We start from the raw sequence: 224083 nt of genomic DNA on the forward strand, positions 1-224083 counted from the left end.
GCGCGCCGAATTGCGGATGTGCTGCGCCAGTTCGATCCCATCCATGCCCGGCATCTGAATATCGAGCATGAAGCAATCGATCGGCCCAAGGTTGGGATCGCCCAACATGTCAACCGCATGCAGAGCCGATGGGGCGGTCGTCAGTTCATGCGCGCCGATGATCTCTACAAATTGCCCAAGCAATTCGAGGATAATCGGATCGTCATCTACCGCCAGAATTCTCATTACATCTCTCCACAGATCAAAATCTTTGGGCCCCAAATTGGACGGACCGCTGCTTTCTTCCAATTTCTCTGGGAACTGTGGCCTAATTTTGGCGAATTCTTAGTAAATAGGCGACAAACCGGGGCACTGTTTCCTTATCGGGGCGATTTAGCCCGACAAACGGCCCTCTTTACGGTTTCTTCATTTCTGATCGGTCAGAGCGAGACCTCTCGCGGGGTGTGATTCCCTCCAATTCAAACGGCCCGACGTTTCCGCCGGGCCGGTCCAGTGTCTCCTAGCTTTAAGCCTTAGCCCAAGGTCGCCTTGATCGCGTCGGCGGTGACCCCCACGACTTTATCCGCTTCCTCGCGGGTCAGGCAGAAGGGCGGCGCGAAACCGATGATGTCGCCTTGGGGCATGGCGCGGGCGATGACACCGGCCTTGACCATATCGCCGACGATGGTCGGCACCACTTTGCGTGCGGGATCGAAGGGCGTGCGGCCATCGCGGTCTGCGACCAGTTCCACGGCGCAGAGCATCCCTTCGCCGCGGATGTCGCCCACCTTTGGGTGGTCGCCCAAGGCCGCCTTCATCTGCGCATTCAGATAGCCGCCCACGTCCGAGGCATTCTCGATCAGCTTCAGATCGTCGATCAGCTTGAGGTTCGCGATCCCCGCGGCCGCGCCGATGGGGTGGGCCGAATAGGTCCAGCCGTGGCCGATGGGGCCGTTCTCATCCGTGCCCTGCTCCAACACCTTCCACATCTTGTCGCCCACGATGGAGCCCGACAGCGGCGCATAGGCCGAGGTCAGCCCTTTGGCAATGGTGATCAGATCAGGCTTCATCCCGTAGTGGTCCGAGCCGAACATCGAGCCCAGACGGCCAAAGCCGGTGACAACCTCATCCGCGACCAGCAGGATGTCATGCTTATTCAACACCTCTTGCACGGCAGCCCAATAGCCCTCGGGCGGCGGCACGATGCCCCCGGTGCCCAGAACCGGCTCCCCGATGAAGGCGGCGATGGTGTCGGCCCCTTCGCGTTCGATCAGCGCTTCCAACTCGCCCACCAGATGGGCGGTGAACTCCGCTTCGCTCATCTTGGCATCGGGGCGGCGGTAGTAATAGGGTGCGTCGGTGTGGACCACCTGCGCCAGCGGCAGGTCGAATTTCTTGTGGAACAGCTCCAACCCGGTGAGCGAGCCGGTGACGAGGCCCGAGCCGTGATAGCCACGCCAGCGCGAAATGATCTTCTTCTTCTCGGGGCGGCCAAGGATGTTGTTGTAATACCAGATCAGCTTGACGTTGGTCTCATTCGCGTCCGAGCCGCCGAGGCCGAAATAGACCTTGCTCATGCCTTCGGGCGCGCGGTCGAGGATCATCTTGGACAGGGTGATGCTCGCCTCGGTGCCATGGCCGACGTAAGAGTGGTAATAGGCCAGTTCATGCGCCTGTTCGGCAATCGCCTCGGCGATCTCGGTGCGGCCATAGCCCACGTTCACACAGTAGAGGCCCGCGAAAGCGTCGAGCAATTCATTGCCGTCGCGGTCAGTGATATGGCTGCCCTTGGCGGTCTTGATCACACGGGTCGGGCTTTCGCCGCGCGCGTGCTGCGCCAGATGGGTGGAGGGGTGAAAAAAATTCTCACGGTCCCATTGTTCGAGCATATCGTTCTTCAGCATTGGTCTTTCCTTTCTTCCGGCGCGGCTTTGCGCCGTATCCTTTAAATCTTAGGCCCAGTCACGGCAGACGTATTTGACTTCCGTAAAGGCTTCGAGCCCCAGCCGCGATCCTTCGCGCCCAATCCCCGATTGTTTCGTGCCGCCAAAGGGGATCGGCGCGCCGGTCACCTTGGTGCGGTTCACCGCCACCATGCCGAAACAGAGCGCCCGGCTGGCGCGGTAGATGCGGCGCGGGTCTTGGCTGTGGACATAGGCCACCAACCCATACTCCGTGTCATTGGCCCGATGAATCGCCTCATCCTCGCTGTCGAAGGCCGCGATGGCGGCCACGGGGCCAAAGGTTTCCTCGCGCATGATCAGCGCATCCGCTGGCACATCCGCCAGCACCGTTGGCTCAAAGAACAACGGCCCTGCCGCGTGACGCTTGCCACCACAAAGCAGCCGCGCCCCACGGTCAAGCGCATCTTTGACGTGTTCTTCTTGTTTGGCCACGGCCTTTTCGTTCATCAACGGCCCGATGTCGGGATCATCCGCACCGATACCCACGGTCAGCGCCTGCGTTGCTGCGGTGAACCGCGCGCAGAAGGTGGCATAGCTGTCGCGGGCAATGAAAAAGCGGTTCGCGCCGAGGCAGTCCTGACCGGAGGTGGCGAACTTGGCCTTGATCGCCTCTTCGACGGCGCGGTCCATATCGGCATCGTCGAACATGATGAAGGGCGCATGGCCGCCCAGTTCGAGCACCAGACGTTTCACCGAATCCGATGCCTGACGGTAAAGCAGCTTGCCGATCTCGGTAGAGCCGGTGAAAGAGATGGCCCGCACCCGATTGTCTTCCATCCACGGCTTCACGATCTCGGGCGCCTCCCCGGTGACGACGTTGAACACCCCCTTGGGCAGCCCCGCCTGTTCGCCCAATTCGGCCAGCGCCAGCGCCGAAAACGGCGTCTCTGCCGAAGGATGCGCCACCACGGTGCAGCCCGCCGCCAGCGCCGCCCCCGCCTTGCGGGTCAGCATGGCAGAGGGGAAGTTCCACGGCGTGATGAGCGCGGCCACGCCCACCGGCTCGCGCCAGATTTCCACCTCGGCGTCGGGCAGATGCGAGGTGACGCCCTCGATGTTGGGGCGGCGGGCCTCTTCGGAATAGAACTCGAAGAAGGAGGCGGCATAGTCGATCTCACCACGCGACTCGGAGATGGGTTTGCCCTGTTCGGCGGTCATGATCCGCGCCAGATCCTCGCGGTTCTCCAGCATCAGGTCGCGCCAGCGGCGCAGGATCGCGCCACGCTCTTGCGGCAACAGGCCCGACCAATGGGGGAAGGCGGCATGTGCGGCATCCACCGCGCCGCGGCTATCTTCGGCGCTAAGCTTGGCCACCGCGCCCAGTACCGCGCCGCTGGCCGGGTCGGTCACGTTGAAATCATCGCTCCGCGCCCCCGCGACCCATGCGCCATCGACATAGGCAAAGTGGCGGGCCAGTGCGCCCCGCGACAGCGCAGGCAGACCATCGGCAGGGGTTGGGATCATCTTGGTCATCGGGCACCTCCTTGGGATGAATTGCCCCGAAGGTAAGACAGGATGCGGCGCGGGTTTGACCGAATATCAGCCGATCCGCAGGAGGTTTTGCGGCGCGGCCCCCGGCCCGCCGGAAAAACTACGGCGGCTTAGCTTTCGCCCTCGGGCAGCAGCAGCGACAGCGGCAGCGGTGCAGATTTGACCGATTTGGTGACGACATAGGTAAAGTAGCGGCTCAGCCCGGCCTGCTGGTCCAACAGCGCATCCATCAGACGTTGGTAGCTGTCGATGTCGCGGGTGACGACCTGTAGCAGATAGTCAAAGCCGCCACCCAAGGCCCAGCACTGCACGATCTCATCATGCTGCGCGATCACGGCCTCAAAACGCTGAAACGCCTCGGCCCGGTGGTTGCCCAATTCGGCCTGCACAAAAACAGTGACATGCGGGGCGATGCGGCGCAGGGCGACATGGGCCTGATAGCCGGTGATAATGCCCGCAGCCTCCAGCCGCGACAGCCGTTCGCCGCAGGCGGTGGCGCTCAGGTTGACCTTGTCGGCAAGCGCAGATTTGGCGATGCGCCCCTCGCGAGAGAGGATCGACAGCACCGCGATATCGCGCTTATCGAGTTTGACAAAGCTCATATCCGCTTCATGCGAGCGCATGCCGGACTTGTCAATTGTCATGATTGTGGTGATCATCCAGATCATGACAAAATGGCGCCCAGACCCCGGATCCCTGACCCGTCCTGCCTATCGTTCACTCGTTCAGGCGATTGAAACGGCAATACAGAACGGCGTGCTCAAACCCGGAGACCGCTTGCCGACACAGCGCCAGATGGCCTTTGACCTGTCTCTCAGCGTGCAGACCGTCAGCCGCGCCTATGACAAGCTGGTCGAGGCGGGCAAGATCGTCGGAGAGGTGGGTCGCGGCACTTTCGTGCGCGCGGCGAGCGATGAGATCTCCATGCCCTTCGTCAGCCGCAAGGCCGCCGGGCGGTTGCTGGATATGTCGATCCTGAAACCAGTGCTGGATCACGCCCATGAAGAGGCGATGCAAAAGACGCTCCGCGCCATGGCCCGTTCCCTGCCCCGCGCGATGATGGGCGGGTTTCGCCAAGACCTCCGCGCCGGGGACAGCAGCAGCGCGGCGCGGCGCTGGCTCTCGCTCTGCGGGCTGGATCTGGAGGGGATGGCGGTGGTGCCCACCAACGGCAGCACCAGCGCGATGACCGTGGCGATGATGACGGCGGCGCAACCGGGCGATCTGATCGTCAGCGAAGACATCGGCCATCATACCCTGCGCCCCCTCGCCCGTTTTCTGGGCATCCGCCTGCAAGGGGTGACCGTCGACGCGGGCGGCATCTGCCCCGACGGGCTGGAGCGGATCTGCGCGAAAGAACCGGTGAAGGCTGTCTACCTGATCCCCAATGGGGCCAATCCGCTGGCCTTTACCATGACGGAAAGCCGCCGCGCCGCGGTGATCGAGGTGGCAAGACGCCATGACCTGCTGATCATCGAAAACCAATCATGGGGGCCGCTGCAAGACGCGCCGCCGCCGCCGATGGCGGCGATGGCCCCGGAACGGGTGCTCTATTTCACCAGCCTTACCAAATGTCTGCTGCCGGGGCTGCGGGTCGGCTATCTGGTGGTGCCGGATCACTTCTGCGCCTCGGCGGCCAACCGGCATATGGTGACCAGTTGGATGGCCACAAATATGATGACCGAGATCGCCGGGCGCTGGATCGAGGAAGGCACCGCCGAAACCTTGCTCAACCGTCAGCAATTGGCCCTGCGCGACCGCGCCGATTTCGCCGCCAATGTGTTTCGCGGCCTCGACATGCGGACCAGTTCGAACGGGCTGCACCTCTGGCTGCCCTGTCATGACATTTACGAAGAGGCCGACCTGGTCAAATCCATCCGCGAAAGCGGCGTCGCCGTGGCCAACGGGGCCAGTTTCGCCATCGGCCCGCCCGACCGCCACCCGGGGCTGCGGGTCTCAATCGGGGGGCAATCCTTTCCCGAATTCGCCCGTGGGATTCGCATGATCGATGCAAGATTACGCAACAGGGGTAGGGCGGAAGGACTGTGAGAGCGGCCCAAATTGTCATGGATCAATATTCACATTGACATGATTGGGATCGGTTTAAATGATCTAGCAGTCAGGACATTAGTTTCGCTGCGGCCTTTGTGCTGCGCGGGCAATAAATGAAAGGGAGACAGATGGCTAATTTCAAGACCGTTATCACCGGGGGTATCCTCGCAGCCGTGACAAGCGTCGCAGGCGCGGCCTCCGCCGACACATGGCGCTATGCATTCGAAGAGGCACTGGACGAGGTGCAGGGCAAATACGCCCAGAAATTCAAGGAAGAGGTCGAGGCGAACTCCGACCACGAAGTGCAGCTCTTCCCCTATGGCACCTTGGGTGAATCCGTCGACACGATGGAACAGGCGCAGGCTGGAATCCTGCAGTTCGTGGACCAGTCCCCCGGCTTCACCGGCGCGCTGATCCCCGAGGCGCAGGTCTTCTTCGTGCCCTACCTGCTGCCGCAGGACGACGAGCAACTGTTCGAATTCTTCCGCAGCTCCAAGGCCATCAACGAAATGTTCCCCGAGCTTTATGCAGAGCAGGGCTTGGAACTGCTCAAGATGTTCCCCGAGGGCGACGTTTGCATGACCACGCAAGAGCCGGTCAAAACGCCCGAAGACCTTAACGAGGTCAAGTTCCGCGTCATGACCAACCCGCTCTTGGTCGAAAGCTACAAAGCCTTTGGTGCCACGCCGACACCGCTGCCATGGGGCGAAGTCTATGGCGCGATGCAGACCGGCATCATCCAGGGCCAAGAGAACCCCGGCTTCTATCTGGAATCCACCAAAATGTATGAGGTGACCGAGGTCATTACCTGCATCGGCCACAACAACTTCACCACCGCTGTGATGGCCAACAAAGATTTCTATGACGGCCTGTCGGATGCGGACAAAGAGGTGGTTCAGAACGCCTCTGATGCGGCATTCGAATACATCCTCGAATACCAGTCCGGCCTGCAGGAAAAGTCGCTGGATAACATCGCCAAGGCGAAGCCCGACATGCAGATCAACATCCTGTCCGAAGAAGAGCGTCAGCCCTTCAAAGACAAGGCTGCATCGGTCGAAGAAGCCTTCATCGAGATGACCGGTGACAGCGGCAAGGAAATCCTTGACCAATTCAAGGCAGACCTTGAAGCCGTCAAGTAAACGATTTTCTCACCCTCCGGCATCGCCGGGGGGTGACCTTATTTTGACGCGATCCATTTGAACCATTCACGGGATGACGCCGGTGACGGAAGACAACCACAGTTCGCAACTGCAATCTCAGACAGATACCACCGGCACCGATGACGCCCCCGTGGGCACCTATAAATCCACCCTCCCCGGCCCTTTGGGCACGATCGACAACGCGATCAGCTGGCTTGAGTCCGTAATGCTCGCCGCTGGTGTCTTGTTGATGGCCGCCAATACGATTGCCAATGTGGTGGGCCGCTTCGTCTTCCAACGCTCAATCTTCTTTTCCGAAGAGCTGAACAGCATCCTGATCATTCTCATCACCTTTGCGGGCATCTCCTATGCCGCGCGGCATGGGCGGCACATCCGCATGTCAGCGATTTTCGACGCCCTCCCCCCGCGCCCGCGCAAAGTGCTGATGATCTTTATCGCCTTCGTCACCGCCGTCTTCATGTTCGGCCTTGCTTGGTACGCATTGCAATACATCATGACCCAAGCCGGGCGCGGCCGCCTGCTGCCCGCGCTGCAAGTGCCGGTGTGGTGGACGCTGGTCTGGGTGCCTTTCGGCTTTTTCATGACCGGGCTGCAATACCTGCTGACCGCGATCAAAAACATCATCGAACCAGATATTTACCTGTCGACCAGCGTTCTTGAAGGCTACGACGACAACGAGCGGGAGGTCTGAGCCATGGCCGTCACCATTTTCTCTGTCATGGTCGTTCTGCTGCTGCTCGGCTTTCCCATGATGATCCCGCTGATCGTGGGGGCTTTCGTCGGTTTCTATTCGCTCTTCGGCGGTTTCGGCCAGCTTGAGACGATGGTGCAGCAGATGATGGCGGGGGTCAGACCGGCCTCGCTGATCGCCGTGCCGATGTTCATCTTTGCCGCCGACATCATGACGCGGGGCCAGTCCGCCGGGCGGCTCATCGACATGGTGATGTCTTTCGTCGGCCACCTCAAGGGCGGCCTCGCCGTCTCTACCGCCGCCGCCTGCACGATGTTCGGCGCGGTCTCGGGCTCGACGCAGGCCACCGTGGTCGCCGTCGGCTCACCGCTGCGGCCTCGGATGCTCAAAGCGGGCTACAAGGACAGTTTCGTGCTGGCGCTGATCGTAAACTCCTCCGACATCGCCTTTCTGATCCCGCCCTCCATCGGGATGATCATCTACGGCGTCGTCTCCAACACGTCGATTGCCGAACTCTTCATCGCGGGCATCGGGCCGGGGCTGCTGATCCTCGCGCTCTTCTCGGTCTATTCCGTGATCTACGCCTACCGCCACAACGTCCCCACCGAGGAAAAAGCCACATGGGGCGAACGCGCCCGCGCGGTGCGCCAAGCGCTCTGGCCGCTGGGGTTCCCGGCGATCATCATCGGCGGCATCTACGGCGGTGTCTTCTCCCCGACCGAGGCGGCGGCGGCCTGCGTGCTCTATGCCATTTTCCTTGAGATGATCGTCTTTCGGGAAATCGACTTTGCCGGCATCTATGAGACCGCGAAATCGACCGGGTTGATCACCGCCGTGGTCTTCATCCTCGTCGCCGCGGGGGCGGCCTTCTCTTGGGTGATCTCCTTCGCGCAGATCCCGCAAGCGGTACTGACCGGCATCGGGATCGACAGCATGGGCCCGATTGGCGTGCTTTTCGTCATCTCCATCGCCTTCTTCATCGGCTGTATGTTCGTGGACCCGATCGTCGTGATCCTCGTCTTCGTGCCGATCTTTGCCCCGGTGGTGGACTCGGTCGGCCTTGACCCGGTGCTGGTCGGCACCGTCATCACGTTGCAAGTCGCCATCGGCTCGGCCACGCCGCCCTTCGGCTGTGACATCTTCACCGCTATCGCGGTCTTCAAACGGCCCTATATGGAGGTCATCCGCGGCACCCCGCCCTTCATCATCATGCTGCTGAGCGTCTCGGTTGCCCTGATCTTCTTCCCGCAGATCGCCCTGTTCCTGCGCGATCTGGCCTTTGCGAAATAAGAGGAGAGCGTCATGTTCACCCATATCCTCGCCCCCTATGATGGCTCGGTGAATGCCGACCGCGCGCTGATGAAGGCGGCAGAGATGGCCAAGCTGACCGGGGCGAAAGTGACGCTGCTGACGATCTACCGGCATCATTCGATGTTGGAGGCGTCGCTGTCGATGGTGCGGGTGAACGATCCGGGCAATATCGACGACGCGATGCAGGCCCATGCGACCGAGATCATCTCTCATGGCAAGCAGTTGATGAAAGACGCGGGCGTCGAGAATGTCCGCGCCTTCGTCCGCTCTGGCCGCCCCGCGCGGGCGGTGACGGAATTTGCCAAGAAACATGAGGTCGATCTGATCGTCATCGGCTCACGCGGCCTTGGGGCCACGGGTGACAGCTATCTCTTGGGATCGGTCTCTCACAAGGTTACGGGGCTTGCGAAATGCCCCGTGCTTGTCGTCTAGGTCAAAGGAATATTCAGGTGACACCCCCTGTGCAAAGCGAGACGCTTGATTGCCGTTTGCGTGAAGATGACCCCGTGCGGCTGGGGGCGATGCTGCTGTCGACCGACATGACCTTTGAACGCGACGCCGCGCGGCTGATCGACCCGGCGCAGGCGGCGCTGCATGTGGCCCGGATTGCCTTCGAGAACCCCACCACGCCCGACCGGCTGCGCGCCATGACCCCCGATATGGCCCGCACGGCGGCGCTCTTGGTGCCGGGCATCCAGCTCTCGGCCATCGCCTTTTGCTGCACCTCGGCCTCGGTCGCCATCGGCAACCCGGCGGTGCGCGAGGCGATTGGCGAGGGGCTGCCCGGCGTGCCCGTCATCACCCCCGCCTCTGCCGCCATCGCAGGCTTTGCGGCGCTTGGCGTGACGCGGGTGGCGATGCTGACCCCCTATCTGCCGGAAACCGCCGCGCCGCTGGCCACCTATTTCAACGATCAGGGGCTAGAGGTCATGCGCAACGGGGCCTTCGCATTGGAAGACGACCGCGACATGGCGCGGATCGACGACGAGAGCATCATAAACGGCGCCGCTGCGCTGGATGGCGCGGAAGTAGAGGCATTTTTCCTCTCCTGCACCTCCCTGCGCGGCGTCGACGTGATCGACCGGATCGAAGCACGGCTGGGCAAGCCCGTCGTGACCTCAAACCAAGCGCTGTGCTGGGCGTTGCAACGGATGGGCGGGCTTTCGGGCCGCCCCGATGGCTATGGCCGTCTGTTCGACTGCGACATGCCAAGCGCCCATGCACAAGGCATCATTCCGTGATCCCGGCCCCTCTGGCCGGATCGCATTATTCGGATAACCAGACATGAAAGGGGCTGGCCTATGACCACGTATGAGGCGAATTTTACAAACAGCGAGTACCAGCGCCGGGTCGACCGAACGCGCAAGACCATGGCCGCGCGCAATCTCGATGCCATCGTCGTCAGCGATCCGTCGAACATGTCGTGGCTCTCGGGCTATGACGGTTGGTCGTTCTATGTTTACCAAGCGGTGATCCTGACACATGAGGGCGAGCCGGTCTGGTGGGGCCGTGGCATGGACGCGCTCGGTGCCCGGCGGACGGTTTTCATGGAAGACGACTGCATTCGCGGCTATGACGATACCTACGTCCAGAACCCCGAAAAACACCCGATGGAAGACCTCTCGGCCCTCTTGAGCGAAATGGGGTTGGAGCAGGCGCGCATCGGCGTCGAGATGGACAACTACTATTACTCCGCCCGTGCCCATGACACGCTGAAAGCCAAGCTGCCCAAAGCCACCTTCATGGATGCCACGGCGCTGGTGAACTGGGAACGCGCGATCAAATCCGAGCGCGAGATCGAATATATGGAACGCGCCGCCCGCATTGTGGAGGAAATGCACGTCCGTATCCTCGAAGTCGCCGTGCCCGGCATGCGCAAGAACGATCTGGTGGCCGAGATCTATGCCACCGGCATTCGCGGCGCGCAGGGGTTCTGGGGCGATTACCCGGCCATCGTGCCCATGGCCCCCTCGGGCATGGACGCCACCGCCCCGCATCTCACGTGGGACGACCGGCCCATGCAGCCCAACGAGGCGACCTTCTTCGAGATCGCAGGCGCGCATCGGCGCTACCAATGCCCCCAGTCGCGTACGCTGTTCTTTGGCGATGTCCCGCAGAAATACCGCGACGCGGAAAGCGCCGTGTTGGATGCGATTGACGCAGGTCTCGAACAGGCCAAACCCGGCAACCGGGCCGAGGATATCGCCAACGCCTTCAATGCCACGCTGAACAAGGCGGGATTCGAGAAGGACAGCCGCTGCGGCTATGCCATCGGCATCAGCTACCCGCCGGACTGGGGCGAGCGCACCATCTCTTTCCGCCGTGGCGACAAAACGATCCTAGAGCCCGGCATGACCTTCCATTTCATGCCCGCCCTTTGGCTCGACGACGGCGGGCTTGAGATCACCGAGCCGATCCGCATCACCGAAACCGGCCATGAATGTTTCTGCACCACACCGCGAAAGTTGTTTGTTTCCGCATGACCAGCAATCCCATCACCCCGACCATCCCGCTCGACCAACCCGGCGCGCATCACGGTTTCCTGCGCCTGCCCTACAGCCGCGACGACAGCGCTTGGGGGTCTGTGATGATCCCCATCACCGTGATCAATGGCGGCCACGGCCCCACGGCGCTGCTCACAGGCGGCAACCACGGCGATGAATACGAAGGCCCGATTGCCCTACAGGAACTGGCCGCCACGCTGGATCCGGCTGAGGTCACGGGCCGCGTCATCATCCTGCCGATGATGAACCAACCCGCCTTTACCGCCGGACGCCGCTGTTCGCCCATCGACGGCGGCAACATGAACCGCAGTTTCCCGGGCCGCCCCGACGGCACCGTGACCCAAAAGATCGCACATTACATCGCCAGTGAACTGGTCCCGCTGGCTGACCTGGTGCTCGACTACCACTCTGGCGGGCGCACGCTGGATTTCCTGCCCTTCGCAGCGGCGCATATCCTGCCCGACAAGAAACAGGAGGCCGCCTGTATGGCCGCGATGGCGGCGTTCAACGCGCCCTACTCCATGAAGATGCTAGAGATCGACAACCGCGGCATGTTCGACACCGAGGTCGAGGAGCAGGGAAAGGTCTTTGTCACCACCGAACTGGGCGGGGCGGGGACATCGACCGCCAAAAGCGTCGCCGTGGCCCGCAAGGGCGCGCGCAACCTGCTGATCCATGCGGGCATTCTGCAAGGGGAGCCGGAAGTGGCCGAGAGCGTGATGCTCGACATGCCCGACGGGCGCTGCTTCACCTTTAGCGAGACCAACGCCTTGCTAGAGCCTCTGGTCGATCTGGGGGATGAAGTGACCGAAGGCCAGCCGATTGCGCGGCTCTGGCCCAGCGACCGCAGCGGTCAGCCAGCGGTCCTCGCCCATGCGCAGCTTAGCGGTATCCTGACCGCCCGGCATGTGCCGGGGCTGGTCAAGATGGGCGATTGCATCGGCGTGGTGGCGCAGGTGGTCTGAACCACCCGCGTCCGCCTCATTCGTCGACGGGGAAGTAGCAGGCCGCCGGATGCGGTGCGCCCTCCAAGGGGGGGCGCTCCTTGCGGCAAACATCCTGCACTTTCCAGCAGCGCGGCGCAAAGGGGCAGCCTTCGGGGATCGCCAGCGGCGAGGGCAATTCGCCCTGCAGCTTGATCCGCTCCTTGCCGCCTTCGGGGTCGGCGCGCGGTGTGGCCGACAGAAGGGCCGCCGTATAGGGATGGCGCGGGTTGTCGAAGACCTCGTCCTTCGGCCCCTTCTCGACCGCGCGGCCGAGGTACATGACGATCACGTCATCGGCGACGTGACGTACGACCGACAGATCGTGGCTGATGAAGAGATAGGCCAGATCCATCTTCTCCTGCAGGTCCACCAGCAGGTTGAGGATCGCCGACTGGATCGACAGATCCAAGGCCGAGACCGGCTCGTCCAGCACCAAGACCTTAGGGTCGAGCATCAGCGCCCGGGCCACCGCGATCCGCTGGCGCTGACCGCCCGAGAACATATGCGGGTAGCGGTCGTAATGCTCGGGCCGCAGGCCGACGAGGCGCAGCATTTCGCGCGCCTTCTCCTCGCGCTGCTTCTTGGACATGTCCTTGCGGTTGATGACCAGCGGCTCTTGCAGGATCGTGCCGATCTGCTGGCGCGGGTTCAGCGAGCCGTAGGGGTCTTGGAACACGATCTGCACATGCTGGCGCAGGTCGGCCCAATCCTCTGGCCGAACCGCTTTGCCGTCGAGCGTGAGCGCGCCTGCGGTCGGCTCCTCGATCATCGTGACCATACGCGCCAGCGTGGACTTGCCACAGCCGCTCTCGCCCACCACGGCCAGCGTCTTGCCGGGGTGCAGTTCGAAATCGAGGCCGGCCACGGCTTTCAGCGTCTGGGTCTTGCGCAGGAAGCCGCCACCAACCTGATAGTGACGCTGCAGCGCGTCGGCGGTCATTACGGGGGCAGTCATGACGTGACCCTTTCATCGGTGTTGAGCGGATAGAAGCAACGGGCCTTGCCCAGATCCTCGCCCAAGGGCGTCGGGTTCTCGGCGCGGCATTTGTCGTTGGCGAACTTGCAGCGCGGGGAGAAGAGGCAGCCCGCTGGCCGGTCGAACTGGCCCGGCACCACGCCGGGGATCGTCGGCAGGCGCTTCTCGGTCGCGCGTTCGGGCAGCGCATCCAAGAGCGCCGCCGTATAGGGGTGATGCGGTTCGCGGAAGAGCGGCAGCACCTGCTGCTCTTCGATCTTCTGGCCCGCATATTGCACGCTCACGCGCTCGGCGGTTTCGGCCACCACGCCCATGTCATGGGTGATCAGCACCAGGCCCATGCCCGTCTCGTCGCGCAGCGAGGTCAGCAGGTCGAGGATCTGCGCCTGAATGGTCACGTCGAGCGCGGTCGTTGGCTCGTCCGCGATCAGCAGCTTCGGCTTGCAGGCAATCGCCATGGCGATCATCACGCGCTGGTTCATCCCGCCCGACATCTGGTGCGGGAAGACCGAGAGCCGCTTTTCCGGGTCCGGGATGCCGACCTGCTCAAACAGCTCGATGGCCCGCTTGTGCCGCTCGGCCCGGTTTAGGCCCAGATGCACGCGGAGCGATTCCTTGATCTGCCAGCCCACCGGGAAACAGGGGTTGAGCGAGGACATCGGCTCTTGAAAGATCATCGCCAGATCGTTGCCGACGATCTTGCGCCGGGCGCGGCGGTCCATTTTCAAAAGGTCGTGGCCGTCGAAGGTCAACTCGTCGGCGGTCACGGTGGCGGTCCAGGGCAGAAGCCCCATCAGCGCCAGCATCGAGACAGATTTGCCCGAGCCGCTTTCGCCAACGATGGCGAGAATCTCACCGGTGTCGACATCCTGATCGACGCTGTCCACGGCGCGGAACTTGCCCGACGCGGTGGCAAAATCGACCGAGAGGTTGCGGATACGCAATAGAGACATCAATCAGCTCCGCTTCAGTTTCGGGTCGAGGGCGTCGCGCAGACCGTCGCCCATGAGGTTGATCGCGAGCACGGTGACGAGGATCGCAAGACCGGGGAAGGTCACGACCCACCATGCGCGCAGGATGAACTCGCGCGCCTCGGCCAACATGGTGCCCCATTCGGGGGTCGGCGGTTGTGCGCCCATGCCGAGAAAGCCCAAGGCGGCGGCGTCGAGGATCGCGGTGGAGAAGGACAGCGCGGCCTGCACGATGATCGGCGCAAGGCAGTTGGGCAGCACGGTCACCACCATCAGCCGCAGCGTGCTGGCGCCAACGACGCGGGCCGAGGTCACATAGTCCTTCTGCCGCTCGGAGATCACGCTGGCGCGGGTCAGGCGCACGTAATGCGGCTGCAGCACGATGGCGATGGCGATCATCGCATTGGTGAGCGACGGCCCGAGGATCGCCACCAGCACCAGCGCCAGCAAGAGCGACGGGAAGGCGAGGATGATGTCCATGATCCGCATGATGATCGTGTCGACCCATTTGGGCGCGAAGCCCGAGATGAGGCCGATGATGATCCCGCCCGAGGCGGCAATGGTCACCACCACGATGCCCACGAAGAAGGAATAGCGCGCGCCGACGATCAGCCGCGAGAGCATATCCCGGCCCAGAGGATCGGTGCCCAGCACGTGTTTCCACGCCCCCCCCTCTTGCCACGCGGGCGGTTGCAGGATGGCCGAGCGGAACTGCTCGGTCGCGTCATGCGGCGCGATCCATGGGCCGAACAGCGCCAGCACGGCGAAGATGGCAAAGATCCACAGGCCGATCACGGCCCCGCGGTTTTCTCGGAAATAGAACCAGAATTCGCGCAAGCGGCCTGGGCGGTCGTGCACCATTTCGGCTTCGGCAGAGAGTGCGTCGTCCATTAGCGTTTCCTGATTTTCGGGTTGATGATGCCGTAAAGCATGTCGACGGTGAGGTTCACGACCATGACCATGACGGCGATGAGCAGGAGGCCACCCTGCACGACCGGGTAGTCGCGGCGGAAGATGCTGTCGACCATCCACTTGCCGATGCCCGGCCAGCTAAAGATGGTCTCGGTCAGGATGGCGCCCGCCAGCAGCGTGCCGACCGACAGGCCGATCACGGTGATGACGGGGATAAGCGCGTTGCGCAGGGCGTGGATGCCGTTGATCCGGCCCGTCGACATGCCCTTGGCGCGGGCGGTACGGATGTAATCCTCGCCCAGGACTTCGAGCATGGCCGACCGGGTTTGCCGCGCGATCACCGCCAGCGGGATCGTCCCCAGCACGATGGTCGGCAGCAGCAGGTGCCGCAGCGCCGAGAGGAAGGCCCCGTCCTGCCCCGAGACGATGCTGTCGATCAGCATGAAGCCAGTGGCATTGGGGAAATAGTAAAGAAGGTCGATCCGGCCCGAAACCGGGGTCCAGCCCAAGTTGCCGGAAAAGACGATGATCAGAAGCAAGGCCCACCAGAAGATCGGCATCGAATAGCCGACCAGCGCGGTGGACATCAGCGCCCGGTCAAAGAACTTGCCCCGGTTCACCGCAGCGATCACGCCTGCGGGCAGGCCCAAGGCCACGGCGAAGATCATCGCACAGAGCGACAGCTCCAGCGTCGCGGGGAAGAGTGAGAAGAACTCATCCCACACAGGGCGTTTGGTCACGAAGGACGTGCCCAAATCCCCCTGAATCACGCCGGTGAAGTAATCCCAGAACTGCACATAGATCGGCCGGTCAAAGCCGAACTGCTGCTGCAGTTCGAGATAGCGTTCTTGGGAAATGCCGCGCTCACCGGCCATGACGACAATCGGGTCGCCGGGCAGCAAACGGATGAAGGCAAATGATATCAGCGTGACGCCGATAAAGGTGGGGAGGAAGGTCGCAAGGCGCGACAAGACATATTTCAGCACGGGAGCACCATCAGTTCCTTCGGAAAGTTGGTCAGGGATTTGTAGCCATCTTCGGTGATCAGCACGTCATCTTCGATGCGCACGCCAAAGTTGCCGATCTCATAGAGGCCGGGTTCGTTGGTGTACACCGTTCCGGCGGGTAAAGTCATGTGGTTGCCGCGCATGATATAGGGCGCTTCATGCACATCGCGGCCAAGGCCGTGGCCAGTCTTGGTGCGGATGCGATCGGCAAAAGGAGAGGCTTCGAGCACGCCCGTTACCACGTCGTCGACCTCATGCGCGGTGACGCCTGCACGGGTCGCCTCCAGCCCGGCAAGGTTGGCGCGCAGCACGGTGTCATAGACCGCGCGCCCCTCGTCGCTGACATGGCCGAGGAAAACGGTGCGGGTGATGTCGGCGGCAAAGCCGTCCTTGCGCGCGCCGAAGTCGATCAGCAGCGCATCGCCCGCTTTGACGTGGTAATCCTCACGCGCCTTGGCATGGGGGCGGGCCGAACCGTCACCGGCGGCGACGATGGGAGCGAATGACAGATCATCGGCCCCTTCAGCGAAGACCATCTGCACAAGCTTCTGTTCGATCTCTTTCTCGGTCTGGCCGAGCTCGACGGAGTCCAGCGTGGCGCGCAGGGCGCGTTCGGAAATGTCGATGGCCTTTTGCAGCGCCGCGACCTCGGCCTCGGTCTTGATCATACGGGGGGCGGAGATTTCGCGCTCGGCGTCGATGATCCGCAGGTCGGGCTGCGCTTTCTTCAGCGCGTGATGCACGAAGACGCGCATCACTTGGCCTTCGACGGCGAGTGAGGTGATGTTCAAATGTTGCATCAGCGCGGCGAAGGCATCGTCGTAGCCTGTCTGGTCGCGCCAATCGAAAACGGCCCCGTCGAAACCGATCAGTTCCCAACTGCCCAACTCAAGGTTCGGCACCAAGGCGGCGGCGGGGCCGCGGGCGGGGATCACCAGAACGAAGGGGCGTTCGTGGCTCATAAAGGCATGGTCGACGGCGCGGGTGAAATTCGGGCCGGGCACCAGCGCCACGGCATCGACCGATAGGTCGGCGGCGATATCGGCATAGGCCGACAGGCGATCATTCAACGAAGGAGACATGGGCTGGCTTTCGGGCTGGCGAGGTTAATAAAATGGGGACGGCACATGATGCCGCCCCCTTTGGTCAAAGCGGCAGGGTTACTGCTTCAGGCCAACTTGGTTGAAGATGTGGCCACCCAGCGGGTGCACGACATAGTTTTCAACTTCGGGGCGCATGGTCATGTAGACGACCGAATGCGCGATGGTGGCCCAAGGCGCTTGATCCTTGAAGATTTCCTGCGCTTCTTCGTAAAGCGGCGCGCGCTCTTCTTGGGTCGGCAGAACCTTGGCTTTCTGGATCAGCGCGTCGAATTCCTCGTTGCACCACTGGGCGCGGTTGGATTTCTCGACACCGTCACAGCCCAGCAGAACAGCGAGGAAGTTGTCTGGGTCGCCGTTGTCGCCGGTCCAACCCAGCAGCACCGCGCCGTCACGATCCTTGGACTTGGAACGCTCAAGGTACTCACCCCATTCGTAGGAGACGATTTCGACATCGACGCCAACTTTGGAGAAGTCCTCTTGCATCAGCTCTGCCATACGGCGGGCGTTGGGGTTGTAGGGACGCTGCACCGGCATCGCCCAAATCTTCATCGAAAGATCGCTGACGCCTTCTTCCTCAAGCATCGCCTTGGCGGCCTCGGGGTCATAGTTGTCGTCTTCGATGGCGTCGTTGTAGGACCACATGGTCGGCGGCAGCGGGTTCTTGGCGATTTCGCCGGAGCCTTGGAACACCACGTCGATGATCGCCTGTTTGTCGATCGCCATGTTCAGGGCCTTGCGGACCTTGGCATTGTCGAAGGGCGCGACCTGCGTGTTATAGGCCAGATAGCCCACGTTCAGACCTTCCTGCTCCATCACGACGATGTCTTCGGCGTCTTTCATCGCCTGAACATCGGCCGGGTTCGGATATGCCATAACGTGGCACTCACCCGCCTGCACCTTCTGGTAGCGCACGGAGGCGTCGGGCGTGATCGCGAAGATCAGGCTTTCGACCTTGGCCGCATCGCCCCAGTAGTCTTCGTTGCGCAGATAACGGATGACCGCGTCTTTCTGGTAGGCTTGGAACTTGAACGGGCCGGTGCCGATGGGCGCTTGGTTCACCATTTCAGGCGTGCCCGCTTCCATCATCGCGTCGGCATATTCCTTGGACACGATCGAAGCAAAGTCCATCGCCATATTCGCGATGAAGGGCGCTTCGGGACGGGTCAGGTTGAAGGCCACGGTGTAGTCGTCGACCTTCTCGATGCTTTCGATCAGATCGGGCATCGACATGCCGCCGTAGTATTCCCATGTGCCGCCCGAGACGGTGTGATAGGGGTTCTCTTCGTTGCCCTGACGGTCAAAGCTGAAGATCACGTCGTCGGCGTTGAAATCGCGTGTCGGCGTGAACTGGTCGTTGGCGTGAAATTTCACGCCTTTGCGCAGCTTGAAGGTCACGGTCATGCCGTCTTCGCTGACTTCCCAGCTTTCGGCCAGCGCGGGCACGACTTCGGTCGTGCCGACTTTGAACTCCGCCAGACGGTTGTAGATCGGGTGGCTGGAGGCGTCGAATGTGGTGCCGGCTGTGTACAGCGCGGGGTCAAAACCCTCGGGCGAGCCTTCGGAGCAATAGACCAGCGATTGGGCCGATACCGCCGAGGCCCCAAGGGCCGCCAGCATGGCACCGGTGGCCAATTTCGTTGTAAAAGACATAATATTCTCTCTCCTGGTTGGTTTGTTTCTTGGCAGCGGGGTATCCGCCGCAGGTGATACGCCCTTACGGGCGAGACGACGCGAATGCGGTGGCGACTGCCCCTTCATTCGGACGTATTCTATTGGCGCCAGCGGCCTGTTCGTATTGCATCCGCCCCACCCAAAGCACGCGGGCGGGCCTGTCGGTCTTGTTGGACCACGAATGCGGGCTGCTGCCGAGGTAATGCAGGCTGTCGCCGGGCCGCATGATATGCTCCCCCCCATCGACCACCTGCGCGATCTCCCCCTCAAGGATATAGATCACCTCTTCGCCCTCATGGACGACCTCTTCCGAGGCGTAGCCCGGCGGCACGTTCATGATGTAGGAAGACAGCTCATGGCCCGGAAAATCCGCGCCGATCTTCTCATATTCGATGGATGAGCCCGAGACGGCAAAGCGCGGCCGCTCGGCGGCACGGGTCAGGCTGTCTTGGGTCTTTGGCGTATGGATGAAAAAACTGACATCGACCTGAAGCGCCACGGCGATCTGCGACAGGGTGCCCAGCGAAGGCGTGGCCCGGCCCCGCTCGACCTGGCTGAGATACCCGACCGACACGCCAGAGGCTTCGCCCAACTGCTGAAGAGTCAGGGACAAACGATGACGTTGCTTGCGCATACGCGCGCCAAGCGTCGATACACTGTCGCCATTGGCAGTCAGCAAATTCACCCTCCCTGTGAACAGCGGCCCGATCTCATGCCGGGTATAGCCTTTTCATGTCTCGCTGTGTGAAATCAAAAAGGTTGAGGGTCAACAATAATTTTTTTACTTCACCGCGGCGCAGGGCGCGCGGCTCTGGTCAGCGGCGGCGGATGTCATTCTACTCAAAGGATTTTAGTTGCGCCCGGTCGATCCGCGCCACTTCACGCGCCGTCGGGTCAAGCGGGGCAAAAGAAACGCTCAACCCGCTGGGATGCCATTCGCAAAGGCCGATTCCAGTGCCCTCCACGATACGCAGGTCGCGGGTTTCGGTCAGGTCGATGCTGGAATGCAGCCCGTTGGAGATCACCACCGGAATGCCGTGCCAATGGCTCACCCGGTTCACATGCACATGGCCCGAGAGGATGCCCGCCACGCGCTGCCCCTTCAGCGTCTCGGCCAAACGCGCACTGCTGGCCGCGTCCAGACTGCCCCATGCGAGGGCGGCGGGATCGACGCGCGGCGGGTGGTGGATCACCAAGAGTTTCGCCAGATCGCCATGACGCTCAAGCGCGGCTTCCAGAAACTCGAACTGCGCGTCGTCCAGCGCCCCGGCCACCTTGCCCGGCACGCTGCTGTCCAAGGTGATGACATGCAAATCGCCCTGCCGCGCATCGTGGAAATAGGGCGCATCGGCCAGCCCCGGCGCAAAGACCGCGTTGAACCCGTCGCGTTTGTCATGGTTGCCGAGGGCCATCACCAGCGGCGCTTTCAGCGGCTCCATGATCTCGCGCACAAGGGCATAGCTTTGCTGGTCGCCGTGGTTGGTCAAATCGCCGCTGGCCACCACAAAATCGGGCTGCGGCTCCATCGCGTTGATCATATCCACTACGCGGCGCAGGGTGGCGGGCGTGTCGCTGTGCAGATGCGGGTCGTTCAGATCGGGATGCGAGATATGCAGGTCGGTCAGGTGGACGAAACGGGTCATGGGCGTACTCCTGCGGCTGTCAGCAGGGTTTTCGTATAAGGGTGCTCGGGGCTGCGCAACACATCTGCCGTCGCACCGCTTTCCAAGGTCTTGCCATGCTGTAGCACCAGCACCCGGTCGCAGATTGATCCGACCACGGCAAGGTCATGGCTGATAAAGACCATGCCGAGGCCCAGATCATCCTGCAGGTCCATCAGAAGGTTGAGAATTTGCGCCTGCACCGAGACATCGAGAGCCGAGACCGCCTCATCCGCGACCAACAAAGCGGGCCGCGTGACGATGGCCCGCGCGATGGCGATGCGCTGGCGCTGCCCGCCCGAGAACTCATGCGGATATTTGCCCGCATCGGCGGCATGCAGCCCGACCTGCTCCAAAGCTTCGGCGATGCGGTGGGGGATATCCTCGGTCTCACCATTGGCGCGCAGCGGCTCGGCGATGGACCAGCCGACGCGGCGGCGCGGGTTGAGCGAGCCGAAGGGGTCTTGGAACACCATCTGAAAATCGCGCCGCAGGCCGCGCAGCTCCTGCCCCCCGAGCCCATGCAGGTCACGCCCCCGAAACAGCACCGCGCCCGCGTCCGGACGCTCGAACGCCATAATCAGCCGCGCCAGAGTGGATTTGCCCGAGCCGCTTTCCCCGACCACGCCCAAGGTCTCACCCACCTGCAGCGAAAAGGAGACGTTTTCCAAGGCGGTCAGCACCGGCGGCGCACGCAGCAGGCTTTGGCGCGGCAGTTTGTAGCGGCGGGTCAGGTTGCGGACCTCTAGAAGCGGCGCGTCAGTCATGGCGCTGCTCAGTCAGCAGGTGGCAGGCGGCGGCACGCCCCGTGTCGCTCTGCACGAAGGCCGGGCGCTGCGTTGCGCAATGGGGCAGTTCCACCGGGCAGCGCCCTGCGAAACGGCAGCCCTGCGGCAGCCCATGCAGCGGCGGGACCGCGCCCGGAATGGTCGGCAGCCTGCGCCGTCTCCCTTGCGCATCCCGCCCCGCCACGCCCGCATCGGGCCGCGCGGCTAAAAGCCCCTTGGTATAGGGATGCGCAGGTATGCCCAGCACCTCTGCCGTGCGGCCCTGCTCGACCATATCGCCGGCATACATCACCGCGATATCTTCGGTCGCCCGCGCCACGGCGGCAAGGTCGTGGCTGATGAATACCAGCGCCATTTGCCGCTCCCGCGCGAGCCGTTGCAGCAGGTCGGTGATCCGCAGCGCCACATTGGCGTCAAGCGCGGTTGTCGGCTCATCCGCGATCAGCAGCATCGGGTTGCAGGCCAGCGCCAGCGCGATCAGCACCCGCTGGCGCTGGCCGCCCGACATTTCATGCGGGAACTGCCGCAGGCGACGGTCGGGGTCGGGAATGCCCACCTCTTCGAACAGGCTCAACGTGCGGGCGCGGGCCGCGCGGCGCGTCAGCCCGTCGTGCAGCAGCATCGGCTCCATCACCGTGTCACCCACCCGCCGCAATGGGTTGAGCGCCGCCATCGGTTCTTGAAACACCATCGCCACGCGGCGGCTGCGCAGCCTCTGCCAATCCCGCTCAGACGCGACGGCCATGTCCTGCCCGTCAATCCGCAGCTGCCCGGTCAGTCGCGCGCTTTCGGGGGCCATGCCCATCAGGCAGAGCGCCAGCAGCGTCTTGCCCGAACCGCTTTCGCCGACGACCCCCAAACGGTCGCCGCGCTCGATCACCAGATTGGCATCGCGCAGGGCGGCGGCCGTGCCGAAATGGATCGAAAGATCGCTAAGCTCAATCATCGCGCGCGCACCAATCGCGGGTCGGTGATGTCGCGCAGCCCGTCGCCCAGAAGGCCAAAGCCAAGCACCGCCACCACGATGCAAAGCCCCGGGTAGATCGCCAGTTGCGGGGCGAGGTACATCAGCGTCTGCGCCTCCGACAGCATCCGCCCCCAGCTCGACGCGGGCGGCTGCGCCCCGAGGCCGAGATAGCTCAGCGCCGCCTCGGCGAGGATCGCCACGGCAAACTCAATGGTCGCCTGCACGATCACCGCCGCGGCGATGTTGGGCAGGATGTGATCGCGGCTGATGCCAAAGCGTCCGCGCCCGGCGGCGCGGGCAGCGGCGACATAGTCGCGGGTCCATATCTGGTTTGCCGAGGCGCGGGTAACGCGGGCGAAAATGGGGATGTTGATGAAGGAGATTGCCAGCACCGCGTTGGTCAGCGAAGGCCCGAAGACCGCCGCGAGCATGATCGCGAACAAAAGCGCCGGGAAGGCGAAGCCCAGATCCGCAAGCCGCATCACCGCATCCTCGACCCAGCCGCCAAGCGCCGAGGCCAGAAGCCCGAGCCCCACGCCGATGCTGCCGCCCAAGAGCACCGCCACCAGCGCCACGGTCATCGAGTTGCGCGCCGCCGCCATAAGCTGCGCCACCACGTCGCGGCCCAACTGATCGGTGCCGAGCCAATGAGTCTCCGAGGGCGGCGCGAACTTGGTGCCGATCGACATCGCCTGCGGGTCATGCGGGGTCCAGACCAGCGACAGCGCCGCCACCCCGACAACGAGGCTGACCAGCACCGCACCCAGCAGGAAATTCGCCGGAAGCCGCTTCATGCCCGCGCCTTCAGCCGGGGGTCGATCACGACGTAAAGCAGATCAACCACGAAATTCGCCGTCACCACGATGGCGGCAAAGAGCATCACCAGCGCCTGCACCGTGGGAAGGTCACGGTTGGCGATGGATTGGAAGATCAGCCGCCCCAGACCGGGCAGGTAAAAGACATTCTCGATCACGATGGTCCCGGTAACCAATGCGGCGAACTGCATGCCGACAATGGTCACGATCGGCACCAGCGCATTGGGCAGCACATGGGCCCAAAGCACCCGCCGCCGCGAGAGGCCGCTGGCGCGTGCGGTGCGCACGAAGTCCTGCCGCATCACCTCCAGCGCCGAGGAGCGCGTGACCCGTGCCAGCACCGCCGATTGCACCAGCGCCAGCGCCACCGTGGGCAGGATGAGCGAGCGCAGCGCGGCGCCCGGATCGTCCCAGCCGGCAAATCCCCCCGGCGGCAGCCAGCGCAGCTTCACGGCAAAGAGCATGACCAGCAGGATCGACAACCAGAAGGCAGGCACCGCGATGCCAAGCTGGCTGAGGAACATCACCCCCCAGTCGCCCGCCCGGCCATGCTGCGCTGCCGCCGTGATGCCGAGGCTCAGCGCCAGCACCAGCGTCAAGAGCATTCCCGCCACGGCGAGCGAGATCGTCATAGGCAGGCGTTCGGCGATGAGTTCAGACACCGGCACGCGGAAGGAATGGCTGGTCCCGAAATCTCCCTGCAGCGCGTTCCAGACCCAAGCGAGGTAGCGCGTCACCAGTGGCTCGTTCAGCCCCAGCTGCTCGCGCAACGCCGCCAGTGCGTCCTCGCTGGCATCCATGCCAAGGATGGTCAGCGCCGGATCGCCCGGCAGCACGTTCATCACGGCAAAGACCACGAGTGAGACCGCAAGCAGGGTCAGCACGAAACCGAGCGTGCGGCGGAAAAGGAAATAGGCCACGAAGTCAGGTCCAAAGGCCGCGGCACCGGGGGCGCCGCGGCCGTTTCAGGTCAGTTGGCGATGCGCACATTCTTCAGCGGCATGTAGAGGACGGGCGAGGAGGACCAGTAACCTTCGACCTCCTGCCGGAAGACGCCCAAGAGAGGCAGCTGGAACAGGAAGCCATGCACCGATTGGTCGGACAACATCTGCTGGCCCTGTTTCAGCAGTTCGTTGCGCGCGTCGGGATCGACCTCGGTCTGGATCTTCTCCCACAGCGCGGTCATCTCCGCATTGTCGTAGCCGTAGAAATAATCCGGACCGCGGGCGAAATTGCCCATGTCGTTGGGGCTGGTGTGGGCGATGATCGTCATGTCGTAGTTCTTCTGCTTGTAGACCTCATCGATCCAGAAGCCCCATTCGACATTCTCGACCTTTGCGTCGATCCCGGCCTCGGCGAGCTGGTTCTGGATGATCTCGGCCGAGCGGGTGGCATACGGAAACGGCGGCACGCGCAGGGTCATGGTGGTTCCGGCCACCCCGGCGGCTTCGAACATCTCCTCGGCCTTGGCGCTGTCATGCGGATAGGCGTCCGTCAGGTCGACATAGGCGGTGCCATGCGGCGGGTAGAAGCTGCCGATCGGCACGGCTTGGCCGTACATCGCGCCCTCGATGATCTCGTTGCGGTCGATGGCGGTGGCCACGGCGCGGCGCACCTCGACATTGTCGAAAGGCGGCTTGGCGTTGTTCATGGCGAGGATCACTTCGCCCTCGGTCGAGCCGACGTTGACGCGGAAACGCGGGTCGGCCTCGAACTGCGGCAGCAGTTCCGGCGCGGGGAAGCCGGGGAAGGCGTCGAGCTCTTCGGCCATCATCGCCGCGGTAGCGGCTGCGGGGTCTGAGATGAAGCGGAAGACCACCTTGTCGAGCGCCACGTCAGCCGCATCGCGGTGATCGGGGTTCTTGACCAGCGTCAGCCGGTCGCCCCGGGTCCAGCTGTCGAACTTGAAGGGGCCGGAGCCCACCGGGTTGGCGTTGTTTGTCTCGGCACTCTCGGCGGCGACGATGGCGCTGTCGCCCTGCCCCATGTTGAAGAGGAAGAAGGCGTCCTTGGCCTTGAGCGTGATCTCGACGGTCTGCGGGTCGACGGCTGTGACGCTTTCGATCGGCTCGAAGATATCCTTGGAGGGGTTCACGCTGTCTTCGCCCATGGCGCGGTCGAAGGAATAGACCACATCCTCGGCATCCAGCGTGCTGCCGTCGTGGAAGGTCACACCTTCGGCGAGCATGAAGGTATAGGTCAGACCGTCGTCGGAGACCTCCCAAGAGGTTGCGAGGTTCGGCTGCACCTCGCCGTTCTCGGCCACGGTGGTCAGCGATTCGAAGACGTTTTGCGTCATCATGCTGTCGATGGAAGCGGTGGCATCCGCCGTGGGATCAAGCGACGTGGGCTCCTGCTGCATGCCGATGACAAGCTCGGCGGCAGCAGAGGCCGAGGCCATCAGGCTAAAGGCCAGCGTCAGCGCGGGAAGGGTTCTGGAAAGGGTCAGTTCGGACATGGGGCAGCACTCCTGTGGGTCGGGGCGCGTTCGGCCTCACCGATTGCGCCCTTTGTGACAGACTGCGCCGGGCGGGGCGTTCGGTCAACGGCTTTGCCGCGTCGGACGAAAACTTCATGCAATTGCAACAATATGGCGGATTTATCCGATTGCCCGCAGGGGCAAAGACTGACTGCGCTTCGGCCCTTTTGCCCCGCTGCGGGCGGTGCTAGCCTCCCCGCAGAGAGGGCAGGTTATGGATAATTCTACGACAAGTTTCGATTGCATCGTCATCGGTGCGGGCATCGCGGGCGCTTCTGTCGCCGCCGAACTGTCCAGCGACCGCCGGGTGCTGCTGCTGGAGCGCGAAAGCCAGCCGGGCTATCACACCACGGGCCGCTCTGCCGCGCTGTTTACGGTGACCTATGGGCCGGAGGTGATCCGCGCCCTCTCCCGCGCCTCTGCCGCCTTCTTTCACGACCCCGAAAGCCCGCATCTGGCGCATCCGCTGCTGGAACCCCGCAGCGCGGTCTTCGTCGCGCGGCAGGACCAGCAGGCGTCGCTTGCCCGCAGTGCCGAGGCGTTGGGCGCCCATGTCACCCCGCTGAGCGGGGCCGAGGTCGAGACCCTCGTGCCGCTGCTGCGCAAAGGCTATGCCACCGGCGGGCTGCGCGACGCTTCGGCGGCGGATATCGACGTGAACGGGCTGCATCAGCACTACCTCAAGACTTTCCGCGCAGCGGGCGGCGTTTTGCACACCAAGGCCGAGGTGCAGGCGCTTCGCAAAGAGGGTGACTGGCAGGTCGACACGAACCAAGGCACCTTCCACGCGCCGGTGATCGTCAATGCCGCCGGGGCTTGGGCGGATGAGATCGCCACACTGGCCGGGTTAAAGCCTGCGGGCCTCACCCCGAAACGCCGCACGGCGCTGACGGTGGCCCCGCCCGAGGGCATGGTGCCGGACCGTTGGCCGATGGTGGTGGATATTGACGAGCAGTTCTACCTCAAGGCCGATGCGGGCAAGCTGCTGATTTCGCCCGCCGATGCCACGCCCTCACCGCCCTGCGACGCGCAGCCCGAGGAGTTGGACATCGCGATCTGCATCGACCGGATCGAAACCGCCTTCGACCTCGAGCGCCCGCGCATCGAAAGCCGCTGGGCCGGGCTGCGCAGCTTCCTGCCCGACGGCGATCCAGTGGCGGGGTTCGATCCCGAGGGAGAGGGTTTCTTTTGGCTCGCCGGTCAAGGCGGCTACGGCATCCAGACCGCCCCGGCGCTGGCACGCGCGGCGGCGGCATTGGTGCGGGGAGAGGAAATCCCCGGCGACATCGCCGCCGAGGGTGTCACTGCAGAAGCGCTGGCACGGGACCGCGCGGGGCTGGCTTAACCGCCCATCCCCGCCTCGGCCTCGATCTGCTTGCGCGACTTGCGCGCGCGCTCGGTTGCCGATTTCAACTGGCCACAGGCCGCCATGATGTCTTCGCCGCGCGGGGTGCGGATCGGCGAGGCATAGCCGGCCTGATAGATGATGTTGGCAAAAGCCCGGATGCGGTTGTTCGACGACCGCTCGTAGGGTGAGCCGGGCCATTCGTTGAAGGGAATGAGGTTGATCTTGGCCGGGATGCCCTCAATCAGCTTAACCAGACGATGCGCGTCTTCGTCGCTGTCGTTCACGTCCTTCAGCATCACGTATTCAAAGGTGATCCGCTCGGAGTTGCTGACCTTGGGATAGGCCTTCAGCGCCTCCAGCAGCGCCTCGATGTTCCAGCGCTTGTTGATCGGCACCAGCTTGTTGCGCACCTCGTCGGTGGTGGCGTGGAAAGACACGGCCAGCTGGCAGCCGATCTCGGCGGCGGTGCGGTGAATCTCGGGCACGACGCCGGAGGTCGACAGCGTGATGCGGCGGCGCGAAAGCTGGATGCCTTCGGGGTCCATCGCGATCTTCATCGCGTCCCGCACGTTCTCGAAGTTGTAGAGCGGCTCGCCCATGCCCATCAGCACGATATTGCTCAAAAGCCGGGTTTCATCTTTCGGCGCGCCGATTTCGGGCCATTCGCCCAGATCGTCACGCGCCACCATGACCTGACCGATGATCTCCCCCGCCGTAAGGTTGCGGACCAGCTTCTGGGTGCCGGTGTGGCAGAACGAGCAAGTCAGCGTGCAGCCCACTTGGCTGGAGACACAAAGCGTGCCGCGCCCCTCTTCGGGGATATAAACCACCTCGACCTCATGGCCGCCCGCGATGCGCACAAGGTACTTGCGGGTGCCGTCCTCGCTGACCGCGCGGGTCACCACCTCGGGGACCTCGATGACGAAATTCTCGGCAAGTTGCGCACGATACGCCTTGGCGAGATTGGTCATCGCATCGAAATCCCGCACCCCCCACTGGTAGATCCACTGCCAGATCTGCCCCACACGCATCTTCGCTTGTTTCTCGGGCGTGCCATGGGCGATCAGCGCGTCGCGCATGGCGTCGCGGGTCAGGCCGACAAGGTTGATCGGCCCTTCGGGCAGCTTACGGGGAAGGGTCATCACGTCTTGGGTGATGGGCGCGGAAGCGGACATTTCAAAGACTCACTGGCTAGGGATGGGTCTCTATATAAGAAACGGCGCGATTTGCAAAAGGGTTTGGCCGCCGAGGCTCTGGAACCGCGCTCAATAGGTCTTCTTGCTTGTCCGCAATTCGCCCGTCGCGAGAACCGGCGCGGCATCCAGACTGTCCACGTTCAGCATCGCCGCCACACGCTCCAACGACGACACCAGCTGCGCCTGCTCCCAATCGGCCAGACCCGCAAAGGCGCGGACGTAGCGCTGTTGCAGCGCATCGGGGGCTTCTTCCAAGACATCCTCGCCTTGGGTGGTCAGGGTGATGTTGGTCTGCCGACGGTCCTGCGCCGAGGGCTGGCGCGAGACCAAGCTGCGGGCCACCAGCTTGTCGACCAAGGCGGTCACGGTGGCTTGGCTCACCCCCATCTGATTGGCGAGGGTCTTGGCCGTCGGGTCTTTCTTCTCTCCCACGATCTGCAAAACGCGCAGTTGCGCAGGGGTCACCCCCGCAGCCTGCGCCAGATCGCGCGCATAGAGTTCAGTGGCCCGCAAAATGCGGCGCAAAGCGATCAGACTTTCGTCGACCCGGTCGGGATGTTTCTGCGTCATGGTGCATCTTTGCACATTGGCGACATTCTCAGCAATCGCTCAAAACCCACCTGATCGCTTAGTATAGCTAAGCGAAACCGCCTAATTTCGTTCGAAAAACGAAACAAATATGCACAGTTCTATGGCGATAAAACCACGCTATAAGCGTATTTTGAGGTAATTTGCTTTGATTGTTGAAGTATTACCGCGCATGACTTATTTAGCCTATCGAAACAATCAGGGAGCCACGAACGGATGCAGAATAAACTCGACATGAAAAAAGCCCGCACACCCAAGCTGCGCAAGCCCAATGCCGAGGACGGAGCCGCCATCTGGCGGTTGATTCGCGACTGTAAGCCGCTCGACGAAAACTCGCTCTATGCGAACCTGATCCAAGCCGACCACTTCCGCGACACCTGCGTGGTGGCCGAATTGGACGGTGATATCGTGGGCTGGATCTCCGGCCATATGATCCCTGCACAAGACGCCTTCTTTGTCTGGCAGGTCGCCGTCAGCCCCAAGGCCCGCGGCCTTGGTCTGGGCAAAACCATGCTGATGGAACTGGTGAACCGCGATGAGACCGAGGACGCCAAGACCCTCAAAACCACGATCACCCGCGATAACGACGCCTCTTGGGGGCTGTTCCGCAGCTTTGCGAACCACATCGGCGGCGATCTGTCCGATGCGCCCCACTTTACCAAAGACGCCCATTTCGAGGGCGCGCATGACACCGAACATATGGTGACGATCACGCTGCCCGAGGCCGCCGCGCTGAAACGCGCCGCGTAAACCGCAGCTGACAATTCACACGACAGACTCTCTTGAAGAGAAAGGATATTCCTATGCCTAAGGATATGGCACAGAGCACGACCATCTTTACCCGCCGCGAGAGCGAGGCCCGCTCATACTGCCGTGGCATGAACGCCGTTTTCACCCGGGCCAGCGGCTCGGAAATGTTCGATGGCGAGGGCAACCGCTACATCGACTTTCTCGCCGGCTGCTCTTCGTTGAACTACGGGCACAACGACCCGGACATGAAGCAGGCACTGGTGGAGCATATCACCGCTGATGGCATCGCCCACGGCCTCGACTTCCATAGCGAGACCAAGGCGGCCTTCCTCGAAGCCTATGAGGAGAAAATCCTCAAGCCGCGCGGCATGGACTATAAGGTCATGATGACCGGCCCGACAGGCACCAACGCCGTTGAAGCCGCGATCAAGCTGGCGCGCAAGGTGACAGGCCGGACCAATGTGATCTCCTTCACCAACGGCTTTCACGGCATGACCATGGGCGCGCTGGCGCTGACCGGCAACAAAGGCAAGCGCGGCGGCGCGGGCGGCGGCTCGCTGGCCGATGTCACCCACATGCCTTTCGAAGGCGCCTTGGGCGAGAACGTGGACACGCTTGAGATGATCGACGCAATGCTGTCGAACCCCTCCTCGGGCATCGACGCGCCCGCGGCCTTTATCTTTGAGCCGATCCAAGGCGAAGGCGGGTTGAACGCGGCCTCCGACGCATGGATGCAGGGCATCGAAAAGATCGCCCGCAAACATGGCGCGCTGCTGATCGTCGACGACATTCAGGCGGGCTGTGGCCGGTCGGGGAGCTTCTTCTCTTTCGAGGCATCCGGCATCAAGCCTGACATGATCACCCAGGCGAAATCGCTTTCCGGCTTTGGCCTGCCCTTCGCGGCCCTGCTGATCGCGCCTGAGCATGACATCTGGAAGCCCGCCGAGCATAACGGCACTTTCCGCGGCAACACCCATGCCTTCGTCACCGCCCGCGTTGCGATTGAGAAATTCTGGTCCGATGACAAGTTTGAAAAGTCGCTGGCCGAAAAAGCCGTGCTGCTGACCACCGCGCTTAAAGATGTGGCCGATCTGGTCGACGGCGCCACGCTGAAAGGCCGCGGCCTGATGCAGGGCGTCGACGTCGGCTCGGGCGAGCTGGCCGGTGCGATCTGCGCGCGTGCCTATGAATTGGGCCTCGTGATCGAAACATCGGGCGCAAACGACGAGATCGTAAAATATCTTGCCCCGCTCACCACGCCGGAGAAGGTTATGCGCGAAGGCTTTGATATCCTTCTGCAAGCGACCCGCGATGTGACGGGCAACATGAAACTGGCAGCGGAGTAATACCGATGATTGTACGCGATTTTAACAAACTTCAGGGCACAGACCGTCACGTGGCGGATGCGAAATGGACCTCTACACGGATGCTTCTGGCCGATGACGGGATGGGGTTTTCCTTCCACATCACCGTGCTTGAGGCCGGGTCGGAGCACACGTTTCACTACAAGCATCACTTCGAGAGCGTCTATTGCATGAAGGGCAAAGGCTCGATCACCGATCTCGCCACCGGCGAGACGCATGAGATCACCCCCGGCGTCATGTACGCCCTGAACCTGAACGACAAACACACCCTGCGCGCAGAGGAAGAACTGCACATGGCGTGCTGCTTCAACCCGCCGGTCACCGGCAACGAAGTGCACCGCGAAGATGGTTCCTATGCGCCTGCCGAGGAGGTCGCTTAAGTTTTATGACTCAACCGTCCCACACTGTCGAAAAAATCGGCGGGACGTCCATGTCCCGCGTGAACCAACTCAAAGATACGCTCTTTGTCGGTGACCGTAAGGGCGCGGACATCTATGGGCGCGTCTTCGTGGTCTCGGCCTTTGGCGGGATCACGAACCTGTTGCTGGAGCACAAGAAATCGGGCGAGCCGGGCGTTTACGCCCATCTGGCCAACGCCAGCAACGATCACGGCTGGCACGAGGCGCTGACCCGCGTCTCGGCCGAGATGCAGCGCGTGCACCGTGAGGTGCTGGAGCATCCCGGCGACATCGAACAGGCCAACGCCTTCGTGTCCGAACGCACCCATGGTGCCCGCAACTGTCTGATCGACCTGCAGCGCCTCTGCGCCTACGGCCACTTCCGCCTGTCGGAGCATATGTTGCAAATTCGCGAGTTGCTCTCCGGTCTGGGCGAGGCGCATTCCGCCTTCGTCACCACGATCCTGCTGCAACGCGCTGGCGTGAACGCCCGTTTCGTCGACCTCTCAGGTTGGCGCGACGAGGGCAACGTGACGCTCGACGAGCGCATCGCGCAGGCGATGGAGGGGATCGACCCGCAGACGGAAATGCCCATCGTCACCGGCTATGCGCAATGCGCCGAAGGTCTGATGCGCGAGTTCGACCGCGGCTATTCCGAGGTGACCTTCTCCAAGCTCGCCGCCCTGACGGCTGCGCGCGAGGCGATCATCCACAAGGAATTCCACCTGTCGTCCTGCGACCCGAAACTGGTCGGCGAGCATGCCGTCAAGAAAATTGGCCGCACCAATTACGACGTGGCAGACCAGCTCTCGAACATGGGGATGGAGGCGATCCACCCCAAGGCGGCCAAAACCCTGCGCCAGGCCGACGTGCCGCTGCGCGTGACCAATGCCTTCGAGCCCGAAGACCCCGGCACGCTGATCGATGACCGTCAGGCCGAAGCGCCCGCGGTTGAGATCGTGACCGGCCTCGACATCGTCACGCTGGAATTGTTCGAGCAGGACATGGTCGGCGTGAAAGGCTATGACACCGCGATCCTCGACGTGCTGACACGGCACAATGTGCGGATCGTCTCGAAGGTCTCAAACGCCAATACGATCACCCATTATCTGGACGCTTCGCTGAAAACGATGCGCCGGGTGGAGAAGGATCTGGCCGCGATTTACCCCGCCGCCGAGATCACCACCCGCACGCTGTCCATGGCATCGGTCATCGGGCGCGATCTGAATGGCTTGTCGGTGCTGCAACGTGGCCTCGTGGCCATCGCCGAAGCCGGAGAGACGGCCATCGGCGCGAGCCAAGGGCCGCGCAATGTGGACGTGCAGTTCATCGTCGAGCGGGAGAGCCTGCAACCGGTGATCAAGGCGCTGCACGGTGCGTTTATCGAGGAAGAGGTGGCGGCGCCGCTGTCGCGGGCGGCCTGACGCCGAAATATACGACGCATCCTTAGCCGCGGCTCCCGAAAGGAAGCCGCGGCTTCTTCGTGCAAGGGCCATCGCCTGCCCGCGGGTCGGCGAACCAACATATTTTCGATACCACTTTATGCCTCAACCATGATGTGCGCCCGCGAAGTCGCTCCCAGCTTCACCAAATCGCCTACCCGGTCGCACCGAAGGTGCGCCCAGCATGGTCTGACACGCCTCTGGCGTGACGGGCGGGCAGGCGATGGCCCGGCGCCTACGGCTTGTCCCGGGCCCGGGTGGCACGTTCGCCCCAAACAAAAACGGCCCCGCAATCGCGAGGCCGTCCCAAACTCTCAAATCGCAGAGGCTCACCCCCCGCAGCGCTTCTCCGCATCTTCCACCGCTGCGGTGAAGCCCAGAAGCGAGAATGTGTCCTTGGTCTGCGTCCCGCGCGAGGAGCGACCAGTCAGCGTCGCATCCGCGCCACGCTTCATCGCGGCGATGATCTTGGCGTCATCCGCCGTCGTCGCGGGCCATGCCCATTCGCCTTCGGTGAACAGCTCGTAGCTGCTGCCCGAAATATCCATTGTCACGGTCGAGCCCGAAGCGAAAGGATAGCCGCCGGTGAAAGCGACCTGACCCTTGGCCTCAGCCGAAGGGCGGTAAAATACCATCAGCAACGTCTGGCCCCGGTTCACCGCCACCACACGCCCGTCGCGCGTGTTGACCACTTCCTTCGGCGTCGAGACGCCCCAGCATTCTGTCGGGTTATCTTCTACAAAGACGCTCCAGTCGGTCTTGGCAGCCACCCGGTTGGTGCTCTGCTCCTGCGCCACAGCGCCGCTTGCCACAAGGGCGAGCGCCCCAAGTGCAAGACCACATGTCTTCATCATTCCCATCTGTCCAGCCTCCAGCCGTCCTTGACCTCAACACGTCCACAGACCCCGACCGGGCAACCTCGGGCGGGTTGCTCTCTTGCGGGCGTCTGTTATCTGTTCGACACCAACCACAATAACGGCAAACGCGCGACCGACGAAACCCTGATTGGCAGGTTTTCGCCCAGAAACAGGATGAACCTCATGACCAAAGCAGCCCCCTTTGCGGAAATCTGGCGCGGACCCTTTCTGGAAAGCGTGCATTCCGGCCATGCCGTGATCTGCGATGCCAGCGGCCAGATCGTCGAGGCTTGGGGTGACCCGGAAAAGATCATTTTGCCGCGCTCTTCCTCCAAGATGATCCAAGCGCTGCCGCTGATCAATTCCGGCGCGGCGGACAAGGCGGGGCTGAGCACCGAGCAACTGGCGCTTGCCTGCGCCTCGCACCAAGGGGCCGCCATCCACACCGATCGGGTGGGCGTCTGGCTTGATACTTTGGGTCTGGACGACGCCGCCTTTCGCTGCGGCCCGCAGGAGCCCGCCGACCGCGACGCGATGGAGGGGCTGATCCGCGCCCATGAGAAACCCTGCCAGATCCACAACAACTGCTCGGGCAAACACGCAGGTTTCCTGACGCTGAACCAACACCTTGGTGGCGGCGCGGATTACGAAAAGCCGGAACACGCGGTGCAGAAAGCCTGCCTTGAGGCTTTCGAGACGGTCACCCAAGAAACCTCCCCCGGCTATGGGATCGACGGCTGCTCGGCCCCGAATTACGCCTGCACGCTGCACGGCATGGCCCGCGCCATGGCGCATTTCGCCGCGGCCCCCGAAGGCTCTGCCGAGGCGCGCCTACACGAAGCCATGCGCCTGCACCCCGAACTCGTCGCGGGCGAAGGCCGCGCCTGCACGGAACTGATGCGGGCGATGAACGGCAAGGTCGCCTTGAAAACCGGGGCCGAAGGCTTCTTCATCGCCATCTGGCCCGAGCGCAAACTGGGCATCGCACTGAAAGCCGCCTGCGGCACCACCCGCGCCGCCGAATGCGCGATCACCGCACTGATGGTCAAACTGGGGGCGCTGGACGCCAACCACCCCGCCGCGCTTAAGCGGATGAACGCGCCGATCAAGAACTGGCGCGGGCTTGAAACCGGGATGCTGAAACCGGCGGCGGGACTGCTCTAGACCTCTCGCGCTGCCGCTTGGCTCAAAAGAAGCGGCAGCGCCACGCGAGCAGGTTCAGCCCGCAAATTCGCTCAGCGCGTAGCCCTGCACGAACAGCAGCGCGGTCAGATCGCCGAAATTGATGCGGATGTCACATTCCGCCGCGACAGAAGGCTTCGCATGTAGCGCCACCCCCATGCCCGCGCGCCCCAACATGCCCAGATCATTGGCCCCATCGCCCACGGCGATGACCTGATCCTCGGTGATGCCCAGCTTTGCCGTGATCTCTTCCAGCGCAGTCACCTTGGCCTCGCGCCCGAGGATCGGCAGCCCCACACCGCCCGTCAGCGCGGCCTGTTCGACCAGCAGCGTATTGGCGCGATTCTCATCAAAGCCCAGCATCTCGGCCACTTTGGCGGTAAAAGCGGTGAATCCGCCCGAGACCAGCGCGGCATAGCCGCCATTGGCCTTCATCGTGCCCACCAGCGCCCCGCCGCCGGGCATCAGGGTAATCCGCTCGGCCAAAACCTTGTCGACCACGCTGGCCTTTAGCCCTTTCAACAGGCCCACCCGTTCGCGCAGAGCGCCGTCGAAGTCCAACTCACCGTTCATGGCGCGGGCGGTGATCTCTTTCACGCGCTCTCCGACGCCTGCCTCATCGGCCAATTCGTCGATACATTCTTGCTGGATCATCGTGCTGTCCATATCGGCGAGCAGCATCTTCTTGCGGCGGCCCTCTGTCGGCACGATCACCAGATCGACCCCCATAGACTGGCAGCTTTCCCAGACATCCCAACGGTTTTCCGGCATCTGGGACAGTGAGAACTCCGCCGCCTCATCCGGGGCCAGCCAAAGCGCGTCACCCCCGCCCCAAGCGTTGCGCAGGCTTTCCACCAGCGCGGGGTCGAGGCTGGGCTTGGTGGGGGAGGTCAATAAGATTGCCGTGAACATAAGTTTCCGATCCGCATCATTCGCGCCGCGCAAAGCGACATGACCGGCGTCCTAGCGTCATTTTGCGACTTGCGCCAGCCCGGCCTCCCCGCGTATCCCGGCAAGTGGGACACCCTTCCCCAACGAAGGGCGAATATCTGAGAGGGTAGCATCAATGGCTATGAACCAACCGGCACCGCGCCCGGAAGCGAAACCTGTTGCCGTACCGGCAAACCCGCGTTTCTCCTCCGGCCCCTGCGCCAAAATCCCCACATTCGATTTGACCAAGCTCGCGGATGCACCGCTGGGCCGCAGCCACCGTGCCGCGCCCGGCAAGGCCAAGCTCGCCGAGGCGATCGAGACCACCCGCGAAGTGCTCGGCGTGCCCGCCGACTACCGCATCGGCATCGTGCCCGCCTCCGACACCGGCGCCTTCGAAATGGCCATGTGGTCGCTCTTGGGCGAACGCCCGGCCGAGATGGTGGCATGGGAAAGCTTCGGCGCGGGCTGGGTCACCGACGTGGTCAAGCAACTGAAGATCGACGCGCAGGTCCACACCGCCGACTATGGCGAGATCGTCGACATGGCCGCGTTGAACTATGACAACGACGTCTGCTTTACATGGAACGGCACGACCTCGGGCGTGCGCGTGCCCACCGGCGACGTGATCCCGGCGAACCGCGCGGGCCTCACGCTCTGCGACGCAACCTCCGCCGCTTTCGCGCAAGACCTGCCGTGGGACAAGCTCGATGTGACGACCTTCTCTTGGCAGAAGGTGCTGGGCGGCGAAGCGGCGCATGGCATGTTGATCCTCTCCCCCCGCGCCGTGGAACGGCTGGAAAGCTACACGCCCGCATGGCCGCTGCCAAAAATCTTCCGCCTGACCAAGGGCGGCAAGCTGAACGAAGGCATTTTCAAAGGCGAGACGATCAACACGCCCTCCATGCTCTGCGTCGAAGATTACCTGCTGGCGCTCGACTGGGCCAAGTCCGTGGGCGGCCTCAGAGGTCTGATCGCACGCGCCGATGCCAACACCAAGGCCGTGGCGGATTTCGTCGAAGCGCATGACTGGATCGACTTCCTCGCGACCGATCCGGCGACACGCTCCAACACCTCGGTCTGCCTGAAGTTCACCGACGCGCGCATCAAAGACGGCGCCGCCTTTGCCAAGGCCGTGGCCAAGCGGCTGGCAGATGAGGGCGCAGCCCTCGACATCGGCGCTTACCGCGATGCCCCTCCGGGTCTGCGCATCTGGTGCGGCGGCACGGTCGAGACGGCGGACATCGAAGCGATGCTGCCGTGGCTTGCATGGGCTTTCGAGGCCGAAATCAACGCGTGACGCGATGGTGCGCGAGGATCGCGCACCCTACTCCCCCTCTCGTCGGTTGCGCATCTCTGCGCACCGCTGACCCCGTTTATGAAGGACCAGACAGATGGCTCCCAAAGTACTCATCTCCGACAAACTCTCCGAAGCTGCCGTTCAGATCTTCCGCGACCGCGGCATCGACGTGGATTTCCAGCCCGATCTGGGCAAGGACAAAGACAAACTGGCCGAGATCATCGGCAATTATGACGGCCTCGCCATCCGCTCGGCCACCAAGGTGACGGAAAAGATCCTTGCCAACGCGCCGAACCTCCAGGTGATTGGCCGCGCGGGCATCGGCACCGACAACATCGACAAGGAAGCCGCCTCGAAACAGGGTGTGATCGTGATGAACACGCCCTACGGCAACATGATCACCACCGCCGAACATGCCATCGCGATGATGTTCGCCGTGGCACGCCAGATCCCCGAAGCAAGCGCCTCCACCCACGCTGGCAAATGGGAAAAGTCCAAGTTCATGGGGGTCGAGCTGACCGGCAAGACCCTTGGCGTGATCGGCGCGGGCAACATCGGCGGCATCGTCTGCGACCGCGCGCGCGGGCTGAAGATGAAGGTCGTGGCCTATGACCCCTTCTTGGGCGAGGAGAAGGCCGAGAAGAGGGGCGTCGAGAAGGTCGAGTTGGACGAGCTTCTCTCGCGCGCCGATTTCATCACCCTGCACGTTCCCTACACCGAGCAGACCGCGAACATCCTGAGCCGTGAGAACCTCGAGAAGACCAAGAAAGGCGTGCGCATCATCAACTGCGCCCGCGGCGGTCTGGTGGACGAGGAAGCGCTGGCCGATCTGCTGAAATCGGGCCATGTGGCGGGCGCGGGTTTTGACGTCTTTGCCGAAGAACCGGCCAAGGAGAACCCGCTCTTCAACCTGCCCAACGTGGTCTGCACCCCGCACCTCGGTGCCGCGACCACCGAGGCGCAGGAGAACGTGGCCCTGCAGGTGGCCGAACAGATGTCCGACTACCTGCTCACCGGGGCCGTGACCAACGCGCTCAACATGCCCTCGGTCACCGCCGAGGAAGCCAAGGTCATGGGGCCGTGGGTCAAGCTTGCTGGCCACCTCGGCGCTTTCATTGGCCAGATGACGGACGAGCCGATCAAGGCGATCAACATCCTCTATGACGGCTTTGTCGCCAAGATGAACCTCAAGGCGCTGAACTGCGGCGTTGTGGCGGGCATCATGAAACGCGCCAACCCGGACGTGAATATGGTCTCCGCCCCCGTGGTCGCGCGTGAAAAGGGCATCCAGATCTCGACCACCAACCAAGACAAATCCGGCGTCTTCGACGGCTATGTGAAAGTGACTGTGGTGACCGAAAAGCGCGAACGCTCCATCGCGGGCACCGTCTTCTCGGACGGCAAGCCGCGCTTTATCCAGATCAAGGGCATCACCATCGACGCCGAGATCGGGGAGCACATGCTCTATACCACCAATGAAGACGTGCCGGGCATCATCGGCACGCTGGGCCAGACCATGGGCGAAAACGGCGTGAACATCGCCAACTTCACCCTTGGCCGCCACACCGCCAAGGGCGAGGCGATTGCCCTACTCTATGTCGACGATCAGGTGCCCGAGACGGTGATCGGCAAACTGCGCGACACCGGCATGTTCCGGCAGATCAAGCCGCTGCAATTCGACGTGGCCTAAGCCCCGCACGACCTGCACAATCTGGAAGCGCCCCCTCGTGGGGCGCTTTTGCTTTCGGGGGCATCTTGCGGCTCAGCCTTCCCTTCCCCGCCGCTTTGCGGCATCACGAGGGGGTTCAGAAGGACAGGAACGATCATGCCCAGCCCCATCTACGCCATCGGAGACATCCACGGTTACGCCGCCGAGCTTGAGCGCGTCTTGACCCTGATCGAAGAAGACGGCGGGCCGGAGGCGCAGATCGTCTTTCTGGGCGACTACACCGACCGCGGCCCCGACAGCAAAGCGGTGATCGAACGGCTGGCCCAGGGCAGGGCCGAGGGCCGCAACTGGACCTTCCTGATGGGCAATCACGATCGGATGTTCAGCTGGTTCATGGAGGATTTCCCTCGCCACGATCCGCTGCTGCTGGTTGAGCTTAACTGGCTGAACCCGCGTTTGGGCGGCGACACGACGCTGAACTCCTACGGCGTGTCGGTCAGCGGGCGCGACCGGATGTCAGAGGTGCATGAGAAAGCCCGCGCAGCGGTGCCGCAGAGCCATGTGGATTTCCTCAAGACCCTCGCCCTGTCGCATCAAACGCCCGACCTTTTCTTTGCCCATGCGGGCATCCGCCCCGAGGTGCCGTTAGGCGATCAGCGCGAGAATGATCTGTTGTGGATCCGCAAGGAGTTTCACCAATATATCGCGCCGCATCCTAAGTTGGTCGTGCACGGCCACACGCCGGTCGACAGCGCCATGCACTATGGCAATCGGGTGAACCTCGACACCGGGGCGGGCTATGGCAAACCGCTCTGCGCGGCGGTGTTTGAAGGGGAGGACGTTTGGGTTCTCACGCAGCAGGGGCGCAATCGCCTGCGCCCCTGAGCGGTTCAGGTCCAGTCCAGCACCACCTTGCCCGACCGCCCCGATTTCATCGCGGCGAAACCCTGTTCGAAATCGTCGACCCCGAAGCGGTGCGTGATGATCCCCGAGACATCCAGCCCGTTCTCCAACATGGCGATCATCTTGTACCAAGTTTCAAAAATCTCGCGCCCATAGACGCCCTTGATGGTGATCGCCTTGAAGACGATGCGGCTCCAGTCCACCGGCGATTTGCCCGGCGGAATGCCCAGCATCGCGATGCGCCCGCCCATGGTCATCGCCTCGACCATCTGATCCAGCGCCTGCTGGTTGCCCGACATCTCTAGGCCGACGTCAAACCCCTGTTTCATCTTCAGCTTGCCGATCACCGCGCCCAGGTCCTCCTTGGCCACGTTCACCGGCACCACATCGGCGACCTTTTCCGCCAGCGCCAGACGGTCGGGGTTCACATCCGTGATCACCACATGCCGCGCGCCCACGTGCCGCGCCACCGCGGCGGCCATGATGCCGATCGGCCCCGCGCCGGTGATCAGCACGTCCTCGCTCACCAGATCGAAGCTGAGCGCCGTGTGCACCGCGTTGCCCAAAGGATCGAGGATTGCGCCGATGTCGTCCGAAATCTCGTCCGGCAGCGGCACCACGTTGAAGGCGGGCAGACGCAGGTATTGCGCGAACGCCCCCTGCTCGTTGACACCGATGCCCCGCGTCGCGGGATCGAGGTGGAACTTGCCCGCGCGGCTCTGGCGCGACTGCTTGCCGATCAGATGCCCCTCGCCCGAGCAGCGCTGGCCGATCTCCAGCCCCTCGACGTTGCGGCCAAGCTCGACGATCTCGCCCGCGAATTCATGGCCGGTGATCAGCCCCACCGGCACGGTCCCGGCAGCCCAGTCGTCCCAGTTCCAGATGTGGATGTCGGTGCCGCAGATGCCGGTCTTATTGATCTTGATCAGCACATCGTCGGGGCCGATCTCGGGCACGGGGGCATGGGTCATCCACAGCCCCTCGCGCGGGTGCAACTTGGCCAGTGCCTTCATCTCATTGGTCGCCATCAGATCACCCCACAGGCCTTGCCGGCCGTCTCGAAGGCTTTCAGCGCGCGGTCTAGTTGCTCGCGCGTCAGGGCCGCGTTCATCTGGGTGCGGATGCGCGCCTGACCGCGCGGCACCACCGGGAAGAAGAAGCCGGAGACATAGACACCTTCCTCAAAGAGCTTGGCCGCCATGTCCTGCGCCAGTTGCGCCTCGCCCAGCATCACCGGCACGATGGGGTGCTCGCCCGGCAGCAGGTCAAAGCCCAGCTTTTCGAGCCCTGCGCGCCAATATTCGGTGTTCTCGAAAAGCCGCGCGCGCAGGGCGTCGCCCTCTTCCACCAGTTCCAGCGCCCGGATGCCGGCGCGCACGATCGACGAGGGCAGCGAGTTCGAGAACAAATAGGGCCGCGCGCGCTGGCGCAGCAGGTCGATCACCGGCTGTGGCCCGGCGATATAGCCGCCGATGGCGCCGCCGAGCGCCTTGCCCAGCGTGCCGGTCACGATGTCGACCTTGACCCCGTGATGCGCCGGCGTGCCCGCGCCCCTCGGCCCCATGAAGCCGGTGGAGTGGCAGTCGTCGACCATCACCAGCGCCTCGTATTTTTCGGCCAGTGCGGTGATCTCGGGCAGTTTGGCGAGGTAGCCGTCCATCGAGAAGACCCCATCGGTCGCGATCATGATGAAGCGCGCGCCGTCTTCGCGCGCCTGTTTCAGCTTGGCCTCGAGATCCTCCATGTCGCTGTTGGCGTAGCGGTAGCGTTTGGCCTTGCACAGCCGGATGCCGTCGATGATCGAGGCATGGTTCAGCGCATCCGAAATGACCGCGTCCTCCGGCCCCAGAAGCGGCTCGAACAGCCCGCCGTTGGCGTCGAAACAGGCGGCGAAGAGAATCGAATCGTCATGGCCGAGGAAATTGGCCAGCTTCTGCTCCAGCTCGCGGTGGATGTCCTGCGTGCCGCAGATGAAGCGGACCGAGGCCATGCCGAAGCCCTTTTCGTCCATCGCTTCCTTGGCCGCCGCGATCAGCTCGGGGTGATCGGCAAGGCCAAGGTAGTTGTTGGCGCAAAGGTTGATGACCTCGCGGTCGCCCACGGCGATCTCGCCACCCTGCGGCGTCGTGATGAGCCGCTCGCGCTTCATCATGCCCTCGGCGTCGATCTCGGACAGGGTGTCGGTGACATGGGATAGAAATGCTTGGGTCATGAGGCTCTCCTTTTCAGAAGGCATCTACCATAACGGAGGCCGTTCCGAAATAGAGGATTTCCGGAATGGCGGATTTTTTCCGATATATCGGAGGTCAGGCGTCCTGCACGACCAGAAAGGCGCGCACCGGCCCTTCAGTGGCGCGGATCGCATGGGGCACGTCGGCGGCATAGCGCGCGGTGTCGCCAGCCTGCAGCCGCTCGGTCCCGCTGCCGCTGGTGACCTCCACCGCGCCTTCGAAGACGCTGAGATGCTCGCGCGCGCCGCGGGTGTGGGGCGCACTGTCGAGCACGCCGCCCTCGGCGATGAGCAATTCATAGACCTCGTGATGCCCGGCTTCCTCGGGCGGCGACAGGATGCGAATGCGGCAACCGTCGCCCAGATTGCTGATCGTCGGCACGGCGGCGCTGCGCAGCACCTCGATCTGCGGCTCGCCGGGGGCGGCGTCGAGAAGGCCGGCGAAATCCACCTGCAGGGCGCGGGTCAGGTTCCACAGCGTGGCGATGGTCGGGCTAGACTCGCCGCGCTCGATCTGGCTGACCATGGAGCGCGACACGCCCGAAAGCTTCGCCACGGCATCGAGCGACAGCCCCTGCCCCTGCCGCGCCTCTTTCAGGCGGGCGGGCAGCTGTGTCAGGATCTTGTCGGTGTTGTCCGTCATGGCGGATATGTCGCGCGGCACCTCGCTCCTGTCAAGCCGCCGCATGACGGGACGTTTCGCCTGACTTTGCCTTGCCCGCCCCCCATAGTGCCGCCAACGATCAGAGGAGAGTTTCATGTCAGACGATATCGTCATCCTGAGCGGCGCACGCACCGCCATCGGCACTTTCGGCGGCGCGCTTGCCGCCACCCCGCCCACCAAGCTGGGCAGCACCGTCGCGGCGGCAGCAATGGCGCGCGCGGGCGTCGATCCGGCGCAGATCGGCCATGTCGTCTTCGGCACCGTCATCAACACCGAGCCGCGCGACATGTACCTTAGCCGCGTCGCCGCGCGCGACGCGGGCGTGCCCGACGAGGTGCCAGCGATGAACGTGAACCGTCTTTGCGGCTCGGGCGTGCAGGCGCTGGTCTCGGCCACGCAAAGCCTGATGCTGGGCGATGCGGACTTCGCGCTTGCAGGTGGCGCCGAAAGCATGTCGCGCGCGCCTTACGTGCTGCCCGATGCCCGCTGGGGCCAGAAGATGGGCGATGCACGCAGCCTCGACATGCTGTTGGGCACGCTGAACTGCCCCTTCGGCACCGGCCATATGGGCGTGACGGCCGAGAACGTGGCGGATGAACACATGATTACCCGCGAAGAGATGGACGCCTTTGCCCTGCAAAGCCAGGAACGCGCGGCGGCGGCCATCGCGGCGGGACACTTCAAAGACCAGATCGTGCCCGTCGAGGTGAAGGTGAAGCGCGACATGGTGCCTTTCGACACCGACGAACACCCCAAGTCCACCACCGCGGAGGCGCTGGCCGGGCTGCGCCCCGTCTTCCAGAAGGACGGCCGCGTCACGGCGGGCAACGCCAGCGGCATCAACGACGGTGCCGCGGCGCTGGTGCTGGCGCGCGCGGAGGCTGCGAAGGCCGCCGGGCTCACACCCCGGGCCCGCCTCCTCGGCTACGCCCACGCGGGCGTGCGACCCGAGGTCATGGGCATCGGACCGGTCCCCGCCGTGCGCCGCCTGCTGGAGCGCACCGGGCTGAAGGCCGATGACTTTGACGTGATCGAAAGCAACGAGGCTTTCGCGAGCCAGGCGCTGGCGGTGAGCAAGGAACTGGGCTTCGATCCGGCAAAGGTCAACCCGAACGGCGGCGCCATCGCCCTTGGCCACCCGGTCGGCGCGACGGGGGCGATCATCACGGTGAAAGCGCTCTACGAATTGGAGCGGATCGGCGGTAAGCGCGCGTTGATCACCATGTGCATCGGCGGCGGGCAAGGCATCGCCATGGCCATCGAACGTATCGCCTGAAGGCCGGGGTTGGGGGCCGCGCGGCCCCCTGCCCTAAAGCAGCGCGTCGATCAGGGCGATTGTGGTGGCCCCGGCCACACCGGACATCACCGCAGTCGCCGCGATATAGCGCCAGAAACGCGGGCGGCGCTCGGGCTGCTCCTGAGCCTGCCGGTTCAGCGCCTGCTCGACCAGCCCCGGCAGGCGGGGGCCGAAACGGGCCATGACCATCGCCGTGTCGCGCAGATCAGAGACGATGGCCCGCGGACCGAGCGACTTGGTGATATAGTCGGTCACGATGGGGCTGGCGACTTCCCAGATGTTGATATGCGGGTTGAGCGAGCGGGCGACCCCCTCCACCACGACCATGGTGCGTTGCAGCAAGATCAACTCGGTCCGGGTTTCCATGCCGAAACGCTCGGTCACCTCGAACAGATAGGTCAGCAGCCGCGCCATGGAAATGCGGGTGGCATCCATGCCGAAAATCGGCTCGCCCACCGCGCGCAGGGCGCGGGCGAACTCGTCAACGTCCTTGTCGGCAGGCACATAACCCGCCTCGAAATGCACCTTGGCGACGCGCTGGTAATCACGGCGGATGAAGCCATAGAGAATCTCGGCATAGACCCGGCGGGTGTAGCTGTCGATATGACCCATGATGCCGAAGTCATAGGCGATGATGTCGCCATTGGCGGCGACCTTGAGGTTGCCTTGGTGCATGTCAGCGTGGAAATAACCATCGCGCAGAGCGTGCTGGAGGAAGAGTTGCAGCACCCGTTCCGACAGCGCCACCCGGTCGTGCCCCGCCGCATCCAGCGCGGCATTGTCGCCCAGCGGCAGCCCATCGGCCCAGCCCAGCGTCATCACGCGGCGGCCCGAATAATTCCATTTGATTTCGGGCAGTTGAAACCCGGCGTCATCCTTGGTGTTGGCCGCGAACTCCGACGCGGCGGAACTTTCGAGCCGCAGGTCCAACTCCCCCCGCACGACGCCGTCGAAATGCTCGATCACCTCCATCGGGCGCAGACGGCGCGACCCGGGCGAGAAAATCTCGGCCATCCGCGCGGCGAGGTAGAAGGCGTCGATGTCCTTGCGGAAGGCTTTCTCGATGCCGGGCCGCAGGACTTTGACGGCAACCTCCTCGCCGGTCTCGGCCAGCCGCGCGTGATGCACCTGCGCGATGGAGGCCGCGGCGACGGGTTCGCTGAACTCGGAAAAGATCGCGCGGACCGGCACGCCCAACTCCTGCTCGACCGCGCTGCGGGCCAGCGCCATGTCAAAGGGCGGCAGTTTGTCTTGCAGCACGCGCAATTGCACCGCCAGATCGTCGCCCACCACGTCGGGGCGGGTCGACAGCACCTGACCGAATTTGATGTAGGCCGGGCCAAGCGCCGTGAGCGCGCGGGTGGCGGGCGGCATCGTCGGGTCGCCGCTATAGCCCAGCCATTTGAACGGAAGACCAAGCGCGCGGGCCACGAAACGCAGCGGCGGGGAGGCATCGAAAGCATCCAGCACCACATTCATCGCCCCGGCGCGTTCCAACGTCGCGCCCGTGCGGATCAACCGCCAGATGTTGTGCGGACCGCGCATCAGAGCTTCCAACCCGAATGCAGCGCCGCGATCCCCATCGACAGGTTGCGATACTTGGCCTGCCCAAAGCCCGCCGCGCGCACCATCGACAGGAAGGTCTCCTGATCAGGGAAATTGCGGATCGATTCGACCAGATATTGATAGCTGTCGCGGTCCCCCGCGATGGCTTGGCCCATGCGCGGGATCACGTTGAAGCTGTAGAGGTCATAGGCTTTCTGCATCGCCGGATTGGGCAGTTGGCTGAACTCCAACACCATCAGACGGCCACCGGGGCGCAGCACGCGGTACGCTTCGTTCAGCGCCTCTTGGGGGCGGGTCACATTTCGGATGCCGAAGCTGATCGTGTAGACATCAAAGGTGTTGTCGGGGAACGGCAGCGCCATCGCGTCGCCCACGACCCAATCAAGGCTGCCGGTCAGCCTGTCCGCCTCGGCCCGCTGGCGGCCTTCGACCAGCATCGGCTCGGTCAGGTCGAGCACGGTGGCATGGCCGCGCCCGGCACGTTTGAGGAATTTGAAAGACACATCGCCAGTGCCCCCCGCCACATCGAGCAGTTTCTGACCGGGGCGCGGGGCGAGCCAGTCCATCATCGCTTCTTTCCAGACGCGGTGGATCCCCATGCTCATCACATCGTTCATGATGTCGTATTTGCTGGCGACGGAGTTGAACACACCCTGCACGCGCCCGGCCTTTTCATGTTCGGGCACGGTCTCGAAACCGAAATGGGTTGTTTTGTCAGCGTCCTGGGTCATCTGCTCTTGCGATCCTCTGGTTCTGTCCCTTGTTATAGGGTGCCGGGGGGCAGGGACAATGCGTGCCTTTTGTCACAGGCAAGCCAGAGGGGAAACCGAGATGCCGGAACTGCCAGAGGTCGAAACCGTCCGCCGGGGGCTGGTCCCTGCGATGGAGGGCCAAGTGATCGCCCGCGCCGAGGTGAACCGCCCCGACCTGCGCTGGCCCTTCCCCGAGCGGATGGCGGAACGGCTCACCGGGCAGCGCGTCGGGTTGCTGCGGCGGCGGTCAAAATACATCCTCGCCGATCTGGAAAACGGGGAATCGCTCTTGGTGCATTTGGGCATGTCCGGGCGGATGCTGGTTTCAGGCGACCCTTTGGGGCAATTTCAGCACGACCACCCGGCGCCCGAGAAACATGACCATGTCGTGTTGCATATGGGTAACGGTGCGCGGATCACCTTTAACGACCCGCGCCGTTTCGGCGCGATGGATTTGATGCCCACCGCCGGGGCCGAGACGCACAAGCTGCTCGCCTTGCTCGGGCCGGAACCCTTGGGCAACGACTTTCACGAAGCGCATCTGGTCGCCGCGCTGAAAGGCCGCAACACGCCGATCAAATCTGCGCTGTTGGATCAGCGGATCGTGGCGGGCTTGGGCAATATCTATGTCTGCGAAGCGCTTTACCGCGCGGGGATTCACCCGGCCCGCAAGGCCGGGCGCATCTCGGCTGCGCGGGTCGCCGGGCTGGTGCCGATCATCCGAAACGTGCTGACGGATGCGATCACGGCGGGGGGATCGTCGCTCAAGGATTTTCGGCAAGCGGATGGCGAATTGGGCTATTTCCAACATAGTTTCGACGTCTATGGCCGCGCGGGCCAAGCCTGCCGCAGACCCGGCTGCGATGGCACCATCGCGCGCATCGTGCAAAGCGGACGCTCTTCCTTCTATTGTCCGCGTTGCCAAAGATAACTTGAAACATGGGGGGGCCGTGGTATGCACATTCCCCTGAGCGCAACAACAAAGAGCATTCTTGATGGCTTACGAAACGATCACCGTGGACGTGGACAACCATGTGGCCCTGATCACCCTGAACCGCCCGGATGCGCTGAACGCGCTCAACGAGGCGCTGCTGGGTGAACTCGCCAAGGCGCTGAAAAGCGCGCAGGAAAACGACAAGGTCCGCTGCATCGTCATCACCGGCTCGGAAAAGGCCTTCGCCGCCGGGGCCGACATCGCAATGATGCGCGAGAAAAGCTTTGTCGACGTCTTCATGGGGGATCTTTTCACGCCCGAAACCGATCAGATTCTGCGCGTGCGCAAGCCGATCATCGCCGCCGTGTCGGGCTATGCCCTCGGCGGGGGCTGCGAATTGGCGATGATGTGTGACTTTATCATCTGTTCGGAAAGCGCCAAGTTCGGCCAGCCCGAGATCAACCTCGGCGTCGTGGCGGGCATCGGCGGCACCCAGCGTCTGACACGGCTGGTGGGCAAGTCCAAAGCGATGGACATGAACCTCACGGGCCGCTTCATGGATGCCGAAGAAGCCGAACGCTCGGGGCTCGTGTCCCGCGTGGTGCCAGTGAAGAAACTGATGGAAGAGGCGCTCGGCGCCGCGGCCAAGATCGCCGAGAAGTCGATGATCTCGGCCACCGTGGTCAAGGAATGCGTGAACCGCGCCTATGAGGTGCCGCTGAGCGAGGGGCTGCTGTTCGAGCGTCGCATGTTCCATTCGCTGTTCAACACCGAAGACCAGAACGAAGGCATGTCCGCCTTCCTCGAAAAGCGCGAAGCGCAATTCCGCGACAAATAAGCGTCGCCCCCGGCGCGGCTTGCATTGCCGCGCCCGCTGCCTTATAGGCGGCACCAATACATGCGCGTGCAGCCCGCTCTGGCTAGAATCACCTACCCCAAAGGGGGTCCGGATCTCCGGTCGGGTTGGCGTCACGCATTGCTACGCAACATATGAACCCGAAGGCTGATACTCATGGCAAACACCCGTCAATCCGCAAAACGCGCCCGTCAAAACGAAAAGCGTTTTGCGATCAACAAAGCACGCCGTTCGCGCATCCGCACCTACCTGCGCAAAGTCGAAGAGGCGATCACCTCCGGTGACAAAGAAGCTGCAACCGCCGCTCTGAAAGCCGCCCAGCCCGAGCTGATGCGCGGCGTCACCAAAGGCGTTTTCCACAAAAACACCGCGTCGCGCAAAATGTCGCGCCTGTCCGCGCGGGTCAAAGCACTGGGCTAATTCGGCTTCTCAGCCAAGCCCTTAGAAACACAAGAGGCGCCGCATTGCGGCGCCTTTTTTCGTGCGGGTGCAGCGAAAAAAACACGCCAGAGATTCTTTTCCGGCAATCTCTGAGTCAAGATGGAAGATATGTTGAAGCGAACCGGAAACACTTGCTACCAAAGGTCCAGCGATTCATTTCGCTTGGGGGGACAGGCCCTGAACACGGCGTCAGCCAACTGGCAGAATGCCAAATTCAGGGGGGTGCAAGTGACCGTTCACAAACGGTTCCGCGTACCATCGTGAATGCTGCTGCCAGCACGTTTACCCTGTCGATGAGAACACGAACGGTTCGTTCAGCGCCTCTTGCGCCGGTTTACGGCACATCAGGCGCATGGGCAGGCCATTCTTTAAAAGTCCGAAGGACACAGGTCGGTCATCCGCGTGGGACCGGGTGGATGACCTGTTGCCGGGTGAAACAATTTATGGGCCGAGAACCACTCGGTCTCTGTGCGAAGAGCAAAGCGGGACGTAAGGCACGATGACACTAGATCACTGGGGCGAGATCAAAGAGCGGCTTCTAAAGACCGTGGGGCAGAACAACTACACCACTTGGATTGAACCGCTTGTGCCCGGCGCCGTCGAAGACGGAATTGTGACGCTCAAAGTGCCGACAAATTTCTTCGGCAACTACGTCAGCCAGAACTTCTCGGACCTGATTCTGCATGAGATCAACGTGACGGGCACCGATGCCACGCGTCTGAACTTTGCCCTGAATCAGCAGCCCCCCGCCGCCGAAAAGCCCGCCCCGGCTGCGCGTCAGACCTCGGCTGCCGTGAAACCCGCCGCCAATTCGCAGCTCAGCACCGCCCCGCTCGACCCGCGCTTCAGCTTTGACAATTTCGTCGTCGGCAAGCCCAACGAACTGGCCCATGCCGCCGCCCGCCGCGTCGCCGAAGGCGGCCCCGTCACCTTCAACCCGCTGTTCCTTTACGGGGGCGTCGGCCTTGGTAAGACCCACCTGATGCACGCGATCGCCCGCGAGCTGCATGAGCGCAAGCCCGAGATGAACGTGCTCTACCTCTCGGCCGAGCAGTTCATGTATCGTTTCGTGCAGGCCCTGCGCGACCGCAAGATGATGGACTTCAAGGAAATCTTCCGCTCTGTCGACGTGCTGATGGTCGATGACGTGCAGTTCATCGCGGGCAAGGATTCCACGCAGGAAGAGTTCTTCCACACGTTCAACGCGCTGGTGGACCAGCACAAGCAGATCATCATCTCCGCCGACCGCGCCCCGGGTGAGATCAAAGACCTCGAAGACCGCGTGAAATCGCGCCTGCAATGCGGCTTGATCGTGGACCTGCACCCCACGGACTACGAGTTGCGCCTCGGCATTCTGCAAAGCAAGGTGGACGTGCAGCGCAAGACCTACCCCGACCTTGAAGTGGCCGACGGCGTGTTGGAATTCCTCGCGCATCGCATCACCTCGAACGTCCGCGTCCTCGAAGGTGCGCTGACCCGCCTCTTCGCCTTCGCATCGCTGGTGGGCCGCGAGATCGACATGGGGCTGACGCAGGATTGTCTCGCCGACGTGCTGCGCGCTTCCGAGCGCAAGATCTCGGTCGAGGAAATCCAGCGCAAGGTTTCCGACCATTACAACATCCGCCTCAGCGACATGATCGGCCCCAAGCGCCTGCGCAGCTACGCGCGCCCGCGTCAGGTCGCCATGTATCTGTGCAAACAGATGACCAGCCGCTCCCTGCCCGAGATCGGCCGCCGCTTCGGCGGGCGCGACCACACCACCGTCATGCACGGGGTGCGCCGGATCGAAGAACTCAAGGTCTCGGACGGGCAGATCGCCGAGGATCTGGAGCTGCTGCGCCGGGCGCTCGAATCCTAGTCATAGCGGCCTGAGGGTTGTCCTCAGGACACGATCAAACAGCGATCGGGGGCGCAGCTTGCGCCCCTCTTGCATTCACTTCAACAAAGCCACAAAAGTTCTTGTGTAAGCGTGGGAACCGGGTAGTTTGCCTCTCCCGGCAGTCGGTATGGGAGAAGGCACATGAAATTCAGCATCGAACGCGCGGCACTGCTCAAGGCCGTTTCGCAAGCCCAATCCGTGGTCGAGCGCCGCAACACCATTCCGATCCTCGCCAACGTGCTGATCGAGGCCGAGGGCAGCGATGTCTCCTTCCGCGCCACCGATCTGGACATCGAAGTGGTCGACAAGGTCGCAGCGCAAGTCGAGCGCGCCGGTGCCACCACCGTTTCGGCCACCCTGCTGCATGAGATCGTGCGCAAGCTGCCCGATGGCGCGCTGATCAGCCTTACATCTGACACCGCCGCTGGCCGCCTGACGGTCGAAGCAGGCCGATCGAACTTCTCGCTGGCGACACTGCCGCGCGAGGATTTCCCGGTCATGGCCTCGTCGGAATATGCTTCGAACTTCTCGGCCCCGGCCCCGGTGCTGCGCCGCCTGTTCGACAAGTCGAAATTCGCCATCTCCACCGAGGAGACGCGGTATTACCTTAACGGGGTCTACCTGCATGTCGCTGACGCCGAGGGCGGCAAGGCGCTGCGCTGCGTGGCGACCGATGGTCACCGTCTGGCCCGGATCGACGCTGAAATGCCCGAAGGTGCGGCGGAGATGCCCGGCGTGATCGTGCCGCGCAAGACCGTGGGCGAGCTGCGCAAATTGCTCGACGATGACGAGATGGAAATCGCGGTGTCCGTCTCCGAGACCAAGATCCGTTTCGCCACCCCGGCCATCACCCTGACCTCCAAGGTCATCGACGGCACCTTCCCCGACTACACCCGCGTGATCCCGCAGGGGAACACCCGCAAAATGGAAGTCGACGCCGCCGATTTCGCCCGCGCGGTGGACCGCGTGGCGACCGTTTCCTCGGAGCGTTCGCGCGCCGTGAAACTGCAACTCGACGAAGACCGCCTCGTGCTCTCGGTCAACGCCCCCGACAGCGGCGCAGCGGAGGAAGAACTGGCCGTGGCTTACGGCGACGAGCGGCTCGAGATTGGCTTCAACGCGAAATACCTGCTGGAGATCGCCAGCCAAGTGGACCGTGAGAACGCCGTTTTCCTGTTCAACTCCTCGGGCGACCCGACCCTGATGCGCGAGGGCACCGATACATCGGCGGTCTATGTCGTCATGCCGATGCGCGTGTGACGCTGGCGGAAATTTTCACAATTTCCGCGCCGTTTTCTTTCAAAGAAAACGGGTGCTGAATGGCGCAGCTGTCTCTCTCCAACCTTGGCCTTTCGCATTTCCGTTCGCATAAACGCGCGGTGATCGAAGTCGACGCGCGGCCCGTGGCGCTTTACGGGCCGAATGGCGCGGGCAAGACCAATGTGATCGAGGCGATCTCGCTCCTGTCGCCCGGGCGCGGGCTGCGGCGCAGCAGCGCGCAGGACATGGCGCGCCGCCCCGAGGCTCTGGGCTGGAAGATCACCGGGGTCTTGCACGGCCCAAGCGTTCTCCACGAGGTCGAAATCTGGTCCGAGGGCGGTGCCGCCCGGCAGACCAAGATCGACGGCAAAGCCACCGCGCAGACAGCGCTTGGGCGGATCGCCCGGGTGCTCTGGCTCATTCCCGCGATGGACCGGCTCTGGATCGAGGGGGCCGAGGGGCGGCGGCGGTTTCTCGACCGGGTGACGCTTTCGATGCTGCCCGATCATGCCGAGCTTTCGCTCAGCTACGAAAAGGCCATGCGCGAGCGCAACCGCCTGCTCAAGGACATGGTGCGCGAGCCCGCGTGGTACGCCGCGCTCGAGGACCGCATGGCCGAGACCGGGGCGCAGATCCATGCCAACCGGCAACAAGCCCTCATCGCCCTCGCCACGGCGCAGGAGGAGGCACAGACCGCCTTCCCCATCGCCACGCTGATGCTGCAAAACGACATGCCCGACAGCGCCGAGGGGCTGCGCCGGGCGCTGTCGGACAACCGGATGCGCGATGTCGCCGCCGGGCGCACGCTGATCGGCCCGCATCGCGCCGATCTTGAGGGCACCTATGCTGCCAAGGGCATCGCCGCGCGGGATTGCTCGACCGGGGAGCAAAAGGCGCTGCTGGTCTCGCTCATCCTCGCCAATGCCCGCGCCATCGCCGCCGATTTCGGCGCCCCGCCGCTTCTGCTGCTGGACGAGGTGGCCGCCCATCTCGACGCCGCCCGCCGCGCGGCGCTCTATGATGAGATCACGGCACTCGGCGCGCAGGCCTGGATGACCGGCACCGGGCCGGAGCTTTTCGACAGCCTCGGAGACCGCGCGCAATACGTCGAGGTCACCGAGGAAGACTGGCTGTCACAGGTGGCGCGACGGTCATGACCCTCTCCCCTACCGACCTGCTGCTTTATTGCGGCGCGCTTTTGATCCTTTTCCTCACCCCCGGCCCGGTCTGGCTGGCGATGATGGCCCGCGCGCTCTCGGGCGGGTTTCAGGCGGCCTGGCCGCTGGCGCTTGGCGTGGCGGTGGGCGACATGCTCTGGCCGCTGGTGGCGATCCTCGGGATCACCTGGATCGTCTCGGCCTTCGACACGCTTATGGAGGTGCTGCGCTGAACCGCGGCGCTGGTCTTCATCGCCATGGGGATGGGCCTGATCCGGCAGGCGGGCGCAAAGATCGACACCGACCGCCGCCTTACCCGCCCCGGCATGTGGGCGGGTTTCGTTGCGGGGCTCATCGCGATCCTCGGCAATCCCAAGGCGGTGCTCTTCTACATGGGCGTGCTGCCGGGTTTCTTCGACCTGCGCGCGGTCACCGCCCCGGACATCGCCGCGATCCTCGCGGCCTCGGTCATCGTGCCGCTTCTGGGCAACCTCGTGATCGCGCTTCTGGTGGGCCATCTGCGCGGCTTTCTGACCGCCCCGCGCACCCTGCGGCGGATCAATCTGGCCTCCGGCGCGATGCTGGTTCTCGTCGGGCTGATCATCCCCTTCACCTGACACAAAATATGGGGGGATCGGCGTGACAATCCCCGGCCAAACCACTATAAATCGGGCAAACGATAAGGGTTTTCTCCGCATGTCCGACACTGATCTGACACCACAGGAATACGGTGCCGATTCCATTAAGGTTCTCAAAGGGTTGGAGGCTGTTCGCAAACGCCCCGGCATGTATATCGGGGACACCGACGACGGCTCGGGCCTGCACCACATGGTCTATGAGGTCGTGGACAACGGCATCGACGAGGCGCTGGCCGGTCATGCCGATGCGGTGACCGTCACGATCCACGCGGATTCCAGCGTATCTGTGAGCGACAACGGCCGCGGCATCCCGGTGGGCATCCACGAGGAAGAGGGCGTCTCGGCGGCCGAGGTCATCATGACCCAGCTGCACGCGGGCGGGAAGTTCGACAGCAACTCCTACAAGGTCTCGGGCGGTCTGCACGGGGTCGGCGTCTCGGTCGTGAACGCGCTCTCGGACTGGCTGGAGCTGCGCATCTGGCGCGAGGGCAAGGAACATATCGCGCGCTTCGAAGGCGGCTTCACCACCAAGCACCTCGAAGTCGTGGGCGAGACCGACCGCACCGGCACCGAGGTCCGCTTCATGGCCTCGACCGACACCTTCTCGAACATCGACTACAGCTTCGAGACGCTGGAAAAGCGCCTGCGCGAACTGGCCTTCCTGAACTCCGGCGTGCGCATTATCCTGAAGGACGAGCGCCCCGTCGAGCCGCTGCGCACCGAGCTTTACTACGAAGGCGGCGTGAAGGAATTCGTCAAATACCTCGACCGGCACAAACACGCGGTCATGGACGAGCCGATCTTCATCACCGGCGAGCGGGACGACATCGGCATCGAGGTCGCCATGTGGTGGAACGACAGCTACCATGAGACGGTTCTGCCCTTCACCAACAACATCCCGCAACGCGACGGCGGCACCCATATGGCGGGCTTCCGCGGCGCACTGACGCGCACCATCAACAACTATGCCCAGACCAGCGGCATCGCCAAAAAGGAGAAGATCAGCTTTACCGGCGACGACGCCCGTGAGGGTCTGACCTGCGTGCTGTCGGTGAAAGTGCCCGATCCGAAGTTCTCGTCACAGACCAAGGACAAGCTGGTCTCCTCCGAGGTGCGCCCGGCGGTCGAGGGTCTGATGAACGAACGCCTCGCCGAATGGTTCGAGGAGAACCCGAACGAGGCCAAGCAGATCGTCGGCAAGATCGTGGAGGCCGCGCAGGCCCGCGAGGCGGCGCGCAAGGCGCGCGAGTTGACCCGCCGCAAAACGGCAATGGACGTGAACTTCCTCGCCGGCAAGCTCAAAGATTGCTCGGAAAAAGACCCGTCCAAGACCGAAGTCTTCCTCGTCGAGGGGGACAGCGCCGGCGGCTCGGCCCAGACCGGGCGCGACCGTCAGACGCAAGCGATCCTGCCGCTCAAGGGCAAGATCCTCAACGTGGAACGCGCGCGTTTCGACCGGATGCTGGGCTCTCAGGAGATCGGCAACCTCGTCATGGCGCTCGGCACCGGGATCGGGCGCGACGAGTTCAACATCGACAAGCTGCGCTACCACAAGATCGTCATCATGACCGACGCCGACGTCGACGGCGCGCATATCCGGACGCTGCTGCTGACCTTCTTCTACCGTCAGATGCCCGAATTGATCGAGAACGGCCATCTCTACATCGCGCAGCCGCCGCTTTATAAAGTGTCCCGCGGCAAGTCCGAGGTCTATCTCAAGGATGAGGCCGCGATGGAGGACTACCTGATCCAGCAGGGCGTCGACGGCGCCATGCTGCGCCAAGGCAATGGCGAGGAAATCACCGGCCAAGACCTCACCCGCGTGGTCGACATGGCGCGCCAGCTCAAGCGCGTGCTGGAGGCCTTCCCGACGCATTACCCGCGCCACATCCTCGAACAGGCGGCCATCGCCGGGGCCTTTGTCGAGGGCGCGGTGGACAGCGACCTGCAGGGCGTGGCCGACAAGGTCGCCGATCGTCTGAACCTCATCGCGCTGGAATACGAGCGCGGCTGGCAGGGCCGCATTACGCAAGACCACGGCATCCGCCTCGCCCGCATCCTGCGCGGCGTGGAAGAGGTGCGCACGCTTGACGGCCGCATGCTGCGTTCGGGCGAGGCGAAGAAATCCGGCAGCTTCACCAAGCACTTGCAGGAGGTCTACGACCAACCCGCCAAGCTGATCCGCAAGGACCGGAGCCAGATGATCTACGGCCCGATGGACCTCCTCGACGCGATCCTCGCCGAGGGCGAAAAGGGCCTGTCGCTGCAGCGCTACAAGGGCCTGGGCGAGATGAACCCCGACCAGCTGTGGGAAACCACCCTCGACCCAGACGCCCGCACGCTGCTGCAGGTCCGCGTGGAGGATATGGCCGAGGCCGACGATCTCTTCACCAAGCTGATGGGTGACGTGGTAGAGCCGCGCCGCGAGTTCATCCAGCAGAACGCGCTGAGCGTGGAGAATTTGGATTTTTGAGGGCGTGTAAGATCGCGTGTAATCGTGCGCGATCCCCATAAGTTTGCGCGATTTGCCCAAAGGTTTGCGCGGGCAAGACCGAACCGCATACTATCTGGTTCGGCGCTGGCCGCTCTTCGAGGCTTCGCCGTGGCCTAAAACAAAGACGGGAAATGATGGAGGGTGGGTTGGGGACTGCCCACCTGCTTCTTTCCAACACTCTGAGCCGAAGCCTATGAGATACCTGAGCATCAGACGCGAGATCGAAGGCAGCCTGCCCACCGTGGCGGAGCTCCTTCGCCAGAAGGGCGAACACGATGCTCTCCGCGCCATGAGCCAGGCTGACATCGAGATCAACGAGGTCGGCTACGATAATTGGGATGGCGGCACTGAACTCTGGACTGTCTTTCTTCGCGTCCCGGTCAGCGTTTTCGTGTCGATCGAGAACAGTCGGGATGAGATCGCCGGGATCATTTCAAAGAACCTCGAACTCGTCACAGGCAAGGATAATGGATACTGGGTGAGCGCGGAGATCTCGCCGATGCGCGCGCCGCCGGCGGGGCGGCGTCTGTCCGACGGGAAGATCCGCGAACGGACACGCGCCGCCATCCTCGACGAAATGCGCGCCAGGGAGACGGTCTGGCACGGCGCTTTGGATGAGATCGCCTTTCTCAGCCGGACCTTTGATCTAACCTCCCTGCCTTCTCATGACAGCCGCTTCCAGAACGCCGAGCAGGACATCTGGCAGCACTGCGTCAACAACTTCGACTGGCCACAGGATTGGGTCTACAGCGACCCGCGCTTCCGTCTCTATGCTGCCGAGCAGGACATCTTCCTGAAGTTCATCTGCGAGGTTCTCCATCCCATCGTCCGGAAAGAAGACTCGGAGCAGGACGCGCTCGCCAGGGCATTCAACGGTCACCTGCGGGCTGACGGATGGGAACTCGTCGAGGACGCCATCATAGATGGCAGACCGGCTTATGTGCCGCAACGCAAGGTTCACGCCCTGGGTGGATCGGTCCAGCGCATCAAGTCCGTGGCGGCCACCCTGAACTCAGACACCCTCTACGAGGACCTTCGACGCCTCGAGCGCATCGGCGACAGTGAGCCTGGCGAGGCAATCGCCCTGGCCAAGGAAATCGTCGAGAGCTGCTGCAAACTGATCCTGGATGATCGGAAGGTGGAATATCCTGAAAAGGCGGAAATCCCCGAGTTGCTGAAGCTCCTTCGCAAGGAGATCAAGATCATGCCGGATGGAATTGCCGAAAGCGCCAAAGGAGCGAACGAAATCAGAGGTATTCTGACCAGCTTGGGTAATATCGCGCATTCTCTCGCTCCATTGCGGAATGCATATGGCAAGGGCCACGGCCGCGGCCGCGACTTCAAAGGACTTCAACCACGCCATGCCCGTCTTGCGATTGGGGCCGCCAGCACATTCGTTGATTTCGTCTTGGATCGTCACCTTACCCAGCAGTAGACCAGAATAGTCACATCAATGTCTGTCCGGTCTCATAGTGAAACTACGGCACACATATCGATCCTTTTGCCGAAAGGGCGGAGAGCTGACCTTCGCTGCGACTTGCAACCATGGCCGGACTGAAGCCAATAACAGGGCGGGGGCATGGGAGAATGAGGAGAGGCCGTTCGGCGGTCGGCGTCAGAAGTGATTCTCGAGCATACTTCTTGAAATTATAAACACTGCCAATTCAAAAAGCAGATTTGCTCGAGTAGCTTCTAACGACTCGATAGCGATGGAATTCGAAGAACAAAGGCGAAGGGCGCATGGTGGAAGGTCCGATCAATGACATTGAAGCATGGTCGAAGAAGCTTTCGCCTTGGCGGCAAGACTGCTTGCATCGGCTCGCGACCAGCGACGAACTGACCGATACAGATCTCGACGAACTACTCGCGATGATAAAGGAGACAGCTGGCTTAGATCTTCCCACACCGGCACCGACGCCAGTCCCGTTTGCCAAGGACCATTTTGCCGACTGCAAGCGAGATCCGATCGTGCTCAAGGGCATTGCCAATGTGGAAAATGTTAACCGGCTCGTCTCGAAAGCTGGTCTTGACTTCTGCCCCAAGGCGTTGACGGTCGTTTATGGTCGGAACGGCAGCGGCAAGAGCGGCTTTGTGCGGATCTTGCGCACGGCCTGCCGGACGCGCGTAGAAAATCCGGCCAAGCTTAAAGTCCTTGAGGACGTCTACGGCGGCAGCAGCGGGCCACAGGCGGCCGACATCATGATTGATGCGGGCAGCGGCGACACGTCGATCGCCTGGACGACAGGCATGACGGCTGCGCCCGAACTCGCGCGGGTTGCGGTGTTCGACTCGCTTTCCGCTCAACTCTATGTAGATGGAGGCAACCAGATAAGCTATTTGCCCTTTGGCCTCGCGCTTCCACACCGGCTCAATGCCATCTGCCTCAAACTGAGGGACCGGCTTGAAGCGGAGCAAGCGATCGCCGTAGGGAACAAGGTCAGTCTGACCGCGATCGAGTTTCCAGTCCAGCGCGCCACCAGCGCTCAAGCTTTCGACCGCGCACTCAGCAAGTCCACGACCGACGCCAAAATTGATGCGGCGACCAAATTCTCGGTTAGGGACCAAGAACGGCTCGACGAGGTCACGTCGTTCTTGTCGGCGGGCGCCGCAGCCGTTGCAGACCTGACAGCGCTGATAGGCTGGATGGAGTCCGTTGCCGGCGAATGCGAAACTGCCGCGACCGCGTTTTCGGACACGTCCTTGTCGAGTTTCACCACCTTGCGGAATACTGCCGTCACAGCGCGTCGCACCGCGCAATTGTCGGCAGGTGAACTGTTCACGGACGAGCCGCTTCCCGGCGTGGGCAGTGAGAGCTGGCGTGCGCTGTGGGCCGCGGCGCGCGACTACTCGGTGCGCGAGGCCTATGCCGGTGCCGAATTCCCGGTCACTTCGAGCGAGACAGGACCGGCTGCCTGCGTGCTGTGCCAGCAGCCGCTGCACCCAGACGGCGCCGCGCGGATGGAACGTTTTCAAAAGTATATGGATGATACGCTCGATGTCGCCGCGACCAAGGCCGAAGAGGCGGTCGCACATGCAACCAGCGGACTTGCGGCGCTGAGGCATCTAAGTGCTGAGGACTTCGCCGATCGTGTCGAACAGGTCCGGCAACGCGAGCCGGAACTGGCCGAAGCGCTATCGAACTTTCAGCTTTCGGCGACCCATCGGCGATCTGACGCCGCTGCGAGGCTGGCGGGCGAGGAAAGCGCGCCCGTTCCGCCTATCGTCTCGCCGCATGCCGAGCTGAAGGAACTCGCGAAGAAGCTTAGGGACGAGAAGGACGGGCTCTCCAAGGCCGGTGATGCGGAGGAGCGCGAGAATCTGGCCAATGAAAAGGCGGAACTTGAAGACCGGAAAATTCTGACATCCAACCGCGCCAAGTTGGTCTTGCGGCGGGATCTCCTCGTGAACGAGGCCGCCTATGCCAAGGCGCTTGCCGAAGTAAAGACCAGGGGCATCACGCAGCGCGCGAACGAACTGGTCGATACGCATCTAACATCCGCAGTAATGAAGCGTTTCGATGCCGAGCGCGAGCGGTTCGACATCATGCATCTTAGAGTCGGGCTTTCGCGCAAGAGCGGTCAGACCAAGGCCGAATTCGAGGTCGATCCTCAGACCAAGCTGACCAAGGTCACATCAGAGATCCTGAGCGAGGGCGAGCAGCGAGGGCTCGCGCTGGCGGGCTTTCTCACCGAGGTGGCGCTGACCGACGGCTCCGGGCCGATCATCATAGACGATCCGGTATCGTCGCTCGACCGCGACCGCAGCGCGAGGGTCGCCGAACGTCTTGCCGAGGAGGCCAGCCAGCGGCAGGTGGTAGTGTTTACCCATGACATCATCTTCTTCAACGAACTGTGCAGTGCTGCGGAGAACCAAGGCATCGAGCCGGTGACGATCGCACTGTTCGGCGACAAGGATGCCGCCGGAAAGATCGATGCCGCTGGCATGGTCTGGAAGGGGCTCAACGTTGCCAAGCGCATCGGAAAAATCAAGAATGACTTCGCGCCGTTGCCCAAACTGTTAAAAACGAGCCCGGCCGAGTATGAGTATCGGGTGAAGCATCTCTATGGTAGGCTCCGCGACACCTATGAGCGCGCGGTCGAAGAGATCATATTCAAGGACATCGTGCGCCGAGGCACTGACGTCATCCAGACGCAGCTGCTGCGCTATGTCACCTTGTCGGACACGCTGGCAATCCGGTTCCACGAGGGCATGACGCGGGCGAATACTTACAGCCATGACAATCCAGCCGCAGACACCGTTTCGGTCCCCAAGCCTGAAGACTTCGAGGCTGATATCGAGGCTTTGGAAACACTCGTCAAAGATTTGAAAACCGAGAGCTTGGCCGCCGAAGCGGCGCGGCCACAGATGAAGCCAAAAAAGTAGATGCGACACATCCCTTTCATTTCCTCGAACGAGCGTGATGAGGTGCGAAGCAGGCCCACTTTTGGGGGCAGCCGAACGTCGGGTTTGGGCCGTCCACGCTGCCGCGGAGCGTGTTCGAACTGAGAGATGCCGCGCTGCACCCGAGGTCGGCTCAGAGCCCAGAGGGACCGACCCGGGTCGCAATTACGCTACGCAAGCGCTCCTCCGCTCCTACCCAGCTGTCATCAATCGTAGTCGTGATCATCCCCATAGTCAGGCTCAACATAGCCGAAATCAACCCATTTATCATGGTCCAAAACTTCGACTTCAACGACATCAAACTCGGCTTTGGGATCACCATAGATCGTGACCACAAGCGACATTTTCTGTGTCGCTTCCGCGGTTGCATATGCTCCGCCGATCGAAATGTATTCACCCTCATCGCGGACTTGGAACGAGAAGCTACAAGACACGGAAATATTTACATCGACAACGGTCTCAAAAACAAAGACTTCTTCTGCCTCTTCATGATCAATGAGCTTGAATACAGGGCCATCGCGAAACTCGAAGCTTTGATATTCTTTCTCTTCGACTTCGGGTTCATAGCTGAAGGCAGCACTGGCTTCCGGGTAGATCTCCATGCCTTCCACAAAGGACATCAGTTCATTCTCAATTGCGGAATGCAGTTGGTCTGCCTTCCCGTCCGCGACTTGGTTTGACAGCGCGGCACACACTACGCTCGGAACTTTCTGGAATAGGGACATTGCTGCCCCGAGTTCCCGCGCATGTATCAGCCACGCGGATTGGTTGCAGAAGTTGAGCCACCCACCATCAGCTGAGACCACCAACATGAGTTTGTCAGCGTGCTTCGCGAATGCCTCAAGGCCCTGTAGTGCCATAGCATCCGGGAACTCAAACTTCTTGGTCTCCTTGCTCTCAAACGGCGGCTTGACTTCAAAGTAGGCGTTGAAGAGATCTCCGGCGGAAACTAAGTCTGCCGTGACAACCAGTTTGTAACCGGTCCGAGCCTGAAAATCGGTCCAGCGCCGGGTCACACACTGCTCCGGCGTTTCCCCCAGGGCTACACCCGCGACGATTGCCTCGCGCGCTGCCTTATCCAGGTTGCGGGCTGCGCCAGACCTTTTCACGGCGTCCTTCAATGCTTTGTCACCCGAAACTGCGGCTTCAACCATGTGCCGATAGACTTCGCCGACCACAACATCAGAAAGAACGAGGTCGACATCAGATGCCTCGAACTGAGAAAGGCGCTGTAGGAGCCCATGCTCGAGCCCGTTCTGATATTGGCTAAAAATCGAGGTATCGATACTCAACAGCGTAATCTGCCCGCGGCTTATGGCGTCGTCGATCTCGGCAGCGGTTAGTTCAGGCAAATGCGTAGATCTCCCGAGCAGACAAGCATGAGGCATGAGCCGCACAGTTAACCATGTCACCTCCAATTTCGGCAGACCGAGGACGAATCCGTGATGCGCAGCAGTTTGTAGTCCGCATATGGTTTGATGGCAATCGCGCCGGACGCGGAGCGATCCGGCTGCATTCTGCTCACAGCCAACGTCGGAAGAGGCTGATGTCGCGATCATAGCGAAAGCCAGGTTAGTCCGCACTGAGTCGGTTTGGGGCTGCCTCGACCTCGCAGCCGCAGCGAATGGCCGGTCCGGCGAGCCGCGCTGCGGCATTCAGAGGATGCGATGAATGGCAGCTTTGGGCCGGGAGCGTTATCGTTCCATGCCTGATCAACCAGTCCTTCCGCCGCGATGCCGCATGGCCGCTAAGAGGCCAAACTGACTACGCTGGTCGTAATATGCTTTGCAGCCGCAGCATGGGCGTGCCTCTCGCTCCGGGCCCATTGCCGACCCTCGCGCCTGCGGAGGGAAGACCCAGATCAAGCTACTTCAAGGCATTCGCTCGTCCCTTGGCCCCCACCCCTGTCCAGGTATTTGTCCGCGGTTCTTTGCATGACATGAACAGGAGCGCTGAACCCGCTTTCAGAAATAGATACAAATTGGCGAACGAGTTTCAACGTGCAGTAGCAATTCTCGGAAAGCAGCTCACACAGTCGCAAGGAGACTGGAACTAAAGCGAAACCTTGCCCCGCAGCGCCTTGTCCTCCGGATTTCGTGTTCTCTTCAGGGCAACACGACGGAGACATCTTTGATCTTGTGCGCAGCACAGCGTTCGGGGCAGCTTCGGGGAAGCTTTCGATTACCCGTGAGGCACCGTGAGCCAGCATTTATTGGAACAAACGCTACTGTCCGACATCCGTGACCGGTTCGCCCACGAGCCGGGGCTGCCGGTGCTGCTCGGTGTAGAGGCTGGCGAACTGATCGATCTGCCCGAACTGATGGCCGCCGCGCTGACTGCCTGTTTGCCCGAGAGCCGGGCGCGGGCGTGGCTGCGCGGGCTGACGGCGGAACTCTTTCGCCAAGAGGGTGAGCTGTTGGACACGGCTCTCGACGACTTGCTGGTCACCAGCGCGCGCGACGATCAGCCCGGCGGGGCACCGCATGTGCTGCTTTTCGCAAACGGCTATCACGCGCTTCTGTCCTACCGGGTGAGCCGGGCGCTCTGGCTGGCCGGGCGCGGAGACCTTGCACTGGCGGTCAAGAGCCAGTTCACACGGGCGCTCTCAGTTGAGATATGGCCGCAGGCACGTATTGGCCGCGGCGTCTGGTTCGATCACGGGCTGGGGCTGGTGATCGGACAGACTTCGGTGATCGAAGAGGGCGTGAGCCTCTGGCATGGGGTCACGCTGGGGTCGAACTTCGTCGACATGGGAGAAGGGCGGCATCCCAGGCTGCGCCGTGGCGCGGTGGTCGGTGCCGGCGCGAAAATCCTTGGCCCGATCGAGGTGGGGGCCGGGGCGACGGTGGCAGCCGGTGCGATAGTGACCAAGGATGTGCCGCCCGGCCATATTGTGACCGGCCCCCGCGGCATGGATCGCGGCGCCGGGCGTTTCGCTGGATTTGTAACGCTGGCAGAATTGAAAGACCGGGCGGAGTGACGGCGCTCGGGATCGACCATCCGCTGGTCTGCGTGCGCAATCTGGCCGAGGCGCGTGAGACCTATCGTTCGCTCGGCTTCCTGATGAAGCCACCGGGGATGCATCCCTGGGGCACCTCGACCGCGCTGGTGATCTTCCGCGATCAACTGCTGGAACTCGTGGGGATCGGCGACGAGAGCCTGCTCGACGGGTATCCGGCGGGCGATTTCCGCTTCGGTCGACACGTGCAGCGCTGGCTGTCCGAGCGTGAAGGCGTGTGCCTGACGGCGCTTAACTCGGGCGACGCGTTGGCGGACGAAGCGGCCGTTGTCGCGCGCGGAGGGCACTGCGCAGGCACCATCGAATTCGGACGCAAGGTGACCCGCGACGACGGCACGCCAGATCGCACCGCAACTACGCTGAAGATCTTCACCCGGGCAGGCCTGCCGAGATTGTCGACGTTTGCCTGCCAGCAGCATCGCCGTGACCTGATCGAATTCCCGAAATGGATGGACCACCCCAACGGCGCGCACGGCTTTGTTTCTGCGACGATTCTTGCCGCGCCGCAGGACCAACCCGCGGTGAAGGACTGGCTCGCCGCGCTGCATGGCCCCGAGGCGGTGACCGAGACCAAATGGGGCTTCACCGTCGCCACCGGCAAGGGGCACTGGCGTGTTCTCAGCCGCGACACCGCTCGTGCTTTCCTTGGCCCGCTGCCCGAAGATCTTGCTCCGGAAAGCGCGCCCTCGGTGATCTCGATCGACGTCGCCTGCCACGCACTGGATCGGCTCCGCGCTTTCGTAGACGCGGGCGGTTTTGCTTGTCACGAGATCGGCGGCGCCCTTGTCCTCACCGAGCACGCTCGGCTCGGCGGCATCCTGCTGACTTTCCAAGAGGCGCCACCGACGCCCTGATACAAGACGGGGCGTCCGAGGGCGTCCCCAAGGAGACCTCATGTTCGACCAAGACCACATAGCCGAAGCCATCGCTTGGCGCCACGACCTGCACCGCCATCCCGAGCTGGGCTTCGAAGAGCACCGAACCTCCGAGATGATCGCCAGGCTGCTGACTGGCTGGGGATGGCGCGTGCATCGCGGTCTCGCGGGCACCGGCGTCGTCGCGCAAATGGGACAGGGCGCGCCGGTGATCGGACTGCGCGCTGACATCGATGCGCTGCCCATTGTCGAGGCGACGGGCGCGGCCCATGCCTCGACCGTTCCCGGCAAGATGCACGCCTGCGGCCATGACGGGCACACCGCCATGCTGCTGCTTGCCGCGCGGCAGATCGCGGCGGTGGGTGTCGAGCAGGGCACGATCACGCTGACCTTCCAACCCGCCGAGGAAAGCGAGGGCGGTGCGCGAGTCATGGTCGAACAGGGGCTCTTCACGCAGTTTCCGGTCGACAAGGTCTTCGGCATCCACAACTGGCCCGGCCTCGCGCCGGGGCGCTTCGTGGCGCGCGACGACAGGATGATGGCGGCCTTCTCCGTTTTCGACATCGAGATCCTCGGTAAGGGCGGCCACGGTGCCATGCCCGAGCAATCCGACGGGGTGATCGCCGCTGCCGCCCGCACTGCGGCGGCGCTGCAAGAGATCCCGGCCCGCGCGCTCTCGCCGCTCGAGCCCAGGGTTGTCTCGGTCACGCAAATCCACAGTGGCTCGGCCTACAATGTCTGCCCCGACCGCGCGGTTGTGAGCGGAACCTGCCGTTGGTTTGACGCCAACGCGGGTGACATCATTGAGGAGCGCGTCAGCCGGGTGGCGAGTGCTGAGGCCGCCGCGCAGGGCTGCACCGCCAGCATCGATTACCAGCGCCGTTATCCGGCGACGCTCAACACCGCCCCGGAGGCCGCTCTCGCGCGTGAGGTCGCGGCGGACATGGGGCTCGATACGTCAATGGTTGGCCCGAGCATGGCGTCCGAGGATTTCGCCTTCATGCTGAACGAGGTGCCCGGCGCATACCTCTGGCTGGGTGCCGCGCGCGAGGGCGAGAACCCCGGGCTGCACTCTGCGAAGTTCGACTTCAATGACGCGGTGCTGCCCGACGGTGCCGAGTTCTGGGTGCGTCTCGCCCGCTGGACGACTCAGGGCTGATGGACGCGCTCGACAGCCGTTTCCTGCGCGAGTTTCTCGCGGTCGCTCAGGAGGGATCGATCCGCCGGGCGGCAGATCGGTTGAACGTTGTGCCCTCGGCGATCTCGCGCAAGATCACCGAGGCCGAGGCCCGCCTCGGGGTGACGCTCTTCGAGCGCAGCTCCAGAGGCGTGACTGTGACCGAGGCCGGGGAACTCTTGCGCGAGCACGCCTTGCACCTCCAAGACGAGCAGACCTTCCTTCTTGACCAGATCGGCCGCTACCGTGCGGGACGCACGCAGACCGTGCGCATCGCGCTCGGGGAGGGGTTTACAGCCGACCTGATGGAGAATGGGCTGTCGGAGCTAAGCCGGCTCCAGCCCGACCTGCGCTTTGCCATCGACCACGCCGGCACAGACGAGTTGCAGCGTCGCGTGATCGAGGGCGAGGCCGATATCGGAATCGCCTATAACCCGTTGTTGACCGAGGCGACGCGCTCGCTGGCGATGGGGCGTCAGCCGCTCTGCGCGGTTGTGCCTGCGAATTCATCAATGGCGGGTCGAAAGAGTGTCGCTCTGGCCGAGGTGCTTGAGCATCCTGTCGCCATGCTCGACGCCCGTCACGCCATCCGACACCTCGTCGGGCAGGTCGCCGCCGACCGCGGGTTGGCGCTGCGGGTGCACGTCGAGACCGCTTCCATCGCGCTGCTGATACGCTACGTGAGCGCGGGCATGGGCGTGACCTTCCTGCCGCGATTTTCCGCGTCTATTCAGGCGGAACGCGGCGATCTGGCGGTGATCGAGCTGAACGAGCCAGCGCTGCATCGAGTGAGCACGCACCTCATGGTGCGCGCCCGTCGCCGCCTGCCGAAATCGGTGGACCTGGTGGCGAGCTTCCTGTCCGACCGCATGGTGGCATTCCGTCCGTGATTTTTGGCGTTGCTCTCACATCAACGCGATGTGCGCAATCTGGCCTCTATCTGTGAACGCCGTTCCTCCGGTTAGCTGTGTGAAACGCCAGCCGAACGTGGCAGGCGACGCACAACGACAGGAGATCACATGGCAACTGAGACAGGCAAGAGAGCCGGGGTGATCGGACTTGGGGCCATGGGGCTCGGCATGGCGTCGAGCCTCGCATGCGCCGGTTTCGAAGTCGCGGGCTATGACCCTTCCCCTGCGGCCCAGACCCGCGCCCGGGACGTGCATATCGCGCTCAAGCCGAGCCCCGAGCACATTTTCGCTGCGGCAGAGGTGATCGTGCTTTCGCTGCCCACTGCCAAGCATGTCGAAGGCGTCATCGCCGCGGCACGGGACGCGGGGCTGCTGGGCGCAGAGGCCGGTTCAAAGGTCATCATCGACACCTCCACCTCCGAGGCTGAGATGAGCCGCAAGCTTTCCGCGGCGCTTACCGAACAGGGGCACGGCTTTCTCGACGCGCCGGTCAGCGGCGGGCCCGCGGGCGCGGCCTCGGGGCAGCTTTCGGTGATGCTTGGCGGCGACGAGACATGGGTCGCCGCGGCGATGCCGGCGCTCGAGGCGATGGCGGCGAACATCTTTCACATCGGCCCCAGCGGTGCCGGCAACGTCGCCAAGCTGGTGAACAACATGCTGGTGGCCAGCCACATGGTCACCACGCTCGAGGCGCTGCGGCTGGCCGAGGCGGCGGGCGTTGGCGCCGAAGACGCGCTGCGGGTGATCAATTCGGCCACCGGGCGCAGCGCCATCTCGGAAATCCACTTCCCCAACTGGGTGCTGCCGCGCAGCTTCGACAGCGGCTTCAGCACGGGGCTGATGCGCAAGGATGTGCGGCTCGCCCGCGAGCTGGCGCAAAGAGTCGGTTGCGCCCTGCCGGTAGCCGACCTGGTGGCGAACCTCTGGGCCGAGGAATCCTCGGGCCTGGAGGATGCCGACGATTTCATGCACATGGGCGATCCCGCGGTGGATCGTCTGAGCCAGAAGGAAACCAAGTGATGGCCAAGGACATCATCGATACCGCGGCCCGTGTGGCCGAGCTTTTGACGGACCTTACCGGGTCAGCCGAGGTGCACTCCTGGGTTGGCGGCGAACTGGTGCCGGGCACCGGGCATGCGTTGGAGTTGACCGACCCCGCGACCGGCGAGGTGTTTGCCCGCTACAATGACGCCGGCTCCGAGGTTGTTGCACAGGCCGCCGAAGCCGCAAGCCGCGCGCAGAAGGAATGGTTTGCCAAGACCGCCTCCGAACGCGGCCGCACCATGTTCGAAATCGGCCGCCAGCTGCGCGCGAATGCGGCGGCGCTGTCCGAGCTGGAAGCCCTATCCTCTGGCCGCCCGATCCGCGACACCACCAGTGAGCCTGCGCGCATGGCCGAGATGTTCGAATATTATGCCGGCTGGTGCGACAAGATCAGCGGTGACGTAATCCCGGTGCCTTCGACGCACCTCAACTACACCCGGCACGAGCCGCTCGGCGTGGTCAGCCAGATCACGCCTTGGAACGCGCCGCTCTTCACCTGCTGCTGGCAGGTCGCTCCGGCGATCTGCGCAGGCAACGGCGTGATGATCAAACCCTCCGAGCTGACGCCGCTGACATCCATCGTGGTCGGTATCATCTGCGAGAAAGCGGGCGCCCCCAAGGGCCTCGTCAACGTCATCGCCGGCGATGGTCCGGGCTCCGGTCAGGCGATGATCGAGAACCCGGCAACCGCTCTGGTGGTTTTCGTGGGCTCTGCCGAGGCTGGGACGAAGATCGCGGGCGCAGCGGCCAAGCGGCTGGTGCCTTCGGTTCTGGAACTGGGCGGCAAGTCGGCCAACATCGTTTTCGGCGACGCCGATCTCGACCGCGCCGTGGTCGGCGCGCAGGCGGCGATCTTTGCCTCCTGCGGCCAGAGCTGCGTGGCCGGCTCGCGGCTGCTGGTGCACCGCTCTGTGCATGCCGAGATGATCGAGAAGCTGAGCCTTGCGGCGGGCAACATCCCTGTCGGCCCGCCGATGGACCCAGCCACGCAGATCGGCCCGGTGAACAACAAGCGGCAATGGTCGAAGATTGACGAAATGGTGCGCGAGGCGGTCAGCGAGGGCGCCGAGATCACCAGCGGCGGCGCTATGCCAGCCGCGCTGGAGGCAAGCGGCGGCTTCTTTTTTGCTCCGACCGTCGTCGACCGGGTGACCACGCAGATGACGATCGCGAATGAGGAGGTCTTCGGCCCCGTCGTCTCGGTGCTGCCCTTCGACACCGAGGACGAGGCCATCGCACTGGCCAATGCCACGCCCTACGGCCTTGCGGGCGCCGTATGGACACAGGACGTGGGCCGGGCGCATCGCATGGCCGCGCAGGTCCGGGCGGGGACCTTCTGGGTCAACAGCTACAAGACGATCAACGTCATGTCGCCCTTCGGCGGCTTCGGCCGCTCGGGCTATGGCCGCTCGTCGGGTCGCGAGGCGCTGGATGCCTACACCCAGACGAAGTCGGTCTGGGTCGAGACCGCCGCTCACCCAGCGCAGGGCTTCGGCTACGCGCCGGGCTGATGCGTTCCCAAGGTCAGTCTGACGCTGATCTTTTTCCACTGCCGCGGCCGGGTAACCGCGCGGTCGCGGCCAATGCACCCCCCAAAAAGGGGGCAACAACAGAGAGGTCCTTTAATGCCGATGAAAGACATACTTCTGGACTGGCGGCTGCATGGCAGCGTGCTGGTCATCACAGTGATTGCAGAGATGATCGGGGTCATCGTCGTGCCCATCGGCATCGGCTCGATCCTGCTGCTGCCGCTGCTCTATGCCTTTGTCCTGGGGCTGCTGATCAACCCCAACGTCATCGCCGGCGCCCGCGCACTGATCCGCGACCGCGAGGTGCATGCCGCCTCGCCGCTGATCGTCATCGCCATCATGCCCTTCATCGCGAAGTTCGGCACAATCATCGGCCCATCCATGGAGAAGATCATCGCCGCGGGTCCCGCTCTCATCCTTCAGGAATTGGGCAACCTCGGCACGATCGTGCTGGCCTTCCCGGTCGCCGTGCTGGTGCTGGGCATGGGCCGCGAGGCCATCGGTGCCTGTTTCTCGGTGGCGCGCGAGCCCAATATCGCGATCATCGCCGACAAATATGGCCTGAAGAGCCAAGAGGGCGCAGGTGTCATGGGCGTCTACGTCATCGGCACGCTGTTCGGCACCTTCATCTTCGCCATTCTCGCCTCGATCCTTGCAACCACAGGGGCCTTTTCGATCGAGGCTCTGGCAATGGCCTGCGGCATCGGTTCGGGTAGCATGATGGCGGCCTGCTCTGGGGCCCTGGTGCACGCGGTGCCGGATATGGAGGAGCAGATCCTCGCACTTGCCGGTGCGTCCAATGTGCTGACCTATGCCACTGGTCTCTACCTCTGCGTGTTCGTGGCGCTGCCGATGACCGAGAAACTCTACAACATGCTGGGACGCAAAGAGCCCGCGGAAGCCGGAGCCTGAGCCATGAGTGACATCCAATCTGACGACTTCGAATTGGTCGACGAACCCAAGCTCGGCCTCGGCGCCCATGCCGCGGCACTGGCTGTGGTCAGCGTGATTGCGCTGGTGGGCAACACGGTGGCGACCGAGGCCACCGTGCCGCAGGGGCTGGTGGGGCTGACCATCCTTTGGACGATGTGCATGATCGGCATCGTGCTGACCAGGTTCGTGCCGTTCAAACTGCCCTCGGTCGCCTGGATTTCCGCCGTCGGCATTCTCGCCACTCTGCCTTGGACCCCGGGCAGCGCGTGGATACTCGATAAGGTGAGCCACGTGAATTTCCTGACGCTGGCAACGCCCTGCCTCGCCTATGCGGGTATCGCGATTGCCATGCGCGAGATCGAGATTGCCAAGACCTCGGGCTGGAAGATCGCCGTTGTCGCCGTGCTGGTGATGACAGGCACTTACGTGGGCTCGGCCATCGTGGCACAAGCCTTCCTCTGATCGCACATTGATCCCCACCACGGGCCGCGCTTCACGGCCCGTGAGCTGCCACGGGCCGATCAAGATCAAATCGATAATGCTGGTGAGTGCGGAAGAGACTTGGAGCACAATGTCCGCTTGGGACCGTTCGCGGCAAAGCATGCAATATTGTTGCACCGACGGAAATCTCCATGCTCAGCACGGTCGACAAGGGCTATTTCCGGTCATTGGCTGCGTATTTTTCGAGGGGTCGCTATTTCTCCTTGGGCCCGGTTGAACAGTAGGCGCTGCGATTAGCGTTCGGTCCTCAATCAGCAGTGCACGAAGCAATAGTCAGACCGCTACTGCTCAAACCGGCAAGTGGTGGATCTCGGCACGTGGGCGCCCGGACTCCGCCCAAAGGAAAGCCAGCGTGATCGGAAGGCGGAAGCGCCGGGGACCGGCCGCTCCGGGATTTAGCCAAAGAAGAGAGCCTACGTCTTCGATGCTGGGCTTGTGAGAGTGACCCGAGATCACGACATTCCAGCCGTCGGTCTCGGGTTCGGCCCTTAGGTCCTTGCGGTCGTGGATCATATGGATATGCAGTCCCTGGATCGTGAGGCTAACCGTTTCAGGCAAGGCCTCAGCCCAAGGGCCGCGATCGATATTGCCGCGAATTGCCGTCAGAGGTGCGATGCACGCCAGCGCCTCGAGATGCTCGGGGACGCCTATATCTCCTGCATGCAGAATGTGGCTAACACCATCAAGTGCCTCCAGCGCTTCGGGGCGAAGCAGGCCATGGGTATCGGAGATGACACCGATGCGCTCTTCGCGAAATGGCGCGCAGAAGGCCTTCTCCGTAAATTTGCTGTCAGTCATCGTCATTTGCCTTGGATGTAGTTCATTCGGGCGAATGCCTGACAAGAGGGCAGATTGCGAATGACTGCATTAAGCCGAGTGGGCCTTGCGCCCGATCACTCATGCCTTAGTCTGGGAGTTGTGAGGTGGCCGGCAGTCTTCGATACCGAGATCGATATCCGCAGGGATGCGTCCCCTCGCCTTCGCAAAAGCATCTCCGAATGCATCTTCGCTATCGATTTCTTTGTCCGAGATAAGAAGTGCCAGATGACCCCCGCATGCATCAACGTAGCGCTCGATCGACTGGAGGCTCGGCACCGGTCCGGTCAGGGCTTCCAACCTTGCAATCATGGATTGCGTCATTCCTGCCGCCGCAGCCACTTCATCCTGTGTCAGTCCCCTTGCATCTCGCAGAGCGCGTAGCCTGACGGCAATCCCGCGCTTGCGGGCGTTTTTGGCTTGGTGCTCCGCGAGCTTTGGATGCGCACGGTGAAGCGCGTTTCGGAGGTATGTGTAACTCTCAGCCATGACCAGGAACTCCATCGTGGAATCGTAGTATAGCACATTTGCTATGCTCTTCAGAGGGGCATGATGCTGACACCGACTACTGGATGTTGTGAGCGACGCCTCAGCATGGGGCAGCCACACTGCCAGGAGTTGCCGCTCCGGGCGGCCTCAAAGCGCAAAGTATCCCCTGATTTAAGCCGACGGCACGCCCCTCTAAGCGAATCACCTCGGGTCTCCTTCACTGAACGCTCATTTCTTCGAATAGACCTATAGGGCTAATTTTTGTGTTCAAATTTGGGCAACCACCAAACGCAAACTTCACGAGACCCCTGCCTTCTCGTCAACGAGCAAAAAAAAGATCCAATTAAATACAGCTACTTGTGATTTTTTCAGGTGGCAAACGGTTGGCGGATTTTTCGTCGCCACGGGGTCGCCCCACTATTCTCGCAGATAATAATGGCCCCAAAAAAGGTCTAAAGGATGCAGCTCGAAAACAACATTTCCCATGATCCCGCTCGCACGATTTACAAGCGCGGTCTGCAAAAGAAGGTGAACCGTCAGGCCTGCCGCAAGGCGATGGGCATCATTGACACGGAGAGCCTCGGTGAATCCATCATCGTCGTGGCAGCTGAGGTCGACCCGAGGGTTCGCCGGATCTTTCCCCAACCCACGACTTTTGACCTGCACACTGGCGAAGCCTACCCGACCAAGACCGCTCTGACCGAGGCGGTGCACGGGACGCGCTACAAGCCTTGGGTCTACACGCCTGACTTCCTGTTCGAGCTTGTAAATGGACAGACCGTCTTCGTCGAAGGAAAGCATAGTCGCTGGCTTCGCAGCAACCCAGAGTTCAGCCGTTTGGCCGCGGCCATGGAGCAACTCGGTCATCGACTTACTCTGGTCACGGAAAAAATGTTTACTCGTGCGGACCATCGGAATCTCCGTATTCTCCGGGCCCTCCCGAACCGCAGTCTGGAACCTGCAATACGTGAGTCGATCGAGACGCAGTTCCCGCGCACCGTATCATTTGGAGAGGCCCAATGGTCGTTCGGCCTGACGCGAGCGGAAGTCTATGCGGCCCTTTTCCACGGGCTTCTCGCGACCGACCTCTCACGCGCCCCTTTCAGCGAGCGGACGAAGCTTCTGCGCGTTGACGGTGATGTATCGCACCTCGAGGTTTTGCCGCTATGAACCAGCTACAGGCATTTGATGGACGCTACCTCCGGAACGGCGAGACGCTCTACCGGGTGATTGGGCGCGCCCAAGGAAAACCGGCCGTGATCCTCGATTTGAACGGACAGGGGTCAGAGATCACCCTCGAGGATTTTCATCGTCAGATTGCACTGGGAAATGTCTCAGAGGGACAAGCGCCGGTATTCTGCGACCGTGTCATGAACGACGACGAGTTGTCGGAGGCGGCTTTCCGGAAGCGCATCCTTGAGCTCGCTGACCGCTACCAAGAGCTGGGGCTCAAGTGGGGTGAGATAAGGAGCGCAATCGGTATCGAACTACAGAAAGATCCGCGTTTCGCGCCACGCGCGTCAAAGCTCCCCGCTGTCCGAACAATCCAAAAGTATCGGAAAGATTACTGCGCCATGGGGCAGCTTGCTTTGGTCGATAAGCGGGATCAGTCCGGAAACTACACCGTCCGCTATGACGAGGTTTTCCTCGAGGTCGTCCTCGATCTTCTTGAGGAATCTTATCTAACCTCGGACCGCATGAATATGACGGATCTGGTTCGGCAATCGAGGCACAAGTATCTGAAGCAGTTTCCGAAAGAGCGACCAAACGAAAAGCCGGGAAATCACGGCGAAAAGGCTGTGAAATCGATAATTGATAGCTACATTCCTCATTCCGACGTCATCAAGCGGCGGCTGGGAAAGAAGGCCGCGCGAAAAGCTCTACTTCAAGCTGGCAGTTTCCAGAAAATCGATCACGCCTACGATCGGCTTGAGACAGATTCCACGCAAGCGGACATCTACGTGATCTACGATGGCAAACTGATCATGCCTTGGGTCACGATGGTGGTAGATGCTGCGACCGGCTTCATCGTAGGGCTTGTGGTTTCTTTGGATAACCCCACCGGACTGACCACTGCAACGGCGCTCTACGAGGCTATGAGGGGCAATGACGAAGCATTCTTCGATCGCTTCGGCATCAAGAACCGGGTGCATGTGGCAGGCCATCCTCTGACGGTAGTTGCGGACCAAGGGTCTGAGAACTCCGGCAGCATAATAAATCGCCTGATATCGACGACCGCTATCGAACTCCAAAAAAATATCCCAGGACACCCTGAGAAAAAACCGTTCATCGAGCGCGGGATGCGAACCCTCAAGACTTTTGTAACGAAACTGGACGGAGCAACGCAAACCGAGGAGATGTCTACTAAGGAACGCTACGAGCGGGCAAAGGCAGAGGCCTGTTGGACCTTTGACGAGTTCGTAAAAAAGCTTCAGGTGTGGCGCTACGATATATACGGCGTTGTGCCGCGTCGGCGTGTGCAATCTCCACTAAAGCGTCGTGAGAGCCCGATCGAGAGCTGGCGTCGCCTTTCCGCGGAAGCCTACGTTCCAGAGCCGCCCAGTAAGCAAACCCTCACGCAGATGTTCTTCCATCATGCGGAGAAGAGGGTCGTCCACCGATACGGGATCGAGGTGGGATACGTTCAGTATTCTTCTTGGGAACTGCGGGAGCTGGAGAAAAATACGAAAGGAAAATTGGAAGTCGAGATCCGCATCAACCCGGCCGACATACGGGAGATAATCGTTTCTCATCCAAAATCTGGCGAAGCATTCTACGTGCCCTGCAAAGATCCCGACATGCCCGCGATTTCTGTCGCGGAACGGGATCGCATTCTCGCCCTCAACCGGCGTGATCCCGACGACTACCTCTCTGCTTCTGAGGTCCTCGCAGCCCTCGTGGAGGGCAAGCACCACAAGCCGTCTAAGGCGACGACCAAGGGGCGGAAGAAACAACATGCCGCCCGACGCAAGCGGCGAGATGAAGAAATCATAAACCGCAGCAATGGACCCAATAGCTCAATGCCTTCTGGCAATGTCTCCCACCCAACGATGCCGGTGCTCGCCCCGAAGCGGCGTAACCGGATCTCCGCACGAGGATAATTAACGTGAACGAACTTTCCCTGAAGGGCTTGCGGATTTCGCATTCCCGTTACGACATTGCGCTGAACCAGATGCTCGAGGCAATCGAGTTGGCTGGCTCGGATGGGGTATGCATTCCCTTTCTTGGCCCGTCCCGCGTCGGTAAATCCGACCTCATGTTAGCGGTCGAAAGCAAGGTAGCCAAGTTTCGCTCCGGCCCAGGATACATGATCCCATCGCCGGACTTCCTGCCCGGCGAAATTTCTCCCAAGCCGAACGATTCAGAGATCTACGCATCGGTCATTCGAACGATGGGGCGGGTTGGAGCTAATCCGAAGCTCGCGCTCCTGAAAGATCGTATGTATGATCTGCTGGAACAACGCGATGTTCGGATTGTGGCCCTCGATGAGTGCAGCCATTGCGCCGAACCCGGCGCGAACCTCACGCGGCGTGCAGCAGCGGACCATTTCAAGACCATCGTAGATCGGTCGGGTGTCATACTCATCCTTATGGGGTTGCCAAAGTTCCAACGCTTAATCGACGAGAACGAACAGTTCGCGGCGCGGTCCATGGCCACGATCGAGCTCCAACCTTATCGCTGGACGGACCCGGACGACCGGAACGAGTTCACAACAGTAGTTTACAGTATTTTCGAATACCTTGAGGAGCGCGGTCTTTCGCTCGAATTCGATTGGATAGACATGACCCGGCGCCTCTTCGCTGCTTCTGGCGGTCGCGTCGGCATGGTAATCGAGCTGCTCGAGGTCGCTGTCCGAAAGTCTGCGCAGACCAAAGCCCTGGGCCTGTCGGATATGGGGAAGGCCGCACATATAAGGCTTCAAGGGTTATCTCGTTTCGCGCCGATCTTCGACCCCGAACCACCACAGGATGACGTTCTTCTGCGGTCCTACGCGAAGGTCATGAGGGACGCAGGACTAAAGCTCCCTGATCCAAATTCGTCGCTTGAGCTCGACGCTTTTCGGCAGGCGGGCGAAGGGGCGTTGGCGGAATGATCCCTTACACTGACGAAAGCCTTCTCGGCTACATCAAGCGGCGCTCTGATGCGCAAGGTTTTCCCGAGGCCAAGGGCTTCCTGACGGCGCCCGGGCAGACCTACGGGCGCGCTACAGTCGAGGAGCCAGAGCGGCTGGCTTTGGAACTCAATCTCGACTTGGCAACGATGGAACAGATCCTGCCTGCCAAGCAACCAATGGACGCCGCCCTCGACTGGTCGTTCCATCGGATGCACCGCGACCCGGTTTGCCCAGCCTGTATTGCCGCGCGCCAGCCCCGGCGGAAAGAGTGGCGACACGCCTTGGTAACGGCATGTGCCGGGCATGAATGCCAGCTAATCGATCAGTGTCCTGGTTGCGGTGACGATCTCACCCTGCTCGGCGATGGCTATGCGGGCTGCCTTTGCGGCACTTCCTATGGCGACGCGAATGCTGTGCCCGCCGGCCCTTTCGAGACTGAGTTCGCAAAGTTAATCGCGGGACACTCGGGCCACATGGGCGGCGTAGACCTCGGATCAGAAGAAGGGCTACACGCGGCTCGCACCGTGTGGTTTCTCTGTGCGAATATGGAACGCGCGCGGACCGGTAAGGAAGGGAAGGCAATTTACCCTAAGACCGTCGCAGAAGCTCGCACGCGCCTGGCGCGTGTCCAACCACTCCTCATCGATTGGCCGAAGGCATTCGACGATCATGTAATCGAGCGATGGAATACCCAGGGTGCAGAAGGACTAACGGCCGCCACACGCTTGGGCCCATGGTATCGTGGCCTTCTTAGCCAGAAAGGTGCACTGGCCGAGGCATTGCTGTCCCGCTGCCTCATTGTCGTCAGCACAGTGTGTGGCGACGCATACAAAACCCGTCGCCATCAGGATGGCGCGGCATGGATGAGCGCAGCCCACGCAGGAGAAACTCTGGGCATGCGCAGCGAGAGGATTGTCGAGGCAGTCCGTGCTGGGGTCATGGAGGGATCGCAGGGACGATCGGGCACGGGCCACCTTCATACGATCGTCAGAACACAGGACATTGAAGAGGTCCGTGAGCAACGGAAGCGATCTGCGACCAAAGAAAAGGTTCGGAACATGCTTGGGGTTTCGAGGAAACAGTTCGAGCTTTTGGAAGAGGCAAGGTTCTTCGGTGCTGAGTGCAGGGTGTCGCCTCACCCCTGCGTCGATGGAGATTTCGACCTCAAGAATATCTGCGCTGCGGTAGATGAAATCCGGCAAGTGGCCCGGGTTGAAAGTGCCGGAGCCGATGGAATGGTGGCCTTTCGCAAGATCAACCTGCGCCGGACGACGGATCGGAACGCGGTTGCCGACGCTGAGCGGCACATTTGATGCGCAACATTATCGGCAGAACGCGCAAGACTTTGGGCGGATAGTGCGCAAACTATTGGGCCTGAACCGACGATTTTCTTCAACGATTAAAAGCGGAATGCGCACGGTTACGCGGTGTCCTACAGGGCGTGTAGGTGCCCCCAAAGCGCCAGCGCTGCTGCCAAATCTCAAACCGATAATCCGCCGCGCCGCCTAAACAGCGACGCGGCGTTTTCATTTCATTTGGCCAATTACCCGATGATGCCGTTCAGCGTCTCGGAGGGGCGCATTACGCGGGCGGTTTTTTCGGCGTCGGTGTGGTAGTAGCCGCCCAGATCGACAGCCGCGCCTTGGGCCGCTGCAAGCTCGGACAGGATGTCGGCTTCCTTGGCGGCCAAGTCATTGGCGATGGGCGCGAACTCTGCGGCGAGGTCCGCGTCATCGCTCTGAGCGGCGACGGCTTCGGCCCAGTAGCGCGCGAACCAATAGTGGCTGTCGCGGTTGTCGGGCTCACCCACCTTGCGCGAAGGGGAACGACCATGGTCGAGGATACCCTGCGTCGCGGTTTCCACGGCATCACCCAGCACGCGCGCCTTCTCGTTGCCGCGGGCATCGGCGAGGAACTTCAGGCTCTCGCCGAGGGCGCAGAATTCGCCAAGGCTGTCCCACCGCAGGTGGTTCTGCTCCACCAACTGCTGAACGTGTTTCGGGGCAGAGCCGCCCGCGCCAGTCTCGAACAGACCGCCGCCGTTCATCAGCTTCACGATCGACAGCATCTTGGCCGAGGTCGCCAGCTCCAAGATCGGGAAGAGGTCGGTCAGGTAGTCGCGCAGCACGTTGCCGGTGATCGCGATGGTGTTCTCGCCTTTGGTGATGGTCTCCAGCGAGGCGCGGGTGGCTTCCCGGGGGGCCATGATCTCGAACTTGTCGGCGACGCCCTGCGCCTCGAGGATGGGCTTCACGTAGGAGATCAGCTCGGCATCATGGGCGCGGTTTGAGTCTAGCCAGAAGATTGCGCGGCAGCCTTCGGCCTTTTGGCGGGAGATGGCAAGGTTTACCCAATCCTCAATCGGCGCCTTGCGCGCGGAGGAAGAGCGCCAGATGTCACCGGCCTCGACCTTGTGCTGGTGCAGCACGGTGCCGTCGTCAAGGATCATCTTGACGGTGCCCGCTTCGGCCAGCTCAAACGTGGTCGGGTGGGAGCCGTATTCCTCGGCCTTTTGCGCCATCAGGCCGATGTTCTGCACCGTACCTGCGGTGGCCGGGTCGAGCTTGCCGTTCTCTTTAAAGAAGTTGATCGCCTCGTCGTAAACCGGCGCATAGGAGTTGTCGGGGATCACGCAGTTGGCGTCATGCTCTTTGCCGTCGGGGCCCCAGCCCTTGCCGCCAGCGCGGATCAGCGCGGGCATCGAGGCGTCGATGATCACGTCAGAAGAGACATGCAAGTTGGTGATGCCCTTGTCGGAATCGACCATATACATCGGCGGACGCTCTTCCATGCAGGCGTCGATGTCGGCCATGATCTCGCTCTCGCCCTTCACGCGTTCCAGCAGATCGCCGAGACCGGAGTTGGGGTTCACGCCCAGTTCCTTGAGCTTTTGCCCATGCTTTTCAAATACCGGCGCAAGATAGGCTTTGACCGCGTGACCAAAGAGGATCGGGTCAGAGACCTTCATCATCGTGGCCTTGAGATGCAGCGAGAAGAGAATGCCGTCTTCTTTGGTCTTCTCGATCTGGGTGTTGAGGAAGTCCTTCAGCGCCGCGGCGCTCATGAAGGTCGCATCGACCACGGTGCCGGCGGGATACTCAAGCCCCTCTTTCAGCACCTTTTCCCCGTCCGCGGTTTCCAGCACGATCCTGGCGCCAGTCGCGGCGTCAAGCGTGGCCGAAACTTCGTTGGAGAAGAAATCATTGCCGGACATGGACGACACATGCGTCTTGCTGTCGGCAGTCCAATCTCCCATGCGGTGCGGGTTGGACTGGGCAAAACTCTTGACGGCTTTGGCCGCGCGGCGGTCGGAGTTGCCTTCGCGCAGGACCGGGTTCACGGCGGAGCCTTTGATGCCGTCATATTTCGCGCGCACGGCTTTTTCTTCATCTGTGCTCGGCTCTTCGGGGTAGTCGGGCAGCGCGTAGCCTTGGGCCTGAAGCTCTTTGATCGCGGCGACCAGCTGCGGCACGGAGGCAGAGATGTTTGGCAGTTTGATGACATTGGCCTCGGGCGTCTTCACCAGACGGCCCAATTCCGCCAGATCGTCCGACTGGCGCTGTTCTTCGCTCAGATGCTCAGGGAAAGTCGCGAGGATACGGCCCGCGAGGCTGATGTCTTTCGTGCCGACGCTCACACCGGCGGCTTCGGCGAACTTTTTGATGATCGGCAACAGCGAGGCAGAGGCCAGCTCCGGCGCTTCGTCAACTTTGGTGTAGATGATATCGGACATGATTGCTCCAAATTGCTGCATTTGCTGCCCTGATAGCGGAAGAGGCGGCGAAGGTCGACGGTATACCGCAGTATGCGGTGAGGTCGTTTCAGGAAAAGCGGATTTCAGCCTTTTCGACCCGCCACCTAGCGCTGCCTGCGCGCTGCCGTCTAGCGGGCGACGCTGCGCAGTTGCAGAATCTGCATCCCAATCGCCATGGCCGGGCCGATCCCCACGGCGAAAAGCAGCGTGCCGAGACCCAAGGTGCCGCCCAAGGCCCAGCCGATCGCCACGACGGACAATTCGATGCTCATGCGGACCAGCGCGATGGGTTTGCCGGTGACCCGCTGCAGCCCCGTCATCAACCCGTCCCGTGGCCCGGGGCCGAGGTTTGCGACGAGGTAGATCGCGCCGCCAAAGCCAGTCACGAAGACACCGGTCAGCGCCAACACGGCATTCGCCAGATAGTTGTCGAAGTGGGGCAGGATCGGCAACGCATATTCCAGCACCAGCGCCACGATCAGCGCGTTCAGAATGGTGCCGATGCCGGGCGTCTGCATCAGCGGGATCCAAAGCAAAAGAACCACGGCGCTGATCAAGAAGGTGGCAAAGCCAAGGCTCCACCCCGTGATGCGGGTCACCCCTTCGGCGAAAACGGTCCAAGGGCTGACGCCGACACCCGCCGTGACCAAAAGCGCCTCGCCCAAGCCGAACATCAACAACCCCAGAACCAAAAACACCATCGACGCCAATGGCGGCCTGAGCGTGAAGGCTTTGGGCGAACTCCACCGTAGCCGGGGAACAGAGGTGACAGACAGAAAACTCACGGCGCGACCTTTGGCGGGATGCTCAAGATGCCCTGTTGTTCCAGTTTACGTCAGAACCGGCAAGGTCAATCTAGCCTGTACCCCTCACCGCCAGCGCGAAAAGCCGAAGGTCATATAATCCTTCTGATAGGCTTCCGCCGTGAGTGCTTCGATCTCATCGTCATAGATATCGCCGAGCGTGAAGGGGCCGGGCTCCACCATCTGGGGCAGGGCCGGGACGGTGGCATGGCCTTGACCCGCGGCCAAAGCGGGAAGTTCGCTGGCCAACTCCTCTTCGCGGATGATACGGTCGGGCAGGCAGAACGCCCCGAAACCCGCGATGGCTTGGGCCTGAGAACACCATGCAGCATCCACCCGGATCGAGGTTTGCCCGGCCAGATTGCCTTTGAGAAACTTCAGGAAGGCGACAAAAGCGGCGCGATGCGCGTCTCGGTCGTATTCGGCGTCGGGGCCATCCTTTGGCAGCGGCACCTTGTAGCGGCGCATCAGCGTGTTGCGCAACTGGCGGTAACTGCCCTCCCCCGTGGTCAGGATATGGCGGCAAAAGGCATCATGCGCGCGCAGGGCGGGATGGCGCAGTACGGTAAAGCCGCGATGCCCGTGCGTTTTGCGTTTCCACTGCCGCAGCTCTTTTTGCGACATCTTATCGCGCAGCGCCTCGCGCGGGACACCATCGAGGGCGGCGAGCCAGTCCAACACCTGTTCCTGCGGGCCGGATTTAATCGGCAGATAGATCAACCCGCTGGTCGCCGCCGCCACATAGGAGGGCACATTCGGCCCGCGCCGTGGCTCGAAATTGGGGGTGCGGGTCAGGTCGAAACGGTCGAGCCGCGCCAGCGCCGCTAGCATCTCGTCATAATTGCTGACCTTGGCCGAGATCGGGCTGGGGTTCTGTTTCTTGAGGTTCTTATCCAGCCCCTCCAACTGCTCATCCACGCCGAGGTAGCGCGCAAGCCCGTTCATCACCTCAACGCTTTGCAGGTCTTCGTAAGCCACATAGAACGCCGTCTGGCCGGAGATTTGCAAACGGTTCAGCAGCGTGATCTGGAATTGTTGCAGGGCATCCAAATGGGCGCTGAACTCATCGGCGTCAAAGACAGCCTGCGCCACCTTCTGCGCCTTCATATCGGTCAGTTTCCACTGCCCCGTGGCCTGCGCGATCTTCCAACTGACATAGCTGTCGACCGGGTTGCGCGTGAGCACGATCTTGGCGCAGCGCTGATCTTCGACGATCTGGTCAAAAACACGCGGGTCGTGGTCGTGAAAATAGCGGAAACCGCCCAAAGCATCCTGCTGACCCCGGATCGCCGCCAGCAGCTTTTTGGGATTCTCGTCCCGCGTGGCCTGATCGACGCCAAGGATCGGCTCGCTTTTGGGATAGCCCATGAAGAAAGGGTTAAACGCCTCCCCATGACAGGCGATCCCGGCAAAGGCGTTCAGGTTCGCCTCCAGGAAGTTGGACCCGGTCCGCATCTCGGCGAAGACTACGAAACTGTCGAATTTGTCGCGCATGGGTTATTTCACCAGATAGGGTTTGGGGGAAGGTTTGGCATCGGCGCTGCCCCCTTGGGCCACCGAAAAATCGCCGACCAGATAGGGGTGCATGCCTTGGTTCTTGAGGTTCTGGAGAAACTGGCCAAAGCCGTTCAGATCAACCATGCGCGGCGCCTCTGACAGGCGACGCAGACGGTGGCGGCCAATTTCGTCAAGGATATCTTGCAAGGGCTCCATCGGCGCTTCGATGAAATCCGCCATGGTCCAGACCCGCACACGCGCCTTGGTATAGGGCGAATTCAACACATCCAAATGCGTGCTTTCCGTCTTTTGCAGCTTGGCGGCCAGACGGCGAATATCGGCGAAATCGAGGTTCGAGCGGAACAGAGGCACCGCCCAAGCGCCGGTGATGACCGAAATATGCGCGTTGGGGTCTTTGGCCACACGCCAGTTGATCTGTTGATTGTCCATCGGGCCGAATTGAAAGCACTGACGCTCGCCCCTTGTATTCCAGATCAGGTTGGTCAGAAACGCACTGGCATTGTGATCGCGCAGCACCGGGTTGTCCGACAAGGCTCCGTTCAGCGTGGTTTCCCCACCCGCAAAATGCGCCCGGTCGGGGGCAAAGAGATGCCCATGCACGCGCGCACCACTGGCACGGCTGAGCCAATGTTCGAAATCCTCGAAAATCTCGGTAAAGCCCTGAAACATCGAATAGGGCGCGGCGGTGACGCCATTCTCCCAATCCTCGTTTGGAAAACGGCTTTGCATATAAAGCCCGGCGCGGCCCCGGGTGCGCCGCTCCACCGCCTTGGCAAAGATACGGTCGATCTTGCCGGGGTTCGGCTCGGTCTTTTTCATCGCACCGGCAGAGTCGGTCAGGAAGGCATCATAAAGCCGGTCCGCATGGGGCCAAATCTTGCGTGCCACGAAACAATCAGAGCGGCGCAAAAGCTGGAGGTGATCGTCGTAGAAGATATGCGGCTTGCCCTGAAAATCGAACTTGGACAGGGTCAGCGATCGGCTTTCGATTTTGCTGGAATAGAGCCTTGCAAGGGTCTGAAAATAGCTTTCGTCCGGGATCCAGACGTGCCGGAAGAACTTGTCGTAGGTCGTCCGGTCCGGGTCTTGCAAGATCGCCGACAGGGTGCGCCGGGTCAGGCACCACCACTGCGAGCCCATATGCGGCACGATCCTGCGCGGCATCCGACGCTTCAACCGCAGCAGGCGCTGCACCTCGACCGCGCGGTCGAACAGATAGCGGTTGCGCCGCCATGAGAAGGGGAAACGCAGGGTAAACCGCTCTGCATCCAGCCCGCCCACGGTCCAAGGCACATCCGCCGTGGTGGCGCTTTCGATGAAATCGGTCTGGGGACGGTCCTCAAGATAGTCGATCAACTCCTGCACCGGGCGCAGCGGCAGGCAAGAGCCGGAGGCCAGATAGACATGGCGCACCTTGGGAAAGCGCGAGAGCATCAATTCCGCCGCGCCCTGAGAGGCGGCAACGATTCCCCAGGTGCCCCATTCGCAACGTTTGCGCGGGCTAAAGCAGACATCCTTGAGATCCGACAGCGCCGCCACGAAGGCATCATGCGCCCGCCGGGACACCGCCTTGTCGATATGGATCACCACCGGACAACCCGCTGCCGCCCAATGCCGCGCAACCTGCTCGGCCCGGTCAAAAGCGTTGTGCACCAACATGACGATCCCGACGCTCATGCCCAGTTCCCTTTGGACATGAGGCCGAGGATCTCAAGCTGCCGCCAGTTGATGTAGCGTTCTGACCATTTGCACCAAAGCTGCGGGTCGTCCTTCAGCTGTGCGGCATAGGCTTTGTATTCCACCGAAGCCGCGTAATGCTCGCTACGCTGCAACTCTTCCGCCGCCTTGGCCCCAAAGGTGTCGAGGAATTTGGCGTGCAACAGCACGCCCGAGGCTTTCTCTCCGCCCCATTCGTCATAGACCTGATTGAGCCCGCGCGGCAGCAGCATATGGGTCGAACTGACGTAGGCATAGCGCCGATCCCATTTGACCAGTGGCACCTTGTTCAGCGCAGGCGCCTTGGCAGGCGCGTCAGGAAAGAACACCCGCGCCCGTGGTCCGCCCTGTATCCAGAGGTTTCCAAACCGCCGATTGCGCGAAATGGTGTAGTTGCCACTGTCGAACCATGCGGCGATCTCAATCGGATTTTGGCCCGCCTGATAGGGCTCCTCGTCAAGCCGCCCCTTGGGATACATATCCAGCAACATCGCTGAAAAGCTCTTGATCGAAGAGGCATCGAGCCAGTCGGTCAGCGCCCGCAGGGGGCGCGTGTCGCAAAAGGGGTAGACGAGAAACTCATCCGGATCGACCGTCAGCGCCCAATGGCCATGGGCGTATTTCATCTGCAACCAGTTCAGCCAATCCACCCCAAAGCGGGAGCGTTTGTAGCTGGCCTTGGCGCTCCAGACCGAGACATCGGGCTGCTCGGCCAGATAATCGAGCGCGCCATCGTCGCTGTCATTATCGACAAAGAAGAAATGCCCGACGCCCATCTCGCGGTAGTATTTCAGGAAATAGGGCAGCCGGATCGCTTCGTTGCGCTGCGTGCAGAACAGCAGAATATCGTCAGCCTTGATCTGCGCGGTCCGGTTCGCCACAGAGGTCAACTCGCGCCGCTTGCGGAAGGCGCGGATGCGCCAGCGCTTGCGTTGCAGCCGCAACCGATATGACTGAATTAAGCCCAAACCGCCCCTTACCTATCGCGTCTGACCGCCCCCCTCTACCGCGCTATCACGTCGACTTTAACACGGTCTTGAAGTGTTCGGCCCATGTTGGCGCGATAAAAGTCGTCGCTGGGCGCGGGTCTGGCACAGATGCGGCCCATTCTTCGATTGTTCTGATCCATGAATAGGGTTCGCCCAAGGGCGCGTAAACGGCTTTGTCGCCCAAGACCTCGTGCAAGACTGGTAAATCGTTGCATAAAACACGCGTTCCAAGGCTCAGCGCCTCTGCCGGGGGCAGGCCAAACCCCTCTGCATGGCTGGGGAAAAGCATCCCCGCCGCCCCCTGCACCAAGGCCGCCAATCCTTCGTCGCTGAGGTTCGCCAGCTCTTGCGCGGGGCCGTTTTCAGGCAGGCGGTCGAGCCGGTTGAAAACCGCGCTGTTGTTCCACCCCCGCGCCCCGCAAATCAGCAAGAGCGGCGCATCGGGCCCCATCTTCTGCCAGAGATCCAACAAAAAGCCGTGGTTCTTGCGCGGCTCGATCGTGCCGACGACGACGAAATAGGGACGCTCTGGCGGAAGCCCCGCAGGCAGGTCACCGGCATCAGGCGCGGGCAGATCGACGCCCAGATGTGCGACGATAGCAGACGGAATCCGCCCGCGCATCTGCGCCTCGCTGCGCTGGCGCGTGTCTTGTGAGTTGTAAATCACCAGATCGGCCTGCGCGCTTACCCGGTCGATCTTGGCCCGAAACGGCGCGACGGTGCCGGGGCGTTGATAGGCGGGATGTTCCAGTGGGATCACGTCGTGGATAAAAACAGCACTTCGCCCCCGTGCCTGTTTCACAGCGCCCAGAACCCGGTCCGTCAGATTGCTGTGCCCGACATTCAAATAGGCGAAACCCGGCGGCAGATGCCGGGAGAGCATCGCGGGCAACCGAGCGGGAACGCAGCGCGCGACCGCCAAACGCCGCAAGTCGCTCTCCGCCCGGCTGAGCGCCACACTGCGCCCCCGCGGCAGGCGCGAAAGCAGATCCGCCCGCCCCCAAGCAACGCGGCCCGCGAGCCGATCCTGAAAGGCCCGCATCCCATCGCGGTCCAGCACGGCATAGCCCAAAGCAGTGCGCGCCACTCCAAAAAGCGGCGCAGCCCCTGTCAAAAGATGTGAAAGATAGGCCAGTTCGACCCGATCCACCCCCGTCGCGCCCCGCCCGACCCGACGCAAACTGCGCGTCAGGTCCAACAGCCGCGTGGGGGGAGACTGAGGCTTTTCCAAAGGCCTGCTTCTTGCCCCTACTGCGCCGCCCGGTCGATCTGGGAAATGCTTTGCAGATAGGCCGAAAGATCGTCGCGCAATTCTTCACGGGCAAGGCCGAAGGCCACCGTCGCTTGCAGAAAGCCCGCTTTTGAGCCGCAATCGAACCGCTGCCCGCGGAAACGGAAGCCATAGACATCGCGGTCTTGCTCGATCTCTTGGGCAATCGCATCGGTCAGCTGAATTTCACCGCCCGAGCCGGATTTCAGCTTGTTCAGGTTCTTCAAAACGGTCGGTGCCAGAATGTAGCGCCCGATCACCGCGAGGTTCGATGGTGCTTCGTCGACGGCAGGCTTCTCTACCATGCCATTCACCTTCACCAGATCACCGCGTTCTTCGCTGGTATCGAGAATGCCGTAGGAGGACGCACGGGACGGCTCCACCTCCATCGCGGCGACCATGCTGCCGCCGGTTTCCTCATAGGCTTCGACCATCTGCTGTAGACAGGGTTTTTCCGCTGCGATCACGTCATCCGGCAGCATGACGGCAAAGGGCTCATTGCCGATCAAACGGCGCGCGCACCAGACCGCATGGCCCAGCCCCAATGCCTTGTGCTGGCGGATATAGGCGATTGCGCCGCTGTCCATATTGGTGCTTTGTAGCGTCTCCAGAAGCTCGGTCTTGCCCTTTTTACGCAGCTCCTGCTCAAGCTGTGGGGCGTGGTCGAAGTAATCCTCCAGCGCGCCTTTGCCGCGCGAGGTTACGAAGATGAACTCTTTGATCCCGGCGGCGCGCGCCTCATCAATTGCATATTGAACCAAGGGCCGGTCGACGAGGGTCATAATCTCTTTCGGCACCGATTTGGTGGCGGGCAGAAAGCGTGTTCCCATGCCTGCAACGGGGAAAATCGCTTTTGTAACCTTCTTGCGCATTTTAATCCTTACAACTTATTCGAAATATACAGAACGCCTCGGTCAATTTACCTGCGTCTTTCTACCGGTCACAATCATTGCCGAAACCGCGCTGTCTGGCAACTCGCTTAACTTCCCGTTGCTGCCGATCAAGGCGTCGCGTTAAGCGGAAAACCGCGTCATCCCGTTCAGACTTTCCGTATATTCCACCTGTTTGCAGCCAGATAGCGTGGGCCGGATCGAAAGCAACGCGATGGTAAAGCGCCGTCGGCGAAAGGTTGATTAAGGTCACGATCTCACCCGATCGTGCCCGTTTTGCAGCCTTTGCCCGGTCTTGCGCCAGTTTAATAGGCCGGGTGAAGATGGCCACGCTGCGCCGGGCGTGGGCCGGAAAAGGGCGGAAAGCGCTGTTGGCTTTCTGCGGCAGGGTAACGCTGGCGATGGGGCGCTTCACCCCTTCGGCGTGGCCCTCGTCCAACCTGCGCAGCAACCTTGGCACGTCACGCGGCTCTAACCCGCCGCTCACCAGATGGCGCAGCAAACGGCGGCGTTCTTGGGCACGCAGCTGCGCCCAATGGGCGGCACGGTCCTGCGCGGGCAAGTGTTTGCGATGGAAAACGGCCCAGCTTGCCCCGATATCGAAGAGATCGCGCGGCACACGGTTGGCGCTTCGCATGGCGTTGGCGGCGAAACCGTGGTGGACCTCGGCGCGCGGCACGATTGCCGTGGCATGGCCCACCCGCGCCAGCCGCATGTTCAGATCGGTCTCATCAAGATAGTAATGAAAGGCCGGGTCAAAGCCGCCCACTTTCACCAAGACATCACGCCGAAAGGCCATATTAGTGCCTTCGGTCTTGATTGCCCCCCCGGGCGGAGGGTGCAGGATGCTGGGGGTTTCAGGGTCGACATCAAACTCTTCCGGCTCTCCGAAACCATTCAACCGACGCGCGCGATATTGGAACGAGATACCATTTCGCCCCCGGACGAAACCGGTCATCGCCGCGACCTTGGGCTGTTGCGCAGGCTCCAGCAGGTGGCGCAGCCATTGCGGCTCGGGCACCGCGTCATCGTCGATAAAGGCCACGACCTCCCCCGCGGCCTCGGCGACCCCAAGGTTGCGCGCGGCAGAGATGTTTGGCTTGTCGAAAGGGACCATTTTCAAGGCCCAAGCAAAATGCATGGCGCGGGCGACGGCGATCCCCGCAGGATCGGCCACGATGATGACCTCGAAAGGGGTATATTGAAGCTGTTCCACCCCCGTCAGGCAGCGCCGCAATGCTTCGGGCCGGTTCCGGCTGACGATCACGATGCTGACAGGCACGCCGCTTTCGAGCGTGGCACTGTCGGGGGTAGGGGTCATTCCAGGCCCATTTTCGCCATCATGGCTTCAAGCTTTGGCACATCTTCGGGGTTGTTCAATTCCCAAAACTCGCGCCCCTTGGCCTCGACCTCGGCACAGAGCACGGCACGGCCATTCTCAAGGAAACGCAGCTGCTCCAACCCTTCCAACTGCTCCAAGGGGCCGACGGGCCAGCTTGGGTATTGGGCCAGCGCGGCAGGGCGGTAGGCATAGACGCCGACATGGTGGAAGACCGGGGTCATATCCGTCTCTGCATAGGGCTTTCCGGTGTAGGGAACGACCTCTTTCGAGAAGTAGAGCGCCTGATGATCGGCGCCGAAAACCGCCGTGGTGCCGCCCACGCGGCCCGCTTTGCGGTCGGCCAAAAGACTGTTCAGCGTAGCCCCGTCGCAGCGCAGAACCGGGGTGGCGATCTCGGCCTCGGGGGTGTCTTTCAACCCCTGCACCAGCCCTTCGACGAACCAATGCGGCGTGAGAGGCGCGTCACCTTGCAGATTCACCACGATGTCATAGCCCCCGCCCAATGCGGCATGGGCCTCGGCACAGCGTTCGGTGCCGTTGGCGCAGGCCTCCGAAGTCATCACGACCTCGGCGCCGAAGCCTTCGGCGGCCTCCCGAATGCGGTCGTCGTCGGTGGCCACCACCACGCGGTCGACACCCGACACCGCGCTGGCGGCCCGCCAACTGCGTTCGATCAGTGTTTGTTTCTGGCCCGACGCCCCGGTGAGCGCCACCAGAGGTTTGCCGGGATAGCGTGTGGAAGCATAGCGGGCGGGGATGACGATCAGGACAGACATCAGCCCGCCTTCAACTCAACGCCCGGCGCATGGGCGATGAAGAAAGGGTTGGCGAAATCGTCCTTGCCGTAGGCCAGCGGGGTGAGGTCATCGAAACGCACCACAGCGCCGCCTGCCCCGTTCAGCACCGCATGGCCCGCGGCGGTGTCCCATTCCATCGTGCGGCCCAAACGCGGGTAGAGATCGGCCTCTCCGGTCGCGACGAGACAGAATTTCAGCGACGACCCCGCCGAAGTCATGTCGCGCACGGCGTATTTTCCGATGTAATCATCGGTCGCCTGATCGCGGTGAGATTTCGAGGCGACGACCATCAGGGCCGCATTGTCAGGGTCAGAGACCGAAATCGCCTTGGTCTCCCCCACCTGCCGCTTGTCGAATGCGCCGACCTCCTCGACCGACTGGCCGTCGGCCTGGGTAAAGAACATCCGGGCTTTGGCGGGGGCATAGACCACGCCGCGCGTCGGCACGCCGCCTTCGACCAGAGCGATGTTTACCGTGAAATCTCCGCGGCGGTGGACGAACTCTTTGGTGCCGTCCAGCGGATCGACGATGAGAAAGGTATCGCCCTTGGCGGAATGGGTCGCGGCCTGTTCTTCGGTCACCAACATGACATCGGGGAAAGCCGCGCGGAGCCCGTCGGAAATGATCGCATCTGCGGCTTCGTCGGCGGCGGTGACGGGGCTGTCGTCGGATTTCGATTTCACCTCGAAATCGTCCTGACCGTAGATCTCCATGATCTTATCCCCGGCTTCCAATGCCAGCCGCCGCATTTCCGCGACCAGTTTCTCGTAATTCATTCTGCCTCCGGCCCTGCGGGCTGTCGTTGCTTCAATTCACCCTTTCCCTTATGCTGCGGAGCTAACGGAACAGCAAGAATTCCGTGCCACGCTAGGGCTTCGTCAAGGACGCGCGCATGTTCCAGTCTTCCAGAAAGCCGAAATCCGGCATCGGTTCTGCCCTCGCCATCGCGGAACTGGTCTACCATTCCGTGGTGCGCAACGTCCGCAAACAGCACAACAATGCCTTTATCGCCATCGCGATGAACATGCTGCAAACAGTGATGTTCGTACTGGCCTTCTATGTGATGTTCTCGATCCTCGGGATGCGCGGCTCTGCCGTGCGGGGTGACTTCCTCATCTATCTGATGTCGGGGATTTTCCTTTACCTCACCCATGTGAAGGCGTTGGGCGCGGTCGCAGGGTCTGAGGGGCCGGCAAGTCCGATGATGCAGCACGCCCCGATGAACACGATCATCGCCATCGCATCGGCGGCGGTGGGGTCGCTCTATATCCAAGTGCTGTCGCTCTTCGTGATCTTGTTCATCTATCATGTGGCGGTCACGCCGATCACCATAGACCAGCCCTTTGCCGCTTTCGGGATGATGCTGACCGCTTGGTTTACCGGCTGCGCGCTTGGGCTGGTGATGCTGGCGATCAAACCGTGGTTTCCGTCTTTCGTGACGATTTTCTCGACCGTCTATCAGCGCGCCAATATGATCGCTTCGGGGAAGATGTTCCTCGCCAACTCTCTGCCCGGCTATATGCTGGCGATGTTTGACTGGAACCCGCTGTTTCACAGCATTGACCAAGCGCGCGGCTTTGCCTTCATCAATTACAACCCGCGCTACACCAGTTGGGAATATCCGCTTTGGGTCGGGCTGGTGCTTTTGATGATCGGGCTAATGGGCGAATTCTATACCCGCCGCCATGCGTCGATCAGTTGGAACGCCCGGCGATGAGACTTCTGGCACTCTTCCTCTGCCTCTGGGCACTGCCTGTCTGGGCAACGCAGGATGCATGGCCTGCCCTACATGACGTCAGCGGAGTTGCGGCGGATGATGTGTTGAACATTCGCCAAGCCCCAAGTGCCAATGCTCCAATCATCGGCAGTTTCGAGCCTGACGCCCAGAACATCGAAGTGATCCGCCCCAATGACCATCACGGTTGGGGCTTGGTCAACACGGGCGAAGGAACCGGCTGGGTGTCTTTAAGCTTCCTCACCCGGCAACCGGGCCAATGGGCCGGGGCGATGCCACCCGTGGCCCATTGCGGCGGGACAGAGCCGTTTTGGTCTTTTGTCTTGACCGGCGATGCGCTGAGCTATGACGCCATGGCGGGCGGCGCAGGCGATTACCGCATCACACAGTCAGGCCCGGCGCAGGGGCGACGCGACAGTTTTCACATGATCGCCGAGGGGCCGCAGGGCGCGGCCATCGCCACGCTCATGACGCGCGCCTGTAGCGATGGCATGTCGGACCGCGCCTATGGGCTGGCGGTCGACTTCCTTTTGCAAGGGAATGATGGCTGGCAACATCAGACAGGGTGTTGTTCTCTCAGCCGCTAGAGCAACGGACTTTTTGAAAAAGTCCGTCACCGTTTTCTTTTAAAGAAAACGTCACTCCACCACGCGCAGCGTCAAGTTGATCCGCCCGCCTTTGGGCAGCAATGTCGAGGTGCCGGGTTTGATCCGGTCCACGCCGTGATAGGTCAGCCGCGCATCTCCGCCCATCACCACCACATCGCCCGATTGCAGCCAGATCGATTCCGTCTTGCCCCCTCGGGTTAGGTTGCCGATCCGAAACAGCCCATCGTCCCCCAGAGAGACTGAGACCACAGGCCACTGAAAATCCGCCTCGTCCCGGTCCTGATGCAGCCCCATGCGCGCATCTGCATCGTAATAATTGATCAGGCAGCATTCCGGGCGGCGCTCCAACCCGGTCAACTGATCCCAAATCGCCATAATCGGTGCCGGAATCTCGGGCCAAGGCTGGCCGTCGGGGTGTTCGGTGACGTAGCGATACCCGCGCCGATCGGAAAACCAGCCATAGCGCCCTGCCGCGCTCATCCGCACCGACATGCGCCCGCCGCGCGGCACTTCGGGGCGAAAGAACGGCGCCTGGCGCACCACGCCGCGCACCGCCTCCAGTACCTCCTGCTGGGCCGCTCTTCCTAGAAATTCCTTGTGAATATCAAAGCCCCGGAGGCGCAAAGCAGTCATTTTTCGTTCTTCCTCGCTCGTTTAGCAAAAACATCACGGAATCGCGACCATCCAGACCAGCCAATGGTTGCAGGGTGCAAATACCCTCCCTATATACGCTCCGAACCGTCGAAGGCACGTGGTCTTCGATGTCAACAGATCGGGGCAGGATGCCAAAACGGGTCCGCGCCTCGTGTCATCGCCTTAGATTCAAAGAGGGATCGAAACATGTCCAAAGTAATCGGTATTGACCTTGGCACCACCAACAGCTGTATCGCCATCATGGATGGCAGCCAGCCGCGTGTGATCGAAAACGCCGAAGGCGCGCGCACCACGCCGTCGATCGTCGCCTTCACCGACGACGAGCGCCTTGTCGGCCAGCCGGCGAAACGCCAGGCGGTCACCAACCCTGAAAACACAGTCTTTGGCGTCAAGCGCCTGATCGGCCGCCGCAACGACGATGCGGATCTGGCCAAAGACAAAAAGAACATGCCGTTCAACGTCATCGACGGCGGCAACGGCGACGCATGGGTCGAAGCCAAGGGTGAGAAATACTCCCCAAGCCAAATCTCGGCCTTCATCCTCGGCAAGATGAAAGAAACCGCAGAAAGCTATCTGGGTGAGGAAGTCTCTCAGGCGGTCATCACCGTGCCGGCCTACTTCAACGACGCTCAGCGTCAGGCCACCAAAGACGCCGGCAAAATCGCCGGTCTCGAAGTGCTGCGCATCATCAACGAGCCGACAGCCGCCGCGCTGGCCTACGGCCTCGACAAAGAGAACACGCAAACCATCGCGGTCTATGACCTTGGCGGTGGTACATTCGACGTGACCATTCTTGAGATCGACGACGGCCTGTTCGAAGTGAAATCCACCAATGGCGACACGTTCCTCGGTGGTGAAGACTTTGACATGCGCATCGTGAACTACCTTGCGGAAGAGTTCAAAAAGGCCAACGGCGTTGACCTGACGCAAGACAAGATGGCGCTGCAGCGTCTGAAGGAAGCGGCAGAGAAGGCTAAGATCGAACTGTCCTCCTCCAGCCAGACCGAGATCAACCAGCCCTTCATTTCGATGGGCAAGGACGGCTCGCCGCTGCACATGGTCATGAAACTGACCCGCGCCAAACTGGAAAGCCTTGTTGGTGACCTGATCAAAGCCTCGATGAAGCCCTGCGCCGCCGCGCTGAAAGATGCCGGTCTGTCCGCGTCCGATATCGACGAAGTCGTGCTCGTGGGTGGTATGACCCGCATGCCGAAGGTGGCTGAAGAGGTCTCCAAATTCTTTGGCAAGGAGCCGCATAAGGGTGTGAACCCGGACGAAGTCGTGGCGCTTGGTGCCGCCATTCAGGCCGGTGTTCTGCAAGGCGACGTGAAGGACGTGGTCCTGCTTGACGTGACCCCGCTGTCGCTCGGCATCGAGACGCTGGGTGGTGTCTTCACCCGTCTGATCGACCGCAACACCACGATCCCGACGAAGAAGTCTCAGGTCTTCTCGACCGCCGAAGACAACCAGAACGCTGTGACCATCCGGGTCTTCCAAGGTGAACGTGAGATGGCAGCCGACAACAAGATGCTCGGTGCCTTCAACCTTGAGAACATCCCGCCTGCCCCGCGCGGCATGCCGCAGATCGAAGTGACCTTCGACATTGACGCCAACGGCATCGTGTCGGTCGGCGCGCTCGACAAAGGCACCGGTAAGGAGCAGAAGATCACGATCCAAGCTTCGGGCGGTCTGTCGGATGCGGATATCGAACAGATGGTCAAGGACGCGGAAGAGAATGCCGAGGCGGACAAGTCCCGTCGCGAGTTGATCGAAGCGAAGAACCAGGCGGAATCGCTGATCCATTCGACCGAAAAGTCGCTGGAAGAGCATTCCGACAAGGTCGACCCGACCACCGTCGAAGCGATTGAACTGGCCATTGCCGCGCTGAAAGACGAGCTGGAAACAGACAACGCCGACAAGATCAAGAACGGCATCCAGAACGTCACCGAAGCCGCCATGAAACTGGGCGAAGCCATCTATAAGGCCGCTCAGGACGAGGGCGGCAGCGACGACACGGCGCAGCCTTCGGATGCTCAGCAAGCGCAAGGTGGCGATGACGACATCCTTGATGCCGAGTTCGAAGATCTGGACGACGACAAGCGCGCGTAAGCGTGAAACGGAACCTGTGAAAGGGCCGGTCCGTCAGACGGGCCGGCCCATCACGTTCCAGCGCAGGAGCATGATAACCCATGGCAAAACGTGATTACTACGAGGTGCTTGGCGTTGCCAAAGGGGCCTCTGCCGACGAGATCAAGAAGGCCTATCGCCGCAAGGTGAAGGACCTTCACCCCGACCGCAACAAAGACAATCCCCAAGCCGAAGCCCAATTCAAAGAAGTGGGTGAGGCCTATGACGTGCTCAAGGACGGCGACAAGAAAGCCGCCTATGATCGCTACGGCCACGCCGCCTTTGAAGGTGGCATGGGCGGCGGGCGTCCCGGTGGCGGCATGGGCGGCGGTCAGGGCGATTTCTCTTCGGCCTTTTCCGACGTCTTCGACGATCTCTTCGGTGACTTCATGGGCCAGCGTGGGGGTGGCGGCGGACGCCGTGCCGCACGCGGGGCTGATTTGCGCTATAACCTGCGCATCTCGCTCGAAGATGCCTTTTCTGGCATGCAAAAGTCGATCACCGTGCCGGCCTCGGTCCAATGTGACGCCTGTGACGGCAGCGGCGCCGAAGGCGGCGCGGAACCTTCGACCTGCCCCACCTGTTCGGGCATGGGCAAGGTGCGCGCCCAGCAAGGTTTCTTTACCGTCGAGCGGACCTGCCCGACCTGTTCCGGCATGGGGCAGATCGTAAAGAATCCTTGCAAGAAATGCCGTGGCGCGGGCCGGGTTGAGAAAGAGCGCACGCTCTCGGTCAACATCCCCGCGGGCGTCGAGACCGGCACGCGCATCCGTCTTGCTGGCGAAGGCGAAGCGGGCATGCGCGGCGGGCCGTCGGGTGATCTCTACATCTTTATCGAGGTGGCCGATCACGACTTGTTCGAACGCGACGGGCCGAACCTCTTCTGCCGTGTTCCGGTGTCGATGAGCACCGCCGCTTTGGGTGGCAATATCGAAGTGCCCACCATCGACGGGGGCCGGGGCCGCGTGCAGATCCCCGCGGGCAGCCAATCGGGGCGTCAGATGCGTCTGCGCGGCAAGGGCATGCCGCCGCTGCGTGGCGGTGGCGTGGGTGATATGATCATCGAACTGGCGGTCGAAACCCCGGTGAACCTGACCAATCGGCAGAAAGAACTGCTGCGCGAGTTCGAGGGCGAGGCCCAGAACAACAACCCCGAAAGCAGCAATTTCTTCTCTTCCGTCAAATCCTTCTGGGATTCGATGAAGGGTTAACCATTGGGGGGAGCTGCGAAGGCGGCTCCCCTTTTGCGGCAATATGGTGAACGAAGTTATAATCGTCCGTTAACCGAATAATAACCACTTTGACGCAACACTCCGGGCATGAACCGCGCCCCAAGAACCTTGGCTGATCAGCCCCTCCCCTATCTGCTGGACGAAGCGCAAGCGCCGCCGTCCAATACGGGGAAGCAACCCTCTTACATCGCGGATCACCGCCAACGTTTGCGCAGCCGTTTCATCGACGGGGGCGCGGCGGCCATGCCGGATTACGAGATGTTGGAGCTTGTCCTCTTCCGCGCCATCCCGCGACGGGATGTAAAACCGCTGGCGCGCGAACTGCTCGACCGGTTCGGCGATTTCAACCGCGTCATCACCGCCCCCGCCGCCCGGCTGCGCGATGTCAAAGGCGTGGGCGAAGCGGTGATTGTCGAACTCAAGATCATTGAGGCTGCGGCACAGCGGCTGGCCCGAGCGAAGGTGCTGCAACGGCATATCGTTTCCTCATGGGACGCGCTGCTGGACTACTGCCACACCACCATGGCCCATCTGGAGATGGAGCAGTTTCGCGTCCTCTACCTCGACCGGAAGAACATCCTCATCGCGGATGAGGAACAGGCGAAGGGCACGGTGGACCATGTGCCGGTCTACCCGCGCGAGGTTGCCAAACGGGCGCTTGAGTTGAACGCCAGCGCGATCATCCTTGTGCACAATCACCCCTCGGGCGACCCCAGCCCGTCACGCTCAGACATCGACATGACCCGGCAGGTCGCCGCCGCCTGTGATGCCCTGGGGCTGACGCTGCATGACCACCTGATCATCGGCAAATCGCGCGAGCTCAGCTTTCGCAGTGAGGGGCATTTATAGCGGGGTGCGCCTAGCGCACCCAAACCTCCACCCGCCGGTTGGCCTGACGGCCCCATTCGCTATCGTCACAGGCAATCGGCATCGCCTCGCCAAAGGCATCGACCCGCAGATCGATGCGCGACAGGTTGGCGGTGACCGCAGCGGCGCTGACGGCACGCTGTACCGCTTCGGCCCGGCGCAGGGCGATTTCGCGATTGGCCCGCGCGGCCCCCTCGCCATCGCTGAAGCCCACGAACATCAGCCGCCGCGCGTCATATAGCCCCTGTTCCAAGGCCCGCGCCAACTGCTGCACGTTGGACCGCGACTGCGCATCAAGCCGGATCGACCCCGCCTCGAAACGGAAAGAGGTGGTCAGCCGCGCCATCGGCACAAGCGTCGCCGTCATGCGCTGCAACTCCTCTAGCGGGGTTTCGACACCCGCCGTGATGATCGCATTGGCAAAGCGGTTGCCCTGTTCCTCAACCGGGATTTCCTCGGGCGTTTGATCCACGAAACCGGCCCGGCGGATCACGATCTGGGCCGAAGGGCCACGGGTAAAGGCCAGAAACTCGCGGGTGATCAGCGGCAAGCGCCGGGCGGGGAAATAGAGGAACATCGGCGCGGTCAGCGGGTAGTCTTCGGTTTTGATCGTGCGCCGTGCGGCATCCAGCGCAAAACCGCAGTTGCCGCCAAGGGTCAGCACCTCGGCCTCGCCCTGTTCGGCATAGCTGGTGATGCCAAGGGCGAAAACATCCCGCGCGACCGCCTCGGCCAGCGCATCGGGCATGGCGTGGCGGGTGACATCGGCGGTCAGTTCCAGCCCGGCGGGGGTGAGAACCTGATCCACGATGGCTTGGCTCAGCCCGCTGTCGGCGGTGGGCAGATGCAACTCAATCGGCGCGTCCGGCCCGCCGAGGCGCTGCCAATTCTTGATCTCGCCCGAGAACACCCGCGCCAAAGTCAGTGGCGAGATTTGTTTGACCGGATTGGACGGGGCGACCACGGGCACCACCGCATCGAGCGCCAGAACCCGGCTGCGATTGGCCCCGGTCAGATCACCCAAGCCTGCCTCACGGGCATTAATCCGCTCCTCGCGGCGCACCTCGCGCAGGGCCATGACGACATCGGCCTCATCCGCCAGCAGATCGGCAAAGCCCTCGTTGGTATTGCTTGCCCGGAAATCGAACCGCGCGGCGAGCTTACCGTCGTCCTGACGCGCCAGCAGCAGCGCGAAGCGCCCGCTGTCCCCCTCTTCGCGGCTGACGGTATAGCCTTGCCGCGCGGCAAAGGCTTCGATCAAGGCAGGCATCAAAACCGCCCCCATGGTGGCGGAGCCCGAGAAGCGCACCTCGGCCACGAAATCTTCCAGGTTGGGGCAGCCCGGCCCGGCGCAGGACACGCCGCTGCTGTCGACGGTCAATTCGCCATAGTCCGTCTCGACACGGTAGAATTCGCCGTCGAACCCCAGCAGGGTGCCGCTGAGTTCGACGCTGCCATCGCGCGAGGTCAGTGCGATGTCCTGCGCCGCAGATGCGCCCGCTGTAAAAAGCAAAAGTGCGGCGCTGATCGCCGCACGTTTCAACCCGTTCATCTAGACCTACCCGGTTGCGTCAGTTCTGCGCGACTTTCAGGTCTTGGAGCAAATTATTCAACACCAGAAAATTGCCAACCGCGTCACAGTCCGGCACGGCAAGGGTCAGGTTCTGGGTTTTCACCGGATCGTCGCCGCGCAGTTCCAGCGCCTGTGCTTCGATCTCAAGCCCGCAGTTCGCCTCGCTTACCTCGGCCTCCACGCTCAGCGCGACATCGCCCTCCTGCGCCGCTTTGGCGACCGGGAAGCTATAGACTTCGGCCATCAACGGCTCAGCGGTGTCGGTGTCGCCATTGCGGGTCATGAAGCCCCCTTCGCCCAGCACGGCAGCGGTCATATCGCGCGGCGCGCCGGACCAGACATGGCCCGCGTCGCCGTAATCCGCGCCGAACTCGCGGGCGTGAAGCTCGAACCCTGCCGTGCCTTTCCATTGCAGCACGACGCGGTTGAAATCAGAGAGTTCAGGGACCGAAGTCTGCGCCACCGCGCCATCGCCGTTGCCGAAGGCGAGAATGAAAACAGCCTCTTCCGCCAAGGCCGGGACGGTGACGGACAACTGCCCTTGGTCATCGGTGACTTCGGTGAAAATCATCCCGTTGTGATGCACGGTCAGCCGCTCATTTGGCAGGCAGGCAGCATCGAGGGTAAGTTTCACCATCGCGGCGGCAACGGCATGGGCTTCGGCGATTATATCGCAGGTCGCGGGGATCGCGGCGCTGTGGTTTTTCGGGGCGGGCGGCAGGCCTTGGGGCGCTGCGGCCTTGACCACGCGGTCATCCAGCGTTGGCAGGGCAATGGGGCTTTCAAGCGCGGCAGAGGTCAGGGTGATGCCTTCAACCTCAAGCAAGGCGCCATTGTCGGCCACCGGGCGCTGCGCCTCACCTGCGCCATAGCGCTGCTGCGCGGTGTCGGAGCTTTGCATGACATAGCCAATGCTCACCGCACAGGCCAGAGTGCCGACAGCTGTCAGAATTTCTTTCGTGCGCCGCATGACAAGTCTCCTTCAACGGATTCGTTAGAGACTTTATGGGCGTGGATCAGGGCCGGGGTATGGCCCTGAAACGCCAAGTTATGGGCGAAAAAGTGACGCCGCTCAGGTGATCTGGCCGTGGCAGTGTTTGAACTTTTTGCCAGAGCCGCAGGGGCAAGGATCGTTCCGGCCCGGGTTGCCCCATGTGGACGGATCGTTCTCGTCAAAACCGGGGGCTGCGGCTTCGGCCTGTTCAGAGGCCTCATCCGCCGCCTCGCTCGCCGCAGCTTGCATCGCGGCCTGACGGGCGGCCATTTCCTGCATCATCTCGCGGCGCTGCTCTTCGCTCATCGGTTGGATCTGGCCCAGCTTCTGGGTCACCTCCTGCCGCAGACTGTCGAGCATCGTCTCGAACAATTGGAAGGCTTCGTTCTTATACTCGTTCAGCGGATCGCGCTGTGCGTAGCTGCGGAAGCCCACGACCGAACGCAGATGTTCGAGCGTCAGCAGGTGGTCGCGCCATTTGGTGTCGATCGCTTGCAACAACAGCTGTTTCTCGATGTTGCGCATGTTCTCTTCGCCAAAGGCTTCGGCCTTCTTGGCCATCAGCTCATCCGTGGCTTTCATCAGACGTTCGCGGATCACCTCGTCATCCACGCCGTCCTCTTCGCACCATGCGATGATCGGCACGTCGACGTTCAACTGTTCGATCACCGCGGCATAGAAACCTTGGGTGTCCCACTGATCGGCATAGGTCTTGGGCGGCATATAGGTGTCGATCAGATCGTCGATTACCTGCTCGCGCATGTCGGTGACGATCTCATTGAGGTTGTCTGCCTCCATGATCTCGCGGCGCTGGCCAAAGATCACCTTGCGCTGCTCGTTCATCACGTCGTCGAACTTCAACAGCTGCTTGCGGATGTCGAAGTTGCGGCCCTCGACCTTCGCCTGCGCCCGCTCCAGCGATTTGTTGACCCATGGGTGCACGATGGCTTCGCCGTCTTTCAGGCCCAGCGTCGTCAGCACTTTCTCAAGCCGTTCCGAGCCGAAGATGCGCATCAGGTCATCTTCGAGCGACAGGAAGAACGAAGTGCGGCCCGGGTCACCCTGACGGCCCGAACGGCCCCGCAGCTGGTTGTCGATGCGACGGCTCTCGTGACGCTCGGAGGCCAGAACGTAGAGACCGCCAGCCTCCAGCACCTTCTGCTTTTCCTCGGCATGCTGCGCTTCGATCTGGGCCCGGATGTTGGCCGGGTCGGCCTCGGGGTCGGCATCCAGCGCGTCGAGCACTTTCAATTCGACGTTGCCACCCAACTGAATATCGGTGCCGCGGCCCGCCATATTGGTGGCGATCGTCACCGCGCCAAGCTTGCCCGCTTCGGCGATGATCTGCGCCTCTTGCTCGTGCTGGCGGGCGTTGAGCACATTGTGCTCGATCCCGGCGGCGGTCAGCATGGCGCTGAGCTGTTCGGACTTCTCGATCGAGGTGGTGCCGACAAGGCAGGGCTGCCCCTTGGCATGGGCCTCTTTGACCCGTTCGATCATCGCCTCGTATTTCTCACGCGCGGTGCGATAGACGGCGTCGTCTTCGTCCACACGGGCGATTGGCACGTTGGTCGGCACTTCGACCACGCCGAGGCCGTAGATCTCGGCGAATTCTTCGGCTTCGGTCAGGGCCGTGCCGGTCATGCCGCCCAGTTTGTCGTAAAGGCGGAAGTAGTTTTGGAAGGTGACGCTGGCGAGGGTCACGTTCTCGGGCTGGATGTCGACGCCTTCCTTGGCTTCAATCGCTTGGTGCAGGCCGTCCGACAGGCGGCGGCCCGGCATCATGCGGCCGGTGAATTCGTCAATCAATGTCACCGCGCCATCACGCACGATGTAATCCTTGTCGCGCTGGAACAGCTTATGCGCGCGCAGGCCTTGGTTGACGTGGTGTACGATGGTCGTGCTTTCGGGATCGTAAAGGGTCATCCCCTCTTCGATCAATTCCCGCGCGCGCAACTGCTCTTCGAGGAACTCATTGCCCTCGTCGGTGAAGGTGACGTTGCGGGTTTTCTCGTCCAGCTCGTAATGCTCATCGGTGAGCGAGGGGATCAGCGCGTCGATGATCTGGTACATCTCGGAACGGTCCTGCGACGGGCCAGAGATAATCAGCGGCGTCCGCGCTTCATCGATCAAAATGCTGTCGACTTCGTCCACGATGGCAAAGTTATGCCCGCGTTGCAGCATGTCCGAGAGGTTCGACTTCATATTGTCGCGCAGGTAGTCGAAGCCCAACTCGTTGTTGGTGGCATAGGTGATGTCGCAAGCATAGGCCGCGCGTTTCTGATCCTCGGGCATGCCGGAATAGGCGACCCCGGTGGTCAGACCGAGCGCGCCAAAAACCTTGCCCATCCATTCGGCGTCACGTTTGGCGAGGTATTCGTTCACGGTCACCACATGAACGCCCTTATGCGTCAGACCGTTGAGATAGGCCGCGAAGGTCGCGGTCAGGGTCTTGCCCTCACCGGTCTTCTGCTCGGCGATATTGCCCTGATGCAGGAAAATGCCGCCCAGAAGCTGGGTGTCAAAGGCGCGTAGACCAAGGGTGCGGCGGGCGGCTTCGCGGCAATTGGCAAAGGCTTCGGGCAGCAGATCGTCAAGGCTTTCTCCCGCCTCGGCCCGTTTGCCCAGTTCCGCGGTGCGCGTTTTGATCTCGTCGTCGCTTAGCTTTTCGAACTCAGGCTCCAGCGCATTGATCCGTGCCACAAGCGGACGGGTCGCCTTGATCTTCCGGTCGTTTGGCGTGCCAAAGACCTTTTTGGCGATTGTTCCGATACCCAGCATGTAATCTCCCGCCGAAGTTATGATGTCTTGCGCCGATCTGGTTGCCGAGCGCCATGGCAGCCCATAGATAGTGGATGAGCCCGCGCCTCTCAGCGCCATAAGGCGATGTAAGGGGCGTGCCATACACTGTCAATGTAGCAGCCCTGCTACGAAGGAAGCGATTGGACCCAACCATGCAAAAACCCCTCACTTTTCTGTCGTCTTTGGCGCTTGCCGCCGCTGTGGCGCTGCCTGTGGCCGCCCAGGACGAACCGGGTCTCGACACGGTTGTTGCCACCGTCAACGACACTGAAATCACGCTTGGCCATATGATCGTCGCCCGCGCGAGCCTGCCTCAGCAGTACCAACAACTGCCCGAGGACGTGCTGTTCAAAGGTCTTCTGGACCAGCTCGTGCAGCAAACGGCCCTCGCCGACAGCTTTACCGGCGAATTGCCGCCGCGTGTGACCCTGTCGCTCGAGAATGAGACCCGCTCGCTCACCGCCGGTGAAGCGATCGAAGGCGTCATGGCCGAGCCGGTCAGCGACGAAGAACTGCAAGCGGCCTATGACGCGCAGTACAAAGATGCCGAGCCTGAGCCAGAGTTCAACGCCTCGCATATCCTTGTCGAAACCAAGGAAGAAGCCGACGCGATCAAAGCAGAACTTGATGGCGGCGCGGACTTTGCCGAGCTTGCCAAAGAGAAATCGACCGGTCCCTCCGGCCCCGGTGGCGGCTCCTTGGGGTGGTTCGGCCCCGGCATGATGGTGCCCGCCTTTGAAGAGGCGGTGACCGGCATGGAAGCTGGCAGCGTGTCCGAGCCGGTGGAAACCCAGTTCGGCTGGCATGTCATCAAGCTGAACGAGACGCGCACCGCCGAAGCCCCCGCGCTGGAAGACGTGCGTGAAGAGCTGGAGACCCAAATCCGCCAGACCAAGGTGCAAGAGGCCATCGAAAGCCTGACCAACTCCGCCGAGGTGGACCGCAGCGCGGCCGAAGGCATCGACCCTTCCGTTCTTAACAACATTGAATGGCTGAACTAACTCATGGCTAAATCCCTGGCTGTCTCGCCGCTCGCCCCGGCCCGTTTTCCCGAACTGCCGGTTATCGACGGCGTGACATTCGCCACCATCGCCGCAGGCGTGCGCTATCAAGGGCGCACCGATGTGATGTTGGCGAAACTGGCGCCGGGCAGCGCCGTGGCGGGGGCGTTCACACGCTCCGCCACCCGCGCGGCCCCGGTGCTGGATTGCCAGGCCAAGATCGGCGGCGCCTCGGACGAAGGCGCCGCCATCGTCGTGAACTCCGGCAACGCCAATGCCTTTACCGGACGGGGCGGCATCGACGCGGTCGAAGCGATCACCGCCGCCGCTGCCGATGCCTGCGGCGTGCCGCAGGCTCGGGTCTTCACCTCCTCCACCGGGGTGATCGGCGAGCCGCTGCCACATGAGCGTATCACTGCCGTATTGGGAGACCTCCACGCGAAACTCGACGCCGCGGGAATCGAAGACGCGGCGCGCGCCATCATGACGACAGACACCTTCCCCAAAGGGGCCAGCGCCAAGGTTGAGATCGACGGCAAAACCGTCTCTATCGCGGGGATCGCCAAGGGCTCGGGCATGATCGCGCCTGATATGGCCACCATGCTGGTCTATATCTTTACCGATGCGGTCCTGGCGACCGACGCGCTGCAACAGCGCCTCTCGATCCATACCGAGACGACATTCAACTGCATCACCGTCGACAGCGACACCTCCACCTCTGATGCTCTGATCATGGCCGCGACAGGCGCCTCCGGTGTCGATGTATCGGGCAACGAGGCATTCGATGCGGCCCTGCGCGACGTGATGATGGACCTCGCACATCAGGTCGTCAAAGACGGCGAAGGCGCGCAGAAATTCGTCGAGGTGGCCGTGACCGGCGCCTCCAATGACAACGAGGCCAAGGTTCATGCCATGGCCATCGCGAACTCCCCCCTGATCAAAACCGCCATCGCCGGCGAAGACCCCAACTGGGGCCGCGTCGTGATGGCCATCGGGAAATCGGGTGCTGCGGCGGACCGTGACCGTTTGTCGATCCGGTTCGGCGATATTGAAGTTGCCCGCGAGGGATGGCGCAGCCCGGACTACTCCGAAGAGGATGCCGCCGCGCATATGAAGGGTCAGAATATCACCATCGGGGTCGATCTGGGCCTTGGTGAGGGGCAGTGCACCGTTTGGACCTGCGACCTGACCCATGGCTATATCGATATCAACGCCGACTATCGGTCCTGAACAGATGAAGACAGTGCTGGTTTCCGCCGCGGCCTTGATCGACATCGATGGCCGCGTGCTCTTGACCCAACGGCCCCAAGGCAAGCCGATGGCGGGCCTTTGGGAGTTTCCGGGCGGCCAGATCGAACCGGGAGAGACACCAGAGGCGGCGCTGATCCGCGAGTTGCACGAGGAACTGGGGATCGAGACATGGGAATCCTGTCTTGCCCCGCTGACCTTTGCCAGCCACAGCTACAGTGATTTCCACCTGCTGATGCCGCTGTTCGCCTGCCGCAAATGGGGCGGCACCCCGGTTTCGCGCGAGGGGCAGACCCTGAAATGGGTGCGCCCGAACGAAATGCGCGCCTATCCGATGCCCGAGGCAGACGTGCCGCTAATATCAATATTGCGTGATTGGCTCTAGCGCAGAGTGGCAGAATTGCACTAGTGAATGGCAATCGCTCAGCATGTTGCGGATTTTTTAACCGAATGCGCATCATCCTGAGGCAGAGTTGTAACATCTGTATGAAAGGGTGCCGACATGTTGAGAACCATCGCAATCGGAAGTTCCATTTACGTTCAGGGTATCTTTGTAAAAATGTTGGCGGGCGGTCGCATGGCCGTTCAGGTCGACGGGAAGATTTTCGAAGGCAGACCTGTCTGAAAAATCTCTTCGGAACGCCTATTGAGGTGAACAAATAGGCGTTCCACCGCGTTTTCCCCGAGCATTTGGCAGGGGAACTTATGTCATCGAAGCGCGCTATCGTCATTCTGAACCGCGGTTCAGGCCGTCAAGACGGTGACCAAGCCGAAAACACGATCCGCTCCGCCTTTGCGCGGCATGAGATCACGGCAGAATTCATTCACATTGACAAACGCAACGACCCCGCCAGCGCAGCGCGTGAGGCGCTGTCTAGTGGCGTTGGGATCATCGCCGTCGCGGGCGGGGATGGCACGATCTCTGGCGTGTCCTCGGCGATGGTGGGCCACGACCGTCCGCTCGGCATCATTCCGCAGGGCACCTTCAACTATTTCGCGCGGTCGATCGGCATTCCCGAGAACCTCGAAGAAGCCGTCGACGTCATCGCCGCTGGTGACAGCCGCCCGCTGCATGTGGCGACGATTAATGGTGAGACCTTTTTGAACAACGCCAGCATCGGCGCATATCCCGCGATCCTCAAGACACGCGAAGGCATCTACCGCCGTTGGGGCCGCAGCCGCATCGCCGCCTATTGGTCAGTGATCAAAGCCTTGATCGGTTTCCGCACCTCGCTCAAACTGACCATCGTGGTGGATGGGAAAGAGACACAGCTGCGCACTCCGCTGGTTTTCGCGGTAAACAACGCCTTCCAGTTGGATCAAATGGGGCTCGACGGGCAAGACTGCATCGCCCGCGGCGATATGGTGCTGCTGGTCGCCCCTGACACCTATCGCTTCGGCCTGCTGCGCCATGCGGTGGCGCTGGCCACGGGCCGCGCGAAGCATCACACGGACTACGAGATGCTCTGCGGGTCCGAGATCGAAATACGCATGAAACAGCGCAAACGCTATGTCGCGCGGGATGGGGAGATCGCGGTGATGCGCGGGCCGTACCGGCTCGCCCGCGCCAGTTCGCCCATTCATATCTACGTGCCGAGCGCGCGCGGAAAGGCCGTAAGATGAGCCGTTTGATCCACCTATCCGACCTGCACTTCGGCAAGGACCGCCCCGACCTTCTGCTGCCTTTGCTGGAAGCCGTAAATGGCTATGACCCCGATCTGGTGATTATTTCGGGCGACCTGACCCAACGCGCCCGGGAAAAGGAGTATCGCGCCGCACGAGCCTTTATCAATCGGATCAACGCCCCGGTGCTGAGCGTGCCGGGCAACCACGATATCCCGCTGCACCGCCCCTTTACCCGGTTCTTGGCTCCTTGGCGCTATTACCGGCGCTGGATCAATCGCGACCTCACCCCGGTCCATGAAGGCGCGGATTTTGTTGCCGTGGGGATCAACACCGTCGACCGGTTCAAATGGCAAACCGGCAAGTTGGGGCTGCGCCGTTTGGGCCGCGCCTGCCGCGCCCTTTCGCGTGGAAGCGAAAAGACCCTGCGCATCGCCGTTTGCCACCATCCGCTGGATCACCCCAATGAGACCCACAAGAAGCCCATCCCCGGCGCGCCACGGGCGCTCAGGCGGCTCTTGGACTGCGGAGCGGACCTGATCCTCTCGGGACATCTGCACATCTGGCACGCGGGCACCTTTGCCCATCCGGCGCCGGAGCACGATGGCCATCTGGCGATCCAGCTACACGCGGGCACCAGCCTGTCTTCGCGCCAACGGGGGGAGCCGAACGATTTTAACCTGATCGATATCTCGCCCCTGCATGTCAATCTGGCGCGGATCAGTTTCGACGACAGCAAAAAGGCCTTCACAAAAGCAGATGCCCGGCAATTTGACCGGGCCTCTGGAGAATTTGTTTTGTAAGCGCTCGGCTTAGGCCAAGGTGCGGGTCACTTCTTCGCGTTCGAAAATCTCGATCACATCGTCGGGACGGATGTCTTCGTAGTTTTCGAATGCCATGCCGCATTCCTGACCGGACTGAACCTCGGGCACCTCGTCTTTGAAGCGCTTGAGTGTCTTCAGCGTGCCTTCGTGGATCACGACGTTGTCGCGCAGCAGACGCACACCGGCGCTGCGGCGGGCGACGCCCTCGGTGACCAGACAGCCTGCGACTTTGCCCACACCAGTGACCTTGAAGACCTCTTTGATATTGGCGTAGCCAATGAAGTTCTCTTTGATCTCGGCGCTGAGCAGGCCGCTTGCAGCCGCTTTGACGTCATCCACAAGGTCATAGATGACCGAATAGTAGCGAATCTCGACGCCTTTCTGGTTGGCCGTGTTCCGGGCCGAGGCATTGGCACGCACGTTGAAGCCCATGATCGGCGCGCCGGAGGCTTCGGCAAGGCCGACATCCGTCTCGGTGATCGCGCCCACACCGGAGTGAAGAACCCGAACGCGGACTTCGTCGTTGCCGATCTTTTCCATCGCCTGAACGATGGCCTCGGCAGAACCTTGCACGTCGGCCTTGACCAAGATCGGCAGCTCGCTGACGTTCTCATCCGCCTTGGCGTTGGCCATCAGCTGTTCCAGCGTGGTGGCCGCACCGGCAGCGGCGCGTTTGTCCTTGGCGGCCTGTGCGCGATACTCGGCAATCTCACGGGCCTGCGCTTCGGTCTCGGTCACGTTCAATACGTCACCGGCCTCGGGCGTGCCGTTGATGCCCAGCACCTCGACCGGAACCGAAGGCCCGGCTTCTTTGACGCGCTCGCCTTGGTCGTTGATCAGCGCACGAACCTTACCGTACTGCTCACCCACGACGAAGATATCACCCTGACGCAGCGTGCCGTTCTGAACCAGCACAGTCGCGACGGGGCCCCGGCCCACGTCAAGCTGCGCTTCGATCACCGCACCCACGGCGGCCCGGTTCGGGTTCGCCTTGAGTTCGAGGATTTCCGACTGCAGCGCAATGGCTTCGAGCAGATCGTCCAGACCTTGACCCGTGGCCGCCGAAACTTCGACATCTTGCACGTCGCCCGACATCTTCTCGACGATGACTTCGTGCTGAAGCAGATCGGTACGGACCTTGTCGGCATTGGCGGCGGGTTTGTCGATCTTGTTGATCGCCACGATCATCGGCACTTTGGCCGCTTTCGCGTGGGCAATCGCTTCGACCGTCTGCGGCATCACGGCGTCATCCGCCGCGACCACCAGAACCACGATATCCGTCACCTGAGCCCCGCGCGAGCGCATGGAGGTGAAGGCCGCGTGACCCGGCGTGTCGAGGAAGGACAGCACGGTGCCATTGTCGGTTTTCACCTGATAGGCGCCGATGTGCTGGGTGATGCCACCGGCTTCGCCCGCCACAACTTTGGCGTTGCGGATCGCGTCCAGCAGCGAGGTTTTGCCGTGGTCGACGTGGCCCATGATCGTGATGACCGGGGGACGCGATTGCAGATCCTTCGGATCGTCCTCAACCTCTTTGATGACATCTTCGACATCGGCGTCGGAAACGCGCACCACTTTGTGGCCGAATTCCTCGATGATCAGCTCGGCTGTATCGGCATCGATGGTTTCGTTCTGGGTCACCATCAGGCCGTTTTGCATCAGCGCCTTGACCACCGCGCCGGTCTTCTCGGCCATACGGTTGGCGAGTTCAGAGACCACGATGGCGGGCGGCAGTTGCACGTCACGCACGATCTTTTCACGCTCGACCTGACCACCCATGGCCTTTTGACGCGCACGTTCCTGCTTGCGCTTCATCTGCGCCATGGAGCGCTGACGGCCACCTTCGCCACCGGCAAGTGCCTGATTGACGGTCAGCTTGCCCGCGCGGCGGCTGTCGCCACCTTTGCTGCGCTTCTTGGTGTCGTCGCGGTCACGGTCGGTGGTTTTGCGCGGCGTGGCGGCGGGCGCAGGTTTGTTGCCCGGCTCGCGTGCAGCGGCAGGTTCCGGCGCGGGGGCAGCAGCCGCCGCTTCGGCCTCTGCCTTGCGACGGGCGTCTTCCTCGGCCTTGGCCTTGAGGCTTTCTTCGCGCTCACGCTCTTCGCGCTCTTTGGCCTCAAGCTCGGCCCGGCGACGCTCACGCTCTTCGGCGCGGGCTTTTTCTTCGGCTTCACGCTGCGCGGCTTCCTCGGCCTCACGGGCCTTGGCGGCCTGAACGGCCTTCAGACGGCGCTCCATCTCGGCATCGGTGATGCCTGCGGGGCGCTTCTTGGGATCGCCAATCGGCCCGGCGCCCGGACCTGTTGATTTCTGGCCACCCGGTTTGGGCACCACAACACGTTTGCGCTTGGTTTCGACCACAACGTTTTTGGTACGCCCGTGGCTAAAGCTTTGCTTTACGTTCCCCGGACGTGCGCCACCGCGCAGACCCAATGTTTTCTTGCCGTCACTATCGCTCATGAAGCTCGTCTATCCTTTCGGATGGCCGTTGCCACCCTCGTTTACGCGCACGCCTTTAAGTCTACCGGCTTCCTCTACAACACGTTGCGTGAGTCCACCAGAGGCGAGCGCCCCATGTATCACAGTTTGGCGACCGAATGCCAAACCCAATTCATCGGCTGTCAACCAACCGATGTAATGACCATAGTGTGGGGTGCTCAGCTTGGACTTGCCGCGCCCTGACCCGTCTACGGCCTGTATCAATACTTCGGCCTCTTCGGTTTGCAACCAACCCTTGACCTTTTCGTAACCGGCGACCGCCTTGCCCGCCTTGCGCTGGAGCGAGATCAACTCGACCACCCGACGCGCCAACTGCTGCTCGACCTCGTCGACCAGCCCGTCGGGCAGGGTGACCGGCTGTTTCGCCGAGCGGGAAAAGGCCTTTTTCTTGATGGCCAATTCCAGCGCCGCACGATCCGCCGCGACATAGATGCCCCGGCCCGGCAGTTTACCCAGAATATCCGGGTAAACCTGATTGTCCGGGCCGATCACGAAACGGATCAACCCGTGTTTCGGCTGCACCTCGCCCGTGGCGATGCACTTGCGTTCCGCACCGTCTGAGCGGTCTTTCGAGGCGCCACCGCGTCCCATGTGCAACCCCCGAGGCCCGATTAGGCCTCGGCCTCCTCGGCGGTTTCGCCGTCTGTTTCTACGTCGTCTTCTTCCGCGTCGCCCTCAAGCTCGGCCGGGTCGACCCAGCCCAGCATGACGCGGGCGGTCATGATCATGGCCTGCGCATCTTCAAGGCTAACATCGAAGGGCTCAAGCGCGCCGTCGTCTTTGACACGCTCGCCATTGACCGTGGTCCAGCCGCCAGCCAGTTCCCAATCGGCACAGGTGGCGAAATCTTCCAGCGTTTTGACATCGTCTTTGGCCAGCGCTTCTATCATTTGGGGGGTCAGCCCCTCAAATTCAACCAGACTGTCTTCGACACCCAGTGCGCGGGCGTTATCAAGCGCCGCCTTGTTCTGCGCTTCAAGCACGTCACGGGCGCGGGCCTGCAACTCACCCGCCGTGTCTTCGTCCACACCGTCGATGACCAACAGTTCGTCAACTTCGACATAGGCCACTTCTTCGAGGTTGGTGAAACCTTCGGAGACCAGAAGCTGGGCGAAGAATTCGTCGAGATCGAGGTTGTCCATGAACAGCTTGGTGCGCAGTTCGAACTCGGCCTGACGGCGCTGGCTTTCCTGCTCTTCGGTCATGATGTCGATGTCGAGACCGGTCAACTGGCTGGCCAGACGCACGTTTTGACCACGGCGACCAATGGCGAGCGACAGCTGCTCTTCGGGCACGACGACTTCGATCTTGCCGGCTTCTTCGTCCAGAACCACTTTCGACACTTCCGCGGGCTGAAGCGCGTTCACGAGGAAGGTGGGCTGGTCTTCGTTCCACGGAATGATGTCGATCTTCTCGCCCTGAAGCTCGTTCACCACGGCCTGCACGCGGCTGCCGCGCATACCAACGCAGGCACCCACGGGGTCGATGGAGCCGTCATGCGAGATCACGGCGATCTTGGCGCGCGAACCGGGGTCGCGGGCGACCGCTTTGATCTCGATGATGCCGTCATAGATCTCCGGCACTTCCATCTTGAACAACTCGGCCATGAATTCAGGCGCGGTGCGGCTCAGGAAAATCTGCGGGCCGCGCTGCTCGCGGCGCACATCCTTGATGTAGACGCGGATGCGGTCGTTCGGGCGATAGCTTTCGCGGCCGATCTTCTCGTTCCGGCGCAGGATCGCTTCGCCAGCGCCCACGTCGACGATGACGTTGCCATATTCCTCGCGCTTGACCAGACCGTTGATGATGGTGCCGGCGCGGTCTTTGAACTCTTCGTACTGGCGGTCACGCTCGGCTTCGCGGACCTTTTGCAAGATCACCTGCTTGGCCGACTGCGCCGCGATACGGCCCATTTCAACCGGGGGCACTTCCTCGACGAAAGTATCGCCAACCTTGGGATCGGCCATATACTGCTTGGCCTGCTCCACGGTGAACTCGGCCTGATAGTTCTCAAGCTCATCATCCTCGACCACGGTGCGGACGCGGGTAAAGGTGGCCTTGCCGGTCTTGCGGTCGATGTCGACGCGGATGTCCATCTCGGCGCCATAGCGGGACTTGGCGGCGCGGGCGAGGGATTCCTCCATCGCTTCGACGACCAGACCGGGGTCGATCATCTTCTCGCGCGCCACCGCCTCGGCGGTTTGCAACAGCTCAAGCTGGTTTGCAGATGTAATGGCCATTAGGTGTCTCCCTCAGCAGACTCTTCAGTCTCGATATCATCAAAATCGGTTTCGTCGATCGCACCAGACGCTTTGCGCTGGCGGAGCATTTCCTTGATCAGGTCGTCGGTCAGCACCAGCTTGGCATCGCTGAGCCAGTCGAATTGCAACCCGATGGTGCCTTCTTCGACATTGATCAGCACTTCGCCACCCTCGACGCCAGCCAACTCACCCTTGAAGCGGCGGCGGCCGTCGATCAGATCGGTCGTCTCGATCTTGGCCTCATAGCCTTCGAAAGCGTCAAAATCCTTAAGCCGCGTCAACGGGCGGTCGATGCCGGGGCTGGAGACCTCAAGCGAATATTCGTCGAGGATCGGGTCTTCGACATCCAGCACAGCGCCGATGGCCTGCGAGATCTTGGCGCATTCATCCACCTCGATCCCGCCCTCGGGCCGGTCGGCCATGACTTGCAGGGTGGTGGACTTTCCCGACATCAGGCGCACGCGCACCAGTTCAAAGCCCATATCCTCGATCACCGGGGTGATGATCTCGGCCAGGCGGCGGTCGATGGCGGCTTTGGCGATCAGGTCATTCGACATGAGACATCCATTTTCACTGGGCACAAAAAAACGGGCGCGCGGCCCGTTCACGAATTCGGTGGAGCCTTCGGTTTGGACCCGGAAGCGCCGCTGTTGAAGGGGATATAGGCCGAATGCGGCGAAACTGCAACCCCTCTCAGCCGAACCACCACCGCTCGGGCGCGCGCAGGTTGTCCATAGGCGCTTGCCGTCCGGGGTTCGGGGGCTGACGCAGATCGCCCGACAATGCGCTGACCCCGCCTGCGCTGTCGGCCTGAAGGGTCACATCCCCCCGGTCGCGGTAACGGGGCCGCGCGGGTAAATCCGCTGCATCAACAAGCCCTTCGCTCAGCGCCTGCGCCCGCACTTCTCGGGCGGGGATCGAGACCAGTTCGACCGTATCGAACCACCCGGCGGTGCCGTCCTTGTAATGCGTCTCTACCCGTTCGGCCAAAACCTGACGCCCGGCGGAAAAGCGCCGCAGACGGTAAAGCCCGGTGCCGATCCCGGCCTCGGGCGCATGAGCGGGGCGGATCACATAGCGCAATTGCGCCAGCAGCAGCGGCAGGTCGGGATTCGCCGCCGCCAATGTGACCTGCACGCGCAGATCGTCCTGAACCGTGACCTCGGCACCCGTTAGCGGACCACGCAGACTGGCCACTACATCGCGGGCGGTCAGGGGGTGACCATCGTGAAAACGCACATCGGGGCGCAGATCGAACTGCCACTGCCGCGCGCCATCGCTGGCCTGCCAAGCCACCGCCAACTCGCCCTTGAGGATGCCATTGCCGGTAACCTCGGTCAGCGTGTCAAAGATCATGCCCTGACGCGCGACCTGCATGAAGAGCCCATCGCCATCGACCCAAGTATCCTCTCGCGTGGCGCCCGACAGCGCCAGCCGCAAACGACCGCCGCGCCGGGGTGGCTCCCCCGCGCTCGCACCTGTCGCGGCCAGCAGGGCCGCCGCCGCACCGCTGGTGAAAAGCGCGCGGCGATCCAGCAGAGAGTTGCGCCCGCTCATCGCTGCCCGATCCTATCCATCGTGCGCACCAATTCGGCACTGATCCCCGGCTCCGACAGGGCGTGGCCCGCATCCCGGATCATCCGCAGGTCGGCATTGGGCCAGCGTTCGGCCAGCGCATAGGCGCCCGAAGGGGGGCAGATCATGTCATAGCGCCCCTGCACAATGACCCCCGGGATATGCGCGATCCGCCCCATATGTTCGAGGATCTGCCCGTCAAATTCCAAAAAGCCGTTATTGGTGAAATAATGGTTCTCCAACCGCGAAAAGGCCCGTGCATAGGCGGATGGACCGCCATGGGACACGCCATCGGAATGCACCGAGGCAAGCGCGTTCTCCCAAGCGGCCCAGGCGCGGCCATAGTCCTGCTCGACCCGCAAATCACCCGAGAACAGCCGCCGGTGATAGGCCGCGATCAGATCGTCCCGCTCGTCTTCGGGGATCAGGTTTACGAAACGCGCCCAAAGCTCTGGCCAGAACCGTCCGGCCCCACCACCGTAGAACCAATCAAGCTCGGCCTGCGTCATCAAAAAGACGCCGCGCAGGATCAGATGGCGCACCGCTTCGGGGTGCGCTTGGGCATAGATCAGCGACAGCGTCGCCCCCCAAGAGCCGCCGAAAACCATCCATTTGTCGATGCCGAGGGTGGTGCGAATCAGTTCGATATCCGCGACCAGATGCCATGTCGTGTTGTCCGTGACCGAGGCGTGCGGGGTGGAGCGCCCGCAGCCGCGCTGATCGAACAGCACCACGCGGTAAACCTTAGGGTCGAAATACCGCCGCATCGCCGGGCTGCAACCGCCGCCGGGGCCGCCATGCAGCACCACGACGGGAATGCCTTCGGGGTTGCCGCATTGCTCGACATAGACCTGATGCCCCTGTCCTACGGACAACATCCGCTGGTCGAAAGGCTCAACCGGCGGATAAAGATGCGGCGCGCCGCGTTTTTGGTCGGGATACTTGTCCATTGCCGCCCTATATAGTCATTGAACCCAAAAGAGCACAGGGAGATCAGAATGCAAGCGGATCAATCAACCATCGACCCCGCCGAGATCGCCAAATTCGAAGCCATGGCCGCCGAATGGTGGGATCTGAACGGCAAGTTCAAACCGCTGCACATGCTGAACCCCTGCCGGTTGGACTATATCACCAGCCAGATCGCGGGGGAGTTCGACCGCGATCTGACGGCCCCCACCCCCTTCGCGGGGCTGCGCATCCTCGACATCGGCTGCGGCGGCGGGTTGCTGTCCGAACCGATGGCGCGGCTTGGGGCCGATGTGGTAGGCGCGGATGCGGCGGCGGGCAACATCCCCGTGGCGCAGATCCACGCGCAGCAATCGGGGCTGGAGATCGACTACCGCCACACCACCGCCGAAGCCATGGCCGATGCCGGTGAGAAATTCGACGTGGTGCTGAACATGGAGGTGGTCGAACATGTCGCCTCTCCCATCGACTACCTGATCGCCTGCCGCCGCCTGCTGAAACCCGGCGGGCTGCACATCTGTTCGACCCTGAACCGCAACCCGAAGTCCTTTATGATGGCGATTGTCGGGGCCGAGCATGTGATGCGCTGGCTGCCCAAGGGCACCCATGACTGGAACAAGTTCATCACCCCGGACGAGCTTTACGATCTTTTGAGCCGCGCCGGGCTGGAGCCGGTGGACCGCAAGGGTTTCGTCTTTAACCCCGTCGCATGGTCGTGGCGCCTGTCTGATCGGGATTTGAGCGTGAACTACGTTACAGCCAGCCTTAATCCGGGCCTCAACCCTGGCTCAACTGACGCCTGAGCGCGCGCAGGATCGGGAGCGTGGCGCGGACCTGTTCCTCGCCAAGCTCCCCCACCACGTTCGAGATCATCGGCGTGATCGCATTCACCGCCGCATCCCGTGCCTGCCGCCCGGCGGGGCTGATCGCGACCATCTTGCGCCGCGCGTCGTCCCAATCGGGGCGGATATGGACGTAACCGGCCCACTCCAGTTTGCTCAGCGTATTGGTCATCGCCCCGCGCGTGACGTTGAATGTCTCGGCCAATTGCGCGGGCGAGCGTTCGCCGCCGTGCCACGACAAGCTGTTCAGCACCGAGAAATGCGAAATCTCCATGCCCCGCGGCAGCACCCGTGTCAGGCGGCTGCGCACCGATTGGTCGGCGGCCAGCAATTCTCCGAACAACATGATCGCAAGGGTATTTTTATCGTCGGTCATTTTCGGTCCGGTCAGGGCGCGGCAAAGGGGCGGCGGTTGGCAAGGCTGGGCACTTTGGCGCGGGCCTTGTCACATTCTTCCATGTCCATGTCACAAAAGTAAACGCCGGGGGCCGTTCCGGCATCCAACACCACCTCCCCCCAAGGGGCCACGACCAGCGAATGGCCATAGGTGTCGCGGGTCTTATGCCCGGTGCTGGCATGGGTGCCCGTTTGGGCCGGGGCCAGCACATAGCAGCCATTCTCGATCGCCCGTGCCCGCAGCAGACTGTGCCAATGCGCGGCCCCGGTGACTGGAGAGAAGGCCGCAGGCATGGTCAGGATACGCGCGCCCGCCTCGGCCAAGGCTTGATAGAGCGCCGGAAAACGCATGTCATAGCAGATCGACATGCCGATCTTGCCAAAAGGCGTCTCGGCCAGCACGGCCTTGTCGCCGGGGCGATAGCCCGCGGACTCGCGGTAGCTTTCGGTCTCGTTGATATCCACGTCGAACATGTGGATTTTGTCGTAACGCGCGACGATCTCCCCCTGCGGGGAAATCAGGAAAGACCGATTGGCAAAGCGCCCGTCGCCCCCGCGCGTTTTCAGCCCGAGCGAGCCGATCAGCAGCCAGATGCCCGCCTTTGCCGCTTCTTCGCGCAGGGCTGCGAGGGTGGCATCGTCTTCCTCATAGGCCAGCACCGACTGTTGGTGAGACCGGCTGGTGCTGACGCAATTCGTCACCTCGGGGGTCAAGACAAACTCGGCCCCGCCCGCCACGGCCGCGTGCAGCAGGGCGCGGGTCTCGACCAGGTTGGCGGCGGGGTCGTCCGAGACGTTGAGTTGCAGCAGCGCGATTTTCATCTGTCGCTCAGCAATGCGTCCAGCTTGCCGGCACGGTCCAGCGCATAAAGCTCATCGCAGCCACCGACATGCACATCGCCGATGAAAATCTGCGGCACGGTGCGGGCACCGCCGGCGCGCTGGATCATCTCTTTCTTACGCTCTGGTTCCGACAGCACATCGACTTCGTCAAAGGCCGCGCCCTTCTGGGTCAGCAGGCGTTTGGCGGAATGGCAAAAACCGCAGAGCGGCGACGTGTAGATTTCGACAGGTTGCATAGGATCACCCTTTGAACAGTTAACGTTGCCCAGTGATCTAGGTCTCTTTGGCCACGCGCGCCAGTGCCAGCACGAAAACCGGGCCAGACCCGGCAGCCAGACAGGCCTGCGTGCAGGCGGTCAATGTGGCGCCGGAGGTAAAGACATCGTCCACCAAGATCACCGGTCGCGTAGTGATACGGTGCCGCCGCCGCGGATGCACGCGGATCGCCTGCTCCAAGACGCGATACCGGGCTGCACGGCCCAAACCCTCCAACGAGGGCGTACGCCGGACCCGCTGCAACAGATCGGGACACCAGCGGAGCCCGGTTTCCGCCGAGAGCGCCTTGGCCAGCAAAGCCGATTGATTGTACCGCCGTTTCAGCAAGCGGAGCCAATGCAGCGGCACCGGCGCGATCAACGCCTCTTGCGGCAAGATGCCCTGCGCCGCTTGCGCCATCCAACGCGCGGCAGGGCGGGCGATCTCTTGCCGGTCGCCATGCTTGAGCGCCAGAACCAGCCTGCGCCCCATATCACGATAGATAAGCGCCACGCGCCCCTGCGCCCAAGGCCGCGGCGTGGCGAGACAGGCATCACAATGGGGTGAGCCCACATCCCCGCCACCCGGCAGGGGCAGCCCGCAGGCATCGCAGACCGTCCCCCCGATAAAGGCCGTATCCCGCCAGCAAGCGCCGCAGAGCCCGAAATCCGCATCGACAAGCCCCCCGCATCCCAGACAGCGCGGCGGATAGATAAGCGACACTGCTGTTTGAAGTCCCCGTGGCGGCATTCTATGTGTTCCCCATGACAGCACAGCCCACCCTGACCGACCCCAAGGCCCTCGCCCAGCACCGCGCCCGCGCGACGGCGCGGGGCATGCTCCTGCAACAGGCAGCCGCCGCTGAGGTTCAGGATCGGCTCAGTTTGGTTAAGAAAACGTTTACCGCACCGGCCATCGTGACCGGCTTCCCCCAAGTCTGGGCAGAGGCCTTCCCGAAGGCCAAGATCGTCGCCGAGGCCGAGGTGCTCGCGCTGGAACCGCAGGCGCATGATCTGGTGATCCACGCCATGGGGCTGCATTGGGCGAATGACCCCATTGGCCAGTTGATCCAGTGTCGCCGTGCGCTGCGCCCTGACGGGCTGTTGCAGGCCGTGTCGCTTGGCGGGCAAACCCTGCATGAGCTGCGCGCCTGCCTTGGGCAGGCCGAAGCCGAAGTGACCGGCGGCCTGTCGCCCCGTATCGCCCCGATGGGCGAGTTGCGCGATCTGGGCGCGCTGCTGCAACGCGCAGGGCTGGCCCTGCCCGTGGCCGACAGCCAACCGCTGACAGTTGAATACGAAGACGCATGGGCCCTGATGCGCGATCTGCGCGAGATGGGAGAGACCAACGCCCTGCAAGCCCGCCTGCGCCGCCCCACGGGCCGCGCCGTGCTGACCCGCGCGGCCGAGCTTTACGCCACGCATTTCACCGCCGCCTCGGGCCGGATCACGGCGACCTTCGACATGATCTTTCTTGCCGGTTGGGCGCCGGACGAAAGCCAGCAGAAACCGCTGCGCCCCGGATCGGCGCAGCAACGGCTGGCAGATGCGCTGAATAGTCGCGAGGAACCCCTCCCCGATTGACCCAATCGGCAAAGCGGCTATCTCTGCGCGGATCATATGCGAGGAAACCCCCATGCAGGCAGCCCAGCCCCAATCCGCTCAAGCCGACGCCACCCGGCCCGAACACGGCCCCAGCGATCACCCCAAAGTCCCGCGTCCCAAGGTTGGTGTTCTGCTCGCCAACCTTGGCACGCCGGACGGCTATGACTATTGGTCGATGCGCCGTTACCTGAGCGAGTTCCTCTCGGACCGCCGGGTGATCGACTACAGCCCGTGGAAATGGCAACCGCTGTTGCAGACGGTGATCCTCACCAAACGCCCTTTCGCGAGCGGCGCGGCCTATAAATCCATTTGGAACGAGGCCGAGAACGAAAGCCCGCTGGCCACGATCACCAAATCGCAAACCGCCAAGATCAAGGCGGTGATCGAAGCGCGCTACGGGGCCGATGTGATGGTCGATTACGCCATGCGCTATGGCAACCCTTCGACCCGTTCCAAGGTCGAGGCGATGGTCGCCGCCGGATGCCAGAAGATATTGTTTTTCCCGCTTTATCCGCAATATGCCGGGGCCACCACGGCGACGGCGAATGACGCTTTCTTTGCCGCTCTGGCGAAAGAAAAATGGCAACCCGCCTCGCGCACCGTGGCCCCCTATTTCGACCGGCCCGACTATATCGAAGCGCTGGCGCAATCGGTCGAACGGGCCTATGCCGCCAAGGACAAGAAGCCGGACCTGCTGGTCTGCTCCTACCACGGTCTGCCGCAGCGCTATCTGATGGAGGGTGACCCCTACCATTGCCAATGTCAGAAAACGACGCGCCTGCTGAAAGAACGGCTAGGCTGGGACGACAGCGAGATCATCACGACCTTCCAATCGCAATTCGGCCCCGAAGAATGGTTGCAGCCCTATACCGTCGAAGAAGTCGCGCGTCAGGCCAAGGCGGGCAAGAAAAGCATCGCCATCTGCGCGCCTGCCTTCTCAGCCGATTGCATCGAAACGCTGGAAGAGATCAACGAAGAGATCAAGGAAAGCTTTGAAGAGGCAGGTGGCGAGGATTTCACATATATTCCCTGCCTGAACGACGATACGGCGCATATCGAAACGCTGACCACGATCATCAGTGAAAATCTGGCCGGCTGGGTCTAATCCCGCTTTGGGGTCGCGCCGGCGGCCCCTTTTCAGAACCTTGCGCAGAATACAAAAAAGGCGGTGCATTGCACCGCCTTTTCCGTTTGATCGTCAGTTCCGATTAGTCGGAAGCAACAGCTGCGGCAACCAGAGCCAGCAGGATCAGGGGAACCAGGATGCCCGAGGACGAACCTGTTGTTTCTTCCACGATGACCGGTGCTTCGACGATCGGCTCGGCCAGCGAACCAGCAAAAGCAGTCGATGCAGCAGCGGACAGAGCAGCGGCGAGAACGAGTTTCTTCATAACATAACCTCCAGAATAGGCGTGCTGTATCATATACATACACGCACCCAAGACTTACCTCGTAATCCTGTTCTAAACAGTATCGGCAAAAGTTTGCAAACCCGGAATCAGCTATTGCATCAAGGAATCAGGGGGATGTCGTCAAATTAGCAACACCTGTGTGCCGACCTTTGTCAGGGCAAAAAGTTCGGCGATATGTTCGTTGTAGAGCCCGATGCAACCATTGGAAGACTTACGTCCAATTTTTCTTGTGTCGTGGGTTCCGTGGATACGATAGTAGGTCCAGCTGAGGTACAGCGCATGGGTGCCCAGAGGGTTGTCCGGGCCTGGGCCGACATAGGGCGGCCATTCGGGATTGCGCTTGAGCATGGAGGGCGTCGGACGCCAGCTTGGCCCCTCGACCTTTTTGATAACACGGGTCCGGCCACGGCGGGTGAGGTCTTCGGTCAGCGGCACCGAGGAGGGGTAAAGTTTGTAAACGCTCTGATCCTCGGACCAGTAGTGCACCGCCCGGCTGTCGATATCGACCAGCACCGCACCATTGCGCGTGTTGCTGAAATAGGGGCGCCAATCCAGCATCCGGAAGCTCGAGACATTGCGCTTGACCGCTTCGGTCAGATCACGCTCCGTCTCGGTCGTGGCGGTGGAGTTGAAGGAAGAGGTGCTTTGCGCCAGCGCGGGTGCGGCGAGCATCGCGGCGCTGCCAGCAAGGAAGCCACGGCGGCTCTTGATCGAAAAACGGGGAGCGGACATGGAGCGTCTCCAAAACTGTAATTATGCTAATTAATGCCACTTATATGGCTCGAAAGACGCAGTTTCAATTGAAACCGGGGCCGCACGGCAGAGTCATGCCTATGTGCGTTTGAACTGCAACGCGCCCCGATGTAAGGCAGAAAAAACTTCATTGCGTGGAGCGCTCATATGATCCGTATCCTGTCCATTCTGCTGGCGCTGACGGTTGCGCTGGCTGCCTGTACCCCCGCCAGTACGACCGGCGGCAAAGCCGGCGGTTCCTACCGCATCAGCCGCTCCGACGCGGGTACGATCCAGTTCCGCATGCTCGATTCCGTCAACGCGCTGCGCAGCTCTGCCGGGGTGACGCCGCTGGCGCTGGATGCCAAGCTGAACGCCGCTGCCGCGACCCATTCGCGCGACATGTCGGTGCAAAACCGCCCTTGGCATTTCGGCTCCGACGGCTCCTCGCCCATCGATCGCATCCAGCGTGTGGGCTATACCGGCGGTTTGGTCGGTGAGGTGATCTCGGAAACCTATGAGACCGAGCTTGAGACCCTCGCCGCATGGATGGAACAACCTGACACGCGCCGCATTCTGATGGCCCCCGATGGCCGCCGGATGGGCTTTTCCTGGTATCAGGAAAACGGTGGCAAGATCTGGTGGACGCTGGTCGTCGGCAACTAATCTCTGCCTGATTAACCGACCGATCCGGCCCCTGCGGGGGCCGGTGTCGTTTTGAACGATGCTTAGGGCGTGATCAGGATCGGCGTGCCGTCGCGCACCATCGCGTAGACATCTTCAATTTCCTTGTTGGTGACCGCGATACAGCCCCAAGTCCAATCGTGCTTTTCCTTCTTCCGCGGGTCTTTCTGCCCGTGGATAAAGATATCGCCACCGGGGCTTTTGCCCATGGCGCGCGCATTCTCGATATCGCGGGCGTTCGGGTAGTCGATCCCGACGGAAAGGTGGAAACGGCTGTTCGGGTTGCGCCGGTCGATTCGGTACAGCCCTTCGGGCGTGCGCCCATCCCCCTCAAAGGCTTTGTGACCCACCGGAGCAAAGCCCAGCCTGATCGGGTAATCCTCTAACACACGGTTATGGTGCAACAGCATCATGCGGCGTTGGCTTTTATTCACAACCACATAGGTCACTTCGGGACCGTTGTAGCGTTTGAATTTGCTGCTGCTGCACGCGCCAAGCGCCACCATAGCGGTGCCGCCAAGTATCATTGTCCTGCGTTTCATCACTGTGCCCTCAACGCCCTGGCCATTCCGGCCCTTTTTATTCGCGTTACCATAGAGAGGGATTAATTTCACTCAAAAAGCTGTGAGCCACAGTGCCAAATCGGCCCGTGGCTCAGCTTTCAGGCAGGGTCAGACAGGCGGCGAGTTCCACATGGGACGACCAGCGGAATTGGTCCACCACCTGCACCCACTCCAACCGATAGCCCGCCGCGACCATGTTCTGCACATCGCGGGCAAAGCTCACCGGATTGCAGGAGACATAGGCCACGCGCGGCACCGCGGCGCGGATGATCTCGGCCACCTGCGCCTCCGCCCCCGCGCGCGGCGGGTCGAGCACAACGGCGTCGATCTTGGCCAGTTCATCCGGAAGGAGCGGTCGGCGAAACAGGTCGCGCGCCTCGGCGGTGAGGGGTTTGGCCCCCTTGGCCCGACGCCAGCCGCCTTCCAGTGCCGCGATCATCTCGGCATCGCCCTCCACCGCATGCACCCGCGCCTGCTGCGCCAGGGGCAAGGCAAAGGTGCCACAACCTGCGAAAAGATCGGCCACGACCTCGGCATCGCCCAGGGCATCCTTGACCGCATCGAGCAAGGCCGCTTCGCCATGGCGGGTCGCCTGCAAGAAAGCGCCCGGCGGCGGCGTGACCGGCGCCCCGCCAAAGCGCTGTACGGGCGACGCGCGCATCGCGATCACCTCGCCATCCCATGTCAAACGGGCCAGCGCCAGCGCCTCACATGCCTGTGCCAATTGCTGCCGCAGCGGCCCGTCCAGCGGTTTGCCATTGGCGACAGAGACATCGAGCCCCTCTTCCGACAGGGTCACGGTGACGGCCAATTCGGCCTTTCGGCTGGTGCCGATCAGCGCGAGTTCTTCGGCGACCTTCAGCCCCGGCAGCAAGGCAGGATCGACCAACTGACAGCCCGGCACCTCGATCAATACGTCAGAGGCGCGGCCATGAAAGCCCGCCATGGCACCCTTTTTCGTCCGCCGTGCGGCAAATGTCGCCCGACGGCGCGATTGCGCGGGGGAGGTTTGGATGGGGCGAAATTCTGTCTCTAACCCATGAGCCGAAAGCGCATTGCGCACCACATCGACCTTCCACGCCGCCACGAAATCATCCGCGGCATGTTGCAGCTGGCAGCCGCCGCAGGATCTGAAATGGCGACAGGGCGGCGCGACCCGCTGGTCGGAGGGGGTGACGATCCGCACATCGCGAAGCTGCTGCCCATCGACAACGCCGGTGACGGTTTCCCCCGGCAGGGTCATCGGGGCAAAGATCGGACCTTCGGCGATGCCATCGCCGTGGTGGCCGAGACGCAAGATTTCATGTTCTGTCATAGCCTGCCCATAGCGCGGTAAAGGCGACTGGGAAAGCCTATTCCGCCGCCTTCACATCCAGAAACCCGCCCGACTGCCGATGCCAATAGCGCGCATAAAGCCCGTCTTGGGTAAGCAAATCGGCATGGCTGCCGATCTCGGCAATGCGGCCCGCGTCCAGCACCATGATCCGGTCCATCTCGGTCAGGGTGGAGAGGCGGTGGGCGATGGCCAGCACGGTTTTGCCCTCCATCACACGGTCTAGGGTCTGCTGAATGGCAGCCTCCACCTCGCTATCCAGCGCACTTGTCGCCTCGTCCAGCACCAGTATCGGCGCGTCTTTCAGGATCGCCCGGGCCAGGGCGATGCGCTGGCGCTGGCCGCCGGAAAGCTTCACCCCCCGCTCGCCCAGATGCGCGTCATAGCCGCGGCGACCTTTATGATCTTCGAGTTGCTGAATGAACTCATGCGCCTCGGCGCGTTCGGCGGCGGCGATAACCTCGGCCTCCGTCGCGTCGGGGCGACCGTATAGGATGTTGTCCCGCGCGGAGCGGTTGAACATCGCCGTCTCCTGCGTGACCATGCCGATATTGCGGCGCAGGCTCTCTTGGGTGACCGTTGTGGTATCTACCCCGTCGATCAATATCTTGCCCTGCTCGGGTTCATAGAGCCGCAAAAGCAGCGCCACGAGGGTCGATTTCCCCGCCCCCGAAGCGCCGACGATGCCCAGTTTCTCACCCGGTTGGATGGTCAGCGAAATGCGGTCGATCCCCCCAGTCTGGCGACCATAGGCAAAGCCCAGATCGCGTAATTCGATTTGCCCGGCCTCGACCACCAATTCCTGCGCATCAGGCTCATCATCGAGGCGCACGCGCGGCGTCAGCGTGCGCATGCCGTCTTCGACCTCCCCGATATTGGAGTAGATCGCCATCAGCGTGAAAGAGACCCAGCCGGTCATCTGCGCGATGCGGATCGCGATGGCGCCGGAGGCGACGATATCGCCCTCGCTTGCCAATCCGCGCTGCCACAGCAGGATCGTCCCGCCCAAAAGCAGAACCGGCAAAAGCCCCGCAAGGCTCATCAACGCCAGACGGAACCCGGCAGCGAGATAGCCAAACTCCAACGCCCGGGCGCGAAAGCTCTGCATCGCGGAAAGTGCGGCGCGGTCTTCGTGATCGGCATGGGCGAAAAGCTTCACTGTCTTGATGTTGGTGATCGTATCGACCACCTGCCCCGACACCATCGCCCGCGCCCCGGCCCGGCCTGCGGCCCGCTTGCGCACGCGCGGCAAGAACCAGTTGATCAGCGCCAGATACATCACCAACCAGACGGAAAATCCAACCGCCACGCGCCAGTCGATCGCCAAAAGCAGCGCCACCGACCCCACGAGAGAGGCGAGCGCAAAGGCCACCACGTTGATCACCTCGGCGGCCACATCCGTCACCGCCCGCGCCGCCTGCATCTGCTTTTGCGCGATGCGCCCGGCGAAATCTTCGTCAAAGAAATTGACGTTCTGCCCCAGCGTCCAACGGTGCAGCCGCGACAGCACCAGCGGGTTCACATTGGGCTGCACCATGATCGCGTTAGAGGCCGAAGAAAGGCCAAACAGCACGGGACGCGCCACAAGGAAAAACGCAATCGCGCCCAAAACCAGAACCAGACTGCTGCCTTCAAAAAACCGCTCCGGCCCCGCGCTGACCGTGGCATCGATCACCTTGCCCAAAATCCACGCCGTGCCCGCCTCCATCGCGCCCGCGGCGGCCGACAGGAATGCTGCGAGCCAGAGCACCGGCCAAGCGCCCGCAAGGCACCATCGGATGAAGGCCCAAAGGGTTTGCGGTGGCGGCCCCTCGGCGGGGCGAAACGGATTGATCCAGTTCGAAATGCTCACGTCTTGTCATCCAATGCGAGAAAACCGCCCGACTGACGGTGCCAGAAAGCTGCATATAGGCCAGCTTTCTGCAAAAGCGCGTCATGGCTGCCTTCTTCGACGATACGGCCCTGATCCAGAACCAGAATTCGGTCCATTTCGGCAATCGTCGACAGCCTGTGCGCGATGGCGATGACCGTCTTGCCCGCCATCATGCCATAGAGCGTTTCTTGAATGACGGCCTCCACCTCACTGTCGAGCGCGCTTGTCGCCTCATCCAACAACAAGATCGGCGCGTCCTTGAGGATCACCCGTGCCAGCGTGATCCGCTGCCGCTGCCCGCCGGACAGCTTCACGCCCCGCTCGCCCACCCGCGCGTCATAGCCCGCGCGCCCCTCGGGGTCGGTCAGATTGAGGATGAACTCATGTGCCTGCGCCTGTTTCGCCGCCGCAATCATCTCGGCCTCGGTTGCGTCGGGGCGGCCATAGAGAATATTTTCCCGCACCGAGCGATGCAGCAGCGAGGAATCCTGCTGCACCACACCGATATGGCGCCGCAGACTGTCTTGCCGGACCTGCGCGATGTCCTGCCCGTCGATCCGGATTTCACCCGTTTCGGCGTCGTAGAACCGCAGTATCAGCTTCACGAGGGTCGATTTCCCCGCGCCCGAGCGGCCAACAAGGCCGATCCTCTCGCCCGGCTGCACGGTGATATTGATGCCCTGAACCCCGCCACTGTCGCGCCCGTAGTGATGGCTGAGCCCGGCCATTTCGATCCGCCCTTCGGTCAGCTTCAGCGGCGGCGCGTCGCGGCGGTCAGTGAGCGCGAGGGGCTGGGCAATGGTCTCCATCCCTTCGGCGACGACACCCAATTCGCGGAAAAAGCTCGACAGCGCCCACATGATCCAACCGGTCATGGAGTTCAGCCGCAAAGCCAGTGCGGCGGCAGCGGCGACGACACCAACACTTGCCTCGGCCCCCATCCACAGCACCAAGGCCCAGCCGACCACGCCCACGATCAACATGCCGTTGAGGAGGGTCAGAACCACATCCATGATGGTGAAAATACGCATCTCACCTTGAAACGTGCGCCGTGCCTCTTCAATCGCCTCGCCCGCGAAATCCACCTCCAGATCATGATGCGCGAACATCTTGACCGAATGGATATTGGTATAGGCATCCACCACGCGCCCCGTCACCTGCGAGCGCGCGTCCGACGCCGCTTTAGAGGCGGGACCAACCCGTTTGATCGTCCAAGCCACCAAGCCGCCATAGAGAATGAACCACCCCAAAAGCGGCACTAACAAACGGATATCCGAGGTGGAGAGCAGGATCGCCGCGCCGATCATATAGGCCAACGAGTAAGAAATCGCATCGAAGACCTGAAAGACCACCTCCCCCGCTGCCGGTGGCGTTTGCATGATCCGGTTGGCAATACGCCCGGCGAAGTCGTTCTCAAACCAGCCCACGGATTGCCGCAAGACATGACGATGCGCCCGCCAACGGATCAACGTCCCGAAGTTCGGCAAGATGGCATTGTTCAGTAGCATCACATCGACCGCCTGCACCATGGGCCGCAGCAACAACACGGCCAACGCTACGAGGATCAGCTCGGTCCCATGGTCCGCCCACATCTGCGCGGGATCGCTGCCCAGCAGATCGACGATGCGGCCCATGTAGTAGATCAGACCAACCTCGATCGCGGCGACGAGGATCGCCATCACGCTGGCGAGGGCGAACACCTTTTTGAACGGCTGCGCATAGTCCCGCAGAAAGGGCCAGAGCCCCTGGGGCGGGACGTCCTTCTCGCGATAGGTGACATAGGGATCGACGAGATTTTCGAAAAAGCGAAACATGGGGAGACCTTGAAAAATAGACGTGCAAAATGTTCGGCGCTGCCCAATAGCAAAGCAGCAAAGGGGCAATGGTTATGCCAGCTTAGCTGAACCAGATCCCGCGGTACATTTCGCCCCTCTCCCTCGTAATGCGCTTTGGATAGACGAATTTCCCCGCGATGTCGACCTAGCTGCGGCGTGCCAATAGGTCCGCCCGGGTCAAGGTGAAGCCTGAGTTGACCCAAAGCTGCTCAAGCCGGGCAAGCTCTTGGCCCAAAGCCGGGCCTTTGAACGCGGGCATCAGGTCTTTGGCCGTCACTGGGAAACGGGCCGCAGCGGCGGCTTTTATTGTCTCTAACACGGCGGTTTCGGGCATATGCGCTGCCATACAGCCCCGCAGCAGAGCCGCCCCGATGGCCACCTCCGCCCCGTGGCGATAGGCAAGCTCAGGCAGTGGTGGCCCTGCAAATCCCTGCTCTTGCAGCAGGATGAGATGTTTGGCCTCTGCTTTGCTGAGCCTGAGACGGTCGGTCAAACCCTCCCCGCCCAGCGCCGCCAGACGCACCAGCCAATCGGGATCAAGGCCAAGACCCTGTTCGAAATGGACCAGCATGGAAATCCAACTGTCATTACTCCCCGGCAAAAGCACGGGCAAAGCACCGGTTTGCCGCATCAGAGCCAGTGCGGGGGCAGGATCAGGCGCGCGCAGAAGTTTCTTGAACTCCTGCCCCACACGTTCTGCCGATAGCGTCTCTAGCCCATCCAAATTCGACGCGATGGCATTCAGCGCCTCCGGCTCGGGCCCAACTTCAGGGTCGCCATACCACGCCATGAAGCGGAAATAGCGCAAAGTGCGCAGGTAATCTTCGCGGATACGCTGACCTGCGTCCTCGATGAAACGCAACCGGCGCGCGCGCAGGTCGGGTAGCCCGCCCAAAGGGTCGATCACACGGCCCTCCGGCGTGGCATAGAGCGCGTTCATCGTGAAATCGCGGCGGCGGGCATCATCGGCAATATCGGTGGAAAAGGCGACGACAGCCCGGCGACCATCGGTCTCTACATCGCGGCGAAAAGTGGTGATCTCAAAGGGTTTGCCGCCCGAGACCAGCGTCACCGTGCCATGGTCAATCCCTGTCGGCACGGCCTTCACCCCGGCAGCCTCGGCCAGCGCCATCACCGTTTCAGGCGTCGCCTCGGTAGAGAGGTCAACATCGCTGTCTGGCAGGCCCAGCAGCGCATCGCGCACGCAGCCACCGACGAAATAGATAGGATACCCCCCATCCTGCAGCACGCGGCAAACCCGCTGTGCGTCTTCGTCATGTAGCCAGCGCGTGCCGGTCGGAATCATTTGTTCATGCGTGTCGCCCATGCCCGCAACATACGCGCGGTCGCACCCCAGATGTAATAGGGACCGTAGGGAACGGCGTAATAATACCGCCGCTGGCCGCGCCAACGCCGGGAATGCACAAGGTAGTTGCTGGGATTGAGCACATGGTCGAGCGGCACGCGAAACACCTCTTCAACCTCACCGGGCTCAGGCTCCACGGTGAAATCGCGCGTCACATAGCCGATCACGGGCGTTACGCTAAAGCCGGTGACCGTCTCATGAGCCGGGAGCACGCCCAAGACATCGACGATATCGGGCGGCAGACCAATCTCTTCGCGGGCTTCGCGTAGGGCGGCGGCGATGACATCCGCATCCCCGCCGTCTTGCTTGCCTCCGGGAAAGGCGATCTGACCGGGGTGATGCTTCAGCGCCGAAGAGCGTTTGGTCAGGATCAGTTCAAGCCGCGCACTGGTATCCACCACCGGGGCGAGCACACCCGCAGGCCGCAGGGCGCGCCCCTCGGGGAGGGTGACCTCCGGGTTCAGATCGAAATCAGAGGATTCCACCCCAGTCTGGGCAAGCGCCTCGCGAAAGGACTGGAACCGGTCGCTCACCTTAAGCCTTGGCGTCGAAACCGACCGTGGCCGGATCAAGGTCGTAATGCGCGCCGCAGAACTGGCAATCGGCGGTGACCCGCCCTTCGTCCGTGGTCATCTTTTCGATATCTCGGGCCGAGTAGATCGACAGGCTTTGCCGCACGCGGTCTTCGGAACAGGTGCAGCCGAAACGCACCGGCTGGGGGTCATAGACCCGCGGTTGTTCCTCGTGAAACAATCGTAGCAGAAGATCGGTCGGCGGAACGCTGGGGCCGATCAGCTCCAAATCCTCAACGGTGCCGAGCAGGATATTTACACGGTTCCAATCCTCGGCCTCATCGCCCTCGACCAAATCATCGGCCTTGAGGATGTCACCGCCCCCCTCACCCGACGCCGCCAAGGGCGAGGCTTTGGGCATATGCTGCAACATGATGCCACCGGCGCGCCAATGCTCTGGTTCATCCGGGCCGGACGATTTACCAAAGCTCAGGGAAAAGCGGGTCGGCAACTGTTCGGATTGGGCGAAATAGGCTTCGGCACAGGCGGCCAGAGACCCACCCGCCAGCGGCGTGATGCCCTGATAGGGGGTCATGCCTTGGCCTTGGTCGATCATGATCGCGAAATAGCCTTCGCCAACCTGGTCGAACGGGGCGTCATCGGTCAGCCGATCCGCATCATAGCTGGCATAGGCGCGGATGCGCGCAGGCTCGCCTTCCTTATCGGGGCCGTAGTAATCGGTCGCGATCATCCGAACGGCACCTTTGGACTGCACCTGCAGCGACAGTTTCCAACGCAGCTTGATCGTCTGGCCGATCAATGCGGTCAGCAACGCCATCTCGGCCACCAGCGCTTCGACCTGCGGTGGGTAGTCGTGCTGTTTCAGAATGCCTTCCAACACGCCATCAAGCCGCGCCACGCGGCCGCGCATGTCGACATCATCAAGCTGAAAGGGCAGAACGGTATCGTCCCACGCGATTTTAGTTCCTTGGGTCATCGGGTTTCCTTATCGGGGGCCGCTTGGCATACCGCGTCTATATAGGCGCAGCAACCCATGGAAAAAGGGGCAGCACATGATCCGACGCACAGGTGAGACACCACAGCCCGGCCAACGCTACACGCCGCGCCCCGGCGTCTATGCCATTCTGCCGCTGCAACGCCGCTTTCTGATGACGCTGAAAATGGCAGAGGAAACCGAGGTGCAACTCCCCGGCGGCGGTATCGAAGCGGGGGAATCCCCGCTGCAAGCGCTGCACCGCGAGGTGCTGGAGGAAACCGGCTGGCGCATCGCCCGCCTGCGCCGGTTGGGCGCTTTCCGCCGCTTTACCTATATGAAGGATTACGACCTCTGGGCGCAGAAGATCTGCCACGTCTATGTCGCCCACCCCGTGCGCCAAATCGCCGCCCCGACAGAGCCGCATCACGCCACGCTGGTGCTATCGGCCAGCGAAGCGCTGGCAACCCTCGCCAATGAAGGCGATCGTCTGTTCCTGCAACGCCACCTGCGCTAACCCTCGCCGTGATACTCAAGCAATATCCCCGAGACATCATCGGGGAAACCGCGGCTACCAGCGAATTCCGAAAGCTTCCAAACCAGCGCACTCAGCAGCGCCGGGCCGCTGAAGCGGCGCAATTCGCCCAACATGCGGGCCAACCCTTCTTCGCCCAACATCTCCCCACCCGGATCGGGGCATTCCGTCACCCCATCGGATAGGATCAACAAACGATCGCCGGGCGCCATCTGAAGTTTATAGTCTTCGAACCCGACCCCAGAGAGCAGCCCCACCGGAAAGCCCCCGGTGCCCGACTGTTCGACCCGCCCATCCGAGCGCAGCAAGGCCGGGTGCGGATGCCCCGCCTGCGCCACGGTGACCTCCCCGGTATTGAGGTCGGCAATCGCCAGCATCAGCGTGAAATAATGTTCCGTCTCCATCTCGTGAAGGACAAGATCGTTCAGTTCCGCGATCACCTCGCCCGGTGGACGCGCCGCGATGGTCCCTCCAGGCAAAAGCGTGAGCGCAAGGTTCTGATCCGGTGTGGCCGCCGACAGATACCCCGCCAGCCGCGCCGTCATCAGGGCCGAACTGATTCCATGTCCAGACACATCTAAGCCAAACAACCCCACGACCCCCGGTCGTACAGGGAAATAGCCCACCAAATCGCCGCCAACATGTCCGGCAGAGCGCAGCATCATCGACAGGTTCCCCCCCTCCATGGCGCGATAACGCTCGCGTAGCAGCGATTGCTGGAATTTCTTCGCCTCGACCAAATCCTTGTCGATCCGCGCATGCACTTGTCGCAGAACATCCAAAGTCTCGGTAATCAGTTGGTTTTTCTGCGTCAGCTCACGCTGCATGGCCAGAAAACGCGCGCTCGCCAATATACGCGCGTGTAATTCCGGCAGGCCTGCGGACCGCATCAAAACATCGTCGACCCCCGCATCAAGGGCGCGGTCCACAACCTCCTCCACCTGTCTGTCGACCAACAGAATGAGATAACTGCCTCGCCCTTGCGGGGGCTCCCGAAAAGCCCGGCAAAAATCAAGCCCCGCTATCGCGCCACTGCAAAGCACGATGTCAGGCCACCGCCGCGCAGAAAGGGCCAAAGCGTCGGCTTCCGAGGTGGCCGAAACCACCTCATATCCCCATCCCTTCAAAGCGGTCGAAAGACAGGCCCGCCGGGCCTCCTCCCCCTCGACCACCAAAACCAAAGACGCCACAGCAGGCGCCGCCACCGCTTCGGACAGGCTGGGGATATCCAATTTCATGCGACACGATCCTAACAGACCTTGCCGAGTTAAACCGCCGAGCCTTACCAGAAGGTGAATCCCCCTGGCCTTCCGTCTCTACAGAACGAACTGAGCCAAGGTCTCGTCGTTGGTGATATCCGTATAGGTAAAGCCGGATTGCCCCAACTGCTCGAGAAACGGTTTGAAATTCTCGGGCCGCCGCGTCTCGATCCCGATCAGGACCGAGCCAAAGTTCCGCGCCGACTTTTTCAGATACTCAAAGCGGCAGATGTCGTCCTCCGGCCCCAGCAGCATCAGGAATTCCTTCAACGCCCCGGGCCGCTGCGGCAGGCGCAGGATGAAATATTTCTTTACGCCCGAATAGCGCTGCGCCCGCTCCTTGACCTCGGGCAAACGCTCGAAATCGAAATTACCACCCGAGGCCACGCAAACCACCGTCTTGCCCACAATCTGATCGGCCACCTCGCCCAGCGCATCAATCGACAATGCGCCTGCCGGTTCCAACACAATGCCTTCGACATTCAGCATCTCATTGATCGTCACGCAGATCCGGTCCTCGGGCAGATGCACCACATCCGCCGGGTTCACCCCGCGCAAACGCTCAAAGGTCCGCGCGCCGATCTTGGCCACCGCAGCCCCATCGACAAAGTTGTCGATCGGAGAGACATCGACCGGCGCACCGGCCTCCAACGCCCGCGCAAGGCTCGGCGCACCGGCGGGTTCGACGAACGTATAGTCGCAGGCATCACCGAAATAACTGACCACCCCCGAAGACAGCCCGCCACCGCCCACGGGCAGGATCACCCGATCCGGCACCCGGCCCAACTGCGCGGCAATCTCCACCGCCACCGACGCCTGCCCTTCGATCACATCGTCGTCGTCGAAAGGCGACAGAAAATGCGCGCCCTCCTCCCGACAGAAACCCTGCGCCGCGGCCAGCGTGGCGTCGAAATAATCCCCCACCAGCCGGATCTCGACGTTCTCACCGCCGAACATGCGGGTCTTCTGCACCTTCTGTTGCGGCGTCGTCACCGGCATGAAAATCACCCCGCGCACCCCGAAATGGCTACAGGCAAAAGCCACCCCCTGCGCATGGTTGCCGGCAGAGGCACAGACGAAAACCCCTTGCCCCGGGATCACCTTGCGCATCGCGTTGAAAGCGCCGCGCAGCTTGTAAGAGCGCACCGGGCTCAGATCCTCGCGTTTCAGCCAAATATCCGCGCCAAAGCGCTCCGACAGATGCTCATTGCGCAAAAGCGGTGTCGCTGGGAACAAGGCCCGCAGCGCCTCTGCCGCCGCCTGTGCTTTTCGTGCAAATTCATCCGCCATCTGTGCTCTCCTTGCTGCCATCCGTCGATAGGCGCGCAGCCAGCATAGGTCAACGCGGGCTTCAATCTTGCCCGCGCCCGCGAAAACCGCTACCTCGCAGGGCGAACTTGAAAGGAAACCCGTCATGTCCGCGCCCAAGAAAGTCGTGCTTGCCTATTCCGGCGGCCTCGATACCTCGATCATCCTGAAATGGCTGCAAACCGAATACGGCTGCGAGGTGGTGACCTTCACCGCCGACCTCGGCCAAGGCGAAGAGCTGGAACCGGCCCGCAAAAAGGCCGAGATGATGGGCATCGCGCCTGAGAACATCTACATCGAAGATGTGCGCGAGGAATTCGTCCGCGACTTCGTCTTCCCGATGTTCCGCGCCAATGCGGTCTACGAGGGTCTCTACCTGCTGGGCACCTCCATCGCCCGCCCGCTGATCTCCAAGCGTCTGGTCGAGATCGCCGAGGAAACCGGCGCCGACGCCGTGGCCCACGGCGCCACCGGCAAGGGCAACGATCAGGTCCGGTTTGAACTGGCCGCCTATGCGCTGAACCCCGACATCAAGGTCATCGCCCCCTGGCGCGAATGGGATCTGTCGAGCCGCACCAAGCTTCTGGCCTTCGCCGAGCAGAACCAGATCCCGATCGCCAAGGACAAGCGCGGCGAAGCGCCCTTCTCGGTCGACGCCAACCTGCTGCACACCTCCTCCGAAGGCAAGGTGCTCGAAGACCCGGCCGTCGACGCGCCCGATTACGTCTACCAGCGCACCGTGAACCCCGAAGATGCCCCCGACACGCCCGAATACGTCGAGATCGGGTTCGAGCGCGGCGACGCGGTCAGCATCAACGGCGAAGCCATGTCGCCGGCCACGATCCTGACCAAACTCAACGAGCTTGGCGGCAAACACGGCTGCGGCCGCCTCGATCTGGTCGAAGGCCGCTTCGTCGGCATGAAATCCCGCGGCATCTATGAGACCCCGGGCGGCACCCTGCTGCTCGAAGCGCACCGCGCCATCGAATCCATCACGCTCGACCGTGGCGCCATGCACCTCAAGGACGAGCTGATGCCGAAATACGCCGAGCTCATCTACAACGGCTTTTGGTACAGCCCCGAGCGGACCATGCTGCAAGCCGCCATCGACGCGAGCCAAACCCATGTCACCGGCACCGTGCGCCTGAAGCTCTACAAGGGCCATGTCCGCACCGTCGGGCGCTGGTCCGATCACAGCCTCTACTCCGAGGCCCATGTGACCTTCGAAGACGACGCCGGCGCCTACGACCAGAAAGACGCCGCAGGCTTCATCCAGCTAAACGCCCTGCGCCTCAAACTCCTCGCCGCCCGCGACAAGCGCAGCAAAGGCTGAAGCACGGGACAACCCCCCTCCTTCATCCTTTCTTAAATACCGCGGGGGTCCGGGGGCAGCGCCCCCGGCGGCCAGCCCCGGATAGAAACGCAAAAGGCCCGGACGCTCCCGCCCGGGCCTTTCTCTTTATCGCCTATGGGATCACTCGGCGGTGACGACCGTCATCACCAGTTCCCCATCCGGCTTGATCGGCCCGTCTTCCTTGGCGCCCAATGTGTATTCGAACACGCCGGTTTTCATGCCGCCATCTTCGGAATGCACCATGAGCATCAGCATATCGCCCGAAGCCACCTCCTCTTGCAGGATCGCGACCACATCCATGTTCTCGCCCGCGCGCAGCGGAGCGTAACCGACCACGGGGCCGGGCTTCATATCGGCATCTGTGCGGTGCACGACCAGCCAGCCATTCTCGCCTGCCATCACCTTATCGGCAGTGACGACGCCATTCGATACGTCCTGACCCGAGGCTTCGACCATGGCCATGGCATGGGCATCCGCCCATGCGCCGCCGGCGATCATGGACAGGGCGATTGCGGTGCTTGCAAATTTTTTCATCTGGTTTTCCCTCCGTTTGAAATAGCGCCGTAGTCACGATAGCACCGCGAAATAAGTTTCAAGTTCTTCAGGAATTTTTCAGACGCCTCGAAAATAACTGTTCATAATAGGGCATGGCGGCATCCAGAACCTCTGCCTCCGCCCCTTTCAGCAAGGGCAATTCCCCCTCCGGCCCGGCAAAACCGGTGCTGCGGTGGATCGCCCCGTACCAATGCGGCGCCCAAACCCCATCCTCGGCCCGCGGCCCGGCGGGCCAATGCAGCATCGCAGGATCAAAGGGCAAGTCGATCGCGGCGCAAAGCCTGCGCAGCATCCCCTCCGGGTCCGCGCGGATATCGCCGCTGTCGATGACCAGTCCGCCCAACCGTTCAAAGAGCATGACTTGCCGGTCAAATCCGATATCCGCCAAACCGGGCGCTTCGCGCTTTTCCGCATAGCTCGCGATCACCCGGGCAGGATGGCGGATCAGGTGGATGTTCACGCAGTCCTCGGCCCAATTGAGCGGGAAACCGTCGATCATATGCTGCGCCATATGTTTCATATAGAGATGCCGGGTGCGGTCTTGCACAAAGCCAAGAGGCACAAGCGCCGGGTCTTGCTCCTGCGCCGCCAGAACCGCGTCGCGCATCGGATGATCCAGCCCCGTCGCCTTGAGATAGGCCGCGTAAAATGGTTCATCCATCGCGGTGAAATCCTGCCGCGCGCCGAAACTATACATCATCGCAGTGCTGAGATTGCGCGGCCCTGACCACATCGCAATTCGCATGACAGGCTTCTCCATTGCCGTTGAACCCGGAACGCTAGAAAGAACGCGCCCGCTCGCCAAGTGGTAAATTGCTTTCACCAGCGCGTGACTTTCCCCGCACCGGCCTTGCGCTATCTCCGCCCCAGCGGCAACCCTAGGCCCGAGGAGGACCGATATGTTCCGAAAATCAATGTTCAAACCCGCCCTTTTGACCCTCGCGATCACTCTGGGCCTCGCCGCGCAGAACCGACCCGCAGCGGCGGCGGAGACCGAGGTGCTGACGGTGGCGGGCGGCTGTTTCTGGTGCGTCGAAGCCGATTTCGAATCCGTCAAAGGGGTGAAAGAGGCCGTCTCGGGCTTTGCCGGAGGCCGCACCAAGAACCCCGACCTACAAAGAAGTCACCGGCGGCAACACTGGCCATTACGAAGCGGTGCAGATCCAATTCGATCCGGATGTGGTCAGTCGCAAGACGCTGCTTGATCTCTTCTTCCGCTCGATCGACCCCACGGATGCGGGCGGGCAATTCTGTGACCGGGGTGAAAGCTACCGCACCGCGATCTTCGCGGGCAGCCCCACCCAGAAAAGCGCAGCAGAGGCTGCCAAGGCCGAAGCGCAGGCCGCTCTCGGGACCAAGGTCGTGACGCCGATCCTTGGCGATGCGCCCTTTTACCCGGCCGAGGATTATCACCAAGACTACTACAAAAGCAGCGACCGGCTGGCGTTCAGCAGTGTCGGTGTGGCCGTGAAAAAATCGGTCGCCTACAAACGCTACCGCAAGGGCTGTGGCCGTGACGCCCGCGTGAAACAGCTTTGGGGCAGTGCGGCCCCCTTCGTGAAGTAACCGCCCCCGAAAGCCTAGCTGCGAAAATCGTGATCCCGGATCTCTTTCAGATCGGGGATCACATCCGCCGTGCCATGGCGTGTGACCATCAAGGCCCCGGCGCGCATGGCCAGATCAATCGCCTGCGGCATGGTCATCCCCCGGTCCAGCCCGGCCAGCAGATAGCCGGTGAAAGTATCGCCTGCGCCAGTCGTATCCACCGCATCGACCTGATAGGCAGAGAAGCTTTCGACCAAATGCGCCTTGTTAGAGACCCATTCACAGCCACCCGCCCCCAGCGTCACCACAATGTCGTCGATCGGCAGCTGCCGCAACTCGCCCCCTGTCGCGGCCCGCAACTGCGCCGCTTCGACCTCGTTCAGAACCAATAGGTCGATCTGTTCAAGGATCGCCGTCACCGCATCCGCTTCGAAGGGGGCGGCAGCATAGGCCAGTCGTAGGCCCAAGGTCTTTGCCGTTCGTGCCGCGAACCGCTGCCCGTTGGTTTCGTTCTGCATCAACAGCCAATCGCCCGAAGATGCCTCGCTCAGCGCGGCACCGATCATCTCATCGGTGATCTCGTGATTGGTGCCAGGGAAGATGACGATATTGTTCTCCCCCTCCAGATCGACGGCAATATTGGCGTGACCGGTCACGCCCTCCATCAAGGTGATATGCGCCGTCTCGACCCCGTATTCCAACAGCCGTTCCAGCGCCCAGCCGCCATCGGCGCCCAGCGCTCCGACATGCATCACCCGCGTCCCGGCCCGGGCGGCGGCGACCGACATATTGGCTCCCTTGCCGCCCAGACCTTGCCGGAAATTCAGGGCTGAAATGGTCTCTCCCGGTCCCGGCAGATGGGGCAGCAGATAAAAGTTATCCGCGTTGATAGAGCCGAGATTCCAGATCATCAGCCCACCTTACAGGCCGCGAGAATGGCCATGTTAAGGATGTCATTCGCCGTCGAGGTCGAAGAGCAGATCTGAATCGACTTATCGAGGCCCGTGAGGATCGGCCCGATCACCGTCGCCCCCGCCATCTCCTGCATCAGCTTGACCGAGATGCTGGCCGAGTGCCGCGCTGGCACCACGAGGATATTCGCCGGCCCCGTCAACCGCGAGAAGGGGTAGTTCGCCTGACTGGCCGCGTTCAGCGCCACGTCGACGGTCATCTCGCCCTCATATTCGAAATCCACCCCGCGCTTGTCCAGCACCTCGGGCGCGAGGTGCATCTTCTCGGCCCGTTCCGAGACGGGATAGCCGAAGGTCGAGAAGCTGACGAAAGCCACCCGCGGCTCAAGCCCCAGATGCCGCGCCACGCGCGCCCCGCTCTCGGCGATATTGGCCAGATCGTTCTCATTGGGCCATTCATGCACCAAGGTATCGGCGATAAAGACGATGCGCCCCTTGTGCAGCAGCGCCGTGATGCCTGCGGCCCCGGCCTCGGCATTGGCGTCGAAAACGTGGTTCAGCCGCTCCAGCACATGCGCCGACTTGCGGGTCGCCCCGGTCACCAGACCGTCGCCATGACCATGTGCCAGCATCAGCGCGGCAAAGACATGACGGTCGCGCGAGGCAAGACGGTGGATGTCCTTGCGGTCAAAGCCCTTGCGCTGCAACCGGCCATAGAGGAAATCCTTATAGGTCGCCAGATGCTGGGTGTTGGCGGCGTTCACCACCTCCAACTCGCGCACCGCGTCGGCCATGCCTGCCTCTTCGAGCTTGGCGCGCACGTCGTCCTCCCGGCCCACCACCAGCGCCTTGCCCAAGCCCGCGCGCTGGTACATGACCGCCGCGCGCAAGACCTTCGGGTCGTCGCCCTCGGCAAAGATCATCCGCGCCTGGTTGGCACGGGCACGGGCGTTGATGCCTCGCAGGATGCTGGCCGTTGGGTCCATCCGCGATTTCAGCCCGACCTCATAGGCGTCCATGTCGATGATCGGGCGCCGCGCGGCCCCGGTGTCCATCCCCGCCTTGGCCACGGCGGGCGGAATGCGGTGAATGAGGCGCGGGTCAAACGGCGTGGGGATGATGTAATCGCGGCCGAAGCTCAGCGTGCGGCCATAAGCCAGCGCCACCTCATCCGGCACATCCTCGCGCGCCAGCTGCGCCAGCGCATGGGCACAGGCGATCTTCATCTCGTCGTTGATGGCCCGCGCATGGATATCGAGCGCGCCGCGGAAGAGATAGGGAAAGCCCAGCACGTTGTTGACCTGGTTCGGGTAATCCGAGCGCCCGGTGGCGACGATGGCATCCATGCGGACCTCATGCGCCTCTTCGGGGGTGATCTCCGGGTCCGGGTTGGCCATGGCAAAGATCACCGGGTTGTCGGCCATGTAGGCCACCATCGCGGGCGTCACCGCCCCTTTGACCGAGACGCCAAGGAAGACATCCGCGCCCTTCATCGCCTCTTCGAGCGTGCGCAGCTCTGTATTGGCGGCATGTGCCGATTTCCACTGGTTCATGCCCTCGGTACGGCCCTGATAGATCACACCTTTGGTGTCGCACATGATGCAGTTGTCGTGTTTCGCGCCCATCGCCTTGAGCAGTTCCAGACAGGCGATGCCCGCAGCCCCCGCGCCGTTGAGCACGATACGCACATCCTCGATCTTCTTGCCCGAGAGGTGCAGCGCGTTGATCAGGCCCGCGGCACAGATCACCGCGGTGCCGTGCTGGTCGTCGTGGAAGACGGGGATGTCCATCTCTTCCTTCAGACGCTGCTCGATGATGAAACACTCAGGCGCCTTGATGTCTTCAAGGTTGATGCCCCCAAAGGTCGGCCCCATCAGCTTGCAGGCGTTGATGAAAGCCTCCGTGTCCTCGGTATCGAGCTCGATGTCGATGGAGTTCACGTCAGCGAAACGCTTGAACAGAACCGCTTTGCCTTCCATCACCGGTTTGGAGGCCAGCGCACCGAGGTTCCCAAGCCCCAACACCGCTGTCCCGTTCGAGATCACGGCGACCAGATTGCCCTTGTTGGTGTAGTCATAGGCCGTCTCGGGGCTCTCGGCGATGGCCTCGCAAGGGACGGCCACACCGGGGGAATAGGCAAGGCTCAGATCGCGCTGCGTGGTCATCGGAACGGTGGCCGAGATCTCGAACTTGCCGGGGGTCGGTTCAAGATGAAAGGCAAGCGCCTCTTCAGAGGTGATACGGTTCTTTCTTGTCACGACATTACCCTTCTTCTGCTTTGGGATCTTCTTAGCCACGATCCGAGTTCAGCACAACGCAAGCCCCGCGTCAGTGCAAATCGCATGACAAAGGCCGCCCAAGGCGCCGCACCCCCTTTCGCTGCGCCGGGGGGTTTTGTAGGGTCCGCGCGGCAACAGGGGGCAGCCGTGCAGACAGAAAAAGTAACGCCAATGATGGCGCAATATCTCGAGCTTAAAGCGGACCACGCGGATGCGTTGCTGTTCTACCGCATGGGCGATTTCTACGAGATGTTCTTTGACGATGCCGTGGCCGCCGCCGAGGCGCTGGACATCGCGCTCACCAAACGCGGCAAGCATCAGGGCAAGGATATCGCCATGTGCGGCGTGCCGGTCCATGCCGCCGAAGGCTACCTGCTGACGCTGATCCGCAAAGGGTTTCGCGTGGCGGTCTGCGAGCAGATGGAAAGCCCTGCCGAAGCCAAGAAACGCGGCTACAAAGCGGTCGTGAAACGCGATGTGGTGCGGCTGGTGACACCCGGCACCCTGACCGAGGAAAGCCTGCTGGAAGCGCGGCGCCACAACTACCTCGCAGCCTTTGCCGAGGTGCGCGACGCCTGCGCGATGGCTTGGGTCGATATCTCGACCGGCGCGTTTCATGTGATGCCATTGGCGCAGGTTCGGCTGGGGCCGGAATTGGCGCGGCTGTCCCCGTCGGAACTGATCGTCTCAGAGGCGAAAGAAACGGAATTGCACGAGGTCGTCTCTGATTTCGGGATTGCGCTGACGGGTCTGGCCCGTTCGGCCTTTGACAGCACAAGCGCGGAAAAGCGGGTCTGCGACCTGTTTGATATCGCCACACTAGAGGCTTTCGGCAGCTTTAACCGCGCGGAAGTCTCGGCCATGGGCGCGGTAATAGAGTACCTCACTATCACCCAACGTGGCAAGCTGCCCCTGCTCCGCCCGCCCCAGAAAGAGGCAGAGGCCCGCACCGTTCAGATCGACGCGGCAACCCGGCGCAATCTGGAGCTTACCCATTCCCTCAACGGGGGCCGTGCCGGGTCTTTGCTGTCAATCATGGACAATACCGTCACCGCCGGGGGCGCGCGCCTGCTGGAGCGGCGGATCTCAAGCCCCTCGCGCGTTGTCGATGTGGTCACCTCCCGCGCCGATGCGGTCAGCTTTGCCTATGACAATGCCCGCGTTTCCGAAGACATCCGCCAACGTCTGCGCAATGTGCCGGATCTCGACCGGGCACTGTCACGCCTCTCGCTCGACCGGGGTGGACCGCGCGACCTTGCCGCGATCCGTAACGGGCTCATCGAGGCGGAGGCTTTGCACCAAAGCCTGACGCAACAAGACCTCCCCGACCTGCTGCGCGAAGCTGCCGAAGGGTTGCAGGGCCATGGGGAGCTTATCGACCTGTTGGATCACGCGCTGGTGGCCGAGCCCCCGCTGATGGTGCGCGACGGCGGTTTCATCGCCCCCGGCCATGACGCCGAGCTTGACGCCGCGCGAGAGCTGCGCGACGAAGGCCGCAGCGTGATTGCCGGTATGCAGCAGCAATTCGTCTCTGACACGGGGATTTCGTCGCTGAAGATCAAGCACAACAATGTGCTGGGCTATTTCGTCGAATGCACCGCGACCCATGCGGAAAAGATGCTGAACCCGCCCCTGTCAGAGACCTTTATTCACCGCCAGACCACGGCGAACCAAGTGCGCTTTACCACTGTCGAACTGTCGGAGTTGGAGACGAAAATCCTCAATGCGGGCAACCATGCGCAGGAGATCGAAAAGCGGCTCTACGAAAGCCTTCGGACCGCTATTCTAGAGCATGCGGCAGAGATCGGACAAGCCTCTGCCGGGCTGGCCGAAGTCGATCTGGCCACCGGTCTGGCCAACCTCGCCCGGAGTGAGAACTGGACCCGCCCGCGCGTGGATATGTCCCGCGCCTTCGACATCCAAGGTGGGCGGCATCCAGTCGTGGAACGCGCTTTGACCCAGCAATCGGGGGAGCCATTCATCGCCAATGACTGCGACCTGAGCGCCGAGGGCGAGGCTGCCAACATCTGGCTGCTCACCGGCCCGAACATGGCGGGTAAATCGACCTTTTTGCGGCAGAACGCGCTGATCGCCCTGATGGCGCAGATGGGCAGCTTCGTGCCCGCAACCTCGGCGCATATCGGCGTGGTCAGCCAGCTCTTCAGCCGCGTCGGGGCCTCGGACGATCTGGCGCGGGGCCGCTCGACCTTCATGGTGGAAATGGTCGAGACCGCCGCGATCCTCAACCAGGCCGATGACCGCGCGCTGGTAATCCTCGATGAGATCGGGCGCGGCACGGCCACCTATGACGGGCTCTCGATCGCTTGGGCCACGCTGGAACATCTGCACGACGTGAACCGGACCCGGGCACTGTTCGCCACCCATTACCACGAGATGACGGCGCTGGCCGGCAAGCTGCCGGGGGTCGACAATGCCACGGTGGCGGTCAAGGAGTGGGAGGGCGAGGTCGTCTTCCTGCACGAGGTGCGCAAGGGCGCTGCGGATCGGTCTTATGGCGTGCAGGTGGCGCAACTGGCGGGCCTGCCCGCCCCGGTGATCGCCCGCGCCCGCGTGGTGCTGGAGGCATTGGAGAAAGGCGAACGCGAAGGCGGGGCCACACAAAAGACGCTGATCGACGATCTGCCGCTCTTCGCGGCCAGCCCGCCCCCGCAACCGGCCCCTGCGAAAACCTCGGCGGTCGAAGAGAAACTGGCAGAGGTCATCCCCGATGAACTCTCCCCGCGCGAGGCGCTTGAGCTGATCTACAAACTGAAAGAGGCGGCCAAATCCTGACCGCCTCCTCCCAAAGTGACTGATTGCGCGCTTAGCTCGCGGGCGTCGAAGACACGCCAACCTGCGCCGGACGCAACAGACGGTCGTGCAGCATGAAGCCTTCGGCGGCGACCTGAATGATCTCGCCCGCGACGGTGCCGGGCACTGGCGCTTCGAACATCGCTTCGTGATGCTTGGGGTCGAACTTGTCGCCCACTTCGGGTGCGATCACTTCGATGCCGTGCTTCTTGAAGACGTTCAGCAGCTCGCGCATCGTCAGTTCCACGCCTTCAAGCAGCGGGCCAAAAGCCTCTTTCTGCTCATCGGTGGTGGTTTCCAGCGCGCGTTTCATGTTGTCGTAAACGGGCAGCATGTCACGGGCCAGTTTGGAGCCGCCATAGTTCTCGGCCTCGCGACGGTCCTTGTCGGAGCGCTTGCGCGCATTCTCGGCGTCGGCGAGCGCGCGCATGAAACGGTCGCGGTACTGGTCACGCTCGGCGCGCAGTTCCTCAACCGCAAGGGCTTCTTCGTCGATCTCGGCCATGTCTTCGGCGTATTCTTCAGCTTCGGCGCTGTCGATCTCGTCCAAAAAGTCGTTTTCTTTCGGCTCTGCCATGTTCCACCTCTAGTTCCGGTCGGAAATCAGCTTTCCCACCAGTTGTGCCGTGTAGTTCACAATCGGCACGATACGTCCATAATTTAAGCGTGTCGGGCCAATGACACCCACGGCGCCGATCACCTTACGATCAGCGTTCATATAAGGGGAAACGACCAGAGAGGAACCCGAAAGTGAGAAAAGTTTGTTTTCCGAGCCGATAAAAATGCGCACACCGTCCCCATCTTCGGCCAGTTCGAGGAATTCGGCGATGTCCCGCTTGCGCTCAAGATCGTCGAAAAGGCTTCGGATGCGCTCAAGGTCCTCGGCCTCCGCCTCACCGCCCAGCAGATTCGAGCGGCCGCGCACGATCAAACGCTCTGAATGCTCCCCTTCCGCGTCCCATAGCACCGCCCCGCTTTCGACAAGCTGCTGCGCCAGAACGTCGATCTCCTGACGGCGCTTGGCGATCTCTTGCTTGATGCTGCGCTGCAATTCGCTGAGGGTTTTGCCTTCGACGAAAGCATTCAGGAAGTTCGCCGCCTCACGCATCGAACTGGGGGTCTGCCCGGGTGGCGGCGTGAACAGCCGGTTCTCCACATGGCCATCGGAGAAAACAAGCACGACCAAGGCTCTATCTGGCGAAAGAGAGACGAACTCGATATGTTTGATCGGCGCTTCGTGTTTCGGCGTCAACACGAGGGAGGCGCCATGGGTGACACCTGACAGGGCCGAACCGATCCGATCCAAAAGCCCGCCGACATCAGAGGAGTTATTGCCCAGTGTCGCGTCGATCTTTTCGCGGTCAAGCTCCGTTGGATCGCCGATCTCGATCATTCCATCGACGAACATCCGCAGCCCCAATTGCGTTGGAATGCGCCCGGCTGAAACATGGGGGCTGTCGAGCAGCCCCATATATTCGAGATCCTGCATCACATTGCGGATCGTCGCCGCCGAGACCTTCTCACTGAAGTCCCGTGTCAGCGTGCGCGACCCCACCGGATCGCCACTTTCCAGATAGCCTTCGACCACCCGGCGAAACACTTCGCGGGATCGGTCATTCATGTCTTTCAGTAATTCAGGCGTGTTTTTCATCGGTGCTCGCTCTCTTGTCTAATAAAGGTACAAGCCGGGCAAACGTCAATCGGGGTTGCATCAAAGCCTTATGGGGCGGTATCCCCGGGCAACATCAAAAAGGATATGTCATGCGTCCCTCTGGCCGGAAACTCGATGAAATGCGCGCCGTCTCGATCGAGACAGGTTTCACCAAACATGCCGAAGGGTCGGCCCTGATCAAAATGGGCGATACCCATGTGCTCTGCACCGCAACGATCGAAGACCGCGTGCCGCCCTTCATCAAAGGCTCCGGTCTGGGCTGGGTCACCGCGGAATATGGCATGTTGCCTCGCGCCACCAATACGCGGATGCGCCGTGAAGCTGCATCAGGCAAGCAAGGGGGCCGCACGGTCGAGATCCAGCGCCTGATCGGGCGCGCCCTGCGTGCCGGCGTTGACCGTTCCGCTTTGGGCGAGCGTCAGATCACCGTCGATTGTGACGTGCTGCAAGCCGATGGCGGCACCCGCTGCGCGTCGATCACCGGCGGTTGGATCGCGCTGCGTCTGGCGGTGAACAAGCTGATGAAAGCGGGCGATGTCGTCTCTGACCCGCTGGTCGATCCGGTCGCGGCGGTAAGCTGCGGCATCTACGCAGGCCAGCCGGTGCTCGATCTCGACTACCCCGAGGATTCCGAGGCGGGCGTCGATGGCAACTTCATCATGACCGGTTCCGGCAAGCTGATCGAAGTGCAGATGAGCGCCGAAGGCTCTACCTACACGCGCGATCAGATGAACCAGCTGATGGACCTGGCCGAGAAAGGGGTCGGCGAACTGGCCTCCATCCAAAAATCGGTTACCGCATGACCCGCAAGTTCACTGAAAATCGCATTCTCATCGCCACCCACAACGCGGGCAAACTGGCTGAAATGCGTCAACTCTTCGCCCCCCACGGGGTCGAGGTGGTCGGCGCGGCAGAGATGAACCTGCCTGAACCGGAAGAGACTGAGACAACTTTCGTCGGCAATGCCCGCATCAAAGCCCATGCCGCCGCAAAGGCGACCGGCCTGCCCGCGCTCGCCGACGATTCCGGCATCGAGGTCGAAGCACTCGACAATGCGCCCGGCGTCTATACCGCCGATTGGGCCGAAACGGAGAATGGCCGCGACTTTGTCATGGCCATGACCAAGACGCGCAACCTACTGGAAGAAAAGAACGCCCCCCACCCCCGCCGTGCCCGTTTCTGCGCGACGCTGGTACTGGCATGGCCCGATGGTCATGATGAAGTCTTCGCGGGCAAGGTAAACGGCACGTTGGTTTGGCCGATGCGCGGCGAACAGGGTCACGGCTATGACCCGATGTTTCAACCTGATGGCCATGAGGTCACCTTTGCCGAAATGGACGCCGAGCAAAAGAACAGCATCAGCCACCGCGCCGATGCCTTTGCGAAACTGATTGCGGGCTGTTTTGGCTGAAGATTGGCAACAGGGCGGCTTCGGCCTTTATATCCATTGGCCATTTTGCGAGGCGAAATGTCCCTATTGCGACTTTAACAGCCACGTTAGCCGCCAGATCGACCAAGCCGCTTGGCGGGATGCCTATCTTGCCGAGCTTCAGCGCGCTGCGGATGAGACACCGGGCCGCGTACTTAATGCGGTCTTCTTCGGCGGCGGCACGCCCAGTCTGATGGATCCCGATGTCGTTGCAGACATCATCAGCGCGATCCGGCGCCATTGGCCTACGGCGAACGATCTGGAAATCACCCTCGAAGCCAATCCCGGCTCGGTCGAAGCCGGGCGCTTCGCCGCCTATCGGCAGGCTGGTGTGTCCCGCGTGTCGATGGGCATTCAGGCGCTGAACGATCCCGATCTCAAACGTTTGGGCCGCCTGCATTCGGCGAAAGAAGCGATGACTGCTTTTGACATCGCCCGTAATACCTTCGACCGTGTGAGCTTCGATCTGATATACGGGCGGCAAGACCAATCCGCCGCGGATTGGGAAGCCGAGTTAAAACAGGCTTTATCACTCGCGATAGACCATATTTCACTCTATCAGCTTACGATCGAACAGGGCACCGCCTTTGGCGATCGCTACGCCCGTGGGAAACTACGCGGCCTGCCCGACGAGGATCTCGGCGCGGATATGTTCACCCTGACCCAGGACATTTGCAATGACATGGGTATGCCCGCTTACGAGGTGTCGAACCACGCCCGGGATGGCGCCCAATCGCGTCACAACCTGATCTATTGGCGCTATGGTGACTATATCGGCATCGGTCCCGGCGCCCATGGGCGGCTGACGCTAAACGGTGTGAAACTCGCGACGGTTGCCTATAGCAATCCACAGCGGTGGCTCGACGGTGTCGCAAAAGGCGAAGCGGAGAAACCCCGAACCGCCCTGAGCCGTAGCGAACAGGCGACCGAGTTTCTCCTCATGGGCTTGCGCCTTAAAGAAGGCGTCGACCTCGCCCGCTACGCCGACATTGCCGGGCATGAAATTGACGACAAAGCCGTCAAACACCTGCAAGAGATCGGCATGGCAACACGGGTGAAAGACAGATTAATCGTTTCAGATCAGGGCGTGATACTCTTAAACGCCGTGATCGAAACGCTTCTGCCTTAAGATCCACCCAGCAAGCGGCAAATCTCATCCAACTGGTCAAGCGTGGTATAGTGCAAGGTCACCTTACCTGCTTCCTGACCCGGTTTGTGGTCCAAACTGACCTTCATACCCAGGTTCGCTGACAGATCACCTTCAAGAGCCTGGGTATCGGCATCTTTCTCTGGACGCTGCGAGAGACGCTCTTTATTTACCATATTACCGCGCTCGCCGGCCTGATCTTTCTTGACCAAAGCCTCGGTTGCGCGGACGGAAAGACCGCCCTTAATGACCTGTTGCGCAAGTTTCAGCGGATCCTTCGCTGGAATCAGTGCCCGCGCATGGCCCGCGCTCAACTCATTCTGGCGCACCATCTCCTGGACCGGATCTGGCAGGTTCAAAAGACGCAATAGGTTCGCAATATGGCTCCGGCTTTTGCCGAGCGCTTCGGCCATCTTTTCCTGGGTATGGCCAAACTTATCCATCAACTGACGATAGCCTGCCGCCTCTTCGACCGAGTTCAGATCTGCCCGCTGAATGTTCTCGATGATCGCAACTTCGAGCACCTCGACATCGGTGAACTCGCGCACGATCACCGGAAGGCTATGGACCTTCGCAATCTGCGAGGCCCGCCAACGCCGCTCGCCTGCGACAATCTCGAAATTGCCATCGGCCAGCGCACGAACGATCAGGGGCTGAATGACCCCCTTTTCTTTGATCGAGGCCGCAAGATCGTCAAGGTGCTCTTGCTCAAATCGCTTACGCGGCTGGTCCGGGTTCGGTTTGATCCGCTCGATCGGAACGAACTGCTCCGCCGCCGCGGCCCCCTTGGCGGCCACGCTCTCTGTCTCCGCTACATCCGCCATCAGGGCCGAAAGCCCCCGGCCGAGGCCCCGTTTCCGCTCTTGTTTGTCTGCCATACTGCCACCTTATTAACCATTGTTTCTTGTCAGCTCCGCCGCCAAATCGCGGTAGGCTTGTGCCCCTTTCGATGTGGGATCATAACTCAATACGGGCATGGCGAAGCTCGGTGCTTCGCTCACCCGAACATTACGCGGGATAACGGTCTGGAACACCAACTCACCGAGGTTCGCCCGCGCGTCATTCTCAACCTGTTGCGAGAGATTGTTACGGCGATCATACATAGTAAGAAGAACGCCCTCAATCCGCAGGTCTTTATTCCCACTCTGCCGAACCTCTCGTATCGTCAACATAAGCTGAGAGAGCCCCTCCAGCGCGAAAAACTCGCTCTGCAAGGGCACGAGAACAGAATGTGCCGCGATCATCGCGTTTACAGTCAACAGGTTCAATGACGGAGGACAGTCGATTAGAATATAGTCAAATTGAAACGCGTCCATCTGCGTCTGTCGTAATGCATCATGCAACAGAAAGCTTCTTTTCTCATTGGAAAAGAGTTCAATATCCGCAGAACTTAGATCAACCGTCGCCGGAACGATTAGCAATCCATCCGTCTCTGTACGCTGAATTACGTCCTGCGGCAGGCTATCGTCCAGCAGCAGATCGTAGGTCGTAAATTCGCGGTCTTCGACTTCGATGCCCAGCCCCGTAGAAGCATTGCCTTGCGGGTCGAGGTCAACCACCAATATGCGCTTACCCGCCTCAGCAAGTGCGGCTGAAAGATTGATCGTTGTCGTCGTTTTCCCGACGCCACCCTTCTGATTCGCGATTGCGATAATTTTAGGTCCAGATGGACGGGAAAGGTCAGACACGGGCGATATCCTTAATCTTTAGAATGGCAGCCTCGGGATTGGTCTGGGAGGGTACCGATTCGAGGCCGTAAGTCCAATTCCGCCGCGCCTCTTCTTCCTCCCGCTGCCAACTCTGACCTTTCGGAAAAAGGGCGGTACCTTCGGGCTTGAGATGCAATTCGGCGAACCCTAAGAGCTTTGTCAAATCAGCCAAGGCACGCGCTGACAGGACATCTGCATTGAGGCTTTTTATTCCCTCAATCCGCTCATTCTTTACAGAGGCCTCTAGCTTCAGCTCTCGAATGGCAGTCCGTAGGAATGCGCATTTCCGCTGGTCACTCTCCACCAAAGTAACGTGGAAATGTCGTTCCTCTTGGTTGAGGATCGAAACGACAATTCCGGGAAACCCCCCGCCGCTACCGAGGTCTACCCACACGCCGCTGCCTTCGGCAAGCTTGAAGACCTGAACGGAATCTACAATGTGACGCGTCCAAAGGTCGCCCAAGCTACTCTTGGAAACCAAGTTTATCCTCGGGTTCCATTTCCGAACAAGCTCCGCAAAGGCTTCGAGCTTTTCAAATGTTTCACGTGAAACATCGAGTTTACTCAATTCGCTCATGCTGTCTTCTTCCCGGCGCCTCTTTTAACCCGGGCCAGAATTAATGTGAGCGCAGCGGGCGTCATTCCATCGACACGTGCTGCCTGAGCCATTGTCTCGGGACGTGCAGCTGCGATTTTAGATTTCAATTCGTTTGAAAGCCCCGAAAGCGCCTCAAAGGAGAAGTCGGCCGGAATGCGTACATTCTCGTCTTTTTTCAACAGATCAATCTCCTTCTGCTGCCTTACGATGTAGGTCGCATAGAGGGCATCACGCTCGAGCTGACGTCGAACCTCAGCCGGGGTATCGCTTAAATCGGGATCGAGCGTGAGCAGGTCTTCGAACTGAACTTCAGGGAATGCCAATACCTGATAGCCATTCCGCTTTGAACCGTCTTGATTGACATTGATCCCAGCGTTTGCAAGCTCTTTGGGCGTGTACTCCCTACTCTGCAGTCGTGTTTTCAGGGCACTTAGACATGAAGTTTTCTCTTCAAAGAGCTGCCGGCGAGATTTAGAAACGCAACCCAACTTGATCGCAAGGGGTGTGAGACGCTGGTCAGCATTATCCGCCCGGAGTGACAAGCGGAACTCAGCGCGTGACGTAAACATCCGGTAGGGCTCTGTGACCCCACGCGTCGTCAGATCGTCGATCATGACGCCGATATAGCTCTCGGACCTAGTGAAGGTTACCGGGTCTCGACCCTGAGCATGAAGCGCTGCATTCAGGCCAGCGACCAGCCCCTGCGCTGCGGCTTCTTCATAGCCGGTGGTGCCGTTGATCTGCCCTGCGAGATACAGGCCGGGAACTGTACGGACCGCAAGGGTCGATGCAAGCGCCCGCGGGTCGATATAGTCATATTCGATCGCGTAGCCAGGTTGCAAAATGACTGCGTTTTCAAGGCCGACCATGCTCCGAACATAGGCTTCTTGTACGTCCGCTGGAAGGGAAGTCGAAATACCATTGGGATAGACCGTATGGTCATCCGCACCTTCAGGTTCCAAAAATACCTGGTGCGAGTCTTTATCCGCAAATCGCACGACTTTGTCTTCGATAGAAGGACAGTACCGCGGGCCTATGCCGTCAATGTGTCCGCCATACATCGCAGACCGTTCGAGATTTTCTCGGATAATCTGGTGGGTTTTTTCGTTGGTATGCGTAATGCCGCAGACGACTTGGGGTGCGGATACCCTATCAGATAGGAATGAAAACAAGACGGGATCATCATCGCCCGGCTGTTCTTCTAGAATATCCCAGTTGATCGTTCGCCCATCAAGACGCGGGGGCGTGCCAGTTTTCAACCTACCCATCGGAAGGTTGAAGGAGTCGATGCGTTCGGCCAGTTTAACCGAGGCTTTATCGCCCATGCGGCCGCCTTGCTGCGACCTATCTCCGATATGAATGACGCCCCGGAGGAATGTGCCTGTCGTGAGAACCACCGAGGGTGCGGTAATGGATGAACCGTCAGCCAAGACTACGCCTGTAACGTTATCACCATCCATCTCAAAATCGACGACCTCGCCCTCAATGATATCGAGGTCAGATTGCGCTTCAATCTCGCGCAGCATTTCTTTGCGATAAATCTTCCGATCAGCCTGCGCACGCGGTCCCTGCACAGCCGGACCTTTCCGACGGTTTAATAGACGGAATTGAATGCCCGCTTTATCTGCGACGCGCCCCATGACGCCATCCATCGCGTCAATTTCTCGGACCAAGTGACCCTTCCCCAGTCCTCCGATTGCAGGATTGCAGGACATGACGCCGATTCCATCACGACTCATGGTGACGAGCGCCGTTCGTGCTCCTAGCCGCGCCGAGGCATGGGCCGCCTCTGCGCCGGCATGGCCGCCGCCGATCACGATCACATCAAAATGTTTCACGTGAAACACTCCATCATTTACCTACGCAAAAGCTGGTGAAGATTTCATCCAGCAGGTTCTCGACGTCTATGCGGCCAACTAGAGTTTCTAATGCCCGGATTGCAAATCGAAGCTCCGCGGCAGCCAAATCATAGAAATCCGGTCCACGAGTCAGGATAACATCTACTTCGGCCAAACACGAGACGGCTTGCTGCAAAGCGACGCGATGCCGCTCATGGGTGGCCAATCCGATGGTTGAACTGCGTTCCGAGAGCGTAGATTGGATGCGGTCAATAAGGTCTGACACGCCCTGCCCGGTCTTCCCTGAGATACCGTTCGCGACAATACCAAGGAGATCTGCCTTGGGCTGCAGAACGATATCCCCCTCCTTCGGCGTAAGGACCAGCGTCTCATCTGCTGCGGCAAGAAAGACCCGCAGATCCGCCGCTTCGGCGCGTTCGATTGCGCGCTCGATCCCGATGGTTTCGACTATATCTTCGCTCTCTCGGAGGCCCGCCGTATCCAACAGGGTGACCGGCAGCCCGCCGAGGTCCATCCGAACTTCGATTACATCGCGGGTGGTGCCCGCGATTTCGGAGGTAATCGCCGCGTCGCGCCCGGCGAGCGCATTCAAGAGCGTCGATTTACCCGCATTTGGTGCGCCGATGATGGCGACTTCAAAGCCATTTCGAACCCGTTCGGCGACATAGGTGCCTTGCGCTTCTGCCCGCAATGCCTTGCCGACCTTCGAGAGCAGCGCCGTCACTTCGGGGGTGACATCGACGGGCACTTCTTCATCCGCGAAGTCGATCGTGGCTTCCAGAAGCGCAGCGGCGCGGATCAGGTCTTTCCGCCATTCTTCGACGCGCGCGCCAAGGTGGCCTGACAATACGCGAAGCGCTTGCTTTCGCTGCGCTTCTGTTTCGGCCTCAATGAGATCTGCCAGCCCTTCAACCTGCGCGAGATCAAGCTTTTCATTCTCCAGCGCGCGGCGGGTGAATTCCCCCGCTTCTGCCATCCGAGCTTCGGGAAAGGTCGACAGCAACGAAAGGATCGCCCGCATCACGGCAATGGAGCCATGCAGTTGAAATTCGACAACATCTTCGCCAGTGAAGGAGTTCGGCCCGGGGAAACTGAGGACCAGCGCTTGGTCGATCACCTCTCCGCCCGTGCCGCGGAGATTACGCAACACGCTTTCGCGCCCTTCAGGGCGTTTCCCGGTAATATCTTGCGCGATCACGAAGGCCTGCGGGCCGGAAATGCGGACTACCGCAACCCCGGCACGGCCCGGCGCTGACGCTTGGGCGAATATCGTGTCCATATTTCACTAACCTATTGTTATTATTTAATAACTCAGGTGTTCATGGAGTCGAAGAAGTCAGAGTTCGACTTGGTTTGCTTGAGCTTGCCGAGCAGGAATTCGATGGCGTCGGTGGTGCCCATCGGGTTGAGGATGCGGCGCAGGACGAAGGTTTTTTGAAGGTCCACCTTGTCGACCAAAAGATCCTCTTTCCGGGTGCCGGACTTGAGGATGTCGATCGCCGGGAAGACGCGCTTGTCGGCGATCTTGCGGTCGAGAACGATCTCGGAGTTGCCGGTGCCCTTGAACTCTTCAAAGATCACCTCGTCCATGCGGCTGCCGGTGTCGATCAGCGCGGTGGCGATGATGGTGAGCGATCCACCCTCTTCGATGTTCCGCGCGGCACCGAAGAAACGTTTGGGGCGCTGCAGGGCGTTGGCGTCGACACCGCCGGTCAGAACCTTGCCCGAAGACGGGACCACGGTGTTGAAGGCGCGGCCGAGACGGGTGATCGAATCAAGCAGGATGACAACGTCGCGCTTGTGTTCCACAAGACGCTTGGCTTTTTCGATGACCATCTCGGAAACGGCGACGTGACGGGTTGCCGGCTCGTCGAAGGTGGAAGAGACGACCTCCCCTTTCACCGAACGCTGCATGTCGGTCACTTCCTCGGGGCGTTCGTCGATCAAAAGCACGATCAGGTAACACTCAGGGTGGTTCTTCTCGATGCTGTTGGCGATGTTCTGCAACAGCACGGTCTTACCAGTGCGCGGCGGGGCGACAATCAGCGAACGCTGACCCTTACCGATGGGAGAGACCAGATCGATGATCCGCGCCGAGCGGTCCTTGATCGTGGGGTCGTCGACCTCCATCGTCAGGCGCTCGTCGGGGTAAAGCGGCGTGAGGTTCTCGAAGGCGACCTTGTGGCGCGCCTTCTCGGGCGCCTCGAAGTTGATCTTGGTCACTTCGGTCAGCGCGAAATAGCGTTCGGTGTCGTCGGGCGCTTTGATCAGCCCCTCGATGGTGTCCCCGGTGCGCAGCGACCATTTGCGGATCATGTCGGGCGAAACGTAGATGTCATCGGGGCCCGGCAGGTAGTTCGCCTCCGGAGAGCGCAGAAAACCGAATCCGTCTTGCAGCACTTCCAAGACACCGTCGCCCGAGATCTCCCAACCGTCATCCGCACGTTCGCGGAGAATCTGGAACATCATCTCGCCTTTACGCATGGTCGAGGCGTTTTCGATCTCCAGCTCTTCGGCCATGGCGAGCAGGTTTTTCGGCGTCTGCGCCTTGAGATCAGCGAGGTTCAGCGTTTCGGTTGTCATTGAGCATCCTGTTCAGCCGCAGCAGAATGCGGGCTGGTCGATCATTTGAATGTGGCAAGCAGAAACCGCCCCGGACGGGACAGTGGCGCAGATATAGGCGGCCGCAACGCTTGAGTCAATTGCCTCAGAATTTCACGACCACGGAGAAGACGATCACGATCATCAGCAGCGTCGGCACCTCGTTCAAAAGCCGGAACTGGCGGCCCGTGACGGTGCTCTTGCCGCTTTCAACGGATTTGACCTGTTTTTTCAGCCAAACATGGAAAACCGTCATGGCGATGACACTGGCGCCCTTGGTCCACGGCCAGACCATCGTCCAATCCACGATTCCGGGCGTCAGAACGAGGGCGAGGCCGAATACCCATGTCGCCATCATCGCGGGCCGCATAATGAACTGAGCGAGCTTGAATTCCATCATCGAGAAGGTCTCGTGCAACCGCCCGGCGGAACCTGCCTGTTCGACATGATGCACGAAAAGCCGCGGCAGGTAGAAGAGCGCAGCCATCCAACTGATGACCGACACGATATGGAGCGCTTTAATCCATGGATAAGCGAGGCTGAGAAGATCGAACATGGGGAAGGCTCCGGTGTGCGTGCTTCTTTCTTAATAAATAAGAAAAGAGAAAAGATGTAGTTGATTGTAGGGCGTCTGAATCCTGTGGATTAATGATTTATACCGCCGCTTATCAACAGGTGAACAAACTTCACGGCCCCCTGTGGATAAACCGGCCTCGATCTGCGAAAGTTAAATTTTCTCAAGATCTTGCTGGCGTATTTTCCGGGGGACAAAATGTATCAAAGCGGGGATAACCGGTGAAGTCTCGTGGTTATACGCACAAGCGGCTTATCCCTATTCATCGGGGTGGGAATCGGCGACAAAAACCGCGACTCGGGGCGAGATCTGCGGGCTTGTGCTGTCAACTTTTATCTCGCAGAACAAATCCTCAAGATTTGCGCCAGATCATCACAGGGTTATCCACATGCCGCAGAAAATCATCCTCGCCTCCGGCTCGGAGATCCGGGCGCAGCTCTTGGCGCAGGCCGCGATCCCGCATGAGGTGATCCCCGCGAAGATCGACGAAGAGATGATAGCCGCCGCGCTACGCGCCGAAGAGGCCAAGCCGCGCGACATCGCCGATACCTTGGCCGAGATGAAAGCCCGTAAGGTGAGCGAGCGGCACCCCGGCGCCTTGGTTCTGGGCTGCGATCAGGTGTTGGAGCATCGCGGAGAGATGCTGCACAAGCCGCAAGACCGGGGCGAGGCGATTGCGCAGCTTCACCGGCTGCGCGGGGATAGGCACTCGCTGCTCTCTGCCGCGGTGCTTTATGAAGACGGTGAGCCGCTCTGGCGGCATGTCGGTCAAGTGCGGCTGCGCATGCGTGAGGCCAGCGATGCCTATATAGAAGACTACGTCGCGCGAAACTGGGAGAGCATTCGCCACGCAGTGGGCTGTTACAAGCTTGAAGAGGAAGGCGTGCGACTCTTCACCCAGATCGAGGGGGATTACTTTCACGTCCTCGGTATGCCATTTCTTGAATTGCTGAATTACCTGACGCTGCGCGGAGATCTCACGACATGAGCCTGCCCAAAATCCCCCTTGCCGGTGTGATCGGATCGCCCATCGCGCATTCCAAATCCCCGCAGTTGCATCGCCATTGGCTAGAGACCTATGGCATCGCCGGGCATTATGTGCCGCTTGATGTCGCCCCCGATGATCTGGAAGAAGTGCTGAGAACGCTGCCCAAGATGGGCTTTGTCGGGGTGAACCTGACGATCCCCCATAAAGAAGCGGTGATGGAGATCGCGGATCTCATCACCGACCGCGCCACTCTGATCGGCGCGGCCAATACCTTGATCTTTCGCGCCGATGGCAAGATTCACGCGGACAATACGGATGGCTACGGTTTCATCGAAAACCTCAAGGCCGGTGCGCCGGAGTGGGATCCGAAGGCCGGTCCGGCGGCTGTTTTGGGCGCGGGTGGCGCGGCACGGGCGGTTGTCTCGTCGCTTTTGGACGCGGGCGTGCCTGAGATCTGCCTGTCAAACCGCACCCGCGTGCGGGCGGAGCAGTTGCAGCGCGATTTTGGCGGCAGGGTCAAGGTTGTCGATTGGGTGCAGGCGGGCAATATGATTGATCACGCCACTTTGTTGGTGAACACCACCTCCCTTGGCATGATCGGCAAAGGCGCCTTGCGGGTGCCGCTGGATGGGCTGCGCCCCGGCACCGTGGTCACGGATCTCGTCTATGCCCCGCTGCGCACCCATCTGCTTGAAACGGCTGAGGATATGGGCTGCGTTACGGTCGACGGGCTGGGCATGTTGTTGCATCAGGCGGTTCCGGCGTTCGAGCGTTGGTTCGGCCAGCGGCCCGAGGTCGACCGCGCCACGCGGACGGCGGTGCTGCGCTGATGTTTCTCCTCGGGCTCACCGGCTCCATCGGCATGGGCAAATCGACCACGGCAAAGTTGTTCGCCGCGGAAGGCTGCGCCGTTTGGGATGCGGATGCGGCGGTGCACCGGCTTTACGCCCCGGGCGGGGCTGCCGTCGCGCCGATGCAGGCGGCTTTTCCGCAAGCGATCGAGGGCGGCGGCGTCTCTCGTGCCGCGCTGAAAGAGATCATCGCCGCCGATCCGACCGCCCTGCCCCGGATCGAGGCCATCGTTCATCCGCTGGTGGGAGAGGACCGCGCGGCCTTCCTCGCGGAAGCCGAGAGCGACATCGCCGTTCTCGACATCCCGCTGCTGTTCGAGACCGGCGGCGAGGCGGCGATGGATGCCGTGGTCTGCGTGACGATCCCGGCAGAGGTGCAGCGCGACCGCGTGCTTGCGCGCGGCACGATGACCGAGGCCCAGTTCGACGCCATCCGCGCCAAGCAGATGCCCGCCGAAGAGAAGTGCGCCCGCTCGGACTATGTGATAGTGACCGACACGCTCAACCATGCCCGCGCGCAGGTGCGGGCGGTGATCCGCGACATCAGGGAAAGGCTGCGCCATGCGTGAAATCGTGCTCGATACCGAAACCACTGGCTTTGACCCCGAAAGCGGCGACCGTATCGTCGAGATCGGCGCAGTCGAGCTGATGAATCATATGGCCACGGGCGAGACCTATCACCAGTACATCAACCCCGAACGCTCGATGCCCGAGGAAGCCTTTCAGGTGCACGGGCTTGGCGATGACTTTCTGCGCGACAAGCCCAAGTTCGCGCAGATCGGGCGCGCTTTCCTCGATTTCATCGGGGATTCAAAGCTGATCATCCACAACGCCGCTTTCGACATCAAATTCCTCAATGCCGAGTTGCGCTGGATGGGGCTGCCGCAGATCCCGTGGGAACAGGCGCTCGACACGCTTGAAATCGCGCGCAAACGTTTTCCGGGCTCGCCTGCTTCGCTCGATGCGCTGTGTCGACGTTTCGGCATTGATAACACCTCGCGGACGCTGCACGGCGCCCTGCTCGACAGTGAGATCTTGGCCGAAGTCTATTTGGAACTGATCGGGGGGCGGCAGCCGGATTTCGCGCTGTCCTCGGCGCCAGAGCGCAAGACGGGCGAGCCTGACACGCGCTGGATGCCGAAACCGCGGCCCACGCCCCTGCCCTCGCGTCTGACCGAGGCCGAAGCCGCCGCCCATGCCGAATTTGTCGGCAAGCTGGGCGACGACGCGCTGTGGAAACAGCTGGGCTGACGCTTAGGCGTCGGCTTTGGGTGGGTTCTCGGCCTGACGACGCGCGACCTCGTTGCGGTAGAGCGACAGGAAGTCGATGTTTTCAAGGTTCAGCGGCGGGAAGCCGCCATCGCGGGTCACGTCGCTGACGATGCGGCGCAGGAAGGGGAAGATCATGCGCGGGCATTCGATCAGCAGATAGGGGTGCATCTGCTCTTCCGGCACGTTTTCGACTTGGAAGATACCGACATAGTCGATCTCCAGCACGAAAAGCGTCGCGTCGCCGTCTTTCGCCTTGGAGGTGATGTTCAGCTTGATCGCGGTTTCATACTGGTTCTCGCCCGAACGCTTTTTGGCGTCGAGGTTGACCTGAACCTGCACGTCGGGCTGCACATCCGCCGGGGCACCCTTCTGCGCCATGATGTTTTCGAACGACATATCGCGGATGAACTGGCCCAGCACGCGCATCTGCGGTTGCTTGGGTTGTGCGGTTTCGTTTTCTGCCATTTTCTGTGTCCTGTTGTGGTGAATTTCTTAAATCTACCCGGACTTAACAGGTCGGCACGGGCCGCTCAATCCTTAGTCCAGCCCGAGGGGCCCTTGCTCTGGCGCGGCTGTTCGGGGATCTCGTAAAAATCCCCGTCGATCACGTCACCGCGCGGATCGCCCCGGCGTTGCGGACCGGGCCGCGGCCCCATGCCGCCCGGGGTGCCAAAGCTTTGGACCTTTACCCGGTCGCGGATGGCGCGATAGGCGGCGGCGCGGAAGCGCGGCACCAGAAAGGCGAAGCCTACAGCGTCGGTAAAGAACCCCGGCGTGAGCAGCAGCGCGCCGGAAAACAGGATCATCGCGCCATGCACCAAAGGCTCGGTCGGGTCGCGCAGATCATTGAAAGAACTGCGCAATTGGCCAAGCGCCAGTGCGCCCTGAGACCGCACCAACCATGTGCCCAGAATGGCGGTCAAAACCACCACGGCCAGCGTCCAGCCAAGGCCGATGGCGCCACCGACTTGGATGAAAAGCGTGATCTCGATCAGAGGCACGGCGATAAATGCGATCAATAGCCACATGCGGCAGAGTCCTTTCGCTGGGGGCAGAGTGGACTTGCCCCGGTCGAACACCTACATAAGAGCTTAACTCGCATGTTTCCATGCCACCCCTGAATGAGGTTTCGATGAATTCTCCCCTGATACAGCTTCTGGTGCTTGCCGGTATCGCCGTATTCCTGATCCTGCGACTGAAAAACGTGCTTGGCACGCGTGAGGGTTTTGAAAAGCCCCCGGTCACCGATCAAACGCCAAGCGCGCGCAGCGGCCCCGCGTTCGAAGTGATCGAAGGTGGTCCGGATCTCGATATCACCGACCATGTTCCCGAAGACAGCCCCTCGGGCAAGGCCTTGGTCGAGATGAAGCGGGTCGAGCCGTCCTTTGGCGTCAGCGATTTCCTGCAAGGCGCGCGCGGCGCCTATGAGATGATCGTCATGGGCTATGAGCGGGGTGATCTGGCGGAAATTCAACCGTTTCTGGCCGACGACGTTTATGAAAGTTTTGTTGATGGCGTCGCCGCGCGGGAGGACCAAGGTCTGACGATCGACGCGAATTTCATCGGCGTGCGCGAAATGGAACTGATCGACGCCAAGATGGACGAAACCACGAAAGAAGCGGAGCTTACCATCCGTTTTGTGGGCGAGCTGACCTCGGAGGTTCGCAACCGCGAGGGCGAGGTTATCGAGGGTAGCAGCACCGAAATCAAACGCCAAAAAGATACATGGGTTTTTGCCCGTGTCATGGGCTCGGACGATCCGAATTGGCTGTTGGTTTCCACAGACGGGTAGCGCGTGCGCTTGGCGCTCTTGCGCTGTTGGGCGGTGTGTCGATGAACACGCCGTCCGCAGCAGAGGTGCATTATACCGTCATGGATTTCGACCAGCTTGAGGGCTGGGCCGAAGATGACCACGCCGCCGCCTTCGAGGTTTTCACCAGCACCTGCGGCGACATGAAAGATGTCGATTGGCGCGCGCTTTGCAAGCTGGCCAAAGACGGCCCCGACCCCCGGCAGTTTTTCGAATTGTTCTTTCGCCCTGTTCTGATGGAAGACGGCAAAGACGCGCTTTTCACCGGCTATTTCGAGCCTGAGTTGGACGGCGATCTCTACCCCTCTGCCCGGTTTCAATACCCCATCTACGCCATGCCCCCCGAGGCCGAAGAGATCCGCCCCTGGCTCACCAGACGCGAGATCCTAGATGGTGACGTGATGCGCGACCGCGGCCTCGAGATCGCTTGGGTCGATGACCCGGTTGAGCTTTTCTTTCTGCAGATTCAAGGCTCTGGCCGTATTCGCCTGCCCGATGGCAGCTACCTGCGCGTGGGCTACCGGGGCGCGAATGGCCATGATTACCGCTCTGTCGGGGTCGAATTGGTGCGGCGCGGGGTCTATGAGGCGCATCAGGTCAGCGCCGATGTCATCAAGAATTGGGTGCGCCGCAACCCCGAAGATGGCCGCGAATTGCTCTATTACAACCCGTCATACGTCTTTTTCCGCGAAGTCAGCCGGGTGCCTGCCGACAAGGGGCCGCTGGGGGCGATGAACCGGTCCATCACCGCCATGCGCAGCATCGCGGTGGACCCGTCGCATGTGCCGCTCGGCGCGCCGGTCTGGATCGAGAAGGACGGAAAGAAACCCCTGCGGCGTTTGATGGTCGCACAGGATACAGGCTCGGCCATCAAGGGGGCGCAGCGTGCGGATGTGTTTTTTGGCACCGGTGACAAAGCGGGCCGCGCGGCGGGCCGTCTGCGCGATCCGGGGCGGATGATGGTCTTGATGCCCATTCAACGCGCCTATGCTTTCCTGCCCGAGAGCGCGATATGAAACGCCGCCGCTTGAACGAAGACGATCTCGAACTTTGGCGCCGGGTGACCGAGCGGACCGAGAAGCTGGAGCTGAACAAGCTGTTCACGCCTGAGATTGACGCCCGCGCCCCTGCCCCGCCGCAGGTCCGGCGCGCCAAGATCGTGCTGCAGGGCAACAAGCCGCAGGCCAACATGAAAAAGCGCAGCAACGACCTGCGCCCGACATTGGCCGAGCAGATGAAAGCCGCCCCGGTTCAGATGGACCACAAGGCTTACGGCAAGCTCAAACGCGGCAAGCTGCGCCCCGAGGGCCGGATCGACCTGCACGGCATGACCCTCGACCGGGCGCATCCGGCGCTCAACGGTTTCATTATGGATGCCCATGCCCGGGGCAAACGGCTGGTGCTGGTGATCACCGGCAAGGGCAAGCGGCGCGATGATGGTGGCCCGATCCCCGTGCGCGATGGCGTGCTGCGCCATCAGGTGCCGCAGTGGCTGTCGATGCCACCGCTGAGCAGTCTTGTGCTACAGGTCGCGCAGGCCCATGTCAGCCACGGCGGCGGCGGGGCCTATTACGTCTACCTGCGGCGCAACCGTTAACCGCGCAGCAGCGGTTTGTAGCGCGCAATCGCCCATGCGGCCAGACCTGCGGCAATCAGATAATAAAGCGCGATGGGCAGCATCTGCTGCGGAAAATCGACGCCGAGGTCGATGAACAGCCCCGTGACCCCCGGCCCGATGGCCGAACCAAAGACCATGAGCGCCGCCGCCACCGCCTTGATCGACCCCACATGGCGGGTGCCGAAATACTCGGCCCAGAAGGCCGCCGGCGCGGTAGATTGCATCCCCTGCCCTATGCCGAAAATCACCAAGCCGATCCCGGCCATCCAAAGCGTGTCGGCATAGGCGAGCACCGCGAATGACAGGGCAAAGGGCAGCATCATCACCGGCACCACGCGGCTGACGCCAAAACGGTCGATCGCCCAGCCCGAGAGGAAGGTCGAGGCCACCGCCGAGATTGTGTAGACCGGCATCAAAGCCACGAATTCAACCAAGGCCCATCCCTTCACTTGGGTCAGATGCACCTGCTGAAAGAACAGAGCCGTGCCCCAAGCCGCGGGGCCGATGGCCAACGGGATGATCATCCAGAACAGGCCCGAGCGGAACATCTCGGCCCGGGTCCAATGCCGCCCTCTCATGCCTGCGCGCTGCGCCTGATCGGCCATGCTTTGCGGGGTACGCTCTTGCCGCAGCAGCATCAGGAGCACCGGGATCGTCAGAAGCACCAGCACCGCGGCCAGCACCCAAAGGCTGCGCCAGTGAAAGCTGGCGAAAAGCGCGACGAAGATCACCGGCAGAAATGCCTGCCCGGCGGCAAAACCCATTGAAGAAAGCGACAGCGCCTTGCCACGCGAGGCTTCGAACCAGCGCACCATCGCGACCTGTCCAAGCTGAGACATCATCCCCTGCCCGGTCAGCCGCAAGGCGTAGATGACAAAGATCAGCGCAAGCCAGTTCGGCACCGCCGCCATCGCCACACAGGCCCCCGCCAGCGCCAGCATCACGCCAAGGGCCAGCACCCGCACGCGAAAGCGGTCTGTCAGCACCCCGGCCCAGACCATGGTGATGGCCGATAGCGTGGTGCCAATGGTATAGATGCCGCCCCATTGGCCGTCGCTGAGGCCAAAGTCGCCCTTCACCGCGCCCGCGAAGAGCGAGATGAAATAGGTTTGCCCATAGGACGAGGTGAAGGTCAGCAGGAAACCGGCCAGTAGAAACAGCCAGTTGCGCCGCAGAAACGAGAGGTACGCCATGCCCCTTTCATCGCCGGGGCATGGAGGAAAGGAAAGCCCTAAAGAACGTAGCGGCTGAGATCGGTAGAGCGGGTCAACTCGCCAAGGTTCTTTTCGACGAAATCGGCATCGACGGTGATCTCTTGCCCCGACCGGTCCGGCGCGTCGAATGAGACTTCTTCGAAGACCCGTTCCATCACGGTATAAAGTCGCCGCGCGCCGATGTTCTCGACCGAGGTGTTGACCTCTGCCGCGATCTTGGCCAGTGCCGCGATGCCCTCTTCGGTGAAGGTGACGGTCAGTTCCTCGGTCCCCATCAGGGCGGTATACTGCCGCGTCAGCGCATTGTCGGTCTCGGTCAGGATGCGGACGAAATCATCTTCGGTCAGCGCCCGCAGTTCGACGCGGATCGGCAGTCGGCCCTGCAATTCGGGCAAAAGATCCGAAGGCTTGGCGATATGGAACGCGCCCGAGGCGATAAATAGGATATGGTCGGTCTTCACCGGGCCATATTTCGTCGAAACGACGGTGCCTTCGATCAGCGGCAGCAGGTCGCGCTGCACCCCTTCACGTGAAACATCGCCGCCGCGCGCATCGGAACGGGCGCAGACCTTGTCGATCTCATCAAGGAAGACGATGCCGTTTTGCTCTACCGCTTCCACGGCGGCGCGGTTCACGGCTTCGTCGTCGAGCAGTTTGTCGGCCTCCTCGCCCACCAGCACGTCATAGCTATCGGCCACGGCCATGCGTTTCTTGGTGGTGCGCCCGCCCATGGCTTTGCCAAAGAGATCGCCGAGGTTCATCATCCCCATGCCCTGCTGGCCGGGAATATCCATCATCGGGAAGGGGCTGGAGGTATCGGCGACCTCAAGCTCGATCATCGTGTCGTCAAGCTCGCCCGCGCGCAGTTTCTTGCGGAACATCTCGCGCGTGCCGTTGCGGGCATCGGTGCCGGCGATGGCGTCGATGACGCGGTCCTCGGCGGCCTGTTCGGCCTTGGCTTTGACGTCCTCACGCATGAACTCGCGGGTCATGGCGATGGAACTGTCCACCAGATCGCGGATGATCTGTTCCACATCACGGCCGACATAGCCGACTTCGGTGAATTTCGTCGCTTCAATCTTGATGAAAGGCGCGCGGGCGAGCTTCGCCAGACGACGGCTGATCTCGGTCTTGCCGACACCGGTGGGGCCGATCATCAGGATGTTCTTGGGGTAGACTTCGTCGCGTAGGTCATCGCTCAATTGTTTGCGGCGCCAGCGGTTGCGCAGGGCCACGGCCACGGCACGTTTGGCGTCGTTCTGGCCGATGATATAGCGGTCCAGTTCGGATACGATCTCGCGGGGGGTCAGGTCGGTCATGCGGTGATTTTCTCCACGGTGAGTTTGCCGTTGGTGTAGACGCAGATGTCGGCGGCGATCGCCATGGCATCACGAGCGATGGTTTCGGCGTCCCGGTCGCTGTCCATCATGCCGCGCGCGGCGGCGAGGGCATAGTTGCCACCCGATCCGATGGCTGCGACCTCGTGTTCCGGCTCCAGCACATCGCCCGCGCCGGTGATGACCAGCAGGTCTTTGCCGTCGGTCACGATCAGCATCGCTTCGAGCTTTTGCAGGTATTTATCGGTGCGCCAGTCCTTGGCCAATTCGACACTGGCACGGGCCAATTGACCCGGTGTCGCTTCCAATTTGGCCTCCAGCCGCTCCAGCAGGGTAAAGGCATCCGCCGTGGAGCCCGCAAACCCCGCCACCACGTCATAGCCGCCGGGGCTGAGCTTGCGCACCTTGCGCGCGGTGCCTTTGATCACGGTCTGGCCAAGGCTGACCTGTCCGTCACCGGCAATCACCACTTCGCCGCCTTTCTTGACGCCAATGATCGTGGTCCCGTGCCAACCGGGGAAATCGTCGTTCTGTGCCATGGGGCCTCCTGTCGCTTGGCGCTCTATATGGCCCCCGTGGCAGTGCAGGACAAGGGCAGCGCCAGTTGCGCGCGAGGCAGGCGCACTGTTGATGACGCAGGGGCACCCCTAGCCTGAAGTGGCCAGAGGCTTGACCCCAATGAAAAGGGCGCCCCGCAGGACGCCCGTTTTCGGAACTCAGTGCCTAAGGCCTTGGCCTTAGATGGATTCTTCGATCCAGCTTTGCAGCGCTGCCTTGGGGCGCGCACCGGCGAGGTTGGACACGACCTGCCCGTCCTTGAAGATGAACAGCGCCGGGATACCGCGCACGCCGACTTGTGCGGGCGAGTTCGGGTTTTCGTCGACGTTGACTTTGACGATCTTCACGCGACCGTTCATTTCATCCGACAGCTCTTCCAGCGAAGGGCCGATCTGTTTGCACGGGCCGCACCATTCGGCCCAGAAATCGACCAGAACCGGAATGTCCGAATTTTTGACTTCGGCGTCGAAAGTGTCGTCGGTGACTGCGACGGTTGCCATGATGCTCTCCTGACAGGAATGGGTTGAGGCCTGAACCTATGAATGCGCGGCAGTGGCGTCAAGATATGGCAGGGCGCGCAGGGCATTTGTCACGATATCGTTGGGTAACACCATAAGCGCGGGGGTCGCGGTCCATAGAATGGCCGTCTCGATCCGTCGATCCGGGTAGATTTGGCGCAGCATATGGGCATAGGCTCCCATCTGGCGCAGCAGCCCGTCGGGGCAGGCCTCAACCGTGCCGGGGACCACGCGGTTCGTCTTGAAATCGACGGCGAGGATATGATCCTCGGTGATCACCAAACGGTCGATTGTGCCGTGCAGGCGCTGGTCTTTGAGGCTGCCAGTCACGGGCACTTCGGCGAGGGTTGTCTTGGCAAACAATGGGGCGAGGGCAGGGGTGTTCAGCACCGCTTCCGCCTCTTCTTCCGCCCGGGCAATCATCTCTGCGGGGTGCGTGCGGGCCAACCGCTCTAGAAAGATCTCCCGGGCATCCGGCCCCATCAGCGGCAGATGTTCCAGCAGTTCATGGACCAGCGTGCCATAGCTTAGCGCGGTGTCCATATCGAGCCCGGCCTCACCCGCAAGCGCCTTGGCTCCGCCGAGATCTGAGGGAGAGAGGGTCTTATCCTCCCCCTTTGGAGAGGGGGCAGAACGGGTGAAAACAGGGTCTAACTCAGGCGTTGTGACGGTTTTGTCAGGCGTCTCTATTATGTCGAGCGCATCCCAATCGCCCTGTTGATAGCGCAGCGTGCCATCGTCGCCCACAGGCTCGGCCCGGAGCCGGGCCAGAGCGGCAGCGGTGATTTGATACCAAGAGGATTCATCTTTCGACAATTCCCCCGCCGCGGCCACGATCAGCCATTTCTCGGCCCGCGTCATGGCGACATAGAACAGGCGGAGCCGCTCTTGCAACGCGGCTTCTTTCATCTCGTCCAGCCGGGCGCGCATGGGCTGGGGCATGTCATCCGCCGGAGCTTTCCAGACGGGGGTGCCATCGACGGTGATGATCTCATCCTTGATCGTCACATCGCGCCGCCCGGTGTCGGGCAGGATCACGATTGGCGCTTCCAGACCCTTGGCGCCATGCACCGTCATCACCCGGATCTGGTTCGACGCGCTGTCGATCTGACGTTTGATTTCCAGATCATCGGTCTGCATCCATTGCAGGAACCCGGTCAGGCTGGGCACCGTGCCGCGCTCGTAAGACAGCGCTTGGCTCAGCATCGCGTTGATCCCATCCTCGGCTTCTGGGCCCAGCCGCGCGAGCAGCTTGCGGCGGCCATCGTGGCGGGTAAGAATGCGTTCGATCAGATCGTAGGGGCGCAGGTAATCGACCTGCCCGCGCAGGTCGCGCAGCACGGCGAGGGTGGCGGCGTGGGCCTCGGTCTGGCCGCGCAGGGCCTGCCAGAGGTGATCCTCTTTGCGGTAATGGGCGAGGGTGAAAAGCTCTTGTTCCGACCAGCCGAAAAGCGGCGATTTCAGCGCGGTGGCAAGCGATAGGTCGTCGTCCGGCGTCGCGAGGAACGACAGGATCGCCGCCAGATCGCGCACTGCCAGTTCGGCCCCGACCTTGAGCCTGTCGGCCCCCGCGATGGGCAGTTCCGCCGCCTTGCAAGCGCGGATAATCTCGGAAAACAAGGCCGAGCGGCGCTGCACGAGGATCAGAAAATCGCCCGGTTGGATGCGCCGCCGCGCCATGCCGCCCTTGCTGTCGTCGGGGAGGTAATGCTCCTCGGTCGTCAACTCCTTGATGCGCCGCGCGATGCGTTCGGCCAGTTGCACCGTGTGATGCCGTGCGCTGCGCCGGTCGACGGGATCGGTCCAATCGCCTTCCTCATCTGGTCCCGCCTTTTCGATGAAGGGCCAAAGATCAACGCGGCCGGGCAGGCGATCTTTGAAGGCCATATGGCCTTCATTGGCGAAACCGATCTGGATCGCGGGGTCGAAAACCCCATCGACCGCCTGCAAAATCGCCGACGAGGAGCGGAAGGAATAGGCAAGGCTGCGGCGCTGGAAAAACTGCCCGGCCTCACCGATCTTCTGTTCGAATGTCGCGCCTTTGCGGTCCAGTTCTTCCGGGTCCGCGCCTTGGAAAGAATAGATTGATTGCTTCTTGTCACCCACGACGAAGAGCGTGCGATCCACCTCGTTGCGCGCCCCGGCGCCCGAGTAAAATTCATCTGTCAGCCGTTCGATCACGTCCCATTGCCGGGGGGAGGTGTCCTGCGCCTCGTCGACAAGGATATGGTCGATGCCGCCGTCGATGCGGAACAGCACCCAAGCGGCCACGGCCTTGTCGGTCAGCAATGCGCGGGCTTTAAGGATCAGATCGTCAAAGTCGAGCCAGCCGCGCTTTTGTTTCTCATCCGCATAACGTTCAAGAAAACGCGCCGCGAAACGGTGGAGCACATAGGATTTGCGCGCCGTCTTTAGTGCCAAACGGGCTTCGCGGGCATCTTCGACGCGTTGCATCAATTGCTCAAGCTGCGGCATCTGTTCGGCGATGACCTTTTGCGTCGGCTTGGTCGGGAAACTGCCGATCTTGGCGGTAAAGGGCGCCTTGGCGCCGCTGCCGGTCAGAAGGATGTTTTCGAGCTGGGGCAGGGCGGAAAGATCATAGCGGTCGATCTCTTGCAGCGCCGCGCCCGCCTTGCCATCGTTGCCGCCTTTGGCCAGCAGATGGGGAATGATCTCCGCCATCATCGCCGCTTCGCTGCCGAGGAAAACCGAGGCTGCGATATTCTCTTCGGTCAGGTCTTCGGGCTGCGCGAAAAGCGTCAGGATCTCGGGCAAAGAGCGGGGCGCGGCGAAGGCGTCGCGCTGGCCTACGATGCTACGGGTAAGGCTGGCGAAATCCTCGCCGGTGTAGTGCCGCGCAATATCAGCAACCAGCGGGGCGTCTTCGCTTTCGGCCATCTCATCGACGATCTCGGCCCGCAGCAGATCGGCGGCGCGGTCTTCGATCTCGGTGAACTGCGGGCTGACCTGCGCCTCCAACGGGAAGCGGCGCAGAAGGGCCGCGCAGAAAGAGTGGATGGTCTGAATTTTCAGCCCGCCGGGCGTTTCAATCGCGCGGGCAAAAAGGGTGCGGGCATTGCGCAGTTGCTCGGGCGTCAATTCCCCCTGAACGCCAAGATCGGCCAAGGCGCTGCGCAGCGTCTCATCTTTCAGCATGGCCCATTCGCCCAAACGTTTGAACAGACGGTTTTGCATCTCTGAGGCCGCCGCCTTGGTATAGGTCAGGCAAAGGATATGCTGCGGCTCCACGTCATCCAGCAGCAGCCGCGCCACCCGGTCGGTCAGCACGCGGGTCTTGCCAGAGCCCGCATTCGCCGTCAGCCAGGTGGAAGCATCGGGCCGCGCCGCTTCGATCTGGGCGCGGGTGGCATCGTTGAAATCACGCATCATTCCAGATCCTCCGGTCGGGCGGGGCTGGTGCCGTCCCATTCCCCGAACCGCGCCAATTGGTTGAAGTTTCCGGCAAAGGCATCGCTTTGCACCATCCGCCGCGCGGTAAAGCCCTGCCCCTCATCAAGGTAGCGCGAGAGCAGCGCGTGCAGACCGGCCAGCACCTCTTGCGGGTTTTCCTCCTCCAGCGGGGCGGGGACTTCGACGGGTTTCGAGCCAAGACCGATAAAGGCGGCATGGGCAACATGGGCCACGCCCACCTCGGGAAAACCGCCGCGTTCGACCATCGCCGCTTCGATCAAGAGTTGCTTGTCGAAAAGCCGCTGTTCCTTTTTGCCGGGCGGGGTGCCGGTCTTGTAGTCGTAGATCAGCACGTCGCCATCGTCAGTCTGGTCGATCCGGTCGGCAAAGCCGCTGAGTGTAAAGCCGAGGTCGGCAAAGGTGTGGCTGCCCCGCGCGCCCTGCTCGAAGGCGACGGGGCTGGAGAATGCGGCCCGTTGGCTTTCGCGGGCGATGAACCAATCGGCGATCCGGTCGATGCGGGCCAGCCACATCGCGCGGGCAGCGGGCCATGGGGCTTCTTCCTCCAGCACCTCGGCGGCCACTTGCATCAGCGTGTCCCGGGTCAGCCGCGCTGGGTCGCGGGCGACCAGTTTGACGAAATCTTCCATGATGCGGTGCAGGACGATGCCCCGCACGGGCGCGTCCGGCGATTGCACCAGCGGGTTGATCGGGCGCAGTTTCAGGCTGTGTTTGGCATAGATCGCATAAGGGTCGCGGATCAGCGTCTTGATCTCGGTCACCGACAGTTTGCGCGGGCGCGCCGCACGCGGCGGGCGCGGCGAAGGGCGCGGGGCCGGGGCGGAGCGCTCTACTGCTTCCAAGGCACGCACCTGATCCAGCCAGTTGTTGCCACGCTGCTGCATGGCCTTCCACGCCTCCGGCCCGCCAGTGTCGCCCAAGCCGCCCAGCAAGTTGCCCAAGCGGTTCAGCCAGCGAGACGGCACCATCTCGGCCTCGTCCGAGCGGATCGCGCGGGTGATCCAAACTTCGGGGCTGGCGATGGCCTGTTGATAGTCATGCGCCGACAGGCCGATGCGCCGTTCGGGCAGCAGCAGCCCGGCTTTCTCGCGCATCTGACGGTTGAGCCATGGATCGGGCGGCGGCGCTTCGGGCCATGTGCCTTCGTTCAGACCGCCGAGGATGACCAACTCGGCCCCCTGAACCCGTGCCTCCATCGTGCCCCAGATCATAATGTCGGGATGGGGGGTATCGGCCTCGCGCACCTCTTCTTGGGCCAAGAGCGCGCCCAAGAGATCGGCATAATCGGCGGCGTTCATCGCCCCGCCGTGGGCCGCATGTTCCGTGAGGTTCGCCATCACCGCCTCGGCCGAAATGCCCGCGCCTTGCTGCCAAAGCAGGTGGTCGGGATCGGCGGGTTGACCGGCGGCGATCTTGTCGGCCAGCGCCAGATGCGCGGCGACGCAATCGGGCAGGGGCCGCTCTCCGGGGGTGTCATGGCCGGGGAAGGTCTCGCCCAGCCAAGCGACCCAATCGCGGAAACCGCTGGGGTCTTCCATCCGTTTCGCGGCGCGCTCTGCAATCTCGGCCAAGCCTTCGGCATCGGGATAGGGCAACCCGTGGCGGCGGATCTCAGCCTCTAAGCGCTGGGTATAGAGCTGATGGAAATTGCGCCCCGCGCCGCTGTGGGTCAGCGGGTGTTTCAACAGGGTCAGCAGCGCTTCGGCATCCAGTTTTCGGACAAAGAGCGCTGCCACATGGCGCAGGAACCGCCCCGGCGGGGAGAGTTGCAGCGGCATCCCGGCGCTGTCGTCGGGCAGGATGCTCCACCGGTCGAGCGCGGCGGTGACCTGCCGGGTGAGCATCCGGTCGGGGGTGATCAAGGCGGCTTTCACGCCATCCTCGGCAGCTTGGCGCAGGCGCAGCGCGATGGCCAAAGCTTCGACCCGCGGGGTGGGCGCTTCGATCAGGGTGATGTCAGTGGTGGCACCTTGCAGGTCTTCCAGCTTCGGCCCTTCGTTCAGCCAGGCATGGGTTACGGGCGCAGGCCGGAGCGAGAGCGACACCAGCTTGTTGCGGGCGGTGGAAACCGGGGGCATCTCGCACCACGGTGCGATTGCGCCGCGCACCACGCCGAGCATATTCATCAGCTTGCGGAAGCGGTATTGCGGGTGATCCTCGGCCAAAAGCGCCTGATCCAATTCGTTCCAGACGGCGGTCGGCATCTCGAAATCGAACCCCGGCAGGATGATCGCGCCTTGCGGCAGCCGGGCCACGGCCTCCATCAGCAGCGCCGTGGTCCCGCGCGAGCCGGTGGACCCGGCAAGGATCACCGGATGCTGCGGTGGCGCGTCCTGCCAACGGGCGATGATCCGGGCGACCAACTGCCGCCGACGTGCTTCGGCATCCGGGCGGGTGGTGGTTTGGCCCAGATAGTCATGCGCGATGGCGAGGAAGCGTTGCGCCCGCTCCCAGTGGGCCGAGAGGTTGCCAACGTCCAGCCCGGCCACCGTCTCGGGCGAGACGCCTTCGCCCTGCATTTCGTCGATCAGCCCCGCAAGACTGTCCGACAGCGCATAGAGCGAGGCGCGCGGCGCGAGATCGGGTGCGGCATCCAGAAGGCGTGACACCAGTTGAATGAGTTCCAGCCGCCGTTGCAGCGGCGGTGTCGGGGCGGGCAACGCAATGCCGGGGGCCAATGCATCAAGGTCGGTGATCAGCCGGATGCGCGGCAGGAAGCCTGCCGGACCTGCGTCGAAATCATGACGCAGCCGGCGCGCCATGCGGTTGGTGTTGACCAGCAACTCGACACGGGCCATCGCCTCGGGCGGGCCATTCTCCAACCGGTCGCACAGCCCGCGCACCAATCCGCGCGGGAAATCGACACCGGGGGCGAGGCCAAAGACCCGGGGACTGTCCTGCGGCTCAAACATCGGCACCTGCCAAGAGGCTTTCGGCAAGGAGAATGCCGCCGGGGTGGCCGACGTCGCACCAGCGTCCGGTATAGGGCAGGCCAAACAGCGTCCCCCGTGCCAGCATCATGTCCCACAACAGGTTGAGCGAGAATGCCTTGGCTTCGATATCGGCCAACAGGTCGGTCTTGATGATCTGCACCCCGCCATAGACCTCGCCCGGCCCGCGTTGCAGACGACCATCCGCGGCGCGGATAAAGTCGCCCGTGCCGCCGTGGCCGAGGGTGTTTTCCAACGGCACGGTCATCAAAAGCGCGTCCATCCGCGCCGGATCCCATGCGTCGCGCAGCATCCTGAGCGGGTTTGCCCCGGCCCAGATCGCGTCACTGTTCATGGTGAATACCGGACCCGCGCCCAGCAGTGGCAGCGCATTGCGCAAACCGCCGCCAGTGTCGAGGATCTGAGGCGTTTCGATCACCGTTTGCACATTCTGCGCTTTCAGATGTGCCTCCAACTGGTCGGGCAGGTAGTGCAGGTTCGCCACGATCCGCGCAGGCGATATCCCGCGGGCAAGGTCGAGCGCATGGTCGATCAACGGGCGGCCCGCGACCGGCACCATGGGCTTGGGTTGGCTCCGGGTGAGATGTTTCATACGCGTGCCGAACCCGGCCGCGAACATCATGATGGCGTCGGGATTGTCGCGCATTGGCTTTTCAGATGCTCCAGAAATTCGGGGGTCGGCGGGGGCAGCGCGCCTGCGATTGCTTCCGCCACATCGGCAAGCGCGGGATGGCGCAGGTTATGGTGCAGATGCTGCCAGACACGCGGGATTAAATCGACGTAATGCGGTTTTCCGTCGCGCAGACAGAGACGCGCAAAGATACCCAAGATGCGCAGATTTCGCTGGGCACCGAGCAGCGCATAGGCACGGCGAAATGCGGTGTCATCCTGCCCGGTTTGGGCAAGATAGTCGTCGATGATCTGCGCCTCCACCGCGCGGGGCACATCGCGACGGGCGTCTTGCAGGATGGAGACGAGATCATAGGCCGGATGACCCAGCAGCGCGTCTTGGAAATCTAGCAAACCGACCCGCGCCGCCCTTTCGCGCTGCGGCAGCCAGAGCAGGTTCTCGGCATGGTAGTCGCGCAGGATCACGACCTTTGGGCTTTCATCCAGCTGAGCGGCGAGCGGGCGGAAAGCCTGCGCGAAAGCGGCGTTTGCGCTCTGCCCGCCTGCGGGCGCGTAGAAGTCGAAGGCGGGGGCCGCCATATCGGTCAGCCAACCGGCATCGCACATTGGCAGATCCGGCAGGGGGGCAGCGTGCAGTTTGACCAAAACGTCAGCCGCCGCGCGGTAGAGGGGGAGTTCCCAAGCCGGATCCGCCGCCATGAGCCGCGCAAAGAGGTCATCGCCGAGGTCTTCGATCAGCAGAAGGCCATTGTCATTGTCCGCATGGTAAATCTTGGGCGCGCTGAGGCCACAGCTTGTCAGATGCGCCGCGACATGACGGAAGGGTCGCACGTCTTCGCCGCGTTCCGGCGGGGCGTCCATCAAGATGGCGCGCGCGCCATCCGCTTTGCGCAGCCGGTCATACCGCCGGTTGGAGGCATCGCCCGCCAGCAGCCTGCGGGCGGCTTCGGCCCAGCCGGCGGTTTGCAAAAAACCTTCGATCAATGCGGCGCGTTCGGTCATTTGCGCCACGCCGCCAGCTTCTCCGCCCAACCGCCGCCGGACCATTCTGCGGTCAGCCTTCGGCTGTCTTCTTCGGTGCCGGGGCTGAGGCTGATTTGTAACGCAGCGGCGGGTGCGAGCGGGCCGAGCCGGTCCGGCCATTCCACCAGACAGATCGCATCGTGAAAGGCGCCGATCAGCCCCAGTTCCTCAATCTCATGGGTGGAGGTCAGCCGGTAGAGATCGGCGTGCCAGATCGCGCTGCTTGTCGCGTCATAGGTCTGCACCAGCGTGAAGGTGGGCGAGGGGATATCCTCGGGGTGATCGAGCAATTCGGTGATCAGCGCGCGGGCGAAATGGGTCTTGCCCGCGCCGACATCGCCGCTGAGCAGGATGACATCACCGGGGGACAGGCGGCAGGCCAGTTGCCGGGCGCGCCCGGCGGTGTCATCGGGGCCGCTGAGCAGGAGGGAAAGGGTATCGTCGGACATGCCCCATGCTTAGCGTCCCGACGCGCAGCCGCAAGATTAAAGCGGCCGGGAATGCCCTAGTTGGAGGGTTGCCGCCGGTCGCCCGCCGAGGGGGCGCGGGTAGGCTCCGACCGGCCCGCGCCGATGGGGATCGGGCGAAAGCGAATGAGCGTGGCACCAGATGCGATGGCCGAGACCTCGCAAGAAAGCGGCGCGCCCTGATGCGGGTAGATGGGCATGTTCCAGCCCGCACGGTTGCCCCGGCCCATGACGAATTCCGCAACATCGGGCCAGAGCGGATTGGCCGCCGACATTTCCTGCCAAACACGGATCGCATCGTAGATGGTGATTTCGGCAAAGCTTTTGTCCGGGTCCTGTTTCCACCGGGCGCGATAGGCGGCGTTGCAAAAGGTCAGCACGCCGGAGGCGGAGAAGACGGCGAAACCGTCTTCAAGTCTGTCGAGCAGGCTTTGGCTCTGTTCAAGTTCGGCGCGGAAATTGCGGGTCAGGGTCACCTCGGCGGTGATGTCTTCGATCAGGAAAGCGGTGGCGCCATCGGGGTGGGGCCGGCCCCGGATGCTGTAGGTCTGGCCGTTCTCCAGCGACCAAGTCTCTTGATAGCGGCCATCGGTTGCGGCGGCGATAACTTCGGCGATTTCGTGACGCCAATTCTTGTAATCCTTCGGCTCTGGCATGCGGCGGCTTTCGCGCAATTGGTCAAAGAAAGAGACCATCGTAGGCCGGGCGCTGAGAAAGGGGGCAGGCAGGTCGGTCAGGTCCACCAGCGCGGGGTTGAACAGGGCCAACTGCCCGTTGCGGTCAAAGATCGCCAGTCCGATGGACAGATGCGCAAAGGTTTTGGCGAGGGTTTGGACAAAGTTGCGCTGCGCCTCTTCGGCGGCGACCACGGCGTTGATGCAGGTGGCGTGGTAGACCTGCACATTATCCTCGGTCGTGGTGGTGAGCGCGTACCAATCGGGCTTTTCCCCATCGCTACGGCGCAGACAGACGCGGTTGGGGTGATCGGGCGAGGGCGTGCTGAACAAGGCGGCGCCGCCGCAGTCCGGGTCTGGTTGGGCCTTGCGTTTCAGGGCCCCGTAGGCCCGGTTGTGCCAGATGATATGCCCGCCCGCATCGGTCTGCCACGCGGGGTTTGGGCTGGCTTCGCAGGCGCGGCGCAGGGCGGCGAGTTTCTGAAAGGTTTCTTCCGTGATCTCTTCGGTCGCGCGGGTCTGGGGCAGGTGCAGCCAACAGAGCGCGTCGCGCCAAGTGATCCGCAGCTCCAACGGGCTGTCGCCATCCTCTGCCCTAAGGGTCAGATTGCCGGTGGCCCCATGCCGGGGCGTGCGGGGGAATTCGGGAAACCGCGACAGCAGCGCGTCGCGAATATCCTCCCACTGGTGGTAGCCGGGGGCGAGGGCAAAGCGGGTCAGCGCATTGTCGGAGCCATGGACCAACTGCCCCTCTTCGAACAGCAGGCTCATGTCGTCGATGCCGGGGGGGGCCGCCGCCGGTCGGCCCGCAGCCGAGCCGAGCCACCAAAGAGCGGCCAGCGCGGTGACGAAGGCGGCGGCAAGCACGATGATGACATCCGGCAATGCCATGACGGAGAACCCTTTCGGCAAATGCGACGCCCTATTTTGAGCGCCAAAGGTTAACCGTGCGTTAACAAAAGCGCCGATCCCGCCCTCAGGCCGTCAGACGTTGGTTCTCGCCCATCACGCTGTCATCGGGGCCAAGGTCCAACAGGCGGCGTGGCCAGACGACTTCGACCACAGCGCCGCTGTCAGCGGGGGGCAGCCCGCGCAGCCAACCACTGTCGGACCCATTGGCAAAGCGCAGCCGCGCGCCGGAGCGTTCGAGGAAGGTTTTGGCAATGAACAGCCCCAGCCCCATGCCCTCGTATTCGGGCCGCGCCGTCTCGCTCGATGCACCCCCTCGGCGGCGCAAAAACGGATCGCCGATCCGGCCCAAATGCTGCGGCGGGAAGCCCGGCCCGTTGTCGATGATCCGCACCGAGATATCCTCTGCGGACCATTCGGTTTCGATCCAAACCGTGGTTTCGGCGAAATCCACGGCGTTCTGCACCAGATTGCGCAGCCCGTGGATGATCTCGGGCTTGCGCGGGATCGTCGGGGCGCGGGCCGGGTCTCGGGCCATCGGATTGTCGGAAAACATCACCGTCTTACCGCGCTCCAGATGCGGCTCGGCGGCCTCTTTCACCACGGCGGTCAGCTGCGCGCGCTGCATGTGTAGATCGTCTTTCCCGATGCGGCCCATGTCGCGCAGGATATCCCGGCAGCGGTCGGCCTGATCGCGGATCAGCGCGGCATCTTCGGCCAGATCGGGACGGTCTTCCAGATCGCCCAGCAGTTCGGTGCTGGCCAGTTTGATCGTGGCAAGGGGCGTTCCCAATTCATGCGCGGCGGCGGCGACGACGCCGCTGAGGTCAGAGAGTTTCTGCTCCCGTGCCAGCACCATCTGCGTGGCAGAGAGCGCGTCGGCCATGGAGTGGACCTCGGTCGTGACGCGCCGCGAATAGGCGCTGGTAAAGACGATGGCGATCAGCAGTGCCGCCCAATGGCCAAAGACGAAGATGCCGGGCTGGCGCAGCACATCGCCCGATTGCGTCACCAGCGGCAGATGCCACAGCGCCAGCACCGAGGCCGCGATAATCGCCGTGCCGCCCAGAACCAGTGTCGAGCGCAGGCTGAGCGCGGTGGCCGAGATCGTCACCGGGGCCAGCAGCAGCAGTGCAAAGGGATTGTGGAGCCCGCCGGTCAGCGCCAGAAGCGCGGTCAGTTGCAACAGGTCGAAGAGCACCATGGCGAGGTTCTCACGCTCGGACAGGCGTTTGTTCTGCGGAAAGACGAAGGCCGCGACAAGGTTGCCCACCACCGAGGCCCCGATTGTCAGGTAACATAGGCCAAAGGCCAGTTGCAGCCCAAGCGCCCATTGCGCCACGGTGACGGCGGTCAACTGTCCGGCGATGGCGAACCAGCGCAGCAGGATCATCGTGCGCAGGCGGATCCAACTGGCGCGGGTGCGCCCATCGAGGGGCCGGATATTTGCCTGCGTCATCTTAGCCCCATCACTTTATTGCGTCTTGCATCACCTGCCATCTAGCGTAGGTCTGCGGCGAAACACGATCAAGACCGGCCAGCATGGCGGAGGACTGACATGAAACGAATGATTGCATTTGGTGCGGCTGGGGTTGCGGCGGTATTTCTGGCCGGGACGGCTTTCATGGTGCTGCGGGGCGAGGACGATCCCTATGCCTCTTGCCGGTCGAGCCAGGTGGCGGGCGGCGACATCGGTGGGCCGTTTGAATTGGTGAATGGGGCGGGCGAAACCGTGACCGATGCCGATGTCATCAAAGAACCAGCCTTGCTTTATTTCGGCTATACCTCCTGCCCCGATGTCTGCCCGCTGGACGTGGACCGCAACGCGGCGGCGACAGAGATTCTTGAGGAGCGCGGCCAGAGCATCACGCCGGTTTTCATCACCGTCGACCCTGTGCGCGACACGCCCGAAGTGGTCGGTGATTTTGCCGAGGTGATGCACCCGCGCATGGTCGGGCTGACCGGCTCGCCCGAGCAGGTCAAAGCCGCCAGCCAAGCCTACCGCACCTACTACAAGGCCCACCCGGCGGACGAGAATGGTGAATACCTCGTCGATCATTCGACCTTCAGCTATCTGGTCATGCCCGAGGAAGGCGTCGTCGACTTTTTCCGCCGTGAAGTACGCCCCGAGCAGATGGCCGACAGCATTGGCTGCTTCCTCGATCAAAGCTGAAATTGACCCGCCGCCATGGCCGCCCCATATTAGCCTTTGAGAGGGGACGTTGATGCAGGATATATCTGACTTGGGCCCGGACCGCAGTTTGCTTTTGGTCGATGACGATGAGCCGTTTCTGCGCCGTTTGGCCAAGGCGATGGAGAAACGCGGCTTTGAGGTGGAAACCGCAGGCTCTGTCGCGGCGGGCAAGGCCATCGCCACCGCGCGCCCCCCGGCCTTTGCCGTGGTCGATCTGCGGCTTCAGGATGGCAACGGGCTCGACGTGGTCGAAGTCCTGCGGGACAAACGCGCGGATGCGCGGGTGGTCGTGCTGACGGGCTATGGTGCGATTGCCACGGCGGTGGCGGCGGTGAAATCCGGGGCGACGGATTACCTGTCGAAACCCGCCGACGCCAATGACATCGTCAACGCGCTTTTGGCGACCGGAGGGGACTTGCCCGAACCACCGGAAAACCCGATGAGCGCGGATCGCGTGCGGTGGGAGCATATCCAACGGGTCTATGAACTGTGTGACCGCAACGTCTCGGAAACGGCCCGGCGGTTGAACATGCACCGACGCACCCTGCAGCGTATCCTCGCTAAGCGCTCGCCGCGCTAAAGCTCGAACCGTTTCCAGATTTTATCGACGCGGGTGCCATCGGCCAATGTGCAGTCTGGCAGCCGTCTGAAATCCTCGAACCCGCGGCTTTGGTAATAGGCCAGCCCGCCCTGATTGTCGGCGCGGATGATGGCGTGGATATGGGCATAGCCCAGTTCCCGTGCCGCCTGTTTGGTCCGGTCGAACAGGGCCGAGCCGATGCCGAACCCCTTCTCTCCCAACCGCACGAAAGTTGCGACATCCACACCGCCTTCGGGCAGGTCGGGGTGGGGTTCGATGTATTGAAAGCCTTTCAGCACGCCCTGCTCGTCCTCCGCCAGATGCCACGCGCTGTCGGGCGCGGCCATCCAGCCTTGCAACTCGCGCGGGGTGACGGGGCTGACTATGGCGGTGGTCCCGCCCTTGGCGATGATCGCGTTCAGCAATTCGGCCAAGGCGCGGGTATCGAGCGCCCCGGCGCGGCGGATGTGGATCACGCCATGTCGCGCAGCAGCGCCGCGTGGCGTTCGGTGAACTCGGCCCGCACCTCGACCGGCGGGCGCAGCAGGATGCTCAGCCCCTCCATCAGTGCCGTATCGGGGCGGCCAAAGAAACGGGTCGCCTCGGTCTCGGAGAAGCCGGCGATCTGGCTGGCCTCCATCCAAGCGCTGACGCGATCCGCCTTCTTGATCTGCTGCTTCACCCGCACCGGCAGGCTGGCGGGAAGGCCGAAACGGAGGTGCACAGCAGTGGTCAGCCGCTCATCCAAAGCGCGATAATCCGGGCCCACGGCGGTTTTCACAGGCGAGATCATGTCGCCGATCACATATTCCGGCGCATCATGCAACAAGGCGGCCAAGCGCCATTTCGCAGGCGCGCGGGGGGCGATGCGGGCGAATATCGTCTCGACCAAAAGCGAATGTTCGGCCACCGAGTAGGCATAGTCACCCCGCGTCTGACCGTTCCAGCGCGCGACAAAGGCCAGACCATGGGCGATATCTTCGATCTCAATATCGACCGGGGTGGGGTCCAGCAGATCAAGCCGTCGACCTGACAGCATCCTTTGCCATGCGCGTGGTTTCTGCGCCATCAGCTGTGGTCCTTACCTCGTGAGCCTTGGGAACAAATCCCTGTCAAACCTGTTCATCCCACGAAGGAGATGATCATGAAACCCGTTTTTTCCGGTACGATAGTTGCAGTTACCTTGGCCACCCTCGCCGGTGCCGCACAGGCAGAAGAAGTCTGCATGCCCGCCAAGGAAATGAAGTCCGCCCTGATTGATTGGTACGGCGAAGAGCCTGTGCCGGGTCAGCGCGAGGACAACAATCAGCTTTGGGCATCGGATCAATCGGGGACATGGACCTTGGTCAAGACATTGGCCGACGGCAACGCCTGCGTGCTGGCCCAAGGTGACGATTGGATGGCGGGTCTGTCGGGTGATAAGCAACTGGCCGCTCTTCAAGAGTGATCCGGCGCGGCCTTTCCCCATTCACATTGAGAATTCGCGGCGAAGGTGCTAACCGCCCTGCAACACTTCAAACAGGAGCGCCGCATGGCCCACGACTATATTGTTAAAGATATCAATCTGGCGGCCTACGGGCGTAAAGAGCTGGACATCGCCGAGACCGAGATGCCGGGCCTGATGGCGCTGCGCGAGGAATATGGTGACAGCAAACCGCTGAAGGGCGCGCGGATCGTCGGCTCATTGCACATGACCATCCAGACCGCCGTTCTGATCGAAACATTGGTCGCCCTTGGTGCAGATGTACGTTGGGCGTCTTGCAATATCTTTTCGACCCAAGATCACGCGGCGGCGGCCATCGCCGAAGCGGGCGTGCCGGTCTTTGCCATTAAAGGTCAGTCGCTGGTTGAGCATTGGGATTACCTTGACAAATCCTTCATGTTCCCCGAAGGCCCGAACCTGATCCTCGACGATGGCGGCGACGCGACGCTCTATATTTTGCTGGGTGCGCGGGTGGAAAATGGCGAAGACGCGCTGATCGCCGTGCCGAAGTCCGAAGAGGAAGAGGCGATCTTTGCCCAGATCAAAAAGCGCATGGCCGAAAGCCCCGGCTGGTTCACCAAAATGCGCGACCAGATCAAAGGCGTGTCTGAGGAGACCACGACCGGCGTTCATCGTCTCTATGACCTCGTGAAACAGGGCCAGCTGCCCTTCCCCGCGATCAATGTGAACGACTCTGTCACCAAGTCGAAGTTCGACAACAAGTATGGCTGCAAGGAAAGCCTCGTCGACGGTATCCGCCGCGCCACCGATACAATGATGGCGGGCAAGGTCGCTGTCGTCATGGGCTATGGCGACGTGGGCAAAGGCTCCGCCGCGTCTCTGCGCGGTGCGGGTGCCCGCGTGAAAGTCACCGAAGTCGACCCGATCTGCGCGTTGCAAGCCGCGATGGACGGTTTCGAGGTGGTGCTATTGGAAGACGTGGTCGCGACCGCCGATATCTTCATCACCACCACCGGCAACAAAGACGTGATCCGCATCGAGCATATGCGCGAGATGAAGGACATGGCCATCGTCGGCAACATCGGCCACTTCGACAACGAAATCCAAGTCGCCGCGCTGAAGAACCACAAGTGGACCAACATCAAAGAGCAGGTGGACATGATCGAGATGCCGAATGGCAATCGACTGATCCTGCTTTCGGAAGGCCGTCTGCTGAACCTCGGCAATGCCACCGGCCACCCGTCTTTCGTGATGTCCGCCTCCTTCACCAACCAAGTGCTGGCGCAGATCGAACTGTGGGAAAACACCGACAAATACGAGAATGACGTCTATATCCTGCCCAAACATCTGGATGAGAAAGTCGCCCGTCTGCACCTCGATCGGATTGGTGTGAAACTGTCGAAGCTGAACCCGGAACAGGCTGCTTATATCGGTGTGACGCCCGAAGGGCCGTTCAAGCCCGAGCATTACCGCTACTAAACGGGAAGAGTTCCCTCTTTCAGCAGATTTCTACGCCGTCCCGCAGTCACCGGGGCGGCGTTTTTATTTCAAGTGACTGAGATATATAGGAAAATTTCCTCAATCGGCGGATTCAAGCACATATCTGCCAGCGGCGGATGGCGGGCGGAACATAGTCAATCGGGCGGTGTTTCATCCCCAGACCATTGAAAAGGAGTATCGAAGATGAAACGTACATTCCTGAAGTCCACCGTCGCCGCCCTCGCTCTGACCGCGGGCACCGCATTTGCTCAGACCGCCGACACCGAAGCAGGTGCTGCTGCGGAAGCCGAGGCCACAATCTCAAGCGAGAGCGCTACAGACACGGCCAACGATCTGACCGCCACTGTAGAGCAGCAGGCGAAGAAGACCGCCGAAATGTCGCGCGAGAATTCCGATGACTATGAAGGAACCAACGACGCTAACGCCACCGATGAGGTTCTGACCGCGCCGACACAAGGCGCAGAGTTCGAAGGTGAGACCGAAGTCGACAACGAAGCGGAGCTGACCGCCGAGACCGATGGCGCAACGCCAACGACTGAAGCCGAAGCGGATCTGGCCGGGAACGCCGATTCAGAGTCGAATTCGACCCTGAGCACCGACACCAGCGGCACAGCCACGACGGAAACAGACACCGATGTGGCAGCCGATGACGACACTGATATCGACAGCGAGATGACTGCCGAAATCGAAAGCGAGTCCGAGACTGAACTCGACGAAAACGTCGCTTCCGACACCGAAGCGAACATGGAAACCGACGTAACCCGGACCGACACCGGCATGAGCAACGCATTCTCCGGCATGGTGGTTGGTGATCTGATCGGCCTGACCGTGGTCGAAGCGGATGGCGACACCATCGGTGATGTCGACTATGTCATCAAGACTGACGAAGGCTATGCCGCAGTGGTTGGCGTGGGCGGCTTCCTCGGCTTGGGTGAACACACCGTCGCCGTGCCACTTGAACAAATCTCAATGGCCGCCGAGAACGACCTGAAGCTGAGCTCTTGGACCAAAGCCGAGTTGGAAGCCCAGCCGGAAGTCGATGAAGATACAATCGAAGGTCTGGAAGATGACGTTCGTCTTGACGACGCTTCTTAAGCGACAACTGATATCCTGACCAAGAGGCGCCCCATTCGGGCGCCTCTTTTTCTGGCGGCCACGGCGCCAGCCCCGCCGCGCTCAAAATAAATCTTTTGCAATACAGGGATATCGCCTTAGGCTCCGGTCTCAGGAACCCCTGAAGGGCCGAAGACACTATTGGGAGAGATTTTATGGGCAAGCGTGACGAATGGATCGCCAAATACGCAGAAGACCTGAAGAACAAATGCGGCATGGAGCCGGATATGGACCTTTTGACCAAGGTGACCATCGGCTGCGGTCCCTCGATCTATAACGCCGACGCGCAGACGGTGTCTTCCAGCGATACGGCTGAATTGAATACCGTGAAGGACAATTTCCTGATCAAGAAGCTTGGCCTGCCGGATGATGAGCATCTTATGGGCGGCATTCAAAAGGTGATCGAGACCTATGGCCGGTCCGAGCGGAACAAGTACCGCGCGGTGGTCTATTACATGCTGGTCAAACACTTCGGCAAAGAGTCTGTCTACGGCTAAGCAAGCCCTAAGAAGCTTATCAAATCCTTACGCTGGACGCGCGCTTGGTTAAGCGCGCGTTTCGTTTTTGCGCGGGCTTTGACAGAGTAGAAAGTTGAGTAAATCACTGTTTTTTGCTATCACGCGTATATCGGTGAAAGTGGCCGTGAGCGTTACGAACATGTGTGGTGGTTATGGGAGCACATGGGGTGAGAAGGGTTCTGGCGGGGTGCCGGAACCCTTTTTCGTAAACGCCGATGCGCTGTTAATGTCAGGGCGCGGTCTTGCCCAAGGCGCAGATATGCTGCCATTCCGCGTCAGTGACAGGTTGCACGGAAAGGCGCGAATTTTTCACCAGAACCATGTCCTCCAGCCGTGGGTCCGCTTTGATATTATCCAAACTGACCGGTTGGGCGAAGGACCGCACCGCTTTGATGTCCACACATTCCCAGCGTGGGTCATCGGTGCTGCTGTCGGGGTGAGCCTCGGCGCAGACTTCCACGATGCCGACGATCTCACGGTCCTTTTGCGAGTGGTAAAAGAACCCGAGGTCACCAATGTTCATCTCACGCATGAAATTGCGCGCCTGATAGTTGCGCACCCCGTCCCACTCCTCACCCGCATCGCCCTTGGCCATCTGGTCGGCCCAGCTCCAAGTTGCGGGTTCGGATTTGAACAACCAATAGGCCATCAGCCGATCACCCGGTTCCAGTGGGTCAGGGTCACGCTTTGGAACAGGCCGGCCTTGGCATAGGGGTCATTCGCGGCCCAATCTTCGGCTGCGGCCATATCGGGCACGTCCAGAATGATGAGCGAACCGATCATGCCGCCTTCGGCGTCCAAAAGCGGGCCAGCTTGGGCCACGGCATCGCTGGACTTCAGATAGGCCAGATGGTCGGGCCGGTTTTCCTGACGGATCGGCAGGCCATCGGCTTTGTCATGGGCGATCAGGGCAACGAACATATCATTCTTCCTTTAGAGGGCGGGTCAGCAAAGATTTCATGGCACCAGCCACATCTAACTGGTTGTCGAGCAATCCGGCAACCGCGCGGGTGATCGGCATATCAAGCGTTGCTTCGCGCGCCAGTGCATCGACGGCGCGGGCGGTCGCGGCCCCTTCGACCGTGGTCGACGGGTCAAAGGGGGTGCCTTGCCCCAGCGATTGCCCCAAACGGTAGTTGCGCGATTGCTCAGAGGTGCAGGTCAGCGTCAGATCGCCAAAGCCGGAGAGCCCGGCCAGCGTCGTCGGCTCGGCCTTCAGATGGGCGGCGAGGCGCTGCATTTCGGCGTATCCGCGGGTCATCAACGCGGCGCGGGCGCTTTCGCCCAGACCCGCCCCAATCGCGGCCCCGCTGGCGATGGCGACAACATTTTTCAGCGCCCCGCCCAGTTCCGCGCCGGTGGTATCCGTGGTGCGGTAAAGCCGCAGGTTCGCCGTGGTGAGTTCCGCCTGCAGCTGTTCGCCCGCCGCAGGGTCAGCACAGGCCAGGGTCAGCGCGGTGGGCAGACCCCGTGCGATATCGGCGGCAAAGCTCGGCCCCGTCAGGATCGCGGCGGTGGCCTCGGGAAGGGTCTCTTCGATCACGCTGACCGGCCCCACGCCGGTGCTGAGTTCGATGCCTTTGCAGCAGGCGACCAAATGTTTCCCGTGAAGCGCGGCGCGATGTTCCTCCAACACACTGCGCAGTTTCTGCATCGGTACGGCCAGCAAAAGGATCTCGGCCTCAGCGGCTTGGGCAAGGCTTTCGGTCACGCTGAGCGTCTCGGGGAAAGGGCAGCCGGGCAGGCGTTTGGCGTTCTCGCGCCGTGCGGCCATGTCCCCCGCGTCACGCGCCCAGAGCGTCACCGGCCCTTTGCCGGCAAGCGATATGGCCAGCGCCGTGCCGAATGCCCCTGCGCCGAGGATGGAGACGCTCATGCCTTAGCCCCCTTCTTGCCACTGCCCAGCATCGACGGGCGCGCGGTGTCCAGCGGCCAGCGGGGGCGTGCGGCAAGGGTCAGGTCATCGGCCTCCCGCAGGGCGGCCTGCTCTCCGGCCGCGAAGGCGATCATCGCGGCGTTGTCGGTGCAAAGCGCCAAGGGTGGCGCCACAAAGGTGGCCTCTTGCGCTGCCGCAACCGTCTCTAACGCAGCGCGGATGGACTTGTTCGCCGCCACGCCCCCCGCCACGCAAAGGCTCCGCGCACCCTCTGCCGGATACTCCGCAAAGGCGCGGCGTGTTTTATGGGCCAGCACATCGACCACGGCGGCTTGAAACCCTGCGGCAAGATCCGCCTGATCCTGTCGCGTCAGCCCGCCACGTTCCGCCACGCATGTGTCACGGGCGCGCAGCACGGCGGTTTTCAAACCCGAGAAGGACATGTCGCAGCCGTCGCGATCCAGCAGGGGGCGCGGCAGGGCAAAGCGCGTCGCATCGCCCTTTTTGGCCCATTCTTCGATCGACGGCCCGCCCGGCTGGGGCAGGCCCAACAGCCGCGCAACCTTGTCAAATGCCTCTCCCGGGGCATCGTCGATGGTACCGCCGAGACGGTCGAAGCTTTCGGGCCCGCGCACCAGTAGAAACTGACAATGCCCGCCCGAGACCAGCAACATCAGATAGGGATAGGGCACGTCATCGGTCAGCCGCGGGGTCAGCGCGTGTCCCGCGAGGTGGTTCACCCCGTAAAGCGGCTTGCCCGTCGCCGCCGAGAGCCCCTTGGCGCACATCACGCCCGACACCACGCCGCCGATCAGCCCCGGCCCGGCGGTCACTGCGATGGCGTCGATCTGCGGCAGGCCGATCCCGGCCTCGGCCAAGGCATCCTCGACACAATGGTCCAATTTCTCGGCATGGGCGCGGGCGGCGATTTCGGGGACGACGCCGCCAAAGTCGGCGTGCAACTCGGTCTGGCCCGCCACGACCGAGGCCAGCACCTTGCCGCGCCCGTCTTCCTCCATGCGCACCACGGCGGCAGCGGTATCGTCGCAACTGCTTTCCAAACCAAGGATCAAGCGGGTCTGAGACTGGGTAGAGGGCATGGGGGCTTTCCGTTGCAAGGCACCTGTACCGCAGGTAACACCGCTAACACGCGCAAACAATGCCGGAGCCTTGCGATGCCGCAGCCAAGATTGCTTCTGACACGTCCCCAGCCCGGTGCCGCGCAGTTTCTGGACCGGCTTTCGCCCGCGCTGCGCGACGGGGCCGTGATCTCTCCGCTGATCGAGATTACCGCGACGGATGCCCCTGTTGATCTTTCACCCTATGCCGGGGTGATCTTTACCTCGGCCAATGCCGTGGCCCATGCGCCGCCGGGGGACGGGCGGCCCGCCTATTGCGTCGGCCCGCAGACCACGGCGGCGGCGGGCAAAGCGGGCTGGCAGGCGCAGATGGTTGGGTTAGATGCCGAGGCGCTGATCGCGACCCTGTCGGAGCGCGCCCAGACCGGCCCGCTGTTGCACCTTGCCGGGCGGCACCGGCGGGCAGATATTGCCGGTATTTTAAGCGCCGCAGGTCTGAAAGTGGAAACCGCCACGATCTATGACCAAACCCTTCTGCCGCTCTCTACCGCCGCGCAGACCCTTCTAAGTGGCCCGGACCCCGTTATCGTGCCGCTGTTTTCCCCGCGCAGCGCGCAGCATTTCGCGCGCGAGGCCGCTTCGACGGAACGGGTCATCGCTCTGTCGATCAGCCGCGCCGCCGCGCAGGCGCTTGAAGCTCTGCCGCTCTATGCGCATGATGTCGCCGCAGAACCCACCGGCGAAGCCATGGCAGAGGCCGTTGAAAAACTTTTCCGCTGCACCACCTTGCCTTGAGGGGCATAGGTATGCCGGGTAAGCTCGCCGTTGCGAGTGAATGACAGGTTCAGAATCGAAAGGCGTGAGGCGTGGCAAAACCCAAAAAGACGGTCAGCAAAAGCGAAGCGGACAAGACCACAGCCGATCAAACGCCTCCTGCGGCGGATAAGGCGACAACGGCGGGGAACGCCGAGGCCCAGAAACCTATCCAAAGCGATGGAAAAGCTACGGAGCCGGCAAAGCCCGACGCGCCCAAGACCGAGGGTGCCAAGCCCGGCGCGGCGAAAACTGAAACAGTCAAGGCCGACTTGTCGAAGACATCCAGCACCACGCCTACAACGGACAAGCCCACGCCTGCGGCCAAGCCGGACGACAAAGCCCCGGCCAAGCCCGAGAGCACTACACCAGCTAAAGATAAGCCCGAGAGCGCTACATCGGCCAAAGAGACGAAGCCCCAGACGGCTTCGCCCAAGGACGATCCCAAAACAAGCGCCACCAGCGCTGCACCCAAGGACAAACCGGCCGCTGATCCCGCGCCCTCGCGCGCCTCGGCGGCTGCGTCCAAGCCGAGCGGTAGCTCCTCCAAACCCGCGCCGGAAAAGACCGAAAAGCCAAGCGCAGCCACGTCCAAGCCGACGCCACCGCCCGCCTCGACCCCGGCGCCTGAGCCCGCCCCGAAAGAGCGCAAGCGCCCTGTGTTCTTTCCCATGCTGCTGGGCGGTGCCATCGCTGCGGGGCTCGGCTTTGCCGCATCTGAATATGACGTATTGGGCACCCGCGTACAAAGCGCGGCGGAATTGCAAAGCGCGATGGAAGCGCAGCAGGCCCGCATCGCGGAACTGGAAGCCCGGGTCGCAGCGCCTGCCACCCTGCCCGAAAGCCTGCCGCAGGTCGACGCACTGCGCGAAGAACTGACAGCCAGCCGCGATACACTCTCGGCGCTGCAAAGCCAATTGGCCGAGATCGACGCCCGCCTCACCATGGTCGAAAAGCAGCCCGCCACCGGCGGGGACAATCAAGTTGCAGTCGCGGCCTTTGAGCGTGAGATGGAAGCCCTGCGTGCCTCTGTCGCCGAACAGCGCAGCGAGATCGAGAGCCTGCTGGAAAACGCAAAAACCGCTGAAGAGGCAACAGCCGCCGCCGCGGAAGCGGCCCGTGCCCAGACCGCGATGACCCAGATGAACGCTGCAATCAGCGCCGGTCGCCCCTTCGAAGCGCCGTTGGCCGAGTTGCAGCAGGCTGGGGTCGACGACATACCCGAAACCCTGCGTGAAAGCGCCGCGGGCGGAGTTGTCACCCTCGCCAATCTCCAAGCGCGCTATCCCGATGCCGCGCGGCAGGCGCTGGCCACCGCCCGTGCCGCCGTGCCGGAAGAGGGCGAAGGCGGCTTTGGCAGTTTCTTGAAACGTCAACTCGGTGCCCGCTCGGTCGCGCCGCGCGAGGGGACGGATGCCGATGCTGTCCTGTCTCGTGCCGAAGCGGCGGTGCGCGATGGCCGCTTGACCGATGCGTTGGCCGAGATCGACACGCTGCCGGCCCCCGCGCAGGACGCGATGGCGGAATGGCTGGCCGATGCCCGCGCGCGTCAGGCGGCTGAAACCGCCGCCAATGAACTCTCCCAACGCCTGACGGCCAACTGAGGAACGAAAAATGCTCTGGTCTCTTATTAAAATCGTTCTTTTCGTCGTGCTGGTCGCCGCTCTGGCTTGGGGCGCAGGCTTTTTGTTGGAAAGCGAAGGCGGCATTCAACTGACCGTGGCGGGCACGGAATATACCCTAGGGCCGCTGCAATCGGTGATCGCCGTTTTGCTGCTGATGTTTGCGGTTTGGGTGTTGCTCAAGATCGTGTCGCTGCTTTCGGCGGTCTGGCATTTCCTGAATGGCGATGAGACGGCGCTGTCGCGCTATTTTGACCGCAACCGCGAGCGTAAGGGCTATGAGGCGCTGTCGGACGGGTTGATGGCGCTGGCCAGCGGCGAGGGTCAGGTCGCGATGGCCAAGGCCGCCAAGGCGGACCGCTATCTCAAACGCCCGGCACTGACCAATCTGCTGACCGCACAGGCGGCGGAGCTGGCGGGGGACCGTCGCAAGGCTGAGCGGACCTATCGCAAGCTGGTCGAAGACGAAAAGACCCGTTTCGTCGGCGTGCGCGGCATCATGAAACAGAAGCTGGCCGACGGAGATACCGAAACGGCGCTGAAACTGGCCGAAAAGGCTTTTGCCCTGAAGCCCAAACATGAGGAAACTGGCGATACCCTGCTGAAGTTGCAGGCCGAGAAACATGATTGGGTCGGGGCGCGCAGCACCCTGCAGGCCAAGTATAAAAACGGCCATCTGCCGCGCGATGTGCACAAACGCCGCGACGCGGTTCTGGCACTCTCCGAGGCGCGCGAGGTGATCGACGAGGGCAACAGTGTCGAGGCCCGCGAGGCCGCGATCGAAGCCAACCGCCTGTCGCCCGATCTGGTGCCCGCCGCCGTGATGGCCGCGCGCAGCTATATCGCGCAGGACAAGCCCCGCAATGCTTCCAAAGTGCTGCAAAAGGCGTGGAGCGTGCAGCCGCATCCCGATCTTGCCGCCGCCTTTGCCGAAATTCAGCCGGATGAGACACCGCCGCAGCGGATCAAACGGTTCCGCGCGCTGACCAAATCTCAGCCCGACCATCCCGAGACCAAAATGCTGCTGGCCGAACTGCACATCGCCAACGAAGACTTCCCCGAAGCGCGCCGGGCGCTCGGCAATCTGGTCGAGACCGATCCCTCGGCCCGGTCCGTCACCCTGATGGCAGCGATTGAGCGGGGCGAAGGCGCGCCGGACACCGTGGTCAAAGGCTGGCTGACACGCGCGCTAAACGTCTCGCGCGGGCCGCAGTGGATTTGCGAGAACTGCCACCACATCCATGCCGAATGGGTGCCGATCTGCGAGAACTGCAAGAGCTTCGACACGCTGGAATGGAAGACACCGCCGCTGTCGGAAGTGGCCATGCCGAGCGGTGTTCAGATGCTGCCGCTGATCGTCGGCGCGCCGGAAACGACCCCAACGGAAGGGGCGCTGACCACGCGGACGGAGGATATCGAAGACGCGGAACTGGTGACTGAGCCGGAAAAGCCGACCGATCCCGAGACGCCCAGGAAAGCCCCGGACCCTACAGCTTGATGTCGTAGGTGACCCAATTGGTCCGGGTGGCCAGCCTGTCATAAACACCACGGCCGCGGTAGTTATCCTCGGCCGTGATCCAGCGGACGAGGCTCCAGCCGCGTTTCTGGGCGATCTTCTTGACCTCGCCGATCAGCGCGTCGGCAGCGCCGCTGCCACGGGCTTCGGGGGCCACGAAAAGATCGTCGAGGAAACAACCCGTTGCCGCCGCCAAAGGGCGGGCGAAATGCCGGAAATGGGTCAGTCCGATCACCCGTCCTTCGGCATCTTCGCAAACCAACCCTTCGACTTCGGTCAGCGGATCATGCAGCCAAGACCAGACCCGCGCGCGCATCTCGGGGGTCTGCTCGACTTTATAGAATTCGGCATAGCCTTGATAAAGCCGCTCCCAATCAGCGCGGTCATGGTCTCTCACGGTTCGGATGGTAAGGTCGGACATGGCGGGGCTCCCTTCGCTGGCTGCGCGATCTTTGCCCCAGTTGGTTCAGAAATCCAGTCCAAGGTCCAGCGTTGTCGCAGAATGTGTGAGCGCGCCCATAGAGATGTAGTGCACCCCGGTCGCTGCGACCTCGGCCAGGCGCGGCAGGGTCATATTGCCCGAAGCCTCCAGCACGATACGCCCCTGCGCCATGTCGACCGCCTGCGCGAGCATCGGCGTGTCCATGTTATCCAACAGCACCACATCTGCGCCGCCTTCGTCCAAGACCTCTTGAAGCTGTGCCAGCGTGTCGACCTCGATTTCGACCCGGATCATATGCGAGGCATTGGCCTTGACCGCCTGCAACACGGGCCGGATGCCCCCGGCGGCGGCAATGTGGTTGTCCTTGACCAGGATCGCGTCGGAGAGGGAAAAGCGGTGGTTGAACCCGCCGCCATGCAGCACCGCTTGTTTCTCAACCATGCGCAGCCCCGGCGTGGTTTTGCGGGTGCAGGTGATCCGGGTCTCGGTGCCCTTCGTCTCGGCCACGCAGGCCGCCGTCAGGGTGGCGATGCCCGAGAGCCGGCCGGCAAAGTTCAGCGCCACACGTTCCGCCGAGAGGATTGCGGCGGCGGAGCCCTCGATCTCCATCAGCGTGTCACCTTTTGCGATCCTGCTGCCGTCTTCTTTCAGCGTGCGCACGTCAAGCGTTGGATCGACAAGGTGAAAGGCCAGCCGCGCGATTTGCATGCCAGAGACGACCCCCTCGGCGCGGGCGCGCAGCCGGGCGGTATAGGTCGTGCCCTCGGGGATCACGCTGCGGGTCGTGACATCACCATAGGTGCCGAGGTCTTCCATCAAGGCGGCACGGACCAGCGGCTCAAGGATCAGGTCGGGCAGGGCGGTGGGCATTTTCAAGCGTCCTCGGGGTTGGTGCGGCGGGCCGTGGCCTCGGCCAATGTCATGAAACTGCGGGCGGCGTCGGGCAGCGTTTCGGGGTAGTCGGTGCGGCAATGCGCGCCCCGGCTTTCGCGGCGGGCGAGGGCCGCGGCGGCGATCAGGGTTGCGGTGGCGGTCATGTTTTGCAGCTGCGCACATTCGGGTTGCGCCGCTTCGATCTCTGCAATGGCCGTCAAGGCGCGGTGCAAGCCCGCCGCATCCCGCAGCACGCCAACCTCTGCGGTCATGGTCTGGCGCAGACGGGTGACGAGGGTTTCGTTCGGCGTTTCGCCAGCGGGCAGATCCGGCAGTTGTACGGCGTCATCCTCGCCCGCCTCGCATTCCTCAAGCATGTCCTGCGCCGCGCGACGGGCAAAAACCAGCGCTTCGAGCAGCCCGTTGGACGCCAGACGGTTCGCGCCGTGCAGCCCGGTCGAAGACGCCTCCCCACAGACCCAGAGCCCGGCGAGGCTTGAGCGGCCATGCGCATCCGTGGCAATGCCGCCCATATGGTAATGCGCCGCGGCGGCGACGGGGATGGGCTGGGTCACCGGGTCGATGCCGTTGCGCGCGCAGGCGGTTGCAACGGCGGGGTAGTCGGTCAGCACCGCCGCGCCCAAAGCCGCGCGGGTGTCGAGCATGGGGCGCAGCCCCGTCTGGGTCTGGGCAAAGATCGCGCGGGCCACCACATCGCGCGGGGCAAGCTCAGCAAGGGGGTGAACCGCCTCCATAAAACGCAGGCCTTCGCGGTTGATCAGATGCGCCCCGGCCCCGCGCAGTGCTTCGGTCGCCAAGGGCGCGGGGTCTTCGCCGCAGTCGATGGCGGTGGGGTGGAACTGTACGAATTCCGCATCTGCAATGAGTGCGCCCGCGCGGGCGGCCATGCCGATTACCTGACCGCGAATGCGGGCCGGGTTGGTGGTCAGCGCATAAAGCCCGCCAGACCCGCCGCCCGCCAGCAAGACCCCCGCGCCGCGCAGCATTGCCGGGGCAGAGCCTTCGGGCCGGGCCAGTTCAACCTCGACCCCGGTGACTTTGCTGCCGTCACTTTCCAAACCGCGGGCCAGCTCCCCTTCGAGCACTTGGATCGAGGGTGTTTCGCGCACCTTTTCGATCAGGGCGCGCATGATCTCGGCCCCGGCTTGATCGCCCTGTACGCGCACAACGCGGGCAAAGCTATGCGCCGCCTCGCGCGACATGACATAGCCCCCATCGGCGCTGCGGTCGAAGGCGGTGCCGAAATCCGTCAGAGCGAGGATATGGGCGCGGGCCTCATCCGTTACGGTGGCGGCGACGCGCGGCTCGACCGTGCCCGCTCCCGCTTTGATGGTGTCGAGCGCATGGGCTTCGGGGCTGTCGGCCTGCGCCATGGCGGCGGCCACGCCGCCCTGCGCCCAAGCGGAACTGGCCCCCGACCCCAAAGGATCGGGCGAGATCAGCAAAACCGGACGCGGCGCAAGACAAAGTGCGGCATAGAGCGCGCCCAGACCGGCCCCAACGATGATGATCCTGCCGGTTGTGATCTGCTCCACGCGCGCGCCCTTCAGAGCCCGAGTTCGCGGGAGAGGTCGATCATCCGTTGCACGGCCACCCGCGCCTTGCTGGCAACCTCGGCCTCCACTTCGACGGCGCCGGACATCGTGTGCAGGGACCAGAGCACCTTTTCCAGCGTGATCTTCTTCATGTAGGGGCACATGTTGCAGGGGCCGACGAAATCGACCTCGGGCAGTTCATCGGCAATGTTCGACGCCATGGAGCATTCGGTGACCAGCATCGCCTTGGCCGGTTTTTCGCGGTGCACGTAGTCGAGGATGCCGCTGGTCGAGCCGGAGAAATCCGCCTCTGCCACCACGTCGGGCGGGCATTCGGGATGCGCGATGATGCGGGTGTCGGGGTTCCACTCGCGGTAGTCGGCGATGTCCTTGGCGGTATAGCGTTCGTGCACGATGCAGGCGCCGTCCCACCAGACGATGCGCTTTTGCGGCACCTGTTTGGCGATGTTCTGTGCCAGATATTTGTCCGGCGTCATGATGATCGTGTCGGCCTCAAGCGCGGCGACGATCTGTGCCGCATTCGATGAGGTGCAGCAGATGTCCGACGCCGCTTTCACTTCCGCCGTGGTGTTTACATAGGTCACCACCGGCGCGCCGGGATATTGTGCGCGCATCTGTGCGACGCCCTCGGCAGTGATGCTTTCGGCCAGTGAACAACCCGCTTCCATGTCGGGGATCAGCACGGTCTTGGCGGGGTTCAGGATTTTTGAAGTCTCGGCCATGAAATGCACGCCGCATTGCACGATGACATCGGCCTCAACCTCGGTCGCTTTCACGGCCAGTTGCAGGCTGTCGCCGACGAAATCCGCGATGCCGTGATAGATGTCGGGCGTCATGTAATTATGCGCGAGGATGACCGCGTTACGCTCTTTCTTGAGCTTGTTAATCGCGGCGACATAGGGCGCATGGATGGCCCAATCGGGGGGCGAGACGACACGGTCCATCTTGGCGTAGATATCGGCCATTTCAGCCGCCAGCGCTGGCGATGGCGCGAGGTCATAATGGCGCTCAAGCTCGCTGGGCGAAAAGATTTCATCACGCATGGTCGGTCCCCCTCCGGCCTTGGCGCGTGTCACGGCACCGCGCTGGACACCACACCCGGCGTGCTGGCCATAGACGACTGGCGGGGTTTGGGCAAGCCAATACCCTTTAGGGCAAGGCGCTGGCCGCCCGGGGGCGTTAGGTGAATTTGCGGAACAAACGGGTCTGGTCGAACATGTCTTCCAAGCGTTCGGCGCGGTCCTTTGTATCCTCCCAGTTGATGTCCTGCATGGCGGAAATCACGCTCTCCACCAGCAGCAGCGTGGCCGCCGCGCTGTCCCAAGCCGAGGGCGCGACGATCCGGCTGGAGAAGCAGATATCGGCAAGGCTATGCACCGGAGAGCGCCACTGGTCGGTGAAGAGGATGATCTTGGCCCCCCGCGCATGGGCCATTTCCGCCAGCTTCAGCGTGTTGTTCTCATAGCGCCGCACGTCAAAAATAACGAAAACATCGCCTTCGCCCACGTCCAGCAGGTAATGCGGCCAAGCGTTTGATGTGGACTGGATATGTGTCACCCGCGGGCGGATGATCTGGGCGTGGAGGAAAAGGTATTCGGCCATCACATGGGTGATGCGTCCGCCCACGATATAGAGCGGATGCGCGGTGTCGGCGATCATCGCGCAGGCGCGGTCGAAGGTGGCAGGCTCGATCTGGCCCAACGTATGGCGGATGTTGTCGATCACCGCGTCGGTGAAACGGTTCAGCACATGGCCCGAGGGTGCGCCTTCAGCCCAAGTGTCATGTTTGGCGATGGGGTTCTTGGCCTTGGCCTTCAGTTCTTCGCGCAACTCGTTCTGAAACTCAGGGTAACCCTTGAACCCCAGCTTTTGCACCATCCGCGCCACGGTGGGGGTCGAGACATTGGCATCCTTCGCCAGCGCCGTAAGCGGGCCGAGGCCGGAGGCGGGGTAATTCTCCAAAATCGAATGGGCGAGTTGCCGTTCCGCACGGGTCAGCCGGTCCAACTCTTGCTGGATGCGATCGGAAATGGTCAGCGTCGGTTCAGCCATGGATGCCCCTCTTTTGATGAGTAATAACACAAACTGAACAGCGTTGTAATAAATTTGACATTATTCTGTTGACAGAAGCCCCCCGCCCGAATGAGGTTTGATCTAACTGAGGGGGATAGGGTGTCAGAACAGACAGATCTTTCGAATGAAGCCGTCGAGGTGATCAACGCCGGGGCCAAGGCTCCGCTGGTGTTGGTCTGCGAACATGCGGCGCGTGAGATACCGGCCTGCTACGACGGTCTGGGGCTGGATGCCGCGGCCCGCGAAAGCCATGTGGCTTGGGATCCCGGTGCCTTGGGTGTGGCCCGGGCCATGGCGCAGGATCTGGATGCGGTGCTGGTGGCCGGGCGCGTCTCGCGTCTGGTCTACGATTGCAACCGCCCGCCCGAAGCCCCGGGCGCAATGCCAGCGCAAAGCGAGATTTTCGCGATCCCCGGCAATGCCACGCTTGATGAGGCTGGCCGGGCCGAGCGGGTGGCGCGCTATTACGAGCCGTTCCGCGCGACTTTGGCGGCGACGATCAAACGGGTCGACGCGCCCGCGATCGTTACGGTGCATAGTTTCACGCCGATCTACCACGGCAAGCCGCGCCGCGTAGAGATCGGCATTCTGCACGACAGCGACACGCGCCTTGCCGATGCGATGCTCGCGGTGGCGTCGGGGTTCACGGACCTCAACGTCGAACGAAATGAGCCCTACGGTCCGCAGGACGGAGTGACCCATACGCTAAAAGAACATGGGCTGACCCATGGTCATCCGCATGTGATGCTAGAGATCCGCAATGACCTCATCACCACCGAAGCCAACCAGCAGCAGATGGCCGAGATGATCAGCAATTGGCTCCGCGCCGCCATGGCTCGGCCCGAGATGAAGGAGGCCACAACGTGAGGTTCATGCGAGGCTATATCCGGGGCATCGACGCGATGAACCGGCGGATCGGGCGGATCATGATGTATGGTATCTTTGTCCTGATGGGGGTGCTGTTGTGGTCCACCGTCAGCAAAGCCTTCTTCGTCCCTTCGCTTTGGACGCTTGAAATGGCGCAGTTTGTCATGGTGGGCTATTACATCTTGGGCGGTCCCTATTCGATCCAACTGGGGTCGAATGTGCGGATGGACCTCCTTTATGGCGATTGGTCGCTGCGCCGCAAAGCGTGGTTTGACCTCTTCACCGTCTTCTTCCTGATCTTCTATCTCTGCGTGCTGCTCTATGGGGCGGTAAGCTCTACCGCCTATTCGCTGGGCTACTGGGGCACCGAGCCGTTCAGCTTTTTCGGCGGCTTGATCACCGGTAGTGAAGAGGTTGGCCATATGGAGCAATCCAGTTCCGCATGGCGTCCCTATCTCTGGCCGATCAAGGTCGTGATGATCGTCGGCATCTTTCTGATGCTGCTGCAATGTCTGTCCGAGCTCGCGAAAGACGTGCTGCGGCTCAAGGGTGAGGCCATCTGATGTCCTATGAAATGATTGCGACATTGATGTTCTCGTCAATGATGTTGATGCTACTGACCGGCCAGCGGGTTTTTGGCGCCATTGGCTTTATCGCCGTGGTCTCGGCGCTGCTGCTTTGGGGCGACAAGGGCGGCTATGACATCGGTTTCGCCGCCGCGATGAAGCTGATGAAATGGTATCCGCTGCTGACGCTGCCGATGTTCATCTTCATGGGCTATGTGCTGAGCGAGAGCCGCATTGCCGATGACCTCTACCGGATGTTCCACGTCTGGATGGGTGGGGTGCGCGGCGGTCTGGCGATTGGCACGATTGGCTTGATGGTGCTGATCTCGGCGATGAACGGGCTCAGCGTGGCGGGGATGGCGATTGGCTCGACCATTGCGCTGCCGGAGCTTTTGAAACGCGGCTATGACAAAAGGATGGTGACGGGGGTGATCCAAGCGGGGTCGAGCCTTGGCATCCTCGTGCCGCCCTCGGTCGTGCTGGTGCTTTATGCGATGATCGCGCGGCAGCCGGTGGGTCAGTTGTGGCTGGCTGGGGTCATCCCGGGGCTGATGATGGCCGCGATGTTCGTCGCCTATATCGTCATTCGCTGCCGAATGAATCCCGAACTCGGACCCATCCTCTCGGCCGAGGATCGCGACATTCCCCGTGCCGAGAAGCTGCGCCTTCTGCGGGCGGGCATCCTGCCGCTGGTGATCTTTGCGGTGATGATGGTGCCTTTCGTCAATGGCTGGACAAGCTTGGTCGAAAGCTCGGCCATCGGGGCTGCGGCGGCGTTCTTTGCCGCGGTCCTCAAAGGCCGCATGACCCGCGAGGTTTTCGAGAACTCCCTGCGCAACACCTTGGGCATCACCTGCATGTTCATGTGGATCATCCTTGCCGCCCTCGCCTTTGGCGCGGTCTTCGACGGGTTGGGTGCGGTGAAGGCGATCGAGAGCCTGTTCACCGAGAAGATGAACCTCAGCCCCTGGATGATCCTGATCATGATGCAGCTTAGCTTCATCATCATGGGCACCTTCCTCGACGACACCGCGATGCTGGTGATCGTGGCGCCGCTCTATGTGCCCTTGGTCGGTGCGCTCGGCTTCGATCTGATCTGGTATGGTATCCTTTACACGATCACCACGCAGATCGCCTATATGACCCCGCCGTTTGGCTACAACCTGTTCCTGATGCGCGCCATGGCCCCGCCAGAGATTACCCTGCGCGACATCTATGCTTCGATCACGCCCTTCGTGCTGGTGATGGTCTTGGCACTGATACTCGTCATGGTCTTCCCGCAGATCGCGACATGGCTGCCCGATTACATCTACGACAAATAACAATGAGAGCCGCGCAAAGACGGCCTGACATTTCAACAAAGGAGAGACGTATGACCACTCGCAGAAAGTTTCTATCCGGGGCCGCCGTCGCCGCCCCTGCGGCCCTTGCCGCGCCCTCCATCGTGCATGCCCAAGCGCCGATCAAATGGCGCATGCAGACCTATGCCGGCGCCGCTCTGGGTGAGCAGGTGACCAAACCGGCGGTCGATTACATCAACGCCGCCGCCAATGGCGAGATGGAGATCGAACTGTTCTACGCCGACCAGATCGTGCCCACCGGCGAGCTGTTCCAAGCCATGCAGCGCGGCACCATCGACATGGTGCATTCCGATGACGACTCCATGGCCTCGCCCACGCCGCTGCAACAATTCGGCGGCTACTTCCCCTTTGCCACCAAGCACATCCTCGATGTGCCTGTGCTGTTCAACCAGTACGGTTTGGCCGAAATCTGGAAAGAGGAATACGCCAAGGTCGGCGTCGAATGGCTGTCGGCTGCGGGCCAAGACCCCTGCAACTTCAACACCACCAAAGAGATCAAATCGGTCGCCGATCTGGACGGTCTGAAGCTCTACACCTTCCCCACCGCGGGCCGCTTCCTGTCGAAGTTCGGCGTGGTGCCGGTGAACATCCCCTACGAGGACGCCGAGGTCGCGGTGCAGACCGGCGAGCTGGACGGTATGGCATGGTCCGGCATCACCGAGGATTACACCGTCGGCTGGGCCGATGTGACCGACTACTTCCTGACCAATAACATCTCGGGTGCTTGGATCGGGTCGTTCTTCGTCAATCAGCAGCAGTGGGCCGATCTGCCGGATCACCTCAAGCAGTTGGTCATGGCCGGGATCGAAGCGGGCCACACCTACCGCAACCAGTGGTACTGGGGCGGCGAGGCGCGTCTGCGCGCGCAGGGCGACAAGCTCAAGCTTAGCACCGTGCCTGCCGACGAATGGGCCGAGGTTGAAAACGCGGCCAAGGACTTCTGGACCGAGATCGCCGAAGAGGGCGAAGTGCACGCCAAGATCGTGCAGATCTTCCGCGACTATAACGAGGTCATCAACAAAGCCGGTCCGCCCTACACCAACGGCTGAACCGACAACCGGGGGCGCGCTGCCCGCGCCCCCGCCTTACCCCCTGAAGTGGACAGAACATGCCCGGCACACTGACATTCGACGCGCTGAAAAAACTGGTCAAAGAAGGATCCGTCGATACGGTTCTTGCGTGCCTTGTGGATATGCAAGGCCGGTTGATGGGCAAACGCTTCCATGCCGTCAACTTTGTCGAGACCTCTTATAAAGAAACCCATTGCTGCAACTACCTGCTGGCCACCGACCTTGAGATGGCCACGCCCGAGGGCTTTGCCTCGACCTCGTGGGAGACGGGTTACGGCGACTACGTGATGCAGCCCGACCTCGACACGATCCGCCCGGTGCCATGGCTGGAGGGCACGGTGATGGTGCTCTGCGATGTGCTGGATCACGACACGCATTCCCCGGTGCCGCATTCCCCGCGCGCCATGCTGAAGAAACAGATCGCGCGGCTGAAGGAACTGGGTTTCGACGCCATGATGGCGACCGAACTGGAGTTCTTCCTTTTCGAGCAAAGCTTTGACGCGATCCGCAAGGGCGGCTACCGCGACCTCACGCCGATCAGCGGCTATAACGAGGATTACAACATCCTCCAGACCACCAAGGAAGAGAACGTGATGCGCCCGCTGCGCAACCATCTCTTCGCTGCCGGTCTGCCCATCGAAAACTCCAAGGGCGAGGCCGAGGCCGGTCAGGAAGAGCTCAACATCCGCTATTCAGCGGCTCTGGACTGCGCCGATTATCACACGATCGCCAAACATGCGGTCAAAGAGATCGCTTGGCAGCAGGGCCATGCGGCAAGCTTCCTGCCCAAGTGGCACAAGGACCGCGTCGGCTCTTCCAGCCACGTCCACCAGTCGCTGTGGAAAGACGGCGAAGCGGCATTCTATGACAGCGAGGGCGCGTTGGGCATGTCCGAGCTCATGCACCACTATATGGCGGGTCTGATCGCCTATGCCCCGGAATATACCTATTTTCTCGCCCCCTATGTGAACAGTTACAAGCGTTTCGCCAAAGGCACATTCGCCCCGACCAAGACCGTCTGGTCCGTCGACAACCGCACCGCGGGGTTCCGCCTCTGCGGGGCGGGGACAAAGGGCGTGCGGGTCGAATGCCGTATTGGCGGATCGGACTTGAACCCTTATCTGGCGCAGGCAGTCATGCTAGCCGCCGGGATCAAAGGGATCGAAGACAAGATGGAGCTTGCCCCGCCCACACGCGGCGATGCTTATGGCGAGTCCGACGCTGTCGATATCCCCCAGACCCTGCGGGCAGCAACCGAGACCCTGCGCGGCTCGACCTTCCTGCGCGAGGTCTTGGGCGACGATGTAGTGACCCATTACACCCGCGCAGCGGAATGGGAACAGGAAGAATATGACCGGGTGGTGACCGATTGGGAAATCGCCCGCGGCTTTGAAAGGGCCTGAGAATGACGACGGTAAAATGTATCTCTCCGATTGACGGTTCGGTCTATGCGGAGCGCGAAACCCTGAGCACGCAGGCAGCGCAAGACGCTGTCGCCCGCGCGCGCCGCGCGCAAAAGGCATGGGCCGCGCGCCCCTTGCAGGAACGTGTTGATCTGGTGATGGCTGCGTTGAAAGAGATCGAGAATTCGACCGACCGGATGACCGAGGAACTGGCCCATCAGATGGGCCGCCCGGTGCGCTATGGCGGTGAGTTTGGCGGCTTGCAAGAACGCACCAGCCACATGGCCAAGATCGCCGCCGATGCGCTGGCACCTACGGTGATCGAAGACAGCGCCGCCTTTAGCCGAAAGATTATGCGTGAGCCGCATGGCGTGGTTTTTGTCGTGGCACCGTGGAACTACCCTTATATGACCGCGAACAATACCATCGCGCCCGCGCTGATCGCGGGCAACGCGGTGATCCTGAAACATGCCTCCCAGACCATTCTCGTCGGTGAACATCTTGCCGATGCGTACCGCGCCGCGGGCGTGCCGGAGGATGTGTTTCAGAACGTCGTGCTGAGCCATGACACCACTTCGGCGTTGATCGCGGATAACGCCTTTGATTTCGTCAATTTCACCGGCTCCGTCGGCGGCGGTCAGGCGATGGAACGCGCCGCGGCGGGCACCTTCACCGGCGTCGCGACCGAGTTGGGCGGCAAAGACCCCGCCTATGTCCGGGCCGATGCCAATCTTGACGCGGCGGTCGATGGCGTGATGGACGGCGCCATGTTCAACGCGGGCCAGTGCTGCTGCGGGATCGAGCGGATCTATGTGCACGAAAGCCTTTATGATGCCTTCGTCGAAAAGGCCGTGGCATGGGTGAACAACCTCAACCTCGGCAACCCGCTGGATCAGGCCACGACGCTTGGCCCGATGGCCAACGTGCGTTTCGCCAATGAGGTTCGCGCGCAGATTGATGAGGCCGTGGCGGCAGGTGCCAAGGCGCATATCGAGAAGATGGATGCCGACGATGGTGGTGCCTATCTGACGCCACAGGTGCTCACCGATGTGACCCATGAGATGCGCGTCATGCGCGACGAAAGTTTTGGCCCCGTTGTCGGCATCATGCCGGTGAAGGACGACGAAGAGGCCATCGCGCTGATGAACGACAGCCAGTTCGGCCTGACGGCCGCGATCTTTACCGCCGATGCCGAGGCTGCCGAGGCCATCGGTCAGCGGTTGGAAACCGGCACCGTCTTCATGAACCGTGCCGACTATCTGGACCCGGCGCTGTGCTGGACCGGTTGCAAGCAAACCGGGCGCGGCGCGGGCCTGTCTGAACTGGGCTATCACGCGCTGACACGCCCCAAATCCTACCACCTCAAGAAAGCCTGAGACATGTCCCTGACTGCAAATTGGTCTTACCCCACCGCCATCCGCTTCGGCGCGGGCCGGATTAAAGAGATTGCCGAGGCCTGCGCCGCTGCGGGCATCAAGAAGCCGCTGCTGGTCACCGACAAGGGGCTGGCCTATCTGCCAATCACCCAGTCCACACTGGACCTGATGGAGGCCGAAGGTCTGGGCCGCGCGATGTTCTCGGACGTTGACCCGAACCCGACCGAGATGAACGCCGAGGCGGGCATCAAGGTCTACCGCGACGGCGGCCATGACGGCGTGATCGCCTTCGGCGGCGGCTCCGGTCTCGATCTGGGCAAGGTCATCGCCTTCATGGCGGGCCAGACCCGCCCCCTGTGGGATTTCGAAGACATCGGCGATTGGTGGACCCGCGCCGATGCGGATGGCATCGCGCCCATCGTGGCCGTGCCGACGACCGCCGGCACAGGCTCGGAAGTGGGGCGCGCCAGCGTCATCACCAATTCCCAGACCCATGAGAAGAAGATCATCTTCCACCCCAAGATGCTGCCTGCCGTCGTGATCTGCGACCCGGAACTGACCGTCGGCATGCCGCCGATGATCACCGCAGGCACTGGGATGGATGCTTTCGCCCATTGTCTCGAAGCCTTCTGCTCGCCGCATTACCATCCGATGAGCCAAGGCATGGCGCTGGAAGGGATGCGTCTGGTCAAGGAATACCTGCCCCGCGCCTACGCCGATGGCAGTGATCTTGAGGCGCGCGGCCATATGATGTCCGCCGCGGCCATGGGCGCCACGGCGTTCCAAAAGGGTCTGGGGGCCATTCACGCCATCAGCCACCCGATTGGCGCGGTGCATCACACGCATCACGGCACCACCAACGCCGTGGTCATGCAGCCCGTTCTGCGCCTGAACCGCCCCGCGATCGAGGAGCGTCTGGCCAAGGCGGCGGCCTATCTCGATATCGTTGGCAGCTTTGATGGGTTCTATGATTTCGTCGGCAAGTTGAATGCGGAGTTGAATATCCCCGCTAATCTGACCGCCCTTGGCGTGACCGAACCGGATATCGACGCGCTGGTCGCCTCGGCCTTGCAAGACCCGAGCTGTGGCGGCAACCCGATTGAACTGACCAAAGAGAACGTCACGCAGCTGCTGCGCGACTGCTTCTGATCCGAAACAAAAAGGGGGGCCAGATGGCCCCCCTTTCGCGTTGCGCTGAATGCGCGAATTACTCGGTCGCCTCTGCCGCCGCTTCGGTCTCGGTCACCTCCGGCCCGACGGAGACCAGATAGGCCCAAACGTCTTTCGCGTCTTCCTCGTCTCTCAGACGGTAAGACATTTTCGACTTGGCCCGTTTCGTATCAAGATACTCGGCCAGAAACCCCTTGGGGTCGGCGACGTAGCCGGTGAAATGTTCTTCGTTCCACGCCAGCCCGGCTTCGCCAGCCTCAACGATGGAATCGCCATAGCGGTAGTCTTCTATGGACCCCGCGACGCGGTTGTAGATGCCATAAAGGTTTGGCCCCGTACGGCCCCCTTTCTGGATATCGTTGCCCTCATCATCTTGGATCATGTGGCAGCTTTTGCATTTCCGAAAGACCTTTTCCCCGGCTTCGGCGTCACCGGAGGCATGGCTTTCCGCCCAAAGGGGCGTGGCCCCAAGGCAGATGGCGAAGATCGACGCGATACGCATGTTCATTCTCAGTTCCTCTATCTGTCTGGCCCGAAACTAGCGTTCGGGGCGAAGGGGTAAAGGATGTTGACTGCGCCAAAAGGTAGCATGGTGCGCGCGGCGCGCCGGTTAGCGGTTGAGACCAGGGGGAAATCCTCCGATAACAGCCGGTGAATTCCTTTAGCGCCGAGGGTGAGATGAACACAACGGTGAGCCGCATCTGATGGAGATCATGGTCCCCGCCTGGGTCGACGGCACCCTGCAACCGGTTGAAAAGCTCGCCGCGCATGAACGCGGTTTGCGGCATATGGCGGTTTCGGTCTTTGTCATCTCTGACGGCAGGCTGCTGATGCAACAGCGCGCGCTTGGCAAATATCACACCCCCGGTCTTTGGGCGAACACCTGCTGCACACATCCGCATTGGGACGAGCCACCCGAGGTTTGCGCCGCGCGGCGTCTGGAGGAAGAGTTGGGGATCACGGGGCTGGAACTCCAACACCGGGGCCGGGTCGAATACCGCGCCGATGTCGGCGGCGGGCTGATCGAGCATGAGGTGGTCGAGGTCTATCTCGCCCATGCCGCGCCGGACCTCTTGGTCACGGCAAACCCTGAGGAGGTGATGGCGACCCGCTGGATCACCCTTGGCGATCTACATGCCGACCTCGCGCAGCACCCCGATGAATATACGCCTTGGCTGCGGATTTACATGGCCGAACACGAAGGTCTGATCCTCGGCGGCGGGGCGATGGAATAACAGAAAGGCGGGCCAGAGATGACCGACGACATGCAAGACCAAAAGACACGCGCGGCGGATTGGTTCCGCAAGCTTCGCGATGATATCGTTCAGGCGTTCCACGACATCGAAGCGCGTCATGTGGGCGAGGAAGAGGCCGGGCGTTTCGTGGTCAGCAACACCACCCGCACCGCCCCCGATGGATCGGACGCTGGCGGCGGTGAGATGTCCGTCATGCGCGGGGGCCGTGTGTTTGAGAAGGTGGGTGTGAATATCTCCACCGTCTATGGCGAGTTGGGTGAGCGGGCGCAGGCCGCCATGGCCGCGCGCAAGGGTCTGCCCGGCATGGCCGAAGACCCGCGTTTCTGGGCCTCGGGCATCAGTCTGGTGGCGCATATGCAAAACCCACATGTGCCAGCGGTGCATATGAACACCCGCATGTTCTGGACCCCGCATGCGTGGTGGTTCGGCGGCGGTGCGGATTTGAACCCTTGTATCGAGTATGACGAGGACACCGACCATTTCCATGCTGAGATGAAGGCCGCCTGCGATCCGCATGGGGCCACGCTCTATGATGAGTTGAAGGCTTGGGCGGATGAGTATTTCTACATCCCCCACCGCAAACGTGCGCGGGGGGTGGGTGGTATCTTTTACGATGACCGCAACAGTGGCGACTGGGAGGCGGATTTCGCGCTGACACAGGATGTGGGTCGCGCGTTCCTGCCCGCCTATGTGCCCGTGGTCGACAAGCGGCGCGAGATGCCGTGGGACATGGAAGACAAGGACGTGCAGCTGCGGCACCGGGGGATCTATGCCGAGTATAACCTCGTCTATGACCGGGGGACGAAGTTCGGGTTAGAGACGGGGCATGATCCGGATGCAGTGCTGATGAGCCTGCCGCCGATGGCGAAGTGGGTTTGAGGTAGCCACCCCGGCCCGGAATCAAGCCGTAGGCGCCGGGCCATCGCCTGCCCGCCCGCCACGCCAAAGGCGTGCCGCAATATTGAGGGCGCACCTTCGGTGCGACCGGGTAGGCGATTAGGTAAGGCTTGGCGTGACCTCGAGGGCGCACATCAAGGCTGATATATAAAGTGGCTATAACAGCCGTCAGATCGCCAACCCGCGGGCAGGCGATGGCCCTCATCTCTTAGCGCGGGTGTTCAGCCCCGCGTCCCGCGCACCGTATCAATCATCAACTGCACATTCTCCGGGTCCGCATCCGGTGTGATCCCATGCCCCAGATTGAAGATATGCGGCCCCTTCGACAGCGCGTCGCAAATCGCCCGCGTCTCCTGCACCAGCGCATCCCCACCTGTCACCATATGCGAGGACTTCAGGTTGCCCTGCACACAGCCATGCGGCTGCACATGTTCGGCCACCCACTCCGCGCTCACGCCGTCATCGACGGCGATACAGTCCGCCCCAGTGGCGGCATGTAGATTGGCGAAACGCGCCCCGGCCCCGCGCGGGAAGGCGATTACCGGCACGCCCGGATGACGCGCCTTCAACGCGCTGATGATCTGGCGCAGCGGCTCGGTCGAATAGCGGTCGAAATCCGTGCCTTCCAGCGATCCAGCCCAGCTGTCGAAGAGCTTCACCACCTCGGCACCGGCCTTGATCTGCATGTCGAGGTATTCGATCGTCGCCAGCGTAATCCGCTCCATCAATGCGTCGAAGACCTCCGCGTTCTCGTTCTTCAGCGCATGGGCCGGCCCCTGATCCGGCGTGCCTTTGCCCGCGATCATATAGGTCGCCACCGTCCAAGGCGCGCCCGCGAAACCGATCAGCGTCGTCTCTTCGGGCAGTTCGCGCGACAGGATGCGCACGGTTTCGTAAATCGGGGCGAGGTGGTCATGGATGGCGTCCGCCGGTTTCAGCGCTTCCATCTCGGCCTTGGTCGTGATCGTCGACAGACGCGGGCCTTCACCGGTGACGAACCACAGGTCGGCGCCAAGCGCCTGCGGCACCAGCAGAATGTCGGCAAAGAGGATAGAGGCGTCGAAACCATAGCGGCGGATCGGCTGCAAGGTCACCTCGGCGGCCAGTTCCGGGTTGTAGCACAGCGACAGGAAATCCCCCGCTTGCGCCCGGGTCGCGCGATACTCAGGCAGGTAGCGCCCGGCTTGCCGCATCATCCAGATCGGTGGCGTCGGCAGGGTTTCGCCCGCAAGGGCACGCAGGATGGTCTTATTCGCAGTCATTATGGCGTTCCTATTTGTGGCAAACCCGTAGGTAGCGCAGGTACAGCAGTTGTCAGTTCATGTCGACGGGGGTAGGGATGCGTCATGACGTATCAGCTCCCCACCCCGGCCCGGCCTCTCAACATCGGCACACGCGGATCGCTTCTGGCGCTCGCGCAGGCAAATGAGGTGCGCGACCGGCTCGCCGCCGCCTTCGACCTGCCGTTCGAGGCTTTCACCATCGTTGTGATCAAGACCACGGGTGACAAGATCATCGACCGCCCGCTGAAAGAGATCGGCGGCAAGGGGCTGTTCACCCGCGAGATCGAGGCCGCGCTGCTCGACGGCTCCATCGACATCGCGGTGCATTCGATGAAGGACATGCCCACGCTGCAACCCGGGGGGCTGCTGATCGACACCTATCTGCCGCGCGAGGATTTCCGCGACGCTTTCATCTCGCCGCATCTCAAGTCCATCGCCGAGTTGCCCGAAGGCGCGGTCGTCGGCACCTCCAGCCTGCGCCGCCGCGCGCAGGTGAAACTGCGCCGCCCGGATCTGGAAGTCGTCGAGTTCCGCGGCAATCTGCAAACCCGGCTAAAGAAGCTCGACGATGGTGTGGCCGAGGCGACCTTCCTCGCCATGGCCGGGCTGAACCGCTTGCAAATGGACGACGTGCCGCAGGCCGCCGTGCATCCCGACGACATGCTGCCTGCCATCGCCCAAGGGGCGATTGGGGTGGAGCGCCGTGAGAGCGACAGCCGCGCCGCCGAGATGCTATCGGCGATCCATGACCGCAAGACCGGCGAACAGCTTGCCGCCGAACGTGCGTTCCTCGCCACGCTCGACGGGTCTTGCGAGACGCCGATCGCCGGTCTGGCCGAACTCAACGGCACTGAGATGCGCCTGCGCGGGCAGGTGTTGCGCCCCGATGGGTCGGATGCGATCGGCGATGACGTGACCTGCGCCATTTCCGACGGCGCCGCGGCGGGCGAGGCGATGGCCCGAAAGCTTCTGTCCGAGGCCGGACCGGGTTTCTTTGACTGGCGCGAATGATCGGCAATCTCTTCACGCTGAAACAGCTTGAAGCGCTGATCTGGGTCGCGGACCTTGGCAGTTTTCGCCGCGCCGCCGCGCATCTGAACACGACACAGCCCAACATTTCGGCCAGGATTTCCGGGCTGGAGGCAACGCTGGGAGTCACCCTGATGCAGCGCGATGCCGGGTCGATCCGGCTCACCGAAAAGGGCACAGCCCTGCTGACCCAAGCCCGCCGTGTCCTGCGCGAAGCCGAAGCGCTGGTCGAGACCGCCGCGCGGCCCGACCTGATCGACGATAGCCTGCGCCTTGGCGTGACCGAAGTGGTCGCCAGCACATGGCTGCGCCCCTTCCTGCGCGCATTGGCCGATGCCTATCCCAATCTCACCGTCGAACTTACCGTCGATCTGTCGCGCGATCTGGATCAGGAGCTTGCCGCTCATGCGCTTGACCTGACCCTGCAAACCGCACCCTTCTCGACTCCGGCGAGCGGGCAGTTGGACCTTGCGACCTATGACTACATCTGGGTCGCCGCGCCTGAATTGGCCGCGCAGATCGGCCCCGCGCCCGACTTTGCCGCCATGCTGCGCCATCCGGTGCTGGGCCATGCGCGCCATACGCAGGCCCATTTCGATCTGATCGGCCATTTCGACGGCACGACCGCGCCCAAGGCCCGTTTGGTGCCCTCCAGCAGCCTGTCGGCAGCGATGAACATGGTGCTTGACGGGATGGGCGTGGCGGTGATGCCGCGTGTCATGGTGGCAGCCGCGCTGGCCGACGGGGCGCTGCGCATTTTGCCCGCCGCGTGGCACCCGCGCCCGCTGCAAGTCGCGGCACGTTACCATGCGGATCGCACGCCCGCCTATGTCACCCGCGCCGCCGAACTGGCCCGTGACTGCGCCCGGGCTTTCGATGCCGAGGATCGAAAAAACCTTTCACACCCATAGAATATAATAATTTGCGCCGATGCTGCGCCCACCCCTATCCTGCGTCCAAACAGGAGTGAGACATGGCATCAACCATCCGACTGGGCGTAGACATCGGCGGCACCTTCACCGACGTGGTGCTGGAAAAGGGCGGCGAGAGTTTCTCGACCAAGGTGCTGACGACCTATGCCGCGCCCGAAAACGCGATCATCGACGGGATGCATCAGGTCTGTGCCAAGGCCGGGATCACGCCTGCCGACCTCACCCAGATCATCCACGGCACCACGCTGGCCACCAATGCGCTGATCGAGCGGCGCGGCGCCAAAACCGCACTGATCACCACCCAAGGCTTCCGCGACGTGATCGAGATGCGGACCGAAAGCCGGTTCGAGCAGTATGATCTGAACCTGAACCTCCCCGAACCGCTGCTGCCGCGCCAGATGCGCTACACGGTGGAAGAGCGCGTCGATGCCACCGGTGCCGTGTTGCTGCCGCTCGACCGGGCCGAGGTCGAGGCGCTGGCCGGCCGGATCGCCGAAGCGGGTTATGAAAGCGTCGCGGTGGGGCTGATCCACTCCTACCTGAACGACGCGCATGAGCGGATGATCCGCGAGGTTTTGGAAGAGCGCCTGCCCGGCGTCATGGTCTCGATCTCCTCCGAGGTCTCACCGCAGATGCGCGAGTACGAGCGGTTCAACACCGTCGTCGCCAATGCCTATATCAAGCCGCTGATGAAGTCCTACCTCGGGCGGCTCGAAGGGCGGCTGCAAGACGAAGGCGTCTCCTGCAACATCTTCCTGATGCATTCCGGCGGCGGCATCATCTCGATCGAAAGCGCGGCCGAATTCCCGGTGCGGCTGGTGGAATCCGGCCCGGCGGGTGGGGCGGTCTTCGCCGCCAATATCGCCGCGCGCTACGGGCTCGACAAGGTGCTGAGCTTCGACATGGGCGGCACAACGGCCAAGATCTGCCTGATCAAGAACCAGACCCCCAAGACCAGCCGGGTTTTCGAGGTAGCGCGGACCTACCGCTTCAAGAAAGGTTCCGGCATGCCGATCTCGATCCCGGTGATCGACATGGTTGAGATTGGCGCGGGCGGCGGCAGCCTCGCCCATGTGGACGCAATGCGGCAGATCCGCGTGGGGCCGGAAAGCGCGGGCTCCGAGCCCGGCCCGGCCTGTTACGGGCGCGGTGGGGCAAAACCTGCCGTGACCGATGCCGATCTGGTGCTGGGCAAACTTGACCCCGAGAATTTCGCCGGCGGCTCGATCCGGCTCGAGACCGGTAATTCAGAGACTGCATTGAGCCAAGTCATCGGGCAGGAACTCGACATGGACGCCGCCACCGCCGCCTTCGGTCTGGCCGAGGTGGTGGACGAGAACATGGCCAATGCCGCCCGCGTCCATGCGGTGGAGAACGGCGAAGACCTCAGCGACTACACGATGATCGCCTTCGGCGGCGCGGCCCCGCTGCATGCCGGGCGACTGTGCGAAAAGCTCGGCGTCGAGCGCCTGCTGGTGCCACCCGGCGCCGGTGTCGGCTCGGCCATCGGCTTCCTGCGCGCGCCCTTCAGCTTCGAGGCCAACCGCTCGGTCTACATGAAGCTGTCGGATTTCGACGCGGGCCGGATCAAGACACTGCTGGCCGAACTGCGCGACGAAGCCACCGGCTTTGTCCGCAACTGCGACGCGGGGGCCGAGATTCTGTCGGAATACAAGGTCTATATGCGCTACAGCGGGCAGGGCTGGGAGATCCCCATCGTGCTGGACGAGGCCGATGCCCTGACCCCCGATGCCGCCCGCTTCGAAGCACTGTTCGAGGCAGATTACGCCAAGCTTTTCGGCCGCACGGTCGAAGGCTTGGACATCGAGATCACGGTCTGGTCGGTCAACGCCACCACCCCGCCGGAAAAAGTCGCACGGGTCGCGGAAGAGAGACCGGGAAGCGCGGCGGATGTGGCTCTAACCCGGCGCATTTTCGACCCTGCGCTTGCCGAATACCGCGAGGCCGACGTGGTGCTGCGCGGGCAGATGGCCCCCGGGCAGACCGCCCAGGGCCCCGCCGCGATCACCGAGGATGAGACGACGATCATCCTGCCCGCCTCGCGCCGGGCGATCTGCCAGCCCGACGGCTGCATCGACATCACCGTGAAAGGGTAAGCCCATGGCACAGACACATTCCAACGTCGCCTATCAGGTCATGTGGAACCGCCTGATCTCGGTGGTCGAAGAACAGGCGCAGGCACTGGTGCGCACCGCCTTCTCGACCTCGGTGCGCGAGGCGGGCGACCTTTCGGCCGGGGTCTATGACACCGAAGGTCGGATGCTGGCCCAAGCGGTCACCGGCACGCCGGGCCATGTCAACGCCATGGCCGACGCGGTGGCGCATTTCATCCGCCGGATCGGGCGGCAGAACATCCTTCAGGGCGACGTTTATATCACCAACGACCCTTGGGAAGGCACCGGGCATCTACACGACATCACCATGGTCACGCCCTCCTTCCACCGCGGCAAGCTCGTGGGGTTCTTTGCCTGTACCGCGCATATCGTCGATATCGGCGGGCGCGGTTTCGGCGCGGATGCGGCGAGTGTCTACGAGGAAGGGCTTTACCTGCCGATCATGAAATTCGCCGATGCGGGCAAGGTCGACGAGACTCTGGTGCGGATCATCCGCGGCAACGTGCGCGAGCCGGATCAGCTCATCGGCGACATCTACGCGCTGACCACCTGTAACGAGATCGGCCACCGACGCCTGATCGACATGATGGAGGAATTCGCCCTCGACGATCTCACCGGCATCGCCGGTTTCATCCTCGACAATTCGCGCCGCGCCACCTTGGAACGGATCGCGGCCCTGCCGCGCCAGCAGGCCACGGGCGAGATGACAATCGACGGGTTCGACACACCGATCACGCTCAAGGTAACGGTAAGCATTGCCGAGGATCACATCCTCTCGGACTTCGCGGGCACCTCCGGGATCGACAAGAAGGGCATCAACTGCCCGCTGGTTTATACCAAGGCCTATGCCTGCTACGCGCTGAAATGCGCCATCGCGCCGGAAATCCCGAACAACGCCGCTTCGCTGGAGCCTTTCCGCATCACCGCGCCCGAGGACACGATCGTCAACGCGGTGCACCCCGCGCCCGTGGCGCTGCGGCATATCGTGGGGCATTTCGTGCCGGATACGGTCTACGCAGCCTTGGATCAGATCCTGCCGAACCTCGTCCCGGCCGAGGGCGCCGGCTGTCTGTGCAACTTTCAGGTCAGCCTGCGGCCCCGCACCGATGCCAAACCGCCTGCGGGCGCGCGCCGGGCCGAGGTGCTCACCTTCAACTCCGGCGGCTCGGGCGCGCGGCCCGAACACGACGGGCTCAATGCCACCGCCTTCCCCTCGGGCGTGATGACCATGCCCGTGGAAGCCACGGAACATGCCGGTCCCGTGGTGATCTGGCGCAAGGAGCTGCGCCCCGACAGTGGCGGCGCGGGCCGCCAGCGCGGCGGGCTGGGGCAATATATGGTCGTCGGCGCCCGCGAGGGGCATGAGTTCGACATGCAGGCGATGTTCGACCGCGTCGATCACCCGGCGCGCGGGCGGCAGGGGGGCAAGCCCGGTGCGCCCACCACCATCGCCCGCGACGACGGCACGCCGATGCGCGGCAAGGGCAAGCAGTTCGTGCCGCATGGCGCAAAGGTGCTGATGGCCTTCCCGGGCGGTGCGGGCTACGGCCCCGCCGAGGAACGCCCCACGGCGCGGGTCAAACGCGACCTGCTGCGCGGCTACATCAGCGCCGAGGTGGCGGCGGCGGATTATGGGCTAAGCGCCGAGGAGATCGCCGAGGTGCAAGAGGCCATCCGCAAAGGTGCCGAACTTTGAAAGAGTGGCCGTTCAAGGGCTTATAAAGGCGCGGGGTCATTGACTGTTACAAAGCGCGGGTGTTCCTTGGCGGCATTACGCCAAAAGGAACACCCGTGATGTATGTGATTGACCCCCCCAAGCAAAGCAGCCTTGCCGTTCAAGGCACCGGCGACCGTTTTCCGGTGCGCCGTGTCTTTTGCGTGGGCCGCAACTATGAGGCGCATGTGCTTGAGATGGGCAATGACATGCGCGACCCGCCGTTCTTTTTCACCAAGCCCGCCGATGCCACACTGGATACGCCCTGCACCGTGCCCTATCCGCCGCTGACGGAGGATTTCCACTTCGAGGCAGAGCTTGTCATCGCCATCGGCAAGGGGGGGGCGAATATCGCGGAAGCGGATGTGATGGATCATATCTGGGGGGCCTCTGTGGGCATTGATTTCACCCGCCGCGATCTTCAGGCGCAGGCCAAGAAGATGGGCCGCCCGTGGGACTGGTCCAAAGCCTTTGACAACTCCGCGCCCATCGCGCCGATCCTGCCCATCGCCGATGTCCCCTCGGTCGAGAAGGGCCGCCTTTGGCTCGCGGTGAACGGCGAGATGAAGCAGGAGGCCGATCTGTCGCAGATGATCTGGTCGGTGCGGGAGCATACCGCCACCCTGTCGCAGGCCGTGACCTTGGCACCGGGTGACATCATCATGACCGGTACGCCCGCCGGTGTCGCGGCGGTAAAGCCCGGCGACGTGATCACCGGGGGGGTCGACGGCATCTCCGAATTCGAGGTCACCGTCGGCCCCCGCGCCTAAGGCGCGTCGCCCGGTCTAGGCCCCGGCCAGCGTGCGTTCCGCCCGCGCGCGGGCTTGGGCCGCCAGATCGGGCAGGCCGGTCTTTTCATAGACCTCGCCCAGCATCAGGTTCAGCGGCACGCCATCGGGGTCATAGGTGCGGCGCATCTCAAGCACCTGCTGTGCGGCCGAGGCGCGGCCATCGCGCACCAGCGCGTCGAGGTGGATCTGCTCGAACAGGTCACGCTGCGCATGGCTGCCTCCGCATTCGGCCATGCGGGGCAGGGCCATGCCAAGCTCGCGGATCGCCGTAGTCCACTCCCCCTTGGCGTGGGCGGCGATGCCCCGGGCGGCAGGCAGCGCGACCTCGGCCCATGCGGCGTGGTCATGGGCGGTGGACTCGGTCGCGCGGGTTTCGATCGCGGTAAGCATACCTGCCGCCTCGGGCCGCCCGGTGCGGCAAAGGGCGTAGAGGTATTGAAGCGTGAGGAAGGGGCTCACCGTATCCGCCCCGCGCGCCGCCACATGCTCGGCCACATCGCCCCACCGGTCGCCCACATCGACGCCTGCGAATTCCATTCGCGCCAATAGGGACACCGCGCCGACTTGGTCTTGGGAATAGTCTTTCTCCAGCCCCCAAATATGTTGGTCATAGGCGGCGCGCACATCGTCGTGACGGCCCTGCGACAGGTAGAACAGCGCCAGATGCCACCAATTGTGGCTTCGCATGAAGGAGTTCAGATCGCACCACGTCTCGGCCACGCTCTCCATGAAACGCGCGCCTTCGGCCACGCGGCCTTGGGTCAGCATCACATGGGCCAGTGCATGATGCGCCCAAGGCTCATCATGGCGCAATTCCATCGCCCGGCGGGCGGCAGCCTCGGCCCGGTCGAGCAGGTGGCATTGCTCATAGCCAAAGGCGATCATGCCGTGGGTATAGGCGATGTCTTCGGCCTCGGGCAGAGATTTCAACGCCATGCGCAACATGCCTGCGGCATCACCGGTGTTAAACAGGTGGTATTGCGCCAGTTTCAGCATCGCCAGATCGCGCGGCCATTGGTCGGTGATGGCGTCGCAGGCGGCGACGAGGGCAGGCACATCGCCGTCGATCCAAAGACCAACGGCGCGGATCACTTCTTGTTCGCGAGCATTCGCGCCGGGGGCCGCCTTGGCGCGGTCCAGATAGGGGCGGGCTTTCTCAGGGGCGATGGGGTGTTCGAGGAACATCCACAAAAGGGCAGCATAGGCATTGATCAGCGGGCCGTCGGGGTCGGCATCGGCGGCGGCGATCACGCCCGCGGCCTTGGGCTGGTAGGACAGGAAGCCGTGGATGAAGTCATTGATCGCCTGCAGGGTGTCCGGGCGGTCGGTAGAGGTTTCCAATCCATAAAGGTCTTGTGTCATCTCGGGTCTCCGGCGGTGTCATGGAACTGGTGCAGGTGTTGGGCGACGGCGGGGGCTGCGTCCCAATGGATCGAATGCCCTGCATCGGGCAGGGTGGTCTGCGTCACATCGGGGATTTCTGCAAAAGCCGCCTCGGCGGCGGCGCGGGGGATCAGCAGGTCTTCGGCCCCGTGGAGCACTTGGGTCGGGCAGGTCAGATCAGAGGGCCGTACCGTGGGGCGGAAACCGCGCAAGGCTTCGAGTTGATGGGCCATGGCATCCGCACTCTGCGCATGGGGATAGGCCAGTGCGACGGCGAGGGCGGCCTCGGTATTGTTGGGGTCAGTGAAGAAACCGGGGGCGAAAATCCAAGGGTAGAGCGCGCGCAGCCAAAGCTGCTCCCCTTCCGGCGCGCGGCGCACGGCGAGCAGCGCGTCGAAGACTGCCATGGTACGCGGCGCGCGAACTGGGGCGGAGGCGAGGATGCTGAGCGCTTGGATGCGCTCGGGCGCGAGGCCAAACAGCTCCATCGCCATCAGCCCGCCCATGGAATGGCCGACGACGTGAAAGGTCTCATGCCCCAGATGATCCATCAGCGCCAGCGCATCCCGCGCCATCTGCGCGACAGAGGTTTCGGCATCCCAAGGGGTCGTGCGCCCGGTGCTGCGGTTGTCGGGCCGGATCAGGGTGAAGCGATCGGAAAGCAAAGGGGCCAGTGCGCCCCAACTCGCGCTGTCGCTCAGCATCCCGGCCAGCATCAAAAGCGGCGGGCCACGCCCGTCGACCTCGTAATGAAGTGAGATATCGGAGAGGGGCAGATCAGGCATTCAACAAGCTCCAACAAGGCAAAAGATCCCCATCGGCAGGGGTGGCCGCATAGATGGCGCGGGCGATGGCGCGCGACAGGCAGAGCGCGGCGGCATGGCCGATCATCGCCACATCTCCCGCAGGCCGCGCCGCCGTCGAGAGGGAGAAGACCAGATCGCCGTCATTGGGCATATGCGCGGGTACCACGGCGCGGGCGATGCCGTCATGGGCCGCCACGGCAACGCGCTGGCATTCGGCCTTGGTCAGCGTGGCATCGGTGGCGACAATGGCGATGGTGGTATTGGCGCGGGCGGACATGGCGGCCATCTTGCGGCTCTCGAAGCTCAGCCCCAGCCCGGCGGAAGGGTCCGGCCCCAGCCCGCCGAACTCTGCGTCGATCTCAAAGGGGGCGGCGTGGAAGTAGCGGTCGCCGGGGGTGGTGACAGCCCCCACCGGATTCGCCCCGACAAGCGCGCCGACCATGCTGCCATCTGGCAATTGCAAACTGGCGGAGCCGAGGCCGCCTTTGACCATCGCGCTCAGTGCCCCGGTGCCCGCGCCGACAGAGCCTATTTCGAACTCTTGGCCCGCCGCCTCCAAAGCTTGGCGGCCAAGATCGGCATAGGGGTTCTGCGCCCAATCCTTTTCGCCGCCGTTCAGGAGATCGAACAGGATCGCGCCGGGCACCAGCGGGATCAGCGCGTCCCCCACACGAAAGCCGCGGCCCCGCGCGCGCAGGGCATCCACCACCCCCGAACAGGCATCCAGCCCATAGGCAGAGCCGCCCGAGAGCACCAGCGCATCGACCGCCGCGACGGTCTTGTCGGGGGCCAGCAGGTCCGTCTCACGCGTGCCGGGGGCGCCGCCCATGACGTGGACAGAGGCGGTGAAAGGCGCATCGCCGATCAGCACGGTGCTGCCGGATTTCAGCCGCGCATCCTGCGCGTTGCCCACCTTCAGCCCTGTCACATCGGTGATCAGGTTGCGCGGGCCGGGACGCATCGGCGCGCTCATGGCAGGCTCTTCACGTGAAACATCCCCGCAAGGGTGCGCGTGGGGCAGAGGGCTAACAAGGGCATCGTCACTCCGGCGTTTATTTCGGGCGGAGTTTGCGCGCTTGCTCGGCGGATGCCAAGGCCCGAGGGGGGATAGGATGCCCCCGCCGGAGGGGCGACACAAAAATGGGCGCGCAGGTTGCCCCGCGCGCCCGCTCCATCCGGTGTGACGGTTTGGTTTACTTCTGCTCTTCGGCGACAGCGGCGGCAACGGCCTCTTCGAAGATGGCGAGGCCTTCTTCGACGATGGCGTCGGAGGCTGTCAGCGGCACCATCACGCGCACGGCGTTGCCATACATGCCACAGCTCAGCAGCAGCAGGCCGCGTTTCAGCGCATGGGCGATGACGCGTTTGGTGAAATCGGCGTCGGGCTTGGCGCTGTCGAAGTCGGTCACGAATTCAACGGCGACCATGGCGCCAAGGCCACGGATGTCCCAGAACCGGAAGGGGGCGGAACGCTCGCCAATCTCGGCAAAGCGGGCTTTGAGCGTTTCGCCCATCGCAGTGGAGCGGGCCAGAAGACCTTCGTCCTCGATCGCCTCGATGGCTGCCAGTGCGGCGGCGCAGGCCACAGGGTTGCCGCCATAGGTGCCGCCCAAGCCGCCGGGGGCCATCGCGTCCATCACATCGGCGCGGCCAATGACACCGGCCAGCGGATAGCCACCGGCCATGGATTTCGCCACGGTGATCAGGTCCGGCACCACGCCGGAGTGCTCGATCGCGAACCATGTGCCAGTGCGGCCAAAGCCCGCCTGCACCTCGTCGGCGATCAAGAGAATGCCGTGCTGGTCACAGATCGCGCGCAGCTCTTGCATCATTTCGAAGGGCACGGGGGTATAACCGCCTTCGCCAAGCACCGGCTCGATGATGATTGCGGCGACACGCTCGGGCTGGGCATCGGTGAGGAAGAGGTTCTTCAGCCCGGTCAGCGCGTCCTGCACGGTGATGCCGTCGCGCAGAGAGGGGAAAGGCGCGCGGAAAACATCTGCGGGGAAGGGGCCGACATCTTTCTTGTAAGGTGTGACCTTGCCGGTCATGCCCAGCGTCAGCAGGGTGCGGCCATGATAGCCGCCGGTGAAGGCGATGACGCCCGGGCGCCCAGTGGCGGCGCGGGCGATTTTGACTGCGTTCTCAACAGCTTCGGCACCGGTGGTGACCAGCAGTGTCTTCTTGGGCGCGTCACCGGGGGCGAGCGCGTTCAGCTTCTCGGCCAGTTCGACATATGGGCCGTAGGGCACAACCTGAAAGCTGGTGTGGGTATAATGATCTTCCTGCGCCTTGGCGGCCTCGACCACTTTGGGGTGGCGGTGGCCGGTGTTCAGCACGCCGATGCCGCCGACGAAGTCGATGTAGCGGTTGCCCTCTACGTCCCACAGCTCGGCGTTCTCGGCATATTTCGCGTAGATCGGCGCGGCGGAGGCGACACCGCGCGGCACGGCCGCATCGCGGCGCGCGATGAGATCGGCGTTGGTCTGACCGTCGGGCTGGGTCGCGGGGTTGGTTTCGACCACGGAGATCTGCGGCGCGGCTTTGGCTTTGGCAGCGGATTTCCGGGGTGATTTCTTGACGGTGCTGGACATGGAACAGATACCTTATTGCGAAAGAATGGGGCAGTGACGTGTCGTTTAAAAAATCCATATTCCGTTTAATATAATTGTCAATCGCGATTGCAGCCTTTATCTAACAATTCCCGTGACCCCCGGTCGGTCCAAAGCCGCGCCGCGTGGTGGCGGCAGGGCGACCCACAAAGGACAAGCCATTGAACGTCGGCGATAAACTTAAAGCGATCCGCAAGAAACATGGGCTGTCCCAGCGGGAGCTTGCGGCTAAGGCCGGGCTGACCAATGGTACGATATCGCTGATCGAAAAGAACCGAACCAGCCCATCGGTCGCCTCGCTCAAAAGCCTGTTGGACGCGATTCCCATCAGCATGGCCGAGTTTTTCGCGATCCTCGAAGAAGACGACAGCGCCAAGGTTTTCTACCGGGCAGAGGAGTTGACCGAGATTTCACCGAGCCATCAGGGCGGTGTGTCTCTGCGGCAGTTGGGCAGTGCCGCGCATCACGCCCTTCAGGTGCTGCATGAAACCTATGAGCCGGGCGCGGATACCGGGCCTGAGTTTCTGAGCCATGAGGGCGAAGAGGCGGGGGTCGTGGTGCGCGGTAGCATCGAAGTGACGGTGGATGGTACGGTCAGCCTGCTGCGCGCCGGGGACGGATATCTGTTCGACAGCCGCTTGCCGCATCGGTTCCGCAATATCGGATCCGAGACCTGTGAGATCGTCAGCGCCTGCACGCCGCCCAGTTTCTGAAAAAGGTGCCCCATAAATATCGACCGCCCCAAGCGTTCTGCTCAGGGCGGTCGATAGGGGGTGTCAGGTCTTAGTAGTCTGACCGGTATTTCGACCTCTGGGTCTCCGTTCGCTGTTCTTCGCGCCCGGTTTGGTCCTCATCCAAATGAAGTTCTCTTCGGCCCGTTGTGAGGGCAAGGATGATGACCGCCGCCAAGGTCAGGATGGTCAGACCGCCGAGAAAAAGCTCCGTGGTCATCTCCGTGTTCCTTTTTAGCACTGCGTTTCAGGTGCTCAACCGCGCGCAGGCCAAAGGGTTCCGACAAAATTTTCGCCTATGACGAGTCTGTGATCGGTCTGCCACGTTTCGGGCCAGATTCCATTGGGGTCTTGGAGCCTTAGTAATCGTAGATCATTTTACTGTCGGTCGGGACGTGGAAGTTCACCCTAATCTGGTAGATGTCGTCGTTGGTTTCGACCTCGACCTGGCCGTTCAACTGGCGGGTAAAGGCAAGGATCAGACGCGAGCCAAGCCCGGTGCCGGATTTCACCTCTTCGGGGTTGCCCATGGTGTTGCGCACTTCAAGCATGGCTTGCTCCGGCCCGGTCTGGATCAGCTTGAGCGAAATGAAACCTTTGCCATGTTCGACCGTCGATACGTATTTGAGCGCATTGGTCAGCGCCTCTGAGACCAAGAGGGTCAGGGGCGCGGCATCGTCAGCGTCGATCTTGATCGGCTCAAAGGACTGTTCCACCTTCACGCCAGACCCGGAAGCCAGGCCGACGGAGAGCATCTGGCCCACGATCTCGGTCAACAACTCACTGGCGTTGACACGGACCAGATCATCATTCTGATAGAGGTTCTTATGCACCGTGGCGAGGCTGAGGATCCGGTCTTGCAACCGGCGCAGCACAAAACGCGCATCTTCGCTTTTGGCCTGCCGGATCTGCATGTTCATGATAGAAGAGATTAATTGCAGGTTGTTCTTGACCCGGTGGTGCACCTCTTTCAGCAGGATGTTTTTCTGCCGAAGGCTGTCTTCCAATGTCGCCTCGTCCCGCAGGATGGATTCCGCCATGCCGACAAAGGCCGATTCCATCTCGACCAATTCGGTGGGAACCGAGGGGCCGAGCGTTCCGCGTGGCAGGGTGCGGTTCAGCGCAAAGCGCCGCATCTGCCGCCCGAGTTTGCGGATATGGTTGATCGCCAGACGGTTCAGCGCCCAGAAGGCCACGATAAGGCTCGCCAGCCACATGACGATGGGCAAGAGCGCACTCAGACGGGTCGAGACACCAGTGTCCAGAAATGGGGTGTTGCTGGGCCAAACGCTGAGCGCGAATACCGTGTCGGGCACGATCGGCACGATCACATAGGCGCGTTCCTGGTCATTGGAGTTCTGGGAAAAAAAGACGTTGGGTTCTTTGGTGGTCAGCAGCGACAGGGCGACATCGCTGGGATATTCTTTCTTGGCCACCTCCAGCCCGTTTTCCGTGGTAAGGATATGACCCATCTTATTGAGGGTCATCATCGCGACGCTGCTGTGTTTGCTCTTGGGTTCGCGTATCGCGTTGATGGCATCTTCGGGGATGCTGAGCGCCATGAAGCCGATCAACTCACGATCTTCGTAGACGGGCGCGTTGATCAGCGTCACCACTTGGTTGCTGACCGCCCCCTGCAACACCGGCATCGCGCGGCGGACCGGGTTTTCCAGCAGAGTTTGAAAATTCTCATCCTGCGAAAAGTCATGATCCTGCCCCGTGGAGGAGCAGGTCATTTGTCCGTCTAGCCCGATGAAACCCACAAGCGAATAGATGTCCGACGCCTGTTTGTATTCCCTAAGGAAGGCCGTGCATTCCTCGGGATCGTCCCGCCTAAGTCGCACGATGGCGGTGAGCGCTTCGGCCGCGCCGAAGGCCTCTTGGATCACCCTGCGTTCCGCCGCGGAGGCCTGTTCCGTGACGGCGATCAACGACAATTCCGCGCTCTGCCGACTTTGATCCGCAATCTGCCGTGTCTGTACCACCGCGATCAGCCCGATGGGCAATAGCGCGAGAGACAGAAACAGCAGAATACGGATCGTCAGCCCACGCATCAGATCACCGCTGAAGAAGCCAGATGTCATATTTAGAAAGAAGAAACTTTTGAAGCAGATAGAACAGACATTGTCGCGTCGTCGGTCATTTCAAGTGACTCGTTGTCATGGTGACCGAGCAGTTCGGCAAGGCGGGCACGTGCCCGGTTGGTGCGGCTTTTGATGGTGCCGACAGCAACCCCACACATCTCCGCCGCCTCTTCGTACGAGAAACCAGAGGCCCCGACAAGCAGCAGCGCTTCACGTTGTTCGTCCTTCAACAGGGCCAGTGCCTTGCGGAAATCGGTCATCTGCATGTGGCCGTCATGGGCGGGCTTCTCGGCCAAGCCATCCGTCAGCACGCCATCCACGTCCGAGATTTCGCGTTTTGCCTTGCGGCGCGAGGAGTAATAAGTGTTGCGCAGGATCGTGAAGAGCCAAGCACGCATATTCGTGCCTTCTTGGAACTTTTCGATGTTGGTCCATGCCTTGACCAAAGTGTCCTGCACCATGTCGTCTGCCGTAGCACCATTGCGTGTCAGACTGATGGCAAAAGCCCGCATGGCCGGCAGATGTTCTACCAGCTCGTCGCGCGGATCGGGACGGGTCATCATGACGTTCCTTTTTCTGAATCCTGTTCCTTCAACTTCTGAAGCAGATCCTTGAAACGATCAGGGATGCCTTCTTCGAGCGTCTCATCGAAGACCCGTTTGAGGTTGTCGTCGATGACGCGCTCGCGCTCGTCCTTGTTTCCTGAATTCACTAACATCACCTCTGGCATCGTCGTCTCGTTTGAATAATTATGCATGCATACTGGAACCAAACACAATGTCGACGTGTTTGGTTCCAAGAAAAGTAAAAAGGATTCGACTAGATGAACGATGCGACACAAAAGACCAGCATCAGCGATGAACTGGGAGCAAACATCCCCTACCTTCGCCGGTTCGCGCGGGCGATGACAGGCAGCCAGACCAGTGGCGACACCTTTGCCGCGGCAGCCCTCGAAGCCATCTTGGTTGATCGCTCGGTGCTCGATGGAGTGGATACAAAGACGGGTCTTTTCAAAGTTTTGTACGGTATTTGGGCCAGCGCAGGCGCCCCGGTGGAAGAGGGCGAGAGCGGCCCGCGGGCCAAGGCGCAACGCCATCTTTCCAGCCTTACGAACAACAGCCGCGAAGCGCTTTTGCTGCACACGATCGAAGGCTTCTCTCACGGGGAAATCGCCAAGATCATCGGTGTGGATGAGGCCGAAGCGGGCGAGTTGATCCAGATTGCTCATCGCGAAATGGCCGACAGCACCTCGGGTTCGGTGATGATCATCGAAGACGAAGCCATCATCGCGATGGACATTGAATCCATCGTCGCAGAAATGGGCCATCGCGTGACCGGCATCGCACGCACCCGCGAAGAGGCGGTGAAGCTTGGCAAGGCCGATGTGCCGGACCTGATCCTCGCCGACATCCAGCTGGCCGACAACTCGTCAGGCATCGACGCGGTGAACGACCTGCTGAATGAATTGGGCATGCGCCCGGTGATCTTCATCACGGCCTTCCCCGAGCGCCTGTTGACCGGCGACAAGCCCGAGCCCGCCTTCCTGATTTCCAAGCCCTATTCGGTGGATCAGGTCGTCTCGGCCGTGTCGCAAGCGATGTTCTTCTCCTCCACGGAAACGCTCAACGCCTAACGGCTGGCTAAAAAAACAGGGTTCCCCGCACACAAAGTCGCGCCGGGAACCCTTTGCATTAAACACAGCCGCTGCCTACCATCACCCAAACACTCAGGAGGCCCGCATGGCCAAGACCACAACCGCCGCCGCAAAAGAGGTGACGATTGACGATCTGTCGGATCAAATCGCCCTTCTTAAGAAAGACATCGCATCGTTGACCGAAAGCTTGGGCGACTACGGTAAGGCCAAGTCGGAAGAGATGCGTAACAATGCCCGCAATGCGGCGAATGATTTCGCCGATACGGGGCGTCTCAAGGCGATGGAAGTTCAGCAACAGGCCGAGGAATTCCTCAAGGCCCAGCCCGGAACCGCTTTGGGGATTGCCGCAGGCATCGGTTTCCTCGTCGGTCTTGTGACGGCCCGTCGCTAAATGCTGTCTTCGGTGATGCAACATCTGCGCGGCTCCCTGCGACGGGCGCTGCGCACCGCCATGCTCAGCGCCGGGGCCGCGCTTTTCTTGCTGATCGGCCTGCTGTTTCTGACGCTGGCGGCTTGGCTTTACCTCATCACCGTCACCACCGCGCTCACCGCCGCGCTGATCCTCGGCGCGGTCTATTTCGGGATCGGCTTTCTCTTGCTTGCCATGGCAGGCGCAGATGCTGAGGGTGCGGCGCCGCCCTCCCGGCAAAAAGACCCCGCACCGTCCGAACACGATGGTCTCAAGAACCTTGTCATGGCATTTCTGGCCGGCATAACCGCGGGTCAGAAAGCGCGGCGTTGACGGCGGCAAGCAGGTTGCTGCTGGAAAAGGGCCGGGCGATGAATTTCAGCCGCTCGCCCACTTTTGCGAGCCGTGGCGTATCATTCATGATGCAGATGATCGGAAACCATTCCTGCAAGTTCGACAGTTCCGGCAGATGCTGATACAACTGCGCGCGCCGCAATGACAGGACCGCAAATTTGATGGCAGTGATGTTGTCTACCAATGCGCTCAAATCAAAGCTTTCCAATACCTCAATTCGAAGTTGCGGAAAGGCGGCAGAAAGCGTTTCATTTATGTCTGAACAGACCAATGGGTCCGGTTCGTAGATCAAGATCGACATGGTCTTCCCCCGGGTAAACAAAGGCGTCGGTGTAGGGGGTGCGCAAAGCGCGCGCATTAAACTAAGACATATGAAAGCAAACTTATCTGATGACGACACAATGCCGCTATTGCCCCCTTCGCCGCAAAGATGCCTTCCTGCCGATGTCGAAAGAGGAAGTGAGCTTCATGGAGAAGTTCAAATCCGGGGAACTGACGGTCGAACCGGGCACGCCGATCCTGCTGGAAGGGTCGAACTCGCCCCAGCTCTACACGGCGCTTACCGGAATGGGCATCCGCGACAAGACATTGGAAAACGGCAGTCGGCAGGTCATCAGCTTTGTCTTCCCCGGCGACTTCATCGGGCTGCAGGCCGGTATCATGGGCGAAATGGGTCATTCCGTCGAAGCCCGAACCCATATGCGCCTTTGTGTTTTCAACCGCAGTGAGTTCTGGAATTTCTTCAAATCTCACCCCGAGCGCGCCTTTGACATCACCTGGCTGGCCGCCATCGAAGAGCATTTCATGGGCGAAGTCCTCGCTACCATCGGCCAGCGCACCGCGACACAGGCCATCGCATGGGCGATGGTCAAGATTTTCGAACGTGGCCAGTCGCTTGGGATGGTTACCCACAACCAGATGCTGCTGCCCTATTCACAGCGCGATCTGGCCGATGCGCTTGGCCTGTCGGTGGTGCATACCAACAAGACCCTCGGCGCTTTGAAAGAGCGTCAGTTGCTCTCGTGGTCCGACAGGGTGCTGCAAATCAACGATCTCGCCGCCCTGGCGAAAGAGGGGATGACCGATCTCGAAGGTCGTCAGAAACGCCCGCTTCTCTAACCGTCACTCCTGCGCGACATCAATATAGGTATCCGCAGCCTCCGCCCCGCGCTGACCCCGCGGTTTGGCCGGGCCAATGGTGCTGTCCGGCCGCGTCCGCCGCTCGACCTGTGCGTTCAGGGCCGCGCCAAACAGGATCAGAAAGCTGCTGATCCAAAGCCAGATCAACATCGCGATCACCGCCCCGATCGAGCCATAGACCTGATTGTAATTGCCGAAATTGGCCACATAATAGGAAAAGCCGATGGAAAGCACGGCCCAGGACAGCACCGCCAAAATTGCCCCGCTGCTAAGCCAAGGCAGCCGCGCCGCCCGCCGGTTTGGCCCAAAACGGTAAAGCACCCCAACCCCGGCAAACAGAACCACCGTCGCCACGGTCCAACGCAAAAGGTCGGCCACCGCATTGCCAAAAGGGCCGAGCGGGATGAAGGCCAGAATGATCGGCGCGACCACCACCGCCAGCAGCGCCACAATGCCCACTGCCACAAGGCTCACCGTCAAGAGCAGGGCATGAAGGTAGTGTTTCGCAGCATTACGGTTGCGCTCGTTATAGACGGCATTCAGCCCGATCACCATCGCCCCCACTCCGGCCCGGGCGGACCAAAGCGCCACCAGCAGGGACACGATACCGGCCCAACCCAGCGTATCGGCCCGCGCGGTGACCAACCCGGTCACCTGCGTGTTGATGATGTCGTAAACATCATCCGGCAGCAGTCCGCGCACCTCCTGCAACTGGGCAATGACCACGACAGGGTCCGAGATTAGCCCCAAAAGCGCGATCAAGGCCGCCAGCGCCGGAAACAGCGACAGCATGGCGAAAAACGCCACCCCGGCCGAGATCAGCGCGAGATTGTCCTCCGCCGCCTGTTTCAGGCTCGCCTTGAAAGCATCCCAATAGATCGCCGGTCGGGTCGGGGGTCTGCGGAGCACCAATGCCATTCCTCTCAATTCGGCCCCGATGCTGATCGGGGCCGCTATGCCTCAACTGTCCTCCACATCGTCGCGGACCTGGCCCCAGGCAACAAGGGTAAAGACCACCGTGCCACCGATGATGTTGCCCACAAGCACCGGCAGGAAGAAGCCAAAGATCGCCTGACCAAGCCCCAAACTACCATGTAAAAGCAGCGCCGCCATCTCGACTGACCCCGCGACGATATGGGTGAAATCCCCCGCCGCGATCAGCCAAGTAAAGGTCAGGATCAGGAAAAACGCCGTCTCATCCGCCTGCGGAAGCATCCAAACGATCAGCGCCACGATCACGCCCGCCGGGATGCCACGCCAGAACGCCTCCGACAGCCCCATCCCGGTGGCATGTTCCGAAAGGCTGATAATGGCAGGAAGGATGTTTTCGGGAATGGCAGGCGTATAGATAAACAGCGCCGCCGCCGCAAAAGCCCCGACGACATTCGCCCCCAGCACCACGCCCCACAGCCGCAACAGACTACAGAGCACTCTGACGCTGCGCTCCTGCATCAGCGGCAAGACGGTGGTGATGGTGTTTTCGGTAAACAGCTGCATCCGGCCCATGATGACCGCAATGAAACCCAAGGAATAGCCGAGATTCTCCAGCAGGAACCGCCACTCGGCATCCGGCAGATAGGTCCGGAAAATCGCCTCGCCCAAGACCGAAAGACTGATCAGCATTCCTGCCGATATCCCCGACCAGATCAGCGACCGATTGGTGCGGTTCAACTCGTCACGCCCCTCGCGGCGGATCACCTCATAGATCAGCTTGGGCGACAGCGCCGCCGCCTCACTGACAGAGCGTTCTTCCGCCTCTTCCTGCACGGCAGAGGTCGTGGGCTTTTTCTGGATCAGTGGGGCCATTCGCGTTCTTCCTGAAATTCATGGACATAATGAACATAGCCCGCCGCGGCCCCCCGCACAGTAAAAAGACCCTAACCAAACACCGGACCGCCAGCGGCTCCCCCGCCCCCCTCTTCACCTTCATCCTTTCTCAAATACCGATCCCGCACCCTCAACCAGCCGGATCGGCCGCGTTCGCCCCACCGGCCCGCAAGGCCAACCCCTCGACAATCGCCGTAAGCGCCGCCCCCCGATGCAGGTCCGCCCGTGGGAACCGCGCCCGCATCCCGTCTTCGACCACTGCCATCAGGCTCGACCCGCCGACAAAGATCAGCCGGTCCACCGCCTCGGGCGCGAGGCCTGCGTTCTGCGCCGTTGCCTCCGCCGCATCCCCCATCTGCGCGGCGAGTTTCGACAGCCGCTTGCGCATCCAATCGCGGGGCAGGGGCAATGTCGCGCGGGGTTTGAGCATCGAGACGTCGATCATTGGTTCTGCATCCCCTTCGGCCCCTGCGGCATTGGCGCGTATTTTGCCCGCTTCGACAGCAAAGGCGAGGTCATGGCCAAGCTCTTCGTCAAGCACTTTGACCAACCGCGCCAGACGCTTGGGATGTTCGGCGTAGCGATGCAGTTCCGCCGCCGCCTTGCGGGTCTCCGGCCCATAGAGAAACGGGATTTTCGCCCAAGTGGCCAGATCGTTAAAGATCGCATTGGGCGCAATATGGGTGTCGCCTCCGAAAGCGTGGCGAATTTCGCTGCCCATGCCAAGCTGCGGCATCACCCGCCCGATCGACAGGGACCGGTCGAAATCGGTCCCGCCCAGCCGAATACCGTGGCTTTCCAGAATGTCGATCTCATCATTCCCCCGCTGCCGGAACAGCGTGAAATCCGAGGTGCCGCCGCCGATATCGATCACCAGCCCCAGATCTCCCGGATGCAAGGCCGCGCGATTGGCGATCGCGGCGGCTTCGGGTTCGTTCATGAAGTCCACATGCGCGAATCCCGCCCGACCATAGGCCTCGCACAGGTCCGTCAGGGCTTGGGCATCGCGGGCGTCATCGGCTGAGTGAAAGCGCACCGGGCGGCCTGAGAGCGCCCTGTCGAAATGCATGCCCGTGGCGGTTTCGGCCTGTGTTTTGACCCGCGCCAGAAACCGCGCCACGATGTCGATAAAATCGAGCCTTTCGCCCAATAGCACCCGCCGTTCGCGCATCAGCCGGGTGCCGAGCAGGCTTTTCAATCCGCGCATATAGCGGCCCTCGGCCCCGGCCAGCAGCGCGTCGGAGGCGGCGGCGCCGATCCGCATTTCCTTTGCCTCGAAATCAAAGAACACTGCCGTCGGAAGGGTCTGTGCCT

The 224083-nt window shown here is 62.2% G+C and carries 210 protein-coding genes and 2 pseudogenes (2 of these 212 only partly in view); 96 read left to right on the plus strand and 116 right to left on the minus strand.

Translation table 11 applies throughout. The features are described 5' to 3' along the window. From ACGYK7_RS00525 to ACGYK7_RS00540, 4 genes are all read right to left on the minus strand, one after another. A protein-coding gene (locus ACGYK7_RS00525; RefSeq protein WP_394398013.1) for a PleD family two-component system response regulator crosses the window boundary here: on the minus strand, positions 1-225 show its beginning. 747 nt of this gene lie to the left of the window's left edge; only the first 225 of its 972 coding nucleotides appear in the window; its start codon is at positions 223-225; the stop codon falls past the left edge of the window. A 287-nt stretch (positions 226-512) separates the two neighbouring features. Continuing rightward, positions 513-1883, minus strand: coding sequence for an aspartate aminotransferase family protein (locus tag ACGYK7_RS00530; protein ID WP_394398015.1), 1371 nt, complete (start codon positions 1881-1883; stop codon positions 513-515). 48 nt (positions 1884-1931) lie between these two features. Further along, positions 1932-3416, minus strand: coding sequence for an NAD-dependent succinate-semialdehyde dehydrogenase (locus ACGYK7_RS00535; protein ID WP_394398017.1), 1485 nt, complete (start codon positions 3414-3416; stop codon positions 1932-1934). 128 nt (positions 3417-3544) lie between these two features. Further along, the gene (locus ACGYK7_RS00540; RefSeq protein ID WP_394398019.1) at positions 3545-4057 is read right to left on the minus strand and encodes an Lrp/AsnC family transcriptional regulator; all 513 of its coding nucleotides are present in this window, start codon (positions 4055-4057) and stop codon (positions 3545-3547) included. Here ACGYK7_RS00540 and ACGYK7_RS00545 point away from each other — a divergent pair. The 8 genes from ACGYK7_RS00545 (at position 4056) to doeB (ending at position 12117) form a co-directional block, all read left to right on the plus strand. Next, a complete protein-coding gene (locus ACGYK7_RS00545) occupies positions 4056-5483 on the plus strand; it encodes a PLP-dependent aminotransferase family protein (RefSeq protein WP_394398021.1) in 1428 nt (475 codons plus the stop codon). The genes ACGYK7_RS00540 and ACGYK7_RS00545 overlap by 2 nt on opposite strands. A 131-nt stretch (positions 5484-5614) precedes the next feature. Continuing rightward, positions 5615-6625: a TRAP transporter substrate-binding protein DctP gene (dctP, locus tag ACGYK7_RS00550; RefSeq protein ID WP_394398023.1), complete on the plus strand. Its 1011-nt coding sequence runs from the start codon at positions 5615-5617 to the stop codon at positions 6623-6625. A gap of 73 nt (positions 6626-6698) precedes the next feature. Next, positions 6699-7337 (plus strand): TRAP transporter small permease, encoded by a 639-nt coding sequence (locus tag ACGYK7_RS00555; RefSeq protein ID WP_394398025.1) that lies wholly within the window; start codon positions 6699-6701, stop codon positions 7335-7337. Positions 7338-7340: 3 nt separating this feature from the next. Beyond that, complete coding sequence (locus tag ACGYK7_RS00560) at positions 7341-8627, plus strand: TRAP transporter large permease (RefSeq protein ID WP_394398027.1); 1287 nt, start codon at positions 7341-7343, stop codon at positions 8625-8627. Between the two features lie 12 nt (positions 8628-8639). Continuing rightward, the gene (locus ACGYK7_RS00565) at positions 8640-9080 is read left to right on the plus strand and encodes a universal stress protein (RefSeq protein WP_394398029.1); all 441 of its coding nucleotides are present in this window, start codon (positions 8640-8642) and stop codon (positions 9078-9080) included. Positions 9081-9097: 17 nt separating this feature from the next. Next, positions 9098-9889 carry an ectoine utilization protein EutA gene (locus ACGYK7_RS00570; RefSeq protein WP_394398031.1) on the plus strand — a complete coding sequence of 264 codons (792 nt, stop codon included), beginning with the start codon at positions 9098-9100 and terminating at the stop codon, positions 9887-9889. 60 nt (positions 9890-9949) lie between these two features. Then, positions 9950-11131 (plus strand): ectoine hydrolase DoeA, encoded by a 1182-nt coding sequence (doeA, locus tag ACGYK7_RS00575; protein ID WP_394398033.1) that lies wholly within the window; start codon positions 9950-9952, stop codon positions 11129-11131. Continuing rightward, entirely contained in the window at positions 11128-12117 is a 990-nt protein-coding gene (gene doeB, locus ACGYK7_RS00580) for a N(2)-acetyl-L-2,4-diaminobutanoate deacetylase DoeB (protein WP_394398035.1), read from the plus strand. The genes doeA and doeB overlap by 4 nt, the downstream gene beginning before the upstream one ends. Before the next feature lie 16 nt (positions 12118-12133). Here doeB and ACGYK7_RS00585 read toward each other — a convergent pair whose 3' ends face one another. The 13 genes from ACGYK7_RS00585 to ACGYK7_RS00645 all read right to left on the minus strand — a co-directional run bounded on the left by ACGYK7_RS00585 (position 12134) and on the right by ACGYK7_RS00645 (position 25467). Beyond that, entirely contained in the window at positions 12134-13093 is a 960-nt protein-coding gene (locus tag ACGYK7_RS00585) for an ABC transporter ATP-binding protein (protein ID WP_394398037.1), read from the minus strand. After that, positions 13090-14067, minus strand: a complete 978-nt coding sequence (locus ACGYK7_RS00590; protein WP_394398038.1) for an ABC transporter ATP-binding protein — start codon at positions 14065-14067, stop codon at positions 13090-13092. The genes ACGYK7_RS00585 and ACGYK7_RS00590 overlap by 4 nt, the downstream gene beginning before the upstream one ends. Before the next feature lie 3 nt (positions 14068-14070). Continuing rightward, complete coding sequence (locus ACGYK7_RS00595) at positions 14071-14976, minus strand: ABC transporter permease subunit (protein WP_394398040.1); 906 nt, start codon at positions 14974-14976, stop codon at positions 14071-14073. Beyond that, positions 14976-15983 carry an ABC transporter permease subunit gene (locus ACGYK7_RS00600; protein ID WP_394398042.1) on the minus strand — a complete coding sequence of 336 codons (1008 nt, stop codon included), beginning with the start codon at positions 15981-15983 and terminating at the stop codon, positions 14976-14978. Before ACGYK7_RS00600 ends, ACGYK7_RS00595 begins: the two co-directional genes overlap by 1 nt. After that, positions 15977-17086 carry a M24 family metallopeptidase gene (locus ACGYK7_RS00605; protein ID WP_394398044.1) on the minus strand — a complete coding sequence of 370 codons (1110 nt, stop codon included), beginning with the start codon at positions 17084-17086 and terminating at the stop codon, positions 15977-15979. The genes ACGYK7_RS00600 and ACGYK7_RS00605 overlap by 7 nt, the downstream gene beginning before the upstream one ends. Positions 17087-17164: 78 nt before the next feature. Continuing rightward, complete coding sequence (locus ACGYK7_RS00610; protein WP_394398046.1) at positions 17165-18757, minus strand: ABC transporter substrate-binding protein; 1593 nt, start codon at positions 18755-18757, stop codon at positions 17165-17167. 64 nt (positions 18758-18821) lie between these two features. After that, positions 18822-19412, minus strand: coding sequence for an XRE family transcriptional regulator (locus ACGYK7_RS00615; RefSeq protein WP_209216997.1), 591 nt, complete (start codon positions 19410-19412; stop codon positions 18822-18824). 202 nt (positions 19413-19614) lie between these two features. Continuing rightward, positions 19615-20421, minus strand: a complete 807-nt coding sequence (locus tag ACGYK7_RS00620; RefSeq protein WP_394398048.1) for a metallophosphoesterase family protein — start codon at positions 20419-20421, stop codon at positions 19615-19617. Further along, the gene (locus ACGYK7_RS00625; RefSeq protein WP_394398050.1) at positions 20418-21206 is read right to left on the minus strand and encodes an ATP-binding cassette domain-containing protein; all 789 of its coding nucleotides are present in this window, start codon (positions 21204-21206) and stop codon (positions 20418-20420) included. The genes ACGYK7_RS00620 and ACGYK7_RS00625 overlap by 4 nt, the downstream gene beginning before the upstream one ends. Beyond that, the gene (locus ACGYK7_RS00630; RefSeq protein ID WP_394398052.1) at positions 21199-22173 is read right to left on the minus strand and encodes an ABC transporter ATP-binding protein; all 975 of its coding nucleotides are present in this window, start codon (positions 22171-22173) and stop codon (positions 21199-21201) included. The genes ACGYK7_RS00625 and ACGYK7_RS00630 overlap by 8 nt, the downstream gene beginning before the upstream one ends. Further along, positions 22170-22988, minus strand: a complete 819-nt coding sequence (locus ACGYK7_RS00635) for an ABC transporter permease (protein WP_394398054.1) — start codon at positions 22986-22988, stop codon at positions 22170-22172. The genes ACGYK7_RS00630 and ACGYK7_RS00635 overlap by 4 nt, the downstream gene beginning before the upstream one ends. Beyond that, positions 22985-23929, minus strand: a complete 945-nt coding sequence (locus ACGYK7_RS00640; protein ID WP_394398056.1) for an ABC transporter permease — start codon at positions 23927-23929, stop codon at positions 22985-22987. The genes ACGYK7_RS00635 and ACGYK7_RS00640 overlap by 4 nt, the downstream gene beginning before the upstream one ends. Before the next feature lie 50 nt (positions 23930-23979). After that, positions 23980-25467, minus strand: coding sequence for an ABC transporter substrate-binding protein (locus ACGYK7_RS00645; protein WP_394398058.1), 1488 nt, complete (start codon positions 25465-25467; stop codon positions 23980-23982). A gap of 235 nt (positions 25468-25702) precedes the next feature. Here ACGYK7_RS00645 and ACGYK7_RS00650 point away from each other — a divergent pair, with 235 nt between their 5' ends. Then, positions 25703-26833: an NAD(P)/FAD-dependent oxidoreductase gene (locus ACGYK7_RS00650; protein WP_394398059.1), complete on the plus strand. Its 1131-nt coding sequence runs from the start codon at positions 25703-25705 to the stop codon at positions 26831-26833. Here the strand turns inward: ACGYK7_RS00650 and rlmN are convergent. Both rlmN and ACGYK7_RS00660 read right to left on the minus strand, forming a co-directional pair. After that, entirely contained in the window at positions 26830-28011 is a 1182-nt protein-coding gene (gene rlmN / locus ACGYK7_RS00655) for a 23S rRNA (adenine(2503)-C(2))-methyltransferase RlmN (protein WP_394398061.1), read from the minus strand. The two genes, ACGYK7_RS00650 and rlmN, sit on opposite strands and share 4 nt — an antisense overlap. A gap of 90 nt (positions 28012-28101) precedes the next feature. After that, the gene (locus ACGYK7_RS00660) at positions 28102-28602 is read right to left on the minus strand and encodes a MarR family winged helix-turn-helix transcriptional regulator (RefSeq protein ID WP_394398063.1); all 501 of its coding nucleotides are present in this window, start codon (positions 28600-28602) and stop codon (positions 28102-28104) included. Positions 28603-28836: 234 nt separating this feature from the next. On the opposite strand from ACGYK7_RS00660, the gene ectA reads away from it, so the two are divergent. Genes ectA through ACGYK7_RS00680 form a run of 4 tightly spaced genes read left to right on the plus strand, consistent with a single transcriptional unit; the run spans position 28837 to position 32556 of the window. Then, entirely contained in the window at positions 28837-29370 is a 534-nt protein-coding gene (gene ectA / locus ACGYK7_RS00665) for a diaminobutyrate acetyltransferase (protein ID WP_067261582.1), read from the plus strand. 53 nt (positions 29371-29423) lie between these two features. After that, positions 29424-30716: a diaminobutyrate--2-oxoglutarate transaminase gene (ectB, locus tag ACGYK7_RS00670; protein ID WP_394398065.1), complete on the plus strand. Its 1293-nt coding sequence runs from the start codon at positions 29424-29426 to the stop codon at positions 30714-30716. Between the two features lie 5 nt (positions 30717-30721). Next, a complete protein-coding gene (locus ACGYK7_RS00675; protein ID WP_067261585.1) occupies positions 30722-31114 on the plus strand; it encodes an ectoine synthase in 393 nt (130 codons plus the stop codon). A 5-nt stretch (positions 31115-31119) separates the two neighbouring features. After that, on the plus strand, positions 31120-32556 hold the full coding sequence (locus ACGYK7_RS00680; RefSeq protein WP_394398067.1) for an aspartate kinase: 1437 nt from the start codon (positions 31120-31122) through the stop codon (positions 32554-32556). A 347-nt stretch (positions 32557-32903) separates the two neighbouring features. Here the strand turns inward: ACGYK7_RS00680 and ACGYK7_RS00685 are convergent, their stop codons facing one another. After that, positions 32904-33428 (minus strand): invasion associated locus B family protein, encoded by a 525-nt coding sequence (locus ACGYK7_RS00685; RefSeq protein WP_394398069.1) that lies wholly within the window; start codon positions 33426-33428, stop codon positions 32904-32906. Between the two features lie 186 nt (positions 33429-33614). Between ACGYK7_RS00685 and ACGYK7_RS00690 the strand changes: the two genes are divergently transcribed. Then, positions 33615-34595, plus strand: a complete 981-nt coding sequence (locus ACGYK7_RS00690; protein ID WP_394398071.1) for an asparaginase — start codon at positions 33615-33617, stop codon at positions 34593-34595. Between the two features lie 54 nt (positions 34596-34649). Here ACGYK7_RS00690 and serB read toward each other — a convergent pair whose 3' ends face one another. Next, positions 34650-35525, minus strand: a complete 876-nt coding sequence (serB, locus tag ACGYK7_RS00695; RefSeq protein ID WP_394398072.1) for a phosphoserine phosphatase SerB — start codon at positions 35523-35525, stop codon at positions 34650-34652. A gap of 154 nt (positions 35526-35679) precedes the next feature. Here serB and ACGYK7_RS00700 point away from each other — a divergent pair, with 154 nt between their 5' ends. The 3 genes from ACGYK7_RS00700 to ACGYK7_RS00710 all read left to right on the plus strand — a co-directional run bounded on the left by ACGYK7_RS00700 (position 35680) and on the right by ACGYK7_RS00710 (position 39397). Then, complete coding sequence (locus ACGYK7_RS00700; protein ID WP_394398074.1) at positions 35680-36843, plus strand: phosphoserine transaminase; 1164 nt, start codon at positions 35680-35682, stop codon at positions 36841-36843. 94 nt (positions 36844-36937) lie between these two features. Then, entirely contained in the window at positions 36938-38533 is a 1596-nt protein-coding gene (serA, locus tag ACGYK7_RS00705) for a phosphoglycerate dehydrogenase (protein ID WP_394398075.1), read from the plus strand. Positions 38534-38668: 135 nt separating this feature from the next. After that, positions 38669-39397 (plus strand): metallophosphoesterase family protein, encoded by a 729-nt coding sequence (locus ACGYK7_RS00710; RefSeq protein WP_394398077.1) that lies wholly within the window; start codon positions 38669-38671, stop codon positions 39395-39397. Positions 39398-39402: 5 nt separating this feature from the next. Here the strand turns inward: ACGYK7_RS00710 and tdh are convergent, their stop codons facing one another. From tdh to ACGYK7_RS00725, 3 genes are all read right to left on the minus strand, one after another. Continuing rightward, on the minus strand, positions 39403-40443 hold the full coding sequence (tdh, locus tag ACGYK7_RS00715) for an L-threonine 3-dehydrogenase (protein ID WP_394398079.1): 1041 nt from the start codon (positions 40441-40443) through the stop codon (positions 39403-39405). Further along, positions 40443-41627: a glycine C-acetyltransferase gene (locus tag ACGYK7_RS00720; protein WP_394398081.1), complete on the minus strand. Its 1185-nt coding sequence runs from the start codon at positions 41625-41627 to the stop codon at positions 40443-40445. The genes tdh and ACGYK7_RS00720 overlap by 1 nt, the downstream gene beginning before the upstream one ends. Before the next feature lie 94 nt (positions 41628-41721). Beyond that, positions 41722-42288, minus strand: coding sequence for a helix-turn-helix domain-containing protein (locus ACGYK7_RS00725; RefSeq protein WP_067261174.1), 567 nt, complete (start codon positions 42286-42288; stop codon positions 41722-41724). Between the two features lie 115 nt (positions 42289-42403). On the opposite strand from ACGYK7_RS00725, the gene ACGYK7_RS00730 reads away from it, so the two are divergent. Further along, on the plus strand, positions 42404-43585 hold the full coding sequence (locus ACGYK7_RS00730; RefSeq protein WP_394398083.1) for an acetyl-CoA C-acyltransferase family protein: 1182 nt from the start codon (positions 42404-42406) through the stop codon (positions 43583-43585). Positions 43586-43618: 33 nt separating this feature from the next. On the opposite strand, the gene ubiB is transcribed toward ACGYK7_RS00730, so the two are convergent. Both ubiB and ubiE read right to left on the minus strand, forming a co-directional pair. Then, entirely contained in the window at positions 43619-45151 is a 1533-nt protein-coding gene (ubiB, locus tag ACGYK7_RS00735) for a 2-polyprenylphenol 6-hydroxylase (protein ID WP_394398085.1), read from the minus strand. Beyond that, complete coding sequence (gene ubiE / locus ACGYK7_RS00740; RefSeq protein WP_394398087.1) at positions 45151-45903, minus strand: bifunctional demethylmenaquinone methyltransferase/2-methoxy-6-polyprenyl-1,4-benzoquinol methylase UbiE; 753 nt, start codon at positions 45901-45903, stop codon at positions 45151-45153. Before ubiE ends, ubiB begins: the two co-directional genes overlap by 1 nt. A 100-nt stretch (positions 45904-46003) precedes the next feature. On the opposite strand from ubiE, the gene mutM reads away from it, so the two are divergent. The 10 genes and pseudogenes from mutM (at position 46004) to ACGYK7_RS00790 (ending at position 59966) form a co-directional block, all read left to right on the plus strand. Then, entirely contained in the window at positions 46004-46855 is an 852-nt protein-coding gene (gene mutM / locus ACGYK7_RS00745; protein ID WP_394398089.1) for a bifunctional DNA-formamidopyrimidine glycosylase/DNA-(apurinic or apyrimidinic site) lyase, read from the plus strand. Between the two features lie 64 nt (positions 46856-46919). After that, the gene (locus ACGYK7_RS00750; RefSeq protein ID WP_394398091.1) at positions 46920-47696 is read left to right on the plus strand and encodes an enoyl-CoA hydratase; all 777 of its coding nucleotides are present in this window, start codon (positions 46920-46922) and stop codon (positions 47694-47696) included. A gap of 174 nt (positions 47697-47870) precedes the next feature. Further along, positions 47871-48134, plus strand: coding sequence for a 30S ribosomal protein S20 (gene rpsT, locus ACGYK7_RS00755; RefSeq protein ID WP_067261164.1), 264 nt, complete (start codon positions 47871-47873; stop codon positions 48132-48134). 520 nt (positions 48135-48654) lie between these two features. Next, positions 48655-50013, plus strand: a complete 1359-nt coding sequence (gene dnaA, locus ACGYK7_RS00760) for a chromosomal replication initiator protein DnaA (protein ID WP_394398093.1) — start codon at positions 48655-48657, stop codon at positions 50011-50013. A 162-nt stretch (positions 50014-50175) separates the two neighbouring features. After that, positions 50176-51294 (plus strand): DNA polymerase III subunit beta, encoded by a 1119-nt coding sequence (gene dnaN / locus ACGYK7_RS00765; protein WP_394398095.1) that lies wholly within the window; start codon positions 50176-50178, stop codon positions 51292-51294. Positions 51295-51353: 59 nt separating this feature from the next. After that, positions 51354-52451, plus strand: a complete 1098-nt coding sequence (gene recF / locus ACGYK7_RS00770) for a DNA replication/repair protein RecF (RefSeq protein WP_394398097.1) — start codon at positions 51354-51356, stop codon at positions 52449-52451. After that, positions 52448-53068: pseudogene (locus ACGYK7_RS00775) on the plus strand (LysE family translocator). Before recF ends, ACGYK7_RS00775 begins: the two are co-directional and overlap by 4 nt. Before the next feature lie 79 nt (positions 53069-53147). Next, positions 53148-55562 (plus strand): DNA topoisomerase (ATP-hydrolyzing) subunit B, encoded by a 2415-nt coding sequence (gene gyrB / locus ACGYK7_RS00780; RefSeq protein WP_394398099.1) that lies wholly within the window; start codon positions 53148-53150, stop codon positions 55560-55562. A 214-nt stretch (positions 55563-55776) separates the two neighbouring features. After that, complete coding sequence (locus ACGYK7_RS00785) at positions 55777-57018, plus strand: abortive infection family protein (RefSeq protein ID WP_394398101.1); 1242 nt, start codon at positions 55777-55779, stop codon at positions 57016-57018. Positions 57019-57323: 305 nt separating this feature from the next. Then, positions 57324-59966, plus strand: a complete 2643-nt coding sequence (locus ACGYK7_RS00790; RefSeq protein WP_394398103.1) for an AAA family ATPase — start codon at positions 57324-57326, stop codon at positions 59964-59966. A gap of 224 nt (positions 59967-60190) precedes the next feature. On the opposite strand, the gene ACGYK7_RS00795 is transcribed toward ACGYK7_RS00790, so the two are convergent. Continuing rightward, entirely contained in the window at positions 60191-61543 is a 1353-nt protein-coding gene (locus ACGYK7_RS00795; protein ID WP_394398105.1) for a PIN domain-containing protein, read from the minus strand. Positions 61544-62181: 638 nt separating this feature from the next. On the opposite strand from ACGYK7_RS00795, the gene ACGYK7_RS00800 reads away from it, so the two are divergent. The 8 genes from ACGYK7_RS00800 (at position 62182) to ACGYK7_RS00835 (ending at position 69934) form a co-directional block, all read left to right on the plus strand. Further along, positions 62182-62964: a serine O-acetyltransferase gene (locus ACGYK7_RS00800; protein WP_394398107.1), complete on the plus strand. Its 783-nt coding sequence runs from the start codon at positions 62182-62184 to the stop codon at positions 62962-62964. Then, complete coding sequence (locus ACGYK7_RS00805; protein WP_394398109.1) at positions 62961-63857, plus strand: VOC family protein; 897 nt, start codon at positions 62961-62963, stop codon at positions 63855-63857. The genes ACGYK7_RS00800 and ACGYK7_RS00805 overlap by 4 nt, the downstream gene beginning before the upstream one ends. 40 nt (positions 63858-63897) lie before the next feature. Continuing rightward, positions 63898-65037, plus strand: a complete 1140-nt coding sequence (locus tag ACGYK7_RS00810) for an amidohydrolase (protein WP_394398110.1) — start codon at positions 63898-63900, stop codon at positions 65035-65037. Then, entirely contained in the window at positions 65037-65945 is a 909-nt protein-coding gene (locus tag ACGYK7_RS00815) for a LysR family transcriptional regulator (RefSeq protein ID WP_394398112.1), read from the plus strand. Before ACGYK7_RS00810 ends, ACGYK7_RS00815 begins: the two co-directional genes overlap by 1 nt. A 129-nt stretch (positions 65946-66074) precedes the next feature. Beyond that, positions 66075-66986, plus strand: a complete 912-nt coding sequence (locus ACGYK7_RS00820) for an NAD(P)-dependent oxidoreductase (RefSeq protein WP_394398114.1) — start codon at positions 66075-66077, stop codon at positions 66984-66986. Continuing rightward, on the plus strand, positions 66986-68521 hold the full coding sequence (locus tag ACGYK7_RS00825; protein ID WP_394398116.1) for an aldehyde dehydrogenase family protein: 1536 nt from the start codon (positions 66986-66988) through the stop codon (positions 68519-68521). The genes ACGYK7_RS00820 and ACGYK7_RS00825 overlap by 1 nt, the downstream gene beginning before the upstream one ends. Before the next feature lie 120 nt (positions 68522-68641). Then, positions 68642-69451: a DUF3100 domain-containing protein gene (locus tag ACGYK7_RS00830; RefSeq protein ID WP_394398118.1), complete on the plus strand. Its 810-nt coding sequence runs from the start codon at positions 68642-68644 to the stop codon at positions 69449-69451. A 3-nt stretch (positions 69452-69454) separates the two neighbouring features. Then, positions 69455-69934 carry a hypothetical protein gene (locus tag ACGYK7_RS00835; protein ID WP_394398120.1) on the plus strand — a complete coding sequence of 160 codons (480 nt, stop codon included), beginning with the start codon at positions 69455-69457 and terminating at the stop codon, positions 69932-69934. A gap of 327 nt (positions 69935-70261) precedes the next feature. On the opposite strand, the gene ACGYK7_RS00840 is transcribed toward ACGYK7_RS00835, so the two are convergent. Next, positions 70262-70777 (minus strand): metallophosphoesterase family protein, encoded by a 516-nt coding sequence (locus ACGYK7_RS00840; RefSeq protein WP_394398121.1) that lies wholly within the window; start codon positions 70775-70777, stop codon positions 70262-70264. Positions 70778-70870: 93 nt separating this feature from the next. After that, positions 70871-71278, minus strand: a complete 408-nt coding sequence (locus tag ACGYK7_RS00845; protein WP_394398123.1) for a helix-turn-helix domain-containing protein — start codon at positions 71276-71278, stop codon at positions 70871-70873. A gap of 459 nt (positions 71279-71737) precedes the next feature. On the opposite strand from ACGYK7_RS00845, the gene ACGYK7_RS00850 reads away from it, so the two are divergent. From ACGYK7_RS00850 to ACGYK7_RS00865, 4 genes are read left to right on the plus strand one after another with little or no spacing between them, the layout of a single operon-like run. Next, positions 71738-72448: a hypothetical protein gene (locus tag ACGYK7_RS00850; RefSeq protein WP_394398125.1), complete on the plus strand. Its 711-nt coding sequence runs from the start codon at positions 71738-71740 to the stop codon at positions 72446-72448. After that, a complete protein-coding gene (locus ACGYK7_RS00855; RefSeq protein ID WP_394398127.1) occupies positions 72445-74379 on the plus strand; it encodes a Mu transposase C-terminal domain-containing protein in 1935 nt (644 codons plus the stop codon). The genes ACGYK7_RS00850 and ACGYK7_RS00855 overlap by 4 nt, the downstream gene beginning before the upstream one ends. Positions 74380-74384: 5 nt before the next feature. After that, positions 74385-75371 carry a TniB family NTP-binding protein gene (locus tag ACGYK7_RS00860; protein ID WP_394398129.1) on the plus strand — a complete coding sequence of 329 codons (987 nt, stop codon included), beginning with the start codon at positions 74385-74387 and terminating at the stop codon, positions 75369-75371. Then, complete coding sequence (locus ACGYK7_RS00865) at positions 75368-76705, plus strand: TniQ family protein (RefSeq protein WP_394398131.1); 1338 nt, start codon at positions 75368-75370, stop codon at positions 76703-76705. Before ACGYK7_RS00860 ends, ACGYK7_RS00865 begins: the two co-directional genes overlap by 4 nt. A gap of 230 nt (positions 76706-76935) precedes the next feature. On the opposite strand, the gene ACGYK7_RS00870 is transcribed toward ACGYK7_RS00865, so the two are convergent. The 10 genes from ACGYK7_RS00870 to cysQ all read right to left on the minus strand — a co-directional run bounded on the left by ACGYK7_RS00870 (position 76936) and on the right by cysQ (position 89247). Continuing rightward, a complete protein-coding gene (locus ACGYK7_RS00870; RefSeq protein ID WP_394398133.1) occupies positions 76936-79125 on the minus strand; it encodes an NADP-dependent isocitrate dehydrogenase in 2190 nt (729 codons plus the stop codon). A gap of 149 nt (positions 79126-79274) precedes the next feature. Then, positions 79275-79847, minus strand: a complete 573-nt coding sequence (locus ACGYK7_RS00875; protein ID WP_394398135.1) for a YitT family protein — start codon at positions 79845-79847, stop codon at positions 79275-79277. Positions 79848-80015: 168 nt separating this feature from the next. Continuing rightward, the gene (locus ACGYK7_RS00880; RefSeq protein WP_394398137.1) at positions 80016-81443 is read right to left on the minus strand and encodes a nodulation protein NodH; all 1428 of its coding nucleotides are present in this window, start codon (positions 81441-81443) and stop codon (positions 80016-80018) included. A 3-nt stretch (positions 81444-81446) separates the two neighbouring features. Next, on the minus strand, positions 81447-83144 hold the full coding sequence (locus ACGYK7_RS00885) for a beta-1,6-N-acetylglucosaminyltransferase (protein WP_394398139.1): 1698 nt from the start codon (positions 83142-83144) through the stop codon (positions 81447-81449). Continuing rightward, on the minus strand, positions 83141-84127 hold the full coding sequence (locus ACGYK7_RS00890) for a glycosyltransferase family 2 protein (protein ID WP_394398141.1): 987 nt from the start codon (positions 84125-84127) through the stop codon (positions 83141-83143). Before ACGYK7_RS00890 ends, ACGYK7_RS00885 begins: the two co-directional genes overlap by 4 nt. A 70-nt stretch (positions 84128-84197) precedes the next feature. Continuing rightward, a complete protein-coding gene (locus ACGYK7_RS00895) occupies positions 84198-85370 on the minus strand; it encodes a glycosyltransferase family 4 protein (protein WP_394398143.1) in 1173 nt (390 codons plus the stop codon). Positions 85371-85420: 50 nt separating this feature from the next. Next, positions 85421-86314: a UTP--glucose-1-phosphate uridylyltransferase GalU gene (galU, locus tag ACGYK7_RS00900; protein ID WP_394398145.1), complete on the minus strand. Its 894-nt coding sequence runs from the start codon at positions 86312-86314 to the stop codon at positions 85421-85423. A gap of 61 nt (positions 86315-86375) precedes the next feature. Next, positions 86376-87653 carry a glycosyltransferase family 2 protein gene (locus ACGYK7_RS00905; RefSeq protein WP_394398147.1) on the minus strand — a complete coding sequence of 426 codons (1278 nt, stop codon included), beginning with the start codon at positions 87651-87653 and terminating at the stop codon, positions 86376-86378. Continuing rightward, entirely contained in the window at positions 87650-88450 is an 801-nt protein-coding gene (locus tag ACGYK7_RS00910) for a 3-deoxy-manno-octulosonate cytidylyltransferase (RefSeq protein ID WP_394398149.1), read from the minus strand. Before ACGYK7_RS00910 ends, ACGYK7_RS00905 begins: the two co-directional genes overlap by 4 nt. Next, positions 88450-89247, minus strand: coding sequence for a 3'(2'),5'-bisphosphate nucleotidase CysQ (cysQ, locus tag ACGYK7_RS00915; protein WP_394398151.1), 798 nt, complete (start codon positions 89245-89247; stop codon positions 88450-88452). Before cysQ ends, ACGYK7_RS00910 begins: the two co-directional genes overlap by 1 nt. A gap of 116 nt (positions 89248-89363) precedes the next feature. On the opposite strand from cysQ, the gene ACGYK7_RS00920 reads away from it, so the two are divergent. Next, positions 89364-90188 carry an ABC transporter permease gene (locus tag ACGYK7_RS00920; protein WP_067264256.1) on the plus strand — a complete coding sequence of 275 codons (825 nt, stop codon included), beginning with the start codon at positions 89364-89366 and terminating at the stop codon, positions 90186-90188. Further along, a complete protein-coding gene (locus ACGYK7_RS00925) occupies positions 90185-90793 on the plus strand; it encodes a COG3650 family protein (protein WP_394398154.1) in 609 nt (202 codons plus the stop codon). The genes ACGYK7_RS00920 and ACGYK7_RS00925 overlap by 4 nt, the downstream gene beginning before the upstream one ends. Before the next feature lie 51 nt (positions 90794-90844). Here the strand turns inward: ACGYK7_RS00925 and ACGYK7_RS00930 are convergent, their stop codons facing one another. Next, the gene (locus tag ACGYK7_RS00930; RefSeq protein ID WP_394398155.1) at positions 90845-91447 is read right to left on the minus strand and encodes an alpha-ketoglutarate-dependent dioxygenase AlkB family protein; all 603 of its coding nucleotides are present in this window, start codon (positions 91445-91447) and stop codon (positions 90845-90847) included. 207 nt (positions 91448-91654) lie between these two features. Between ACGYK7_RS00930 and dnaK the strand changes: the two genes are divergently transcribed. The 3 genes from dnaK (at position 91655) to radC (ending at position 95676) form a co-directional block, all read left to right on the plus strand. Next, positions 91655-93577: a molecular chaperone DnaK gene (gene dnaK / locus ACGYK7_RS00935; protein ID WP_394398157.1), complete on the plus strand. Its 1923-nt coding sequence runs from the start codon at positions 91655-91657 to the stop codon at positions 93575-93577. Between the two features lie 80 nt (positions 93578-93657). Beyond that, a complete protein-coding gene (gene dnaJ, locus ACGYK7_RS00940) occupies positions 93658-94806 on the plus strand; it encodes a molecular chaperone DnaJ (protein ID WP_394398159.1) in 1149 nt (382 codons plus the stop codon). 108 nt (positions 94807-94914) lie between these two features. After that, positions 94915-95676, plus strand: coding sequence for a DNA repair protein RadC (gene radC / locus ACGYK7_RS00945; protein ID WP_394398161.1), 762 nt, complete (start codon positions 94915-94917; stop codon positions 95674-95676). 10 nt (positions 95677-95686) lie between these two features. Here radC and ACGYK7_RS00950 read toward each other — a convergent pair whose 3' ends face one another. From ACGYK7_RS00950 to secA, 3 genes are all read right to left on the minus strand, one after another. Next, positions 95687-97246 carry a phosphate ABC transporter substrate-binding/OmpA family protein gene (locus ACGYK7_RS00950; protein WP_394398163.1) on the minus strand — a complete coding sequence of 520 codons (1560 nt, stop codon included), beginning with the start codon at positions 97244-97246 and terminating at the stop codon, positions 95687-95689. A 19-nt stretch (positions 97247-97265) separates the two neighbouring features. Then, positions 97266-98237 carry a hypothetical protein gene (locus ACGYK7_RS00955; protein ID WP_394398164.1) on the minus strand — a complete coding sequence of 324 codons (972 nt, stop codon included), beginning with the start codon at positions 98235-98237 and terminating at the stop codon, positions 97266-97268. Positions 98238-98339: 102 nt separating this feature from the next. After that, the gene (secA, locus tag ACGYK7_RS00960) at positions 98340-101042 is read right to left on the minus strand and encodes a preprotein translocase subunit SecA (RefSeq protein WP_394398166.1); all 2703 of its coding nucleotides are present in this window, start codon (positions 101040-101042) and stop codon (positions 98340-98342) included. A gap of 173 nt (positions 101043-101215) precedes the next feature. On the opposite strand from secA, the gene ACGYK7_RS00965 reads away from it, so the two are divergent. From ACGYK7_RS00965 to ACGYK7_RS00985, 5 genes are all read left to right on the plus strand, one after another. Then, the gene (locus ACGYK7_RS00965; protein ID WP_394398168.1) at positions 101216-102064 is read left to right on the plus strand and encodes a peptidylprolyl isomerase; all 849 of its coding nucleotides are present in this window, start codon (positions 101216-101218) and stop codon (positions 102062-102064) included. A gap of 3 nt (positions 102065-102067) precedes the next feature. Continuing rightward, positions 102068-103294 (plus strand): bifunctional glutamate N-acetyltransferase/amino-acid acetyltransferase ArgJ, encoded by a 1227-nt coding sequence (argJ, locus tag ACGYK7_RS00970; RefSeq protein ID WP_394398170.1) that lies wholly within the window; start codon positions 102068-102070, stop codon positions 103292-103294. Positions 103295-103298: 4 nt separating this feature from the next. Continuing rightward, positions 103299-103697, plus strand: a complete 399-nt coding sequence (locus ACGYK7_RS00975; RefSeq protein ID WP_394398172.1) for a (deoxy)nucleoside triphosphate pyrophosphohydrolase — start codon at positions 103299-103301, stop codon at positions 103695-103697. Between the two features lie 320 nt (positions 103698-104017). After that, entirely contained in the window at positions 104018-104935 is a 918-nt protein-coding gene (locus ACGYK7_RS00980) for a diacylglycerol/lipid kinase family protein (RefSeq protein WP_394398174.1), read from the plus strand. Then, positions 104932-105738 carry a metallophosphoesterase family protein gene (locus tag ACGYK7_RS00985; protein ID WP_394398176.1) on the plus strand — a complete coding sequence of 269 codons (807 nt, stop codon included), beginning with the start codon at positions 104932-104934 and terminating at the stop codon, positions 105736-105738. The genes ACGYK7_RS00980 and ACGYK7_RS00985 overlap by 4 nt, the downstream gene beginning before the upstream one ends. 9 nt (positions 105739-105747) lie before the next feature. Here the strand turns inward: ACGYK7_RS00985 and infB are convergent, their stop codons facing one another. The 6 genes from infB to pip form a co-directional block, all read right to left on the minus strand. Then, positions 105748-108216, minus strand: a complete 2469-nt coding sequence (infB, locus tag ACGYK7_RS00990; RefSeq protein ID WP_394398178.1) for a translation initiation factor IF-2 — start codon at positions 108214-108216, stop codon at positions 105748-105750. A gap of 9 nt (positions 108217-108225) precedes the next feature. Then, on the minus strand, positions 108226-108846 hold the full coding sequence (locus tag ACGYK7_RS00995) for an RNA-binding protein (RefSeq protein WP_394398180.1): 621 nt from the start codon (positions 108844-108846) through the stop codon (positions 108226-108228). Between the two features lie 20 nt (positions 108847-108866). Next, positions 108867-110495 (minus strand): transcription termination factor NusA, encoded by a 1629-nt coding sequence (nusA, locus tag ACGYK7_RS01000; protein WP_394398182.1) that lies wholly within the window; start codon positions 110493-110495, stop codon positions 108867-108869. Continuing rightward, a complete protein-coding gene (gene rimP / locus ACGYK7_RS01005; RefSeq protein WP_394398184.1) occupies positions 110495-111073 on the minus strand; it encodes a ribosome maturation factor RimP in 579 nt (192 codons plus the stop codon). Before rimP ends, nusA begins: the two co-directional genes overlap by 1 nt. A gap of 136 nt (positions 111074-111209) precedes the next feature. Beyond that, positions 111210-112073, minus strand: a complete 864-nt coding sequence (locus tag ACGYK7_RS01010; protein ID WP_394398186.1) for an ABC transporter substrate-binding protein — start codon at positions 112071-112073, stop codon at positions 111210-111212. Beyond that, entirely contained in the window at positions 112070-113041 is a 972-nt protein-coding gene (gene pip, locus ACGYK7_RS01015) for a prolyl aminopeptidase (protein WP_394398188.1), read from the minus strand. Before pip ends, ACGYK7_RS01010 begins: the two co-directional genes overlap by 4 nt. 48 nt (positions 113042-113089) lie before the next feature. Between pip and ubiG the strand changes: the two genes are divergently transcribed. Then, entirely contained in the window at positions 113090-113860 is a 771-nt protein-coding gene (gene ubiG, locus ACGYK7_RS01020; RefSeq protein ID WP_394398190.1) for a bifunctional 2-polyprenyl-6-hydroxyphenol methylase/3-demethylubiquinol 3-O-methyltransferase UbiG, read from the plus strand. On the opposite strand, the gene ACGYK7_RS01025 is transcribed toward ubiG, so the two are convergent. The 4 genes from ACGYK7_RS01025 to ACGYK7_RS01040 are packed head-to-tail and all read right to left on the minus strand — an operon-like array spanning position 113835 to position 116143. Further along, positions 113835-114275: a MarR family winged helix-turn-helix transcriptional regulator gene (locus ACGYK7_RS01025; RefSeq protein WP_067265366.1), complete on the minus strand. Its 441-nt coding sequence runs from the start codon at positions 114273-114275 to the stop codon at positions 113835-113837. The two genes, ubiG and ACGYK7_RS01025, sit on opposite strands and share 26 nt — an antisense overlap. An 11-nt stretch (positions 114276-114286) precedes the next feature. Next, the gene (locus ACGYK7_RS01030; RefSeq protein WP_394398192.1) at positions 114287-115117 is read right to left on the minus strand and encodes a carbon-nitrogen hydrolase family protein; all 831 of its coding nucleotides are present in this window, start codon (positions 115115-115117) and stop codon (positions 114287-114289) included. Beyond that, complete coding sequence (gene grxC, locus ACGYK7_RS01035) at positions 115114-115374, minus strand: glutaredoxin 3 (RefSeq protein ID WP_067265371.1); 261 nt, start codon at positions 115372-115374, stop codon at positions 115114-115116. Before grxC ends, ACGYK7_RS01030 begins: the two co-directional genes overlap by 4 nt. A 37-nt stretch (positions 115375-115411) precedes the next feature. Then, complete coding sequence (locus ACGYK7_RS01040; RefSeq protein WP_394398194.1) at positions 115412-116143, minus strand: ComF family protein; 732 nt, start codon at positions 116141-116143, stop codon at positions 115412-115414. 14 nt (positions 116144-116157) lie between these two features. On the opposite strand from ACGYK7_RS01040, the gene ACGYK7_RS01045 reads away from it, so the two are divergent. Both ACGYK7_RS01045 and hemH read left to right on the plus strand, forming a co-directional pair. Continuing rightward, complete coding sequence (locus tag ACGYK7_RS01045; protein WP_394398196.1) at positions 116158-116976, plus strand: methyltransferase domain-containing protein; 819 nt, start codon at positions 116158-116160, stop codon at positions 116974-116976. 52 nt (positions 116977-117028) lie between these two features. Next, entirely contained in the window at positions 117029-118102 is a 1074-nt protein-coding gene (gene hemH, locus ACGYK7_RS01050; protein WP_394398198.1) for a ferrochelatase, read from the plus strand. Positions 118103-118205: 103 nt separating this feature from the next. Here the strand turns inward: hemH and ACGYK7_RS01055 are convergent, their stop codons facing one another. Together ACGYK7_RS01055 and ACGYK7_RS01060 are read right to left on the minus strand one after the other, a co-directional pair. Then, positions 118206-118388, minus strand: a complete 183-nt coding sequence (locus tag ACGYK7_RS01055) for a hypothetical protein (RefSeq protein WP_067261136.1) — start codon at positions 118386-118388, stop codon at positions 118206-118208. 141 nt (positions 118389-118529) lie between these two features. Further along, positions 118530-119141: a L,D-transpeptidase gene (locus tag ACGYK7_RS01060; protein ID WP_394398200.1), complete on the minus strand. Its 612-nt coding sequence runs from the start codon at positions 119139-119141 to the stop codon at positions 118530-118532. A 168-nt stretch (positions 119142-119309) separates the two neighbouring features. On the opposite strand from ACGYK7_RS01060, the gene ACGYK7_RS01065 reads away from it, so the two are divergent. Then, positions 119310-119807, plus strand: a complete 498-nt coding sequence (locus ACGYK7_RS01065) for a CAP domain-containing protein (protein ID WP_394398202.1) — start codon at positions 119310-119312, stop codon at positions 119805-119807. 62 nt (positions 119808-119869) lie between these two features. Here ACGYK7_RS01065 and ACGYK7_RS01070 read toward each other — a convergent pair whose 3' ends face one another. From ACGYK7_RS01070 to ACGYK7_RS01100, 7 genes are all read right to left on the minus strand, one after another. Further along, complete coding sequence (locus tag ACGYK7_RS01070; RefSeq protein ID WP_394398204.1) at positions 119870-120367, minus strand: murein L,D-transpeptidase family protein; 498 nt, start codon at positions 120365-120367, stop codon at positions 119870-119872. 112 nt (positions 120368-120479) lie between these two features. Beyond that, positions 120480-121703, minus strand: coding sequence for a class I SAM-dependent RNA methyltransferase (locus tag ACGYK7_RS01075; protein ID WP_394398206.1), 1224 nt, complete (start codon positions 121701-121703; stop codon positions 120480-120482). A gap of 37 nt (positions 121704-121740) precedes the next feature. Continuing rightward, positions 121741-123573, minus strand: a complete 1833-nt coding sequence (locus tag ACGYK7_RS01080; protein WP_394398208.1) for an ABC transporter ATP-binding protein — start codon at positions 123571-123573, stop codon at positions 121741-121743. Next, positions 123570-125408: an ABC transporter ATP-binding protein gene (locus ACGYK7_RS01085; protein WP_394398210.1), complete on the minus strand. Its 1839-nt coding sequence runs from the start codon at positions 125406-125408 to the stop codon at positions 123570-123572. The genes ACGYK7_RS01080 and ACGYK7_RS01085 overlap by 4 nt, the downstream gene beginning before the upstream one ends. 166 nt (positions 125409-125574) lie before the next feature. Continuing rightward, positions 125575-126756 (minus strand): CCA tRNA nucleotidyltransferase, encoded by a 1182-nt coding sequence (locus tag ACGYK7_RS01090; RefSeq protein WP_394398212.1) that lies wholly within the window; start codon positions 126754-126756, stop codon positions 125575-125577. Next, complete coding sequence (locus ACGYK7_RS01095; RefSeq protein WP_394398214.1) at positions 126732-127328, minus strand: CoA pyrophosphatase; 597 nt, start codon at positions 127326-127328, stop codon at positions 126732-126734. Before ACGYK7_RS01095 ends, ACGYK7_RS01090 begins: the two co-directional genes overlap by 25 nt. Position 127329: 1 nt before the next feature. After that, a complete protein-coding gene (locus ACGYK7_RS01100; RefSeq protein WP_394398216.1) occupies positions 127330-128304 on the minus strand; it encodes an Hsp33 family molecular chaperone HslO in 975 nt (324 codons plus the stop codon). A 76-nt stretch (positions 128305-128380) separates the two neighbouring features. Between ACGYK7_RS01100 and ACGYK7_RS01105 the strand changes: the two genes are divergently transcribed. Beyond that, positions 128381-128818 carry an NUDIX domain-containing protein gene (locus tag ACGYK7_RS01105; protein WP_394398218.1) on the plus strand — a complete coding sequence of 146 codons (438 nt, stop codon included), beginning with the start codon at positions 128381-128383 and terminating at the stop codon, positions 128816-128818. Here ACGYK7_RS01105 and ACGYK7_RS01110 read toward each other — a convergent pair. Both ACGYK7_RS01110 and ilvA read right to left on the minus strand, forming a co-directional pair. Continuing rightward, positions 128815-130074, minus strand: a complete 1260-nt coding sequence (locus ACGYK7_RS01110; protein WP_394398220.1) for a PP2C family protein-serine/threonine phosphatase — start codon at positions 130072-130074, stop codon at positions 128815-128817. The genes ACGYK7_RS01105 and ACGYK7_RS01110 overlap by 4 nt on opposite strands. Positions 130075-130152: 78 nt before the next feature. Next, positions 130153-131385, minus strand: coding sequence for a threonine ammonia-lyase IlvA (ilvA, locus tag ACGYK7_RS01115; protein WP_394398222.1), 1233 nt, complete (start codon positions 131383-131385; stop codon positions 130153-130155). 124 nt (positions 131386-131509) lie between these two features. Here ilvA and ACGYK7_RS01120 point away from each other — a divergent pair, with 124 nt between their 5' ends. After that, positions 131510-132736, plus strand: coding sequence for an argininosuccinate synthase (locus tag ACGYK7_RS01120; protein WP_394398224.1), 1227 nt, complete (start codon positions 131510-131512; stop codon positions 132734-132736). Positions 132737-132877: 141 nt separating this feature from the next. Here ACGYK7_RS01120 and ACGYK7_RS01125 read toward each other — a convergent pair whose 3' ends face one another. Beyond that, positions 132878-133291, minus strand: coding sequence for a hypothetical protein (locus tag ACGYK7_RS01125; RefSeq protein ID WP_394398226.1), 414 nt, complete (start codon positions 133289-133291; stop codon positions 132878-132880). A 67-nt stretch (positions 133292-133358) separates the two neighbouring features. Then, the gene (locus ACGYK7_RS01130) at positions 133359-134057 is read right to left on the minus strand and encodes an HAD family hydrolase (protein WP_394398228.1); all 699 of its coding nucleotides are present in this window, start codon (positions 134055-134057) and stop codon (positions 133359-133361) included. 154 nt (positions 134058-134211) lie between these two features. On the opposite strand from ACGYK7_RS01130, the pseudogene msrA reads away from it, so the two are divergent. After that, a pseudogene (msrA, locus tag ACGYK7_RS01135) lies at positions 134212-134878 on the plus strand (peptide-methionine (S)-S-oxide reductase MsrA). 14 nt (positions 134879-134892) lie between these two features. Here msrA and ACGYK7_RS01140 read toward each other — a convergent pair. Next, positions 134893-135768, minus strand: coding sequence for a ribokinase (locus ACGYK7_RS01140; protein WP_394398230.1), 876 nt, complete (start codon positions 135766-135768; stop codon positions 134893-134895). Beyond that, positions 135768-138026: an NADP-dependent malic enzyme gene (locus ACGYK7_RS01145; RefSeq protein WP_394398232.1), complete on the minus strand. Its 2259-nt coding sequence runs from the start codon at positions 138024-138026 to the stop codon at positions 135768-135770. The genes ACGYK7_RS01140 and ACGYK7_RS01145 overlap by 1 nt, the downstream gene beginning before the upstream one ends. A 192-nt stretch (positions 138027-138218) precedes the next feature. Between ACGYK7_RS01145 and mutS the strand changes: the two genes are divergently transcribed. Then, entirely contained in the window at positions 138219-140840 is a 2622-nt protein-coding gene (gene mutS, locus ACGYK7_RS01150) for a DNA mismatch repair protein MutS (RefSeq protein ID WP_394398904.1), read from the plus strand. Positions 140841-140871: 31 nt separating this feature from the next. Here mutS and ACGYK7_RS01155 read toward each other — a convergent pair whose 3' ends face one another. Together ACGYK7_RS01155 and hrcA are read right to left on the minus strand one after the other, a co-directional pair. Then, complete coding sequence (locus ACGYK7_RS01155; RefSeq protein WP_067267873.1) at positions 140872-141435, minus strand: nucleotide exchange factor GrpE; 564 nt, start codon at positions 141433-141435, stop codon at positions 140872-140874. Positions 141436-141444: 9 nt separating this feature from the next. Next, entirely contained in the window at positions 141445-142509 is a 1065-nt protein-coding gene (hrcA, locus tag ACGYK7_RS01160; RefSeq protein WP_394398234.1) for a heat-inducible transcriptional repressor HrcA, read from the minus strand. Positions 142510-142619: 110 nt separating this feature from the next. On the opposite strand from hrcA, the gene rph reads away from it, so the two are divergent. The 3 genes from rph to hemW are packed head-to-tail and all read left to right on the plus strand — an operon-like array spanning position 142620 to position 145088. Beyond that, on the plus strand, positions 142620-143333 hold the full coding sequence (rph, locus tag ACGYK7_RS01165; protein WP_394398236.1) for a ribonuclease PH: 714 nt from the start codon (positions 142620-142622) through the stop codon (positions 143331-143333). After that, positions 143330-143941 carry an RdgB/HAM1 family non-canonical purine NTP pyrophosphatase gene (gene rdgB, locus ACGYK7_RS01170; RefSeq protein WP_271688631.1) on the plus strand — a complete coding sequence of 204 codons (612 nt, stop codon included), beginning with the start codon at positions 143330-143332 and terminating at the stop codon, positions 143939-143941. Before rph ends, rdgB begins: the two co-directional genes overlap by 4 nt. Beyond that, the gene (gene hemW, locus ACGYK7_RS01175) at positions 143934-145088 is read left to right on the plus strand and encodes a radical SAM family heme chaperone HemW (RefSeq protein ID WP_394398238.1); all 1155 of its coding nucleotides are present in this window, start codon (positions 143934-143936) and stop codon (positions 145086-145088) included. Before rdgB ends, hemW begins: the two co-directional genes overlap by 8 nt. Here the strand turns inward: hemW and ACGYK7_RS01180 are convergent. From ACGYK7_RS01180 to ACGYK7_RS01210, 7 genes are all read right to left on the minus strand, one after another. Further along, positions 145085-145984, minus strand: coding sequence for a ParB/RepB/Spo0J family partition protein (locus tag ACGYK7_RS01180; RefSeq protein ID WP_067267864.1), 900 nt, complete (start codon positions 145982-145984; stop codon positions 145085-145087). The two genes, hemW and ACGYK7_RS01180, sit on opposite strands and share 4 nt — an antisense overlap. A gap of 12 nt (positions 145985-145996) precedes the next feature. Continuing rightward, positions 145997-146794: a ParA family protein gene (locus ACGYK7_RS01185; RefSeq protein ID WP_394398240.1), complete on the minus strand. Its 798-nt coding sequence runs from the start codon at positions 146792-146794 to the stop codon at positions 145997-145999. Further along, a complete protein-coding gene (gene rsmG / locus ACGYK7_RS01190; RefSeq protein ID WP_394398242.1) occupies positions 146787-147392 on the minus strand; it encodes a 16S rRNA (guanine(527)-N(7))-methyltransferase RsmG in 606 nt (201 codons plus the stop codon). Before rsmG ends, ACGYK7_RS01185 begins: the two co-directional genes overlap by 8 nt. Beyond that, on the minus strand, positions 147389-149260 hold the full coding sequence (gene mnmG, locus ACGYK7_RS01195; RefSeq protein ID WP_394398244.1) for a tRNA uridine-5-carboxymethylaminomethyl(34) synthesis enzyme MnmG: 1872 nt from the start codon (positions 149258-149260) through the stop codon (positions 147389-147391). The genes rsmG and mnmG overlap by 4 nt, the downstream gene beginning before the upstream one ends. Before the next feature lie 4 nt (positions 149261-149264). Further along, positions 149265-150551 (minus strand): tRNA uridine-5-carboxymethylaminomethyl(34) synthesis GTPase MnmE, encoded by a 1287-nt coding sequence (gene mnmE, locus ACGYK7_RS01200; protein ID WP_394398246.1) that lies wholly within the window; start codon positions 150549-150551, stop codon positions 149265-149267. 32 nt (positions 150552-150583) lie between these two features. Continuing rightward, complete coding sequence (gene rho / locus ACGYK7_RS01205) at positions 150584-151855, minus strand: transcription termination factor Rho (protein WP_067267859.1); 1272 nt, start codon at positions 151853-151855, stop codon at positions 150584-150586. Positions 151856-151979: 124 nt separating this feature from the next. Then, positions 151980-152429, minus strand: coding sequence for a CopD family protein (locus tag ACGYK7_RS01210; RefSeq protein WP_394398248.1), 450 nt, complete (start codon positions 152427-152429; stop codon positions 151980-151982). A gap of 406 nt (positions 152430-152835) precedes the next feature. Between ACGYK7_RS01210 and ACGYK7_RS01215 the strand changes: the two genes are divergently transcribed. From ACGYK7_RS01215 to dnaQ, 4 genes are read left to right on the plus strand one after another with little or no spacing between them, the layout of a single operon-like run. Next, positions 152836-153435, plus strand: coding sequence for a Maf family protein (locus ACGYK7_RS01215; protein ID WP_394398249.1), 600 nt, complete (start codon positions 152836-152838; stop codon positions 153433-153435). Then, complete coding sequence (locus ACGYK7_RS01220; RefSeq protein ID WP_394398250.1) at positions 153432-154265, plus strand: shikimate dehydrogenase; 834 nt, start codon at positions 153432-153434, stop codon at positions 154263-154265. The genes ACGYK7_RS01215 and ACGYK7_RS01220 overlap by 4 nt, the downstream gene beginning before the upstream one ends. Beyond that, on the plus strand, positions 154265-154855 hold the full coding sequence (gene coaE / locus ACGYK7_RS01225) for a dephospho-CoA kinase (RefSeq protein WP_394398251.1): 591 nt from the start codon (positions 154265-154267) through the stop codon (positions 154853-154855). The genes ACGYK7_RS01220 and coaE overlap by 1 nt, the downstream gene beginning before the upstream one ends. Continuing rightward, on the plus strand, positions 154848-155537 hold the full coding sequence (gene dnaQ, locus ACGYK7_RS01230) for a DNA polymerase III subunit epsilon (RefSeq protein WP_394398253.1): 690 nt from the start codon (positions 154848-154850) through the stop codon (positions 155535-155537). The genes coaE and dnaQ overlap by 8 nt, the downstream gene beginning before the upstream one ends. 3 nt (positions 155538-155540) lie before the next feature. Here the strand turns inward: dnaQ and secB are convergent, their stop codons facing one another. Together secB and ACGYK7_RS01240 are read right to left on the minus strand one after the other, a co-directional pair. Next, positions 155541-156023: a protein-export chaperone SecB gene (secB, locus tag ACGYK7_RS01235; protein ID WP_067267736.1), complete on the minus strand. Its 483-nt coding sequence runs from the start codon at positions 156021-156023 to the stop codon at positions 155541-155543. A gap of 65 nt (positions 156024-156088) precedes the next feature. Next, on the minus strand, positions 156089-156586 hold the full coding sequence (locus ACGYK7_RS01240) for an FxsA family protein (RefSeq protein WP_394398255.1): 498 nt from the start codon (positions 156584-156586) through the stop codon (positions 156089-156091). A gap of 104 nt (positions 156587-156690) precedes the next feature. Here ACGYK7_RS01240 and ACGYK7_RS01245 point away from each other — a divergent pair, with 104 nt between their 5' ends. From ACGYK7_RS01245 to ACGYK7_RS01255, 3 genes are read left to right on the plus strand one after another with little or no spacing between them, the layout of a single operon-like run. Then, positions 156691-157350: a Tim44/TimA family putative adaptor protein gene (locus tag ACGYK7_RS01245; protein WP_394398257.1), complete on the plus strand. Its 660-nt coding sequence runs from the start codon at positions 156691-156693 to the stop codon at positions 157348-157350. 41 nt (positions 157351-157391) lie between these two features. Next, positions 157392-158384 (plus strand): murein transglycosylase A, encoded by a 993-nt coding sequence (locus ACGYK7_RS01250; RefSeq protein WP_394398259.1) that lies wholly within the window; start codon positions 157392-157394, stop codon positions 158382-158384. Continuing rightward, complete coding sequence (locus tag ACGYK7_RS01255; RefSeq protein WP_394398261.1) at positions 158381-158965, plus strand: Smr/MutS family protein; 585 nt, start codon at positions 158381-158383, stop codon at positions 158963-158965. Before ACGYK7_RS01250 ends, ACGYK7_RS01255 begins: the two co-directional genes overlap by 4 nt. On the opposite strand, the gene ACGYK7_RS01260 is transcribed toward ACGYK7_RS01255, so the two are convergent. The 11 genes from ACGYK7_RS01260 to regB all read right to left on the minus strand — a co-directional run bounded on the left by ACGYK7_RS01260 (position 158962) and on the right by regB (position 174158). Further along, positions 158962-160179 carry an MFS transporter gene (locus tag ACGYK7_RS01260; protein ID WP_394398263.1) on the minus strand — a complete coding sequence of 406 codons (1218 nt, stop codon included), beginning with the start codon at positions 160177-160179 and terminating at the stop codon, positions 158962-158964. The genes ACGYK7_RS01255 and ACGYK7_RS01260 overlap by 4 nt on opposite strands. 38 nt (positions 160180-160217) lie before the next feature. After that, positions 160218-161519: an ATP-dependent protease ATPase subunit HslU gene (gene hslU, locus ACGYK7_RS01265; protein WP_394398265.1), complete on the minus strand. Its 1302-nt coding sequence runs from the start codon at positions 161517-161519 to the stop codon at positions 160218-160220. Next, positions 161516-162076, minus strand: coding sequence for an ATP-dependent protease subunit HslV (hslV, locus tag ACGYK7_RS01270; RefSeq protein ID WP_067623712.1), 561 nt, complete (start codon positions 162074-162076; stop codon positions 161516-161518). The genes hslU and hslV overlap by 4 nt, the downstream gene beginning before the upstream one ends. A gap of 198 nt (positions 162077-162274) precedes the next feature. Next, entirely contained in the window at positions 162275-162595 is a 321-nt protein-coding gene (gene trxA / locus ACGYK7_RS01275; protein WP_007118424.1) for a thioredoxin, read from the minus strand. Positions 162596-162631: 36 nt separating this feature from the next. Next, positions 162632-166003 carry a double-strand break repair helicase AddA gene (gene addA / locus ACGYK7_RS01280; RefSeq protein WP_394398267.1) on the minus strand — a complete coding sequence of 1124 codons (3372 nt, stop codon included), beginning with the start codon at positions 166001-166003 and terminating at the stop codon, positions 162632-162634. Next, complete coding sequence (gene addB, locus ACGYK7_RS01285; protein WP_394398906.1) at positions 166000-168957, minus strand: double-strand break repair protein AddB; 2958 nt, start codon at positions 168955-168957, stop codon at positions 166000-166002. The genes addA and addB overlap by 4 nt, the downstream gene beginning before the upstream one ends. Further along, positions 168950-169642 (minus strand): nucleotidyltransferase family protein, encoded by a 693-nt coding sequence (locus tag ACGYK7_RS01290; RefSeq protein ID WP_394398269.1) that lies wholly within the window; start codon positions 169640-169642, stop codon positions 168950-168952. The genes addB and ACGYK7_RS01290 overlap by 8 nt, the downstream gene beginning before the upstream one ends. Beyond that, a complete protein-coding gene (locus tag ACGYK7_RS01295) occupies positions 169615-170628 on the minus strand; it encodes an aminoglycoside phosphotransferase family protein (RefSeq protein WP_394398271.1) in 1014 nt (337 codons plus the stop codon). The genes ACGYK7_RS01290 and ACGYK7_RS01295 overlap by 28 nt, the downstream gene beginning before the upstream one ends. Beyond that, entirely contained in the window at positions 170625-171098 is a 474-nt protein-coding gene (gene tsaE, locus ACGYK7_RS01300) for a tRNA (adenosine(37)-N6)-threonylcarbamoyltransferase complex ATPase subunit type 1 TsaE (RefSeq protein WP_394398273.1), read from the minus strand. Before tsaE ends, ACGYK7_RS01295 begins: the two co-directional genes overlap by 4 nt. A 56-nt stretch (positions 171099-171154) precedes the next feature. Further along, a complete protein-coding gene (locus tag ACGYK7_RS01305; RefSeq protein WP_394398274.1) occupies positions 171155-172681 on the minus strand; it encodes a PAS-domain containing protein in 1527 nt (508 codons plus the stop codon). A gap of 85 nt (positions 172682-172766) precedes the next feature. Beyond that, positions 172767-174158, minus strand: coding sequence for a sensor histidine kinase RegB (gene regB, locus ACGYK7_RS01310; protein WP_394398276.1), 1392 nt, complete (start codon positions 174156-174158; stop codon positions 172767-172769). 99 nt (positions 174159-174257) lie between these two features. On the opposite strand from regB, the gene ACGYK7_RS01315 reads away from it, so the two are divergent. After that, a complete protein-coding gene (locus ACGYK7_RS01315; protein WP_394398278.1) occupies positions 174258-174872 on the plus strand; it encodes an SCO family protein in 615 nt (204 codons plus the stop codon). 52 nt (positions 174873-174924) lie between these two features. Further along, the gene (locus ACGYK7_RS01320; RefSeq protein ID WP_067935816.1) at positions 174925-175473 is read left to right on the plus strand and encodes an ActR/PrrA/RegA family redox response regulator transcription factor; all 549 of its coding nucleotides are present in this window, start codon (positions 174925-174927) and stop codon (positions 175471-175473) included. Here ACGYK7_RS01320 and ACGYK7_RS01325 read toward each other — a convergent pair. Beyond that, positions 175470-175949, minus strand: a complete 480-nt coding sequence (locus ACGYK7_RS01325) for a GNAT family N-acetyltransferase (RefSeq protein WP_394398280.1) — start codon at positions 175947-175949, stop codon at positions 175470-175472. The two genes, ACGYK7_RS01320 and ACGYK7_RS01325, sit on opposite strands and share 4 nt — an antisense overlap. Beyond that, positions 175946-176542 (minus strand): HD domain-containing protein, encoded by a 597-nt coding sequence (locus ACGYK7_RS01330; RefSeq protein WP_394398282.1) that lies wholly within the window; start codon positions 176540-176542, stop codon positions 175946-175948. The genes ACGYK7_RS01325 and ACGYK7_RS01330 overlap by 4 nt, the downstream gene beginning before the upstream one ends. A 75-nt stretch (positions 176543-176617) precedes the next feature. On the opposite strand from ACGYK7_RS01330, the gene ACGYK7_RS01335 reads away from it, so the two are divergent. The 4 genes from ACGYK7_RS01335 (at position 176618) to ACGYK7_RS01350 (ending at position 180027) form a co-directional block, all read left to right on the plus strand. Then, positions 176618-176920, plus strand: coding sequence for an S-adenosyl-L-homocysteine hydrolase (locus ACGYK7_RS01335; RefSeq protein ID WP_394398284.1), 303 nt, complete (start codon positions 176618-176620; stop codon positions 176918-176920). 84 nt (positions 176921-177004) lie between these two features. Then, on the plus strand, positions 177005-178396 hold the full coding sequence (gene ahcY, locus ACGYK7_RS01340) for an adenosylhomocysteinase (protein WP_394398286.1): 1392 nt from the start codon (positions 177005-177007) through the stop codon (positions 178394-178396). 204 nt (positions 178397-178600) lie between these two features. After that, a complete protein-coding gene (locus tag ACGYK7_RS01345; protein WP_394398288.1) occupies positions 178601-179512 on the plus strand; it encodes a PRC-barrel domain-containing protein in 912 nt (303 codons plus the stop codon). Positions 179513-179685: 173 nt separating this feature from the next. After that, positions 179686-180027, plus strand: a complete 342-nt coding sequence (locus tag ACGYK7_RS01350) for a DUF2853 family protein (protein ID WP_394398290.1) — start codon at positions 179686-179688, stop codon at positions 180025-180027. A gap of 250 nt (positions 180028-180277) precedes the next feature. Here ACGYK7_RS01350 and ACGYK7_RS01355 read toward each other — a convergent pair whose 3' ends face one another. From ACGYK7_RS01355 to tsaD, 4 genes are read right to left on the minus strand one after another with little or no spacing between them, the layout of a single operon-like run. Next, the gene (locus ACGYK7_RS01355) at positions 180278-180697 is read right to left on the minus strand and encodes an EVE domain-containing protein (protein ID WP_394398292.1); all 420 of its coding nucleotides are present in this window, start codon (positions 180695-180697) and stop codon (positions 180278-180280) included. Continuing rightward, positions 180697-180969, minus strand: coding sequence for a YciI family protein (locus ACGYK7_RS01360; protein WP_067268301.1), 273 nt, complete (start codon positions 180967-180969; stop codon positions 180697-180699). Before ACGYK7_RS01360 ends, ACGYK7_RS01355 begins: the two co-directional genes overlap by 1 nt. 1 nt (position 180970) lies before the next feature. Further along, entirely contained in the window at positions 180971-181924 is a 954-nt protein-coding gene (locus ACGYK7_RS01365; protein WP_394398294.1) for an NAD(P)H-dependent glycerol-3-phosphate dehydrogenase, read from the minus strand. Continuing rightward, complete coding sequence (tsaD, locus tag ACGYK7_RS01370; RefSeq protein WP_394398296.1) at positions 181921-183024, minus strand: tRNA (adenosine(37)-N6)-threonylcarbamoyltransferase complex transferase subunit TsaD; 1104 nt, start codon at positions 183022-183024, stop codon at positions 181921-181923. The genes ACGYK7_RS01365 and tsaD overlap by 4 nt, the downstream gene beginning before the upstream one ends. A 75-nt stretch (positions 183025-183099) precedes the next feature. Between tsaD and ACGYK7_RS01375 the strand changes: the two genes are divergently transcribed. Further along, positions 183100-183798 carry a uroporphyrinogen-III synthase gene (locus ACGYK7_RS01375; protein WP_394398298.1) on the plus strand — a complete coding sequence of 233 codons (699 nt, stop codon included), beginning with the start codon at positions 183100-183102 and terminating at the stop codon, positions 183796-183798. 127 nt (positions 183799-183925) lie between these two features. On the opposite strand, the gene ACGYK7_RS01380 is transcribed toward ACGYK7_RS01375, so the two are convergent. Further along, positions 183926-184489 carry a hypothetical protein gene (locus tag ACGYK7_RS01380; RefSeq protein ID WP_394398300.1) on the minus strand — a complete coding sequence of 188 codons (564 nt, stop codon included), beginning with the start codon at positions 184487-184489 and terminating at the stop codon, positions 183926-183928. Here ACGYK7_RS01380 and ACGYK7_RS01385 point away from each other — a divergent pair. Both ACGYK7_RS01385 and ACGYK7_RS01390 read left to right on the plus strand, forming a co-directional pair. Then, on the plus strand, positions 184488-185420 hold the full coding sequence (locus ACGYK7_RS01385; protein WP_394398302.1) for a COG4223 family protein: 933 nt from the start codon (positions 184488-184490) through the stop codon (positions 185418-185420). The genes ACGYK7_RS01380 and ACGYK7_RS01385 overlap by 2 nt on opposite strands. A 10-nt stretch (positions 185421-185430) precedes the next feature. Continuing rightward, entirely contained in the window at positions 185431-186936 is a 1506-nt protein-coding gene (locus ACGYK7_RS01390; protein WP_394398306.1) for a heme biosynthesis protein HemY, read from the plus strand. On the opposite strand, the gene ACGYK7_RS01395 is transcribed toward ACGYK7_RS01390, so the two are convergent. The 5 genes from ACGYK7_RS01395 to ACGYK7_RS01415 form a co-directional block, all read right to left on the minus strand. Next, positions 186926-187375 carry a GNAT family N-acetyltransferase gene (locus ACGYK7_RS01395; protein WP_067268284.1) on the minus strand — a complete coding sequence of 150 codons (450 nt, stop codon included), beginning with the start codon at positions 187373-187375 and terminating at the stop codon, positions 186926-186928. The genes ACGYK7_RS01390 and ACGYK7_RS01395 overlap by 11 nt on opposite strands. 45 nt (positions 187376-187420) lie before the next feature. After that, the gene (nadC, locus tag ACGYK7_RS01400; RefSeq protein ID WP_394398308.1) at positions 187421-188266 is read right to left on the minus strand and encodes a carboxylating nicotinate-nucleotide diphosphorylase; all 846 of its coding nucleotides are present in this window, start codon (positions 188264-188266) and stop codon (positions 187421-187423) included. 2 nt (positions 188267-188268) lie between these two features. Continuing rightward, the gene (locus ACGYK7_RS01405) at positions 188269-189825 is read right to left on the minus strand and encodes an L-aspartate oxidase (protein ID WP_394398310.1); all 1557 of its coding nucleotides are present in this window, start codon (positions 189823-189825) and stop codon (positions 188269-188271) included. An 11-nt stretch (positions 189826-189836) separates the two neighbouring features. Next, positions 189837-190889, minus strand: coding sequence for a quinolinate synthase NadA (gene nadA / locus ACGYK7_RS01410; RefSeq protein WP_394398312.1), 1053 nt, complete (start codon positions 190887-190889; stop codon positions 189837-189839). A gap of 136 nt (positions 190890-191025) precedes the next feature. Next, positions 191026-191898: a MurR/RpiR family transcriptional regulator gene (locus ACGYK7_RS01415; RefSeq protein ID WP_394398314.1), complete on the minus strand. Its 873-nt coding sequence runs from the start codon at positions 191896-191898 to the stop codon at positions 191026-191028. Between the two features lie 120 nt (positions 191899-192018). On the opposite strand from ACGYK7_RS01415, the gene ACGYK7_RS01420 reads away from it, so the two are divergent. Genes ACGYK7_RS01420 through ACGYK7_RS01450 form a run of 7 tightly spaced genes read left to right on the plus strand, consistent with a single transcriptional unit; the run spans position 192019 to position 199711 of the window. Continuing rightward, positions 192019-192786 carry an N-formylglutamate amidohydrolase gene (locus ACGYK7_RS01420; RefSeq protein WP_394398316.1) on the plus strand — a complete coding sequence of 256 codons (768 nt, stop codon included), beginning with the start codon at positions 192019-192021 and terminating at the stop codon, positions 192784-192786. Positions 192787-192791: 5 nt separating this feature from the next. Further along, positions 192792-193349 carry a TRAP transporter small permease subunit gene (locus tag ACGYK7_RS01425; protein WP_394398908.1) on the plus strand — a complete coding sequence of 186 codons (558 nt, stop codon included), beginning with the start codon at positions 192792-192794 and terminating at the stop codon, positions 193347-193349. Next, positions 193349-194674 carry a TRAP transporter large permease subunit gene (locus ACGYK7_RS01430; protein ID WP_394398318.1) on the plus strand — a complete coding sequence of 442 codons (1326 nt, stop codon included), beginning with the start codon at positions 193349-193351 and terminating at the stop codon, positions 194672-194674. The genes ACGYK7_RS01425 and ACGYK7_RS01430 overlap by 1 nt, the downstream gene beginning before the upstream one ends. A gap of 50 nt (positions 194675-194724) precedes the next feature. Continuing rightward, on the plus strand, positions 194725-195762 hold the full coding sequence (locus ACGYK7_RS01435; RefSeq protein WP_136720278.1) for a TRAP transporter substrate-binding protein: 1038 nt from the start codon (positions 194725-194727) through the stop codon (positions 195760-195762). 59 nt (positions 195763-195821) lie between these two features. Continuing rightward, positions 195822-197186: a glutamine synthetase family protein gene (locus ACGYK7_RS01440; RefSeq protein ID WP_394398320.1), complete on the plus strand. Its 1365-nt coding sequence runs from the start codon at positions 195822-195824 to the stop codon at positions 197184-197186. Between the two features lie 2 nt (positions 197187-197188). After that, the gene (locus tag ACGYK7_RS01445; protein ID WP_394398322.1) at positions 197189-198562 is read left to right on the plus strand and encodes an aldehyde dehydrogenase family protein; all 1374 of its coding nucleotides are present in this window, start codon (positions 197189-197191) and stop codon (positions 198560-198562) included. Positions 198563-198565: 3 nt separating this feature from the next. Then, positions 198566-199711: an iron-containing alcohol dehydrogenase gene (locus tag ACGYK7_RS01450; RefSeq protein WP_394398324.1), complete on the plus strand. Its 1146-nt coding sequence runs from the start codon at positions 198566-198568 to the stop codon at positions 199709-199711. 58 nt (positions 199712-199769) lie between these two features. On the opposite strand, the gene ACGYK7_RS01455 is transcribed toward ACGYK7_RS01450, so the two are convergent. Beyond that, positions 199770-200240, minus strand: a complete 471-nt coding sequence (locus tag ACGYK7_RS01455; protein ID WP_394398326.1) for a c-type cytochrome — start codon at positions 200238-200240, stop codon at positions 199770-199772. 196 nt (positions 200241-200436) lie between these two features. Here ACGYK7_RS01455 and idi point away from each other — a divergent pair, with 196 nt between their 5' ends. Together idi and hemF are read left to right on the plus strand one after the other, a co-directional pair. Beyond that, positions 200437-200967, plus strand: a complete 531-nt coding sequence (gene idi / locus ACGYK7_RS01460) for an isopentenyl-diphosphate Delta-isomerase (RefSeq protein ID WP_394398328.1) — start codon at positions 200437-200439, stop codon at positions 200965-200967. An 18-nt stretch (positions 200968-200985) separates the two neighbouring features. After that, positions 200986-201867, plus strand: coding sequence for an oxygen-dependent coproporphyrinogen oxidase (hemF, locus tag ACGYK7_RS01465; RefSeq protein WP_394398330.1), 882 nt, complete (start codon positions 200986-200988; stop codon positions 201865-201867). A 239-nt stretch (positions 201868-202106) separates the two neighbouring features. Here hemF and hemE read toward each other — a convergent pair whose 3' ends face one another. Continuing rightward, on the minus strand, positions 202107-203147 hold the full coding sequence (hemE, locus tag ACGYK7_RS01470; protein WP_394398332.1) for a uroporphyrinogen decarboxylase: 1041 nt from the start codon (positions 203145-203147) through the stop codon (positions 202107-202109). Between the two features lie 84 nt (positions 203148-203231). On the opposite strand from hemE, the gene hemC reads away from it, so the two are divergent. The 5 genes from hemC (at position 203232) to ACGYK7_RS01495 (ending at position 209748) form a co-directional block, all read left to right on the plus strand. Continuing rightward, the gene (gene hemC, locus ACGYK7_RS01475) at positions 203232-204179 is read left to right on the plus strand and encodes a hydroxymethylbilane synthase (protein WP_394398334.1); all 948 of its coding nucleotides are present in this window, start codon (positions 203232-203234) and stop codon (positions 204177-204179) included. Further along, positions 204176-205108: a LysR family transcriptional regulator gene (locus ACGYK7_RS01480; RefSeq protein ID WP_394398336.1), complete on the plus strand. Its 933-nt coding sequence runs from the start codon at positions 204176-204178 to the stop codon at positions 205106-205108. Before hemC ends, ACGYK7_RS01480 begins: the two co-directional genes overlap by 4 nt. A gap of 62 nt (positions 205109-205170) precedes the next feature. Continuing rightward, positions 205171-207246: a hydantoinase/oxoprolinase family protein gene (locus ACGYK7_RS01485; protein WP_394398338.1), complete on the plus strand. Its 2076-nt coding sequence runs from the start codon at positions 205171-205173 to the stop codon at positions 207244-207246. A 4-nt stretch (positions 207247-207250) separates the two neighbouring features. Continuing rightward, the gene (locus ACGYK7_RS01490) at positions 207251-208960 is read left to right on the plus strand and encodes a hydantoinase B/oxoprolinase family protein (protein WP_394398340.1); all 1710 of its coding nucleotides are present in this window, start codon (positions 207251-207253) and stop codon (positions 208958-208960) included. 98 nt (positions 208961-209058) lie between these two features. Then, the gene (locus tag ACGYK7_RS01495; protein WP_394398342.1) at positions 209059-209748 is read left to right on the plus strand and encodes a fumarylacetoacetate hydrolase family protein; all 690 of its coding nucleotides are present in this window, start codon (positions 209059-209061) and stop codon (positions 209746-209748) included. A gap of 15 nt (positions 209749-209763) precedes the next feature. Here ACGYK7_RS01495 and ACGYK7_RS01500 read toward each other — a convergent pair whose 3' ends face one another. The 4 genes from ACGYK7_RS01500 to gabT form a co-directional block, all read right to left on the minus strand. After that, on the minus strand, positions 209764-211131 hold the full coding sequence (locus tag ACGYK7_RS01500) for a tetratricopeptide repeat protein (protein ID WP_394398344.1): 1368 nt from the start codon (positions 211129-211131) through the stop codon (positions 209764-209766). Then, the gene (locus tag ACGYK7_RS01505; RefSeq protein WP_394398346.1) at positions 211128-211937 is read right to left on the minus strand and encodes an alpha/beta fold hydrolase; all 810 of its coding nucleotides are present in this window, start codon (positions 211935-211937) and stop codon (positions 211128-211130) included. Before ACGYK7_RS01505 ends, ACGYK7_RS01500 begins: the two co-directional genes overlap by 4 nt. Further along, entirely contained in the window at positions 211930-212919 is a 990-nt protein-coding gene (locus ACGYK7_RS01510; protein WP_394398910.1) for a P1 family peptidase, read from the minus strand. Before ACGYK7_RS01510 ends, ACGYK7_RS01505 begins: the two co-directional genes overlap by 8 nt. 232 nt (positions 212920-213151) lie before the next feature. Next, the gene (gene gabT, locus ACGYK7_RS01515) at positions 213152-214552 is read right to left on the minus strand and encodes a 4-aminobutyrate--2-oxoglutarate transaminase (protein WP_394398348.1); all 1401 of its coding nucleotides are present in this window, start codon (positions 214550-214552) and stop codon (positions 213152-213154) included. Between the two features lie 179 nt (positions 214553-214731). On the opposite strand from gabT, the gene ACGYK7_RS01520 reads away from it, so the two are divergent. Next, positions 214732-215283, plus strand: coding sequence for a cupin domain-containing protein (locus tag ACGYK7_RS01520; protein ID WP_394398350.1), 552 nt, complete (start codon positions 214732-214734; stop codon positions 215281-215283). 70 nt (positions 215284-215353) lie between these two features. Here ACGYK7_RS01520 and ACGYK7_RS01525 read toward each other — a convergent pair whose 3' ends face one another. The 4 genes from ACGYK7_RS01525 to ACGYK7_RS01540 all read right to left on the minus strand — a co-directional run bounded on the left by ACGYK7_RS01525 (position 215354) and on the right by ACGYK7_RS01540 (position 218115). Beyond that, the gene (locus ACGYK7_RS01525; protein ID WP_394398352.1) at positions 215354-215521 is read right to left on the minus strand and encodes a hypothetical protein; all 168 of its coding nucleotides are present in this window, start codon (positions 215519-215521) and stop codon (positions 215354-215356) included. A 139-nt stretch (positions 215522-215660) separates the two neighbouring features. Next, positions 215661-217385, minus strand: coding sequence for a sensor histidine kinase (locus tag ACGYK7_RS01530; RefSeq protein ID WP_394398354.1), 1725 nt, complete (start codon positions 217383-217385; stop codon positions 215661-215663). A 2-nt stretch (positions 217386-217387) separates the two neighbouring features. After that, a complete protein-coding gene (locus ACGYK7_RS01535) occupies positions 217388-217945 on the minus strand; it encodes an RNA polymerase sigma factor (protein ID WP_394398356.1) in 558 nt (185 codons plus the stop codon). Then, entirely contained in the window at positions 217945-218115 is a 171-nt protein-coding gene (locus ACGYK7_RS01540) for a NepR family anti-sigma factor (protein WP_197470876.1), read from the minus strand. Before ACGYK7_RS01540 ends, ACGYK7_RS01535 begins: the two co-directional genes overlap by 1 nt. A 93-nt stretch (positions 218116-218208) precedes the next feature. On the opposite strand from ACGYK7_RS01540, the gene ACGYK7_RS01545 reads away from it, so the two are divergent. The 3 genes from ACGYK7_RS01545 (at position 218209) to ACGYK7_RS01555 (ending at position 219781) form a co-directional block, all read left to right on the plus strand. After that, the gene (locus tag ACGYK7_RS01545) at positions 218209-219018 is read left to right on the plus strand and encodes a response regulator (RefSeq protein WP_067264155.1); all 810 of its coding nucleotides are present in this window, start codon (positions 218209-218211) and stop codon (positions 219016-219018) included. A 106-nt stretch (positions 219019-219124) separates the two neighbouring features. Then, positions 219125-219430 (plus strand): YqjD family protein, encoded by a 306-nt coding sequence (locus tag ACGYK7_RS01550; protein ID WP_394398358.1) that lies wholly within the window; start codon positions 219125-219127, stop codon positions 219428-219430. Between the two features lie 15 nt (positions 219431-219445). Next, positions 219446-219781, plus strand: a complete 336-nt coding sequence (locus tag ACGYK7_RS01555) for a phage holin family protein (protein ID WP_394398360.1) — start codon at positions 219446-219448, stop codon at positions 219779-219781. On the opposite strand, the gene ACGYK7_RS01560 is transcribed toward ACGYK7_RS01555, so the two are convergent. After that, positions 219732-220103, minus strand: a complete 372-nt coding sequence (locus tag ACGYK7_RS01560; protein WP_394398362.1) for a hypothetical protein — start codon at positions 220101-220103, stop codon at positions 219732-219734. The two genes, ACGYK7_RS01555 and ACGYK7_RS01560, sit on opposite strands and share 50 nt — an antisense overlap. Positions 220104-220192: 89 nt before the next feature. Here ACGYK7_RS01560 and ACGYK7_RS01565 point away from each other — a divergent pair, with 89 nt between their 5' ends. Next, entirely contained in the window at positions 220193-220921 is a 729-nt protein-coding gene (locus tag ACGYK7_RS01565; protein ID WP_394398364.1) for a Crp/Fnr family transcriptional regulator, read from the plus strand. A 3-nt stretch (positions 220922-220924) separates the two neighbouring features. Here the strand turns inward: ACGYK7_RS01565 and ACGYK7_RS01570 are convergent, their stop codons facing one another. From ACGYK7_RS01570 to ACGYK7_RS01580, 3 genes are all read right to left on the minus strand, one after another. After that, a complete protein-coding gene (locus tag ACGYK7_RS01570) occupies positions 220925-221860 on the minus strand; it encodes a YihY/virulence factor BrkB family protein (RefSeq protein ID WP_394398366.1) in 936 nt (311 codons plus the stop codon). 42 nt (positions 221861-221902) lie between these two features. Continuing rightward, a complete protein-coding gene (locus ACGYK7_RS01575) occupies positions 221903-222748 on the minus strand; it encodes a formate/nitrite transporter family protein (protein WP_394398368.1) in 846 nt (281 codons plus the stop codon). A gap of 151 nt (positions 222749-222899) precedes the next feature. Continuing rightward, positions 222900-224083, minus strand: the 3' portion of a protein-coding gene (locus ACGYK7_RS01580) for an Hsp70 family protein (RefSeq protein ID WP_394398370.1). It continues 91 nt past the right edge of the window; only the last 1184 of its 1275 coding nucleotides appear in the window; its start codon lies off the right edge, out of view — the gene reads right to left on this strand; the stop codon is at positions 222900-222902.

This window comes from Sulfitobacter sp. 1A15299 (genome assembly GCF_043556915.1).
Classification (GTDB): domain Bacteria; phylum Pseudomonadota; class Alphaproteobacteria; order Rhodobacterales; family Rhodobacteraceae; genus Sulfitobacter.

What these genes read in the sequence shown, in the direction of transcription:
- ACGYK7_RS00530 (WP_394398015.1), bottom strand. Translation starts at nt 1,883, where the DNA reads ATGCTGAAGAACGATATGCTCGAACAATGGGACCGTGAGAATTTTTTT.
- ACGYK7_RS00535 (WP_394398017.1), bottom strand. Translation starts at nt 3,416, where the DNA reads ATGACCAAGATGATCCCAACCCCTGCCGATGGTCTGCCTGCGCTGTCG.
- ACGYK7_RS00545 (WP_394398021.1), top strand. Translation starts at nt 4,056, where the DNA reads ATGCCGGACTTGTCAATTGTCATGATTGTGGTGATCATCCAGATCATG.
- ACGYK7_RS00540 (WP_394398019.1), bottom strand. Translation starts at nt 4,057, where the DNA reads ATGCGCTCGCATGAAGCGGATATGAGCTTTGTCAAACTCGATAAGCGC.
- dctP (WP_394398023.1), top strand. Translation starts at nt 5,615, where the DNA reads ATGGCTAATTTCAAGACCGTTATCACCGGGGGTATCCTCGCAGCCGTG.
- ACGYK7_RS00555 (WP_394398025.1), top strand. Translation starts at nt 6,699, where the DNA reads ATGACGCCGGTGACGGAAGACAACCACAGTTCGCAACTGCAATCTCAG.
- ACGYK7_RS00560 (WP_394398027.1), top strand. Translation starts at nt 7,341, where the DNA reads ATGGCCGTCACCATTTTCTCTGTCATGGTCGTTCTGCTGCTGCTCGGC.
- ACGYK7_RS00565 (WP_394398029.1), top strand. Translation starts at nt 8,640, where the DNA reads ATGTTCACCCATATCCTCGCCCCCTATGATGGCTCGGTGAATGCCGAC.
- doeA (WP_394398033.1), top strand. Translation starts at nt 9,950, where the DNA reads ATGACCACGTATGAGGCGAATTTTACAAACAGCGAGTACCAGCGCCGG.
- doeB (WP_394398035.1), top strand. Translation starts at nt 11,128, where the DNA reads ATGACCAGCAATCCCATCACCCCGACCATCCCGCTCGACCAACCCGGC.
- ACGYK7_RS00585 (WP_394398037.1), bottom strand. Translation starts at nt 13,093, where the DNA reads ATGACTGCCCCCGTAATGACCGCCGACGCGCTGCAGCGTCACTATCAG.
- ACGYK7_RS00590 (WP_394398038.1), bottom strand. Translation starts at nt 14,067, where the DNA reads ATGTCTCTATTGCGTATCCGCAACCTCTCGGTCGATTTTGCCACCGCG.
- ACGYK7_RS00595 (WP_394398040.1), bottom strand. Translation starts at nt 14,976, where the DNA reads ATGGACGACGCACTCTCTGCCGAAGCCGAAATGGTGCACGACCGCCCA.
- ACGYK7_RS00605 (WP_394398044.1), bottom strand. Translation starts at nt 17,086, where the DNA reads ATGTCTCCTTCGTTGAATGATCGCCTGTCGGCCTATGCCGATATCGCC.
- ACGYK7_RS00610 (WP_394398046.1), bottom strand. Translation starts at nt 18,757, where the DNA reads ATGTCTTTTACAACGAAATTGGCCACCGGTGCCATGCTGGCGGCCCTT.
- ACGYK7_RS00615 (WP_209216997.1), bottom strand. Translation starts at nt 19,412, where the DNA reads ATGCGCAAGCAACGTCATCGTTTGTCCCTGACTCTTCAGCAGTTGGGC.
- ACGYK7_RS00620 (WP_394398048.1), bottom strand. Translation starts at nt 20,421, where the DNA reads ATGACCCGTTTCGTCCACCTGACCGACCTGCATATCTCGCATCCCGAT.
- ACGYK7_RS00625 (WP_394398050.1), bottom strand. Translation starts at nt 21,206, where the DNA reads ATGACTGACGCGCCGCTTCTAGAGGTCCGCAACCTGACCCGCCGCTAC.
- ACGYK7_RS00630 (WP_394398052.1), bottom strand. Translation starts at nt 22,173, where the DNA reads ATGATTGAGCTTAGCGATCTTTCGATCCATTTCGGCACGGCCGCCGCC.
- ACGYK7_RS00635 (WP_394398054.1), bottom strand. Translation starts at nt 22,988, where the DNA reads ATGAAGCGGCTTCCGGCGAATTTCCTGCTGGGTGCGGTGCTGGTCAGC.
- ACGYK7_RS00645 (WP_394398058.1), bottom strand. Translation starts at nt 25,467, where the DNA reads ATGTCCGAACTGACCCTTTCCAGAACCCTTCCCGCGCTGACGCTGGCC.
- ACGYK7_RS00650 (WP_394398059.1), top strand. Translation starts at nt 25,703, where the DNA reads ATGGATAATTCTACGACAAGTTTCGATTGCATCGTCATCGGTGCGGGC.
- rlmN (WP_394398061.1), bottom strand. Translation starts at nt 28,011, where the DNA reads ATGTCCGCTTCCGCGCCCATCACCCAAGACGTGATGACCCTTCCCCGT.
- ACGYK7_RS00660 (WP_394398063.1), bottom strand. Translation starts at nt 28,602, where the DNA reads ATGACGCAGAAACATCCCGACCGGGTCGACGAAAGTCTGATCGCTTTG.
- ectA (WP_067261582.1), top strand. Translation starts at nt 28,837, where the DNA reads ATGCAGAATAAACTCGACATGAAAAAAGCCCGCACACCCAAGCTGCGC.
- ectB (WP_394398065.1), top strand. Translation starts at nt 29,424, where the DNA reads ATGCCTAAGGATATGGCACAGAGCACGACCATCTTTACCCGCCGCGAG.
- ACGYK7_RS00675 (WP_067261585.1), top strand. Translation starts at nt 30,722, where the DNA reads ATGATTGTACGCGATTTTAACAAACTTCAGGGCACAGACCGTCACGTG.
- ACGYK7_RS00680 (WP_394398067.1), top strand. Translation starts at nt 31,120, where the DNA reads ATGACTCAACCGTCCCACACTGTCGAAAAAATCGGCGGGACGTCCATG.
- ACGYK7_RS00685 (WP_394398069.1), bottom strand. Translation starts at nt 33,428, where the DNA reads ATGATGAAGACATGTGGTCTTGCACTTGGGGCGCTCGCCCTTGTGGCA.
- ACGYK7_RS00690 (WP_394398071.1), top strand. Translation starts at nt 33,615, where the DNA reads ATGACCAAAGCAGCCCCCTTTGCGGAAATCTGGCGCGGACCCTTTCTG.
- serB (WP_394398072.1), bottom strand. Translation starts at nt 35,525, where the DNA reads ATGTTCACGGCAATCTTATTGACCTCCCCCACCAAGCCCAGCCTCGAC.
- ACGYK7_RS00700 (WP_394398074.1), top strand. Translation starts at nt 35,680, where the DNA reads ATGGCTATGAACCAACCGGCACCGCGCCCGGAAGCGAAACCTGTTGCC.
- serA (WP_394398075.1), top strand. Translation starts at nt 36,938, where the DNA reads ATGGCTCCCAAAGTACTCATCTCCGACAAACTCTCCGAAGCTGCCGTT.
- ACGYK7_RS00710 (WP_394398077.1), top strand. Translation starts at nt 38,669, where the DNA reads ATGCCCAGCCCCATCTACGCCATCGGAGACATCCACGGTTACGCCGCC.
- tdh (WP_394398079.1), bottom strand. Translation starts at nt 40,443, where the DNA reads ATGGCGACCAATGAGATGAAGGCACTGGCCAAGTTGCACCCGCGCGAG.
- ACGYK7_RS00720 (WP_394398081.1), bottom strand. Translation starts at nt 41,627, where the DNA reads ATGACCCAAGCATTTCTATCCCATGTCACCGACACCCTGTCCGAGATC.
- ACGYK7_RS00725 (WP_067261174.1), bottom strand. Translation starts at nt 42,288, where the DNA reads ATGACGGACAACACCGACAAGATCCTGACACAGCTGCCCGCCCGCCTG.
- ACGYK7_RS00730 (WP_394398083.1), top strand. Translation starts at nt 42,404, where the DNA reads ATGTCAGACGATATCGTCATCCTGAGCGGCGCACGCACCGCCATCGGC.
- ubiB (WP_394398085.1), bottom strand. Translation starts at nt 45,151, where the DNA reads ATGCGCGGTCCGCACAACATCTGGCGGTTGATCCGCACGGGCGCGACG.
- ubiE (WP_394398087.1), bottom strand. Translation starts at nt 45,903, where the DNA reads ATGACCCAGGACGCTGACAAAACAACCCATTTCGGTTTCGAGACCGTG.
- mutM (WP_394398089.1), top strand. Translation starts at nt 46,004, where the DNA reads ATGCCGGAACTGCCAGAGGTCGAAACCGTCCGCCGGGGGCTGGTCCCT.
- ACGYK7_RS00750 (WP_394398091.1), top strand. Translation starts at nt 46,920, where the DNA reads ATGGCTTACGAAACGATCACCGTGGACGTGGACAACCATGTGGCCCTG.
- rpsT (WP_067261164.1), top strand. Translation starts at nt 47,871, where the DNA reads ATGGCAAACACCCGTCAATCCGCAAAACGCGCCCGTCAAAACGAAAAG.
- dnaA (WP_394398093.1), top strand. Translation starts at nt 48,655, where the DNA reads ATGACACTAGATCACTGGGGCGAGATCAAAGAGCGGCTTCTAAAGACC.
- dnaN (WP_394398095.1), top strand. Translation starts at nt 50,176, where the DNA reads ATGAAATTCAGCATCGAACGCGCGGCACTGCTCAAGGCCGTTTCGCAA.
- recF (WP_394398097.1), top strand. Translation starts at nt 51,354, where the DNA reads ATGGCGCAGCTGTCTCTCTCCAACCTTGGCCTTTCGCATTTCCGTTCG.
- gyrB (WP_394398099.1), top strand. Translation starts at nt 53,148, where the DNA reads ATGTCCGACACTGATCTGACACCACAGGAATACGGTGCCGATTCCATT.
- ACGYK7_RS00785 (WP_394398101.1), top strand. Translation starts at nt 55,777, where the DNA reads ATGAGATACCTGAGCATCAGACGCGAGATCGAAGGCAGCCTGCCCACC.
- ACGYK7_RS00790 (WP_394398103.1), top strand. Translation starts at nt 57,324, where the DNA reads ATGGTGGAAGGTCCGATCAATGACATTGAAGCATGGTCGAAGAAGCTT.
- ACGYK7_RS00795 (WP_394398105.1), bottom strand. Translation starts at nt 61,543, where the DNA reads ATGATCGCGACATCAGCCTCTTCCGACGTTGGCTGTGAGCAGAATGCA.
- ACGYK7_RS00810 (WP_394398110.1), top strand. Translation starts at nt 63,898, where the DNA reads ATGTTCGACCAAGACCACATAGCCGAAGCCATCGCTTGGCGCCACGAC.
- ACGYK7_RS00815 (WP_394398112.1), top strand. Translation starts at nt 65,037, where the DNA reads ATGGACGCGCTCGACAGCCGTTTCCTGCGCGAGTTTCTCGCGGTCGCT.
- ACGYK7_RS00820 (WP_394398114.1), top strand. Translation starts at nt 66,075, where the DNA reads ATGGCAACTGAGACAGGCAAGAGAGCCGGGGTGATCGGACTTGGGGCC.
- ACGYK7_RS00825 (WP_394398116.1), top strand. Translation starts at nt 66,986, where the DNA reads ATGGCCAAGGACATCATCGATACCGCGGCCCGTGTGGCCGAGCTTTTG.
- ACGYK7_RS00830 (WP_394398118.1), top strand. Translation starts at nt 68,642, where the DNA reads ATGAAAGACATACTTCTGGACTGGCGGCTGCATGGCAGCGTGCTGGTC.
- ACGYK7_RS00835 (WP_394398120.1), top strand. Translation starts at nt 69,455, where the DNA reads ATGAGTGACATCCAATCTGACGACTTCGAATTGGTCGACGAACCCAAG.
- ACGYK7_RS00840 (WP_394398121.1), bottom strand. Translation starts at nt 70,777, where the DNA reads ATGACGATGACTGACAGCAAATTTACGGAGAAGGCCTTCTGCGCGCCA.
- ACGYK7_RS00845 (WP_394398123.1), bottom strand. Translation starts at nt 71,278, where the DNA reads ATGGCTGAGAGTTACACATACCTCCGAAACGCGCTTCACCGTGCGCAT.
- ACGYK7_RS00850 (WP_394398125.1), top strand. Translation starts at nt 71,738, where the DNA reads ATGCAGCTCGAAAACAACATTTCCCATGATCCCGCTCGCACGATTTAC.
- ACGYK7_RS00855 (WP_394398127.1), top strand. Translation starts at nt 72,445, where the DNA reads ATGAACCAGCTACAGGCATTTGATGGACGCTACCTCCGGAACGGCGAG.
- ACGYK7_RS00865 (WP_394398131.1), top strand. Translation starts at nt 75,368, where the DNA reads ATGATCCCTTACACTGACGAAAGCCTTCTCGGCTACATCAAGCGGCGC.
- ACGYK7_RS00870 (WP_394398133.1), bottom strand. Translation starts at nt 79,125, where the DNA reads ATGTCCGATATCATCTACACCAAAGTTGACGAAGCGCCGGAGCTGGCC.
- ACGYK7_RS00875 (WP_394398135.1), bottom strand. Translation starts at nt 79,847, where the DNA reads ATGGTGTTTTTGGTTCTGGGGTTGTTGATGTTCGGCTTGGGCGAGGCG.
- ACGYK7_RS00880 (WP_394398137.1), bottom strand. Translation starts at nt 81,443, where the DNA reads ATGCGCGACAAATTCGACAGTTTCGTAGTCTTCGCCGAGATGCGGACC.
- ACGYK7_RS00885 (WP_394398139.1), bottom strand. Translation starts at nt 83,144, where the DNA reads ATGAGCGTCGGGATCGTCATGTTGGTGCACAACGCTTTTGACCGGGCC.
- galU (WP_394398145.1), bottom strand. Translation starts at nt 86,314, where the DNA reads ATGCGCAAGAAGGTTACAAAAGCGATTTTCCCCGTTGCAGGCATGGGA.
- ACGYK7_RS00905 (WP_394398147.1), bottom strand. Translation starts at nt 87,653, where the DNA reads ATGACCCCTACCCCCGACAGTGCCACGCTCGAAAGCGGCGTGCCTGTC.
- ACGYK7_RS00910 (WP_394398149.1), bottom strand. Translation starts at nt 88,450, where the DNA reads ATGTCTGTCCTGATCGTCATCCCCGCCCGCTATGCTTCCACACGCTAT.
- cysQ (WP_394398151.1), bottom strand. Translation starts at nt 89,247, where the DNA reads ATGAATTACGAGAAACTGGTCGCGGAAATGCGGCGGCTGGCATTGGAA.
- ACGYK7_RS00920 (WP_067264256.1), top strand. Translation starts at nt 89,364, where the DNA reads ATGTTCCAGTCTTCCAGAAAGCCGAAATCCGGCATCGGTTCTGCCCTC.
- ACGYK7_RS00925 (WP_394398154.1), top strand. Translation starts at nt 90,185, where the DNA reads ATGAGACTTCTGGCACTCTTCCTCTGCCTCTGGGCACTGCCTGTCTGG.
- ACGYK7_RS00930 (WP_394398155.1), bottom strand. Translation starts at nt 91,447, where the DNA reads ATGACTGCTTTGCGCCTCCGGGGCTTTGATATTCACAAGGAATTTCTA.
- dnaK (WP_394398157.1), top strand. Translation starts at nt 91,655, where the DNA reads ATGTCCAAAGTAATCGGTATTGACCTTGGCACCACCAACAGCTGTATC.
- dnaJ (WP_394398159.1), top strand. Translation starts at nt 93,658, where the DNA reads ATGGCAAAACGTGATTACTACGAGGTGCTTGGCGTTGCCAAAGGGGCC.
- radC (WP_394398161.1), top strand. Translation starts at nt 94,915, where the DNA reads ATGAACCGCGCCCCAAGAACCTTGGCTGATCAGCCCCTCCCCTATCTG.
- ACGYK7_RS00950 (WP_394398163.1), bottom strand. Translation starts at nt 97,246, where the DNA reads ATGAACGGGTTGAAACGTGCGGCGATCAGCGCCGCACTTTTGCTTTTT.
- ACGYK7_RS00955 (WP_394398164.1), bottom strand. Translation starts at nt 98,237, where the DNA reads ATGCGGCGCACGAAAGAAATTCTGACAGCTGTCGGCACTCTGGCCTGT.
- secA (WP_394398166.1), bottom strand. Translation starts at nt 101,042, where the DNA reads ATGCTGGGTATCGGAACAATCGCCAAAAAGGTCTTTGGCACGCCAAAC.
- ACGYK7_RS00965 (WP_394398168.1), top strand. Translation starts at nt 101,216, where the DNA reads ATGCAAAAACCCCTCACTTTTCTGTCGTCTTTGGCGCTTGCCGCCGCT.
- argJ (WP_394398170.1), top strand. Translation starts at nt 102,068, where the DNA reads ATGGCTAAATCCCTGGCTGTCTCGCCGCTCGCCCCGGCCCGTTTTCCC.
- ACGYK7_RS00975 (WP_394398172.1), top strand. Translation starts at nt 103,299, where the DNA reads ATGAAGACAGTGCTGGTTTCCGCCGCGGCCTTGATCGACATCGATGGC.
- ACGYK7_RS00980 (WP_394398174.1), top strand. Translation starts at nt 104,018, where the DNA reads ATGTCATCGAAGCGCGCTATCGTCATTCTGAACCGCGGTTCAGGCCGT.
- ACGYK7_RS00985 (WP_394398176.1), top strand. Translation starts at nt 104,932, where the DNA reads ATGAGCCGTTTGATCCACCTATCCGACCTGCACTTCGGCAAGGACCGC.
- infB (WP_394398178.1), bottom strand. Translation starts at nt 108,216, where the DNA reads ATGAGCGATAGTGACGGCAAGAAAACATTGGGTCTGCGCGGTGGCGCA.
- ACGYK7_RS00995 (WP_394398180.1), bottom strand. Translation starts at nt 108,846, where the DNA reads ATGGGACGCGGTGGCGCCTCGAAAGACCGCTCAGACGGTGCGGAACGC.
- nusA (WP_394398182.1), bottom strand. Translation starts at nt 110,495, where the DNA reads ATGGCCATTACATCTGCAAACCAGCTTGAGCTGTTGCAAACCGCCGAG.
- rimP (WP_394398184.1), bottom strand. Translation starts at nt 111,073, where the DNA reads ATGTCGAATGACCTGATCGCCAAAGCCGCCATCGACCGCCGCCTGGCC.
- ACGYK7_RS01010 (WP_394398186.1), bottom strand. Translation starts at nt 112,073, where the DNA reads ATGAGCGGGCGCAACTCTCTGCTGGATCGCCGCGCGCTTTTCACCAGC.
- pip (WP_394398188.1), bottom strand. Translation starts at nt 113,041, where the DNA reads ATGGACAAGTATCCCGACCAAAAACGCGGCGCGCCGCATCTTTATCCG.
- ubiG (WP_394398190.1), top strand. Translation starts at nt 113,090, where the DNA reads ATGCAAGCGGATCAATCAACCATCGACCCCGCCGAGATCGCCAAATTC.
- ACGYK7_RS01025 (WP_067265366.1), bottom strand. Translation starts at nt 114,275, where the DNA reads ATGACCGACGATAAAAATACCCTTGCGATCATGTTGTTCGGAGAATTG.
- ACGYK7_RS01030 (WP_394398192.1), bottom strand. Translation starts at nt 115,117, where the DNA reads ATGAAAATCGCGCTGCTGCAACTCAACGTCTCGGACGACCCCGCCGCC.
- grxC (WP_067265371.1), bottom strand. Translation starts at nt 115,374, where the DNA reads ATGCAACCTGTCGAAATCTACACGTCGCCGCTCTGCGGTTTTTGCCAT.
- ACGYK7_RS01040 (WP_394398194.1), bottom strand. Translation starts at nt 116,143, where the DNA reads ATGCCGCCACGGGGACTTCAAACAGCAGTGTCGCTTATCTATCCGCCG.
- ACGYK7_RS01045 (WP_394398196.1), top strand. Translation starts at nt 116,158, where the DNA reads ATGACAGCACAGCCCACCCTGACCGACCCCAAGGCCCTCGCCCAGCAC.
- hemH (WP_394398198.1), top strand. Translation starts at nt 117,029, where the DNA reads ATGCAGGCAGCCCAGCCCCAATCCGCTCAAGCCGACGCCACCCGGCCC.
- ACGYK7_RS01055 (WP_067261136.1), bottom strand. Translation starts at nt 118,388, where the DNA reads ATGAAGAAACTCGTTCTCGCCGCTGCTCTGTCCGCTGCTGCATCGACT.
- ACGYK7_RS01060 (WP_394398200.1), bottom strand. Translation starts at nt 119,141, where the DNA reads ATGTCCGCTCCCCGTTTTTCGATCAAGAGCCGCCGTGGCTTCCTTGCT.
- ACGYK7_RS01065 (WP_394398202.1), top strand. Translation starts at nt 119,310, where the DNA reads ATGATCCGTATCCTGTCCATTCTGCTGGCGCTGACGGTTGCGCTGGCT.
- ACGYK7_RS01070 (WP_394398204.1), bottom strand. Translation starts at nt 120,367, where the DNA reads ATGAAACGCAGGACAATGATACTTGGCGGCACCGCTATGGTGGCGCTT.
- ACGYK7_RS01075 (WP_394398206.1), bottom strand. Translation starts at nt 121,703, where the DNA reads ATGACAGAACATGAAATCTTGCGTCTCGGCCACCACGGCGATGGCATC.
- ACGYK7_RS01085 (WP_394398210.1), bottom strand. Translation starts at nt 125,408, where the DNA reads ATGTTTCGCTTTTTCGAAAATCTCGTCGATCCCTATGTCACCTATCGC.
- ACGYK7_RS01090 (WP_394398212.1), bottom strand. Translation starts at nt 126,756, where the DNA reads ATGGGCGACACGCATGAACAAATGATTCCGACCGGCACGCGCTGGCTA.
- ACGYK7_RS01100 (WP_394398216.1), bottom strand. Translation starts at nt 128,304, where the DNA reads ATGACCCAAGGAACTAAAATCGCGTGGGACGATACCGTTCTGCCCTTT.
- ACGYK7_RS01105 (WP_394398218.1), top strand. Translation starts at nt 128,381, where the DNA reads ATGATCCGACGCACAGGTGAGACACCACAGCCCGGCCAACGCTACACG.
- ACGYK7_RS01110 (WP_394398220.1), bottom strand. Translation starts at nt 130,074, where the DNA reads ATGAAATTGGATATCCCCAGCCTGTCCGAAGCGGTGGCGGCGCCTGCT.
- ilvA (WP_394398222.1), bottom strand. Translation starts at nt 131,385, where the DNA reads ATGGCGGATGAATTTGCACGAAAAGCACAGGCGGCGGCAGAGGCGCTG.
- ACGYK7_RS01120 (WP_394398224.1), top strand. Translation starts at nt 131,510, where the DNA reads ATGTCCGCGCCCAAGAAAGTCGTGCTTGCCTATTCCGGCGGCCTCGAT.
- ACGYK7_RS01125 (WP_394398226.1), bottom strand. Translation starts at nt 133,291, where the DNA reads ATGAAAAAATTTGCAAGCACCGCAATCGCCCTGTCCATGATCGCCGGC.
- ACGYK7_RS01130 (WP_394398228.1), bottom strand. Translation starts at nt 134,057, where the DNA reads ATGCGAATTGCGATGTGGTCAGGGCCGCGCAATCTCAGCACTGCGATG.
- ACGYK7_RS01140 (WP_394398230.1), bottom strand. Translation starts at nt 135,768, where the DNA reads ATGATCTGGAATCTCGGCTCTATCAACGCGGATAACTTTTATCTGCTG.
- mutS (WP_394398904.1), top strand. Translation starts at nt 138,219, where the DNA reads ATGATGGCGCAATATCTCGAGCTTAAAGCGGACCACGCGGATGCGTTG.
- ACGYK7_RS01155 (WP_067267873.1), bottom strand. Translation starts at nt 141,435, where the DNA reads ATGGCAGAGCCGAAAGAAAACGACTTTTTGGACGAGATCGACAGCGCC.
- hrcA (WP_394398234.1), bottom strand. Translation starts at nt 142,509, where the DNA reads ATGAAAAACACGCCTGAATTACTGAAAGACATGAATGACCGATCCCGC.
- rph (WP_394398236.1), top strand. Translation starts at nt 142,620, where the DNA reads ATGCGTCCCTCTGGCCGGAAACTCGATGAAATGCGCGCCGTCTCGATC.
- rdgB (WP_271688631.1), top strand. Translation starts at nt 143,330, where the DNA reads ATGACCCGCAAGTTCACTGAAAATCGCATTCTCATCGCCACCCACAAC.
- ACGYK7_RS01180 (WP_067267864.1), bottom strand. Translation starts at nt 145,984, where the DNA reads ATGGCAGACAAACAAGAGCGGAAACGGGGCCTCGGCCGGGGGCTTTCG.
- rsmG (WP_394398242.1), bottom strand. Translation starts at nt 147,392, where the DNA reads ATGAGCGAATTGAGTAAACTCGATGTTTCACGTGAAACATTTGAAAAG.
- mnmE (WP_394398246.1), bottom strand. Translation starts at nt 150,551, where the DNA reads ATGGACACGATATTCGCCCAAGCGTCAGCGCCGGGCCGTGCCGGGGTT.
- rho (WP_067267859.1), bottom strand. Translation starts at nt 151,855, where the DNA reads ATGACAACCGAAACGCTGAACCTCGCTGATCTCAAGGCGCAGACGCCG.
- ACGYK7_RS01210 (WP_394398248.1), bottom strand. Translation starts at nt 152,429, where the DNA reads ATGTTCGATCTTCTCAGCCTCGCTTATCCATGGATTAAAGCGCTCCAT.
- ACGYK7_RS01215 (WP_394398249.1), top strand. Translation starts at nt 152,836, where the DNA reads ATGCCGCAGAAAATCATCCTCGCCTCCGGCTCGGAGATCCGGGCGCAG.
- ACGYK7_RS01220 (WP_394398250.1), top strand. Translation starts at nt 153,432, where the DNA reads ATGAGCCTGCCCAAAATCCCCCTTGCCGGTGTGATCGGATCGCCCATC.
- coaE (WP_394398251.1), top strand. Translation starts at nt 154,265, where the DNA reads ATGTTTCTCCTCGGGCTCACCGGCTCCATCGGCATGGGCAAATCGACC.
- dnaQ (WP_394398253.1), top strand. Translation starts at nt 154,848, where the DNA reads ATGCGTGAAATCGTGCTCGATACCGAAACCACTGGCTTTGACCCCGAA.
- secB (WP_067267736.1), bottom strand. Translation starts at nt 156,023, where the DNA reads ATGGCAGAAAACGAAACCGCACAACCCAAGCAACCGCAGATGCGCGTG.
- ACGYK7_RS01240 (WP_394398255.1), bottom strand. Translation starts at nt 156,586, where the DNA reads ATGTGGCTATTGATCGCATTTATCGCCGTGCCTCTGATCGAGATCACG.
- ACGYK7_RS01245 (WP_394398257.1), top strand. Translation starts at nt 156,691, where the DNA reads ATGAATTCTCCCCTGATACAGCTTCTGGTGCTTGCCGGTATCGCCGTA.
- ACGYK7_RS01250 (WP_394398259.1), top strand. Translation starts at nt 157,392, where the DNA reads ATGAACACGCCGTCCGCAGCAGAGGTGCATTATACCGTCATGGATTTC.
- ACGYK7_RS01255 (WP_394398261.1), top strand. Translation starts at nt 158,381, where the DNA reads ATGAAACGCCGCCGCTTGAACGAAGACGATCTCGAACTTTGGCGCCGG.
- ACGYK7_RS01260 (WP_394398263.1), bottom strand. Translation starts at nt 160,179, where the DNA reads ATGGCGTACCTCTCGTTTCTGCGGCGCAACTGGCTGTTTCTACTGGCC.
- hslU (WP_394398265.1), bottom strand. Translation starts at nt 161,519, where the DNA reads ATGACCGACCTGACCCCCCGCGAGATCGTATCCGAACTGGACCGCTAT.
- hslV (WP_067623712.1), bottom strand. Translation starts at nt 162,076, where the DNA reads ATGGCACAGAACGACGATTTCCCCGGTTGGCACGGGACCACGATCATT.
- trxA (WP_007118424.1), bottom strand. Translation starts at nt 162,595, where the DNA reads ATGGCAACCGTCGCAGTCACCGACGACACTTTCGACGCCGAAGTCAAA.
- addA (WP_394398267.1), bottom strand. Translation starts at nt 166,003, where the DNA reads ATGATGCGTGATTTCAACGATGCCACCCGCGCCCAGATCGAAGCGGCG.
- addB (WP_394398906.1), bottom strand. Translation starts at nt 168,957, where the DNA reads ATGTTTGAGCCGCAGGACAGTCCCCGGGTCTTTGGCCTCGCCCCCGGT.
- ACGYK7_RS01290 (WP_394398269.1), bottom strand. Translation starts at nt 169,642, where the DNA reads ATGCGCGACAATCCCGACGCCATCATGATGTTCGCGGCCGGGTTCGGC.
- ACGYK7_RS01295 (WP_394398271.1), bottom strand. Translation starts at nt 170,628, where the DNA reads ATGACCGAACGCGCCGCATTGATCGAAGGTTTTTTGCAAACCGCCGGC.
- tsaE (WP_394398273.1), bottom strand. Translation starts at nt 171,098, where the DNA reads ATGTCCGACGATACCCTTTCCCTCCTGCTCAGCGGCCCCGATGACACC.
- ACGYK7_RS01305 (WP_394398274.1), bottom strand. Translation starts at nt 172,681, where the DNA reads ATGGCATTGCCGGATGTCATCATCGTGCTTGCCGCCGCCTTCGTCACC.
- regB (WP_394398276.1), bottom strand. Translation starts at nt 174,158, where the DNA reads ATGACGCAGGCAAATATCCGGCCCCTCGATGGGCGCACCCGCGCCAGT.
- ACGYK7_RS01315 (WP_394398278.1), top strand. Translation starts at nt 174,258, where the DNA reads ATGAAACGAATGATTGCATTTGGTGCGGCTGGGGTTGCGGCGGTATTT.
- ACGYK7_RS01320 (WP_067935816.1), top strand. Translation starts at nt 174,925, where the DNA reads ATGCAGGATATATCTGACTTGGGCCCGGACCGCAGTTTGCTTTTGGTC.
- ACGYK7_RS01330 (WP_394398282.1), bottom strand. Translation starts at nt 176,542, where the DNA reads ATGGCGCAGAAACCACGCGCATGGCAAAGGATGCTGTCAGGTCGACGG.
- ACGYK7_RS01335 (WP_394398284.1), top strand. Translation starts at nt 176,618, where the DNA reads ATGAAACCCGTTTTTTCCGGTACGATAGTTGCAGTTACCTTGGCCACC.
- ahcY (WP_394398286.1), top strand. Translation starts at nt 177,005, where the DNA reads ATGGCCCACGACTATATTGTTAAAGATATCAATCTGGCGGCCTACGGG.
- ACGYK7_RS01345 (WP_394398288.1), top strand. Translation starts at nt 178,601, where the DNA reads ATGAAACGTACATTCCTGAAGTCCACCGTCGCCGCCCTCGCTCTGACC.
- ACGYK7_RS01350 (WP_394398290.1), top strand. Translation starts at nt 179,686, where the DNA reads ATGGGCAAGCGTGACGAATGGATCGCCAAATACGCAGAAGACCTGAAG.
- ACGYK7_RS01355 (WP_394398292.1), bottom strand. Translation starts at nt 180,697, where the DNA reads ATGGCCTATTGGTTGTTCAAATCCGAACCCGCAACTTGGAGCTGGGCC.
- ACGYK7_RS01360 (WP_067268301.1), bottom strand. Translation starts at nt 180,969, where the DNA reads ATGTTCGTTGCCCTGATCGCCCATGACAAAGCCGATGGCCTGCCGATC.
- ACGYK7_RS01365 (WP_394398294.1), bottom strand. Translation starts at nt 181,924, where the DNA reads ATGAGCGTCTCCATCCTCGGCGCAGGGGCATTCGGCACGGCGCTGGCC.
- tsaD (WP_394398296.1), bottom strand. Translation starts at nt 183,024, where the DNA reads ATGCCCTCTACCCAGTCTCAGACCCGCTTGATCCTTGGTTTGGAAAGC.
- ACGYK7_RS01375 (WP_394398298.1), top strand. Translation starts at nt 183,100, where the DNA reads ATGCCGCAGCCAAGATTGCTTCTGACACGTCCCCAGCCCGGTGCCGCG.
- ACGYK7_RS01385 (WP_394398302.1), top strand. Translation starts at nt 184,488, where the DNA reads ATGCTGCTGGGCGGTGCCATCGCTGCGGGGCTCGGCTTTGCCGCATCT.
- ACGYK7_RS01380 (WP_394398300.1), bottom strand. Translation starts at nt 184,489, where the DNA reads ATGGGAAAGAACACAGGGCGCTTGCGCTCTTTCGGGGCGGGCTCAGGC.
- ACGYK7_RS01390 (WP_394398306.1), top strand. Translation starts at nt 185,431, where the DNA reads ATGCTCTGGTCTCTTATTAAAATCGTTCTTTTCGTCGTGCTGGTCGCC.
- ACGYK7_RS01395 (WP_067268284.1), bottom strand. Translation starts at nt 187,375, where the DNA reads ATGTCCGACCTTACCATCCGAACCGTGAGAGACCATGACCGCGCTGAT.
- nadC (WP_394398308.1), bottom strand. Translation starts at nt 188,266, where the DNA reads ATGCCCACCGCCCTGCCCGACCTGATCCTTGAGCCGCTGGTCCGTGCC.
- nadA (WP_394398312.1), bottom strand. Translation starts at nt 190,889, where the DNA reads ATGCGTGATGAAATCTTTTCGCCCAGCGAGCTTGAGCGCCATTATGAC.
- ACGYK7_RS01415 (WP_394398314.1), bottom strand. Translation starts at nt 191,898, where the DNA reads ATGGCTGAACCGACGCTGACCATTTCCGATCGCATCCAGCAAGAGTTG.
- ACGYK7_RS01425 (WP_394398908.1), top strand. Translation starts at nt 192,792, where the DNA reads ATGCGAGGCTATATCCGGGGCATCGACGCGATGAACCGGCGGATCGGG.
- ACGYK7_RS01430 (WP_394398318.1), top strand. Translation starts at nt 193,349, where the DNA reads ATGTCCTATGAAATGATTGCGACATTGATGTTCTCGTCAATGATGTTG.
- ACGYK7_RS01435 (WP_136720278.1), top strand. Translation starts at nt 194,725, where the DNA reads ATGACCACTCGCAGAAAGTTTCTATCCGGGGCCGCCGTCGCCGCCCCT.
- ACGYK7_RS01440 (WP_394398320.1), top strand. Translation starts at nt 195,822, where the DNA reads ATGCCCGGCACACTGACATTCGACGCGCTGAAAAAACTGGTCAAAGAA.
- ACGYK7_RS01445 (WP_394398322.1), top strand. Translation starts at nt 197,189, where the DNA reads ATGACGACGGTAAAATGTATCTCTCCGATTGACGGTTCGGTCTATGCG.
- ACGYK7_RS01450 (WP_394398324.1), top strand. Translation starts at nt 198,566, where the DNA reads ATGTCCCTGACTGCAAATTGGTCTTACCCCACCGCCATCCGCTTCGGC.
- ACGYK7_RS01455 (WP_394398326.1), bottom strand. Translation starts at nt 200,240, where the DNA reads ATGAACATGCGTATCGCGTCGATCTTCGCCATCTGCCTTGGGGCCACG.
- idi (WP_394398328.1), top strand. Translation starts at nt 200,437, where the DNA reads ATGGAGATCATGGTCCCCGCCTGGGTCGACGGCACCCTGCAACCGGTT.
- hemF (WP_394398330.1), top strand. Translation starts at nt 200,986, where the DNA reads ATGACCGACGACATGCAAGACCAAAAGACACGCGCGGCGGATTGGTTC.
- hemE (WP_394398332.1), bottom strand. Translation starts at nt 203,147, where the DNA reads ATGACTGCGAATAAGACCATCCTGCGTGCCCTTGCGGGCGAAACCCTG.
- hemC (WP_394398334.1), top strand. Translation starts at nt 203,232, where the DNA reads ATGACGTATCAGCTCCCCACCCCGGCCCGGCCTCTCAACATCGGCACA.
- ACGYK7_RS01480 (WP_394398336.1), top strand. Translation starts at nt 204,176, where the DNA reads ATGATCGGCAATCTCTTCACGCTGAAACAGCTTGAAGCGCTGATCTGG.
- ACGYK7_RS01485 (WP_394398338.1), top strand. Translation starts at nt 205,171, where the DNA reads ATGGCATCAACCATCCGACTGGGCGTAGACATCGGCGGCACCTTCACC.
- ACGYK7_RS01490 (WP_394398340.1), top strand. Translation starts at nt 207,251, where the DNA reads ATGGCACAGACACATTCCAACGTCGCCTATCAGGTCATGTGGAACCGC.
- ACGYK7_RS01495 (WP_394398342.1), top strand. Translation starts at nt 209,059, where the DNA reads ATGTATGTGATTGACCCCCCCAAGCAAAGCAGCCTTGCCGTTCAAGGC.
- ACGYK7_RS01500 (WP_394398344.1), bottom strand. Translation starts at nt 211,131, where the DNA reads ATGACACAAGACCTTTATGGATTGGAAACCTCTACCGACCGCCCGGAC.
- ACGYK7_RS01505 (WP_394398346.1), bottom strand. Translation starts at nt 211,937, where the DNA reads ATGCCTGATCTGCCCCTCTCCGATATCTCACTTCATTACGAGGTCGAC.
- ACGYK7_RS01510 (WP_394398910.1), bottom strand. Translation starts at nt 212,919, where the DNA reads ATGCGTCCCGGCCCGCGCAACCTGATCACCGATGTGACAGGGCTGAAG.
- gabT (WP_394398348.1), bottom strand. Translation starts at nt 214,552, where the DNA reads ATGTCCAGCACCGTCAAGAAATCACCCCGGAAATCCGCTGCCAAAGCC.
- ACGYK7_RS01525 (WP_394398352.1), bottom strand. Translation starts at nt 215,521, where the DNA reads ATGACCACGGAGCTTTTTCTCGGCGGTCTGACCATCCTGACCTTGGCG.
- ACGYK7_RS01530 (WP_394398354.1), bottom strand. Translation starts at nt 217,385, where the DNA reads ATGACATCTGGCTTCTTCAGCGGTGATCTGATGCGTGGGCTGACGATC.
- ACGYK7_RS01535 (WP_394398356.1), bottom strand. Translation starts at nt 217,945, where the DNA reads ATGACCCGTCCCGATCCGCGCGACGAGCTGGTAGAACATCTGCCGGCC.
- ACGYK7_RS01540 (WP_197470876.1), bottom strand. Translation starts at nt 218,115, where the DNA reads ATGCCAGAGGTGATGTTAGTGAATTCAGGAAACAAGGACGAGCGCGAG.
- ACGYK7_RS01545 (WP_067264155.1), top strand. Translation starts at nt 218,209, where the DNA reads ATGAACGATGCGACACAAAAGACCAGCATCAGCGATGAACTGGGAGCA.
- ACGYK7_RS01550 (WP_394398358.1), top strand. Translation starts at nt 219,125, where the DNA reads ATGGCCAAGACCACAACCGCCGCCGCAAAAGAGGTGACGATTGACGAT.
- ACGYK7_RS01555 (WP_394398360.1), top strand. Translation starts at nt 219,446, where the DNA reads ATGCAACATCTGCGCGGCTCCCTGCGACGGGCGCTGCGCACCGCCATG.
- ACGYK7_RS01560 (WP_394398362.1), bottom strand. Translation starts at nt 220,103, where the DNA reads ATGTCGATCTTGATCTACGAACCGGACCCATTGGTCTGTTCAGACATA.
- ACGYK7_RS01565 (WP_394398364.1), top strand. Translation starts at nt 220,193, where the DNA reads ATGACGACACAATGCCGCTATTGCCCCCTTCGCCGCAAAGATGCCTTC.
- ACGYK7_RS01570 (WP_394398366.1), bottom strand. Translation starts at nt 221,860, where the DNA reads ATGGCATTGGTGCTCCGCAGACCCCCGACCCGACCGGCGATCTATTGG.
- ACGYK7_RS01575 (WP_394398368.1), bottom strand. Translation starts at nt 222,748, where the DNA reads ATGGCCCCACTGATCCAGAAAAAGCCCACGACCTCTGCCGTGCAGGAA.